Raw genomic sequence first — 226555 nt, 5'->3', positions numbered from 1 at the left:
ACCCCGCGTCCTGCCGAGGTGTCAGGCGCGCAATGTTGCGCTGAAGCGCTCGCCTGCTGCCGCCACTGCTGCGTCGCGGGCCTTTGTGGCCTCGTCGACCGTCAGGGTCCGGTCCGGTGCCCGGAACCGCAGCTTGTACGCCAGGGATCGCTTGCCCTCGCCCACCTGCTCGCCCGCGTACACGTCGAACAGGGTGATCTCCTCCAGCAGCTCGCCCGCGCCCGTGCGCAGGACCTCCGCCAGGTCCGCCGAAGGCACATCGGCCGCGGCCACCAGGGCCACGTCCAGCAGCACCGGGGGGTAGCCCGACACGCTCGGGGCCGGGCGGGCGTCCGGCAGCGGGATCGCGTCCAGGTCCAGCTCCATCGCCACCGTCCGGGGCGGTAGGCCCAGGGCCTCGACCACCTTCGGGTGCAGCTCGCCCGCGTGGCCGACCGGCCAGTCGCCGACGCGCAGCTGGGCGCAGCGGCCCGGGTGCCACGGCGGCAGGTCGGCCGCCTGGACCGTCAGCTCGACGCCCGCCGCCTCCGCGACCGTGCGGGCCGCCTGGACCGCGTCGGCCCAGTTCGCCTGCTCGCCTTCGCCCCACCAGCCCGCTCGGCGCCGGTTGCCCGCCAGGACCACCGCCACGTGCAGCGGCTGCAGCGGCACCGCGGCCTCCAGCAGCGCCAGCTCCTCGTCCGTCGGGCGCCGGTCGACGCCGAGGGCCGGGATCTTCAGCGGGTTCGGGGCTGGGAGGACCACCTGGCCGATGTGGTACAGCGAGACGTCCTTCATCCCGCGCGACACGTTGCGCTGCAACGTGTCCAGCAAGCCCGGGAGCAACGTCGTCGCCAGGCGGTTGCGGTCGGCCTCCAGCGGGTTGCGGACTACGACCGTCTTGCGGCGGACGTCGTCCTCCGGCAGGCCGAAAGCGTCCCAGACCGCGTCGCCGACGAACGGGAACGGCCGGACCTCGACGTACCCCGCCTCGGCCAGCGCCCGGGCCACGCTGCGGACCCGCCGCTGCGCGTCGGTCAGGCCGCGGCCGGCCGGGGCCGCCGGGAGCTCCGACGGGATGCTGTCGTAGCCCTCCAAGCGCAGCACCTCCTCGACCAGGTCCGCCGGCTGGCGCAGGTCGCCGCGCCAGGACGGCGGGATCGCCGTGACCAGGCCTGTTCCGTCGTCGCCCGTGCTGACGGTGACCTTGCAGCCGATCTGGGTCAGCCGGCGGACCGTGACGCCGCGCTGGTAGCTCACGCCGGCGACCTTGTCCGGCAGGTTGATCGGCATCACGACCGGCGGGTTCGGCTCGACCGTGCCCTCGTCGGTGCGGCCGGGCTGGATCGCCGCGTCGCCGTACTGGCGCAGCAACCGGGCCGCCAGCTCGACGGCCGCCGCGCACAGCTGCGGGTCGGTGAACCGCTCGAACCGCTTGGCCGCCTCCGAGAACAGCTTGTGCCGGCGCGCCGTGCGGCTGATCGCCGCCGGGTTCCAGTGCGCCGCCTCGAGCAGGACGTCGGTGCTCTCCGCCGTGATCTCGGTGCTCGCGCCGCCCATCGTGCCCGCCAGCGAGATGACCCCGCTGTCGTCGGCGATGACGATGTCGTCCGGGTCGAGCGTGCGCTCGACGTCGTCCAGGGTGGTCAGCTTCTCGCCCGGCTTCGCCCGGCGCACCACCAGGTCGCCCTGGATGGCCTTGGTGGCGAACGCGTGCAGCGGGTGCCCGAGCTCGAGCATCACGTAGTTCGTGACGTCCACGGCCAGGGAGATCGACCGGATGCCGGCCAGCATCAGCCGCCGCCGCATCCACCACGGGGTCGGTGCCGTCGCGTCCAGGCCGGTGACCCGGCGCAGCACGAACCGCGGGCAGCCCTCGGTGTCCTCGACGTGCACCGGCCAGGCGTCGCCCTCGGCCGCGGGGACCTCCAGCAGGGCCGGGTCGCCGAAGGGCACGTCGAGCGCGTTCGACAGCTCGCGGGCCAGGCCGCGGATCGACAGCGCGTAGCCGCGGTCCGGGGTCGGGGCCAGCTCGATCACCGAGTCGTTCAGGCCGAGCAGCTCGCTCGCGTCGTCGCCCGGGCTGGCCGTGCCCGGCGGCAGCACGAGGATGCCCGTGTGGTCGTCGCCGAGGCCCAGCTCGCGCGCCGAGCAGATCATGCCGTCGCTGATCCGGCCGTAGGTCTTGCGGGCGGCGATGGTGAAGTCGCCGGGCAGGACCGCGCCGGGCAGCGCGACGACGACCAGGTCGCCCTCGGTGAAGTTGCGCGCGCCGCAGATGATGCCGCGGGTCTTGATGCCGTGCGGGCCCTCGTCGAACTCGCCCGCTTCGTCGTCGTCCTCGTCGTCGAGTTCTTCGTCGTCCAGCGCGTCGACATCGGCGGGCTCGCCGACGTCGACGCGGCAGAAGCGCACCGGCTTCTTGAACTCGGTGAGCTCCTCGACCTCGGCGACCCGGCCGACGACCAGCGGGCCGGTCACGGGACCGAGCTCGCTGAGGTCGTCGACCTCGACGCCGATCCGGACGAACGCGTCGGCCAGGTCCTGCGGGGTGACCTCTTCAGCGAGCTCGAGGTGTTCGGTCAGCCAGCTGACTGGGACTCGCACTACGCCTCCGTTCCGAAGGGAAGGGTGAAGCGGACGTCGCCCTCCACCATGTCGCGCATGTCCGGGATCCCGTTGCGGAACTGCAGGGTGCGCTCGATGCCCATGCCGAAGGCGAAGCCCGAGTACACCTCGGGGTCGACGCCGCAGGCGCGCAGCACGTTCGGGTTGACCATGCCGCAGCCACCCCATTCGACCCAGCCGGGGCCGCCCTTCTTCTCCTCGAACCAGACGTCCACCTCGGCGGACGGCTCGGTGAACGGGAAGAAGTGCGGGCGCAGGCGCGTCTTCGAGTTCTCCCCGAACATCGCGCGGGCGAAGGCGTCCAGCGTGCCCTTGAGGTGCGCCATCGTGATGCCCTTGTCGACGGCGAGGCCCTCGACCTGGGTGAACACCGGGGTGTGGGTCGAGTCGAGCTCGTCGGTGCGGTAGGTCCGGCCGGGGCACACGACGTACACCGGCAGGTCGCGGTGCAGCAGCGTGCGGGCCTGGACCGGCGAGGTGTGCGTGCGCAGCACCAGGCCGGAGTCCTCTTCGCCGACGTAGAACGTGTCCTGCAGCTGGCGGGCCGGGTGGTCCTTGCCGAAGTTCAGCGCGTCGAAGTTGAACCATTCGGCTTCGAGCTCCGGGCCCTCGGCGACCTCGTAGCCCATCGCGACGAAGGCGTCCGCGACGCGTTCGGAGATGGTGCTGATCGGGTGCCGGGCACCGCGCGGGACGCGGTCCCACGGCAGGGTGACGTCGACGGCCTCCTCGCGCAGCACACGCTCGTCGCGCTCCACCTGCAGCTCGGCGCGGCGCTTGTCGAAAGCCGCCTGGACGGCCTGGCGGGCCTCGTTGACGCGCTTGCCGGCCTCGGCCTTCTCCTGTTTGGGCAGTGCGCCGATCTCGCGGCGGGCCAGCAGCAGCGGCGCGTGGTCGCCGAGGTGCGCCGGCTTGACCTCCGCCAGCGCTTCGAGCCCGGTCGCGGCGGCGAACGCCGCCTGGGCGGCCTTGACCGCCTCCTGCAGCGTCTCGGGGGCGAGTACCGCGCCCTGGGCTTCCTTCTCCGTGGCTCCGGACATAACTCCTCGGCGTCCGCTGGGACTGGTCGTTCGCGCTCCGCCGCACACGGCGCGCGAGAGGTCAAAGGCGGGAAAAGTCTATGGGATCGGGTCCGCACGCCCCCGGTCGCCCCGGGGGCGTGCGGACGCACGGTCAGCGCGCGTGGAACGCCCCGGCGAAGTCGACCGACGCGAACTCGCCGGGCACCACGCCGTCGGCGGCGTAGCGGTACAGGGCGGTCTGGTAGATGCCGGACAAAGTGGTGGTGAAGACCGCCACCAGCAAGGTCCAGACGATCGCCAGCCCGACCGCGGCGAACACCGTGGCCGTGCCGCCGAGCAGGAAGCCGCCGCCGAGGAACACGACGTACCCGGCCAGGGTGAGCAGGAACCCGATGAGGCCGAGGCCGGCGGTGCCGGCGACGTTCTCGCCCCAGGCGCGGCGGAACAGCTCGACCGAGCGCTTGACGCCGTCGCGGACGCCGGCGCCCTCGAGCATGACCACCGGCAGCACGAGGAACGTGGTCAGCCGCCAGGCCAGGCCGACCAGGCTGCTGACGATGCTCCCGAGGAAGCCGAGCCGCTCCTCCACGGTCCGCAGGACGAGGCTGACCGTCGCGGTGACGCCGGCCCAGCCGAGCAGCGCCGGCCAGCGACGGCTCGCCGCGGCCAGGCCCGCGCCGACGCCCGGCACCCCGCCGTCACCGCGCAGCGCGAGGTCCGCCTGGGAGATCAAGGCGGCGTTGAAGAAGATCGTGACGAACGCGGAGACGAGGTAGAACGCCCCGAGCAGCACCCACGAGGTGGCGGTGATCCGGCCGTCACCGGTGATTTCGGCGTGCGAGGCGAAGAACGCCGGGGTGAGGAAGGCCGCGGCGACCAGCAGCCCGGTGATCCCGGCGAGCACCGGGAACCACGCCAGGCCCTTGTGGGCGCGCAGCACCCGGAACGAGGCGACGAACAACGCGTACGACCGAGCGAGCCTGCCCACGGATCCCCCCCCAAGTGGCCACAATGGATACCGCGGCAGCCTACTCGCAGGTCAGCGCCGCGCCGCCATCGCACTCGTGTAGACGCAGACGGCGGCCGCGGTGGCCAGGTTGAGGCTTTCCGCGCGGCCGTACAGGGGGATGCGGACGGCGAGGTCGGTCCGGTCGAGGACGTCGGCGGGCAGGCCGTGGGCCTCGTTGCCGAACACCCACGCGGTGGGCGTGGCCAGGTCCACCCGATCGAGTTCGGCGTCGGCGTAGCCGTGCGCGGCGAGCGTCCGCAGGCCCGCGGCCGAACAGGCGGCCAGCGCGGCGGGGACGTCGCGGACGCGCGCGATCGGCAGGTGGAACAGGCTGCCCGCGGCGGCGCGGACGCACTTGCCGTTGTGCGGGTCGACCGTGTCGCCCGCCAGGACCACCGCGTCGGCGCCGGCCGCGTCGGCGACGCGGATCACGGTGCCCGCGTTGCCGGGGTCGGCGACGTCGACCAGGACCACCACGAGCCGGGCGGCCGGGGTCACGGCTTCGGCGAGGGGCCGGTCCAGCAGCGCGCAGACGGCCACGATGCCCTGGGGCGTCACGGTTTCCGACAGTCCGCCGGCGGCGCGGTCGGTGATCGGCGAGACCGGGACACCGGCCTCGTGGGCGGCGTCGACCAGATCCCCGTGTTGCTCCGCCGCGCGCGCGGTGACGAACAGCTCGTGCACGGTGCCGTCCGCCAAAGCGGCCTCGACGGCGTTGGCGCCTTCGGCCAGGAACCGGCCGGTCTTGTCGCGTTCCGCGCGCCGCGTCAGCTTGCGCGCAGCAACGACCCGGGGGGTCCGTTCGGTGAACGGATCCGCCCCGGGCCGGGGAAAGCTGCCGGTCAGGCCGACTTCGCTTCGCCGGTGTTCACGTTGGCCTTGGCGAGCTCGGCCAGCGCGGTGAAGGCGGCGGCGTCGTTGACGGCGAGGTCCGCGAGGATCTTGCGGTCGACCTCGACACCCGCGGCCTTGATGCCCTGGATGAACCGGTTGTAGGTCACGCCGTTGGCGCGGGCGGCCGCGTTGATGCGGGTGATCCACAGCTGGCGGAAGTCACCCTTGCGGGCACGGCGGTCCCGGTAGGCGTAGTTGAGCGAGTGAAGCGTCTGCTCCTTGGCCTTGCGGTACAGCCGCGAACGCTGGCCGCGGTAGCCGCTGGCCAGTTCGAGAGTTGCGCGACGCTTCTTCTGGGCGTTGACCGCCCGCTTGACGCGTGCCACGGGTCCATCCTGTCGATCTCAGGGGGCGAGGGGGCCGCCCCGGGTGGTTACAGCAAGTTCTGCGGGATCAGATGCCGAGCAGGCGCTTGAGACGGCCGGCCTCGGTCTTCGACACCTCGGTGGTGCCCTCGAGACGGCGGGTCACGCGGCTGGACTTCTTCTCCATGCGGTGGCGCCGGCCGGTCATCTGGCGGCGCAGCTTGCCCGTCCCCGTCTTGCGGATGCGCTTGGACGTCCCGCTGTGGGTCTTCATCTTCGGCATTTTGTCCTCTTTCGTGCGGCGGCTCACCGGAGAACCGGTGAGCCGCTGACATGTGCTGGTCGGCGCTTACGCCTCAGGGGCCGGGTCGGGCGCCTGCTCGGCCTTGGCCTTCGGCTTCACGTTCTTGTGCGGGGCCAGCACCATGATCATGTTGCGGCCGTCCTGCTTCGCCGACGACTCGACGAAACCGAGCTCGGTGACGTCCTCGGCGAGCTTCTGCAGCAGCCGGTAGCCGAGCTCCGGCCGGGACTGCTCGCGGCCGCGGAACATGATCGTGACCTTGACCTTGTTGCCCGCCGCCAGGAAGCGCGACACGTGACCCTTCTTGGTCTCGTAGTCGTGCTGGTCGATCTTGGGGCGCAGCTTCTGTTCCTTGATGACGGTCAGCTGCTGGTTGCGACGCGACTCGCGGGCCTTCTGCGCGCTCTCGTACTTGAACTTGCCGAAGTCCATGAGCTTGCACACCGGCGGGCGGGCCTGCGGCGCGACCTCGACGAGGTCGAGGTCGTTCTCCTGCGCCAGGCGCAGCGCATCCTCGATCCGGACGATGCCGACCTGTTCGCCGGCGGGGCCGACGAGTCGGACCTCCGGCACCCGGATTCGGTCGTTGATGCGTGTCTCGGAGCTGATGGGGCCTCCTTGGTCCGAGGAATGTTTCCTGTTCTCGTTTCGACCTGGTGCCCACATAGCGAAGGCCCCGACACCGTTTCGGTGCGCGGGGCCCACTCTGTTTCCGATCGTGCCCCGGAGGACACTTCTTCACCCTGGGCTGCACGCCCGGGCGAGACCGGACCCGGCCGCCTGTACGGTGACGCGGGTGGGAGCGGGGCTCCACTTGCCGCCCCCGATCGCTCGGGGGCTGGTCGCTCGTGGAAGGGTACCAGACGTGTCAGAACAACCCTCCGAACAGCCCCCGTATTCCTCCCGCGACCTCGAGGAGATCCCGAGCGTGGAGGTGATCAGCCGCGCGGCGGTGATGCTGCTGTCGGCCGGCGCCGAACGCCTGGGCCTCGCGGACGCCGACCCGGAGACGTCGCCACACCGCGACCTCGACGAGGCGCGCCGCCTGATCACCGCGCTGGCCGGGCTCGTGACGGCCTCGGCGGAGTACCTGGGCCTGCACGCCGGCCCGTTGCGCGACGGCCTCCAGTCGCTCCAGAAGGCGTTCCGCGAAGCGTCGGTCGTCCCCGATCCGCCCGGTCAGGGCCCGGGGGAAAAATACACCGGCCCCGTCTACTGACATTTCACTCGCTCGGGCTCTGGCCCGGCGAGCTTGCTGACAGCTAACATGTTAGATGTGAGTCTCTCAAAGGTCAGCCGCCCGCTCCTGCGCGACGAGGCGTACGACCGCATCCGGCAGGCCATCGTCGACGGCACCCTGCCGCCCGGCACCCCCCTGCGCGACGGCGACCTCGCCGACCAGCTCGGCCTCTCGAAAGCCCCCGTCCGGGAGGCCCTCCGGCGGCTGGCCGACGACGGCCTCGTCGACTCCAAGCCGCAGAGCTACACGCGGGTCTCCGACGTCATGTCCCGCGACGTCGTCGACGCTCGGCAGATCGTGCGCGTGCTGCACGAGTTCGCGGTGCGGGAGGCGGCCGCGAGGTGCCGGCCGGCCGACATCGCCGCGATGCGCGCGGCCAACGACCGCTTCGCCAAGGCGATCGAGGCCCGGGACATCGCGGCCGCGGTCCAGGCGGATGACGAACTGCACGACGTCCCGGTCCGGCTGGCGGGAAACGCCGCCGTCGCCGCGACGCTCGACCGCTACACCCCGCTACTGCGCCGCCTGGAGCACGCGCGCTTCAGCTCGACGCTCGCTTGGAACTCGGTGGAGCGCCACACGCACCTGATCGACGCGCTCGAAGCCCACGACACCGAAACCGCCGTCTCGGTGATCTCGACCATCTGGACCGACCTGCTGGAGGACCTGTGACCCTCGCCGACTTCCCCCGCTTCCCGCTGCTGTTCGGCCCGTCGCCGGTGCACCCGCTGGACCGGCTGACCGCCCACCTCGGCGGCGCGCAGGTCTGGGCCAAGCGCGAGGACGTGAACTCCGGCCTGGCCTTCGGCGGGAACAAGACCCGCAAGCTGGAGTACCTGGTCGCCGACGCGCTCGCCCAGGGCGCCGACACGCTCGTCTCCATCGGCGGCGTCCAGTCCAACCACACCCGCCAGGTCGCCGCGGCCGCCGCGCGCGCCGGGCTCAAGGCCGTGCTCGTGCAGGAGAGCTGGGTCGACTGGCACGACCCGCTCTACGACAAGGTCGGCAACATCCAGCTGTCGCGGATCCTCGGCGCGGACGTCCGGCTCGTCGAAGCGGGCTTCGGCATCGGCTTCAAGCAGGCTTGGGAGGACGCCGTCGCCGAGATCGAGGCCGGCGGCGGGAAGCCGTACGCCATTCCCGCCGGCGCCTCCGACCACCGGCTCGGCGGACTGGGCTTCGCGAACTGGATCGTCGAACTCGAGCAGCAGGAAGAAGAACTGGGCGTCTTCTTCGACACCGTGATCGTCTGCTCGGTCACCGGCAGCACCCAGGGCGGGATGGTCGCCGGGACCACCATCGGCAAGAAGCGGCGCATCCTCGGCATCGACGCCTCCGCCAAGCCGGCCGAGACCCGCGAGCAGGTCACGCGCATCGCGCGCACCACCGCCGAGCTGATCGGCGCCGGCGAGATCCCCGACGTCGAGCTGGACGACCGCTACCACGCCGGGATCTACGGCATCCCGGACAAGTCCACTGTGGACGCCATCGGGACGTGCGCGCGGCTGGAGGGGATGATCACCGACCCGGTGTACGAAGGCAAGTCGATGGCGGCCCTCATCGACCTGGTCGGCCGCGGCGAGATCCCGCGCGACTCGAACGTGCTCTACGCCCACCTCGGCGGGCAGCCCGCGCTCAACGGCTACACGAGCGTCCTCGGCTGAGTGCCCCGGGGCCGGAACCCCGGGGCCGAACCTCAGTCCAGCACGCAGAGGACGTCGATCTCGACGAGCAGTTCGCCCGGGAGCCCGACGTACACCGTCGTGCGCGCCGCGTGCGGGGCGTCGCCGATCAGCTCGTTGTAGACCTCGTTGAACGGCGCGAAGTGGGCCGTGTCGGTCAGGTACACCCGGACCATGATGGCGTCGGCGAGGCTCGCGCCCGCCTCGGCCAGCACGGCCTCGATGTTCTTGAACGTCTGCCGGGTCTGGCCGACCACGTCGTCACCGACGATTTCGTTCGTGGCCGGGTCGAACGCGACCTGGCCGGCGACCTGCAGCAGGTTCCCCTTGCGGACGGCCTGCGAGAACTTCGCCGGCGGCTTCGGCGCGTTCTCGGTGGAAACTGCCGTCTTGCTCATCAGTGCCCCTTTCCGTTCTCCGTCCATCCACTGTGGACGGAAGCTTCCTTCGTGGCGGCCCGGAGCTCGGGCACCAGGGCCAGCAGGCCGTCGTAGTCGAGCAGCACCTTCGGCACGGACATCGACGCGGCGGCCAGCACCTCGCCGCCGGTCCCCCGCACCGGCGCGGCGATGCAGTGGATGAAGTCCTCGTGCTCGGCGTTGTCGACGGCGTACCCGAGCTGGGCCACGCGTTCGAGCTCGGCGAGGTACGCCTCGGGCGTGGTGATCGTGTTCGGCGTCCGCACGGGGTACTCGATCGACCGCGCGATCTCTTCGCGGCGGGCCGCGGGCATCGCCGCGACCAGCACTTTCCCCACCGCCGTGCAGTGCAGCGGCGCGCGCTTGCCGATGCGCGAGTACATCCGCACCGAGTGCCGGCCTTCGAACTTGTCGATGTAGACGACTTCGCCGTCCTCGTAGCTGGCCAGGTGCACGGTGTGCCCGGTGCGCGCGTTGAGGGCCGCCAACGCCGGCTGGGCGCTGCGGCGGACGTCGAAGGAGTCCAGGGCCTGGTTGGCTAGGTCGAACATGGCGCTGCCCAGCCGGTAGTGCCGGGCGCCTTCGCGGCGGACGAAGTGGTGCTGCTCGAGGGTGCGCAGCAGCCGCAGCACCGTCGACTTGTGCACGCCGATCTCGTCGGCGAGGTCGTCGAGGGTGCGGGCGTCCTTCGCGATCGACCCCAGCAGCGTCAGCGCGCGGTCCAAGCTCTGACTCATGGGAGCACCACACCCTCTCCGGTCAGCCGCGCCGAACGCCACTCGTCCGGGTCCGCCCGCAGCAGGGTAGCCACGACGCCGGCGGGCAGCGGTACCCCGACGTCGTCGTGGGTGAGCAGGGTGACGGCGGCCTGCAGGTGCCCCTGCCGCAGCCGTTCCAGCGGCGTGGCGCCGCGCAAGGTCGCGGCGAGGAACCCGGCGGCGAACGCGTCGCCTGCCCCGACCGGCTCGACGACGTCGACCTGCAGCGCGGGCGCGAACAGCGGTTCGCCTTCGACCAGCGTCGCGCCGCGCTCGCCGTGCTTGACGACCAGCGTGCGCGGCCCGGGGAGCAGCGCCCGCAGTTCCGCCGGATCACCGGTCCCCCACACCTGCTCGGCCTCGTCGTCGCCGGTCAGGACGATGTCGGCCTGGCCGGCCAGCTCGGCGAGCAGCCGGGGGTCCCGGCCCGCCCAGAGCGCCGGGCGCAGGTTGACGTCGAAGGAGATCAGCCGGTCGCCGCGGGGCAGCGCCAGGAGCGCGCGCACCAGCGCGAGGCAGCTGTCCGAGAGCGCGGGCGTGATCCCCGACAGGTGCAGCACGCGGACACCGTCGAGGTCGAGCCGGTCCAGCAGCGACGGGCCCATCCCGGACGCCGCCGAGCCGGCCCGGTAGTAGCGCACGGGACTGCCGCCGGCGCCGCTTTCCTTGACGTACAACCCGGTCGGGCGCGTCGGGTCGACAACGCACGCACTGACGTCGACACCGTGGGAAGCGACTTCGCGCAGCATCGCGCGGCCGAACGGGTCGTCGCCGACCGCGCTCACCCAGCCGCTCGACACACCCAGCGTGGGCAGGTTGCAGGCCACGTTCGACTCGGCGCCGCCGATGGTGCGCACCCAGCGCTTCACCTCGTCCGGCGGGCCGGGTTCGGCGGGCACGAACAACGCCATCGTCTCGCCCACGCACAGCACCTTGGGCCCGCTCGTCACTTTCCGTCTCCCTGCCCTTCACCCCGTTGACCTGTGGCGACCCGGATGCTACACCTATGGCACTCAAAATGCGCAACAGTCGTTGCAACATACGCAACAGAGGTCGCCGCCGATGAACGACTGCACCATGAACACCGCCGCGCTCGAAGCGCTCCGCCAGGAGCGGATCGACTGGCGCTTCCGCTCGGCCGCCCCCGCCCTCACCGGCCTCACCCTGGAAGAGGCCGCGGACCGCCGGCTGAACCTGTTCACCGACGGGTTCTTCGCACCCTTCGTCGTCCTGGACGAAGAGGCGCTGGAACACAACCTGCGGACGATGGCCGCGTGGTGCGCCGCCCGCGGCGTCGTGCTGGCCCCGCACGGCAAGACGACCATGGCACCACAGCTGTTCGCCCGCCAGATCGAGCACGGCGCGTGGGGCGTGACCTGCGCGAACGCCGGTCACCTTCGCATCTACCGCGCCTTCGGGGTGTCCCGGATCCTGCTGGCCAACCAGCTGCTCGACCCGGCGGGTCTGCGCTGGCTGGCCGCCGAGCTGGCGGCCGACCCGGGCTTCGAGTTCTTCTGCTGGGTCGACTCGGTCCGCGGCGTCGAGCTGATGACCGCGGCCCTCGAAGGCGCCCAGCGCCCGGTGGACGTCCTGGTCGAGCTGGGTGCCGACGGCGGGCGCACCGGCGTCCGCGACACCGCGACCGCGCTGGCCGTCGCCGAAGCGGTCCACGCGAGCCCGGTGCTGCGGCTGCGCGGCACCGGCGGTTACGAAGGCGCGCTGTCCCACGGCACCGACGAAGCCGCGCTGCACAAGATCAGCTCCTATGTGGACGGCCTGCGCGACCTCGCGATCTCGTTCGCGGACAAGGGACTGCTCGCCGGGCAGATCGTCGTCACCGCCGGCGGCAGCGCGTACTTCGACCAGGTCGCGAACGAGCTGACGAAGCCGCGGCCGGACGGTCTCGACGTGCTGCCGGTGCTGCGCAGCGGCGCCTACGTCACCCACGACGACGGCTTCTACCGCGAGATCTCCCCGCTGGGCGACCACCCGCGCATCGACGGCGTCGACTCCTTCCGGCCCGCGCTCCGGGCGTGGGCGCAGGTGACGTCGAAGCCGTCGGACGAGCTGGCGCTGCTCACCATCGGCAAGCGCGACGCCTCCTTCGACGAGGGCATGCCCGAGCCGCAGCTGCGCCGGACGCCGGGCGGTCCCGCCGAGCCCCTCGACGGCCACGTCGTCACGAAGCTGAACGACCAGCACGCGTTCCTGGCGCTGCCGCCGGGGTCCCCGGTCGAGGTCGGCGACTGGATCGGGCTCGGGCTGTCCCACCCGTGCACCGTGTTCGACAAGTGGCCGCTGCTGCCGGTGACCGCGGCCGACGGCGAGACCGTCGTCGATTACGTCCGGACGTGGTTCTGATGGACGTCGTCGTCAGGAACGCGCTGGTCGCCGACGGCACCGGCGAGCCGCTCGCCCGCCACGACGTCGGCATCGACGGCGGGAAGATCGCCGACGTCGCCGAGGCGGGATCGCTGACCGGTGGCCGGACGATCGACGCCGGCGACCTGGTGCTCGCGCCCGGGTTCATCGACATGCACTCGCACTCCGACCTGCAGCTGCTGGCCAATCCGGACCACCCGGCCAAGATCACCCAGGGCGTCACGACCGAGGTGCTCGGCCAGGACGGATTGTCCTACGCGCCCGTCGACGACGTCGTGCTCGAAGCGCTGCGGCAGCAGCTCGCGGGCTGGAACGACGATCCGCCGGGGTTCGACTGGAACTGGCGCTCGGTCGGCGAGTACCTCGACCGCCTCGACCAGGGCATCGCGGTCAACGCTGCCTACCTCGTGCCGCAGGGCACGGTCCGGATGCTCGCCGTCGGCTGGGACGACCGGCCGGCGACGGCCACCGAGCTGACCCGGATGAAGGAACTGGTCGCCACCGGCCTGGCCGAGGGCGCGATGGGGATGTCGTCCGGCCTCACCTACACGCCGGGGATGTACGCGGAGACGAGCGAGCTGGTCGAGCTGTGCCGGGTCGTCGGCGAGCTCGGCGGCTTCTACAGCCCGCACCACCGCAGCTACGGCAAGGGCGCGCTGGCGGCGTTCGCCGAAATGATCGAGGTGAGCAGGCAGTCCGGCTGCCCGCTGCACCTGGCCCACGCGACGATGAACTTCTCGGTCAACAAGGGCAAGGTGCCCGACCTGCTGCGGCTGCTGGACGACGCCCTCGACGACGGCTGCGACATTTCCCTGGACACCTACCCGTACCTGCCGGGCGCGACCTACCTTTCGGCACTGCTGCCCAGCTGGGCCACCGAAGGCGGTCTCGACGCCACCCTGGCCCGCTTGTCCGATGTGGACGAACGCGAGCGGATCCGCGCCGCGATCGAAGAGTCCGGTTCGGACGGTGCACACGGCGTCCCGATCGACTGGGACGCCATCGAAATCAACGGCGTCCGCCACGAGCACAACGCCCACCTCGTCGGGCACAGCGTCGCCGCGTCGGCCGTCAAGCAAGGCACGGAACCGGCGAAGCTGTACTTCGACACCCTCCTCGACGAACGGCTCGGGACGTCGTGCTTGATGCACGTCGGGCACGAGGAAAACGTCCAGGCGATCATGCGGCACCGGACGCACACCGGCGGCAGCGACGGGCTGCTCGTCGGCGCGCGGCCGCACCCACGCGCGTGGGGCACGTTCCCCCGTTACCTGGCCCGGTACGTCCGCGAACTGGGCGTGCTGGACCTGGTTGAGTGCGTCGCCCACCTGACCGGGCGGGCCGCGCGGCGGCTGCAGCTGACAGACCGCGGCCTGGTCCGCGCCGGGTACGCCGCCGACCTCGTGCTGTTCGACCCCGAAACGATCACCGACACCGCCACCTTCGACGATCCCCGGCAGCCCGCCGCCGGGATCACCCACGTCTTCGTCAACGGCGTCGCCGCCCTCGACGACGGCCGTCCCACCGGCGCCCTCGCCGGACACTCCCTGCGCAACCCCCGGAGAGCCCGATGATCCACTGGCTGCAACACACCACGGGCGGGCTGCTCACGCTCGCCGCCGTCTCGATCGCCGTCCTGCTGGTGCTGATCATCAAGCTGAAGCTGGAACCCTTCATCGCGCTGATCGTCGTCGGCCTGCTGACGGCGCTGGCCGCGGGCCTGCCGGTCGGCACCATCGTCGGCTCGGCCCAGAAGGCGTCGGACTCCCTGCTGGAGAAGGGCTTCGGCAGCATCCTCGGGCACATCACGGCGATCATCGGCCTGGGCACGATCCTCGGGTCGATCCTGGAACGCTCGGGCGGCGCGAAGGTGCTCACCGGGGCGCTGCTGCGGTCGTTCGGCGAGAAGCGGGCGCCGCTGGCCATGGGCGTCGCCGGGTTCATCTTCGGCATCCCCGTGTTCTTCGACATCGGCATCTTCGTGCTGGCGCCGCTCGTCTACGTCGCCGCGAAGCAGGGCGGCAAGTCGCTGGTGCTGTACGCGATGCCGCTGCTGGCCGGCCTGTCGATCACGCACGCCTTCCTGCCGCCGCACCCGGGCCCGGTGGCCGCGGCCGGGCTGCTGCACGTCGAGCTCGGCTGGATCATCTTGATGGGCCTGGCCTGCGGTATTCCCGCCTTCCTCATCGGCGGCGTGCTCTACTCGACGTGGATCGGCAAGCGGATCGTCGTCGACGTGCCCGAGGACATGGTCTTCGCCGAGGAAGAGGGCGAGCGCGAGGACAACCCGCCGTCGCTGGGGCTGGTCGCCGCGATCATCGCGGTGCCGCTGGTGCTGATCCTGGCCGGCACGTTCGGCAGCATCTGGCTGCCGAAGGGCTCCGCGCTCGCCGGCGTCGCCGCGTTCATCGGCACCCCAGCGGTCGCGCTGACCGTCGCCGTCCTGCTCGCGTCCTGGCTGCTCGGACTGCGGCGGGGGTTCACCGGAAAGGACCTCAACGAGCTGGCCGCGAAGTCGCTGCGGCCGGTGGCGATGATCCTGCTGGTCGTCGGCGCGGGCGCGTTCTTCGGCGCGGTGCTCTCGGCGACCGGGATCGGCAAGGCCGTCGCCGACTCGCTGCACGACGCCGGGCTGCCGGTGCTGCTCGCGGCCTACGTCATCAGCTGCGGCATGCGGATCGCGCAGGGTTCGGCGACCGTCGCCATCGTGACCACGAGCGGGATCATCGCGCCGACCGTGGCGCAGCTGGGGTACACGCAGATCCAGCTGGCGCTGCTGGTGATGGCGATCTCGGCCGGGTCGATCATCGCCTCGCACGTCAACGACGGCGGGTTCTGGATCGTTTCGCGGTACTTCAACCTCACCGTGCCGCAGACACTCAAGTCCTGGACCGCGCTGGAAACCGTGCTTTCCCTTTCCGGATTCGGGGTTTCGGCATTGCTCATGGCCGTGGTCTAGACCATACTGGAGTCCGTCACCGCCGAAACCCGTTGGGAGACAAAGACGATGACCGGACTCACCCGTCGCACGTTCCTCGGCGCTGCTGCCGGTGCGGGCGCCGCCACCGTTCTCGGCAGTCAGGTCGCCGGCGCGGCCACCACGGAGAAGGGCTGCTTCACCGGAGGAACCGTGTACATCGGCAGCTACACCAGCGGGGCGACCGGGCACGGCCTCGACGTCACGAGCCGGTCCGGCGCCGCGCTGAGCCCCGTCCGCACGGTGCCGGGCATCACCGACACGTCGTGGTTCGACCGCAGCGCCGACGGCAAGACGCTGTACGTCACCAACGAAGGTGACCCGGACGGGTACGTCTCGGCGCTGAACATCGCCGAGCCCGCGAAACCGAAACTGCTGAACAAGGTTTCGTCGAAGGGCGGCGCGCCGACGCACCTTTCGGTGCATTCGAGCGGGAAGTACGTGCTCGCCGCGAACTACAGCTCGGGCAGCGTGGTCGTGCTGCCGATCCGGCCGGGCGGCAAGCTCGGCGCCGCCACCGACCTGGTCACGCACCACGCCGACACCGGGCAGGCGCACGCCCACCAGGTCGTCAACGACCCGGCCGGCCGCTGGGTGCTGTCGGTCGACCTCGGCGCCGACTCGGTGTACGTCTACTCCCTCGACGTCGGCACCGGGAAGCTCTCGCTGCACCAGCAGCTGAAGCTGCCCGCCGGGGCCGGTCCGCGGCACCTCGCGTTCGACCGCACCGGGCAGTTCGCCTACATCCTGCAGGAACTGCGGCCGGAGGTGACGGTGGCGAGCTGGGACTCGGCCACCGGGACACTGAAAGCGCTCTCTGTCGTCCCGGCCGTGCCCGCCGGGAGCACCGGCGAGCTGTACCCGGGCGAAATCATCCTGTCGAGGGACGGGAAGTTCGCCTACGCCACCGTTCGCGGCCCCGACACGCTGGCCACCTTCGCCGTTTCCGGCGCCACGCTGACGCTGGTGTCCACCGTGCCGACCGGCGGGAACTGGCCGCGGCACGTGGCCCTCGACCCGTCCGAAAGCTGGTTCTACGTCTCGAACCAGCGCTCGGGCACCGTCACCTGGCTGCCACGGGACCCGGCCACCGGCCTGCCGGGCGCGCCCGCCGGCCAGCTCGCCGTCGGCAGCGTCAACTCCGTCTACTTCGCCTCGTGAGTGGTAACGCGAGTTAGAACTCGCCTCACCACTCACGACGGCATCCCCGGGAGGTTCACCATGAGACTGCGCCGCACCCTGCCCGTCGTCGCCGGCCTGGCCCTGCTGGCCGGCTGCGCGCCCACCCAGTCCGCGCCCGCGGGCGGCGGCGGGGACGACAAGACCGGCACCGTCCGCGTCTGGCTGTTCGACGAAGCCAACCGCGCGCCGAAGGAGGCCGCGGTCAAGGAGGCGATCACCGAGTTCAAAGCCGCGCACCAAGGCGTCGAGGTCGACGTCCAGTGGGTGCCGGTCGAGGGCCGCGCCGACAAGTTCTCCGGCGCCTTCAACGACCCCGCCAACGCCCCCGACGTCGCCGAATTCGGCAACACCGACGTCTCCAGCTACGCCGCGACCGGCGCGCTCGCCGACCTGACCGGCGACCTGGCGGCGTGGCCGGAGGGCAAGGACCTCATCCCGACCGTGCTGGACACGGCGAAGTCCGGCGGCAAGACCTACGGCGTGCCCTGGTACACCGGCATCCGCGCGTTGTACTACCGCACGGACGTCTTCACCGAGCTGGGCCTGAAGCCACCGGCGACGCTCGCCGAGCTGACCGACACCGCGCGCCGGATCCGCGCCGCCAAGCCGGACCTCTACGGCATCGCCGTCGGCGGCAAGTACACCTACGCGATGCTGCCGTTCCTCTGGGCCAACGGCGGCGAGCTGGCCAAGGACGACGGCGGCAAGTGGAAGCCGGCCGTGACGGAGGACAAGGCCAAGGCGGGCGTGACGCAGTACGCGAGCCTGCTCGAGGACGACATCTGCCCGCCGGCCCAGTGCGCGAACCTGACCGGCACGCAGAGCGTCACGGCGTTCGCGGGCGGCAAGGCCGGGATGACGATCGGCGGCGACTTCAACCGCAAGGCCGTCGAGCAGGGCACCGTGAAGGGCAAGTACGCCGTGGTGCCGCTGCCCGGCTCCGCCCCGAACACCATCGCGCCCGCTTTCGCGGGCGGCAACCTCCTGGGCGTGTTCCAGGCGAGCAAGCACCGCAGCCTCGCGCTGGACTTCGTCGAGCTGCTCGGCGGCGCGAAGTACCAGGAGAAGATGTACACCGCGATGGGCAATCTGCCGACGCTGAGCGGCGTGCAGCAGAAGCTCGCGGCGAACGACCCGTTCCTCAAGCCGTTCGTCGACACGCTCAAGTCCGGCACCAAGTTCGTCCCGGCGACGCCGGCGTGGTCGAAGATCGACAGCCAGAACGTGCTGCCGACGGCCGTGCAGCAGATCGCGACCGGCGGGAAGGACCCGTCGGCGGCCTTGGCCGACGCGGCCGCCGCGATGGACAAGGCCTTCGGGTAGTGGTCGCCCAGCAGATCCGGCCCGTCGCCGCGGCCCCGAAGGCGCGGCGGCGGGACGGCCGGGCCGCCGCGCTCTACCTCGCCCCGGCGGGGATCCTGCTCGTCGCGCTCCTGGCCTACCCGATCTACCAGCTCGTCCTGATCTCGTTCTACGACTACGGCCAGCCGCAGGCGGCGGGCAACGCGCCCCTGGTGTTCCTCGGCTTCGCGAACTACGCCGACCTGCTGTCCCAGGCGCAGTTCTGGACCGTGCTGGGCAAGACGGTCGGGTTCGCCGCGGCCTGCGTCGCCGGTTCGCTGATCGTCGGCACCGGGCTGGCCGTGCTGGCTTCGCGGGTGCGCTCGCTCCCTCGTACGCTGCTGTTCCTGGCCGCGCTGGGTGCGTGGTCGACGCCGGCGATCGCGGGCTCCTACGTCTGGCTGTTCCTCTTCGACACCGACTTCGGGCTGGTCAACGAGGTGCTGACCGGGCTCGGGCTGCCATTCGAGCACCACTCCTGGACGTTCGGCACGCTCGGCGCGTTCGGGCTGGTCGCGGCCGAGGTCGTCTGGTGCTCGTTCCCGTTCGTGCTGGTCACGATGTACGCCGGGATCAAGGGCGTGCCGGACGAAGTCCTCGAGGCGGCGTCGCTCGACGGCGCGTCGGCGTGGCGCACGACGTGGACGATCGTGCTGCCGATGGTGCGGCCGCTGCTGATGATCGCGACCGTCCAGTCGATCATCTGGGACTTCAAGGTGTTCACCCAGATCTACGTGATGACCAACGGCGGCGGCGTGGCCGGGCGCAACCTCGTCCTCAACGTCTACGCCTACCAGCAGGCCTTCGCCGGGCAGGAGTACGGCCTCGGCTCGGCGATCGGAGTCGTGATGACGCTGTTGCTGCTGTCGGTGACGGGGCTGTACGTCCGGACGCAGCGCCGGAGCGCGGCATGGCTGTGAAACGTCCCGGCCGGCTGATCGCCGAAGTCGTCACCGTCGTGCTCGCCGGGCTGATCGCGTTCCCGCTGTACTGGATGCTGCTGTCGGCGGTGAAGCCGCCGGGCGAGATCCAGTCGGCGAACCCGAAGCCGTGGACGTTCAGCCCGTCGTTCGACAGCTTCTCGCGCGTGCTCACGGTGTCGGGCTTCGGGCGGTTCTTCGTCAACAGCCTGCTCGTGGCGCTGGTCGTCGTGGTGCTGTCGCTGCTGCTGTCGTTCCTCTCGGCGGTGGCTTTGACGCGGTTTTCCTTCAAGGGCCGGACCGTGCTGCTGGTGATGACGCTGGTCGCCCAGATGGTGCCGGTGGAGGCGCTGACCATCCCGCTGTTCTTCCTGATGCGCCAGATCGGCGGCGTGGTGCCGGCGTTCGGGCTGAACGAACTGGGCTCGCTGGTGCTGGTGCACCTGGCGTTCAGCCTGCCGTTCGCGATCTGGATGCTGCGCGGGTTCGTCGCGGCGGTGCCGGTGGAACTCGAAGAGGCGGCCAAGCTCGACGGCGCGTCGCGGATGCGGTTCACCTGGCAGATCCTGTTCCCGCTGGTGGCACCCGGGCTGGTCGCGGTCAGCGTGCTCGCGTTCATCCACGCCTGGAACGACTTCCTGTTCGCCAAGACGTTCATCATCTCCAAGACCGAGAACCAGACGCTGCCGCAGGCGATCCTGGTGTTCTTCAAGCCGGAGGACACCGACTGGGGCGCGGTGATGGCGTCCTCGACCCTGATGACGATCCCGGTGCTGGTGTTCTTCGTCCTCGTCCAACGACGGCTGGTGTCCGGCATGGCCGGCGCCGTGAAGGGCTGACATGGCTTTCGACACCCTGCTCCCCCGACCGGTTTCGGTGACGCCCGCGCCGGGGACGTGCCCGTGGCCGTCCGCTGTGGACGTCCGGCCCGCCGATCTGCCGCCGGAGGGCTACCGGCTCTCGATTTCCCCCGACGGCGTCGTCCTGTCGTGTGGTGACGCGGCCGGGGAGTGCTACGGGCGGGAGACGCTGCGGCAGCTTGCGGGGCCGTCGGCGTTCCGCGCGGCCGGGTTCGCGCCGGAGTCGCTGCCGTGCGGGGTCGTCGAGGACCACCCGCGGTTCGGCTGGCGCGGCTGCCTGCTCGACGTCGCCCGGCACTTCCGGACCAAGGCGGAGGTGCTGCGGTTCGTCGACCTGCTGGCCGCGCACAAGCTGAACGTGCTGAACCTGCACCTCACCGACGACCAGGGCTGGCGGTTCGAGGTCCCCGAGTTCCCGCGGCTGACGTCGGTGGGCGGCTGGCGGCCGTCGTCGATGGTGGGCAGCGGAGGTACCCAGGACGGCCGGCCGCACGGCGGGTTCTACACCGGCGACGACCTGCGCGAGATCGTCGCTTACGCCGCCTCGCGGGCGATCACGGTCGTCCCGGAGATCGACATCCCGGGCCACGCGCGGGCCGCACTGGCGGCCTATCCGTCCCTGGGGACCGCTGCGTCCTACGACGTCTGGACTTCGTGGGGGATCAGCACTTCACTGCTTTCACCGACATCGTCCACTTTGGACTTCTTCCGCCGGGTGTTCGACCACCTGCTGGAGATCTTCCCGTCCCCGGTGATCGCCCTGGGCGGCGACGAAACACCGGGCGCAACCGACGAACACCGCGCGTTCGTCCGGCAGCTGGCCTCGCACCTGGTGGCGCGCGGCCGGACGCCGATGGGCTGGGACGAGGTCCTCGACATCCCGGACCTGCCCCCGATGGTGATCGGCTCGTGGCGCAACGAGCAGGCAGGCATCGAGGCGGCCGCGGCCGGGCACGACGTCGTGATGTGCCCGGAGCAGCACGTGTACCTGGACCACCGCCAGTCCGCCCACCCCGACGAACCGATCCCGGTCGGCGAGATCCACACGCTGGAGGACGTGTACGCGTACGAGCCGGCCCTGACCGGCCCGCGGCTGCGAGGGGTCCAGGCGCAGGTGTGGAGCGAGCACCTGGACAGCGTCCGGCGGGTGGACTACATGGCGTTCCCTCGGCTGTCGGCGTTCGCGGAGGTGGCGTGGAGCAGCGGACCGCGGAACTACGCGGAGTTCCTGCCGCGGTTGCGCGACCACCACCTGCCGCGGCTGGACGCGCTGGGCGTGGAGTACCGGCCGCTGGACGGGCCGCTCCCCTGGCAGACCCGGCCGGGCGTGCCGGGCCGGCCGCGCTAGCGGCTCAGAGCCGATATTCCGGCAGCACCCAATTCGAGAACATATCGGTCACGGCGGCGACAGCGTCCTCGTCGTCGTCGCGGCCCTCGGCGCGCAAGAAGAGCATCGTGTCGAGGAGCTCTTGGTACAGGTCCTCGCGTTTCACTCCGCGCTCGAGCTGCTCGACGAGCAGCGGCCTGATCTCGGGGACGCTCAGCCCGGCTTCCACCGAAGCCAGCAGCCGGGCGCGAAACCCATCGCCATCCGTCATCTGCACGGCCCCTTCTACGGCAACAGTGTCACCGTAACGGACCGCGTCGGGCCGACGTTGCCGGCCGCGTCGATCGAGCGGTACTCGATGCGGTGCGTTCCGTAGCCCGGCTTCCGGTCCGCGAACGGCGATACCGTCAGCCCGCCCGAACCCAGGTTCCCGTACGCCAGGCCGTCGATCTCGGTGCCGCGCGGGGTGAACACGTACGGCGCCGCCGGGTCCGTCGGCCAGCCGTAGTACTTGTGCCAGCCGTCGCCGTCGACGCGGAACTCCGGCAAGCCGTCGGACGGCGTCAGGCGCATGGTGAACGACCCGTGGTACGCGGTGCCCGGCGGCAGTTCCACCGCCGTCGTCGGGCCGGTCGCGTCCACCGTCCACGTCAGCGTCGTGCCGCCGGTCGTCGCCGTGAGCGTGTGCGTGCCGCGGGTCTCCGCGAGGGCGAAGTCGGGGCCGGTTCCGGCGAACCGGCCGTCGAGCGCCCAGGAGACCCGCGGGACCGACCCCGTCGGCTCCCCGGTTTGGACATAGACGACGTCGTGCCCGCCGACCGGCTGTGACACCGGCGTCGACGCCACCACCGCCGGTCCGCTCGCGGGCGGCGTGACCACCGAAGTGTCGACGGTCCAAGTGCGGGTCGCCGTCGGGCGGACCGCCGGGTCGCGGACGAACGGCGTCGGGTCGGTCACCGTCGCCGTCAGCGTGTGGCGGCCGGGCTTCATGTCCGCCTGGCGCAGGTCGAGCGCCTCCCTTCCGGGGAGGGTGACGCCGTCGAGCGCCCACCGGACGTCCAGCCGGTGATCGACCGGGTGCATCGGGCGCAGCCACACGACCCGGTCCGCGCCGATCGTCCCGGCGGGCGTGCCGCCGGCGACGAGCGGCACCTTCGCCGAGATCCGCTGCGTCATCCGCTCGCGGCCGACCTGGTCGTACGCGTAGCCGAGGGTCTTCATCATCGAGTGCGCGCTCGGCCGCCACACGCCCGTCTGGGTGTACAGCCCGCCTTCGAAGCGGCCGACGGTGCCACCGGCCTCGCTCGGCTCACCCAGCCAGCGCCACCACTTCGCGTGCTGGGCACGCATCTGCTGTTCGGTCAGCAGGGTGTGGTGGATCGAGTCCGGCTCGCCGCCCTCGTACGCGCCGCCCGGGACGTTGCGGGCGTAGTAGTCGTACTCGTCGTCGAGGCCGCCGAGCGAGTGGCCCAGTTCGTGCGGCGAGATCAGCGCGGACAGGGCGTTCCCGCCGGACGCCGTCGCGTACGCGCCACCCGCGCCGCCGTAGGTGCTGCTGTTGCCCAGGGCCAGGATCTGCCGGTTCGCCGACGTGGTGCCCGGCACGAGATCGGCGTACCGCTGCGCGGCCGCGTCGTCGACGGTCAGCAGCCGCTGCACGCTCTGCGGGTTGCAGCCACCCCAGAAACCCATGTCCAGCGGGGTGTCCCGGCGCGGCGAGCCGAGCGCGGGGTCACAGTCCACACCGGACTCCGGCGAGGCGATCGACACGGCGTAGACGTTGAAGTAGCTGCGGTAGGACTTGAACGGCTCGAGCGACCACAGGGTGCTCACGTGCCGCTCGACGTCGGCGAGGAACTTCGGCCGCTCGGCGGCGGTGTAGCCGTCCCCGAGGACGACGAGGTTGAACCGCTGCGCGACCGGCCCGGTGACCTGGACCTCGGTCACGGTCCCCACCGGCTCGCCGGCGTACGCGGGAACGGCGATCCCGAGCGACAGCACGAGCGCCGCGACGAACCCGGCCCACTTCCGCATGGCGGCCCTCCCCCTGGTCGGTGATCTTCCCGGTGTACCGCACGCGACGCCGCGCCGGAACCGCCAGAAGTCGGACGTGCGAGGGTATAGATCGTTATACGCGGGTCAGCCGGTACCAGACCTCCGGCCGGCCCACCTGCCCGTAGCGCGGTTCGCGGTGGGCCATGCCGTTGTCCGCCAGGTACTCCAGGTACCGCCGCGCCGTGACGCGGGACGCGCCGATCGCGTTCGCCGCCGCGCCCGCCGAAAGTCCTTCCGTTGCGCCGGAAAGGGCGTCGGTGATCGATTCCAGTGTCTGGACGCTCATTCCCTTCGGGAGCGGTGGCTGCTCGGTCGTGCGCAGCGCGCCGAGGGCGCGGTCGATCTCCGCCTGGCCGGTGACTTCGCCGGAGGCGTCGCGGAATTCGGCGTAGCGTTCGAGTTTCTCGCGCAGGGTGGCGAAGGTGAACGGTTTGAGCAGGTACTGCACCACGCCGACCGACACTGCCGCCTTGACCAGGCCGAGGTCGCGGGCCGACGTCACCGCGATGACGTCGATCGGCAGGCCGGCCGCGCGCAGTGAGCGGCAGACCGCCAGGCCGTGCGTGTCCGGCAGGTAGAAGTCCAGCAGCACCAGGTCGACCGGCTCGCGTTCGCAGAACCGCAGGGCGTCGCCGCCGGAGTGGACGACCCCTGCCACCGAGAAGCCCGGCAGCCGTTCCACGTACACGCGGTGCGCTTCGGCGGCCACCGGCTCGTCCTCCACCACCAGCACCCGGATCACCGGTCCGCCTCCTGCCGCGGCAGCCGCACGGTGAACACCGCGCCCCCGTCCCGGCCGACGTCGACCGTGCCGCCGTAGCGGCGCACCGCCTGCCCGACGAGCGCGAGGCCGAGGCCGTGGCCGTCTTCGGCCTTCGTCGACCAGCCGCGGCGGAACACGTCGGCGCCCTCGGGCACGCCGGGTCCGGTGTCGGCGACGCGCAGCAGCAGCCCGTCGTCGTCGGTGCGGGCGGTGACGACGACCGCCGGCTTGCCGCCGCCGCGCACCGCCGCGTCGAGGCCGTTGTCGATCAGGTTGCCGAGGATCGTCACCAGGTCCCGGGCCTCGATCCCGAGCGAGACGTCGTCGATCACGGTGTCCGGGGTGACCGTCAGCTCGACCCCGCGTTCGCTCGCCTCGGCGGCCTTGCCCAGCAGCAGCGCGGCGAGCACGGGCTCGGCGACGGCGCCGACGACCCGGTCGGTCAATTCCTGCGCCAGCGCGAGCTCGGCGGTGGCGAACTCGACGGCCTGCTCGGGTTTGCCGATCTCCACCAGGGAAACGACCGTGTGCAGCCGGTTCGCGGCCTCGTGCGCCTGCGACCGCAGCGCTTCGGCGAGACCGCGCGCGGTGGTCAGTTCCCCGGTGAGGGTCTGCAGTTCGGTGTGGTCGCGCAGGACGACGACCGTGCCCTGCGCGCGGCCGCCCGAGCGGACGGCGGACGTGCTGACGAGCAGCACGCGGGCGTCCGTCAGGTGCAGTTCTTCGGCCCGGTTCTCCGCCGACGTGAACGCTTCGGCGAGCCCGTCCGGCAGGCCCAGGGAAGCCAGGTCGCGCCCGACCGGATCGGCGCCGAGACCGAGGAGCGCGCGGGCGCCGTCGTTGCAGAGGCCGATCCGCCCGTCGCGGCCGACGAGCAGCACGCCTTCGCGCACCGAGTGCAGCACGGCTTCGTGGTACTCGAAGAGGTTGCTCAGCTCGTCCGGCGCGACGCCCCGGGTCTGGCGGCGCAGCCGGGCGCTGATCAGCCAGCCGCCCAGCGCCCCGACCAGCAGCACCGCGCCGGCGACGCCGAACAGCGGCCACAGCCGTTCGCGCAGCTCGGCCGAGATCGCCGCCACCTTGATCCCGACCGCGACGAGCGCGACCACGCGGTGGCTCGCGTCGAACACCGGCACGACCGTGCGCACCGACGGGCCGAGCGAGCCGGTGTAGGTCTCGGTGAGCTCCCCGCCCTGCTGCGCCTCGCCGATGTTCCCGAGGTAGTGCTGCCCGATCAGCGCCGGAGTCGGGTGGGTGTACCGGATCCCGGCCGGGCTCATGATCGTGATGAAGTCGACGTGGGTGTGGTCCTGCACGCGCAGCGCGTACGGCTGGAGCGCCGCGCTCGGGTTCGGCGTCCCCACCGCCGAGACGACGCTGGGCGCGTCGGCGACGGTCAAGGCGACCGTGCGGACCTGGTCGCGCGCGTTCTCGCCCACCGCCCGCTGCGCGTCGAGGTAGGCGAACGTGATCCCGGCCCCGGCCAGCACGCAGAGCACCACCAGCTGCAGCACCAGCAGCTGGCGCGCCAGGCTCCAATGGGACCGCAACGTCGGGGGCACCTCCTCATACCAGCACACGCACGCGCCGGTGTCCGAACGGGACGGTGCGATCATCACACGAACTCAATGAACACAAGTGAGCCGGATCACCGAACTCCGCCTACAGTGTGCCGCAACCTGGACACCCCTAGCTGGAGGCAACGGTGCCTACACCGACCCCCGACGCGGCGCCGCGCCGTCGCGACAAGACCCACTACCTGTACCTGGCCGTGATCGTCGCGGTCCTGCTCGGGATCCTGGTGGGCTTTCTCTTCCCCGGTTTCGCCAAGGGCCTCAAGCCGCTGGGCGACGGGTTCGTCAACCTGATCAAGATGATGATCTCGCCGATCATCTTCTGCACCATCGTGATCGGTGTCGGCTCGGTCGCCAAGGCGGCGAAGGTCGGCAAGGTCGGCATCATGGCGCTGGTCTACTTCATCGTGATGTCGACGTTCGCGCTCGCCATCGGCCTGGTCGTCGGCAACCTCCTGCACCCGGGCGAGGGGTTGCACCTCAACCCCGCCGACGTGAAGAGCGTCCAGAAGTCCGCCACCGGTTCCGAAGGCCCGGTCGACTTCCTGCTCCACATCATCCCGAAGACGTTCGTCTCGGCCTTCACCGAGGGCCAGGTCCTGCAGACGCTGCTCGTAGCGCTGCTCGTCGGGTTCGCGCTGCAGAAGCTGGGCCCGAAGGGCGCGCCGATCCTGCGCGGCGTCGAGCACATCCAGCGCCTGGTGTTCCGCGTCCTGGCGATGATCATGTGGGCCGCGCCGATCGGCGCGTTCGGCGCGATCGCCGCCGTGGTCGGCGCGACCGGCTGGGCCGCGCTCAAGAGCCTCGCCGTGATCATGATCGGCTTCTACGTGACCTGCCTGGTGTTCGTGTTCGTCGTCCTGGGCCTGGTGCTGTGGCTCGGCGCCCGGGTGAACATCTGGCACCTGCTGCGCTACCTCGGCCGCGAGTTCCTGCTGATCCTGTCGACGTCGTCGTCGGAATCGGCGCTGCCGCGGCTGATCGCGAAGATGGAGCACCTCGGCGTCGGCAAGTCGGTCGTCGGCATCACCGTGCCCACCGGGTATTCGTTCAACCTGGACGGCACGGCGATCTACCTGACCATGGCGACGCTGTTCATCGCCGCGGCGCAGGACGAGCCGCTGTCGCTCGGCGCGCAGATCGGCCTGCTCGTGTTCATGATCATCGCGTCGAAGGGCGCGGCCGGCGTCAGCGGCTCCGGCATCGCGACCCTGGCCAGCGGCCTGCAGTCGCACCGGCCGGAACTGGTCAACGGCGTCGGCTTCATCCTCGGCATCGACCGGTTCATGTCCGAGGCCCGCGCGCTGACCAACTTCGCCGGCAACGCCGTCGCGACCGTCCTCATCGGAAACTGGACGAAGGAGTTCGACCGCGAACAGGCGCAACGCGTGTTCGCCGGGAACGCCCCGTTCGACGAGGCCACCCTGATCGACGAAGAGCGGGAGCCCGAACCCGAAGTGGTCACCGCGAAGTGACCGCCTGAACGTTCGTGCTCACTGCCCCCGCTGAGCACGAACCACCGCGGGCCGCGGTGCGAGACCCCCGACCTCGCACCGCGGCCCGTTCCACGTCTTCAGCCGGCGGCCTGGCCGTCGTAGGCGAGGCGCGCGGCGGCGATCTCGTCGCGGTGCCGCTCGGCCCAGCCGAGCAGGCCGTTCAGCGACTGGTACAGCTCCTTCGCCATCGCCGTGGCCTCGTACTCCACACGCGGCGGGACGGTCGGGTAGATCGTGCGGACCAGGAGGCCGTCCCGCTCGAGGTTGCGCAGGGTCAGCGTCAGCATCCGGCGGCTGATGCCCTCGACCGCGCGCTCCAGCTGGGTGAACCGCACCGGGCCGCGGATGGCCTCCAGCAGGATGCCGATCGCCCACTTGCCGCTGATCCGGTTGATCACCTCCAGCACCGTGCAGACGTCGAGTTTCTCCGGGTCGATCTCGGTGACCTGGACAGGTACACCGATGTTCCCCTGGGACATGGAAGTGCCTCCTTACGCGGGCACTCATAGTCACACATGATGGGCACTGTTACAAGAAGTGCCCTGGCGACGACCAGGGGAATCTCGACTGGAGGGGCCTGACATGGCCGAGAACCACCCCATCCGCTCCCGCGGCCTCGCGCTGGCGGTGCTGTGCGCCGCCTCGCTGATGGTCGTGCTGGACAGCAGCATCGTCGCGGTGGCGCTGCCCGCCATCCAGACCGACCTCGGCTTCACCCCCGCCGGGCTCGCCTGGGTCGTGACGGCGTACTTGGTCGCCTTCGGCGGCCTGCTCCTGATCTCCGGCCGGCTCGGCGACCTCGTCGGCCGCCGCCGCGTCTTCCTCGGCGGGCTGAGCCTGTTCACGCTGGCCTCGCTGGTCGCGGGCCTGGCCTCCGACGCGGGTGTGCTGGTCGTGGCGCGGTTCGCGCAGGGGGTCGGCGGCGCGCTCGCGTCGGCCGTGGTGCTGGGGATGATCGTCACGATGTACCCCGAGCCGCGGGCCCGGGCGAAGGCGATCGGCGTCTACAGCTTCACGCAGGCGGCGGGCGCGTCGATCGGGCTCATCGCCGGTGGCGCGCTGACGCAGGCGCTGAACTGGCACTGGACGTTCTACGTCAACCTGCCGATCGGCGTGGCGGCGCTGCTGCTGGCCGTGCGGGTGGTCGCGCCGGACCGCGGGACGGGCCTGCGGGCGGGTCTGGACGTCGTCGGCGCGCTGCTGGTCACCGCGGCCGTGATGCTGGGCGTGTACGGCATTTCGGCGTCGGCGTGGAGCGCGCTGGCCGCGGCCGCCGTCCTGCTCGCGGCGTTCGCGGTGCGGCAGGCGAAGGCGCGCACGCCGCTGCTGCCGCTGCGGCTGTTCCGGATCCGCGCGGTGACCGGCGCCAACGTGGTGATGGTGCTGATGGTGGCCGGGATGCTCGGCTTCCAGTTCGTCACGGCGTTGTACCTGCAGCAGGTGCTGGGCCTGGACGCGCTGGGCACCGGCGTCGCGTTCCTGCCGGTGCCGGTGGTGATCGCGGTGGCGTCGCTCGGCTTCGCGGACAAGCTCGCGACGCGGTTCGGGCCGCGGACGGTGCTGCTGTCCGGTCTCGGGCTGGTGATCGTGGGCCTGGTGCTGCTCACCCGGGTGTCGGGGTCCTACTTCGCCGACGTCCTGCCGGCGCTGCTGCTGATGGGCCTCGGCGCCGGCGCGGCCATCCCGGCCCTGATGGGCCTGGCGATGGCGGACGTGGCGGACGCGGACGCCGGGGTGGCGTCGGGGTTGATCAACACGACCCAGCAGGCCGGGGCGGCGGTGGGCACGGCGGTCCTGGCCGCGGCGGCCGCCTCCCGCACGGCGAGCCTGAGCGGAGTGGACCACCGCGAGGCCCTGGCCGCCGGGTTCCGGCTGGCCTACGGGGTGAGCGCGGGCTTCCTGATCGCGGCGGTCCTCCTGGGCGGGCTGGTGCTGGGCCGCCGCACCCGGCAGGCCGCCGTTCCGGTCCCGGAGCCGGAGCTGTGCACCGCCGATCCCGCGTGACGGAACGGTCGACACGCGTGATCCCAAGGTCGACACGCGTGATTGAGGGGACGACACGGCCCCTGTCGGCGTGTCGTCCTCTCAATCACGCGAGTCGGCTTTCTGATCACGCGTGTCGGCGTTCCGGTCACGCAGGTAGGCCGAAAGCCCACGGTGGCCCCGCCGCATCATCAGCGCGTGGTTCGCGCGGAACAGCGGCCGGGCCACCGTGTCGAAGCGCCGCAGCAACTCCTTGCGGGCCTGGACGTCCTGGGTGATCTCCAGCAGTGTGCCCGCGCCCGCCGCGCGGACCGCACCGGCCAGTACCCCGTCGAGGTCGCCGCTGAGCCTGACCCGCATCAGGCCCGTGCGCTCGTCCTGGTGGTCCCGGTGCATCCGGACGGTGATCCGGAACGGCAGCCGGGACCGGCAAACCAGCTCGGCGGTGTCGTCGTCCACGCGGCGCACCGCACGGACGTCCGACCACCACCGCGGGTAGCCGGCGAGGTCGGTGACCACGCCGAACACCCGCTCGGGCACGGTTCCGGGCAGCAGCCACGTGCTGCGGAACCGGTAGCGCGCACCCGTCATGCTCGTCAAACCTGGGCCGAGACCAGCTTCCGGCCGTCCACCGTGACGATGTCGACCGACTTCACGTCGTCCGGGGCGACCAGCGCCGACCCGTCGAGGTTGAAGCCCTGGTTCTCCCATTTCTCCGACACCTGCCAGCTGCCCGCGGTCACCGCTTGACCTTCCTTGGTGACCACCTGGAGCAGGCACTTCTCGCCGGCGTGGACGCCCTTCACGTTGACGTTCACCCGGACCCAGCCCTGGAACGGGCTCACCGACGCCGCCAGTTGCACGCCGGTGGTCGGATCGCGCCCTTCGGCGCTCTTCGTACCGGGAACATCGGTCGGCGGCGCGGGGATCGCGAGGGGCTCGCCGCCCCCGCCGGTCTGCCTGCCCACCAGGATCCCGCCGCCGAGGGCCGCGACCACCAGCACCGCCGCGGCGACCAGGGCCAGGCCCCGGCGTCCGCCCGAGCGGGCCGGAGCGACGCGCGTTTCCTCGTCGCGCACCCGGCGCAGGGTCTTCTGCAGCAGCAGGTCCCCGCCCTCGGGCGGCCCGTCGAGGAACGCCTCGGGCGGTACCTCGTCGAGCGAGTCGCGCAGGGCCACGAGCTCGTTCAGGTCGAACCGGCACTGCGCGCAGGTCTGCAGGTGCCGCCGTTCGAAGTCGGCCGCCTCCGCGGGATCGAGCGCGCCGAGGGCGTACGCGCCGAGCTGCGTGTGACTCTCGTCCACCGAGTTCATCGCGCCACCTCCGTTCCGCTCGAAATCATCGCTGCTCTGAGTGCTCGTAGTGCGTAGTAAGACCTTGATTTCACGGTACCCGGTGCGACGCCCAGTGTTCTCGCCGCTTCGGCCACCGTCCGTCCCCGGTAGTAGATCTCCACCAGGACCTCTCGATGCTCGTTGGACAGCCCGTCCATCGCACCGAGCACGGTCATCGAATCGACCACCCCCTGGGCGTGGTCGCGCTCGACGGCCGGGGTCGGCACGCCTTCGGCCGGTTCGGCCACCTCCTGTGGCCGGGCCGCCCGGGCCCGTGCCCGGTCGGTGACCAGGTTGCGCGCGACGGTCAGCAACCAGCCGCGCACCGAGCCTTTTCCGTCGTTCTGCAAGTCGTCCGCGTGTTTCCACGCACGGACGAGCGTCTCCTGGACCACGTCCTCGGCTGCCGCCCGATCACCGGTCAGCCTCGTCGCGTAGGCCAGCAGGCTTCGCCCGTGTTCGGCGTACAGCTGCCGAATCAGGTCTTCGCCTTTGGCCTTCTTAGGCCGCCTGCCTCCTATGGCCACCCTCGTCCTCCCGACGGTGTTCTGAGTCGGCGAGGACAGTACTGCAACCCTCAGCTCCACCGGCGGTGCGTGCGCCGAGCGCAGCGCGACCATGGTGTTCATCGGCTGCCCGTCCTTCCTCGTTCTGCCCGGAAAACCGTCGTCTGTCAGGACCCGGCGCCGCCGGCCGCCTTGCCGGCCGCAGTGATCTTGCTGCCGTCCGGCGCGATGGCGAACCACGTGCCGTTCGCGCCCTGGCCGTTCATGTCGCCCGCGGCCTTGTCGCCCGCGTACTCGTACAGCGGCCAGCCGTTGAGCGTGATCTGCTTGGTGCCGTCCTTGCGGGTCGCGGTGCCCACCTGGGTGTCCTGGATGCCCTTGAGCATCGGCGTGGCCACCCCGGCCAGCATCGGCAGCCAGGATTTCGTGCAATCGCCTTCGCAGTTGGACGTCGGCGGCGAGGAGACGTCCTTGTCGAACCGGTAGAGCGTCTTGCCGTCGGCGTCGGTGACCACCGCGCCGACGCCGTTGACCGTGCCCACCTGGAGCATCTTGTGCCCCGGCTCGCCGTGCTGCGGCCCTTGGGCGCCGTCGGCCATGTCACCACAGGCGGACAACGAGGCGACGGCGACGAGCGCCAGCGCGCTGACGACCACCGGCCGGATACGGTTCATGACGTTCTCTCCTCGGTGAGGGCGGCACCGCCGTCCGGCGGACCTCGACACCTCACAACACGGCCACCGCCGCAAAACGGTTCAGCCGGTTTCGCGCGATTCGGTGCCGGTTCCGGGCCGGATTGGTGTGTCCCGCTGATCGGCACGATCTTGTCGCCGTGCGGGCGGGTTTCCTAAGCTGATCACGTCCGCACCGCCGCCCCCGCTCGTACCGGGAGGCCGCTGTGCCCGTGAAGTCCCTCGTCCTGGTCGCGCTGCTGGCCGTGGGCTGTTCCGCCGCCGCGCCGACCTTCACGGCGACCCTCACCACGCCCACGGACGTCGTGCTCAGCTGGCCGGACGACGGCGACGGCCACCGGCTCGAGTACGCGAACGGCCCGGCCGGGCCGTGGACGACGCTGCGGTTCCTGCCCGCCCACACGACGAGCTACCACCACCCGGACCTGATCCCGGAGACGCCGTTCTACTACCGCGTGCAGCCCTACACCGGCCCGGTCTCGACGGAGCTGCACGCGGTGACCTCGGGCGGCACGGTGACGTTCACCTGGGCCGACCGCTCGCCCGACGAGGCCGGGTTCCTCCTGGAGATCCGCCGTCCGGGCGCGCCGGACTACGACCCGGTCGAGGTGACCGACCCGGACGTGACGACCTGCGCGCTCTCGCTGCTGCCCGGTGAGGAGAAGTCGGCCTACCGGCTCCGGACACTGCACTACGGCCCGCTCTCCCCGGTGGTCCACCAGACCACCGGGAAGGAGCGGTAGCCGTCACTCCCCCGCGAGCACCGTCCGCAGGAACTCGCCGGTGTAGCTGCCTTCGACCTCGGCGACGTACTCCGGCGTGCCTTCGGCGACCACCGTGCCGCCGCCCGAGCCACCCTCGGGGCCCATGTCGATGATCCAGTCGGACGTCTTGATCACGTCGAGGTTGTGCTCGATCACGATCACCGAGTTGCCCTTGTCGACCAGGCCGTTGATCACGCCGATCAGCTTGTTGATGTCCTCGAAGTGCAGACCCGTGGTCGGCTCGTCGAGGATGTACACCGTCTTGCCGGTCGAGCGCTTCTGCAGCTCGCTGGCCAGCTTGACGCGCTGGGCCTCACCGCCGGACAGCGTCGGCGCGGGCTGGCCGAGCCGGACGTAGCCGAGGCCGACGTCCACCAGCGTCTGCAGGTGGCGGTGGATGGCCTTGATCGGCTCGAAGAACTCCGCGGCCTCCTCGATGGGCATGTCGAGCACGTCCGAGACGGTCTTGCCCTTGTAGTGCACCTCGAGGGTTTCCCGGTTGTACCGGGCGCCCTTGCAGACCTCGCAGGGGACGTAGACGTCCGGCAGGAAGTTCATCTCGATCTTGATCGTGCCGTCGCCGGCGCACGCCTCGCAGCGGCCGCCCTTGACGTTGAACGAGAACCGGCCCTGCTGGTAGCCGCGGACCTTCGCCTCCGTGGTCGCGGCGAACAGCTTGCGGACGTGGTCCCAGACCCCGGTGTAGGTGGCCGGGTTGGACCGCGGGGTCCGGCCGATCGGCGACTGGTCGACGCGCACCAGCTTGTCGACGTTGTTCAGGCCGTTCACCCGGGTGTGCCGGCCCGGCACCTGGCGGGCGCCGTTGAGCTTGTTCGCCAGCACGGTCGCGAGGATGTCGTTCACCAGCGTCGACTTGCCCGAACCGGAGACGCCGGTGACCGAGACCAGGCAGCCGAGCGGGAACGAGACGTCCAGGCCGCGCAGGTTGTGCTCGCGCGCGCCGACGACGGTCAGCTGCCGCTTCTTGTCGATCGGCCGCCGGATCGCCGGGATGTCGATCTTGCGCCGGCCGGACAGGTACTGGCCGGTCAGCGACTCCTTGCTCTTGAGCAGCTTCTTGTACGGTCCACTGTGGACGATGTGGCCGCCGTGCTCGCCCGCGCCCGGGCCGATGTCGACCACCCAGTCGCTCGAGCGGATGGTGTCCTCGTCGTGCTCGACGACGATCAGCGTGTTGCCCAGGTTCCGCAGCCGGGTCAGCGTCTCGATCAGCCGGTGGTTGTCGCGCTGGTGCAGGCCGATCGACGGCTCGTCGAGCACGTACAGCACGCCCACCAGACCGGAACCGATCTGCGTCGCGAGCCGGATCCGCTGCGCTTCTCCACCCGAAAGCGTGGCCGACGCGCGGTCGAGCGACAGGTACGTCAGGCCGACGTCGAGCAGGAAGCGCAGCCGGGCCTGGATCTCCTTGAGCACCGCGCCGGCGATCATCGCCTCGCGCTGGCCCAGCTCCAGCTCGTCGAGGAACTGCGACGCCTCCGCGATGGACAGCGCGCAGACCTCGGCGATGGACATGTCGCCGCGGGTCTTGTGCTGCAGCGTCACCGCGAGGATCTCCGGCTTGAGCCGGGTGCCCTGGCAGGCCGGGCACGGCACCTCGCGCATGTAGCCCTCGTACCGCTCGCGCATGTACTCGGACTCGGTCTGCTCCTGGCGCCGCTCGAGGAACGGGATGACGCCCTCGAAGGCCGCGTAGTACGAGCGCTGGCGGCCGTAGCGGTTCTTGTAGCGGACGTGGACCTGCTCGTCGACGCCGTGCAGCACCGCCTTCTGGGCGCGCGCCGGCAGCCGCCGCCACGGCGTGTCCATCCGGAAGCCGATGGTCTCCGACAGCGACTCGAGCAGGCGGATGAAGTAGTCCGCGCTCTGGCCGCCCGACCACGGCGCGATCGCGCCCTCGGCCAGCGACAGCTCGTCGTCCGGGACCACCAGCTCCGGGTCGACCTCCTTGCGGATGCCGATGCCGGTGCACTCCGGGCAGGCGCCGTAGGGCGAGTTGAAGGAGAACGAGCGCGGCTCGAGGTCCTCGATGGCCAGCGGGTGGCCGTTCGGGCAGGCCAGGTTCTCGGAGAAGCCGCGGATGCGGTGCGGGTCACCCTCGGGGAGGTCGACGAACTCCAGCTCGATCAGCCCGTCGGCCAGGCGCAGCGCCGTCTCGACCGAGTCGGTGAGCCGCTGGCGCGATGCGGCCTTCACGGTCAGCCGGTCGATGACCACGCCGATCTGGTGCTTTTCCTGCTTCTTGAGCTTCGGCGGGTCGGTGAGCGGGTGCATGGTGCCGTCGACGACCACGCGCGCGTAGCCCTGCTGCTGCAGGTTCTCGAACAGGTCGACGTACTCGCCCTTGCGTCCGCGCACCACCGGCGCGAGCACCTGGAACCGGGTGCCCTCTTCCATGGCGAGCACCTGGTCGACGATCTGCTGCGGGGTCTGCTTGCTGATCGGCTCGCCGCACTTGGGGCAGTGCGCCTTGCCGGCGCGGGCGTAGAGCAGGCGCAGGTAGTCGTAGACCTCGGTGATCGTGCCCACAGTGGAACGCGGGTTGCGCGAGGTCGACTTCTGGTCGATCGACACCGCGGGCGAGAGGCCCTCGATGAAGTCGACGTCCGGCTTGTCCATCTGCCCGAGGAACTGCCGGGCGTACGCCGAGAGCGACTCGACGTACCGGCGCTGCCCCTCGGCGAAGATGGTGTCGAAGGCGAGGCTCGACTTCCCCGACCCGGACAGGCCGGTGAACACGATCAGGCTGTCGCGGGGCAGGTCGAGATCCACGCCGCGGAGGTTGTGCTCGCGGGCACCGCGAACAACGAGGCGATCAGCCACGCCAGGGTCCTCTCAAAGTCATTCTCGGTTGCAGTCGCCGACCCGGTTCTCAGCTGCACGGGTGGCCGCGATCCATGCTACGAGCCACCACCGACAAAAACGGGTTCCGCGTCCTTGACCTGCGGTTCTTCGGGCTTCCGGCGTCTGGTGAGCCACCGGTGGGCCGGGCGTTCGACCCCCGCGGTGACCGCCCAGCCGGCCAGCACGGCGGCGCCGACGACCGCGGGGAGCCGCAACCAGCCGGGGAGGCCGAGGTCGAGCAGGGCACGGGCCAGGACGTAACCCAGTTCCTGGTGCACCAGGTAAAGACCATACGAGATGCCCGCGAGCCAGGTGACGGCCGGGGCGATCCGGGCCAGCCCGGGGAACCGCCAGTCCGGTCCGCGGGCGGCCAGGCAGACCAGCAGGAGCAGCGCGGCGAACCCGATCGTGGACGGCCAGCGCTGCGCGTCCTGGGGCAGGGCGACGTGGAACGGGAAGACCTGCAGGTCCTGCGCGGCGACGGCGGCCACGACGAAGAGCGCGGCGTGCCAGGTCTTGAGCCGCCGCTGCGCCCACAGCCAGATCGCGACGCCGATCGCGAAGACGTGCAGCCGGTGCAGGCCCAGGCCGTAGTAGAAGGTCTCGACGACCGGGCTCGCCGTGCCTGGCGGGAAGACCACGAAGCGCAGCGCGAGCGGGACCAGGATCAGGGACCACAGCAGCGCGACGGTCAGCCGGTGGGTGCGCCACGACCGCGGCCACAGCAGGGCGGCGCCGGTGAAGGCGAGCAGCTGCACCGGCAGCGTCCAGTAGGAGCCGTCCAGGTAGTAGAACGTCTCGGACCGGATGCCCCACTCCTGCACCATGCCGAGGTTGGCGACGAGATCCAGCCAGGTCGGGATGTACCACGGCGACGGGTCCGTGGGCGGCCCCTGCGGCACGCCGAAGAGGAACCCGGTGACGCCGGGCGGGTAGGGCAGGCCGCTGAAGGAGATGGCGGCCCAGCGCGTCACGACGTAGGTCAGCAGGACGGCGGCCAGGTAGGCGGGCACGAGGCGCGCGACGCGGTTCCAGAGCCACCGGCGCGGATTGCCCTTGCGGAGGCTCGCGCAAACGAAGAAGGCGGAGATCACCAGCAGGATCGCGGCGCCGAACTGCGCTGTCACCCGGAAGGGGTACCCCGTGAGTTCGGGGTGCAGCAGCGCGCCCTGGTGGGTGACGTGCCCGAGGATGACCGCGAAGACGGCGACGACCCGGAGGAGGTCCCAGCTGATCCGGCGCGGCGTCGGGGAGGTGGGCACGGTCGTCCTGAGGTCGGGGCTGGCGGGGGTCTGCGACGAGCCTACGTGCCGGCGCCCGCGGACGCTTGTGCGGGTGGAACCGCTTGGAGCGAAACGACTACCGTGTGCACGGTGAACATCGTGGAGACTTACACCGGGCACGTCGACCCGGGTGGCGACGCCACCCGCCGCACCCTGGACGCGCTGACCATCACCAAGCTGTCCGTCGGCCCGATGGACAACAACACGTACCTCCTGGTGTGCCGGGAGACGAACGAGGCGCTGCTGATCGACGCGGCGAACGACCCGGAGCGCATCTCCGACCTGATCGGCCACGGCCCGGACCGCCCGGCCCTGAAGACGGTCGTCACCACCCACCAGCACCAGGACCACTGGCAGGCACTGGGCGCGGTGGCGGGCGCGAACGGCGCGAACACGGCGGCCCATCCCTTGGACGCTTCACCGTTGCCGGTACCGCCGGACTTCCTGGTCGAGCACGGCGACACGCTGACGGTGGGCCAGGTCACGCTGTCGGTGATCCACCTGAGGGGGCACACGCCGGGGTCGATCGCCCTGCTGTACCGCGACCCGGCGGGTCATCCGCACCTGTTCACGGGGGATTCGCTGTTCCCGGGCGGGGTGGGGAAGACGTCGTCGCCGGAGAACTTCACTTCGCTGCTGGACGACGTGTCGTCGCGGATTTTCGACGAGCTGCCGGACGAGACGTGGTTCTACCCGGGCCACGGCGACGACTCGACGCTGGGTGCGGAGCGGCCGAAGCTCGGCGACTGGCGCGAGCGCGGCTGGTGAGCCGGGGATCTTCCCTGACGCACCGGGGAAGCTAACCGCGCCGCTCTCGGGACACCTTCCGGACGAACCGCTCCCCCGGCCAGAAGGTGTCCCCCAGGCTCAGCTGGTCGAAGAGCACGCAGACGGTTCCGGGAGTGTCTTCGGAATCCCAGACGGCCGACACGGTCCGCCCGCGTTCGTTCCCGTACCGGCTCAGCCAGTAGATCCGGTCACCCGGCCTGAGCTTGTAAGCCGCAACGCGCTCCCGGGGCGGTGCCTGCCGCAGGCTCGGGCGCCCGATCCGCGCGTCGAAACCGTATTCCCCGGCCGGTCGGGGGCAGCGCCAGACGATCCGGAACTGCTCGTCGATCGGGAGCGCGGGCGAGCCCACGCGAACTTCTTCGACCAGGTAGAACGTGACGAGCCGGCGCGCCTCGTCCGACATCTCGCGCCACGGATTCGAGAGCGCTTCGACACCCGCCTCGACATCCGATTCCAGCTCCGCGGCGACCGCAGCCAGCTTGCGGTCGGTCGCGGTTCGGGCGCGGAGCTCCCGGATCGACCGGGTCAACGCGCCGGGGTCGACCCAGAGATGGTGATCGATTCGCCTGGCCACGTAGTTGTCACGTGCCTCCACGTTCGTGCGAAGCGGCGGCTCACCGGCGATGGGTGGCCGAGCCCACTGGGCTGCGTCGAGACAGGCCGCCAGCCACTGCGCCTCGGCCTTGCTCAGGATCGTGTCCGCCAGTACGGGCACGCCGGGCAGGAGACCCAGTCGGCCGTCGGGGTGGAAGTGTTCGGGCCCGAAGTGCTGCGGGTACCAGTCGAGGTCGCTGTGGAGCAGCGTCGCGAATCCTTCGCCTCGGCGCTGCCGGAAGATCAGATCCTCGCCGTACACGTTCACGTGGTGGCGCACGATGTCCGACGGGCCGAACTCGACGCCCGCCATCTCGCCCAGCTGGGCCTGGATCCGGTTGCCCCGATAGCGGCTCAGGTAGTGCCTGACCTCGGCGACGAAGTCCGCGACGGATTCGTCGTCCAGCTTCCGCTCCGGGCTGACGGTGATCGTCTTCGACACCTCGCCGTTGCGCCGCGCCGACAGCAACTGCTTGGTGGCATTGTCCCAGTAGAGACTGTCTGTGTCCGGGTCGTGCACGACGCAGAGCACCGGGATGTTGCCGTCGGCCCACGTGCTGCCGTGGCCACCGACCGGCACGGCGTACCGGTCGTGTCTGCGCCACGAGCGGCCGCCCTTGACCTGGATCTTGATCAGGTCGCCGGTGACTTCACCGTTCTCCGTGAACGTGACGTGCAGGTCCTCGCCGAAATCGTTCTGACCGTCCACCTCTTGAACGATGTGGTCGTGCCGCTCAAGAAGAGTCCGCAGCACGTTGACCGCCGCACGGCCAGGTCTGCGGGATTCAGGCACCTTCGGCAACGGCCCTCCGGATCATGTGCGGCAACCGAACGACGGTCCGCGGCGGGTTGGGTACTGTCGGAGGCTAATACGGGGAGGGCCGGTGGGGCAGAGCAGGCACGCCAGGCGAGTGCTCCTTCAGCAGGCTTCGGCGCTGTTGAAGGAAAACGTCCCGCAACTCGACGGCGACCGCCGCCGGATCCTCACCGCCCTGCTCGTCGAGACCGCCGGAAACTGGCGCCTCTTCGTGCGCATCGCTCCCCCGGACGAGCGAGCCGACGCCTTCCTCGTCGGTCCAGAAGGCCTCTTCGCCGTCACCATCGCCACTGCCTCGCCGCAAGGCCCCGCCCTGCACTCGCTCGTGCGGCACGCCGAAGAAAGCTGCGCCGGCATCCGGGACGGCCGTGGGCGTGAACTCACCGGCAGCGCCGTCCACTTCGTGCTGATCACCCCCGGTGCCCAGGCGGCCGTCCGGGACGCCGGGCCGTTCCGAGTGCTCGCGGAGCCGGACGTCGCCCGGCTGTTCAAGCGCACCGCGCCGCACCTCGGCCGTCGCCAGATCGAGGTGATCGGCGAGCAGGCCGGGCGCATCCTCCGCGGCTATCTCCCGTTGCGCGTCCAGACGCCCGGCAGCGGCGAAGCCGCGGAGGGGTTCCTGGACGCGGGAAGCCTCGTCGACGCCGAGGTCGCCGCCGCCCAGCTGCGGCCCTTCGACTCGTGGCTGACCTTCCTGCACCCGCACCAGCGGGCGGTCGTCAGCCGCGACTACCGCGGGCCGGCGCGGATCAGCGGGCCGGCCGGGACTGGGAAGACCGTCGTCGCGCTCCACCGGCTGCGGCACGTTGCCCGGCGGACCGCCGGGCCGCTGCTGTTCACCACCTTCGTGCGCACCCTGCCGCCCGTGCACGAGGCCGCGTTCCGGCGGCTGGCCCCGGAGTTCGGCGACCGGGCGGAGTTCGTGCACCTCCACGCCTGGGTGCGCCGGTTCCTGGCCGAGCGCGGACAGCCCGTGGACGTCGACCCGCGCGGGGTGCGGACCGCGTTCGGCCGCGCCTGGACGCGCCACCGCGCCGTGCTCGAACCGATCGAGCGGCACGACGACTACTGGCGGACCGAACTCGACCGGGTCATCAAGGGCCGCGGGTTCACCACGCTCGAGGAGTACCGCCGTCCGTCGGTGCGGCGGGGCCGCGAAGTCCGGCTGGGGCACGAACAGAAGGCCGCGGTCTGGCAGTTCTACGAGACCTACCAGGAGATGCTCGCCGAACGCGGCCTGCACGACTACAACGACGTCATCGACATCGCGCTGGCCGAGCTGCGGCGGCAGCCGCTCGAAACCCGCTACGCCGCGGTGGTGGTCGACGAGGTGCAGGACATCACCCTCAACGGCCTGCGGCTGATCAAGGAGCTGGGCGGCACCGGCCCGAACCAGCTCCTGCTGGTCGGCGACGGCCAGCAGCAGGTCTACCCGGGTGGCTGGCGGCTGTCCGACGCCGGCATCCCGGTCCAGGGCCGCGGGGAGGTGCTGCGGGTCAACTACCGCAACCGCGCCGAAGTACTGGCCTTCGCCCAGCGGTTCGACGCCCGCAACGAAGTCGACGACCTCGACGGCGCCGCCGGGATCACCCTGCGGAACGCGGAAGCCGGCAATACCGGCGGCACGACGGCGTCCTGGCGTGGGACCGAAGGCGACCTCGCGGCCGAGCTGACGCGGCGGATCGCCGGGCTGCGGGACACGCTCGGGCAGACCGCGCTGATCGTGTTCCAGCGCCAGGACCTCGTGCGGTGCCGCCGGATCCTGCGCGAAGCCGAGATCCCCGTCCTCTCCCTCGACGACTACTCCGGGGCCCCCGACGATCACCTGAAGGCCGGCACCGTGCACCGGGCGAAGGGGCTCGACTTCCGGGCCGTCCTCGTCGTCGAGTTCACCGGCAGGCCGGGAGATCCGGGCGCGACGGGAGCCGCCGCCGAGGAGGCGTCGGACCTGCGCGACCGGCAACGGCTCGTCGCGGCGACGCGCGCCCGCGATTTCCTCTGGTGGGGTGTCGTCGAGGACACGTTCGGAGCAGCCGGGTAACGCTTGGGGCGTCAACCCCCGCTTCCGGGCAACGCACCGGACGAACCGGGCGTCTCCCGCAAACCCAGCGCTGGGACTTCCATCGGTTCTTTCCGCCAGGAGGCCCACCATGTCCAGACCGAAGCGGCGTGCACTCGCCGCCGTCATCCTGCTGCTCGGCACAGGCGGGATCCTCGCCGCCGCCTCGCCCGCCCAGGCCGCCGCGCCCGTCATTCCCACCATGACGAACATCCGGACCGGGCTCAACACCGGGTTCGACCGGGTCGTGCTCGACCTGGGCTCCGGGCCCGCGCCCGCCGTCAGCTACCAGCTCACCGACGAGCTCACCGCCGACCCCAGCGGCGAGATCGTCTGGCTCACCGGCCAGTACTTCGTCAACGTCACCGCGACGCCCGCCGCCGCGCACGACGTCAACGGGAACCCGACCTACACCGGGCCCCAGAAGTTCCGGACGCGGAACCTCGCCAACGTCATGGCCGTCGCCGTCACCGGGGACTTCGAGGCGCACCTCTCGATCGGGCTCGGGGTGCGGTCGCGGACCACGGTGAACGTCTTCACGCTCACCGCGCCCAACCGCGTCGTCATCGACGTCGCCCACTGAGCCGGCGGGGGAGTCACCCGCGCTCGTACGGGATCTTCTCCCCCGCCTCGACCGCGAACGGCAGGTGGTTGCCGGCCGGCGGCAGCGGGCACGTCGCGAAGTCGGTGAACGCGCACGGCAGGTTCACCGCGCGGTTGAAGTCCAGCGTCACCGAGCCGTCCGCGGCCGGCTCGGTGACCGGCAGCGACCGGTTGGCGGCGTACGTCGTCACGCCGCTCGTCCCGTCGGTGAACAGGATGCTGAGCCCGCCGTTCTTGCCGTTGAACGCCGTCAGCGTGTGCGACGCGCCATCGCGGGTGAAGCGGACCACGCCCGGCGCCGTGTAGACGTGGCTCAGCCCCTCCACCACGGCACCGACCGTCGTGGGCCGCGGCTCGGCGAAGGGTTCGAACCGGCCGGACAGCACCCACGACGGCGACGGCTCGTACGCCGGGACCCCGCGGAACTCGCGCAGCACCTCGGCTTTCGGGTCGTGGACGCGGATCAGGTACCCCGAGCGGCGGGCCACTTCGATCTCGACGTCGCCGGCCAGCACCCGGGTGCCCGCGCCGCTGTTGACCAGCTCGAACCGCCGGACCCCGGTGAGCGGTTCGCCCTCGTGCACCAGCGACGCGCCGGCCGGGTCGACGTACGCCGCGTCCGCGTCCTGCCACCAGCGGCCGGGGATGCCGGGGTACTCCCGCGGGACGTCGGTCAGCCAATCCAGCGACACCAGCGCCAGCCAGCCGTGCGGCTCGGCCAGGTCCGCCTCGCGCCGGGCCTTCCAGTCCTGCCACTCCTGGGTGAACGTGCTCATCGCGGGCCCCTTCCGTCGGCTACGACGGTGCCAACCCGGCGCCCGCACCGCTATTCCGCGTCCCAGCATCCGGACCCCGGCTCAGTCCGCGAAGGACCACTGCAGCCCGTAGCTCAGGCCCTGGTGCAGGTCATGGAACTCGAGGCCGACCTCGCCGACGCGGTTGACCGTCACCGCGTCGCCGGAGTCGACGCCGTCGTCGACGACCCGGCCCGGCACGCCGTTGAGCCGCCACACCCGCGACGGCGGCGCCGCGCGGTCGAACCGGACCCGCACCGAGAGCTTCTCGCAGCGGCGCAGCGGCGTCATGACGTAGAACGGCCGCAGCCCGGCGCGCCGCGGCGTGAACCGGATGCCGTACTCGTGCCGCTGGCCGAGCCGCAACGGGCTCGGCAGCCGCAGGACGAATTGCGCGTGGCTCGCCGAAACCCGGCGTGCTTCGACGATTTCGCCGCCGAACAGCGCGTCCGCGGTGATGTCCGGCACCGGGTCGCCGCCCGGCTCGACCGGCACGCTGACCGGCAGGATCAGCTCGTCGAGTTCGTCGGCCTCCGCGACGATCCGGCGTTCCTCCCGCAGGTCCGGTGGGTCGCGGTCGAGCCGGAGCATCGCCTTCATCGACTCGACGTACCAGCCGGCCAGCGGGTGCAGGTCACCGCGGGACGCGGGCGCGCCGAGCAGCTCGTCGAGCCGGCGGAACGCGAGGTCGATCCGGCGGCGGGCGGTGCGCGGGTCGCGGTCGAGGACGGTGGCGAGCCACGAGATCCGCCGGTCGAGGAACTCGCCGGCGGCCTCTTCGTGGAGGCCGAGCGCCGCCAGCGCGGCCAGCCGCAGGTCCGCCGGCAGCCGCCCGCACAGCTCGGTGAGCCGCAGCACGAGCTTGTGGCGCGCGGCCGCGGGCTGGTCGGCTTCGGTGATCGCGCACGCCGCCCGCAGGCAGGGGCCGATCCGCTGGTGCAGGTCGGCCGCGTCGAGCCCGCGGCCGCGGCGCAGTTCGTTCAGCTCCCGCACGAACGGCAGGGTGTGCTCGTCCGTCGTCCCCACCCCTCACGCTTTCCGGCGGAAGAAATGCTCACGGTATCAGGTGCCGGTTATGCGGAATCCATTCGCGAAATGCCCGGCCGACCGGCCCCCCACGCGCCGGCCGGCCGGGCTGCACCGCGGGTCAGCGGGCCCCGAAGATCAGGGCCCAGATCGAGTGGCTCTCCATCGAACACACCTCCTCGTTGCGCTACCCAGGCCGAGGCGGAGGGTTCCCCGGCCTCGCTCGAAAGGGAAATCCGGCCGGAGGCATCCGGTTCTTTCCGGCCGGTTTCCAGGATCGCCGGGCGGCGCGGTTCGTCAGATGCCCGATGTCACGGACGTTGTGTGCCGTTTGGCTCAGAACGGGCGAAGGCCCGCAGCACGCGGGGTTCGCGGATGAGGAACCGGCGACGGCCCGTCTCGACGATCCCGCGTTCCCGCAGCACGCGCAGCGCCCGAGCGACGGTACGCCGGGCGGCGCCGATCTGCGCGGCGATGTCCTCCTGCGACAGCGCGTCGATGACCACGCCCTCGGGCACGGTCCGGCCGCGTTCCTCGGCCAGCCGGACCAGGACCACCGCGACCCGGCGGCTGACGTCGAAGGCGGCCGAGTCGATCCGGGCGGACTCGGCGTTGCGCAGCCGGGCCGCGACGGTCTTGATCGTCGCGATGGCGATCGACGGCCGCGCGTGCAGGACGTCGACGAACTCCGCACCGGTCAGCTGGAAGACCGTGCAGGGTTCGATCGCGCGCACCGACGCCGACCGCGGCCGCCCGGTGACCGCCGCGAGATCGCCCAGCACCTCGCCGGGGCCGCGCAGCCCGAAGAGCACCTCGCGGCCGTCCTCGACGATCGTGGAGACGCGCACCCAGCCGGAGACCAGCACGTGGACGTGGTCGGACGGATCGCCCTCCATGAGCACGACGTCGTTCGCGCGGAACCGACGGCGGGTGCCGCGGGCGAGCAGGTACTCGCGATCGGCGTCGGCGAGGTAGGCGAGCAACGCCCCCTCCGCCGTGTCGTCGTGCCCGCTCATCGCTCCCCTCCGGATCACCACCGTAACCCGGCGTGGCCGCGTTCCGCGAGCGTGACGCCCGGTAGGGTCGGCGCGTGGACGTGGAGATCTTCACCGACGGTGCGTGCAGCGGGAACCCCGGACCGGGCGGCTGGGGCGCGGTCCTGCGCTACGGCAGGCACGAGCGCGAGCTGTACGGCGGCGAAGCGACCCCGACGACGAACAACCGCATGGAGCTGACCGCGCCGATCCGGGCCCTGGAGAGCCTGACCCGGCCGTCGCAGGTGCGCATCTACACCGACAGCACGTACGTCCGCAACGGGATCACCCAGTGGCTCCCCCGCTGGAAGAAGAACGGCTGGCAGACGGCGGCGCGCGAACCGGTCAAGAACGCCGACCTGTGGCAGCGCCTCGACGCGGCGGCCGGCGGCCACGAGGTCGAGTGGCTCTGGGTCAAGGGCCACTCCGGCCACCCGGAGAACGAGCGGGCGGACCGGCTCGCGGTGCGCGGGGCGCAGGAGGCCCGGAAGACCGGGGAACCGGTCAACGCCGGTTAGCCGGGCCGCCGGCCGGTGCCGGGGAATTGCCGTTTTTTCCGCCGGGCCGTTTCGCTCACCCGTCCGGCCGGTTGACCACAGGGTACCGCCGCCGATAATTTCCGCCTCGGTCCGCCGAACGCCGTTTTCCGGTCGTTCTCCCGCGGATTCGCCGAGGAGAAACCGTGAGAAAACGCACCGCCGCCGCCGTCGAACCGGTCGCCGACGCCGCGATGGGCATCGGCAGCGCGCTGGCGCACACCGCCCGGCAGCCGGGCTGGTCCGAATGGGAAGACCACGGCGGCACCCTGGTGTCCCCGCCGGCCGCGGCGTCGTGGGCGCCGGGCCGGCTCGACGTCTTCGTCCGGGCGTCGGACAATTCCTTGTACCACAAAGCATTCAGCGGCGGCTGGTCCGAATGGGAACCGCTCGGTGGCCCGCTGGCCTCCGCCCCGGCCGCCGTCTCGTGGGGCGACGGGCGCATCGACGTCTTCGCCGTCAACACCGACAACATCCTGTGCCACACCCGGTTCGACGACGGCTGGTCGGCGTGGCAGTCGCTCGGCGGCTTCCTGACGTCGGCGCCGGCGGTGTCGTCGTGGGCGCCGGGACGGCTCGACGTCTTCGCGCGCGGCAAGGACAACGCCGTGCACCACCGGTGGTTCGACGGCGGCTGGTCCGAGTGGGAGAGCCTCGACGGGGTCGTCACGTCCTACCCCGCGGCCGTTTCCTGGGGTCCCGGGCGGATCGACCTGTTCGCCCGCGGGACGGACCACGTGTTGTACCACAAGGCTTTCAACGGATCCTGGTCCACGTGGGAGCCGCTCTGCGGGCCGCTGACGGCGGGCGTGGGCGTGTCCTCCCGCGCCCCCGGCCGGCTCGACATGTTCGTCCGCGGCATCGACGGCACCTTGCGCCACAACCGGTTCGACGGCAGCTGGGCCGGCTGGGAATCACTGGGCGGGCTGCTGCTGCACCCGCTCGGCCCGGCCGCCGTTTCCTGGGGACCCGGCCGGATCGATGCTTTCATCACCGGCGCGGACGGCCGCCTTTACCACAAATGGCAGGGGTGAATCGGGGCTCCGCGGTGCGTCCGGGCCCACCGTGGCACAATTCCCCGGTGCCTCCCGCCCCGTGCCCGTGCGGCCTCGCCGAGTCCTACGCCGCCTGCTGCGGCCGGTTCCACGACGGCGGGCTCACCGCGCCGACCGCCGAGCTGCTGATGCGCTCGCGGTTCAGCGCCTTCGCCGTGCGCGACACCGCGTACCTGCTGCGCACCTGGCACCCCGAAACGCGGCCGCGGCAGCTGCGGCTCGACCCCGGCCAGGAGTGGACGCGGCTGGAGATCCTCGGCCGCTCCGGGGGCGGGCTGCTGCACAACGAAGGCACGGTCGAGTTCCGGGCGCACTACCGCCACCAGGGCCGCGACGGCTTCCTCGAGGAGAACAGCCGCTTCCGCCGTGAGGACGGCCATTGGGTCTATCTCGACGCGGAGGCCTAGCCCTTCGTGCTAAACAGTGCGGCGATGGGAAAACTGACGCGCCGCGCCCGGGCGAAGGCGGACTACCTCGGTTTCGTCGGCGCGCGGGAGTGGCCGCTCGCCGCGTCCGGGCTGGGTGTCGTGCTCGGCGCCGTCACCATCCTGCCGAGCGCCGTCGGCGTGGTGCTCTCCGTCGTCGCGCTCGGGCTGGGCGTCGCCACGTTCACCCGGGACGTCCGGCTGCTGCGCCGCCGCTGGGCCGGGTTCGAGTTCACCACCATCGCCGCGCCCTTCCCGACCGCCGAGCTGCCGCCGCCGTCGGCCTACCCGGAATCGGCCTACCTCGCCGTGCCTGCCCGCGGGACGGCACTGGTCAGCGCCGCGATCGACCGGGACCTGTGGACGGAACAACACACGATCGACGTCGCCGAGGAGTCCTACCGGCTGCCCCCGGCGCTGAAGGCGACCGCGCCGCACGTGCTGCCGCTGCGGGCCCGCGGCCGGCTGCTGTTCAACGGGCCGATCGTCGGCATGCGCGGCGACCCGCTGCCCGCCGCCGGGGCCCGGCCCGCGCCGATCCGGCTGCACCGGGCCCGGTTCTTCGACGCCGTCTGCTCGAACGAGCTCGCCGCACTGCGCATCACGCGCGTGGACACCGGCGAAGAGTACGACCTGCGCAAGGCCGAGCTCACCGACACCGCCGGCGCGCTGCGGGCGCTCGGCAGCAGCACGCTGGCCGACCTCGTCGGCGTCTCCACGGTCGCGTTCACCACCGACGGCAAGCTGGTCACCGTCCGGCAGTCGCCGCTGAACTCCGTGAGCGGGCTGCTGCTCGCGCCGTCGGGCAGCGGCTCTCTGGAGCCCCGCGATCTGCGCACACCCGACGGCGGGCCTCGGCGGCTGCTGCACACCGCCGTCCGCGCCGGGATGGAACGCGAGCTGTGCGAGGAAAGCGGGCTCGAGCCCGCGGACGTCCGCGAGACGAAGGTGGTCGGGTTCGCGCGCTGGATGGAGCGCGGCGCCAAGCCCGAGTTCTTCGGGCTGACCCGGCTGGCCGTCGACAGCGCCGAGGTCACGCGGCGCCGCCCGGACAGCGGCGAACGGCTCTACAGCGCCGGGCTGACGCTCTTCGACGTCGACCTCGCCGCGATCGGCGCCGCGCTGGCCGGCGGTGTCCCGCTCAGCGAGGCACTCCCGCAACGGCTCTGGGAGGACGGTTCCCTGCCGCTCCTGCTGGCCCTGCGCGCCGCCGCCGCGTGGCAAGCCGCCCGGGTCTGACGAAACGGCCCCTGTTCCCGACGTGACCGGGCCGCTACGATCGTCGCAATTGTTAGGAAAGTTCCCTAACGATGGTCCGCTGTCCCCCGCCGCCGTGGGTGCCTAGGAGGCGCGCTAGTGAGCTATCGGCAGAGAAAAACCCGGACACTACTCCTGGCGGCCTCGCTGGCCGTCGCGGTGAGCGGGGTGACCGTCGCGTCGGCCACCGGCCAGGAGCCCGCGCACGCCGTCGTCGCCGCCGCGGCCCCGGCCACCGCCGTCCCCGGCTTCCTGATCCAGACGTCAGCGCAGGTCAGCGACGACTCCGCCGTGTCGAAGCCGGGGTACAACACGTCCGGCTGGTACCCCGTCGGCCCGCGTTCGACCGTCTACGCCGGCCTGCTGGCCAACGGCAAGTACGCCGACCCGTTCTACTCGACGAACATGAAGAACGTGCCCACCGCGGACTTCCAGGTCCCGTGGTGGTACCGCACCGACCTCACCGTCGCCGACACCACCCAGCGCACGTACCTCGACTTCAGCGGCGTGCTGTCGAAGGCCGACGTCTGGGTCAACGGGACGCGCGTCGCCGACAAGACCCAGGTCACCGGCGCCTACACCCGCCACGACCTGGACATCACCGCGCAGGTGAAGGCCGGCACGAACAGCATCGCGTTCAAGGTCTACCCGAACGACCCGAACAAGGACCTGTCGATGGGCTGGATCGACTGGGCGCAGACCCCGCCGGACCAGAACATGGGCATCGTGCGGGACGTCCTCGTCCGGCGCAGCGGCCCGGTGGCGCTGCGCGGCGGCCACGTCGTCACGAAGCTGACCGGGCTGACCCACGCCGACCTGACGGTGAAGGCCGACGTCCGCAACGACTCCGCGGCCGCGGTGTCCACGACGGTCTCCGGCACGGTCGCCGGCAAGGCCATCAGCCAGACCGTGAATCTGGCCGCCAAGGAGAAGAAGACCGTCACCTTCGGCGTGGTCGGGATCGACAACCCGCAGGTCTGGTGGCCGGCCGGGATGGGCGGCCAGCCGCTCTACGACCTCGACCTGACCGCGGCCGTCGGCGGGACGGCGTCGGACACCTCGCACTCGAGCTTCGGCGTCCGCACGGTGACGGCGAACAAGAACTCGAGCGGCGGCCGGGCGTACACGATCAACGGGCGCCCGCTGCTGATCAAGGGCGGCGGCTACTCACCGGACCTGTTCCTGCGCTGGAACGCCCAATACGCGGCGGACAAGCTCGCCTACGTCAAGGACCTCGGGCTCAACACCGTGCGCCTGGAGGGGCACATCGAGCCGGACGAGTTCTTCGACCTCGCCGACCGGATGGGCGTGCTGACGCTGCCCGGCTGGGAGTGCTGCGACAAGTGGGAGGGCCAGGTCAACGGCGACGAGAAGGGTGACCCGTGGACGTCCGCGGACTACCCGGTCGCGAAGGCGTCGATGACCGCGGAGGCCGAGCGGCTGCGCGACCACCCGAGCGTCATCTCCTTCCTCATCGGCAGTGACTTCGCCCCCGACGCGACGATCGAGAAGAACTACCTCGACGCGCTGTCGGCCGCGGACTGGGCGACGCCGGTGGTCCCGGCCGCGTCGGCGAAGTCGTCGCCGCAGCTGGGGTCGTCCGGGATGAAGATGAACGGGCCGTACGACTACGTCCCGCCGAACTACTGGTACGACAAGGCGCACAGCGACCTCGGCGGCGCGTGGGGCTTCAACTCCGAAACCAGCGCCGGGCCGGACATCCCGACGATGGACACGCTCAAGCGGATGATGTCCTCGAGCGAGCTCGACACGCTGTGGAAGAACCCGTCCGCCGCGCAGTACCACCGGTCGTCGTCCTCGACGTTCGCCAACCTCAAGCTGTTCGGCGACGCGCTCACCGGCCGCTACGGCAAGCCGGCGAGCCTGGACGACTTCGTCCGCAAGGCGCAGCTGGCGCAGTACGAGAACGTCCGCGCCGAGTTCGAGTCGCACTCGCGCAACTTCAGCGACGGCTCGAACCCGTCGACCGGGATCATCTACTGGATGCTCAACAGCGGCTGGACGTCGCTGCACTGGCAGCTGTTCGACACCTACCTCGACCAGAACGGCTCCTACTTCGGGGCCAAGAAGGCGAACGAGCCGCTGCACATCCAGTACTCGTACGACACGAAGTCGGTCGTGGTGGTCAACCACAACCACGACGCGGCGTCGGGCCTCACCGCGTCCGTGAAGCTGTACAACCTCGACGGGACGGAGAAGTTCACCCAGTCCAAGGCCGTGTCGGTGGGCGGTGACGGCGCGAAGACGACCGCGCTGACCATCGGTTCGGTGAGCGGGCTGTCGACGACGTACCTGGCGAAGCTGGTGCTCACCGACTCGTCGGGCAAGGAGGTCAGCCGGAACGTGTACTGGCTGTCCACCAAGGCCGACACCCTGGACTGGGGCAACAGCGACTGGTACTACACGCCGACGACGTCGTACGCCGACCTGTCCGGGCTGAACGGCCTGGCCCAGGTGTCGCTCGGGTCGACCGCCACGACGACGACCAACGGCGACGGCACCACGACCACCAAGGTGACGCTGACGAACCCGGCGTCCGGCAAGGTGCCGGCGTTCTTCGTCGACGCGCACGTGGTCGGCGCGGCGGGCGCGCCGGTGCTGCCGGTGCGCTGGACCGACAACCAGGTCAGCCTCTGGCCAGGCGAGTCGGCGACGCTGACGGCGACGTACCGGACCGCGGACCTCAAGGGCGCCAAGCCGTCCGTGCGGATCGCGGGCTGGAACACCGGGACGAAGACGATCCCGGCGGACGGCACGGTCGACCCCGGCCCGGGCAACCCGGTGGACTACCAGGCCGAGGACGCCACCATCGCAGGCGGCGTCGCGGAGTCCAACCACACCGGCTTCACCGGCACCGGGTTCGTCAACTACGACAACGCGACCGGCAGCGCGGTGGAGTTCTCCGTCGACGCGGCCGCGGCAGGACCGGCGAACGTCGTCCTGCGTTTCGCGAACGGCACGACGGCGAACCGCCCGATGGACATCACGGTCAACGGCACGAAGGTGGCGTCGGCGGTGGCGTTCGGCGGCACGGGCAACTGGGACACGTGGCAGACGGTCACGATCTCGGTGACGCTGACCGCGGGAACGAACAAGATCAAGGCGACCGCGACGACCGCCAACGGCGGCCCGAACGTCGACAAGATCACCGTCTAGGTCCGAGCCGGGGCGGTACCGCGCCGCCCCGGCTCAGTCCCAGAGCAGGCGCTGCTCGCGGTCCGGATCGGACACCGTCGCCGAGACGTCGTCGAAGAGCCGGGTGACGCGGTCCGCCGTGGTGTAGCGCGGCCAGCCCGGGTCGCCGGTCGTCACGAACCGGACCCAGGCGCCGAACATCTCCGTCGCCACCGCCTGCATCCGCTCCGCGGGGAACGGGCGCCCGGCGAAGAGGAACCGCCAGTTGCGGTTGCGGATGTCGTCGAACACCAGCGGCAGGTCGAGGCCGTGCGCCGCGCCGAGTCCCCTGCCGCGCGGGGCGATCCGCCAGTCCAACCGGTACATCCAGGCGTCCGAATGCGCTTCGGCGAACCGGATCGCCGGGATCCACCAGTCCCCGGCCGTCAGCGCGCGGTTGCGGATCTGGTCCTCGGGCCAGTCGAGCAGCTCGGTGTAGACCGCGACGGCCTTCTCGATCTCGTCGGCGGTCAGCATCGTCGAGCCGACGCCCAGGAGCTTCGCGCCACCCGACTGCAGCCAGCTGAACAGGTCCTCTTCGTCGGCGGTCGTGCCGATCAGCAAGGGGACGTCGTGGACGCCGTCGAGCGGGCGGTGCGGCAGCAGCTCGTCGCCGACGACCACGCGGTAGGTCACCTTGGTCCCGGACTTCGCCGAAACCCGTTGCTGCGCCTGGAGGATCCGCGTCACCGGCAGCGTCGCCAGCTCGTCCGGCGAAGCGTCCAGCTCCGCGAGGACCGCTTCGGCGACCGCCGCGCCTTCGGCCGCGGTGTGCACGAGCGAGCCGACGCCGGTGCCGCTCTGCACGATCGCCCGGTGGACCAGGCCGCGGGTGGCGGGCACGGCCAGCAGCGTCCCGACGGTCCGGCCGCCGTTGGACTGCCCAGCGAGGGTGACGCGGCCCGGGTCGCCGCCGAACGCGCCGATGTCGTCCCGCACCCACGCCAGCGCGGCGACCTGGTCGCGCAGGGACAGGTTCGAGTCGGCGACCCCGGGCAGGTGCAGCATCCCGAGCACACCGAGCCGGTAGGCGACGGTCACGACGACCACGCCGCGGCGGGCGAACGCGGACGCGTCGAACTGGTGCGGCGCACCCGTCACGCCGCCGCCGCCGTGGATCCACACGAGCACCGGGTACGAACCGGGCTCCGCGGGCGCGTAGACGTTCAAGTAGAGGCAGTCCTCGTCACCGGTGAAGCCGCGCCCGGTCAGCTCGGGCTGCGGTGCCCGTGGCGCCCACTTCGTCGCGTCGCGTTCGCCGCGCCACGGCGGCACCGGCCGGGGTGCGCGGAACCGCAGCTCCCCCACCGGCGGCTCGGCGTACGGCACCCCGAGGAACGTCCTGACTCCGTCCCGCCCGGACCCGCGCAGGGCACCGGCCCCGATCTCCACCGTCGTCACGAACCCAGCCTAGGAGCTTGCGCTGGAGTGCGCTCCAGCGTGTTGACTGGAGCGCACACACCGGGAGGGGACCATGAGCGCGTCCGAAAACAAGCAGCTCCTGAAGACGGTGTTCGACGCCTGGGCGACCGGGGACATCCGGCCGCTGATCGCCGCCATGGCCGACGACGTCACGTGGACCGTCAGCGGGCACAACAGCTGGTCCGGCCGCTTCAGCGGCAAGGACTCCGTCCGCCGCGACCTGCTGGGCCCGCTCGGCGAGCAGTTCGACGGCACCTACACGAGCACGGCGAGCCGGTTCGTCGCCGAGGACGACGTCGTCGTGGTCGAGACGCAGGGCAGCGTCGCCACCAAGGCCGGGGCCCGCTACGACAACAAGTACTGCTTCGTGTTCCGGGTGGAAGACGGCCGGATCCGCGAGATCACCGAGTACATGGACACCCAGCTGGTCGCGGAGGTGCTCCCGGAACTGGCCCGGTGACGCCCGCCGCGACGGCCGGGTGATGATTACCCCGTGCACATAGCGGCAGAGATAGTGGCGCTGGTCGTGACGGTCCTCGTCGTCAGCGCGGTGGCGCGGCGGCTGGACTGGTCCGCTCCGCTGTGCCTGATCGTCGTCGGCGTCGCCGGCTCGTACGTCCCCGGTGTGCCCGAGGTCCACCTCGACCCCGAGGTCGTGCTGCTGGGCCTGCTGCCCCCGCTGCTGTACTCGGCGGCCATCCAGACGTCCCTGGTCGACTTCCGGAAGAACCGCGGCGCGATCGGCCTGATGTCGGTGGGGCTCGTCGTGTTCACCGCGCTCGGCGTCGGCCTGGTGGCCTGGGCGGTGATCCCCGGGCTCCCGCTGGCCGGCGGCATCGCGCTCGGCGCGGTGGTGGCGCCGCCGGACGCGGTCGCGGCCAGCGTCGTGGCCCGCCGGGTCGGCATGCCCCGCAAGCTGATCCGGCTGCTCGAAGGCGAGAGCCTCTTCAACGACGCGGCCGCGCTGGTCGCCCTCCGCACCGCCATCGCCGCGCTGGCCGGCTCGGTCAGCCTCTGGCAGGTCGGCGCCGACTTCTTCCGCGCGGCCATCGGCGGGGCGGTGGTCGGCCTGGTCGTCGGGTTCGTGGCCGCGTTCATCCGCGCCCGGATGGACGAGCCGGTGCTCGACACCGCGCTGTCGTTCGCCGTGCCGTTCATCGCCTACATCCCGGCCGAGGCCATCCACGGCTCCGGCGTGCTCGCGGTGGTGATCGCCGGGCTCATCCTCGGCCACAAGGCGCCGCAGATCCTCTCCGGTTCGACCCGGCTGGCGTCCCGGCTGAACTGGCAGACCATCCAGTTCCTGCTGGAGAACATGGTCTTCCTGCTGATCGGCCTGCAGCTGCGGCGGATCCTGGCCGAGGTCGGCGAGAGCGGGCTGTCGCTGATCACGCTGACCTGGATCTGCGTCGCCGTGCTGGGCGCGACCATCCTCACCCGGGTGCTGTACCTGATCGGCATCGGCACGGTGAAGCGCGTCAAGCGGCGCATCCTGCCGGGGAAGGTCAAGGCGAAGATCTGGCCGTGGCGCTACTCGGCCGTCATCGCGTGGGCGGGCATGCGCGGGGTGGTCACGCTCGCGGCCGCGTTCGTGCTGCCCGCCGACACCCCGCAGCGGGCCGTGCTGGTGCTCGCGGCGTTCGTCGTCGTGGCCGGCACCCTGGCCGTCCAGGGCATGACGCTGCCGCCGCTGATCCGGCGGCTGCGCCTGCCGCGGCCGGACCCCGCGGAGGACGCGCTGCAGGAGGCGGCCGTCCTGCACGACATGACCCGGGCCGCGCTGGCCAAGCTCGACGAGATCCGGACGGACGACGACCCGCCGGAGATCATCCAGCGCCTGCGCGACCGGCTGCAGCACCGCGCCGACTCGGCGTGGGAGCAGCTCGGCAGGCAGAGCGCGCTGGCCGAGACGCCGAGCGACGCCTACCGCCGGCTGCGGCTGGCGCTGCTGGAGGTCGAACGCGACCAGTTCCTCAAGGCCCGGGCCAGCGGCAGCGCCGACGACGACGTCCTGCGCAAGGTCCTCGAGCGGCTCGACATCGAAGAGTCCATGCTCGACCGCGACGAGGAAGAACCCGACGTGGAGGGCCGCGAGCTGCGCACCCCGGCCGCGACGGCCGGCTCGTGCAAGCACCTGGCCCACGAGTGGGTCGAGCGCGATCCCAGCTCGCCGGACACGTGCGCCGCCTGCATCGAAGAGGGCACGACCTGGGTGCACCTGCGCATGTGCCTGAAGTGCGGCAACGTCGCCTGCTGCGACTCCTCGCCCCGGCGCCACGCCACTCAGCACTTCCACGAGTCGCGGCACCCCGTCATGCGCAGCTTCGAGCCGGGCGAGACGTGGCGATGGTGTTTCGTGGACAAGCAGCTGGGCTAGGGTCGGGGCCATGAGCACGCCCGAGCAGGAGATCGAATACCGCCAGCACCGCTTCAGCCCGCCGCCGGGTTCGACGGAGATCTTCCTGGTCCGGCACGGCGAATCCGCCCCGGCCCGCGGCGACGACCCGTTCGAGCTCGTCGACGGCCAGGCCGACCCGGACCTCGCCCCGGACGGCCGCGACCACGCCCGGCGCGTCGGCGAGCGGCTGGCCGGCGAGCGGATCGACGCGATCTACGTGACGACGCTGCGCCGCACGGTGCAGACCGCCGCGCCGCTGGCGGAGAAGCTGGGGCTGATCCCGGTCGTCGAGCCGGACCTGCGCGAGATCCACCTCGGCGACTGGGAGAACGGCCTGTTCCGGAAGTACACGGCCGACGGCCACCCGATCGTCGACCGGCTGTGGACCGAGCAGCGCTGGGACGTGATCCCGGGCGCGGAGTCCGACGAGGCGTTCGGCGCCCGGCTGCGGGCGGCGCTGACCCGCATCGCGGCCGCGCACCCGGACCAGCGGGTGGCGGTGTTCACCCACGGCGGCGTGATCGGCGAGGTGTTCGCGCAAGCCAGCCGCTCGGTCGAGCGGTTCGCGTTCCTCGGCGCCGACAACGGGTCGATCTCGCACCTGGTGCTGCAGGGCGACACCTGGATCGTGCGGCGCTTCAACGACACCGCGCACCTGGCTGCGCCGCTCGGCTGAGCTTCCCGGCCGCGACGAGCTGCACGGTCACCAGGACCGAGACGGCCTCCGCGGCGAGCAGCCCGATCAGCACGAGCACCTGCGTCAGCCCGGCCTGCACCGGCCCGGCGCCGCCGAGCAGCACGCCGACGTAGGCGCCGGGGAGCGTCACCAGGCCGACCGTGCGGGTCTGGTCGAGCGCGGGGATCAGCGCGTGCCCGGCGGACGGGCGGCAGATCTCCAGCGCGGCCGGCCGCGGCAGGAACCCCAGCGCGAGGGCGGCTTCGTACTCGCCGTGGCGCGCCTTCAGCTCGTCGAGGGCCCGGCCGGCGGCCTGCGAGGTCGCGGTCATCGCGCCGCCGATCACGATCCCGGCGATCGGCACGACGGCGATCGGCTTCGGCGGGACGACCCCGGCACCGAGGACCAGCGCGAGCACGGGCACCACCCCGGCGGCGATGGCCAGCGCCGTCCACGGGAGGTTCCGGCGCGTGCCGACGCGCCGCGCCGACGTCACCGCGGCGATGCCGAACATCAAGAGCACGAAGACGCCGGTGAGCGGGGCCGAGCGCAGGACGGCGGTGATCACCAGCGACACGACGGCGAGCTGGGCGACCGCCCGCACGGCGGCGATCAGGACGGCGCGTCCCGGGCCGAGGCCACCGGCCTGCACGACGGCCGCGCCGGCGACGGCGAGCAGGACCAGGACGGCCACCAGGGCGGGTCCGAAGGTGATCGCGGCGTTCACGCCGCCGATCCTGCCGCCTAGACGGCGCAGCTGAAGAGGCGGTCCGATCCGGTCTCGGTCTTTTCGGCGACGACGACACCGTCGACGACGATCCGGCAGCGCAGGGCGCCGGGCCCGGGGTTCCGGGCGGCGATGCTGTAGAACTCGGTGCGGCCGGCGGGCCCGACCCGGGTGAACTGCGTCGACCACGGCGTCGCGACCTCGGCGTGCTGGGTCAGCGCCGAGCCGGCGGCGGCGAAGGTGACGTTGCGGGCGCCGTGCGCGCCGAGCAGCTCGTAGACGACGGTGTGGCTGACGGTGCGGACGGCGGCGGGGGCGACCGGCGCGGTGGCGGGCTCTTCCCCGGCGGGGCCCCGCGCGGACCGGGGCAGGACGTAGGACGTCACCGCGAAGGCCGCGGCGAGCACCCCGAGGACGACGACGAAGCTGCCGGTCGACCGAGCCCGCCCGGCGCAGTCGCGCTGGGGCCGGATCGCGGTGGGAACACCCATGGAGAGGTCTTCTCTCGTCCCGCGCACTTCCGTCGAGTGCGTCGATCTATATCTCGCCGTGACCTGACGGTGTGTTAGCCGGTCGTCGCAAGAAGTTCGGCATTCACCCGGTCGGGGGTCCGCGAGCGGTGCCGTTTCTGTCGGATCCGGGTGCCATGATCGAGGGGTGTACGAGGAGGCGGCGCCGCCGGGGCGGCTGCGGGACGTGGCGCGGTGCGTGTGGCGATCGGCTTCGGAGGGACCGAAGCGGATCGTCCCGGACGGCTGCGTGGACCTGGTCGCCGGCGACGGCGAGGTGTTCGTGGCCGGTCCGGACACAACGGCGTGGTCATCGGTGACGACGCCGGAAGCGAAGCTGAGCGGCATCCGCTTCCACCCGGGCCACGCGGCGGCGGTCCTGGGCGTGGCGGCGGACGAGCTGCGGGACCGCCGGGTGCCCTTGGGCGAGGTGTGGGGCCGGCCGGGGGCGCTGGCGGCGGAGCGGCTGCTGGCCGGGGAGTGGTCGTGGGCGGACGCGGTGGCGTCGCGGATGGCGGAGGTGCCACCGCCCGACGCGGCGGTGACGGCGTTGATCGCCCGGCTGGACGCGGGCGCGGCCCGCGTCACCGAGGCGGCGGCCGTCCTTGCGCGGTCCGGTGAAGCCCGGCCGGAGGTCGAACGGGTCGAAGATCCCGCCGCGTCGGTGGCGGTGAGCGAACGGCGGCTGCGGCGGCGGTTCGTCCAAGCGGTGGGCTACGGTCCGGCCACCTACCTCCGCGTCAGCCGGTTCCAACGCGCCGTCGCGCTGGCGCCGCACACGCCCGGCTTGGCCGCGCTGGCCGCCGCCGCGGGGTATGCCGATCAGGCGCACCTCAGCCGGGACTGCCGGGCGCTGACCGGTCTCACGCCGCGCGCCTACTTCCGCCTTCCCTCCACTGTGGACGTTGCCGTGCGTGATCGACTCCGTTCGGCGTAACCCGCACGGACAACCGGAAGTGGCCGTTCACCCGAAAAGGTAAGCGGACGGTAAACGACTACCAAGAGCGCTATCCTCCCCCTCGACGAGTGATCAGGGAGGACGTGTGGCCACCATCAGCGACGTCGCGGCCAGGGCCGGCGTCTCCACGGCGACCGTGTCGCGCGCGCTCAACGGGAAGTCCACTGTGGACCCCACCCTGGCCGCCCGCGTCCAGGAGGCGGCCGCCGAGCTCGGCTACCACCCGAACGGGCTGGCCCGGAACCTCCGCCGTCAGGAGACGGCAGTGCTCGCGCTGATCATCTCCGACGTCGAGAACCCGTTCTTCACGGCCATCGCGCGCGGCGTCGAGGATCTCGCGCAGCGGTCGAGGTATTCGGTGGTCCTCTGCAACTCCGACGAGAACGAGGACAAGGAGCGGCGCTACATCGAGGTCGCGCTGCAGGAGCGGGTCGCCGGGGTGGTGCTGTCCCCCACGGGCCGCTCGACGAACGTCGAAGGCCTGCACCGCCAGGGCACTCCCCTGGTGGCGGTGGACCGGCCACTGCCCGCGGCGGCCGGCGACCAGGTCCTGGTCGACACACGCCACGCGGCGGCCGAGGCCACGCGCCACCTGCTCGACGGCGGCTACGAACGCGTGGGCTGCTTGACGGGCCCGGCGGGCGTCCGAACGGCCGACGACCGCCTGGCGGGCTACGCGGACGTGGTCGGCGAAGAGAACGTTCTGTCCCGCCGGGCGGAGTACCGCGCGGAGGGGGCGCGATTGGCCGCACTGGAGCTGCTCGACGAGCCATCGCCGCCGGACGCGCTCCTGGTCGCGAACAGCACGATGGCGATCGGGGTCCTGGAGGCCCTGTCGGCCCGCGGCCTGCGTCCCGGCCGCGACGTGGGCATCGTCTCGTTCGACGACGCACCGTGGACCACGCTGATCGACCCTCCGCTGACGGTGGTCGCCCAACCGGCGTACGAGGTCGGCCGGGTGGCAGCGCAGCTCCTCTTGGCCCGGATCTCCGACAGCAGCCGGGACGCGACGACCACGACGCTGGAGGCCCGCCTGATCGTCCGGAAGAGCTCCCGGCGCTGAGACCAGGGGCCGACCACCCGGTTGGCCGGCTCACGCATCCAGAGAGGCGACTTGCGCACGCCACGGGTCGGCCCGAGCACCCAGACAGTCGGCCCGCGCACCCAGAGGGTCCGCTCGCGCGCCTAGGCAGTCGGTCACCCGGCAGAGCGACGTGCCCAGGGGGCCGGCTCGTGCCGGGCCCCCCAGGCACGCCCCACCCCCTGTGTCCCCCATCACCGGCGCCGAGCGCCGGATCCTGTGAGCACGGAGCGGAAATCGTTTACTCACCGGCAACCTAGGTGCGCCGACAACCACTGTCAAGCCGGCCCCGGGGCTGGACAACCGCCCCTCTTCCGGGGACACTGACCGGAAGTTGCTCACTCAACGTGTTGAGTGATGTGCCGTAAGTGTCGATCTCTGGTGAATTCACCCACAGACAGGGCAAGAAACCGCACGAACCCGCACACGCGCGCTGTTTCGGGTTAACCTGAGCCACATGTCTGTAGCGCTGGAGAACATCCTCGCCAAGGCGGGCCTCAAGGTCGACGCGAACGAGTTCCTCACACTCGTCGAAGACGCGGCGCGCAGACTCTCTCCACCGAACCCCGATCCGTCGCACTACTTCTCGGCCGATCAGCGGGCCGCGCTCGCCGATGTCGGCCTCGACCTGTCGCCGCGGCGGGAAGACGAACCCGACTTCCGGGCGCGGACCGTCGCCGCCCATGCCGTGCTCGCCGAAGGCGCGCTCAGCGTCAACGAAGCCGCCAAGGCGCTCGGGGTCGACGACAGCCGGATCCGGCACCGCCTCAAGGAAGGGCGGCTGACCGGGTGGAAAGACGGCGGCTGGCGGCTGCCCGCCTGGCAGTTCGCCGGCTCCGGGGTGCTCCCCGGCCTCGAGGTCGTGCTGAAGGCGTTGCCCGAAGACCAGCCCGCGCTCGTCGTCGCCGCTTTCATGAGCACGCCGCAGGCCGACCTGGTCATCAACGAGCACGCGGCGACCCCGCGCCAATGGCTTCTCTCCGGTGGTGACCCGGACCACGTCGCCCGCCTCATCGCCACGCTCGGCACGCCACTCTAGGCTGGACCTTCCCGAGCAAGATCACCGACAAGGACGGACCACCCCCGACCCATGGCCCGGCTCCCGCTGCCGCCCGCCCGATCCGTCCTGGTCCGGCAGCTGAACCGCGCCGACGACGTGGTGACGGTCCAGCCCGCGACCAGGCTCGTCCGGATCTTCACCGCGCACGGCAACCACCCCCAGCAGTGGAACTCGTTCCGCTACACCGGCCCGCTCCCGCACGGGCGGTTCGACCAGCAGTCGCCCGGCCGCGGCGGCGCCCCGGTCACCGATCCCGCGAACGGCGTCCTGTACTTCGGCCTCACCGTGCGCACGTCGGTCGCCGAGGTGTTCCAGACGAGCTCGACGGTCGACCGCCGCACCCGCGGCCCCCGGCTCGTCGTCGTCCGCCCGACGCGCACGCTGCGCCTGCTCGACCTGACCGGTCTCTGGCCGACGCGAGTCGGCGCGTCCCAGGAAATTTCCAGCGGCCCGAAGAAACTTACCCAGGCGTGGGCCCGCGCGATCCGCGGCGCGTTCAGCGACCTCGACGGCCTCTGGTACCGCTCCTCGATGGACTCCGGCGACCCCGCGATCTGCCTGTGGGACCCGCCGGCGGGCGCCGCGCTGCCCATCGCGCCGGACGTGCTGCTGCCGCTGGACCACCCGGGCCTGGACGTCCCCCTGGGCCGCGTCTGCGAAGAGCTGAACTACACGCTGCTGAACTGAGCCGCCGGCACGGGGATGATCGCCCGCAGATCGGGGCCGTCGACGACGTGGGTCGCGGCCGCGCGGGCCGCGTTGAACCCGATGCTCGTCCCGACGGCGGCCAAGAGCCGCAGATCGGACCAGCTGCCGCCTGGCCGCATACGCCGCCAGACCAAGGGTCACAGATGCCGCGACCACCACTCGAGGATCGCTTCGAAGCGCTGGACGCGGTGCCGCGGGCGGCCGGACCGGCTCAGCTCGTGGCCTTCGCCGGGGAACACCAGCATTTCCGCGGGCGCGCCCGCGCGGCGCAGGGCCACGAACATCCGCTCCGCCTGCTCCAGCGGGCAGCGCCAGTCCTGCTCCGAATGCACGACCGCGAACGGGATCTCGATCTGCGCCGCGTACGACAGCGGCGAGCGGTCCCGCTGGACCTCCGGCGACGAGCCGATGTAGGCGTCGACGAACATGTAGCCGATGTCGGAGCTGCCGAGCATCGAGTCCCACGCGTTGACTGCGCGCTCGCTCCACGCCGCCTTGAACCGCTCGCCGTGGTGGGCGGCCAGCCAGCTCGTCATGAACCCGCCGTACGAACCGCCCATGATGCCGACGCGGGAAGCGTCGAGGTCCGGGCGCTCGAGCGCCTTGTCGAGCAGCGCCAGGACGTCGTCGACGTCGACCGTGCCGAAGGCGTGGGTGATCGCGTGGCCGTGCGCCTGGCCGTAGCCCGCCGAGCCGCGGGGGTTGCCGACCACCACCGCGTAGCCCGCCGACGCGTACACCTGGGCCTCGTCGAACAGCGCCCAGTCCTGCTGGGTGAACGGGCCGCCGTGGACCACGCGCAGCACCGGGTGCGGGCCGTCGCCCTCGGGCAGCACCAGCCAGCCGTGCACCGGGTAGCCGTCCGGCGCGGTCGTCTCCAGCTCGAGCACCGGGCGGATGCCCTTGTCCCGCAACGGCTTCGAGTAGTCGGTGAGCACCCGCGGGCCACCGTCGCCGAGCAGCACGACCTCGCCCGGCGTCGACGGCGTCGCGATCACGGCCACCAGCACCGAGCCGTCCAGGGCGAACGACCGGACCACGGCCCGGTCCGCGTAGACCACCGGCAGGTCGGCCAGCGGGGCCTCGGCAGCGCCGGCCGCGACCGCGCGCAGCTCCACGGCGCCGCGGTTGCGGACCGCCACCAGGACGTCGTCCCCGCGCGGGACAGGCGGGCCCGCCGCGGCCTCGCAGTCCACCGTCTCGGCGTCGGTGAGCCGGCGGCCTGCCACCGGGCCGGCGCCGAATTCGGGCGTCGCCGCGTAAAGCCCCGTGGGGGCGGCTTCGTGGTGGTCCTCGAAGGACTGTCCGAAATAGAACAGCGTGCCGTCGGGGCCGAAGGCCGGCCGCTCCGCATAGCCGTCGCAACGCACGACGACCGAAGGCTCGCCGCCCTCGGCGGGGATCGCGCAGATGTCGCGCGAGTCGCTTTCGGCCGCGCCCCAGTCCGGCGGCGCGGTGAAGACCACGCGGGTGCTGTCCGGTGTCCACACCGGGTGGGCCGCGTCGAACCCGTCGCCGGTCAGCGGCTCGGGGTCGGCGAGCTCCTCCTGGTCGAGGGCCCCGACGGCGTCGACGACGAACAGCCGCTGCATGCGGTCCCGGACGAACCCGACGTCGTCGAGCCGGTAGTCCATCCGCGTGATCCGGCGCGGGGCCTCGGCGGCCGGCTCCGGCGTCTCGCCGTCGGCGTCCGGCGTGCCGTAGCGGCCCGCTTCGGGCACGCGGGCGGTGAACGCGATCCGCCGCGAGTCCGGCGCCCACACCGGCTCGCCCGCCCCGAGGTGCAGCGACGTCAGCCGGCGGGCCTCCCCGCCGGCCGACGCCATCACGTGCAGCTGCGGGCTGCCGTCCGCGCCCTTGCCCTCACCCGCGCGGAGGAACGCCACCCAGCGCCCGTCCGGGGAGATCGCCGGGGCGGAGTCGCGCGGACCGTGGGTCCACGCGGCCTCACCGCCGTCGAGCGACACGCGCCGCACCGCGCCGAGCGCGGCGTTCGCCTTCAGATCCGGCTTCTTCAGCGCGGTGAGCAGCAGGTTCCCGCGCAGGGCGGGACGGCCGGGAGTGACGAGGTCTTCGATGTCGGCAGGACGCACTTCCCGACCGTACCCGAATTCCTTAGCGGTGCGAACGAGTTTCGCGAGGTCTCACGCGATGACCTGCTTCCGCTCGTCGCGCCGGGCCTTGGCCAGGCTGGCCACCGTGGTCACCGACAGCACGACGACGATCACGCCGAGGGAGACCCAGTTGTTGATGTCCAGCCAGTCGGGCACGACGTGGTACTCGTGCAGCGCGTGCAGGAACAGCTTCGCCCCGATGAAGGCGAGGATCACCGCGAGGCCGTAGCTGAGGTAGACGAGCTTGGTCACCAGGCCGCCGAGCAGGAAGTACAGCTGCCGCAGGCCCATCAGCGCGAACGCGTTGGCGGTGAAGACGAGGAACGCCTCCTGCGTGATGCCGAAGATCGCCGGGATCGAGTCGACCGCGAACAGCAGGTCGGCCGAGCCGATGGCCACGATCACCAGCAGCATCGGCGTCATCATCCGCTTGCCGTTGATCTTCACCGTGTAGTGGTGGCCGTGGTAGTCGTCGGTCACCGGGGCGAACCGGCGGACCTGCTTGGTGACGGCGTTCTCGTGGTACTCCGCTTCCTCGCCCTTGCCGCGCAACATGCTGATCGCGGTCCAGATCAGCACCGCGCCGAACAGGAAGAACACCCAGACGAACTGGGCGATCAGCGCGGCGCCGATGGCGATGAAGACGCTGCGCATGGCGAGCGCGAGCAGGATGCCGACCAGCAGCACGCGGTGCTGGTGGATGGCGGGCACCTTGAACGACCCCATGATGATCATGAAGATGAACAGGTTGTCGACGCTCAGCGAGTACTCGGTGATGTACCCGGTGAAGAACTCGACGCCCGGGTCGTGGCCGGCGAAGACCCACACCCCGATGCCGAAGACGATCGCGCACGAGACGTAGAAGATCACCCAGCGAGCGGCTTCCCCCGTGGTCACTTCGTGCGGCTTGCGGTCGACGATCACCAGGTCCAGCGCGATCAGCGCGAGCAGGCCACCGATCGTGGCGATCCACAGCCACAGGGGGACAGTCATGGAACTCGAACCTCCGGATAGTGCGCATGAGCAACTAACCGGAGGTCTCTTCCGCCGGTGGAACCACCGGCCGACGGTGCCGGGGGCGCTGGGCCACCGTGCTGACGACACCGCCGCGAAGGAATACTCCCCTCACAGCGTGTCCAGTTTGCCGGTTCCCCCACCCGAGCGCCAGCCGGGATCGCGCACGTCACCGGGTTGGTCCTGTAATTCCGGTCACTTCGGTCCACCAGGTGGTCGATCGCGTGTGATCACCGTGAGCCGGTGAGGACACTCTCAGGAAACTTCACATACGGTCACGTCGTGCCCCGACTCCCGCTCCCGCGCACCCGCCGCGCCCGGCTCACGGCGCTCGGCGCCGTCGTGGTGGTGCTCGCCGCCGCCACCGTCCTCTGGGCGACGCGCGACACGGCCCCGCCCGCCGTGCCCGCCCAGGACGCGCTGATCGACATGCCCGCCGCGCCCGGCTCGGCCGAGCAGGTCAAGATCGACACGACCACCTACCTCCCCGCCACCGTGCCCGCGCCGGCCGTCCTGCTCGCGCACGGCTTCGGCGGGGACAAGACCAGCGTCGCCGACGACGCCCGCGAGCTCGCGCGCAAGGGCTTCGTCGTGATGACGTGGTCCGCGCGCGGCTTCGGCAAGAGCACCGGCAAGATCGGGCTCGACGACCCGGACGGCGAGGTCGCCGACGCGAGCCGGCTGATCGACCGGCTCGTCGCGCAGCACCAGGTGACCCTCGACGCGAAGGGCGACCCGAAGGTCGCCGTCACCGGTGCCTCCTACGGCGGCGCGCTCGCGCTGCTGCTGGCGGGCACGGACAAGCGCGTCGACGCGATCGCGCCGATGATCACCTACAACGACCTCGCGCAGGGCCTGATCCCGAACGCCGCCGCACCGGCGCCGCCGTCGACGGGCACCCCGGCGGCCGGCGCCTTCGCGGCCGACGGCGTGTTCAAGAAGAGCTGGGCCGGCATCTTCTTCTCGGCCGGGTCCGGCGCCGCCGCGAGCGGCTCGCCGTCCGCCGAAGCACCCGAAGCCGGACAGGAGACCGACACCGGATCCACCGGGGCCGGTGCCGGCGGCGCCGCCCTTCCCGCCGCGCCGCCGGGGGCCGGCGGGCCGCGTGGCGGGGCCGCCGACCCGTGCGGCCGGTTCACCGCCGCGGTCTGCCGCGCCTACACCGAGCTCGGCACCACCGGGCAGCTCAGCCAGGCGAGCGTCGACCTGCTGCGCCGCGTCTCCCCCGCGTCCGTGACGAACAAGATCACCGTGCCGACGCTGCTGGTGCAGGGCGAGAGCGACACGCTGTTCGGCCTCGACCAGTCCGACGCGACCGCCCGGCAGATCACCGCGGCGGGCGGCAAGGTCCGGACGATCTGGTACACCGGCGGCCACGACGGCGGCAAGCCGGGACCGCAGCTGCGCGCCAAGATCGGCGACTTCCTGAAGACGGCGCTGGACGGCGGCGACCCGGGCACCGGCTTCAGCTACGACGTCCAGGGCACGTTGCGCGCCAACGGGACCCCGTCGGTCCGCACGGTCAGCGCCGCCGCCTACCCCGGGCTGACCGGGCCGGCCACCGAACGGCGGCTGCTGGCGCTGGCCGGACCCGCGCAGCCGGTGGTGCGCCCGGCGGGGGCGAACCCGGCGGCGGTCAGCGGGATCCCCGGCCTCAACGGCGTCGCGAGCAGCTCGTCGCGGCTGGGCGCGCTGTTCAGCAACGACCCGCCCGGCCAGGCCGCGCAGTTCACCACGGCGGCCTTCGACGGCCAGGTCGTCGTCAGCGGGTCGGCCACCGTGCGGCTGCAGGTCGCCGCGGACCCGGCGCACCCGCAGCCGGACGCGGTGCTGTTCGCGAAGCTCTACGACGTCGGGCAGGACGGCTCGCGTGTGCTGCCGGCCAACGCCATCGCGCCGTTCCGGGTGAGCGGGCTGCCGGCCGACGGCACCCCGGTCGAGGTGACCGTGACACTGCCCGGCATCGTCCGGCCGATCGAGGGCGGGCACTCGCTGCGGCTCGTCGTCGGCACCACCGACCAGGCGTTCGCCGCCCCGGCCGCGCCCGCGGTGTTCCGCATCGGGCTCGCCGGCGGCACCGCGCTGGCCGTGCCGATCGTGCCCGGGACGTCGGTCGGCTCCCCGGCGCCGGTCGGGCAGCTCATCGGTATCGGCGTGACGCTGGCGATCGGCCTCGCCGCGGTGCTCTTCGCGGCCCTGCGCCGCCGCCGCGCCACCGACGCCGACCCCGAGCTGGCCACCACACCGCTGGTCATCGAGGGACTGCGCAAGCAGTACGCGGGCGGGTTCGTCGCCGTGAAGGACCTGTCGTTCCGCGTCGAGCCGGGCCAGGTGCTCGGCCTGCTCGGGCCGAACGGCGCCGGCAAGACGACCACGCTGCGGATGCTGATGGGCCTGATCACGCCGACCGAGGGCAGCATCCGCGTCTTCGGGCACAAGATCACCCCGGGCGCGCCGGTGCTCTCGCGCATCGGTTCGTTCGTCGAGGGTTCCGGGTTCCTGCCGCACCTGTCGGGGCGGGCGAACCTCGAGCTGTACTGGGCGGCGACCGGGCGGCCGGCCGAGAAGGCGCACTTCGCGGAGGCGCTGGAAATCGCCGGGCTCGGCAACGCCGTCGAACGCCGCGTGCGGACCTACAGCCAGGGCATGCGGCAGCGGCTGGCGATCGCGCAGGCGATGCTCGGCCTGCCGGAGCTGATGGTGCTCGACGAACCGACCAACGGGCTCGACCCGCCCCAGATCCACCAGATGCGCGAGGTGCTGAAGCGGTACGCCGCGACCGGCCGCACGGTGGTGGTGTCCAGCCACCTGCTGGCCGAGGTCGAGCAGACCTGCACGCACGTCGTGGTCATGCACCGCGGCTCGCTCGTGGCCTCGGGCGAGGTCGGCGAACTGGCCGCGGCCGGCGGCGAGGCGACGTTCCGGGTCGATGATCCGGCGGCGGCCGCCGCGGCGCTCAAGGCGCTGAGCGGGGTCACCGACGTCGACGTCGAGGGCGAGCTCGTGCACGCCAACCTCGGCGAGCTGCCGCGGGCCGAAGGCGTGGCCGCGCTGGTGCGCGCCGGCGTCGCGGTCGAGCAGGCCGGGCCCCGGCGCCGGCTGGAAGACGCGTTCCTGCAACTGGTCGGAGATGAGTCATGACCGCCGACGTACTTCCTCCCGCGGAGGCGAAATGAGCACCGAGGGTGTGCACACCGATCCGCACGCGCTCGACGAGCTGAGCGACATCGCGTCGGCCGAGCACGCCGGCGTCGGGCCGGACGGCGCGGTCGAGGGCTACTCGGCGCGGCGGACACTGCGGCTCGGCGTCGAGCTGCGGCGCCAGCTCAAGCGGCGGCGCACGCAGTTCCTGCTCGGGTTCGTCGCGATCCTGCCGTTCATCCTGGTGCTCGCGTTCCAGCTCGGGCAGTCGAGCCCGAACCGGCGCAGCGGCGGGTTCGTCGACCTGGCCACGGCGTCCGCACCGAACTTCGTCGTGCTGGCGCTGTTCGTGTCGGGGACGTTCCTGCTGCCGATGATCGTCGCGCTGTTCTTCGGCGACACGATCGCGAGCGAGGCGTCGTGGTCGAGCCTGAAGTACCTGCTGGCCGTGCCGGTGCCGCGGCAGCGGGTGCTGCGGCAGAAGGCGATCGTGTCCGGGCTGCTGTCGGCGTTCGCGCTGGTGCTGCTGCCGCTGGTGTCGCTCGGCGTCGGCGTGCTCTGGTACGGCGCGGGCGACGCGATCAGCCCGACCGGCGACGCGGTGTCCTTCGGCGACAGCCTGCTCGCCATCGCACTGTCCACTGTGTACATCATCCTGCAGCTGGCCTGGGTGGCCGGGCTCGCGCTGGCGCTGAGCGTGTTGACCGACGCCCCGCTCGGCGCGGTCGGCGGCGCGGTGCTGGCGGCGATCCTGTCGCAGATCCTGGACCAGATCACGGCGCTGGAGGGACTCCGGAACTACCTGCCGACGCACTACGCGTTCTCCTGGATGGATCTGATCTCGACCGACGTCGACTGGACCAACCTGGCGAGCGGGATGCTGTCGGCGGCGATCTACGGGACGGTGTTCTTCCTCTTCGCCGGGCGCCGGTTCGCCAGGAAGGACATCACCAGCTGAAGCCGGTACGGTCAGGCTCGTGCCGATCACGCTGGACAGCCAAGACGACGTCGCCGTGCTCCGGATCGACCACGGCCGGGCCAACACGCTCGACACGGACTCGTGCCTCCAGCTGGTCCTCCGGCTCGAGGAGGCCGAGCAGGCCCGTGCGGTGGTGCTCACCGGAACGGGGGGCATCTTCTGCGCGGGCGTCGACCTCAAGCGCGTCGACGACGGCGGCGCCCCGTACGTGGCGGAGTTCCTGCCGCTGCTGTCCGACGCGCTGCTGGCGGTGTTCGGCTGCCCGCGCCCGGTGGTGGCGGCCCTGAACGGCCACGCGATCGCCGGCGGCGCGGTCCTCGCGGCGGCCTGCGACCACCGGGTGCTCGGCGCCGGCACGGTCGGCGTCACCGAGCTGCTGGTCGGGCTGCCGTTCCCGCTGGCGGCCCTGGAGATCCTCCGCTGCGCGTACGGGACGGCGCAGCTGCCCTCGCTCACCTACACGGGTAAAACCTGGGGCGGCGCGGAGGCCCTGGCCCGCGGGCTGGCCGACGAACAGGCTCCGCCGGAAGAGGTGCTGGACCGGGCGGTCGCCGTCGCGTCCCGGCTCGGCGAGCTGCCCGCCGAGCCGTTCGCCCACACCAAGGCCCAGATCCGCCAGCCCTTCCACGAGCGGATCGCCGAATACCGCCACTCCGACGACCCGGAGGTGGCGCGGTTGTGGCAGTCCGACGAGGCGCTGGCCGCGGTGAAGTCCTATGTGGACCGGGTGCTCCGCTAGGCGGCGTGCACGCCGCTCTCGGCGAGGGACTTGATGCCCTCGACCGTCTTCTGCATGTTGGCCTGCAGCTCCCCGAGCCGCATCGCGACGATCTCCTCTTCGTGCTCGGGCATCGACCCGATGATCGTCGTGAGGTTGGACGGGCCGGGGCCGATCTGGGCCCACTGGCGCAGGATCGTGCCGTCGCCGTCCGGGATCAGCTCGAAGCGCCACGACGCCGCCGGGTTCGTCACGTCCATCACGGCCCAGGCGAACAGGCGGCCGGGCTCGTAGCCCGTCACGGTCGAGATCGTTTCCCATTCGCCGGCGACCGGGTGGGAGTTGCGGCCGCGGAACTGCGCGCCGAGGCCGGGCTCGGCTCCCTCGAGCCAGCCGCCGCCCTGGAACTCGTTCGAGAACCGGGCCGGCAGGTCGACGTCCAGCAGCCAGGACCAGACCTCCGCCGGCTGCGCGGCGATGCGGATTTCGACCTGGGTCGTAGGGCAGTCGGAAACCTTCATGGCGGACCCCTCGCTCGATGCCGGTGCCTACGGGTTCGGACCGTAACGCGGCCCCGAACACCCGGACAACTCGCACGGTGCCCGCGGCTGCGCACCCCGGAGGACGCCGCCCCGGGCGCGGCGCCACCCGCCGAAAGTCGGATCCTGACCGATTCTGCGCCCGGACAGCCGATTGCCGACCCGGGCCGGTTCTGTGAGGGTCCCACGGAGGGTTCGTGAGCCGGGAGGGTGCTCGATGCGCAGACTTTTCACCGCCGGTGCGGTCCTGCTCGCGCTGGCCGGCCTGGCGCCGGCGGCCGCGGCGGCGCCGGACATCAAGACGGAGCTGCAGCGGATCCCGGGGCTGACCATCGTGTCCGAGGACCCGGCCCCGGCCGGGTTCCGGTTCTTCAAGCTGACCTACACGCAGCCCGCCGACCACCGCCACCCCGGCGCGGGCACGTTCCAGCAGCGGTTCACCCTGCTGCACCGGGACTTCGCCGCCCCGACGGTCGCCTACACCAGCGGCTACAACGTCGGCAGCGCCCCCAACCGGGCCGAGCCGACGCAGATCGTCGACGGCAACCAGCTTTCGATGGAGTACCGCTACTTCACGCCTTCGCGGCCGGAGCCGGAGAACTGGGCGAAGCAGCTGACGATCTGGCAGGCGGCGGCCGACGAACACCGTGCGGTGCAGGCGTTCAAGGCGATCTACCCGGGCAAGTGGCTGGCCACGGGCGGCAGCAAGGGCGGCATGACCGCAACGTACTTCCGGCGCTTCTACCCCGGCGACGTCGACGCGACGATCCCGTACGTCGCGCCCAACGACGTCATCGACCCGGTCGACGTCTACAACCGGTTCCTCTCCCGCGTGGGCAACGATCCGGCGTGCCGCGACGCGTTGAAGGCCATCCAGCGCGACGCGCTGAAACGGCGTGACGAACTGGGCGCGATCGCCGCGGCGGACGCGGCGCAACGCGGGCTGACGTTCTCGATCGTCGGGTCGGCGGACAAGTCCCTCGAGATTTCGGTGATCGACTCGTACTTCGCGTTCTGGCAGTACCAGAAGCAGTCCGACTGCGCGACGGTACCGGCCCCGGGCGCACCGGCGGCCGAGGTCTACGCCTGGTACGAGAAGGTGGAGAGCCTCAACACCTACTCCGACCAGGACCTGGCGCCCTACATCCCGTACTACTACCAGGCGGCGGTCCAGCTGGGTTCGCCCGAGGCGTACGACAGCTACCTGCGCGACCTGCTGCGCTACCCGGGCGCGGACCAGCCCAAGACGTTCGTGCCGGCGTCGATCCGCCTTCCGCGCTTCGACTACCTGGCCATGCCGGACATCGACTTCTGGGTGAAGTCCCGTGGCACGCGCCTGCTGTTCGTGTACGGCTCGAACGACCCGTGGGGCGCGGAGCCGTTCGAGCTGGGCTTCGGCAGCCGGGACTCGTACCGCTACTACGTCCAGGGCGGCAACCACGGATCGAAGATCGCCCAGCTGGCCCCGGCCGAGGCCGCGGCGGCAACGGCGACGGTCCGGCGCTGGGCGGGCCTGCCCCCGGCGGCACCGCTGGCCGCGCGTTCGGCGCCGGCGGGCTTCCCGGACTTCGACGCGGACCTGACGCCTCGCACGCGGCTGTAACTTTCCTCAGGCTGGGCGTACTCTCACGGCACCTGACGGCCCGGCCTGAGGAGGCACGCATGCCTCGTCCCGTCCACTTCGAGATCCACGCGGGCGACCCCGAACGCGCGGTGGCGTTCTACACGGCGGTGTTCGGCTGGAAGTTCGAGCGCTGGGGCGACGTCCCCTACTGGATGATCAAAACCGGCGACGGCGACGGCATCGACGGAGGGTTGCTCCCCCGCCAGGGCCCGGCCCCGGAGGCCTCGGCCCCGGTCCACGGCTTCGTCAACACGATCGACGTCCCCGACCTCGACCACGCACTGGGCGAGGTGAACCGGGCGGGCGGAACGCTGGCCCTGCCGAAGAACTCTGTTCCGGGCGTGGGGTGGCTGGCGTACTGCAAGGACACGGAGGGGAATGTCTTCGGGATGCTGCAGCCGGACGAGAACGCTCCCGCTCCGGAGGGGTGAGCCGGAGGCCGGTGAACCGGCTTTGGGGTCGGAGGGCGGTGAACCGGCTTTGGGGTCGGAGGGCGGTGAACCGGCTTTGGGGGGCCCTTCATCCCGATGCCCGATTGTGACTACGGCCGGTGGTACCGCGTCAAGGCGGGAAAGCGTGCCTTGACCCGGTACCACCGGCCGTGTTGGGGCTTCGGATCGGGATGCAGGGCGGGGTGTGGCTGCCTGTCTCGTTCCGTGCGGTGTTCCTGCCTGGCTCGTGCCTGACCTGGCGGCCCTCCGCCGGCCGCCGTGCCTGACCTGCCGGGCCTCGGTCCGGCGGACCTGCTGCCCCGGCCCCGGCTCCCTGCCGCGTCATCCCGACCCGACGGCCGGCTTCTACTTGATGCCGGCTGCGTCCATGCCCCTCAGCTCCTTCTTCAGGTCCGAAATCTCGTCCCGCAGCCGCGCTGCCAGCTCGAACTGGAGGTCGCGGGCCGCCTGCATCATCTGGTCCGTCATCTGCTGGATCAGGTCCGCCAGCTGGGCGCGCGGCATTGCCGACACGTTCTTGTCGACCAGCATTCCCGAGCTGCGGACCCGGTCGCCCTGCTCGGGCTTCTTGCCGCGTGAGGAGTTGCGGCCCGAGCCGCCCACCGAGACCTGCTCCGTGTCCTCCGCTTCGCTGTACACCCGGTCGAGGATGTCCGCGATCTTCTTCCGCAGCGGCTGCGGGTCGACGCCCCGCTCCTTGTTGTAGGCGACCTGCTTTTCGCGGCGGCGGTCCGTCTCGTCGATCGCGTGCTTCATCGAGTCGGTGATCTTGTCCGCGTACATGTGGACCTCGCCCGAGACGTTTCGCGCCGCTCGGCCGATCGTCTGGATCAGGGACGTCCCGCTCCGGAGGAACCCTTCCTTGTCCGCGTCGAGGATCGCCACCAGCGACACCTCCGGCAGGTCGAGGCCCTCGCGCAGCAGGTTGATGCCGACCAGCACGTCGAAGTCGCCCGCCCGCAGCTGCCGCAGCAGCTCGACGCGCCGCAGCGTGTCGACCTCCGAGTGCAGGTAGCGCACCCGGATGCCCAGCTCCAGCAGGTAGTCGGTCAGGTCCTCGGACATCTTCTTCGTCAGCGTGGTGACCAGCACCCGCTCGTCCTTGTCCGCCCGCTCGCGGATCTCGTGCACCAGGTCGTCGATCTGGCCCTCGGTCGGCTTCACGACCACCTTCGGGTCGACCAGGCCGGTCGGCCGGATCACCTGCTCGACGAACTCGCCGCCGGCCTGGCCCATCTCGTACGGGCCCGGCGTCGCCGACAGGTACACCGTCTGGCCGATCCGGTCGGAGAACTCCTCCCAGGTCAGCGGCCGGTTGTCGACCGCGCTCGGCAGCCGGAAGCCGTACTCGACCAGGTTGCGCTTCCGGGACATGTCGCCTTCGTACATGCCGCCGATCTGCGGGACCGTCTGGTGCGACTCGTCGATCACCAGCAGGAAGTCGTCCGGGAAGTAGTCGATCAGCGTCGCCGGCGCCGTGCCGGGACCCCGGCCGTCGATGTGGCGCGAGTAGTTCTCGATGCCGGAGCAGAAGCCGACCTGGCGCATCATCTCGATGTCGTAGGCCGTGCGCATCCGCAGCCGCTGCGCCTCCAGGAGCTTGCCTTGGCGCTCCAGCTCGGCGAGCCGCTCCTCGAGCTCCTTCTCGATGCCCTGGATCGCCTTTTCCATCCGCTCCGGGCCGGCGACGTAGTGCGTCGCGGGGAAGATCCGGACCTCGTCGACCTCCTTGACGATGTCCCCGGTCAGCGGGTGCAGGTAGTAGAGCTTCTCGACCTCGTCGCCGAAGAACTCGACGCGGATCGCGAGCTCCTCGTACGCCGGGATGATCTCGACCGTGTCGCCCCGGGCGCGGAACGTCCCGCGCGCGAAGGCGATGTCGTTGCGCGTGTACTGGACGTCCACCAGGGCGCGCAGGAAGACGTCCCGGTCCAGCTGCATGCCGACCTTCAGCTTCGACGACCGGTCGAGGTAGGACTGCGGCGTGCCGAGGCCGTAGATGCAGGAGACACTGGCGACCACGATGACGTCCCGCCGCGACAGCAGGTTCATCGTCGCCGAGTGCCGCAGCCGCTCGACGTCGTCGTTGATCGAGGAGTCCTTCTCGATGTAGGTGTCCGTCTGCGCGATGTACGCCTCGGGCTGGTAGTAGTCGTAGTAGCTGACGAAGTACTCGACCGCGTTGTGCGGGAAGAGTTCGCGCAGCTCGTTCGCCAGCTGGGCGGCGAGGGTCTTGTTCGGGGCCATCACCAGCGTCGGCCGCTGGACGCGCTCGATGAGCCACGCCGTCGTCGCCGACTTGCCGGTGCCGGTGGCGCCGAGCAGCACGACGTCCTTCTCGCCCGCCTTGATCCGGCGTTCGAGCTCGTCGATGGCCGCCGGCTGGTCACCGGCGGGCTGGTAGTCACTGACCACCTCGAACCGGCCGCCGGTCCGGGGGATCTCCGAGACGGGCCGGAAGTCGGACTGGGCGAGCACGGGGTGTTCGGTTGCGAAAGCCACGTGGACCAGAGTAGGCCGACCCACCGACAATTTCTCGGGGGTTCGGGTGGCGGAGCCCCCGACCTGGGGCGAAGCCCCAGGTGTCACTGCCAATTTCCGTCGGCCCTGGTCAGCGGGCCTGGAACACCGTGACCGAGGTGACATCGGCGCCGTCGACGACGCAGTGCAGGACCGCCCCGGGGACGTCGCCGTCGTCGCCGAAGCACGAGACCAGCACCCGGTCGGGGCCGGTGGCCTGGGCCTCGGTGCGCGGAAACTCCGTCAGCACCCCGGCGACCTCGCCTTCGGGCGCCGCCAAGTACGCGAGGACGACCTCGCGCGGCGACAGCGGGGGCGGGATCGGCAGGCCGTGCCCTTCGAAGAGGCGGTTCAGCTGGTCGGCGGCCGAAACGGCGCGCGGGAACCCGGCGAACGCAGCCGTCTGCACGACGACTTCGCAGATCTCCGCCGGGGAGAGGCCCGCGGCCAGCCCGGTGCGGAGGTGCACGCTCAGCGGCGGCCCGACCATCCCGGCGGCGACGATCGCGGCGAGGCTGACGGCCTCGCGGGTGCGGGCGTCCAGCGCCGGCCGTTCGTGCAGGTGGCCGTAGACGGTGCCGACGGCCAGCTCGCCGAGGGCGGGGATGGTGGCGAAGAGCGCGTCGAGGCGTGCCTTGCCGCCATCGACGAGCCCGGCGAAGTTTTCGCGGCCTCGGTCGTGCAGTTCGGCCATCGGTTCGGTCATCGTCCCGCTCCCCTCAGCAGTTGCAGTCACAACAGCTGCAACAGTCGCAACACCCGTCGCAGCCGCCGCAGTCGCAGCCGCCGCAGTCGCACCCGTCGCACGTGCTCACCGGTTCCCCGCTCCACGGCCCAGGATAGGGATCGCGGCAGCAGAACTGGCAGGTGCAGCACATGTAGGGCGTGAGGGCGCAGCCGAGGAAGAAGTTGCGCTTCTTGGGCGGGACGGCGAATTTGGGGTACCAGAGGCCGCCGCCCTTGCCGTCGTGCGGGCCGGGCTTGCCGGGGCCGGGGTCCTCGGGGCCGCCGGGACCACCTGGGCTCCCAGGACCACCTGGGCCGCCGGGACCGCTGCCGCCTGGACCGTTCGGACCGCCCGGTCCCGGAGCACCCGGCGGCGGCACCGGACCCGGCGGCGGGAACCCGTGCGGCTGCGGGGAACCACCCCAGCCGGACGGCCCTTGCTGCGGCGCCGGTCCGGGCCCGATCCAGCCAGGCGTCTGGTGCGGGTGTTGCGGCGGTGTCGGCCCCGGCCCGATCCAGCCGGGCGGCGGCTGCTGCCCGGACGGCCGTGGGCCGTGGCTGTGAGCCGAGCCGTGGCCGAAGGCCCTTCGCACCGCCTGGCGCAGCTCATGGACCAGCAACGCGTGCACCAGCCCCGGCTGCGCGAACTCCACCTCCCGCAGCGCCAGCTCCACCCCCAGCACGGCGTCGTCACACAGCCGCCGAACCTCCGCCGGCCCGGTCCCCGTCGCCAGCAACGGGTTCCACGCCCCCGCCGCCGCGTCCGCCGCGTGGTCCTCGACCGCGTCCAGCAAGTGCGCGACCCGGCCGAACAAGCGGCCCGCCTCCGCCAGCGGGGCCACGTTTCCCGGCCGGCCCGCGAGCTCCGCTGTCCGGGCGAACGCCGCCGCCGTGGCCCGCTCGGCCGGCTCCGTCACGATCAGCGGCGAGTCGCCCAAGCGCACCGACGACTCCAGTGCGCCCTGGCCTTCGACCGCCTCCGTCAGCACCGATGTGTCGAACCCGACGCGGCCGCCCGTGCGGCTGCCCTGCTCCGCCCAGCGGGCCGCGACCCGGCGGGCCGCTGCGGCGACCGGGCGGCGGCCGAACGCGCCGTCGCGGTCCTCGACGTGGTCGCCGACCTTCGCCGCCGCCAGCACCAACGACACCGCCGCCGCCAGCTGGGCGCCTTCGCCGCGGGCCACCGAGGCCGTCCGCATGCCGCGCAACGGGCAGGGGCCCGCCGCTCGCCGACCGTCCGCGCGCGGTGTCTGCGCCTCGACCAGCACCGAAATGACCAGGCCGTCGTAGTTGGTCACCACGCGGGCGAGCTGGCCGTGTTCGTCGCGCAGCGTGAGGCACAGCCCGCACAGGTGCGCCTGCCAGTCCGCGTGCAGGCCGGCGGCCAGCCGGTGGCGGCACGGCCGGATGATCCCGAACATCCCCAGTCCCCTCGATTCCCCAGCGGTCGGCGCACCTTAGCCCGAACGCCTGACGCCCGGGGCGGGAGTTCGCGTTTCGTGACCGGCCCGGCAGGATGACCCGCATGGCCGCACTGCACCCCCCGAAGGTCGAGGTCTTCGACCCCGCCGCACGCGCGAACACCGACCCGAAGGGCGTCGTGCGCGCGGTCGACGAGTTCCGCGAAGAGCCGTTCGGTCTCTACCTCGCCCGCCCCACGCCGGGCCGCGCGCAGTTCCACTACCTCGAGTCCTGGCTGGTGCCCGGGCTCGGCCTGCGCTTCACCGACTTCTGGTTCTCCCCCGGCCACGAACGCGACCAGGACTTCTACCTCGACGTCGTCCGGGTCCACCGGGACGGCCCGCGCTGGGTGGCGACCGACCTGTACGTCGACATCGTGCTCAAGGACAAGCTCTCCCTCCGCGTGATCGACACCGACGAGCTCCTGGAAGCCCTCGAAGCCGGCCTGGTCACCGCCGCAGAGGCCGAGTACGCGCTGAAGGCCACCTACACCGCCGTCGAGGGGCTGGCCGCGCACGGCTACGACCTCACCGCCTGGCTGGCCACCCGGGACATCGCGCTGACCTGGCGGCGCCACCCCTAGCCCCGGCGGCGCCGGACCCGGGCACGTCCCACCGCCGGCCGCTACGGCTACTTCGGGGACGAGCTGTACTTCCGCGCCGCCGGCAAGCACCTGGCCTGGGGGTACACCGACCAGCCGCCGCTCAGGGCGTCCAGCCGGTGGCCGCCGCCCACTTCTCCGCGCGGGCGAACACGCCGTTGACGAACTCCTGCTTCTCGTCGGTGTACGCCTCGAACGTCGGGTCGGCGGCGTGCGCCGCGGCCAGCCGCAGCTTCACGTCGCGGTAGTCGTCGCGCTCGGCCGGGTTCGCGCGCACGAAGTCGCGGAAGAGCAGCGCGAGCCGCCACGCGGGCGTCTCCATCGACCGGACGTGCAGGTTCACCGGGCGGCGCGGATCGGCGCCGACGTGCATGCGCTTGGGCCACGTCCCGTCACCGTCCTGGGCGTCGTCGCACCAGTCGCCGGCCAGCCGGGGGAACCCGGCGTCCGCCAGCAGGTCCCCGAGCGTGTCCGCGTCGTCCAAAGTGGACACGGTGAGCTGCAGGTCGAGGATGTTCTTGGCGGGCAGGCCGGGCACGGCCGTGGACCCGATGTGATCGGCGCGGCGGGCGAGCTGCCCCGCCGCCGCGCGGACCCGGGCCAGCACCCGCTCGGCCTGCGCGGGCCAGGTCAGGTCGTAGTCGTCGATCTTCGGCGACATCGGCGGCCGCGGCCGGCGCAGCCGGACGTTCGCCTCGAACGACACCAGCCGGTCCGCCCAGAGCGCGTCGACCTCGGCGAGCACGGCGTCTTCGGCACCACCGTTGTCGAGCCAGACGTCGGCGACGGCGCGGCGCTGCTCGGTGCTCGCCTGCGCCCGGATCCGCGCCCGCGCGTCCGCTTCGGCCATCCCGCGCGCCGACACCAGCCGCCGCACCCGCACCTCGACCGGCGCGTCGACGACCACGACCAGGTGGTAGGCCGTCGCAAGGCCGTTCTCGACCAGCAGCGGGATGTCGTGGACGATGATCGCGTCCGGCTTCGCGGCCGCCATCAGCTCCCCGGTGCGGGCACCGACGAGGGGGTGCACGATCGCGTTCAGCCGCCGCCGCGAGTCGTCGTCGGCGAACGCCTTCGCGGCGAGCACGGGCCGGTCGAGCGAACCGTCCGCGGCCAGGATCTCCGGGCCGAACTCGGTCACCAGCCGATCGAGCCCCTCGGTGCCGGGCTCGACCACCTCGCGGGCGATCCGGTCGGAGTCCACCAGCACGGCACCGTGTTCGGCGAGCCGGTTCGCCACGGTCGACTTCCCGGCCCCGATCCCACCTGTCAGCCCCACACGCAACATGCCGATCACCCTAGCCAAACAGCCGCTGTCCAGGGCTCCGCCCCGAAGAACCCCCGATCCGCAAGTGATCGTGACGCGTGACTCAACCGATATCCGGACACGCCGTGTTGCTTACCCACGCGGACCCGCGCAAGTGCGTACGGTGCCCGCGACGAAGAGCCCACGGCGGAGGAACGATGGCGGACAGCAAGCACGTCGGGAGGCACCGGCTCGGCACGCCGGGGCTGGTGCACTGCCTTCTCCACCGCCCGGTGGCCGACGCGCTGGCGGACTACCGGCGGACCTGGCTGAGCACCCTGCTGGTCCCGGCCAAGCACAGCTTCGCCGGTCTCCGCCGCAAGGCCCGCGCCGCGGCGCTCGAACGCATCTGGGTACCGTCGGTCAGCCCGGCCGGCTCCGCCGCGGTGACCGTCCGCGTCGCCTAAGAGCGGGTCTCTCGCGTCTCGATCGCGATTTCCGCCGACAACGTCCGGTGCACCGGGCACTTGTCGGCGATCAGCATGAGCCGGGCGCGCTGGTCGTCGTCGAGGTCCCCTTCGAGGGTGATCTCGCGGGTGATCCGGCTGAGCATGCCCCGCTCGGTCTCGCACCTGGCGCAGTCTTCGGCGTGGATGCGGTCGTGGCGCAGCCGGATCGTCGCCCGGGTCAGCGGGATGCCCTTGCGGTCGGCGTACATCCGCAGCGTGATCGCCGTGCACGAACCCAGCGACGCGAGCAGCAGCTCGTACGGGTTCGGGCCGGCGTCGGCGCCGCCGACCGCGACCGGTTCGTCGACGAGCAGTTCGTGGGTCGCCGTCGTGACCTGCTGCGTGTAGGTGCCGTCGCCGCTCGCGGTGACGACGACGGTGCCGGGCTCGGGGTGGTCCATCCGCGTCGGTCCTCCAGGAGTTGCGGTGCTCGGATCCGGACATCCCGAACATTCCCAAGACGCCGCGGATATCGTATCTTCTGCTGCGGGTGGGTCACCCGGACGCCGCTCGCGCCGGGCTGCCGCGAAGGGGGTGCGCCGTGGCCACCAGGCACTTGCCGATGCGGCCGGCCGACCAGGGCGGCCGCGAGCGCTACCTCGAAGCCGCCTTGTCGGTGCTGGTGAACCGGGGCGTCCCGGGGCTGACCGTGCGCGGGGTGGCCGAGGCGGCCGGCGCGTCGACGCTCTCGGTGTACGCCCGCTTCGGCGGGCGCGCGGGCCTGCTCGACGCCCTGTACGAGCGCACTTTCGACTCGCTGCGGGAGTTGCTGGAGGGGCTGCCGCCGTCCACTGAGGACGGCGTCGGGGACCTGCTGCACCTCGCGCTGGAGTACCGGCACTTCGCCCGGGAGAGCCCGACCCGCTACGCGCTGATGTTCGAGCGCCCGGTGCCCGGGTTCGATCCCGATCCGGCACTGCGCTCGGCGGTGCTGCGGACGACGTTCACCCTCTTCATCGCCCGGGTCCAGCGGGTCTGCCCGCCGGGCGCGGACGCCCGGGCCACCGCCTACCAGCTGTGGACGACCATGCACGGCCTGGTCGGCTCCGAACTGATGCTGGCCTCGCGCCGGCCGCTGGCGGACTGGTTCATCCCGCCCACCGAAGAGGCCAACGAGGACATGTACCGCCGCGGTGTCAGCGCGATGATGGCCGGCCTCGGCCTGCGCAACCGCTGACCTGCCGGACCGGACCGGAAACGACGGAACCCCCGGTCCACTGGGGACCGGGGGTTCCGTCGTTCAGCTCAGAGAGCTAGTGCTCACGCACCGCCGGAGAGCTTCTCGCGGAGCGCCGCGAGCTGCTCGTCGGAGGCGAGGGTGCCACCGCTGCTCTTCGAGTCGGCCGGGGCCGAGCCCGAGGTGTAGCTTTCCGCGCCACCCTCGATGCCGGTCGCCGCGTCCGCCGCCGCTTCGGCGTCAGCCTCGACGGCCTTCTGGACCTGCTTCATGTGGGCCTCGTAACGAGTGTGCGCCTCGGCGTACTGGCGCTCCCACTCCTCACGCTGCTTGTCGAAGCCTTCCTGCCACTCCTGGGTGTCCGGGTCGAAGCCTTCGGGGTAGATGTAGTTGCCCTCGGCGTCGTACTCGGCGGCCATGCCGTACTGGGTCGGGTCGAACTCGGTGTCCGGCGTGACACCCTCGTTCGCCTGCTTCAGCGACAGCGAGATGCGACGGCGCTCGAGGTCGATGTCGATGACCTTGACCATGACGTCGCCGTTGACCTGGACGACCTGCTCCGGGATCTCGACGTGGCGCTCGGCCAGCTCCGAGATGTGGACCAGGCCCTCGATGCCCTCTTCGACGCGGACGAACGCACCGAACGGAACCAGCTTGGTGACCTTGCCCGGCACGATCTGGCCGATCGCGTGGGTGCGGGCGAACTGGCGCCACGGGTCTTCCTGGGTCGCCTTCAGCGACAGCGAGACGCGCTCGCGGTCCATGTCGACGTCCAGGACCTCGACCGTGACCTCCTGGCCGACCTCGACGACCTCGGACGGGTGGTCGATGTGCTTCCAGGACAGCTCGGAGACGTGCACCAGGCCGTCGACGCCACCCAGGTCCACGAAGGCACCGAAGTTGACGATGGACGACACGACGCCCTTGCGGACCTGGCCCTTGGCGAGCGCGTTGAGGAACTCGCTGCGCACCTCGGACTGGGTCTGCTCCAGGTAGGCGCGGCGGGACAGGACCACGTTGTTGCGGTTCTTGTCCAGCTCGATGATCTTCGCCTCGAGCTCGCGGCCGACGTACGGCTGCAGGTCGCGGACGCGGCGCATCTCGACCAGCGACGCGGGGAGGAAGCCGCGCAGGCCGATGTCCAGGATGAGGCCGCCCTTGACGACCTCGATGACGGTGCCCTTGACGGGCTCGTCCTTCTCCTTGAGCTCCTCGATCGTGCCCCAGGCGCGCTCGTACTGCGCGCGCTTCTTGGACAGGATCAGACGGCCTTCCTTGTCCTCCTTCTGGAGAACCAGGGCTTCGACCTCATCGCCGACGGTGACAACCTCAGCCGGGTCGACATCGTGCTTGATGGAGAGCTCACGCGAGGGGATGACACCCTCGGTCTTGTAGCCGATGTCGAGCAGGACCTCGTCGCGGTCGACCTTGACGATCGTGCCTTCGACGATGTCACCATCGTTGAAGTACTTGATCGTCTTGTCGATAGCCGCGAGGAAGTCTTCCTCCGACCCGATGTCGTTGATGGCGACCTGCGGGGCCCCGATGGGGGCGGTCGGGGCGGTGGCGGTGTCGGTGGTCATTAGGCGGGTTGCTCCGGTGGATGGGAATCGAGGGTTGGCAGTTGTCGGCGCGATGGGCTGCAGGCGGCATGCAACGACCCTTGCGAGCAAACGTCCACCAGTGAACGACCGCGGCATGACCCGCATACGGTGCGCGACCCGAGTCCCAACCAGAAGCTGAGCGGAAGGCAGCGCGAACCCACTGCGCTAACACTTATCCTACGCGGCAGCCGCTAGGCGGCACAATCAGGGTCCCCCTGGCTCGCTAAGGTCCTCGCGGAAGCAAACCGCACGCACCGAGATGCAGGTGGAGCAGCTGAGGCCCACCGGGACCGGAGACACCATCATGCCACCGGAGGAGGCGCCCGCGCCGGGGCGCCACGACGCCGCGGAGCACCGGCTGGGCACCACGGCGGTCGCCTACCGCGAGGTCGGCGGGGCCGAGGCCGCGGCGGCGAACCTCGCCTGGTGGGACGCCGACGCCGACGACTACCAGGCCGAGCACGGCGGGTTCCTCGGCGACGCCGACTTCGTCTGGTGCCCGGAGGGGGTCCGCGAGGCCGACGCGCGGCTGCTGGGCGACGTCCGCGGCAAGCGCGTGCTGGAGGTCGGCTGCGGGCAGGCCGCGTGCGCGCGCTGGCTGGCGGCCCAGGGCGCGCACCCCGTGGCGACCGACCTCTCGGCCGGCATGCTGCGCCACGCCCGCGAGGGCAACGCGCGCACCGGCCTGGCCGTGCCGCTCGTGCAGGCCAACGCCGAGCACCTGCCGCTGGCGCCGGGCAGCTTCGACGCGGCCTGCTCGGCGTTCGGCGCGATCCCGTTCGTGGCGTCGGTGGACGCGGTGTTCGCCGAGGTGCACCGGGTGCTGCGGCCGGGCGCGCCGTGGGTGTTCTCGGTGACTCACCCGATGCGGTGGATCTTCCCCGACGACCCGGGCCCGCAGGGGCTGACCGTCACCCAGCCGTACTTCGACCGCACGCCGTACGTCGAGGTCGACGACGAAGGCACCGCCACCTACGTCGAGTACCACCACACCCTCGGCGACTACGTGCGTGCGCTGGCGGGCGCCGGGTTCACCCTCACCGACCTGGTCGAGCCCGAGTGGCCGGCCGGGCACACGCGGGTCTGGGGCCAGTGGAGCCCGCTGCGCGGCAAGCTGTTCCCGGGCACCGCGATCTTCCGCACGCACCGCTCGTGAACCCCCTCGAAGCGCAGCAGAACGCCCGCTTCGCCGCGCTCGACCCGCTGCTCCCGCCGATCGCGGCCCCGCCGTCGCCGTCGAGCGAACCCCTGGTGGCGACCGCGGGCGGGCGCCGGGCCGGCGGCCTGCTGACGCACGTCGTGCACGCGCCGGGGTCCTGGCCGGCGCTGTGGGGGCCGGCGGAGATCCGGGACCTGACCGCGGTGCCGGGCGACAGCGGCGCGGCCGGCCTCGCGGCGCTGCTCGGCGCGTGGCGCGACCGGCTGCGCGGGACACCGGCCGGCCCCGACTCGGCCTGCACGCTGACCTGGCCGAGCCGCGACGCGGAGGCGACGGCGGTGCTGCTGGCGCACGGGTTCGCGCCGATGACGTGCCTGGCGGTGCGGCCACCGGACCCGCCCGGCGAGCCGGGGCCGGCGGGGGTGACCGTCCGCCGGGCCGGCGAGGGCGACGTCGACGCGCTGACCGAGCTGCGGCTGGCGGAGTGGCGCTACACGTCGCTGGTCGGCACCGCGGTGCCACGCCCGGGCGCGGCGGCGCTGCTGCGCGCGGAGGTCGTCCGCTCGCTGCGGTTCAGCGGGCTGGTCTGGTTGGCCGAGACCGACGGCGTGCCGACGGGCATGGCCGCCTGCGCGCTGGCCTCGCCCGCGCCGGGCGACAGCATCCACGGGCGGCTGCTCCCGGGCCGCTGGGGGTACGTCGACACGCTGTCGGTGGCCCCCGCCGCCCGCGGCGGCGGGGTCGGCCGGGCGCTGATGGCGGTGGCGCACCACGAGCTGGTCCGGCCCGGGACGCGCGGGACGTTCCTCTTCTACCACCCCGCGAACCCGCTTTCGCCGGTGTTCTGGCACCGGCAGGGCTATCGTCCACTGTGGACCATGTGGATCCGGCGCCCCGCCTGGTCCTGACCGCAGGCTCCGAAGGGGGACCATGGACATCGCCGAGCCCCTGCTCGCGGCGCACCGGGCACGCTTCGCCGCGGTCGACGCGCTGCTCCCGCCCGCGGCGCCACCGGCGGGCGGCGAGCGGCTGGACGCGGCGACCGCCGACGGCACCCAGGTCACCGGTGTGCTGCAGCGGCAGCGGCTGGCACCCGGCGACGTCCCGATGCTGTGGTCGGCCGCCGACACCTGGCAGCTCTTCCCGTACTTCGGCGCGACCGGCACCGAAGGCGCGGACCTGCTGCTGCGCGCGTTCAAGCGCCGGCTCGCGGCCGAGCAGACCGGCGACGACTCGGCGTGCGTGGTCGTCTGGCCCAGCCGGGACGCCGAGGCGATCCGCGCGTTCCTCGACCACGGCCTCGTCCCGCTGTCGGCGGTCGGTGTGCGGACCGCTCCCCCGCCCGAAGCCGAGCCGGGCGTCACGATCCGCCGGGCCGGGCCGGGCGACTTCGCCGCGGCCCTGGCGCTGGCGGCGGCGACGTTCGACTACACCGGGCTCGTCGCGGCGCCCCGCCGGGCCAACACGGCCGAACTGCTGGCGCCGTCCCTGCGGGCCGCCCTCGCCGAGGACGAGCCGCCCGTCTGGCTGGCCGAAGCGGACGGCGAGACCCGCGCGTTCGCGCACTGCGCGTGGATCGACGCGGTGCCGGGCAGTGAAGCGGGCGAACTGCTGCCGGCGGGCCGCTGGGGCTACGTGAACAACGTCGTGACGGCGCCCGGCGAGCGCGGCGGCGGGTTCGGCCGGGCGCTGATGGCCCACGTGCACCGGGAGCTGCACCGGGGTGGCGCGACCCGGACGTACCTGTACTACAACCCGACCAACCCGCTGTCTTCGGTGTTCTGGCACCGGCAGGGCTACCGTCCGCTGTGGACGACGTGGGAGGTGCGCCCGGCGTCGGCGCTCCGGTGAGGCCGCGCTGCGCGGCTGTCGCCGAAATGCGACAGTCAGCCGGCGGCCACCGGCACGCCACCCACAAGTGTGACGTGCGTCCGGTGATCTTGCCGCCACCTCCGCCCGGGACTAGCTTTTGAACTGACCGGTCAGTTCAAAAGTTGTCGAAGCGGGAGAAACCGTGCAGGTCCGAGCCGATCGGGTGTCCCTCGAAGGGCACCACGGCACCTTGTTACCGCCCACCTCACTGACCGTCGGCGAGGGCGACCTGGCGATCGTGCACGGCGAACCCGGCGTCGGCGTCACCGCGTTCGGTCTCGCGCTGGCCGGCCGCCTGAAGCCGACCACCGGCACCGTCCACGCCGAGGGCGTCGACGCACCCCTGACCGAGCTCGTCGCCGTCGTCGACGCCCCGGGCGTCAGCGAACCCGACGACGCCCTGCCGCTGCACGTGGTCGTCGGCGAAGAGCTGGCGCTGGCGCACCGCCCCGCGCGCAAGGAGGACGTCGCCCGCTGGCTCGCCGAGCACGACGCCGCGCCGTTCGCCGGCACGCGGTTCGAGAACCTCGTCCCGGCCCTGCGCACGCGGCTGCTCACCGAGCTCGCCGCCGAGCGCAAGGGCGTGCGCGTGCTCGTCCTCGACACCCCCGACCGGCACACCAGCGACGTCGACAGCTGGGCCGGGCTCGCGCGCGAGCTGGCCGGGCGCGGTCTCGCCGTCGTCGTGCTGACCGCGACCACCCCGCTGTCCGCGCTCCCCTCCCCGCCCGCGCGCCTCGGCGCCGCCGAGCAGCCGGAGCCGCAGCGCCACGCCCCCGCCCCCACCGAAGAGCTCCCCGAGAGCACTGACGAGGTCTCCGAATGAACGCCTTCCGCATCGCGCGCAACGAGCTGCGCCGCCTGTCCACCGGCACGCTGCCGAAGCTCGCGCTGGTCGCGCTCGTGCTGGTGCCGCTGCTCTACGCGTCCTTCTACCTCTACGCGAACTACGACCCGTACGGCCGGCTCGACAAGCTGCCCGCCGCGGTCTTCACCAGCGACACCGGCGCGAAGGACTCCACCGGGCATGACCGCAACGTCGGCCGCGAGGTGACCGACGAGCTGGTCAAGTCCGGCACCTTCCAGTGGCACGAGGTGTCCGAGCAGGAGGCCCGCGACGGCGTCCGCGACGACAAGTACTCGTTCGCCATCGGCATCCCCAGCGGCTTCTCCGCCGCGCTGCTGTCGGTCGGCAACTTCCAGCCGCAGCAGGCGACGATCACGCTGACCACCAACGACGCCAACAACTACCTGTCCGGCACGATCGCCAAGCAGGTCGCCGAGCAGGTGCGCAAGACGATCGCGGAGAAGGTCGGCAGCGAGGCCGCGGACCGGTTCCTGGTCGGCTTCTCCACGATCTACGCCAAGATCCAGGAGGCGTCGAACGGCGCCGCGCAGCTCGCCGACGGCGCCACGCAGCTCAAGACGGGCCAGCAGAAGCTGGCCGACGGCGCCGCCACGCTGGCGGAGGGCTCCGCCAGCCTCGCGACCGGCCTGGGCACGATCAAGAGCTCCACCGATTCGCTGCCGTCGAAGACGCAGCAGCTCGCCGACGGCGCCTCGAAGGTGGCCGCCGGGGACCAGAAGGTCGCCGACGCGGCTTCGGTCGCCGCCACGGCGTCGTCCGACATCCAGGGCAAGCTCGACTCCTACCGCAGCCAGCTCCAGACGGACCTGCGCGACGCGGGTGTGCCGGACGCCCAGATCCAGCAGATCCTGGCGCGCGCCGACCAGCTGCGCTCCCCCGTCGACCAGGCGAACAGCAAGATCCAGCAGGCCAACGGCGACCTCGCCAAGCTGGCCGACGGCGCCCGCCAGGTGTCCGACGGCGCGGCCCAGCTCGCCGCGGCGTCCCCGCAGCTCGCGAGCGGCATCGCGCAGGCCTCGGGCGGCGCGAACAAGCTGAAGGACGGCGCGTCCCAGCTCAGCGACGGCGAGAAGACCGCGGTCTCCGGCACGAACCAGCTCGCGGACGGCGCGGTGAAACTGCGTGACGGGCTCGCGGCCGGGCTGAAGCAGATCCCGAACCCGGACGACCCGACCCGCAACGCGACGGCCAGCACGATCGCGGACCCGGTGGCGGTGAACGCCAACGGCGAGGCGTCGGCGGGGACCTACGGCGCCGGCCTCGCGCCGTTCTTCATCTCGCTGGCCACCTGGATCGGCGCGTTCGTGCTGTTCCTGATCCTGCGCCCGCTCTCGACGCGCGCGCTGACCGCGGGCGCGGCACCGTTCCGGGTCGCGGTCGGCGGCTGGCTGTCCTCGGCCCTGCTGGGCATCGCGCAGGTGATCGTCCTGTTCGGCGCGGTGACGTGGCTGGTCGGCATCCACATCGCGCACCCGCTGGGCGCGATCGGGTTCGCGATCCTGGTGTCGCTGACGTTCACGTCGGTGGTGCACGCGCTCAACGCGTTCTTCGGCGCGGTCGGCAAGTTCCTCGGGCTGGTGCTGCTGGTGCTGCAGCTGGTGAGCGCGGGCGGCACGTTCCCGTGGCAGACGATCCCGGACGCGCTCTACCCGCTGCACGTGGCGCTGCCCATGGGCTACGCGATCGACGGCTTCCGCCACCTGTTCTACAGCGGCGCCTCGACGGGGCGCATCCTCGGCGACATCGGCGTGCTGGTGGCCTACCTGGTGGGCGGGGTCCTGGTTTCGACGCTGGCCGCCCGCAAGCGTCGCGTTTGGACGGTGTCGGCCCTCAAGCCCGAGCTGAGCCTGTGAGCGGCGGGACGAAGCAGAAGCTCTTCGAGGCGACACTGGAGCTCTCGAAGAGCCGGGGCCTGGTGGGCCTGACGGTCGACGACATCGCGGCCGCGGCGGGCGTCGCGAAGGGCACGGTGTACTACAACTTCGGCTCCAAGGACGGCCTGGTCGACGCGCTGCTGCGGTACGGCGTGGACATGCTCGCGCTCCGGCTGCGCGCCGCGGTTTCGGACGCGGATCCGCTGGACGTGATCGAGGCCCAGGTCGACACGACGCTGGAGTTCATCGCGCAGTACCCGGGGTTCTCGCAGATCCTGGTGAGCGAGCTGTGGCGGACACCGGGTCAGTGGCACGGGACGTTGTCGCTGCTGCGCGAGGAGATCATCTCGATCGTGAAGCAGCAGCTGTCCCGGCTGGACGAGGCCGGGCGGCTGCCGGACGGGGTGCAGATCCCGACGGCGGCGGCGGGGCTGTTCGGGACGATGCTGGTGGTGGCGCTGGACTGGCAGGTGTTCGGGCCGCAGCGGACCCGCGCGGAGGTGCGGGACGCGGTGATGGTGCTGATCCGGGGGCTGGGCCGCCGGTAGGGCGCTCGCCGGGGACACCGGCCGGTTCGGTGACACGCCGGCCGTCGGCCGAGGTGGCCGGGCGCTCGGCCCGGCCACCTCTCGATCACGGGTGGAGGTACTTCTTCGTGTCGAGAGTGGTGTTGTTCTCGTCGACGAAGTAGAACCTGACGAAGGCCGGGCCTCCCGCGATGTCCACCGGCACGTTCATGGTGTCCGTGTACGTGGTGTCGCAGACCCACCACGAGTAGGCCGACCCTTGTTTCACGCCGTTGGCGTCGTACCCGTACGCCACCAGCTGGCGGCAGCCGTAGGCTTTGATCGAGTAGTCGACGTCGACGGATCGCTGGTGCCACCGCACGTGGCCGAGGGCGTAGCTCGCGCCGTATTCGAGGTGGAACTCCGAGCTGGGATCCGCTGCGGGAGCCGCTGGTGCCGCGGTGGCGACCGGCGCTCCGGCCAGAACGGTCGCCGCCACGGCCGCGGTCACGGCCGCGGCCGCCTTCACGCGGGTGAACGGAACCGCCGAGCCTGCTCGATCCGGGTGTCGGACTCCGGTGCTGGCCATTGTTGATCTCCCTCTCGTCAACACGTGTTCGCTGGCGACGGAAGCTTGGCAACGTTCCCTGCAATAGCACTGCAGTCCTACGGAACGTGGCGGGTCGGAGGCACTTTCGGCCTCGGTTCGGGGAGGGGTCTTGCATGCCTGATGTCCGATTCGGTGGAGATCAAGGGGCGGCGGCTGGTTCACCCACCTCGAAGGCCGGCCGGCGTGTCAGCGAGCCGCGGCGCGGTAGCGACCGGGTGTCTGGCCGACGAGGTCGGTGAAGGCCTCGATGAAGCTTCCCGGATTCGCCCAGCCCAGGCGGATCGCCGTGTCGGTGACCGACGCACCCGCGCTCAGTTCCAGCAGGGACCGCTGAACCCGCAGCAGTGTCCGCCACTGGCGGAAGCTCATCGACAGCTCGCTGCCGAACAGGCGGCTGAGGGTGCGTTCGCTCGAACCGGTCCGGTGCCCCAGTTCGGCCAGGGTCGCCGGACCGGCCGGATCGGCGTGCAGCAGGTCGGTCACGGCCTTGAGGCGGGCGTCGCCCGGCTCGGGGAGGCGCAGCGGTTCCTGCGGAGCGCGGGCGAGCTCCGTGAGGACGACCTCGAGCAGCAGCCGGACGCGGGGACCGTCGGCCGGGTCGTGGTCGCCCGCCAGCGCGAGGTAGGCCTCGCGCATCAGCGCACTGGCCGCGAAGACCGAGGGCTGCCCCGGCAATCGCCCGGCCTGGGCCGCCGGCACCCGGAGCAGCCGGATCACGGTCTCGCCGTGCGAGCGGCTGCTGTGGACGTGGAACGGCGGCACCCAGGTGATGCGGTTCGCCGGCGCCACCCAGGTGCCGGCCGCGGTCGTGGTGACCAGTGCCCCGGAGGCGGCGTACCTGAGCTGGCCGTAGTCGTGGAAGTGCGCGGCGACGTCTTCGCCGTGGGCCAGGGGCCCGCAAGCCGCCGCGACAGCGCCGTCATGGTCCACCGGCTCGGTCATGACCCCCACCCTACGGCGGCGGGTTTCCGGAATTTCCTGTCGGGACACCGGTGGTACGCCGCCGTGGCGGCGATCATGGTGGAGGCATGCGGATCATCACCCAGCACACGCTCGGCGGCCCCGAGGTCCTGACCGTCGTGGACGCGCCCGAGCCCCGCCCTCAGCCGGCCGAAGTCCTCGTCCGCGTCAAGGCGATCGGGCTGAACCCCCTGGAACCACGCCTGCGGGCCGGGGAATTCCCGCTGTTGGGCCCGCCGCCGTTCACCCTCGGCTGGGACGTCAGCGGAGTGGTCGAGGAGGCGGCGCAGACGTGGCGGTTCCGGCCCGGTGACGAGGTGTTCGGGATGCCGCTGTTCCCCCGGGCGGCCAACGCGTACGCCGAGTTCGTGGCCGCGCCGGCGTTGCACCTGGCCCGCAAACCGGCGGCGCTTTCCCACGTCGAGGCGGCGGCGTTGCCGATCGTCGGGCTGACGGCGTGGCAGGGCCTCGTCGACCTCGCCCGCGTGACCGAGGGCGACCGCGTCCTGGTCCACGGCGGTGGCGGCGGGGTCGGCCACGTCGCGATCCAGCTCGCGAAGTCGCTCGGCGCGCACGTGATCACGACCGCGGGCGCGGGCAAGCGGGACTTCGTCGCGAGCTTGGGCGCCGACGAGGTCGTCGACTACACGACGACGGATTTCGCGGAGGTGGTCAGGGACGTGGACGTCGTGCTCGACACCCTCGGCGGCGACACGGCTGCGCGTTCGCTCGGGGTGCTCCGGCCCGGGGGCCATCTCGTGACGGCGGTGGCGGAGGAAGACACGGAGTTGATCGCGAAGTTCGAGGCGGCCGGAATGCGGTTCAGCGGGATCGCGGTCGATCCGGATCCGGTGGCGCTGCGCGGCCTCGTGGAACTGGTGGAGCTGGGGCGGCTTCGGGTCCACGTGCAGGAGACGTTCCCGTTCGAACGCATCGCCGACGCACACCGGCTGATCGAAGGTGGTCACTTGCGCGGGAAGGTGGTGCTCACGGTGTGATCCGCGGGCCGCGGGCCGCGGGGGCGCCCCCGTTTCCACATTACCGGCAGGCACCGACAATTCCGGCGCCGCGAGCCGAAGGTCCAGGTACGCCAACCGACCCGCCCGGCACGCGAACCGACCGCTCCGGCACGCGAACCGACCGCCGAGGTACGCGAGCCGACCGTCCAGGCACGCGAGCCCCGGCCGGCTTGCTCAGCCGCGGTCCTCGATGCGGGCCCGGACCGCCGCCGCGTACGTGTCCACCGCCGTGACCGCTGCCGTCAGCTCGCACGGGCCGTCGATCAGCAGTCTCTTCGCCGGGATGTACGCCTGCTCGACCTCCGGGTCGCCCACCAGGCCGTGCTCGCGGGCCAGCTCGTGGTCGCCCGACAGGCGGGCGCGCAGCTCCTCGCGGCGGGCCACCAGGCCGTCGAGGACCGCTCGCTGGCGGCGGCCGTCCTCCACTGCCGGGGCCACCGCGTGCTCGTGGCTGTCGATGTGGCGCTCCACCCACTCCGCGTCGCCGTCCACTTCGGCCGACCGCAGCTGCTTCAACGCGCCCTTCAGCCGCTGCGCGCGGGCCGGGAGCATGGCGACACCCGTGAAGCGCGTTGCCACGCGCAGCTGGTACGCCTCGATCTCCGCCAGCTCCGCCACCGCCTGGGTCAGCACCTCCAGCCGGCCCGCGAGGTCGTCCGGGGCCGGGCGGGCCTGGCCCGTGCTCGCGCGCACCGCCGCCACCCCCGGCGAAGTCTCCTCGCGGAAGCCCAGCAGCAGGCGGAGGCCGAGCTCGGCCGCCCGGCCGGCCAGCGGGGCCAGCACCTCGCCGACGAGCCGGTCGGGCTCGGCGGAGTCGTCGATCGCGTCGACGACCAGCGTGCGGCCCGCGACCCCGTTGGTGAGGCGGTCGGCGATGCGGTGCCGGACGGCGTCGGCCGTGCGGCCGGTCGCGTCGACGGCGAGGTCGACGCTGCCCGGCGGGGGCATCTCGCCGAGCGCGGGCGGCAGGCCGGGCACGCCGAGGGAACGTTCCCGGTCGGCGAGGACGATCCCGAACCGCAGCGCCGCCGCCACCGGCGAGCCGGCCTCGCCCGTGTCGACGACCCAGACCGTGCCCGGCTCCGCGTTGGCGAACCAGTCGGCGACGCGCTGCACGAAGGACACGTCGACGGCCTCGCCGACCGGACGCGAGAAACTCGCGTCGACCGCCGGGCTGCCCGAAGTCCAGATGCTCAGCTGGGGCAGGTGCCCGAGCATCGTCTCCACCGGCACCATCCACGTGCCGGTGTCCTTGCCGACGACCATGCCGACGACGTGCCCGGTCGCTTCGTCGAGCACCGCCGTACCGCCGAAGCCCGGCCCGAGCGGTTCGGCTTCGGCCGTGCGGAACAGGCGGACCCACTCGCCGCCGGTCTGCTCCGGGCCGCCGAGCCGCGCGTGCGTCCAGCGGCCGACCGAGCCCGGCGGGAACCCGAACGCGCGGACGAGCTGGTGCTCGCCGAGCGGCATGCGGTGCAGCGGGGCGCGGAACACGCGGGATTCGGGACGTTCCAGGCGCAGCAGGGCGAGGTCGCCGTGGCCGCCGCCGTCGGAGGGCACCCAGCAGCCTTCGACGACGGTCGCGGTGCCGGGCATCGCCTCGGCCAGGCCGACGAAGTCGACGCTCAGCGCGGCGCGCGGGCCACCGGCGGTCTCGACGACGTGCGCGCTCGTGAGCACGTGGTACTCGTCCAGTACCGTGCCCGCTCCGCACACCCGGCCGAGTTCGTCGTGCAACCGGACCCGCCAGCGTCGTCGCTCACGCTCGAACCCCATTCGGCGGACCCTACGCCGTGATCGCCACGCGTTGGCGCCGACCTCCCTACCCAGCGGTAATGGCTCACCCGAACGGAGTCGTCCGTTCGGCGCAACGCCGGATCACACTCGCCCGAACACGCGGCTACCGGGGGCGGCCGGGTCGTCGCCGGCCCAGAACTCGAACCAGTGCCCGGTGAACTCCTCGCGGGAGAGGCGGCCGTCGCCGTCGGTGTCGAGGAGGGCGAAAACGTCCTCCGACGGCGTGCCGACGCCGTTCCAGGCCGCGATGAGGCGGTCGTACTCGGCGGCGGAGATGACGCCGTCCCCGTTTTCGTCGACGGCTTCGAACATCGCCTCGGCGGTGCCGGTGACCGCGCCCGGCATCCGCGGGAGTTCGTCGACGACCTGGAGGACCTGGTCGAGGCTGACCTTGCCGTCGCCGCCGGCGGCGTCGTCCAGGGTGCCCCACCAGCCCATCATGATGCCGGTGAGCCGCCGCCCGTCGGGCGTGCTCGCGTCGGTGCCGCGGAGGTCGAGCCACCGGGCGGTGAGCGCCCGGAAGTCGGCCTCCGTCAGGTACCCGTCGCCGTCGTGGTCCAGGGCGCCGAAGACGCCGGAGATCTTGCGCCGCTGGAAGTCACTCGCCATGGCGCCCAGCATCACCGCGGCGCGTGCCGCCCGGCGACGTCCGCCCGAGTACTACCGCGCCACGACCCGGTGATCCGGGCCGTGACGCTGCGTGAGCAGGATCTAGTGCGCGGCTTCGTTCCACGACCGGCCGTAGCCGATCGACACCTCCAGCGGCACGGCCAGGGCGTACGCCGAGCCCATGCCCTCGCGCACCAGCTTCTCCAGCTGTTCCTTCTCCCCGTCCGCGACCTCGAGCACGAGCTCGTCGTGGACCTGCAGCAGGATCCGGCTCTTCAGCTTCGCCTCGACGAGCGCGCGGTGGACGTTCAGCATCGCCACCTTGATGATGTCGGCCGCGCTGCCCTGGATCGGGGCGTTCAGCGCCATTCGCTCGGCCATCTCGCGGCGCTGGCGGTTGTCGCTGTTGAGGTCCGGCAGGTAGCGGCGGCGGCCGAAGATCGTCTCCGTGTAGCCGCACTTCGCCGCTTCGCCGACCACCGAGTGGAGGTAGTCGCTGATGCCGCCGAAGCGGGCGAAGTACGCCTCCATCTGCTCCTTGGCTTCTTCGGTGGAGATGCGCAGCTGCTGCGAAAGCCCGTACGCCGACAACCCGTACGCCAGCCCGTACGACATCGCCTTGACGCGATAGCGCAGCTCCGGCGTGATCTCCTCCGGCGGCATCGAGAACGCCCGCGACGCGACGAACGTGTGCAGGTCCTCGCCGGAGTTGAACGCCTCGATGAGGCCCTCGTCCTTCGAGAGGTGCGCCATGATCCGCATCTCGATCTGGCTGTAGTCCGCGGTCATCAGCTCGGTGAAGCCCTCGCCGACGACGAAGGCGTCGCGGATGCGGCGGCCTTCCTCGGTGCGGACCGGGATGTTCTGCAGGTTCGGCTCGGTCGACGACAGGCGCCCGGTGGCCGCGATCGTCTGCAGCAGCGTGGTGTGGATGCGCCCGTCGTCGGCGACGGACTTGATCAGCCCTTCGACCGTCGTGCGCAGCTTCGTCGCGTCCCGGTGCTCCAGCATGTGCTGCAGGAACGGGTGTTCGGTCTTCTCGAACAGGCCCTGCAGCGCCTCGGCGTCGGTGGTGTAGCCGGTCTTGGTGCGCTTGGTCTTCGGCATGCCCAGCTCGTCGAACAGCACGACCTGCAGCTGCTTCGGCGAACCGAGGTTGATCTGCTTGCCGATCACCGCATACGCCTCTTCGGCCGCCTGCGTGACCCGCGAGAGGTAGTGCGCTTCCAGCGTGGTCAGCTGCTCCAGGTCGACGGCGACGCCGGCGATCTCCAGTTCGGTGATCACTTCCAGCAGCGGCAGCTCCAGCTCGGCGAGCAGCTTCGCGCCGCCGATCTGCTCGAGCTCCTTGTCGAGCGCGCCGGCCAGCTCGAAGATCGCGCGGGCCTTGACCAGCTCGTCCTGGATCTCCTTCTGCTCCAAGCCTTCCGCGCCGCCGTCGAGCAGCGACAGCTGCCCGTCGCCGCCGTCGGTCTCGGAGCGCAGCTCGCGGTGCAGGTAGCGCAGCGCGAGGTCGTCCAGCTCGAACGTGCGCTGTCCCGGGCGGACCAGGTACGCGGCCAGCGCGGTGTCCATGGCTAGCCCCGAGAGGGCCCAGCCGCGGGCGCGGATCGCGTGCAGCGGGACCTTGAGGTCGTGGCCGACCTTGCGGACGGCGCTGTCGGCGAACCAGGCGGCGAGCGCGGCGTCGTCGGCCTGGTCCATCGCCGTGACGTCGACATACGCGCCTTCGCCGTCAGCCGTTGCGAAAGCGACCGCACGCAGGTCGGACCGGACCGACGCGCCCACCGCGCGGAAGGACAGCGCCACCGGCTCGCCCGCGCCCGCGTGCGCGGCCAGCCACGCACCCAGCGCACCGGGCGCCAGCGCGGACCCCGAGACCTCGAAGCCTTCGTCGGCCTCCGGCTCGGCGCTCTGCAGGGTCGCGAACAGCCTGTCCCGCAGCACGCGGAACTCCAGCTCGTCGAACAGCGCGTGCACCGCCTCGCGGTCCCACGGGCGCAGCTCCAGCCCGGACGGCGCGATCTCCAGCTCGACGTCCCGGATCAGCTCGGTGAGCTGCCGGTTGAGCTGGACCGAGGACAGGTGCGCCCGCAGCGCGTCGCCGACCTTGCCCTTGACCTCGTCGACGCGGTCGATGAGGTCGTCGAGCGAGCCGAACTGCTTGATCCACTTGGCCGCGGTCTTCTCGCCGACACCGGGGATGCTCGGCAGGTTGTCCGACGGGTCGCCGCGCAGCGCCGCGAAGTCCGGGTACTGCCGCGGGGTGAGGCCGTACTTCTCCTCGACGGCGTCCGGGGTGAACCGGGTCATCTCCGAGACGCCGCGCTTGGGGTAGAGCACGGTGACGTGCTCGGTGACCAGCTGCAGCGCGTCGCGGTCGCCGGTACAGATGAGAACGTCGAAACCGTCCGCGGTCGCCTGTGTCGTGAGCGTGGCGATGATGTCGTCGGCTTCGAAGTTCTCCTTGACCAGCGACGGGATGCCGAGCACCTCGAGGACCTCCTTGACCAGGTCCACCTGGCCGCGGAACTCGTCCGGCGTCGTGCTGCGGTTCGCCTTGTAGTCGGCGTACGTTTCCGAGCGGAACGTCTTGCGCGAGAGGTCGAACGCCACCGCGAGGTGGGTCGGTGCTTCGTCGCGCAGCAGGTTGATGAGCATCGAGGTGAAGCCGAAGACCGCGTTCGTGACCTGACCGGTCTTCGTCCTGAAGTTCTCCGCGGGCAGGGCGAAGAACGCGCGGTAGGCCATCGAATGGCCGTCGATCAGCAGCAGCTTCGGCCGCTCGGCGAGGCTGGTGTTTCCTGTGGCGTTGGCAACGGTCGTCTTCTCACTCGGGCTCACGCAGCCGAGTCTAGGCTGAGGGTCCGACACTCTTACGTGTCGCATAGGAACAGGAGCTTTGTGTGACGGAAAGTGCCGCCCCCATCGACGTGGAGCGGCTGTCGGGCATCGACCCGGCGGCGGCGGACCAGCAGCTGAACGACAAGGTCGGGATGAAGCTGCTCGAGGCGACGGCCGAACGCGTGGTCGGCACGATCCCGGTCGAGGGCAACCTCCAGCCGTACGGCCTGCTGCACGGCGGCGCGAACGCCGTGCTCGCCGAAGCGCTGGGCTCCACGGTCGCCGCGCTCAACGCCGGCCCCGGCCGGGCCGCGATGGGCCTGGAGCTGTCCTGCACCCACCACCGGGCCGTCCGCTCGGGCACCGTCACCGGCGTGGCGACGCCGCTGCACGTCGGCCGCGGCACGATCACCGCGGAGATCGTGCTCACCGACGACGAGGGCCGCCGCACCTGCACCGCGCGGCTCACCTGCGTCGTCCGGGACCGGCCGCCGGGCGCCTGAGCCGGTGGACCTCGACCTCGCCCAGGTGCGGGCGTTCGTGGTGACCGCGGAGCACCGCCACTTCGGGCGGGCCGCCCAGGCGCTGTTCCTCACCCAGCAGGCGCTGTCGAAGCGGATCCGGAAGCTCGAAGACACCCTTGCGACGCCGTTGTTCCTGCGCACGCCCCGCGCGGTCGAGCTGACCGCCGACGGCGAGCGGTTCCTCCCGCACGCCCGCGAGCTGCTGCGGGTGGCAGGCGCCGCGGTCGCCGCGGTGGGCGCCGAGGACCGGCCGCTGCGGCTCGACGTCCTCGACTACCGGCTCTCCCCCATGTTCCTGCTGCGCCGCCTCGCCGAGCGCGAACCGGCGCTGGAGATCGACCGGGTCGCCGGCGGCGGGTTCGCCGCCGCGGTCGAGCCGCTGCTGTCCGGCGAGCTCGACGCCGCCTTCGGCCGGGTCACCGGCGGCGAGCGGCCGCTGCCCGAGGAGCTGGAGCACCGGGTCGTCCGGCTCGAGCCGCTGGTCGCGCTGCTCGCGCCGGAGCACCCGCTGGCCGTGCAGGACGTGCTGCGCCTCGACGAGCTGCGCGCCGACGGGATCTGGCTGCCCGGGCTGCGCGGCCCCGCCGAGTGGCTGTCCTACCTGCGGGAGATGTGCACCCGGTTCGGCGTGCCGATCGACGACTCCGGCGTCAGCTACGACCTGCGGCACACCCTCGAGCAGACGCGGTACGGCAAGCGGCGCGTCACCCTGGCCGGCGCCGACATGGAACTGGCGCCGGACCTGAACCTGAAGGTGCTGCCGTTCGAGCCGTCGCCGTTGTTCCCGTGGTCGCTGGTCTGGCGCCGCGGCAAGGCGCACCCCGCGCTGCGGCGGCTGCTGGCCGTGGCCGGGCGCACCAGCCGCGAAGAGGACTGGTGCGCCCAGGACCCGGACCACACCTGGCTGCCGGAGGACGACGTCAGCCTCGCAGCCGCCGCGCGAACCACTCCGTGAAGGCGGCGTCGACGCGCGCCGCCGCCGGCGTCCCCGGCGGGAACTCGTGCGCCATCCCGTCGACCGTCACCAGCTCGGCCCCCAGCTTCTCGCGCAACGCCTCGGCCGGCTCCCGCACGGCGATGTCGTCGTCCGCGCCGGTGACGACCAGCAGCGGCGCGGTCAGCTCGGCCGCCCGGTCGACGAAGTCGTAGCGCGCCGCGACCGCCCGCGAACGTTCACTCCAGGCGTAGGACACCCCGAAGCGGCGCTCGTTGGCGGCGATCACCGGCGTGAGCTGGACGACCGGGCTCGCGACCGCGGCCGCCGTGATCGCGGCGGCCCCGCGCGCCAGCACCTCCAGGGCCACCAGGGCCCCGGCCGAGCCGCCGAACACCCCGAGCGGCCCGGTCGCGCCCGGCAGCCGGTCGCGCAGCTCGGCCAGCGCCGCCGGGAACTCGCCCGCGGCCTGCTCGGTCACCGGCCCGAACACGTTCAGCACGGCGTCCTCGCTCGCGCGCCGGAACACCTCGTCGTGACCGCCCTCGGGCAGCCGCTTCCCGGACAGGGGCAGCCCGAAGTAGACGCGCCACGCCTGCAGGCCCGCCATCGGGACGGCCTCGGCCATCGCCTCCTCACCGGCCGGCGCGTCCATCAGGTGCCAGCCCGCCAGCAGGGCCGCCGGCGCGTTCGCGTCCGCCGGCGGCACCGCCACGAACGGCACGCCGGCCGCGATCCCTTCCACCATTTCGCTCTCCTCGGTTTGCTTGTGCCCCAAGCAAACCGCCGGGCGCGGGCCGCGTCCAACAGCCGTTCCGGCACCGGCGACAACCGATGGTTGTCAGAAGGCGTCGCCGATCAGCGTGCCGTCGAGGATCATCTGCTGGATGCCCTGGAGGTCTTCACCCGGTTCCACCCCCAGTTCGGACACCAGGAACCGGCGTGCTCTGCGGTAGGTTTCCAGCGCCTCCGCCCGGCGTCCCGACGCGTACAGCCCCCGCATCAGCTGACCCCAGAACCGTTCCCGCAACGGGTGTTCGGCCACGACCCCGTACAGGACGTCGAACACGTCCTCGTGCGCCCCGAGCAGCAGCCGCGCCTCGACACTCCGCTCCAGGACGGCGAGCCGGCGTTCCTCCCACCGATCGGCTTCGGCGCGCAGGGCCGGCCCCACCGCGGGCAGGCCGTCGAGCAGGCCGCCCCGCCACACCGAGAGGGCGCAGTCGTAGCACCGGGCCGCCCGTTCGGTGTCCCCCGTCCGCTCCGCCCGGTCACCCGAGACCCGCCAGTACTCGAACCGCGCGACATCGCATTCGTCGTGCCGCACGAGCAGGCGGTAGCCGTCGGGCTGGGTGACGATGCGCCGGCCGTCACCGGGATCACCGAGCACGCGCCGCAGCGCGGCGATGTAGGTCCGCAGGTTCGCCCGCATGGACGCGGGAGGTCTCCCCCAGACCGCGCGGGCCAGGTAGTCGACCGTCGCCACCCGGTCCGCCCGCAGCAGCAGGGCGGCCAGCACGGCCCGCTGCCGCGGCCCGCCGACCGCGAGCCGCCGTCCCCGGTCGCGTACTTCGAGCGGGCCGAGCAGCCGGAACTCGATTTCCCGGTCCGTTGTCACACCGTGCGCGATGGCCATGATCCGCTCCCCTCCTCCGGCCCGTCCGGGCCGTCCTCCTGATGGTCATCCTGTGCTGCGAAAGGTCCTTCCCTCCGGCCGCGCGGCCTGTGCGGCGGGTGTGCACCCGCTGTGCGGCGGGCGGCGACGATGGATCACGACCAGCAAACCAGCCTGCTCCAAAGATCGAAAGGATCATGCGGATGCTCCAGCTGAGCCCGAAACTCGACCACGCCGTCCAAGGCGTGGCCGCGCTCGGTGACCGGATCCTCGGACTCGTCGTCCCCCGGGTGACCGCGGAAGCGGGTTGCCCGTGTCAGGGCGACTTCCTCCAGTACTGCGGCTGTTACGACTACGGCGGTTCCCTCCGGAAGTGGTACCGGACCTGCTACTTCAACTGCGACTGCAGCCACTACTGCGATTCCTGCATCTATTCCCAGTACTCCTGCTGAACCGACCGGGTCGTCACGACACCGATGACCCGCTCGACCGGGAAGTAGCCGAGCTCGGCCGAATCGATACTCCCCTTCGCGTCGCCGAGCAGCACGAGCATTCCCGACGGCACCCGGTCCTCCGGCCGGTCCGCCAGGGCCGGCAGCCCGGCTCGGGGGACCGGGTCGCCGGGGACCGCCGCGACCCGCTTGATCAGGTAGCCCGTGCGCGTCGCCCGGGGCCCGTCGCGGCCGGGGTGTGCGACGACCACGACGACACCGCGGCGGATCTTCCCGGCCCGGCGGCAGAGGACCCGCTGGCCGTCCCGCAGCGCCGGCGTCATGCTGAGGCCGGACACGACGGCGACGAACCAGCGGCCGCGCAGCTGCCACCGGATCACCCCGCCGAGCACCAGAGCCGCGGCGGCCCAGATCCAGCCGGTCACGGCCGGCCCGCCAATTCCGCCTCGCCCGCCCCGTAACCCCGCGACTGCAGCCGGAACAGCCGGCCGTAGCGGCCGCCGGACACGGCCATCAGGTCGGCGTGTGCGCCTTCTTCGACGACTTCACCGTCGTCCAGCACGGCGATGCGATCGGCGTCGCGGACCGCGCTCAGCCGGTGCGCGATGACGACGCTGGTCCGCCCCTCCCGGTGCGCCCGCAACCGCGTGTGCAGTTCGTGCTCGGCTTCGGCGTCCAGCCCCGAACTGGGTTCGTCGAGCAGGAGCAGGTCGCAGCGGTCCCGGAGGAACGCCCTGGCCAAGGCGATCCGCTGCCACTGTCCCCCGGAGAGCAGCACCCCCACGTCCGCGGCGGCGCGGTCCTCGTCCTCGAAGTAGGTCCGCGTGAGCGGGGTGTCGTAGCCGCGGGGCAGCGCGGCCAGCAGGTCGTGGGCCTGCGCCTGCCGGGCGGCGCGGTGCAGCCGCTCGTCGTCGCCGAGCGCGGTCAGATCGCCGACGCCGATGTTCTCCCGGGCGGTCAGGTCGTAGGTCATGTAGTCCTGGAACACCGCGCCGATCCGCTTGCGCAGGTCGTCGACGCGCAGCTCGCGGAGGTCGACCCCGTCCCACGTGATGCTTCCGGCCACCGGGTCGTAGAACCGGCAGAGCAGCTTCACCAGCGTGCTCTTGCCGGCGCCGTTCACCCCGACCAGCGCGACCGTCTCGCCACGGCGGATCGTCAGGTTCACCCCGCGCAGCACCCACGGCCCGTCGTCGCGGTAACGGAACCAGACGTCCCGCAGCTCGATCCGGTCGCGTAGCTCGCCTGCCCGCCGCGGCCGCGCCGGCACGGGCAGGTCCGGTTCCGCCCGCACGACCGCCGCGTAGTGGCCGAAGAGCAGCAGCGCCTGGTGGCCGGCCGCGAGCTCGCGGACGACGGACAGGACCATGGCCTGCGTCCCGGCCACCGCGGCCGCGAACACGGAGACGTCACCGACGCTCAGCTCTCCGGTCCGGGCACCGCGGACGGCCCAGACCAGACCGAATCCGGCGATCAGGGCACCCGCGGAGCCGAGCAGCACCTGGGCGACCAGCTCCCGCCGGTCCGCGCGGCGGTCCTCCCGGTGCACCGCGGCGGTCTCCCGCCGCATCCGGGCCCCGAAGTGGCCGCCCAGGCCGAGCAGCCGGATCTCCTTGGCGGCGCGGTGGTCGGTGAGCAGCTGCGCGTAGAACAGCTCGCGACGGCGGCCGTGGCCCGTGGCGGTCAGCATGTCGGCGCGGCGGCGGCCGATCGTCAGCTCGACCGCCAGCGCCGGCACCGCGGCGAGCGCGACGACGACCGCGAAGACCGGGCCGATCGCGAGCAGGGTCCCGAGGAAACCCAGCAGGGTCACCGAAGCCTGGCCGATGGCGAGGCCGCGGCCCAGGAGGTCACCGGGCGCCGACCGCCCGAACGACTGGGCGAGCTGCACCCGGTCGTGGAACCGGGGATCTTCGAGCCGGGCCAGCCCCTGGAGCCGCCCGAGGGCGTCGTAGAGCCGCCACTGCGCGAGTTCCGTCACCGCCCGGCCGAGCGCGGACCGGACGTACCGGGTCGTCTGCTGGGTCAGCACCGTGGCCACGCCGACGGCCGCCAGCGCGACGGCGGGCAGGACGACCGGTGCTGTCCCGCCCGCCACGAGCGCGTCCAGCACGACCTTCGTCAGCCACGCCGTGAGCACCGGCAGCGCACCGGCGACGACGACCAGCACGACGTCTCCGGCCACCGCACCGGGCGCGGCCCGCACCGCGAGGGCGACCGCGTCCCGGGCGTCCGCGGCCGTGCGGCGGTACCCCTCGCGCCGGGGCACGCGACCGCTCAACCGCGGCCTCCGGCCACCGGTGCGGCCAGTTCCTCCAGCACGAAACCCCGGGAAGCGATCCGGCCGTCGTCGTCCAGGACACAGACCGCGGGGAAGCCCCGGACGCCGAACGCCGAAGCCACCGGGCCGCCGGGCGGCTCGATCACCGTGCGCGCCGCGGCCTCGAACTGCCGCGCCATGGCCCGGGTGTCGTCGTCGGTGTCCAAGCCGATCACCACCGCGAGCACGGCCGACCGGCCGCCGGGCTCGGCTTCCGCCCGTTCGAGGAACCGCGGCAGCTGTTCGGTGCAGGCCCCGCAGTGCGGCGTGAAGAACCCGATCAACGCCGAACCGGGGAGCAGGTCGCCCGACAGGACCGCGCCGTCGGTGGTCGACGTCGTGAAGGCGTCCGGCGAGGCACCCGGCGCGATCATGACCTCCGGTGCCGTGCCTCCGCCCTTCGAAGCGGCTTCGATGGCTTTCGCGTGCTCGCGTAGCCGCCGGACGACGCCGAGCAGCAGCACGAGGTTCAGCACTCCGAGCGCGCCGAGCACGATGTCGGCCGTGATCAAGGAAGACATGTTCCGCCCCTTCAGTTCCGGATATCGCCGAAGAACAGGTCGAGCAGGTCGTCGAGCCGAATCACCAGGACGGCGACCAGCGAGCCGCAGGCGAGCGCGAGCAGGCCCGCGGCGGGGTCCGGCGAACCCACGGGTCCCCACCACCCCGGAAGCCCGGCCAGCGCGAAGAGCACGAGACAGGCGCTGCGCACCACGTGCCCGTACCCGATCGGCTGCGCGGAAGCACCGAAGCACGCGCACTCGGCCCGGATCCCCCGCCGGATCCGGCTGGTCAGGCCGGCCGCGAACACCGCGGCGAGCGCGGCGGCCAGCAGGCATCCGGCCCACGGCAGCACGGCGAGCGCGGCGGCCACCGTGCCCTCGGCAAAGGCGATCGCACCGGCCAGCCACACCGTCCGCCGGGCGCCGACGAAGCCGAACGGCCGCAGGGAGGCGACGAAGCCGGCGAACGCGGCCCGGCCGCGGACCTTGCTCAGCGCGGACACGGCGAAGACGATCGCCGGTACCCACCGGCACATGAGCTGGATCGACGCCGTGACCATGATCCCCAGCCTGCCGGGCGGCCGCACATGTCCCGCACAGGAGCCGCACAAGAAACCGGCCCCGCACGCCGAAGCGCGCGGGGCCGGGGGCGAAGCACTCCAGGACGTCAGCCGACGCCCAGGTACGCCTCCTTGATGCTGTTGTCCGCGAGCAGCTCCTTGCCGGTGCCGGTCTTGGTGATCCGGCCGGTTTCGAGCACGTACGCGCGGTGGGCGCGGGACAGCGCCTGCTGCGCGTTCTGCTCCACGAGCAGCACCGTGGTGCCCTGCTTGTTGATCTCCGTGATGATCCGGAAGATCTGCTGGATGAACTGCGGGGCGAGCCCCATCGACGGCTCGTCCAGCAGCAGCAGCTTCGGCTTCGCCATCAGGGCGCGCCCGATGGCGAGCATCTGCTGCTCGCCGCCGGACATGGTGCCGCCCAGCTGGGTCTTGCGCTCGGCCAGCCGCGGGAAGAGCTCGAAGACGCGTTCCAGGTCCGCACTGAGGTCCTTGCGGTCCTTGCGGGCGTAGGCGCCCATGTCGAGGTTCTCCATCACCGTCATGCCGGGGAAGATGCCCCGGCCTTCCGGCGCCTGGGAGATCCCGCGGACCACCCGCAGGTCACCGCGCAGCTTGGAGATGTCCTCGCCGGCGAAGGTGATCTTGCCCGACGAGATCGGCCGGATCCCGGAGATGGCCCGCATGGTCGTCGACTTGCCGGCGCCGTTCGCGCCGATGAGCGTGACGACCTCGCCCTCGTTCACCGAGATGGACAGCCCGGAGACCGCCTGGATCCGTCCGTAGTGGACGGACACGTCCGACAGCTCAAGCAACGTCATCGTCAGGCACCCCCAGGTAGGCCGCGATCACCGCGGGGTTCTCGCGGATCTCGGCCGGCAGTCCTTCGGCGATCTTCTTGCCGAACTCCAGCACCACGATCCGGTCGGTCACGCCCATGACGAGCTTCATGTCGTGTTCGATGAGCAGGACGGTGTAGCCGTCGTCGCGGATCGTCCGGATCAGACCCATGAGGTCTTCCTTCTCCGCCGGGTTGAAGCCCGCCGCGGGCTCGTCCAGGCAGAGCAGCTTCGGCTCGGTGGCCAGCGCCCGCGCGATCTCCAGGCGCCGCTGGTAGCCGTAGGGCAGGTTCTTCGCCCGGTCGGCCGCGCGGTCGGCGATGCCGACGAACTCCAGCAGGGCCATCGCCTTCTCGACGGCGGCCTTCTCCTCGCGGTGGTGCCGCGGAGAGCGCACCAGGGCCCCGAGCAGGCTGGTCTTGTGCCGCGCGTCGGTGCCGACGACGACGTTCTCCAGCGCGGTCATCTCGGCGAAGAGCCGGATGTTCTGGAACGTCCGCGCGATGCCGAGCTGGGTGATGCCGTGCCGGGACGTCTTGCCCAGCGCGTGGCCTTCGAGCCGGACTTCACCCGACGTCGGCCGGTAGACGCCCGTCATCGCGTTGAAGCACGTCGTCTTGCCCGCGCCGTTCGGCCCGATCAGGCCGAGGATCTCGCCGCGGCGGATGTTGAACGAGATCTGGTCGAGCGCGACGAGACCGCCGAAGCGCATGGTCACGTCGTCGACCTCGAGCAGCGTCTGCCCGACCTCGACGTCGATCTCGCGGTCCGGCGCGACGACCTCGGCGACCTCGGCGTCGTGCTCGGCCCGCTCCTCGGCCGTCATGTGCTGCAGCTCGGCGACGAGGCCGCCCTCCGCGACGACCTCGGGGCCGTTCTGGGGGTCGGTCATGACTTGCTCCCCGGGGTCGGTTCGGTCTGCAGCGCACCGTCACTGCTGATCTGCTCGCCCCGGCCCAGCAGCCGCTGGTAGGCCTGCCTGCCGTAGGCGAGCAGGCGCTGGCGCGCACCGAGCAGGCCCTGCGGGCGGAAGATCATCAGGACGATCAGCGCCAGGCCGAAGATCAGGTACTTGTACTCGGCGATCGCCTGGAAGCGCAGCGGGACGTAGGCGACGACGCACGCGCCCAGCAGGACGCCGACCTTGTTGCCCGAACCACCGAGGATCACCGCGGCCAGGAACAGCATCGACGTCACGACGTCGAACTTCTGGTTGTTGACGAAGCCGAGCTGCCCGGCGTACAGCGCACCGGAGAGACCGCCGATCGCCGCGCCGCTGATGAACGCCCAGATCTTGAACTTGAACGTCGGCACGCCCATGATCTCGGCCGCGTCCTCGTCGTCCCGGATGGCGACCCACGCGCGGCCGACCCGGCTGCGCTCGAGGTTCCCGACCAGGAACAGGACGGCGATGATCAGCGTGACGCACAGCCAGTACCAGGGGATGCCGTTCGAGTTGTTGAACAGCGCGGTCCCGTTGGCGTTCGTGCCCGGCGGGTGCCCGACCTCCTTGAACCCGGAGTTGCCGCGCAGCGGGCCGACGTTGTCGGCGAGCAGGCGGACGATCTCGCCGAACCCGAGCGTCACGATCGCCAGGTAGTCCCCGCGCAGCCGCAGCGTCGGTGTCCCGAGGATCACGCCGAAGACCATCGTGACCGCCATCGCGATGGGGAGCACGACGAGGAACGGCAGGTGCGACAGCGACGAGTCCGGGCTGGTGAACAGCGCCATCACGTAGGCGCCGATCGCGAAGAACCCGACGTATCCGAGGTCCAGCAGGCCCGCCTGGCCGACGACGACGTTGAGGCCGATGGCGACCAGCGCGTAGCGGGCCACCTCGAACATCGCGATCGGGAAGTCGTACCCCGGCTGCGTGGTGAGGATCGGCGGGTTCAGCACCGGCAGGAAGTAGATGAGCACCACCAGCGGGATCAGGATGCCCCACTGCTGCACGCGGCTGAGGTTGTTCCAGCGCTCGCCGAACGAGCGCTTCGTGGCGGTCGAGGCCGCCGGCTGAGTCGTGGTCGTGGTCATACCCGGGCCTTTCCGAGCGACTCACCGAGGATGCCGGTGGGCCGGATCATCAGGACCAGCACCAGCAGCACGAACGCGACGATGTCGCGCCAGCCGCCGCCGAACAGCGACTGGCCGTAGTTTTCGGCGACGCCGAGCAGCAGGCCGCCCAGCAGCGCGCCGCGCAGGTTGCCGATACCGCCGAGCACCGCCGCGGTGAACGCCTTGATGCCGAGCAGGAAGCCGCCCTGGTACCAGGCGCCCTGCGGGATCTTCATCATGTAGAACAGCGCCGCCGCGCCGGCGAGCAGGCCGCCGATGAGGAACGTCAGCATGATGACGCGTTCCTTGTTCACGCCCATCAGCGTCGCCGTGTCGGGGTCCTGCGCCACCGCGCGGATCCCGCGCCCGAACTTGGTCTTGTTGACGAAGTAGTTGGCGCCCAGCATCAGCACGATCGAGGCGATGACCGTGATGATCGTGACGTTGGTGATGCTGCCGCCGAAGAGCGTGAAGACCTCTTCGTTGCGCATCAGGCGGATGCCGAGTTCGGGGTTGCCACCGCGCCAGATGAAGATGAGCTGCTGCAGCACGAAGGACGCGCCGATCGCGGTGATCAGGAAGACCAGCTTGGGTGCCCCGCGTTTTCTCAGCGGCCGGTAGGCCACCCGTTCCAGCACCACCGCCGTGCCGCCGGATATCGCCATCGAGGCCAGCAACGCCAGCAACAGGAAGCCGACCAGCTCCACCACCGTCAGCGAGGGCGTGTTGCCGGGCCGGAAACCGAGGCCGTAGAAGGTGAACCACGTCGCGTAGACGCCGTAGATGAAGACTTCGGAGTGGGCGAAGTTGATGAGCTTCAGGACGCCGTAGACGAGGGTGTACCCCAGCGCCACGAGGGCGTAGATGCTGCCGTAGGCCAGCCCGTCGAACGTGTTGTTCCAGAACTGGTCCAGGAACGCGTTCACGTCGAAGGTGATCCAGCTGTCGCTGTGGACCAGCACGGCCGAGCTCAGGTCATGAGTCAATGACACACTAGTTCTCCATGTGGGACCGGGGTGCAGGCCCGGCGGGATCGAGCCGCCGGACGTGCACCCCGGTAATCAGAACGGAAGCGTTGCGCTACTTGATCTCGGTGTTGCGGACGATCTTCCCGCCCTCGACCTTGTAGGTCCACACGGTCGTGCTGGAGAGCTCGCCCTTGTCGTCCCACTTGAAGTGCTTCGTGATGCCCTGGCCGTCGTAGCTCTTGACGAAGTCGAGCAGGCCCGCGCGGTCCTTCTTGCCCGAGTCGATGCCCTTGAGCAGGATCGTCGCCAGGTCGTAGGCCTCGGGCGAGTAGGTGCCCGGGTCCTTGCCCACCGCGGCCTTGTACGCGTCGGTGAACTTGGTGAACTGGTCAGCCGGGACACACGGGCAGGTGAAGTACGCGTTCGCGGCCGCCTCGCCGGCGCCCTTGACGAACTCGTCGTCCTTCACGCCGTCCGGGCCGACGAACTTGGCCGTGACACCGGCGTCGTTCAGCTGCTGCGCGAAGGGCGCGGCTTCCTGGTAGTACCCGGAGTAGAAGACCGCGTCCGGCTTCTCGCTCTTGATCTTGTTGACCACGGCCGAGAAGTCGGTCTGCTTGGTCTTGACGCTGTCCTGGCAGGTGCCCTTGGCACCGAGCGCCTGGATGGTCGAAGCCGCCAGGCCGGTGCCGTAGTCGGAGTCGTCCTTGATGACGCACACCTTGTTGGCCTTGAGCTCGCCGGTCATGAACTTCGCGGCGGCCGGGCCCTGGGTGTTGTCGTTGCCCAGCCCGCGGAAGAAGGTCTTCCAGCCGTTCTGGGACAGCGTCGGGTTGGTGGCCGACGGAGTGACCGTGACCAGGCCGGCACCGTTGAAGATGTTGCCGGCGGCCTTCGACTCACCCGAGAACGGCAGGCCGACGACGCCGATGATCGCCGGCGTGTTGACGATCTGCGTCACGATGCCGGGCGCCTTGTCCGGCGTGCCCTCGGTGTCGAACTGCTCCAGCTTGACCTGGCAGCCCGGGTTGGCCTTGTTGTGCTGGTCGACGGCGAGCTTCGCGCCGTTCAGGATGTTGACGCCCAGCGCGGCGTTGGCGCCGTTGATGGTGCCCGCGTACGCGATGGAGGTCGGGGCACACTGGGCCTTGCCGTCACCGGCCGGGTCGGCCGCGTCGGCGGCGGCGGACGGCGCCGCGGCCTGGGACTGGGAGCTCGAGCTGTTGCTGTTCGAGCCGCTGTCCGTCCGCGCCGAACACGCGCTGAGGGCGATGGCCCCGACACTGGCCAGCACGATGACCCTCGCAAGTCGTGCTTTCTGCACTCGTTCCTCCAAATGCCACCTGGCCGCCCGGTCGGGCGGCTGTCCCGGCGTGGGACCTGACTGGCCGCTGAAAGTAGCCGCCCCGGCGGCCGTTGCACAGAGTCACACGTGCTCTTGTAGCCACATCGTGACGGTCGTCACGAGTATTAACGTATGGTTTACACCCGCTCGTCGTAATACGACCAGCGGGTAGTGACTCTCGGTGCACGGCAGCCCGCAGACTGCCCCTTGACTCCGGGGTCAAGGTGTGCAGAGTCTACGGACCCGGTGTCGATCATCGCCTCCGGCCACGCCGAGAAGGCGCGCAAAGGTACCAAGTACGCCCTTTCGGGCACCCGGAGCGTTACGAAACGGCGATGTTTTTGCCCGTTTTGCGAGGGTTCAGCTGCCGATGCTCTCGACAACGGCCTCGGCGACGGCCTTCATGGTGGTCCGCCGGTCCATGGCGGTGCGCTGGATCCACCGGAAGGCATCGGGCTCAGTGAGCCCCTGCCGGCTCATGAGCAGCCCCTTGGCGCGGTCGATGACCTTCCGCGTCTCGAGCCGGTCGGTGAGCCCGGCGACCTCGGCCTCGAGGGCCTGCAGTTCGGAGAACCGGCTGACGGCGAGCTCGATGGCGGGCACGAGGTCACGCTTCGCGAAGGGCTTGACCAAGTAGGCCATGGTCCCGGCATCCCGCGCGCGTTCGACGAGGTCACGCTGGCTGAAGGCGGTGAGGATGACGACGGGCGCGATCCGGTCACCGGTGATCTTGGAAGCGGCCTCGATGCCGTCGAGCTTCGGCATCTTGACGTCGAGGATCACGAGATCGGGCTTGAGGTCGGTGGCCAGCGCGATGGCCTGCTCGCCATCACCGGCCTCCCCGACGACTTCATAGCCCTCTTCCCGCAGCATTTCGACGAGGTCGAGCCGGATGAGAGCCTCATCCTCCGCGACGAGCACCCGACGCTGCGGCACGGTGGCGGCACCGTGGGCCTCGGTAGCCTGATCGGTCACCGGGGTCCTCCTGAAGACTCGGCGGGCGTTGACGTTCGCGGCTTTCCGCGAACCTGAAGCCTACCGGGAACGATCCAGAGAAAGAGATGGCGTTCACCACGAAGTGGCCAGCATGACACTGCGACCGCAGAGGATGGCCCCGACCACGGCGGGGGTCCGGTGATCCCGTAGAGTCACCACGTCACGCCCCCGTAGCCCAACTGGCAGAGGCAACGGATTCAAAACCCGTCCAGTGTGAGTTCGAATCTCACCGGGGGCACTGGCGATCACCCTGTAGAAAACGGCCCCTGACCAGGCAGAACCTGGGCAGGGGCCGCTCTTGTTCGGTCCGGCGGTGTCCGGGGCTGTCCGGCCGTCTACGGCCCTCCACCCCCCATACGCCCCCAGCTACCGGCCGTCAGCTCTCCCAGCCGAGAGCCCGCTCGATGCGGTCGTGGGCGGCCGACTCCAGACCGGCTATCACCTTGGCGTAGATCTGGTGCAGCACCGCGACGGAGTGGCCGGCCCTCGCACTGCGTGGACGGCAGCCCAGCGGCCAGCCAGGTGGACACACAGGCGTGGCGGAGGTCGTGGGGCTCTTTGCCGGCGGCGAGGCGTACTCCTCCTCGGAGAATGCTGCTTTGCGTGCCTTGTCCCAGACTCGGCCGATCGTCGATTCGGCGAGGTCTCCCCCAGTCAGGTTCCGAAACAGCCGCCCATCAGCCGCCGTGCCGAGCGTGGTCAGGTGCGTGTGCAGAATCGCCGTCAACGGCGGTGGGACGGCACTGTGCGGACCTCTCCCCTTCCCCGCTGCTTGAGCTGCCGGCGGTCCCGGCGCTCTCCGCTGTCCGTCCAGGCCGCTCCGGTGATCGGAGCGGTCTCCGACAACAGCAGCTCGCCCCAACCCTCCTCCGGGAGCGGCAAGTCCGACTTGCGCAGCATGGCTACCTCTTCCGGCCGGAAAGCCGCGGTTGTGCCTCCACTTCGGACAGCAGGCTCTTCGCCTGCTTCGGGGTGATGACCACGCGCTTGTCGATCGCCCGGACGGACTTCGGGGCCGTCCACTCACCTCGGAAAGTCGATTTGCGGTCAACAGCTTCAGTTCATGGGCGTACTCCAGTGCGGTGAACAGAACGGCGCGCTTGTGGTTGACGGTCTTTGCGGCGGCCTGCTTCCCGTCGAGCTTGAGCGACAGAACCTCCAGCACTTCGCGAAGAACGGCCTTATCGTTAAGCCTCGACACCGGGGCGGTATTCGACTTCAGCCACTTCAACGCCTGCTCCACTTCCCGAGGCTTCGGCTCATCGCGGCGTCTGGTTTTGAACGCCCACCCGGTGAGCGCGCGGCGAAGCGTCCTGCTGTCCGGCGCGCCCCGCGTGGTCGTGAGCAACGCCGGCGTCACACTAGCGAGAGCATCAGCGTTTCCGGCACGCGACTTCCCAGCGGCGCGCGGCCACTTCATGTCGACGTACTTGCATGCGAAAGCGATGGTGAGGTGCTGGCGTGGCGTGGCCATTGCAGTGTGGTCCCCTCAGGCAAGGCAATTACGGCGGGGAATGCGCATGGGCTCGGCCGTCGACTGGCCTCGGCGCCTTCGCGGTCGTGTGCGCTCTTCCGCAGCGAAAGCTGATCGGCGAGTACCGGGCTGCTCCGCCAGCGGCCGTGGCTGGCCGTGCCCCTTGTGGTGTGCCTGCTCGGACTCGTCGGCACCTCACCGACCGCCGTCTTCGCCGGAAAGCTGACCATCTTCACCGCGGCCCTCGACGGCGGATACGGCTGGCTCGTCGTCGTGGCCGCCGTCAACACCGTGGCCAGCCTCTTCTACTACCTGCGGTGGATCGTGGGCGCGCTCCGTCCCGCCGAGTCCGAGACGAAACCCGCGGTCGGCAGGTGGGCGGAGACCATGGCCTACGTCACGGCGGCCGCATCCGTCATGGCGGGCCCGCTCGCCGGCCTCCTGCTGATGGTTTTCGACGGTGAGCTCGCACTGAGGTGAGCGCGGCCGGTCCGATAGCGCGGCCCGGTCGGATAGCGTGCCCGAACCGCCGCCGCACACACAAGCCGCGGCTCCGACGAGCGTGACCAGCGTGGCACGCGGCCGCCGAACGACCGGCCCATCGGGCGCTTCCCAGCCTTGCCAGCTCACCGTCCAGCTATCGCGTCGACAGAACCTCTTCAGATCGGCTGTGAGAGTGGCCGCGAAACGGCGTCAACTGATCCGGGTCTTCGGCCTCGAGCCGCACGACCGGCCCGCGGACGTCTACCGCGTCGCCATGATCCTGCGCGCGAAGGAAGCCGGATTCAGCCTGGAGGCCATCCGGGAGATGCTGGCCACACGGGACCCAGCCGCGCGGACAGCCATCCTGCGCCGCCACCGCACCGAGCTGGCCGCCCGCATCGCGGCAGAAAAAGGTCATTGGAGCTCATCGACTGTGCGCTGGACTGTGACCACGAGGACATCGCCGTGTGCCCGCATCTCCAGGCCGCGATCGATGCCCGGACTATCCTACCGCCATCCGAGTGACAGGCCCTTCGACGATCCGAAAAGTGATTTCGCGGCAAGTCTCCTCGGTGCCGCCGCACACGCCGGCCACCTTGGCTCACGAAGCTTCAAGATTCGGCCGATGCTTCCGAAGACCGACCAGGATCACCCAGAGCAGCGCCAACCACGAAGAGGCTCGCTCCAGCACTGTCCAAAAGAGACGATGGACAGCAGTGGACCTGCGACTCGTCGCGGGTGTCGGCTCGACTCAGCAGCCGAACGACTGCGCAGACCTTCCAGAAAGCAGTACGGGCACCAGGAATGGTGCTGGACAGCGCCTTGATCGACACTCGATCGGACCAGCGCCGAAGAAGCTCGTCACACCTGGGGCGTCCCGCCCGTGCACTTGGCACGGACGCCGATTCGGCGACACACAACTTCGGAATCACCACGCGCAGCGCAGGAAAGGCGCGACTTCCGCACTGCTGCGGCATCGCATGTGAGCAGTCCGAGCCAACGTTCCGCGCCGGACGATCTCGCCTTCACGACACCATCAAGCCAGATCGCGACGGCATACACATAGGGGGTAGCCCTACCACGAGAGGAAGCGAGGCACGTGCATCTCGGTCTTCGAACGGCTTGATATCACCGACTCCAAGCCGCGGTGAACCTGAGCACCTGTCACACAGGGACAAACGTCCCTTACGCTACCCTCCTAAGGTATCACAGCCGGACAGGATGGCGATCTGACGCGGAACACCAGATCGATCAAGAGCAGTCGTGACACGTCGGCACCGCACGTCACACCACACCAGGCCCGGCGAACGCCTCCCTGCCGCCGTTAATTTGGTGCGGCTACCGTATTTCGCGGGTAGACTGTAAGTTATTGACGAGCTCTGGTCACTGGGGACTCGGGGGGAAGCTTGCGGTGCAACGAAGTTGACAGCAGGAAGCGTCACGGCCACACGGGCGAGCTCTATCGGCCCCAGGCGTTCGCCTGGCACGCCAGAAGGTCGGGGCTACTGGCCGAGGATGTCGCCGTCGGCGAACCGCAGTGACGGTGCACCTGAGGCGCCTGGAACCCCGCTCACGGGCGCGGAAGACCACTGCAGGACCGACTCACACCTCATCCGCTACGGGCAGAACCTTCACTGCCACGAAATCCTGGCTTCCTCAGCGCGACGATATCTCCGGAGCCCGCCCCGGGTTCCGGCTACCCGCACGCCTTGAGGCAGGTCGACGGCAAACGGCCGAGCGCGGACACGTCCAGAGGTTTGCATCCGGCTTCGTTCGCTCAGCTGCAGGCAGCGTGGGCGGCCTGTCCGTAGAGATTCAATCCATTGACCATCACCCCACGAGCCATCCAGATGACGCGAAGCTTCTGCAACGGTTCAGATTCAGGAACGTAGACGACGAATTCCGGGAGGGTAGGGGGAATGGATGTCGCTGTACTCGAGTCACTGGAGGTTCTCCGCTGCGGTTTGGAAACGATGCTCGGAAGACTCGAGCGAGTCCGCGATCTCGAGTCTCATCGGAGGATAGAAGAACTGTTGAGCGCGCGGGGCAACGAGTGGAATCCTGACATCATCATCGTCAGCTGTTGCGCTCCCGACGATATCGCCGATCGTGTCCGAATTGCGTTTCCGGCCAGCCGCATACTCGAATTGCTCATCAGGGCCGACCCCGAGCACCTCGCCATGGCCGCGAAGACGCACGCCGATGGCTACCTCATGGTGCACGACGTCACCGAGGCGACGCTGGACAGCACCCTGCAGGCTCTGCTGCGCGGAGAACTACCCATGCCCGCCCCAGTCGCGAACTACCTGCTGGAGCGCGCCCGATCAAGCGAGGCACCGCCACCTTCGCAGCACCGGCCTTACTTCAACCCCCGCGAACGCGATGTCATCGAGTTGCTCCTGGAAGGCCGCAGCAACCAGCAAATCGCGGACAAACTGAGAATCTCGCTGCACAGTGCCAAGCGGCACGTGTCGGCCGTCCTCAACAAGGTGAACTCGCCGAGCCGTGCGCATTTCGTCGCCCAGATGCTCCACGAGGAATGGATTCCGGTTCAAGGGCGCCGCTGAAGCCGGGTGGACCCAGAGCTGCGGCTCCGGGTCCGCGCCACCCGCCGCTAGCGCGGGCTGGTGTACGCGCGAAGGTTGGCGCGTTCGCCTTGACGGCCGAAGAGGATCAGCACCTCGACCGGAGCGGCGTCCGCACTGTCGAACCAGTGCGGCACATGGGTGTCGAACTCGGCTGCCTCGCCCTCGGAGAGCACCAGTTCCTGGTCGCCGAGGAGCAACCGGAGGCGGCCGTTGAGCACGTACATCCATTCATACCCCTCGTGGCTCCTTTTTTCGGGGGGCCGACGTCGCGCCGGGATGACCGCCTTGTGCGCCAACAGCGAACCAGGCCGGTGAGTCAAGGGGATGAACGTCATCCCGTTGCGCTGCACCGGTCGCAGGTGGACGCGCGGATCTCCGGTGGGCGGTGCGCCGATGAGCTCGTCGATCTGCACACCATAGGTCCGCGCGAGCGGCAACAGTGCTTCGAGCGTCGGACGCCGGCGGCCGGTCTCCAATCGCGACAGCGTGGAGATCGAGAGCCCGGTCGCGGCCGCCACATCGGCCAGGGTCGTGCCTCGCTGCCTGCGGATTGCCCGCAGCCGCGATCCCACTCCTGCCAACACATCGTCCATGTCTGCCATTCCTTGCGAAACTAGTCGGTCCACCGTCTGCCGGAAACCGTCGTGCGCCGGTCATCTGCCGACGAAGACGACCTCGTACTCGTCGGCGGTGGGCGGCAATCCGGTCTCCGCCGTGTCGGACTTGGCGTTGATGACGGCCAGCTGGTCTTCGAAAGCGATGGCGGTCGCAGGAAACTGGAACGCGTCGTGCGTGATGACCCGCTCGACCTTGCCAGTGGTCCAATCGGGGCTCAACAGAACCCGCGACACCCGATTGACCCGGTTCTGCACGACCCACAGCCGTGGCCCGTCAAGGACCAGGCCGTCCGCTTTCGGGACATCGACACCTTCGATCGTCCGGCTGTTGCCGGTCTCCGGATCGACGGTGTAGAGCTTGCCGTTGGCCGTGTGCGAGACGATCAACGGCGCCCCGGCATCGGGTGCGATGATCCCGTTGAGGTTGAACTCGCCGCTGATCTCCGCAGCCGGTCCGGTGACCGGCAGGGTGCTCGCCGGACCGAGCTCACCCGCGGGGGTGATCGGCACAAAGTACAAGACGCCGGCCGAGGAGTCGCTGAAGTAGGCGCCTTTCGCGGTGACGAAGACCTTGTTGACGACCGTCGACGCCAGATCGTCGACCTTGCCGAGCTGGTAAGTGGCAACGGTTGCACCACTCTCGAGGTCGTACACGTAAGCCCAGCCCAGACCGCCTCCGACGAAGAGCCACCCATGCCGGAGGTCGGCCCACAAGCCCATCGCAAGCCGGCCGACCGGAACCTTGATGAACAACTCGGCAGTCCGGCGCCTGAGATCTCCCCGGTAGATGTTGCCGAGGAACAGATCGCCGCAGTAGAAGGTATCGCCCGCTCCCCTGGCGATCCCCTGAGAAGACTTGGCTCCAGGGAGCACGATGACGTCGGCGGATCGCGCCACGGGTTCGGGCATGCTGCTCGTCGGTACCTCCGGCTCGTCGCGCAGTGCCATGAAATTGCCCTCATTCCGGTCATCTTGGGATCGCTGTGGGGACAATTTCCCGAACGCAGACCGATACGGGCAAGCCCACCGGGTGTGGACGATGTACCGCACCAAAGCGCGCACCATGGCGCGCTCCGCGCCACTCTTAGGGAGCTGCACCCGCTGCGAATCTCTGCCTAAACTGCCTTCATGCCCACCTCCAACCGACCGGCACCGGGTTCGTCGGCCCCCACCTTGGAACAGGCCGCGAAGATCGTCACGGAAGCGTCCAACGATCCCGGTTGGGGTCTGTTCATCTGGCTCGGGTTGACCGTCGACGTCCGGCACGACGAGCTGTCCCGGCTGCGCTGGCGGGACGTCATGCCCGAAACCCGTGAGCTCACCGTCGGCCAGCGTCGTGTTGTGGTCGGCGAACACACGAGTACGCTGCTGCACGCCTACTCGGCCCACTGCGCCGCACAGGCCGCCATCCTCGACGTCGAGCAACTCCCCGACGCTTATGTCTTCTCGCTTTCTCCGGAGGGGGGAACGCCGCCGGAGTACCGCCTTGTCTCGGAACGTTATTCCTGCCTGTGTTCCGACCTCGGCTGGACCATGCGCCTCGACCAGCTGCCGCACTACCCGGAGGCCGAACTCGTCGCGGCCGGGGTCGACGTGAGCGTCTTCACGTGGCGGCTGCAGCGCGGGCTTTCGCGGATCCAGCGCCGTCCGGCGGGACGGAAGCCCGCCGGCGGCTGCTGAACGCCCCTCTTCGGCCGTCATCTCATCGCCGGGCCGACTGGGGACCGGCAGGCGCGCCTGCTGTGCGGGTTTTCCCGGCGGCCAGGACCACTGCAGCCACCGCGGCGACCGCGGCGATGACGGCGAACACCGTGTAGGCACTGGTGAATCCGGCGAAGGAGGGTGTGCTGGTCAGTCCGGCGGCGGCCACGGTAGAGCCCAGCCCGACGAAAATCGCCGCACCGGACGGGTTGAAGGTGTAGACGACCGCCGACACCAGCCCGGCCTCCTGCTGCGCCACACCGGCCAGGGCCACGGTCGTCGCCGAGACGAACACTCCCGTGGCGCCCAGCGCGAACAGCACGGCGCCGGGAAGCGCCTGGATGTAGACGTTGCCGCCGGGCGACATCGCGCTGAGCAGCCAGTTGCCGATGGTGACCAGGGCAAGGCCGGTGAAGGCGACCACACGGGTGCCGACGACCCCTACCAGGCGCCCGCCCGCGGTGGCGCCGGCCACGGCGGCCACCGCCGCGGGGAGGAAGAACAGACCGGTGGCCAGCGGGCTGTACCCCCGCAGGTGCTGGAGGTACTGCGACGTGATGAACATGTCCCCGCCGGTCACCCCGGCCGCGGTGAGCATCAGGAACGCTCCGGTCGCGACCGGGCGCTGCGCCAGCATCCCCGGCCGCATCAACGGGTTCCGCACGAGGCGTTCGACGACGGTGAACACCCCGTACAGGACGACGGCGGCGGCGATCGGCACCAGCGTGCCGGGATTCGCCCAGCCGTGGTTGCCGGCGTTGATCGCGCCGAAGATGAGCGAGCCGGTGGCGGCGGTGACCGTCACCGCGCCCACCACGTCGACGGTGTGGGGCGCGTCGGCGATCCGGCGCTCCGGCACCAGGGCCAGGATGGCAGCCAGCAGGCCGACACCGATGGGAATGTTGATGAAGAACACCCAGCGCCAGCCCGGGCCGTTGGTGAGCAGCCCGCCGGCCAGGAGCCCCACCGTGAACCCGATCCCGCCCAGGGAGGACCACACGCCGAGTGCCTTGTTGCGGTCGGCGCCCTGGAACATCCCGGTGACGGTCCGGAGCGCGGCCGGCGACATCAGCGCGGCGCCGATGCCCTGGCAGACGCGTCCCCCGATCAGCATGGTCCCGTTCTGCGCCAGGGCGCTGGTAAGAGAGGCGAGGGTGAAGAGCGCCAAGCCGGTCAGGAGCATGGCCCGGGCACCGAAGGTGTCGGCGAGCCGGCCACCGAGCAGCAGCAGACCGCCGAGGAAGAGCACGTAACTGCTGACCGCCCAGGTCAGTTGCGGCCGGCTCAGTCCCAGGTCGGTCTGGATGGCAGGGAGGGCGACATTGATGACGGTGGAATCCAGCATCAACATGAACTGCGCCAGGCAAATCGCCGCAAGCGCTTTCCACCGGCGCGCAGCCGGGGGGTTCCGCGGTTCGACCGCGTCACGCACCAGATCTCGAGGGTCGGGCATGGTGAGCTCCTGACTCGAATCTCAGTGGCACCGCTTCGACCCCGTCGAGGCGGCGCCCTGATTTCGACGCGCGAGGCAGCCCTCACCGGGCGGCGAGCCATTCCTCCACGTCGCGCTGCTCGACACCCAGTTCGCGAAGAACCTGTGCGCCGACTCCGAACCTTTCGACCAGCACACCGAGCAGAATGTGTTCCGTACCCACGTAATCGTGACCGAGGCGCTGTGCCTCCTGCACGCTCAACTCGATGGCCCGCTTACCGCGCGGGGTGTAGGGGAGCTGCTCGGGCACCTCGCCGACTCGCGGGCCGAAGACCTGCACCATCGCCGTGCGCAACTGTTCCGGCGTCGTCTTCTCGGACAGGAACTTCGCCGCCAATCCCTCGGGCTGGGCCAGCAGACCAAGGACGAGGTGCTCGGTGCCGAGGTAGTCGTGCCCGGCCGTCCGGGCTTCCTCCTCCGCGGCGACGATGATCGCCCGCGCCCGGGGCGTGAACCCGGCGAAGGTCGCAGCGTCGAGCGTGACCATGGGCGCGGTCTTCGGCACGAACCGCTTCTGGACCGCCTGCCTGCTGACCCCCATCGTCTTACCGATATCGGCCCAAGTCACGCCCGCCGTCCGTGCTGCCTCCACGAAGTACCCGACGAGCTGGTCGGCGACGTCGCCGATCCGCTCGGACACGGCTATCGCATCGGCGAGGTGGACGAGCGGATCGTCGTCCGCGTGCATCCGTTTCACACGACCGACCAGATCGTCGATGGTCACCGGTTCATCCATGATGCAACCTTAGGTTGACAAGTTGAATCTTGTCAACCTGGAGATGACAAGATTGATCATGGTCGGCCGGCGGCCCGCCGTTGCTCGACCAAGTACTCAATCCCGCCCACGTCGCCGGCAGCCTGGAGGTCCTCCTCGCTGATCTCCAGACCGAGCCGCTCGGACAGGTTCACGGACAGCTCCACTATCGTGAGCGAGTCGAGGCCGGCGTCCTCCAAGCTGGTTTCGGGACGCAACGCCGACTCGTCGAGTTTCAGGTCATCCACGAGAATGCGCTTGAGGTCTTCGTTCACCTCGTCGTCCTCCCTCTCTGGTCATCGGCGGCGATCAAGGTGCCGCGCTGGTACCGGTCGCGGCAGGTGCGGCGCTGCAACTTGCCGCTCGACGTCTTCGGCATCGTGCCGCGTCTCATGAAGACGACGTCGTGGACGTAGATGTCGTGGCGCACCGCGACCGCCCGCCGCACCGCGGATCTCAGCTGGCCGAGATCCGCGTCCGGTCGTGTCTCCGCGACGATCACGACCTGTTCTTCTTCGCCGGTGTCAACCGAAAACGCGACGACGTTGCCGGGCCGAACCTCCGGAACCTCTTCCTCGATCGTCAATTCGATGTCGGTCGGGTGGTGGTTGCGGCCGTCGACGACGATGAGGTCCTTGAGCCGCCCCGTGACGAACAGTGAACCTTCGTGCAAGAACCCGAGGTCCCCGGTACGCAACCAGCCTCTCGCACCGTCGAGAACCACGTCGAAGACATCCCCGGGCTCGTCCCGGGCCCAGTAGCCCGCGCAGACATTCTCGCCACGCACCCAGATCTCTCCGGCCTCCTCGGGCCCCGCGCGCAGCCCGGTCTCCGGCTCCACGATCCGCACCTCTTGGTCCATGGGCGGCCCACAGCCCACCAGGCTGACTCCTCGGGGGTCACCGCCCTCGATCCGCCGGACGCGGCCCGCGGCGAGTTCGTTCCGGTCGAACGAGCGGATCGGGGGTTCTTCGTCCACCGGAACGGCGGTGACGATGAGCGTGGCTTCCGCCAAGCCGTAGACCGGAGTGTGGGCAACGGCACGGAAACCGCACTGCGCGAACGCCTTGGTGAAGCGGGCCAGCGAACGTGCCCGCACCGGCTCGGCGCCGTTGCCGGCGTAGATCAGCCGGGACAGATCCAGCCCGGCACGCTCCTGTTCGGGAACCCGCTCCACGCACATGTCGAACCCGAAGTTGGGGCACAGCATGTGCGTGGCCTCGTAGTCGCTCAACAGCCGAAGCCAGCGACCGGGCTCGCGCACGAACGCCAGGGGTGTCATGTGGACCACCGGAAACCCACGGGAAAGCGGCAGGATGACGGCGAACACGAGGCCCATGTCGTGGAAGAACGGGCTCCAGCTCACCGTCGTGGAGCGCTCGTCGAAGCGCAGGGTGGTCACGAGTTGAGCCGCCGCAGCAGCCATGTTCCGGTGGGTCACGCACACCCCGGCGGGACGCCTCGTCGAACCGGAGGTGTACTGGAGGTAGGCCGTCGCCTCGGGGTCGGGAGGCACCGGTTGCCACGGGTCGGCCTGGGCCGGCTCCGCGTCGTCGGGGCAGATGATCTGCACCGGTGCGGCCAGTGGGAGCCCGGCCACCGTGTCGCGGACCGCCCGGGGCGCGATCGCCACCTCGCACCCGCAGTCGTCCATCGCCGGTATCACCCGGTCGTAGTGGCGGTAGGAGATCGGCGTGGTCAGCGGCACCGCGATCACTCCGGTGGCGAGGCAGGCGACGAACCCGACGACGAAGTCCACGCCCGTCGGGCAGAGGATCGCGGCCCGGCTGCCGGGGCGGGTGGCAGACAGCAGCTGCGCACCGACGGCCCGCACCCGTGCGTCGAGTTCGCCGTAGGTCAGGTCCCTGGGCCGGCCCCGCGGCTCGGCCGAGTAGTCGACGAACGTCATCGCCGTCCGCTCAGGATGCGTTTCGGCGCGCTGCCGAACCGCCGCGGGAAGCCCGCCGGCGTGAGCGGTCCACGCAGTCTCGGGGAGGACGCTCATTGCCGGTGTCCCTCTCTCGCCCGGGAATTCCCGGTGTCGAGCATCCGGCTCGCGATGGTGCGCAGCAGAATGTTCGACGTGCCCTCGTAGATCTGGCCGATCATCGCGTCCCGGTAGAACTTTTCCACGGGGTAGGCACTGCTCAACCCGTTGCCGCCGAAGGTCTGGACCGCTTGCGACGCCGCCCGCTCGGCCACTTGGGAAGCGAAGTACTTCGCCATCGCGCAGCGCGACAGCAGCTCGGAACCGTAGCCCCCGTCGTCGGCGATGCGTGCCGCGTCGTCCACGAGCAGGCGCGCCGCCTCGATTTCCGTGGCCATTCGGGCGAGCGGCAGCTGCACACCCTGGAAGCCGGCGATGGGCTGCCCGAACTGGCGGCGCCGGCCGGCGTAGCCGACCGCCGCCTCGAGCGCTCCCGTGGCCAGCCCGACCATCTGCGCGCCGATGCCGATACGGCCGATGTTGAGCGTGTCGACGGCGATGTCGTAGCCCTCGCCCTCTTCGCCGAGCCGCCGGCCCAACGGGATACGCACGCTGTCGAACTGCACCCCGCAGGTGGAACTGGCCCGGATCCCGAGCTTGTCCTCGTTCGGTCCGACAACCACCCCGGGCGTGTCCCGCGGGACCAGGAAGGCCGTGACGCCGTACACGCCGTGCTCGGGCGCGGCGTTGGCGAACACCAGGAACACCCCCGCCTCACGGGCATTGGTGGTCCAGACCTTCCGGCCATCGAGCACGTAGTCGCTTCCCGCCCGCCGCGCCCTCGCGCGCATCGCGAACGCGTCGCTGCCTGTTTCGGCTTCGGTCAGCGCGTAGGCACCGACGACGTCACGTGCCAGCCGGGGCAGGTACTCTTCCTGCTGCGCCGGGCTGCCCCAGCGGATGAGCGCGGTGTTGACCAGGACGTTCTGGACGTCCACACAGACCGCCACCGCCGGGTCGACCCGGGCGAGCTCGGCGATGGCCAGCGCGCTCAGGAAGATCGAGCCACCGCCACCGTCGTAGCGATCCGGAATCTGGATGCCCATCAACCCGAGCGCGAACAGCTCGTCGATCAGGTCCCGCGGCATGCGGGCTTCACGGTCCATCTCCGCTACCCGCGGCCGGAGTTTCTCCTGCGCCCACTTGCGGACACTGTCCCGCAACGCCTCTTCTTCGGCCAGGAACTCGGTGCGCCGAATCCCTCCGGACGGTGCTTGCATGGCGTGCCCCTTCATCGGAACGCGGACAGCCCCAGGACGGACCGGGCCACCACGAGCTTGTGGATTTCGGTTGTTCCTTCGGCGATGGTCAGCGCTCTGGCGTCCCGGAAGTAGCGCTCGAGCGGGTAGTCCGGGGACAGGCCGTTGGCGCCGTGGATCTGGATAGCGTCCGACGCCACCCTCACCGCCATCTCGGTCGCGTACGCCTTGGCCATCGAGGCTTCCCGGTCCGAACGCCGGTTCTCCTGGATCGAAGTCAGTGCGCGGTGGATGAGCAGCCGTGAGGCGTCGATCTCGGCGGCCATGGTGTAGATCTTGTCCTGGATGAGCTGGAACTCCCCGATCCGCCGGCCGAACTGCTGCCGCTTCCTGGCGTAGGCGACCGATGCTTCCAGTGCCGCCCGGGCGATGCCGAGGGACACCACCGCCATGCGGCAGCGGGCCCACTGCAACGTCCGGAAGACGAGTTGCAGGTTCCGCAGCGGGCCCTCCCGGCCGACGCAGTTCTCCCGTGGCACCCGGCAGTCCTCGAAAACCATCTCGGAGGTCACGAACGCCGTCAGTCCGAGCTTGGGCAGATCGGCGGTCCGGTAGGGCGACCGCTCGCGTTCGACGATGATCGGCCTGATCTCCTCCGGCTCGTTCTCCGCGGCGACCCGGCACAGCACCACCGCGTAGTCGGACGGATCGGCATTCGAAATCCAGCGCTTGCGCCCGTTGATGACGTACTCGTCGCCGTCCGGGACCGCCCGGGTCTCCATGGCCGCGTTGTTCGACCCGTGGTCCGGCTCGGTCGAGGCGAGACAGCCGATCTTCGTACCGCCGAGCAGGCCGGATACCGCCCGATCGCACAGCTCCGGCGTTCCGACCGCGGCGATGTAGCGGGCGCAGGCGTGGGAGACCATCAGACAGCCTTCGAGCGAGGGGAAGACCCTGGCGAGTTCCTCGCTCGCCAGGGCGCCGGCGACCTCGTCCGGCGCGTCGTCGTCCGCCGGATAACCGTGCCCGCGCAACATTTTCACGAGCTGCGGCAGCATGTCGAGCGGGATGCGATCGTCGGTGTGGCGGTCGCCGAGCGGTTTGATGTCCGCTTCCAAGCCTGCGCGCAGGGAATCGAGCCAGTCATCCGGTGCCGCGTTCACGAGCCCGCTCCCCTTTCCTCGTCCAGGCGCCGGATCTCGGCGGCCACCGCCTCGGTGAACCGCTGCCGGGCCGAGTCGAGGAAGAAGTGGGCGCCGGGCAGCGTGGTCGCGGAGAACCCGCCGGTGGTGTGCTCCCGCCAGGACAGCAGATCGGCGTGCGGCACGGACCGGTCCTCGCGACCGCCGAAGGCCGCGATCGGGCAGCCGAGCAGGCGGCCGAGCCGGGCCTGGTAGGTCTCGTCCAGACCCAGATCCGCGCGGATGACCGGCAGCATCACGTCGGCGAGTTCCTCGTTGTCCAGCAGGTCGTTGTGCACTCCGGCAAGCTGGTGCAACCCGGCGATCAGCTCGTCCCGGGACAGCTCGTGCAGCGGCGGCCGCGCCGAACGCCGATGCGGGGCCCTGGCCGCGGCGACGAACAGCGCCGCCGGGCCGGGCAGACCCCGCCGGGCCAGCTCGTGCGCGACCTCCAGGCCGATCAGCGCCCCGACGCTGTACCCGAGCAGGACGAACGGCGGGCGGACCCACTCACCGATGACGTCGGTGACCTGCTCGACGAGCGGCTCGAGCCGGGTCAGCGGCGTTTCGCCGAGCCGGCGGCCGTGCCCGGGAAACTCGATGGCGCACACCTCGACGTCATCGGGAAGACCTGCCGCCAGCCCCTTGAACACCGACGCCCGGCCCCCGGAGTAGGTCAGGCAGACCAGACGCAAGCGGGCATCCGGGTTCGGCTTCGGGTACTGGATCCATTTCTGACGGCCGTCCCGGCTCGCAACCCGGGTCGAGCCCGGGTTGCGAGCCGAGCCGAGCCGGTCACGTGGCTCCGGCATCGGCGGTCAGGACTCCGCGCCGGCGGCCCGCACGCCGACCGCGCCGAACTGTTCCACGAAGCGGGCGATCGATTCCTCGGGAATCATCACTCCGTCACATTGCGGCGGCCCGCCCACATAACCGTTCTTGCGGAGGACGTCGATGTGCCCCGCGGCACGCCCAGGCTCGGCTGGACCCGTCGCCGGCGAGATGCCGTCCTGAGCCACCAGCACATTGGACAGTACCGAGCTGGTGATCTGCGTGGTGCTGAAGGCGTCCGGGGTGTTGGCGGCGAACCACTCGACGCCCTCTTCGCCGGCCAGCTCATACATCATCGGCGGCCAGCCGAACACCTTCTGCATCGGCGTGGCGCACTCGATCACGTCGCCCTGCCCGAAGAGCAGATCGGCCTTCTCCGTGATCCGGGCCATCGCGATGTCCCGGTCGTAGCACGGCGGGATCGAGTCGTCGACCAGCATGGTGCCGGGCCGCAGCCGGGCGATGTCTACGATGTCGGGTGCGTTCGTGTCCGCGCTGATCACAGTCGACTCGTAGAACTCGTCCGGCAGCTTGGACGTCCCCCCGATGACCTCGATTTCGCCCCGGTAGCCGAGCACGTTGACCACCTCGTCGGCGGCCTTGCGGAGCCGGCCGGGGAGCCCGGCCGCCGGGCCGCGCAGACTGTCGCCAGTCGCGGCGTACGGGTCGCACAGGATGAGCTTCCGCGGGTGCGGCAGGTGCTTCAGCAACAAGTGCATGGACGCCTTGCCCACCGAACCGACGCCGGGGATGCCCAGCACCTCGTCCTCCATCCGGCGCCCGGTCATCCGCAGCATGTTCTCGACGTTCAACAGCACCGCGGCGGCCGTGGTCTCGTGGCCGCTGGTGACCGGAGGAAGGTCCGCGCGGTCCTTGACGGCCGCCGCCACGCTACGGGCGTAGTCGGTGGCCGTCACCAGCAGCCCGCTGAGCGAAATGCTCGGGGCTGACCACCCGGTGCACTGTCGACGCCCAGCGGCCCCCCGTCCAGAAGGCCATGAGATCGCCGATATTCACCACGAGGCTGCCGGGGATCGCCGGGACATCAAGCCAGTCATCCCCCTGGCGGACCTGGAGACCGCCCAGCGCGTCAGCGATGTACAGCACGGTCAAGCTCCCCCAGTCGGTGTGCGCCTCCCGGCGCAGCGCGCCGTCTCCCGGCCCGGGGTAGTAGTAGTTGGCCAACAGCAGCGAGACGTGCCGATCGAACTTGTCGTCGAAGAAGTGCTCGTCGACGCCCAGTGCCAGCGCGAACAGTCGCATGATCTCGGCGGACAGGTCGGTCATCGCCGCGATGTAGTCGTACCACGTCGCCTTGAACCGCTCGTCCGGCCAGATGTTCGCCACCTTCCACGTCGCCGGGTAATCACCGAGGCCCGCTCTTTCTTCTTCACTGAGATCGCCGGTCACATGGGCGGCGAACGCCTCGTACGAACCGCCGGGACGCCGAAGTCCGGATACCCCGGCACCGCGATTCGCGCTCGGCTCTTTCTCCGCGTCCGGCTGGGTGAAGAAGTTCTTCGTCGTGGTGTGCATGCGACGGATCAACGTCTCCGACAGGTCGTGTCCGACTATCGTGAAGAACCCGGAGCGCTCGCAAGCACGGCTGATCGCCCCCGCGATCCTTTTCCGGCCGGCCGCGGTGACGCGTCCGGACATGTCGATGACGGGTACGAATTCGTCTGTCACTTTCTCTCCGTTCCCCCAGCCGCCGGATCAGGTCGAGATCGGCAGTCGTATGTAGCCGTGCAGGGCCAAGCCGGGCCGGCGGGTACCCGGACTCGTTGTGCTCAGCTTCGGAAAAGCGCGGAGCAGCGCCGGGAACGCGATCTGGGCCTCCAGCCGGGCCAGCGGTGCGCCGAGGCAGTAGTGCATGCCGCCGCCGAAGGACATCGGTGGCTCGCCGGATCGGTCCAGCAGGAGCCGGTCCGGCTCGTCGAAAACGCCGGGGTCGCGGTTGGCCGCGCCCAGGACCAGCATGGTGCGCTGACCTGCCGCGATCGGCTGCCCGGCCACCACCATGTCCTCCTCTGCGGTACGGGCGAACAGGAATTGCAGCGGGGCGTCGAACCGCACCAGCTCCTCGACGGCCGATTCGGCCAACCAGGGCTCCGTGCGCAGCCGGTCCGCCTGGTCCGGGTTGTCCAGCAACGCGACCAGGCCGTTGGAAAGCAAGCCCGTGGTCGTCTCGAATCCCGCCGCCCACAGCAACCCGGCCATGGTCGTCACTTCCTCCGCGGACAGGCCGGAATCGCCGTCGGCCGGGACGACCAGTGCCGACATCAGGTCGTCGAGCGGACGCGCTCGCCGCTGCGCGGCCAGGTCGTCGAGGTAGTCACGGATGACGACCGCCGCTGCGTCGGCCTTGTCCACGGTTGTCGGATCCTGCGCGTTCACGACACCGGTCCAGTCACGCACCAGCGTCTGGAACATCGGCCGGTCGGCGCGGGGGATGCCGAGCAGTTCCCCGATCACGGTCACCGGCACCGGGTAGGCGAACTCGTCGACGAAGCAGCACCCACCGGAGAGCCGATCCAGCGCGTCGGCCACGATCCGCTCGACGGCAGGCCGCAACGCGGCGACCCGGCGGGCGGTGAACGCGCCGGACACGACCCGGCGAAGTCGGGTGTGTTCAGGAGGATTGAGATGTCCGAGACTGGTGAAGAACAACCGCAACGAAGGCCGGCTCCGCCAGTCGGTGTAGCCCATGCGCTCCAGCATCTGCCCGACCTGCTTGGTCAGCCGGGCGTCCCGGACCGCAGCGTTCGCCAGCCGGTAGCCGATGATCACCAGCTCTCCGCCCGGTCCGGTGACCGCCGGGCCGAAGGCGTGCATCCGCCGGTACGCGGCATAGGGATCGGCCTGGATCTCCGGGTCGCCGAGCAACGCGGTGACCAGCTCGGTTGCCGCCTGCGGCCCCGTCTCGTCGCGGGTGGTCGCCTCGGGTTTCATCGTGGTCGTCGTCCTCACCTTCGCTCGCGGGCTGCCTCAGCCGGCCAGGAATCGCTCGTTCGACCAGAACCCCTTCTCCGCGGTCGCCACCGACTCGATGAGCAGGTCCACCTCTTCGATCGTGTTGTACACACCGAAGGACGCGCGCACGGATCCGACGATGCCGAGACCGTCGATGAAGGGCGTGGCACAGTGCACGCCGGTGCGGGTCGCGATACCGAACGTGTCGAGGTGGCCGCCGACGTCGTGCGGGTGCACGCCGTCCACGTTGAAGGAGACGATCCCGCCGAGCGGTTTCTGAGCGCCGTACACGGTGACGCCGTCGAGGGCGCGCAGTCCCTCGGCAGCGCGCGCGGCCAGCGCGGCATCGTGCGCGCCGACCGCTTCCCGGCCGAGGTCGTCGAGGTAGTCCATCGCTGCGGCGGTGCCCACCATGCCGGCGATGTTGGGCGATCCCGCCTCGAACCGCAGCGGCGGGCGGGCGCCGACCGGGCCGTCTTCGTAGGTGGCGATGGGCGCCATACCGCCGCCGAGCAGCAGCGGCGCCATTCGTTCGAAGTGCTCGGCCTTTCCGTGTAACACTCCGGTGCCGTGCGGACCGTACATCTTGTGCGCGGAGAAGCAGTAGAAGTCCGCGTCGATGTCCTGCACGTCCACGGGCCGGTGCGCAATGGCCTGGGCGCCGTCCACGACCACGGGAACGCCGTGTCGGTGTGCCTCGGCGACGATCTCGCGCACCGGGTTGACGGTCCCCTGGACGTTGGAGACGTGGGCCACGGCGATCAGGCGCGTCCGATCGGTGATCTTCGCGAGGAAGGATTCCAGGGACGGCTCGCCGTGCTCGTCGACCTCCGCGACCTTCAGCGTGGCCCCGGTCCGCACGCAGAGCTGCCGCCACGGGAGGAGGTTGGAGTGGTGCTCGAGCCCGCTGATCAGGACCTCATCGCCCTCCGAGACGGCCAGGGGGCCGAAGCACTGAGCGACGAGGTTCAGCGATTCGGTCGCGCTCTTGGTGAACACGACCTCCGGCGCCGCGGCCGCGTTGAGGAAGGCGCGGACGCGCTCGCGTGACCGCATGAACCGGTCCGTCGCCCGCATACCGAGCTTGTGCACCCCACGTTCGACATTGCTGTTGTCCGTGCAGTAGTAGTCACAAATGGCGTCGAGCACCTGACGCGGCATCTGCGTCGTCGCGGCGTTGTCGAGGTACACGGGCGGTTTGCCGTCCAGGTCCTTCGCGAGGATCGGGAAATCGGCCCGGACGTCCCGGACGGCAGTCTGCTCAGCGGTCATCAGCACACCTAACTGGGAGGGACAAGGGGGAATGCACGAAGGCCGGTCCCGTCGACCACCTTCGCGAGCGGGCGCCGGCACGGGAAGCCCGAAGGGTGCGCACGAAAGTGCGCACCGGCGTCAGGGCTCGCTGCGGCCCACGATGTGCTCCACGATGTGCGCGGCGTCGGCGCCGGCACCCACGAATACCGCCGAGGCCGCGGAAGTCAGCCAGGGCAGCCCGACCGCGTACAGCCCGGGGTGGACCGTGACGCCCTCATCGTGCCGCGGGTATCCCCATTCGTCGAAGATCGGCAGGTCCACCCAGCTGAAATCGAGCCGGTACCCGGTCGCCCAGATCACGGAGCCAATCCCGGCAGCGGCGAGGTCGAGCTCTGTGACGATGTCCGGCACGAAGGAATCGGCGGGCGGGCGGTCGTCGGGCGGGGCGTCGATGCCGGCCGCCGCGATGTAGGCGTCGAACAACCGGCGTTGCGTCTTGTCGAACTGGGTTTCGGCGAACACCAGCCGCTCGGCAAGGTCGTCGGCGAACCGCGCGGTTGTGCCGTCGGCCGTCTCCAGCCTGGCGTACAGGCGGACGCCTTCCGGGGCCAGCCGGCGTAGGTCGATGCTGTGGCCGCCGCCCTGCCCGGACAGGATCGGATTGCCGGCGAAACGGCCGGCCGGCGGTGGTGGCTTCATCTCCACTCCGACCTCGGCGCCGTGCAGGTGCACTTGGAGCAGCCACCAGCCGAGGTCGCGGCCTCGGTAGCGGCGTGGAGCGGCAAAGCACTTCGACACCGACAAATGGACGTCACGGCCCGCTCGGTGCAGTTCCTCGGCGATCTGCGCGCCGGACTGGCCGGCACCCACCACCAGGACCGCACCGTCGGGCAGTTCCCCGGGGCTGCGGTACTCGTTCGAGTGCAGTTGCCGGATCCGTCCGGAAAACTGCCGGGCCGCGGCCGGGATCGCCGGCTTGGGGTACGGTCCGGTCGCCAGCACGATGTTGCGCGCCTGGAAGGTCGTGTCACCGGAGTGGGCCAGGAAACCGCCATCGGTGGCGGCCAGTCGGGTGATGCCGGTTTCGAGCTGGACCGGGGCGCTGTTGGCCGCCGCGTACGTCGAGAGGTACTTCACCACGTCGTCGCGAACCATGAAGCTGTCCAGGTCGTCGCCGTCGTAGGGCATTCCCGGCATCAGCAGAGTGAAGTTCGGCAGCACCAGGCAGAATTCGTCCCAGCGATCCAGCCAGCCCCCGCCGAGCCGGTCCCGGCGGTCGACGACGAGGTGGTCGATGCCGGCCTCGGTCAGCCAATGGCTCGTGGCCAGTCCCGACTGACCGCCTCCGATCACCAGCGTATGGATCCGCTCGACCGTCCCCCTGCTGGTCATGGCCGGTTCCTTCCCTTCCGCATCGGGTGTTTCACGATCGACCGGTGGCATGCCGCACCGCGCGCAGCACCGCGTCGGTCAGCGTGATCGGCGCGCCTTCCGGGTCCGTGGCCGGGCGCTCGATGGCTGAACTGGTGATGTCCCATTCCGATGGCTCCAGCACGGCGGCGATCTCGTCCGCCGTGAACATCAGGTGGGGCAGGCGCGGGCGCCGCAGGGTCGCCACCTCCAAGTCGGCCGGGTGGTGACCGACGACGAGCAGCGTCCCGCCCGGGCGGACGGCCGCGGCGAGCCTGCGGTACAGGGCGTCGCGCGCGGACCGGGGCAGGTGCAGGTACTGCACCGACACCAGGTCGAACTGTTCGGGGGCGGGGTCCCACTCGGTGACGTCGGCCTGCTGCCACGTGACGTTGACTCCGGCGTCGGTGGCGTGCGATTCCGCGCGGTCCAGCGCGACCTGCGCTCGGTCCACCGCGGTGACTTTCCAGCCGTGCGAGGCGAGCCAGATGGCGTCCGCGCCTTCGCCGGTGGCGACGTCCAGTGCCGTTCCCGGCGCGAGCTCGGCCGCGGTGGCAGACACGTGCGGGTTGACCTCGCCGCTCCACACCCGATCGGCCTTGCCGTACCGCTCCTGCCAGTAGCCGGGCGCCAGCACCTGGACGGTGAGCCGCGTGTCTTCGCCGATGAGATCGGCGTTGATCGCCGCGCCTGCGGCCGCTCCGGCGGCGGCAGCGCTCATAACCTGCGCGCTGAGGTCGGTGACGTTCCCGGCGACCCAGACCCCGGGTACCTTTGTGAGCCCGGACGGATCGGCCGCGATCGACTCGCCGATGCCCTGCGGGTGCGGCGTCGGCTCCAGGCCGAGGTCGGTGAGCACCTTCGAGTTGGCCACCACGCGCGGCGGGACGACCACGGCCGAGCAGGCCACGACCCTCCCATCGACCAGCCGCAGGCCGGTGACCTGGTCCTCGGCCACCTCGAGCGACTCCACTGCCCCTGTGACGACGTCGATGCCCCATGCGTTCAGCTGGGTCAGCTGCTGTTCAGTCACTTCCGAGGCGGTGTGCTGGAAGAACGTCACTTCCGACGTCAGCTGCCGGAACATCAGCGCTTGCCGCATCGCCCAATCGAGGTGGGTAGCGACCACTCCGACGGGTCGGTTGCGCAGCTCCCAGCCATGGCAGTGCGGGCAGTGCACGACGTCGCGGCCCCAACGCTCGGCCACCCCCGGGATGTCGGGCAGCTCATCGGTCAGGCCGGTGGTGATCAGCAACCGCCGCGCAGTGACGGTATCGCCGTCGTCGAGGCGCACCTCGAACCCATCGTCGACCCGGCGAGCTGTGACCGCCGTCGCCGTCAATATGAGCCCCCCGAAGCGTTCGACCTCGGCCCGCCCGATCTCGACGAGTTCGAGAGGGCTGATCCCGTCACGGGTCAGGAACCCGTGCATGCCGTGGACGGCGGGCGCGTTGCGCGGCGACCCGGCGTCGAGCACGATCACCGAACGCCCGGACCGGCCCAAGCTCACCGCGCCACTCAACCCCGCCGCGCCGCCGCCGAGCACCGCGACATCGAATTTCTGCTCCATGACCACCATGATCGGCACGCGCGGACGGAGGGCCAACAAAATTTGCAAGAGTGGCAAACGCCGACGCGCCCCGCCCAAGTGGAAACCAGCTAAGCAGTAGATCGCCAACGCGGCTGTTTTCCATGAACTCCAGCCGCCGACCGGCACCACCTCCACGGAGGGCCCGGACCTGTGCGACTCCTGAGCTGCCTCACCGACAAGAAGAACTTCGGCTCGAAGTTCGACGAGGCGATGCGGGCGCGAGGCATCGACATGGACGGCATCCGGGAGTGCCTCGACCGCATGTGCAAGAAAGAGCCCTGAACACGGGCGATGCAGCTTTGCCGATGACGAGACCGGGCCGGTCTTCTGTGGACCTGTCCGGCCTCGTCGCAGTGGACGGCGATCGTGACGGGACCCCGGTCCTGCTGCCGCAATACTTCGGAGTCGCTCCCCGAGCGCCGCGGCCACGGGCACGGCCGTGCCCTGTGGCGGGCCACGATGGCGTGGGGCGCCCGGCACGGCGCGCGCTACCAGCTGCTGCAGGCCACCGCCGGAGGGCCGTCGGAATCGCTGTTCTGCTCCGAAGGGCTGACCACCCTCGGCTTCACCTGCGCGGTGGCCGCATGAACCAGCCCGGCACCACAGCGGCATCCATGGGCACCCGCGACCGCCTCCCTCTCCCGCCAGCGGTTCGCGCCGCGGTCGAAGCCGAAGTCGGCGAAATCCGCCGCGTCGAGCCAGTGGCCAGCGGGTTGAACTCCACCTTCGCCGCCGTGCTGCACACCACCGACACGGCCGTGTTCGTGAAGGGAATGCCCAGCGACCATCCCCGTGTCCGCGGGCAGCACCGCGAAGCCGCAATCGCCTCGTACCTCGGCGGGATCGCGCCGCCGCTGCGCTGGCACCTGGACGTCGCCGGCTGGGACCTGCTCGGGTTCGACTATCTTCCCGGCCGCGTTGCCGACCTCTCCCCCGGTTCCCACGATCTCGCCGTCGTGGCGTGCACCCTCGCCCGGCTCGGCGAGTTCGAGCCACCGGACCTGCCGCTGCCCCGGATCGAGCATCGCTGGAGCGGCCTGGCCGACGACACCGACCTGGCTCTGCTCGCCGGCGACCACCTCCTGCACACCGACCTCAACCCCAACAACATCCTCATCAGCGACGGCCGCGCCTGGCTCGTCGATTGGGCCTGGCCCACCCTCGGCGCCGCCTGGATCGACCCCGCCTGCGCCGCGCTCTGGCTCATCGCCGAAGGCCACACCCCCACTGCCGCAGAAGCAAGGGCAAGCACCCTCCCGGCCAACCAGTGGTTGACCCACCGGAGCTCATGAACCGCTCACGAGGACTCGCCCGATGACCGCTCCCACCGAACCGCCGCTCCGCGTCGGCGCCCGCAGGCTCGAGCGACACGCCGCTTCAAGCTCTGGCGACTATGTCGTCTGGGGGCCTCCGGCGATCGAGTCACGGCACAGCAGGCAGTCGTCGGCGGCGCAACGAGTGATGCCCTGGTCTTCCCTGATAGCCGCCGTAGCGGCTGCGAGAGTTGGCCGCGCGGGAAAGGCCTGCCACCGCGATCCGCCGACGACCGCGGTACGTACGTGGGGGCGCAGGATTGACCCCAGACGCGGGAACCCTTCGGAGCAGGATCCGACCTCGACCATGGACACTCGATGGTCGACGTTTCGAGCCCAGCGCAGGAACAGGCGACGCCCCGCCTGCTGTTCGGCCAGATGAAGCGCTGTCATCCGGTTGAGCCCCACCCCGATCAGGATGATCAACCCGTCCCGAGCAGCCAGTTCGCGGATTGGGCCGTACACGTCGGAGGGGCTCTGCGCCGCGATCAATTCGCCGGCCAGGGGGCCGAGTGCGGCGAACGAGTTGAGCGGATGCGTACCGCGCACAGCGCCGGCGCGGCTGATCACGGCCGCTGGGAGCACACCCAGTCCTGGGTTGATAAGCCCGCAGTCGGTGGTATACGGGGTGCCTTCCGTAACCGTGGGCACCGCGGGGAATTCGGAGTAGTCGATGCCGTTGCGCAGCGGCCGCAGGCCGACAGGAGGGGTCACACCGAACTGACGTTCGGTGAAGGTCGGCACCAGTACGGTGCGGTCGCAAGCCAGAAACGCGTCCAGCAGGGCATCCACGCCACCCGCGACGGGCGCTCCGAAGGAGCGCAACGACGCGTGCAGCATGATAGGACGATCTCGCGGCGCCAGTTCGTCAACCGCCTTGCTGAGGTGTTCGGTCAGAATCATCGTGGATCTCCTCGAACGGGGCCGGTAGTGATCGGTGATCAGACGGAGTGGCGGGCGTCGACGATCCGGCCGTGCCTGAGTTCCTCCAGCGCCACTACTGTCGCCCGCGTTTCGGGGTGGTCCTCGCCCAGCACCTTGCGACGGCGGTCGAGGACGTCCCGGTAACCGGCCTCCGCCTCCGCCGTCCGGCCGCGGCGTGCCGCGATCCAGGCAAGCTCGTGCCGGATGACGAGCGTCTCGGGATGATCTGCACCGAGGAGTTGCACACACAGGTCGAGAAGGTTGCGGTAGCCGGTCTCGGCTTGCGCCCATCTGCCTTCCCTGGCGGTGATCCAGGCGAGTTCGTGCTGGGTTCCCAGAGTTCGCGGGTGCGCGGGGCCGAGCACCCGCAGACGGTCTTCGAGGACTGCTCGGAGGACTGCTCGGGCCTCGTTGACCCGCCCCTGGTTCGCGATCGCCCAGCCGAGTTCATGGCGGGTTATCAGGATATCGGGGTCGTCGGAGTCCAGAACGCCGGCACTGTCGCGGAGGACCGCTCGATAGCCCTTCTCGGCCTTGGTCCATTCCTTCCTGCAACCGGCGATCCAGGCGAGTTCGTGTCGGCACCGGAAGACATCCGGGTGCTGTGGGCCGAGCTGCCGCAGCCGGTTCTGGAGCACGTCCCGGTACAGGCTTTCCGCTCCGGCCAGATCACCCTGGTCCGCGACCGCCCACGCCAGCATGTGGCGCAGGCGAAGCACCGTGAGATGCTCGTTCCCCAGCTCAGCGCTGCGGGCCAGGGCGCGTTCGCACAGAACTTTCCCCGCTCGGCCTGATCCGCTGAGGTTGAACGCCCAGGCCATGCGGGCGGCGGCTTCCAGAAGCTGGACGAGATGCTCCCGGTCCACGTGCTGCGCTGTGGTCTCCAGAAGGCTCAGCAGATGGGGTCCCAGCAGTGAATACTCGGGCCAGGCCGCTGGCTGATCAGGGGGCAGGCCGGCGACAGCGGCGGCAAGGAGGGCGACCGCGGCGTGCCGGATCCCGTCCGGGCGCGGTTCCGGCCCGTCCAGGCTGGCTCGGCCGGCCGCTCCGACGACGGGATGCACGACGATGCCGTCCGGGGAGCCGTAGTGGATCAAGCCGACCTCTCGCAGCCCCCGCATCGCTTCGTCCAGGTGCCGGATCGGTGGAGTGGTGTCACGCAAGTCCGGCGGACCGGGCAGGAAACCGACGTGGAGGAGACGCTCGGGGATCGCGGTGGAGGCGTAGCAGCTGGCCAGCTGCAGCACTGGCCGAGCCTGCGGGACTCCTCGCTGTGCCAGCTCGTCCAGGGAGAGTTCCACGGCACGGCCCGCCAGCGCCCCCATGGCTGCTGCGGTGGGACGTTTCCGCAGACTGGATTCGACCGTCCCGCCGACCGCCAGTTCGTAGGCGGCGAAGGTGGCTCGCCGGGTGGCTCGCGAACGCAGGTGGCTGCCTGCCAGATGCAGGCTCAGCGGGTGGCCGTTCAGGCGGCGAGCCAGCGCCCTGGCCTGGTCTTCATCGCCCGCCGCCGGCGCCAGTTCGCGCAGCATCCGGGCGGCGTCGTTCTCGTCCAGCGCGCCGATGGTCAGGATCCGTGCCGCTCCCCACATCCGCGGGTCGGTCTCTCGGCTGGTCACCAGCGTCAGGCCGTGCGCAGACGAGCGCGCCCAGCCCGTCAGATCCTGGATTCCGGCCGGCGAAGTTCCGGTCGACAGCACCCGGGGATCATCAGCCTCGTCGAACACCAGCAGCCACCCGGGGGATGCGCGGTCGAGCAGCCTCCAGAAGCGGTCAGCAGCGTCCACCGTGCCCCGGGCGATCGCCTCGACGTCGTGCGGGGCCGCGCCCATCTGCCGCGCCACCGCCGTTAGCCCCTGCGAGAGGGCAACCGGATCGAGGGCCGAGACCCACAACACCCGACCACCCTGTTCCCGGACGTGCTCGGCCAAGGCCGTGGCCACCGTCGTCTTGCCCGCGCCTCCCGGGCCGGTGAGCACCGCAGGCTCTCGCCGTGATCCGCGCGTCAGCGCCAGTAGGTCGTCCAGCAGCGCACGGCGGCCAATGAACCGGGCGGGTCCCCCGGGAACGTGGTCGCCGGCCCTGTCCTTGAGCGCTCGCAGCCTGGCCTCCAAGCCGTCGTCGGTGATGTATTCCTCGACGATCTCGCTGATAAGGTTCAGCTGCTCCCGCAGTGCCTCAGCCACAGAGTGGTCATCATCGCTGGCCACTACCGCTCCTCTTCTTCCTGGGGCGAGCCGATCGCCGGGGGATCCAACAGCGGACGCAGCCGCTTCTTGACCAGATGGATGATCTGGCGGATGTTGTTGGGTTTCTTGTGCAGAACCTCGGCAATCTCCGCCGGCGTGTAGCCTTCGGTGATCAAATGCATTACCTGACGCTGCGCCGAAGGCAGGCACGCGAGCGTGTTCGCGACGAACTGACGATCTTCCAGTGCCGTCAGCGCCGACTTGTCGGTCGGCAGCATCGACCCGTCCTCGTCAAGCGCGACGGACTGCAGGCGGTGCCGCTCATCCTTGAGCCGACGCCTTGCCGTTTTCATCGCGTAAGCCCGAGGATGGCGTACCCGGCCGGGGTCGGAAACGGGAAGGTGCCAACGTTCGAACAGCTTCTCCATCGCGTGAGCGACACAGTCGTCGGCGTCGGTCGGGGAAGCCCCCTCCATGACCATCAACGCCTTCACCAGCTTCCGGTATTCAGCACGGAAGAAGTCGTCAAAGCCGCCCGGGTAAGCCACTCTCCCGTCCGCGGCGGAGTCGCCGGTGGCGAATTGCTCCTCATCGGGCACCGGAACCCTCCCAGGGGGACAAGCCACCCTGGCCGCATGCGTGTACGAAGCCCTTCGGCGGTGGCTCGCGCGTCCCGACGGACACCAGCACCACCTTCAGGCGGTACCCCCCGGCACGCAACGCCGCGGCCGCCATCACGCCGCTCACGACGCACGTGCCGCAGAACGCGGCCGCACCATTGAGCTGGGTCAGTGCCTCCACCAGCGCCACCCATCCGACCAGCCGTGCCGGCTCCGTAACGCCGGCCAGGGGAACAAAACCGTAGTCATCCATATCCACGTGGCCGTCCTTCGCCTCGTCGATCCATCGATTGACTTATAAGAGCGCCCAGCCGCCCGATACGTTAAAAGCCCTGATCACGCCACCGTTCAAGCCAACGTTTCCTGCCCGCAGGCGCCGGGGAGCTCCGGCCAACCACGATGTGACCGCCCGGCGGTTCGCTCGGGTACGCCAGGCCAGCGTCGGCAGGGGCCCGGACCGACCCCGACAGGTCAGACACACTGGGCGAAGATCCGGCGACCGCGTGCTCTATACACACCGTCTCAATGCTGCGTCAGCACGCCCCAGCCCCACCCGAAGAGCAGCCGTCAGCGATCATCGCCGACCTCGGCCCCTTAGCTCCACCGATGAACCCCCAGCGCCACCCTTGGGCACCGCAAAACCACAGGTCAGCGGTCCGGAAGGACCAGACCACCCGGGTCTCGTTCGAAGTGCGCGGCCTGCCGCGCGGGACCCACGCGGTGCGGCTCGGGCCGCTCGCCGGTTCGGTGGTCGTGGCCCGGTGACGAGAGCAGCCGGAACTTCCGTCGAGCTGGGGTGCCCGCCCGGACTACCGCGGCGATTCCAGGTAACACAATACGGCGGCGACGCGGCGGTCGGTCCGGTCCTCCGGGGCGAGGCCGAGCTTGGCGAAGATTCCGCGGATGTGCTTGTGGACCGCACTCTCGGTGATGAACAGCTTTTCGGCGATCGTCGCGTTGCCGAGGCCCTCGGCCATCAGCGCGAGCACTTCGAGTTCGCGTGGACTGAGCGAAGCCAGCGTACTGTCCGGCTGGGACCGGGCCAGCAGCTGACCGATCACCTCGGGGTCGACGGCCGTGCCGCCGCCGACGACCCGGTGCAGCGCGGCGAGGAACTCCTCCACCCGGCCGACGCGTTCCTTGAGCAGGTAGCCGAGCCGCGCCGAACCGTGGGCCAGCAGGTCGGTGGCGAATGCCTGTTCGACGTACGCAGAGAGCACGAGCACGGCCAGGTCCGGCTGCCTGCGCCGGGCCTCCACGGCGGCAACGATCCCCTCGTCGGTGTGGCTGGGCGGCATGCGCACGTCGACGATCGCGACGTCCGGCCGGTGCTCGTCGACGGCGGCGAGGAACGCGCCGGGACCGTTCGCCGTGGCGACCACATCGAAGCCTTCGGCCCGCAGCGGCGGCGCCAGCCCTTCGCGCAGCAGGGGCTCGTCCTCGGCGATCACGATCCGCACGGCAGCTCCACGTCCATCGTCGTCGGCCCACCCGCGGGCTGTGCTCGGCGACCGCGGTCTCGGCGCGGCGCTCACCGGCCTGGCGGGCACGTGCTCGGTGCCGCTTCGGTGATAGGCGCGCTTGTCGATCGCCCGGACGGACTTCGAGGCCATTCACTTCACCTCGGAAAGCCGATCCGGCCGCTTCGGGCGGCCGCGGCACCCTCGGTGATCGGGGCCGGGGGACGGACGTTCGCCGCGTCAGTGTTCGGCGATGACCGCGGCCACGCGCTTCATCAGCTGCGTGTGCTCGTCCAGGATGGTGCGCAGTTCGTCGTGGTGCTCCGCGATCCTCGCGTTCTGGTACTCGGTCTCCACCTCACGCCAGGTTTCGACGACACCCGTCTGCTGCTTGCACGCGACGTCGGCCGTGGCGGTCGCGATCTCCCGCTGGGTCAGGGCACCGTTCAGGTCGAACGCCGACACCGCGGTGAGCGGATCCCTCTGCTCGACCCCCTTGGCTTTCATGCAGCCGGACCACGCCGCCACCGCCTTCCCCAGCCGTGGATCCCCGAGTGACTCGCTGAAGGAGGCCGACGCTATCCCGCGCGCCAGTTCGGCGTCGCCGCTTTCCAGCGCCAAGGTCTTGCCCGCTTCCGCGGCACATGCCGCTTGGCCCGGCGGTGCCTTCTCCGGCTGGGCGGCCTCGGCGCCGTTCAGCGAGGTCGGCAGGTGGTAGCCGTACTGGCGCGCGTCCTCGGCCGAGGTCACGCCGTATCGCCGCTTGTTGCCGTGGAACCCGAAATCGGCTATCCGGTTCCGGGTTTGCCGCTCGGACCCGGCCTGGTCGGGCGCCGCGCCGTGGCGCGGGCCGGACCGGGTCAGGCAGTCGTCGATCAAGAGTGCTCGGGCCAGGATCAGCTCCCCGGTCTCCCATGCGGTCGACCGGTAGGCGTTGATCGGGAGCTCGAGGTCGTCGGTCACGACGTCGGCCGGGGGAGCCGGACTGGGGGCCGGCACCGCGGCCACTGCGGAGCAGCCGGTCATCAGGCCGAGGGCGAGCAGGGCGGGCATCAAGCGGCGATACGGCGTGGGCATCGGCTCAGCCCCAGCTGATCTTCACGGAGGCGTCATCGTTGTAGGTCTCCTGCAGCCGGCCGCTCGAGCCGCCGTACAGCCAGTCGCGACCACCCGTGTAGCCGGGCAGCGAGAAGATGTAGCAGATCGAGCTCGATCCGGCGTCACACGAGACAGCCGCCGCGTTGTTCTTCACGTGTGTTCCCGAGCCCGTGCCCGTGCCGGCGAAGAACGTCCGGGTGCCCAGATCCGACACCGAGGTCTGGGTTCCCCACCACGCCGTCGTCCGGGTGCTGTTGTAGTACAGGCACAGGTAGTAGGACGAGTTGTGGCAGCGTCCCTCGACCCCCGCATCGCTGCCGACATACGTCAACGCCTGTGCCGAGCCGGCGAGCGCGATCGGAGCCGCGATCCCCATCCCCAGGACGGCCACCGCCGCTCGCACGAGCTTTCCGGCCTTGCCCTTCACCTGCATGCTGATTCCCTTTCCTCGGTGAAACCTCTCCGGGTTCACCCAGGCTCGCGGGCGGCCGCATCGCCGGTGCATCGCGCATGCATTGCCGGCGGACGGGTCGTTTCCAGGCGCCGGTGCGGCTAAGGTCTGCGACAGGGAGGGGAACCGTGGCCGAGGTCTCGATTCTGCTGCTGGGTGACGTCCAGGTGCACGCGGCGGGTGCGCGGGTGCCGCTGAGCGGGGCGAGACAGCAGAAACTGCTGGCGGCGCTGGCGCTCGCGGAGGGCCGGCTGGTGACAGTTTCCTCGCTCGTCGACACGGTCTGGGACGCCGCACCCCCGCACACCGCCGTCCGGCAGGTCCGCAATCTCGTCACCGCCCTGCGGCGGACGCTCGTGGCGGCCGGGGCGCCGGAGTCGGTCATCGTGGCCGAGGGGACGGGCTTCCGGATGGACCTCACGGGTCTCCGGTGCGACGTCGTCGAGTTCGACGCCCTCGCCAAGGCCGGGGACCGGCATGCGGCGCTGCGGCTGTGGCGCGGACCGGCGCTGGCCGGGCTGGACGGCGAGATCCTGCGCGGAGCAGCCGACGCGCTCGTGGAACGACGTCTTTCCCTGCTGGAGCGTCATTTCGCCACCGTGCTCGACGAAGGCGGTTCGCCCTGCCCACAGGAGCTGGCCGAGGCGGTCGCGGACCATCCGTTGCGCGAGAGCCTGGTCGTGCTCGCGATGACCGCCCTGTACCGCGCGGGCAGGCAGAGCGACGCGATCGACGCTTACACCGCGTTGCGGACCAGGCTGCGTGACGAACTGGGCGTCGAGCCCGCCTGCGCCGCCCGCGAACTCTACGAGCGGATCCTTCGGCAGGACCCCGGGTTGACGGGCCCGGCCGCGCCGGTCCGGGCGGTACCCCGGCAGCTCCCCGGGCTGACGACCGAGCTCGCGGGCCGGGACGGGTTGCTCGCCGAGATCCGGGCGGCCCTGCACCGGCCCACGGGGACCGTCCCCCCGATCGGGCTGCTCGTGGGCCCGGCGGGGATCGGGAAGACGTCACTGGCGCTCGCCGCGGGGGCCGCGCTCGCCGGGGACTTTCCCGACGGGCAGCTGTTCGCCGACCTGCGGGGCGCGGGTGGCGCCGCCGTCGACGCGCACACGGTGCTCGGCAGGCTGCTGGCGGCGCTCGGGGTCGCCGGGCCCGAGATACCCGACGACCCGGAGGAGCGGGTCGCCCGGTACCGCACCGCGCTCGCGGGGCGGAGAATCCTGGTCGTCCTCGACGACGCGGCGGCCGAGCGCCAGGTCCGGCCGTTGCTGCCCGGCACGCCGTCCTGCGCCACGCTGATCACCTCGCGCCGTCGCCTCGGTGCGCTGCTCGGCGCGTCCCGCTGGACCGTGCCCGTGCTCGAACCGGACGCGGGGCTGGCGGTACTGACCAGGATCGCCGGTGCGCGCCGGGCCGCGGCGGAACCGGACGCGGCGGCCGAGCTCGTCGAGCTCTGCGGTGGCCTGCCGCTGGCGGTGTGCATCGCGGCCGGGCGGGTCGCCGTCGGACCGGACCTGACGATCGCCGAACTGACCACGGAGCTGGCCCAGCAACGCCGCCGTCTCGACGGGCTCAGCATCGGGGACCTCGACGTCCGGGCCGCCATCGAGCTGAGCTACCGGGCGCTCGACGCCGGGTCCCGGCGCCTGTTCCGCTACCTGGGCCTGGTCCCGATGTCCGAATGGCCCGACTGGGTCGGCGCGGCGCTGTCGGAGGATCCCGCGAGCCCGCTGCTCGGCCACCTCGTCGATCTGCATCTCGTCGACCTCGCCGCGCATGACGCGCTGGGCCGGCGCCGGTACCGGATGCACGGGCTGGTCGCGGCCTTCGCTCGCGAACGGGCGCTGGCCGAGGAAACGCCTCAGGCCCGCGCCGTCGTCGTCGAGCGCCATCTGAGGGCCTGGCTCGACCGCGCCAAGAAGGCCGACGGGCAGCTGGCCGACGCCACCGCGGACGCCCGCGACTGGTTCGACATCGAGCTGCCGAACCTGCTCACCGCGGTCGACGAGGCTTGCGGGCTGCCGGGTAGCGCGGTCGCGGGCGAGCTGGCACTGAGCCTCGGCGCCTACTTGAACTTGCGTGCCTTCACCGCCGATGAGGGCCGGCGGCTGCTCGCAGTCGTCGAGCACGTCCGCCGTACTGGCCCGGACGAGACGCTGCTGCGGCTGTTGTCGGTGCTGTTCCCCTGGGTTTCCCGGACCGCGCGAGCCCGGCAGATGTTGGCGCTGGCGGCGGAGCAGGAGCAGCTCGCGCGGCGGCTGGGAGACCGGTCCGCGGAGGAGCGGGCGCTGGTCAACGGCGTCTGGGGACTGCTTCGGGCCGGGCGGCTGACCGACGCCGCCCACCGCATCGCCGAGCTGGGCCCGCGGCTCGTCCCGACATCGCCGACCACGGTCTCCTTGGACGTCGCCACCGCGAGCATGCACCTCGAGGCGGGGCGCCCGGGGGACGCGCTGCCCTGCATCGACCGGGCGGCCGAGGGGGCCGACCTGCTCGGCGACGTCCGGCTGGGCCTGCGCTGTGAGGTGGAACGCGCGGTCGCGCTGATGGAGGCCGGCCGGATCGCGGAGTCGGAAACCGTGGTGGCACAAGCACTTGCCACGGCGCGCGAGACACGTAACGACCAGATGGCGGCGTACCTGAACCACGTCCACGCCGAGCTGGACGCGCTCCGGGGCGGGTGGGGTGTCGCGGCCGAAGCCATGGACGGCGTCGTGCGCACCTACGAGGACAACGCCGACTGGCTCGGTCTCGGCCTCGCCCTCGGCCTCGTCGCGGATCTCGCCCGCGCTCGTGACCAGCCCACGGCCGGGGTCGCGCCGCTCACACGCGCACTGGCCATCTGGCGACAGCTCGACGCGCCGCTCGAGATCGCCCGGACCCACGCCCGCGCCGAACGAGTCTTCGCGGCCCTCGGTGACCGGGAGTCGGCCAGGCGCCACGAACGGCAGTGGCGCAGCGCGTTCGACGGCCTGGGTCTCGGCGACTCCTCGTTGCGCATCCTCGTTCCCTGACCTATCACCACCCCAGGGCAAGGAAGGAGAATATGAACGAAGGCGAGAAAAGCCTGGCTTCGGACGACCGCCACGCGGGAACGTCATCGCTCTCGCGGACAGCACCGCCAAGGCCCGCGTCGTATTGGATTCTCTTCCACGAACCCAGCGACTTCACCTGACCGGCGACTTCGGTCGCACACCTCAGTAACCGCGCGACGGTACACTGTCGGGCAGTTTTCCCAGGAGCACGAAGAACAGGATCAGGCTGAGAACCGCCGTTGTCACCACGATGGTGGCCAGCACCAGCGCATGCCTACGGATTGCCACCAACTGCGCCAAGATCTCCAGATTGATCCGAGTTGCATAGTCGGTCGGGCCGTCGGCCTCCGATGACTTCTTCAGCCGCGCGGCGAGGGCGACGGCATTCAGATCGGCCTGTGCGTGGTAGTACGGCCGGGGCTTGAGGTCGGCCACGGTGTTCTCCTCCAGGAATGTAGAGCGTCGGGCGGGTGTGATCATGTATTCGCCCGGTCAGACGCCCGTGTTACAGCACGTCACCACCTACGCTGCAGCGGACCGTGGTCATCGCGTGCTGGTGGGCTCAGTCCTAGCGGAGACGCCGTTGGGTCGTTTTATGGAGCGGGGACGGCACCACACGCACCTCCCTCCTCGCCTCCATGCTTGAGCTGCTGACGGTCACGCCTCTCCCCGAGCTGTAGTCGCTCAGCAAGCTCTGCACCTCGTCGATGACGACGCCGAGGCGTTCGTCGATCGGCGAGTTCGTGGAGGCTCCGCGACTGGTCACCAGGTTCCAGCCGGCGGCCAGCATTCGTGCCTCGTAGGAACGATTGACGATCACGCGCGGGTCGATTCTGAGAACCGTCAGGGCGCCATTGAGGCCGACGGCGAGCATGCCGACGATGTTGTCCCAAAAGATTGCCGCGTGGCGAGGTAGGTTGGGGACCGACCGGCGCGAGCGCGAAACGTTCCAGTGACTCACCGAGGTGCCGGGGTCGTCGACCTCCGCCGGCCCGAAACCATGCTGATGACACCCGCTACCGCGGCGAGGAGCAGCGCGGCGGTCATGACAACGGTACCGGCCACAGTGCCGACGTTGCGTGAGACCAGGTTGGGTGTCAGCTGGCCGGCCAGGGTTCCGACGCCGGCGATCCAGACCGCGATCACCACCGCGAAGATCGGGTGCCACCACCAGCGGGACGTCGCCAGCATCAGCAAACCCGCGCCGGCGATGAACAGGATGCCCGGCGGGAACGGGATTCCGAACGACTGCTGGGCCGCCGAAAACCTGGCCGGGTCGGCGGCCCACTGGACCAGCAGGCCGGCGATGCCGCCGAGGAGGCCGGCGAACGAAACGAGTGTGCTGCGGGAGAAACGGGACACGGTGTGCTCCTTCACGAACGGGATCCGGCGGCCCGGTGGGAAACGACGACCGCGGCCACCGCGAAACCTGCGGCCGCGGCGAAACCGAGCATTTGCAGCCAGGCGGCAGCGAAGTTCAGCGCCTGACCCGGCGTGGTCAGCCGGTGCACGAACTCCGGTGACTCGAGTCCGCCGAAGATGAACAGCGCGCTCATGGCGACCACGAACAGCGGCGTGAACCGCCACGGCAACAGTGCGATCAGTACCGCGAACGCGGGGTAGATGAACGGTCCGGGGCCGTCGTAGCCGGTGGCTTCGTCGGCGATCGCGGCCAGGACCAGTGCCACGCACGTGGCGATCAGGAACGTCCGGTGGCGGCCGGTGGCCCGCGCGAACGCGGTCCTGAGCGGCCGCCCGCGCCGCGGGGCCGGCAGCCGGTTTGCGCGCGTTGTCACGGGATCTCCTCCTACGGGGGTGGCCGAAGCGGGCGTGCTTCCAGCGTGGGGGCTGGACCCGGTGCCCCACATCGGACGTAAAGCGGCGTTGCCGCCGGACGAGCTACGTCAGCTGACGTAGCCGGGTGTCGCTTCGAAGCCGACGACAGGCGCCCGGCCGGTCGGCATGCTGCCGGGCATGCCTAACGCTTTCGGCGCGCGGATTCCCTGGGTGGACGTCGTGTCCGCCGGGCTGTTCGCGGCCGCCGTCGTCGCCGGGACCGTGGCCGTCCCGTCGGCGGCGACCGCCCCGTCCGTCCCGCTGGACGCGCTCGGTGTGACGCTCTTGGCCGCGGCCGCGGTGGTGACCGTGGGCCTGCGCCGCCGCACTCCGCCGGGGGCCTTGGCCGGCGCCGTGGTGCTGGTCAACGGCTATCTGCTGGCCGGTTATCCGTACGGGCCGGTGCTGCTGTGCCTCGTGCTCGCGGTGTTCGAGACCGCTCGGCAGCGGACGCCGCTCCGCTCGGCGGCGGTGTGCGCGCCCGCCGCTGTGCTGTCGTCAGCGACCATCCTCGTCCGGGTGCTCAGCGATCGGCACGATCCCGGCCTGCTGGCGCTGGCCTGGTCCAGCTGGATCGTGCTGCCGTGGTCGCTGGGCGCGCTGGTCCACGTGCGGGACGCGGCCCGGCGGCGGGCTCGCGACGACCTCGTCGCGCGCACGGCACTCGAGGAACGCATCCGGCTGGCCGCGGAGGTGCACGACATCGCCGGGCACGGGTTCGCCCTGATCACCATGCAGGCCGGGCTGGCGTTGCTCGCGTTCGACGAGCAACCGGACCAGGCACGCCGCTCGCTGGAAGCCGTCCGCGACACCAGTGCGGGTGCGCTGGCCGACCTGCGCGGGATGCTGGCGGCGTTCCCGCCGCGCGAAAGCGGCCTGACCGGGCTCGCCGCGCTGATCGACCGCGTCCGGACCGGCGGTCTCCCCGTCGACGTCACCGTCGAAGGGCCCGTTCCCGGACCGCTGGCCGCCACCGTCCACCGGGTGGTGCAGGAAAGCTTGACCAACGTGCTGGTCCACGCCGGGCCCACGACCGCCCGCGTGACCGTCGGCAGGCGCGGGGACGAGCTGCTCGTCGAGGTGACCGACCGGGGCCGGGGGACGCCGTCGACGGTCGCGCCGCCCGGGCGGGGCCTGACCGGCATGCGTCACCGGATCGAAGAACTGCGTGGCCACCTGGAAACCGGTCCCCGTGACGGCGGCGGGTTCCGGGTCGCGGCCCGGGTTCCCCTGCCGGCGGCGGACTCGTGATCCGGGTGCTGCTCGCCGACGACCACCAGCTGGTCCGGATGGGCCTGCGGGCACTGATCGACCGCGAAGCCGACATGCGGGTGGTCGGTGAGGCGGACAACGGCACGCAAGCCTTGGCCCGGCTGCGGCGCGACCGGCCGGACGTCCTGCTGCTCGACATCCGGATGCCCGGCATGGACGGCCTCGAACTGCTGCGCCACCTCGCGGCCGACCCAGCGCTGCGCGCGGTGCGGGTCGTCGTCGTCACCACCTTCGAAATCGACTGCTACGTCTTCGAAGCGCTCGGCGCCGGCGCCGCCGGGTTCCTGCTCAAGGACACCGCGCCCGCCGAGCTGGCCCGCGCCGTCCGCGCCGCCGCCGGCGGGGACGCGCTGCTTTCGCCGTCGGTGACCAGGCTGCTGGTGAACACCTTCGCCGAGCGGTGGTCCGCGCCGACGAGCGTCGACGGCCTCGACACCCTCACCGGCCGGGAACGCGAGATCGCCGCCTGGGTCGCCACCGGCCGGTCCAACGACGAGATCGCGGACGCGCTGTTCCTCTCTCCCGCAACGGTTCGCACTCACGTGACCCGGGCGATGGCCAAGCTCAACGCCCGCACTCGCGCCCAGCTCGTCGTCCTCGCCGTCCGGGCCGGGCTCGCCGTCCGGTCGTGACAGCACCGCCTATGCGGAGGCGGGTTCGAGCGTCTCGGCGACCGGGCGCGGTTCCGCCGCCGGGGTGGAGTCGCCCCGGCCGAGGAAGCCGTAGCCCGCGCCGACGAGGACCCCGCCGCCGACCAGGTTGCCCAGACCCACCAGGACCAGGTTCGCCGCGAAGGCGCCGAAGGTCGCGTCCGGGACGTTCTCGAACATCCCGAGGGAAAACACCGTCATGTTGGCCACCACGTGTTCGAAGCCGGAACCGATGAAAGCCAGCAGGCACCAGAAGATCAGGGTCAGCTTCGCCCCGTCCGACTTCGTCCGCGCGGCCGTCCAGACCGCCAGGCAGACCAGGAAGTTGCACAACACGCCCCGGAAGAACAGCATCGCTCCGGACTCCGCCGCCTTGGCCTTCACCGTCGCCGCCAGGAGCGCGGCGGCGGGGGCCGCGTGGCCGGGAGTCGCACCGGCCTGGAGGATTCCGCTCTCGTGGACCAGCCAGGCGAACAGCACCGAACCGGCCAGGTTGCCGGCGAACGATCCCGCGATCACGGCGAACCCGGCACCCACGCCACGACGGCGGGCGAACGCGCCCTGCACCATCGTCATCATGTTCCCGGTCGAAAGCTCGCCGCCCGCGAACACCACCAACGTCAGTGCGATGCCGAACACCAGCCCCTGCACGAGCTTCGTCCACGGCGACTGCGCCGCGTTGAGCGGCCCGGTCACGGCGAGCAGCAGCACCACGGCGATCCCGATGTAGGCGCCCGCCAAGGCCGAGCTCACCAGGTACCGGCCCGGCCGCCGCAGGTCGGCGATCTTGCTTCGCGCGGCTTCCGCCTGGACACTGAGGGCTTCGGGGATCGGAACGGGCACGGTACTCCTCCTGGCGCTGTCGGCTACGGCAATCGGACGATCACCCGCCCAGTCGAACCGGTGCCGGGAACACGCGGGTGACGTCGGGATCACGCTCTGGTGACCGGCTTCGCACACGCGTAACTTCAGCGCGTGAGACCGCCCATAAGCCTCGAAGAGGACATACCGGCTAGGCGAGATCCTTGGCCTCGATTTCGACCAGCCCCAACGGCTCCAGGACCGGAACGAGCCTGTTCAGATACCACCCCAGGTCGGTGAATACGGCGGATCGGGCGATCTTCCGCCGGTTGACCGAGGCCATCAACGACACCTCCGCTCTCCCCGGCTGGAAGAGCAGGTCGCCCCCTGCTTCGCTCGGAACGTCCACCAGGATCGTGAATCCGACTGTCATGGAATCCGGCAAAGCGTCGGCTCGGGCGAGCAGGTCGGCCACCCGCGAATCCTCGGCCCGCGCCCAGTCGAACATCTGGTCCTCGTCGAACACATAACCGACCTCCCCCCGGTAAGAGAGCGAGCAGCCGGCGGCGGCCAGCTCGTTCAGCAACCCCGAGACGACCACGGGTGCCGCGAACCGGAAATCGATGTCAGCAGACCGGCTCAAGCACTTCTCCTTCTCCGGATGCGACCAGGGCGTGGCAGTACCGCCCACGGTATCTCCTTGCCTCGAGCGGGTCGCTGATCGTCGTCGTGGCCGGCGCTGCTTCAGGACCGCTTCGGCAGCAGCTGCACCAAGCCGGCGACGGCGATGGCGAACCCGGCCAGCAGGTACTGGCTGAGGGTCCGGCCGGCCGTGGCTGGAACGGGTGGACGGCGAGCTCGTCGCCACCGGCGTCGCGGGCAGCGGGGGAACGGCCGCGGCACCGGGGCCACTGGCCCGGCTCACGCCCCAGGAACTGCAGATCGTGCGGCTGGCCGCGCAGGGACAGTCCGACAAGGACACTGCGGCGCAACTGTTCCTCAGCCCGCGGACGGTCGGGCACCACCTGTACAAGGCGTACCCGAAGCTCGGGGTGCAGTCCCGGGGCGAGCTGGCCGCGTTGCCGCTGCAGGATCCCGCGCAGCCGCCCGCGGTCGGGGTGGTTGGTACGGTGGGCTCGTGACGGCGACCCGGCCCGGGAAGGTGCAGCAGGTTCTCCTGCTGTGCGCGCTCGCCCTGGGCGTCGTCGCGATGCACCACGTCGGCATGGCGAACGCCGCCGGCGGCACGGTGATCCACGCGATGACCGATCCCGGTCCGCAGGCAGCCACCGCGCCACCGGAAACCGGCTCCGGCGAACACGATCCGGGCCTGCCGGGCGGCCTGCACGACATCCTCCACCTCTGCCTGGCCGTGTTGTGCGCGGCGGGCGCGCTTCTGCTGGCCGTCGTGCTGTTCCTGGGCGTTTCGTGGTTCACCGCGACGTTCTCCCGGAACACCGAGGCCCGTGGCTCACCGAGCCGGGGCCGTCCGCCGGGCAGCAGCGGCCGCAGCATCCTGACTTCTCTGTGCGTCCTGCGCACGTGATCGACCGGCTTCACCGCACGGTCCGCTCACGCACACCCACAGAGAAAGATTTGTCATGCGCAAAAACTTCGTCATCGGCGGCCTCGTGCTCGCCTCCACCGTCCTGCTCGGCGCCTGCAGCGGCAACGACTCCATGCCCGCGATGAGCGCCGGCTCGTCGGCCCAGGCGGACGCCGGCCACAACGCCGGCGATGTCACCTTCGCCCAGCAGATGGTCCCCCACCACAGCCAGGCGCTCGACATGGCGAAGCTCGTCCCGTCGCGCAGCACCAACCCGAAGGTGCTCGACCTCGCGAGCCGGATCGAGCAGGCCCAGGACCCGGAAATCCGGCAGCTGCAGGGCTGGCTGACCACCTGGGGCGCCGCCATGCCCGGCATGACCCGCGAACCGATGGCGGGCATGGGCATGATGTCCGACGCCGACCTGAAACAGCTCGAAGCCGCCAAGGGCGCCGAGTTCGACAAGATGTGGCTCGGCATGATGGTCAAGCACCACCAGGGCGCGATCGACATGGCCAAGACCGAGCTGAGCCAGGGTGGGAACGCCGACGCCAAGGCGCTCGCGCAGAAGATCGTCGACGCGCAGCAGGCGGAGATCACCGAGATGCAGGGCCTGCTCACGCAAAGCTGATCACCCGGTCGCCGGGGCGGCGGACCGCTGCCCCGGCGACCAGCCGATCAGGCTCGGGACTGGAATCGGCGCAGCCGCAGGCTGTTGCCGACGACGAACACCGAGCTGAACGCCATCGCCGCGCCCGCGATCATCGGGTTCAGCAGCCCGGCCGCCGCCAGCGGCAGCGCCGCCAGGTTGTAGGCGAACGCCCAGAACAGGTTGCCCTTGATCGTCCGCAACGTCCGCCGGGACAACCGGATCGCGTCGGCCACCGCCCGCAGGTCGCCGCGGACCAGGGTGATGTCGCTCGCCTCGATCGCGACGTCCGTGCCGGTGCCCATGGCCAGCCCGAGGTCGGCCTGGGCGAGCGCCGGCGCGTCGTTCACGCCGTCGCCGACCATGGCGACGACCTTGCCTTCGTCCTGCAGGCGCTTGACGACCTCCAGCTTGTCCGCGGGCAGCACCTCCGCGATGACCTCGTCGATCCCGACCTCGGCCGCGACCGACTCGGCGACGGCCGTGTTGTCGCCGGTGAGCAGCACCGGGGTCAGCCCCAGCGTGCGCAGCTGGGCGACCGCCTCGGCCGACGTCGGCTTGACGGTGTCGGCGACCAGCAGGACACCGCGGGCCGCGCCGTCCCAGGCCACCGCCACCGCGGTGTGCCCGCGCTGCTCCGCGGCGGCCTTCGCCTCGGCGAGGGCGGCCGGGAGTGGCTGGCTCCAGTCTTCGAGCAGGGCGGTGCGGCCGGCCAGGATCGCGTGGCCGTCGACCACGCCCCGCACGCCGAGGCCTTCGACGTTCGTGAAGTCCTCGACCGCGGGCAGGTCCCCGACCCGGTCACGGGCGCCGCGGGCGATCGCCGTGGCGATCGGGTGCTCGGACGCGTCCTCCAGGGCACCGGCCAGCCGCAGCAGCTCGGCCTCGTCGACCCCCTCGGCCACGTGGACGCCGGTCAGGGTCATCCGGCCCGCGGTCACGGTCCCGGTCTTGTCCAGCACGACGGTGTCGACGCGGCGCGTGGATTCGAGGACCTCCGGGCCCTTGATGAGCACGCCGAGCTGGGCGCCGCGGCCGGTGCCGACCAGCAGCGCCGTCGGCGTGGCCAGGCCGAGCGCACACGGGCAGGCGATGATCAGCACCGCGACCGCGGCGGTGAACGCGGCCGCCGTGCCGACGCCGGTGCCGAGCCAGAACCCCAGCGTGGCGGCCGCCAGCCCGATCACGATCGGGACGAACACCCCGGACACCCGGTCGGCCAGGCGCTGGACGTCGGCTTTCCCGCTCTGGGCGGCTTCGACGAGCTTGGCCATCTGCGCCAGCTGCGTGTCCGCGCCGACGCGGGTGGCGCGCACGACCAGCCGCCCGCCCGCGTTGACGGTCGCGCCGGCGACGGCGTCGCCTTCGCCGACCTCGACGGGCACGGATTCGCCGGTGAGCATCGACGCGTCGACGGCGGACTTGCCGTCCTCGACCACGCCGTCGGTGGCGATCTTCTCGCCGGGCCGCACGACGAACCGGTCCCCCACCGCCAGTTCGGCCGTGGGGATGCGGACCTCGGCGCCGTCGCGCAGGACCGCGACCTCCTTGGCGCCCAGCTCCAGCAGGGCCCGCAGCGCGGCGCCGGCGCGGCGCTTGGACCGCGCCTCGAAGTACCGGCCGGCCAGGATGAACGTGGTGACGCCGGCGGCGACCTCGAGGTAGATGTTGCCGGCGCCGTCCGAGGGCGCGATCGTCAGCTCGAAGGGGTGCACCATCCCCGGCGTGCCGGCCGTGCCGAACAGCAGCGCCCACACCGACCACGCCGACGCCGCGAGCACGCCCATCGACACCAGGGTGTCCATCGTGGCCGCGCCGTGGCGCAGGTTCGTCCACGCCGCCCGGTGGAACGGCCAGGCGCCCCACGTGACGACCGGCGCGGCCAGCGTCAGCGAAATCCACTGCCAGTACGTGAACTGCAGTGCCGGCACCATCGCCAGGAGGATCACCGGCACCGCGAGCACCGCGCTGGTGATCAGCCGCTGCCGCAACGGCCGCGCCGGATCGTCTTCGTCCACTTCGGACTCTTCGGCCGGCTGCGGCAGCGTTGCGCGGTAGCCCGCCGCTTCGACCTGGGCGACGAGCGTGGCCGGGTCGACGCCCTCCGGCGCGTGCACGTGCGCCTTCTCCGTGGCGTAGTTGACCGAAGCGGTGACGCCGTCGAGCTTGTTGAGCTTGCGTTCGACGCGGTTGGCGCAGGACGCGCAGGTCATGCCGCCGATCGCGAGTTCGATCTCGGTGACCGGGGTGGTGGTGGTCATGATCGGCTCCTTTCCGCGATCAGTGGCCGTGGCCGGCGGCGGCCGCGGGCGTCCCGGCCGTCGGGACGGTGAACTCGGCGGTCCGCACGACGTCGCCGTGCTTGAAGTCGAGGAACAGCCGGTAGGTCCCCGCGCTGGGCACCTCGGCCGCGAACTGCACCTGCGGGCCGGCGGCCGTCCTGCCGTCGCCGGGGGCGCCGCCGGGGTGGACGTGCAGGTAGGCGAGGTCGCCTTCGCGCAGCGCGACCAGGTGCCCGTAGGCGGCGAGGTAGGGCTGCAGATCGGTGACCGGCACGCCGTCGCGGCTGACGGTCAGCGTCAGCGGCGAGGTCTTGCCCGGCGTCAGGTCGCCGGCGAGCTCGACGGTGTAGCCGTCGACCTTCGCCGTGCGGCTCGGCGCGTAGGTGGCCGGCTGGTAGTCGCCCGCCACGGACAGGTCGGTGCCGAGGGTCATCGGCTTGCCGCCGGTGGGCGCGAAGTCGGCGAACGCGCGGTAGGAGCCCGCCGCGGGCAGGGTGAGCGGGACGCTCCACGTGCCGTCCGGCGCCAGTTCCGGGTGGACGTGCCGGAAGCCGGAGGTGTCCCGGCGCACCACGATCAGGTGCAGCTTCTTCTCGTGCTCGACGTCGAACGCGGTGACGGGCTTGCCGTCCGGGCCGGTGATGCCGAACGAAAACCGCCCGGGCTCCGGCGTGGAGCCGGCGGTGAAGGTGTAGCCGTCCTTGCTCGACGCCAGCCCGCCCGGCAGTTCGTCCGCCGGAGCGGCCATGCCCGCGTGCTCGCCGCCCATGTCGCGGTGTTCGGCGGGCGCGGCCGAGACCGGGCCGGCCGCGTGCCCCACGGCGAAACCCCCGGCCGCCAGCAGGACGAGCGCCCCGCCGAACCCGGCCAGCCGTGCTGTGGTGTTCATGTCTGTTCCCTCCCGCGCCCGGTACTACCCGGCGAGCGTGTACCCGGCCTCCTCGACGGCCACGCGAACCCGCGCGTCGTCGACCGGCCGGTCGCTGGTGACGGTGACAGCCCCGCTGGACAGGTCGACGGCGACGGCACTGACGCCGTCGATCGCACCGACCTCCTCGCTGACCGAGGCCACGCAGTGCGAGCAGGTCATGCCGGTGACGGTGTAGCTGCTGGTGGTCATGGGTTCCCCTTCGTCGGCTGCGGGTGACTTCGACGACCCGCTCACAGGTTCACGGTACCCATAGGGGGTATGGGTTTCAAGTGAGCCACGCCTCATCCCGTCGTGGAAGGGCGCGCTGAACACGGCCGCCCCGTTCGCGGGGCGGCCGCACAACGGCAACGGTCAGCGGGCCTGCAGCCGGCGCAGGCCGTCGATGATCAGTTCCAAGCCGAACGTGAACTCGTCCGCCAGCGGTACCGGCAACGAGTCCGCGACCGCGTGAGTGGCCGGGAAATCGGCCGGCGACAGCTCGTGGAACTGCGTCGACGCGCGTTCTCGCTCGGCGGCGTCGCCGGATCCGGCGAACTGGATGGCGAAGCCGAGGACGTACCGCGCGAGGGTGGCGTAAGCGCGCGCGGCCAGGCTCGGCGAAAGGCCGCCGTCGAGCAGGACCGCCAGGCAGCGTTCCCGCAGGACCATGGCGTTCGGACCGGTCGGGGTCTGCTCGATCAGCAGCGGGGCGATCTTCGGGTGCCGGCCCAGCGTGTCGAACATCGCCTGGGCCACGGCCCGGCACGCCTGGTCCCAGCTCAGCTCGGCCGGCCACCGGGGATCGAGGCCGACCTCGCCGAAGACGCGGTCGATCACCTGGGTGATCAACGCCGCCCGGTTGCCGAAGTGGCGGTAGAGCGTGGCCGTGCCGGATTCGAGCCGCTGGGCGAGGGTCCGCATGGACAGCGCCTCAGCGCCTTCCTCGTCGACGAGCTGCAGCGCCGTCGCGAGGATGCGGTCGAGCGGGACGGCGGGGCGGCCGCGGGACCGGCGGGCGGCCGCGGCGGGCGAGGACGGGCTTGTCACCCCGTGAGTATGGCCGCCGTTGACACACCGGAGAATAACGGCAACACTGTTGCCATTATGGAGCGCACCCGGTCACTGGTGGTCGACGGCCACCGCATCCACTACGTCCGTGCAGGTCAGGGGGCCGCGTTGGTCCTGCTGCACGGCAGCGGGTCCTCGCTGGAGGGCTTCGGGCGGGTGGCGGAGCTGTTGTCGGCCTCCCACGACGTCATCCGCCCGGACCTGCCCGGCTTCGGGCGGACGGGACCGCGGCCCGACCGCGACTACCGCATCCGGACCTACGCGGGCACGATCGCCCGCTTCCTGACCGCACTCGGTGTGCCGCACTTCGCGGTGGCGGGAAACTCCCTCGGGGGCAACATCGCGTGGAACCTGGCCCTGGACGCCCCCGACCGGGTGGACGCGCTGATCCTGGTCAACGCCACCGGCTACCCGGGGAAGACGCTGCCCGCCGGGTTGCGGCTGGCCCGGAACCCCTTGCTGCGTCCCCTGCTGCGGCGGTGGCTGCCGCGCGGCGCGACCGAACGCGGGCTGCGGGAAGCCGTCGGCGCGAACTCGGCCATCGTCGACGACGCCATGGTCGACCGGGTGCACGCGCTGACCAGCCGCCCCGGGAACCGGTCGGCGTTCGTCGACTTCGCCAACACCGACCAGCCCGACCGCAGCGCCGAAATCCCGCGGATCGCGGTTCCGACGCTGGTCCTGCGCAGCGCCGAGGTCGACGGGCAGCACTTCGCCCGCGACATCCCCGGCGCCCGGGAACACGTCCACGCCGACGGCGGGCACCTGCTGCCGGAAGAAGATCCGGCCTGGGTGGCGGCGGCGATCACGGACTTCCTGCGATGAAGTACTTCGTGGCGTCCGATGAGGACCGCCGGCTGGACGCAGCCACGCGGCGAACCCTGCGTGGCAGCTTCGTCTCCCTGTCCGACGGAGTAACTCACTACGAGCTCGCCGGTCCCGTGGACGGCGAACTCGCCGTGCTGGTCGGCGGCATCACGATCCCGCTGTCCTATTGGGACGGACTCGCCGCCCGGCTGCACGCCCGCGGCCTGCGCACCCTGACCTGCAGCGCCTACGGCCGCGGCTACTCCGACCGCGTCCAGGGCCGCTACGACCAGGCGTTGTTCGTCCGGCAACTGGCCGAGCTGACCTCGGCGCTGAACCTCACGACGCCACGGCACCTCGTCGGGACCTCGATGGGCGCCTGGTCGCGCTGGCCTACGCGAACCTGTACCCGGAAGCGGTCGCCACGCTCACCGTCGTCGGACCGGCCGGCCTGGGCGAACGTCCGCGGCCGCAACGGTTGCTGCGCAACGACGTCGTGGCCGGGTTCGTCGCCCGGCACTTCGGCCGCCGGTTGCTGGAAGACCACCTCGGGCACAACGTCCGCGACCCCGGACTCTCCGCCCGGCTGGTCGCCGTGGTCCGGGACGCCTACCGGTACGAAGGCTCCCTGTACGCGTTCTTCCAGACCCTGCAGGACTTCCCGCTGTACGAGCGGCAGGACCTCTTCCGCCGGACCGGCACTCTCGGCCGCCCGGTCCTGCTGGTGTGGGGCGACGACGACCAGGTCACCCCGATCGCGCACCTCGACACCGTCCACGAGCTGCTGCGCCCGCGGCAGACCCACGTCATCACCGGATGCGGCCACATGGCCCCCTTCGAACGGCCGCACGACGTCGGCGACCTGCTCGCGTCGTTCGCCGTTCCCCACCCCGATCGGCTCGAACCATGAACCAGACCCTCGACGTCCTGATCGCCGGGGCCGGCCCGACCGGCACCACGCTGGCGATCGACCTCCTCCGCCGCGGCCTGGCCGTCCGGATCGTCGACAAGGCCCCGCACGCCTTCGAAGGCTCCCGCGCCAAGGGGCTCCAGCCGCGAACGCTCGAAGTGTTCGACGACCTCGGCGTGCTCGACGACGTTCTCGCCGGCAGCAGCGACTACCCCCGCCTGGGCATCCACCTGGGCCCGGTCACCGTGCCGTGGCGCATGTTCCGCCACCGCGAACGCACCGACGACGTCCCCTACCCGAACACCCGGCTGATGCCCCAGTACCGCACCGACTCCGTGCTGCACGACCGGCTCGGCCAACTCGGCGGCCGGGTCGAACACGGCCGCGAGCTCACCGGGTTCGCCCAGGACGACACGTCGGTCACCGCCACCGTGCTCGGCGACCGCGGTCCCGAACGGATCACCGCCCGCTACCTCGTCGGCGCCGACGGCGGGGCCGGCGCCGTCCGCAAGCACCTCGGCGTCGGCTTCCTCGGCGAGACCGACGACCAGGACCGGATGCTCATCGTCGACGCCGTCACCACCGGCCTGTCCCGCACCCGCTGGCACGTCTGGCCGGGCGGCAAGGGCCGGTTCGTCGGCGCGTGCCCGCTGCCGCACACCGACCTGTTCCAGTGGATGATCCGCCTTTCCCCCGGCGAAGAACCACCCGCGGGCGAAGAAGCGATCACCCGGCGGATCCGGGCCCACACCCGCAACCGCGCCGTCGCCGTGCACGACATCCGCTGGCGGTCGGTGTTCCGGCCCAACATCCGCCTGGCCGAGACCTACCGCCGTGGCCGCGTCTTCCTCGCCGGCGACGCCGCGCACGTGCACACGCCGGCCGGCGCGCAGGGGCTCAACACCGGCATCCAGGACGCCCACAACCTCGGCTGGAAGCTCGGCCAGGTCCTCGCCGGAGCCGGCGCGCGGCTGCTCGACAGCTACGAAGCCGAACGCCTGCCCATCGCCGCGGGCGTGCTCGGCCTGTCCACGAAGAAGTACGAAGGACTCGCCAAGCTCGACCCGTCGAGCCTGCGCCGCGGCAAGGACGAACAGCAGCTGTCGCTGACCTACCACGGCGGCCCGCTCGCCCCGGCCGGCACCGACCGCACCACGACGCTGCGGGCCGGCGACCGGGCACCGGACGCCGGATGGGCCGGCTCGCGGCTGTTCGACGCCTACCGGGGGCCGCACTTCACCCTCGTCGCGTACGGCCCGGAAGCGGCCGCGGCGAGCGATCAGCTGGCCTGGCCGGCCGCGGGAGCGCCCCTGCGGCGGCTCACCACCGGGGAACACGGCTTCCGCCGGAGCTACGGGATCGTGGGCGACACATTGCTGCTCGTGCGGCCCGACGGCTACATCGGGCACATCGCGACCCGCGACTTCCTCGAGTCGACCCGCGCCGCCGTGCGCACCATGGCTCCCGGCGTGACCGGATGACCCGCCTCCTGCTGCGCGGCGCGCAGGTCATCACCATGGCGCCGCACCGGCCCGGCTCCGAACGCGCCGACGTCCTGATCGACGGCGACACCATCGCCGCCGTGGGCGACGGACTCGACCCGACCGGCGCGGAGGTCGTCGACGTGGCGGACCGGATCGTCCTGCCCGGACTGGTCAACGCCCACCTCCACACGTGGCAGACCGCGCTGCGCGGGGTGGGCGCGGACTGGACGCTGGCGGACTACCTCGGCCGCCTGCACGGCGCCGTGGCCGGGCGCTACCGGCCCGAGGACATGCGGATCGGCACTCTCGCCGGCGCGCTGTCCCAGCTCGACCGCGGCACCACGACCTTGGGCGACTGGTGCCACAACACGCCCACCCCGGAGCACACCGACGCAGCGCTCGACGGCCTCCGGGCGGCCGGCATCCGCGGCGTGTTCCTGCACGGCACCCCGTATTCCGCGGCCGACGCGGCACACCCGGTGAGCGAGGTCGACCGGCTGCCCCGCGGCCCGCTGCTGACCGTCGGCATGGCGGTCCGCGGCCCGCAGCTGTCCACTCCGGACGCCGCGGTCGCCGACTTCCGCGCCGCCGCCGAGCGCGGGCTCGTGGTGTCGATGCACCAGAGCGGTGGAGCGCCCGGACCCGCGTGGGCGGCGGTGCGGGCGGCCGGGCTGCTGGGCCCGGGCACCAACGTGGTGCACGGTGCCGGGCTCACCGAAGAGTGGGTCAAGATCCTGGTCGACGCGGGCGCGAGCATCACCTGCACGCCGGAGAACGAACTCGGTCAAGGGCACGGGATCCCGGTGACCGGGCAGCTGCTCCGGCTGGGCGCCGCGCCGTCGCTCGGCACCGACACCGACGCCGTCGCCCCCGCCGACGTGCTCTCCGCCGCCCGCATCGCCCTGGCCACCCAGCGCGGTCACGACCACGAGCGCCACCGCCAGGACACCGGCTCCTTCGCCCTCACCACGACGATCACCGCCAAGCAGGCGCTGACCTGGGCGACGACCGAAGGCGCCCGGGCGCTCGGCCTCGACGGCCGCGTCGGCCGGCTCGAGGCCGGGATGCAGGCCGACCTCGTCGTCATCGACGGTTCGGGGCCGAACCCGCTCGCGACCGCGCTGTACGCGGGGGCCGGCGACATCGAAGCGGTCATGGTCGCCGGCCGCTGGCGCAAACGCGACCACGAGCTCCTCGACGCCGACCTCGGCGCGGTGCGAGAACAGCTGCGGCGATCCGCGGCCCACCTCCTTCCGCACGTGCCGGCCTGAGGGCAGGCGGGCTCGCCCGCCGGTGAAACTTTCACGGGTGACGGGAGCGAAATCGTCGACGCCTTGACGCTCCCTCCGCGCCACCCCACCATGCTGTCGGCAAAGGGAATCCGGCGACGGGGATCGGTGGAGGCATCCGTGAAGGCTGCTCGGCGATGGCGGAAGCGGCGAGCGGTCACGGCGGCCGGCCTGGCGACGTCCCTCGTGGCCGTCACGCTCACGGCCCCGCCGGTCTCGGCGGCGGACGGGCTCGCGCTGGCGATCGACGTGTCCGCCGCCCGGCACCCGATCAGCCCGGACATCTACGGCCTCAACGGCGGCGATCCGGCGTTCAACGCCGAAATCGGCCAGTCGGTCGCACGCTGGGGCGGGAACGCCACCAGCCGGTACAACTTCAAGAACCACACCTACAACACCGGCAGCGACTGGTACTTCGAGAACATCGTCGCCGACCAGGAGCACTCCGTGGAGGGGATGGTCGGGGCCAACCTCGGCCGCGGCATCAAGCCGGTCGTCGCCGTGCCGCTGAGCGGGTGGGTGGCCAAGGACTCGCCGTCGTCCCACCCGTTCGCCTGCGGGTTCCCGGCGACCCGGTTCCCGCAGCAGGACAGCTTCGACCAGTGGGACCCCGGCTGCGGCAACGGCAAGCTGAACCAGCAGAACCTCACCGGCGTCCCCGCCGACACCTCGATCCCCGCGGACGCGGCGTTCGACGGCGAGATGGTGTCGCACCTGGTGTCGCAGTTCGGCACGGCGGCCCAGGGCGGCGTGCCGATCTACGAACTCGACAACGAACCCGTGCTCTGGTCCAGCACGCACCGGGACGTGCACCCCGACCCCGTCTCGGACGACGAACTCGGCGGCAAGGGCACCGCGGCCGCCGCGGCGATCAAGGCCGCCGACCCCAGCGCGGCGGTCCTCGGCCCGTCCGGCTGGGGCTACTGCGAATGGGTCGCGTCCGGAGTGGACGGTTGCGGCCCCGGTGCCGACTCGGCCGCGCACAGCGGGCTCAACCTGTCCCAGTGGTACCTGAAGACCATGAAGGACTACAGCGACGCCCACGGCGGCAAGCGCTTCCTCGACTACTTCGACCAGCACTTCTACCCGCAGATCAGCGGCGACAAGACGCCCGAGGCCAACGCGCTGCGGCTGCGGTCCGTCCGGTCGCTGTGGGACCCGAGCTACGTCGAGGAGTCCTGGATCGGCCCGAGCGGCGTCAACGCGCCGCCGCTGCAGTACATCCGCACGGCGAAACAGTGGATCGCCCAGTACAACCCCGGGACCAAGACCGCCATCACCGAATACAACTGGGGCGCGCTCGACGACATCAACGGCGCACTGGCCGAGGCCGACATCCTGGGCGTCTTCGGGCGCGAAGGCCTCGACCTCGCCACGATGTGGGGCGAGCCCAAGCCGACCGACCCGGGCGCTTACGCGTTCCGGATGTACCGCAACTACGACGGCGCCGGCAGCCGTTTCGGAGACGTCAGCGTGTCGGCGACCGCCGCCGATCAGGGCCGGCTGGCGGTGTACGCGGCGCAGAGGTCCGCCGACCAGGCGCTGACCGTCATGGTCGTCAACAAGACCGGCGACGACCTGACCGCACCGCTGTCGGTGGCCGAGTTCGACAACGCCGGAGCGGCGCAACGGTTCACCTACAGCCCGGCCGACCTGCGCGCCATCGTGCGCGGCGACGACCTCCCGGCGGCCGGCGGCCACCTCGACGCGACCTACCCGGCGAACTCCATCACGCTGCTGGTCCTGCCCGCGGCCGGGTGCTCGGCGAGCCTGCACGTCAACGGCGACTGGGGCACCGGGCACGTCGCGACGGTGACGGTCACCAACGACCGCCGCACGGCGCTCACCGGGTGGCGGGTCGGCTGGACCTGGCCGGGCGACCAGCAGGTCACCAACTCGTGGAACACCACCCTCAAGCAGAACGCCGCGAGCGTGGTCGCCACCGACGCCGGCTGGAACGGCCCGATCGGTCCGGGCGGCAGCACCACCTTCGGGTTCCAGGCGAGCGGGACGGCACCACCACCGAAGCTGACCTGCACACCGGCCTAGGACGCCGGTTCACGGCCGCGGCAGGAACCGGCAGAGCCGGGAAAGGCTGGTACCCGCGCACAGCACTGTCCCATCCGGACGGACGACGGCTGCGCCGGAACGCAGCCAGCGGCGCAGCTCGGCCGAACACCGCGTGGTGACGAGCACCGCGCCGCGGTCCCGGATGGCGGCTCGTTCCGGCTCGGCCGGGACCGTCGCGGTGACCACGGCGAAGCGGCCGTCAACGACGTCGTCGAAGCGGCGTCCGTCGTCGAAAAGGGCGTTGGGGCACAGCCGCCCCGCCGCGTTTCGCCGCAGGCGTGGCCGCACGACGAGGTCCGACCGGTGCAGCGCGGGCGTCTCGCTGGCGAAAGCGCGACCGCTCAACCGCGGGGCGACCACCCGGCGGATCAGATCACCGACCCGGCCGCCTTCGGTCATCGCCTTGCCGATCAGCATCGCGCGCCGGATCATCGCGCGGGCGTGCGGCTTACGTTCGGTTTCGTACGTGTCGAGCGTGCGCTCGGGCAGCGTCCCGTCGAGGACGCCGGCGAGTTTCCAGGCCAGGTTCAGGGCGTCACGCAGCCCGGCGCCCATCCCCTGGCCGATGAACGGCGGGGTGAGGTGGGCGGCGTCGCCGAGCAGGAACACCCGGCGGTCGCGCCACCGGTCCGCGACGCGCGCCCGGAAGGTGTACTCGGCGACGCGGACGATCTCCAGGTCGCCGGCCGGGACGTCCTTGGTCCACGGCGCGATCAGCGGGTGCAGCCGGCCCATGTCGTCGAAGCCGGCGCCGGTCTCCCCCGGCAGCAGCCGGAATTCCCAGCGGTAGCGGGTCTTGCCGATGCGCATGTAGGTCGCGGCGCGGCGCGGGTCGCAGACTTGGTGCACGCCTTCCCATTCGCCGAGGTCGGCGGGGGTGGCGACGTCCACCACGAGCCAGCGCTGGTCGAACTTCAGGTCGGCCGTCGCCGCGCCGATCGCCGTCCGGGTCAGGCTGTTGGCGCCGTCGCAGCCCAGGACGTAGTCCGCGTGGATCGTCTCCCGTGCACCGGTGGCTCGGTCGGTGACCTCGACCCGCGCGCCGGCCTCGTCCTGCGAGATGCCGGTGACCTCGGTGCCGCCGCGCAGGATGCCGGGGCCAAGGCCGGCGCGGAGCAGCTGTTCCAGCTCCGGTTGGTCGAACATGCTCGCCTGGGGGTGGCCGTGGCGGCCGCCGTCCGGGGCGCGGCGGAACTCGGCCAGCACCCGCAGGTCCGGGTCGAGCAGCCGCAGCCCGTGGCAGGGCCAGGAGATGGCGGCGAACCGCCCGGCCAGCCCGAGCCGGCCGAGGATGCGGTGGACCTCGTCGTCCAGGTGCACCGCGCGCGGCTGCGGGTAAACCGACTCCCACCGCTCCAGCACCAGGCACTCGACGCCGTACCGGCCGAGCAGGGCCGCCGCGGTCAGCCCGGTGGGGCCCGCACCGACGATCACGACCGGGACTCTCTTCGGAAGGCCGGGAGTCATGAATTTCCCCAGCGGACGGGGACGGCGTAGCGGCCGAGGACGTCCGTCACCTTCGATTCGTCCACTTCGGACTCCAAGGTGACGACGGCGACCGCGGTCCCGTCCTCGATCACCGCGTCGACCGCCACCCCGTCGAACGGCGCAAGGGCCTCGGCGATGGCACGGCGGGTGGCGTCGGCGCGCAGGGCGAGCTTGGAGGGCTTGCCGACGTCGGTCACGGGGAGCGCGTCGAGCACCGTGACGGCGTTGGGCACGACAGCTCGCTCCGGGACGTGTTCCACGGCCCAGGTCACCAGGTCGTCCTCGGTGACCGTGGCGCCGGGAGCGAGGGTCACATACGCCACGGGCACTTCGCCGGCGTGCTCGTCGGGGCGGCCGACGGCGCCGGCCGCGGTCACCTCGGGGTGGGCCAGCAGGGCGTCCTCGATCATCGCGGGATCGATGTTGTGGCCGCCGCGGATGATGAGGTCCTTGGCCCGGCCGGCCAGGTGCACGAACCCGTCGGCGTCGAGGCGGGCCAGGTCGCCGGTGTCCAGCCAGCCGGCACGCAGCTTGCCGAGGCCGTCCAGCAGGTAGCCGTGCTCGTCCCGGCCGACGACGTACCCGGGGAAGACGGCCGGGCCGCTGATCGCCAGCACACCGGTCTGCCCGCGCGGCAGCTCCTCCCCCGTTTCCGGGTGCACGACCTTCATCCGCTGGTAGGGCAGGCGCTGGCCGACGCTGCCGGCGCGAGGGACGTCGGGGAAGCTGCGCGCGCTGGCGCAGGTGGCTTCGGTGAGCCCGTAGCCTTCGACCAGGGTGACGCCGGTGTGGGTCTCGAAACCTTCGCGGACGGCGGCAGGCAGGGGCGAAGCGCCGACCATGGCGTGGCGCAGGCTGGCGATGTCGGCGTCGACGGGACACTGCGCGAGGACCGCGTACACCGTCGGGACGGCGCTCATCGCGGCGATCCGGTGGTGCTCGACGATCTTCCAGAACTGCCCGTACAGGGCCGGTTCGCGGTAGCCGAGCGGACCGGCCCACACCGCGTGCTGCCCCTTGAACAGCGGCGCCAGCAGCGTGACCACCAACGCGTTGACGTGGAACAGCGGCAGCGCGGCGAAGACGGCCGAGCCGTCGTCGAGCAGCGAGCCTGCCGCGATCATCCAGGCGTCGGCGACCTCGTTGGCGTGCGTGTGCGCGGCGAGTTTCGGGGCCCCGGTGGTGCCCCCGGTGTGGAACAGCGCGGCCAGGTCCGCCGCCACGGGCGGTGCGCCGGCGAACGCGGCCGGGTCGTGCCCGGCAGCGAGGCCGGTGAGGTAGCCGACGCGCCCGCCGTCGACAGCCGGCAGCGGCGGAGGTTCGCCGGTCGCGCCGGTCGGGCGCAGGACGAGGATCGCGTCGAGGTCGGCGCCGAGGGCCCGGGCGGTGTCCCAGACCTCCGGCGCGAGTTCCGGTCCGGCGGTGATCAGCACGCGCGCACCGGACAGCCGGAGCAGTTCGGTGAGGTGGGCGCGGTGCAGCCCGCCGTTGAGCGGGGCCGCGATCCCGGCCAGCTGGGCGGCCAGGGTCGCCGGGATCAGCTCGGCGCAGTTGGGTGCCATGAGGGCCACCGCGTCCCCGCGCCGGACGCCCAGGTCCCGCAACAGGTTCGCGTAGCGGTGGACGTCGGCGAGCAGCTCGGCGAAGGTACGCCGGACGGGTTCGCGCCAGCGCACGGCGTCGGGCAGCACGGTGGTCGCCGGCCGATCCGGCCACGCCCCGGCCGCCCGCGAGAGGAGGGCGTACGTCGATTCCGGCAGGCCCCGCTCGGCGAGCGGGACGGCCTCGATCGCGGCCAGCTCCCCAGGCCCGGCGTAACTCGGCCACAACGAGCCGCCGGTCATCGCTGGTACCTCACAACCGTGCGCTGGGTGCCCAGGTCGAGGAGACCGTCGTCGGTCGCGATCGACGCTTCGACGACGTCGCCGTCGGCCAGGTATTTCGGGTTTTTCGCCTGGCCCTTGAAGAACAGCTTCCACTTGAGCGCGGGCGGCAGCAGCGATGCGAGCTTCTCCACGGCTTTCGGCGGTGCGGACAGCGCGGTGCCGGCCGGGGTGCCGGTGAGCACCAGGTCACCGGGATCCAGGCGCTGGAACCGGGTCAACGCCCGCAATGCCTCGAGCGGGCGGTGGATCATGTCGGCGCCGACGACCGAGTCCTGGCGGACCGAGCCGTTGACCGACAACCGCAGCCGCAGGTCGGCGAACCGCTCGAACTCGCCCGGCTCGAGCAGCACCAGCGCGGGCCCGACCGGGGTGAACGCCGGGTAGGACTTGGCTTCGTAGAACTGGGTCTGCGGCAGCTGGACGTCGCGGGCGGAGACGTCGTCGGTGACCACCAGGCCCGCGACGTACTCGGCCGGCGCGGAGATTTCGCTGCCCACCGGGATTTCCCGGCCGATGACCAGCCCGATCTCCACCTCGTAGTCGAGCAGCCGCACGTGCGCCGGCTTGACGACGTCGTCGAACGGGCCACTGATCGAGCCGGACGTCTTGCGGAAGAACGTCAGGGGCACGGTCTTCGGGTCCATCCCGGAATCCGTGACGTGCGAAGCGAAGTTGGTCATCTGGGCGACGACGCGGCAGGGCGCGGTGACCGGCGAAACCAGGGCGAGGTCCTGGACAGAGCCGGTGGCCGGGCCCGCGGCGGCGATCGCCGCGCGGTCGGCGAGCAGTTCGGCGGTGGTCTTCGCCGCGGTGGGGATCTTCGCCGCGCCGGACGGGGTGGCGACGTACCAGGAGCCGTCGGCGGTGCGCAGGACGGTCAGGCTCATGAGCGGGCCACTTTCAGCAGGCCCAGGAGGCGCTGGGCGTCGAATTCGTTGTCTTCGCGCAGGGCGGAGAACACCGCGCGCAGCTCGCGCAGGGCTTCCTTGCCGGGCTTGACGCCGAGGAAGTCGGCCGTCGCCGGTGGCCCCCACTGGGCCAGGCCGGACGCCGTCATCGGCGCCCAGCCGGGTTCGAGGGTGGCGTCGAACAGGTCGCCGTCGCTGAAGTGCTCGACCATGAACCCGTCCGGGTCACGCCAGTAGTCGAACAGCTGGCTGCCCTGGATGTGCCGCCCGATCCCCCACGAGTGGTGGTAGCCGTGGTCACGCAGGTACTCCCCGCCCGCGGCGAGCGCGTCGAGGTCGGCGACCTGGTAGGCCGAGTGCACGTACCGGTTGGCCGGGCCGAGCGTCAGGGCGAGGGTGTGGTGGTCGGCGGGCTCGCGGCCGCGGTCGCAGCGGATGAAGCTCATCACCGGCCCCCGGTCGCGCCGGCCCGGGTGGTACAGGAAGTCGCTGACGATCAGCCCGAGGTGCTCGAGGTACCAATCGAGCGTCTGCCGGTACTTCGTCGTCTGCAGCACCACGTGCCCCAGCCGCTGCACCCGCGCCGGCGCTCGCGGCGGCCGCTGGGTGGCGTTGCGGCGCCGGGCGTCGTGGCCGAAGTTGAACGTGTGCGGCTCCTGCGGTGCCAGCGCGGGCAGCTCGTGCGTGTCCGAAACGACCCGGACGCGCAGGCCGTTCGGATCGGCGAGGTCGACGCCGACCCCGCCCAGTGCGTCCGGCAGCGGAGTGATCGGCCGCCCCGCGAACTCGGCCAGCCGCAGCAGGTCGCTCCGCTCGGCCGCGCGGAACACCGGCCCGCGGAACCTCGACCGGGCGCCCCGGCGGATGAGCACGCACGGCGCACCGGGGTCGGTCCCCCGCAGGTGCAGTTCCCGCCCGGTGCTCAGCGTCACGGCGAAGCCGAAGGCCCGCGCGAACACCTCGGCCCGCGCGAGATCCGGCTTTTCGAACTCCAGCCAGGCCAGGTCGTCCGCCTTGATCACGGGGTGCGCCGCCCGGCCGGGGTGCTCGCCCGCGAGCGCGCCGTGCTCGCTGTGCAGGCCGGTGTGCGGGTCGTGTCCGACTGCCACGGCTGCTCCCTCCATCAACAATGATGACGACATCGTCAGTTACGAGCCGCTCGTCAGTCAAGCGTTCATGACGAATTCGTCACTAGTGATACGATCCGCCGGAACCGACCGGAAAGAGGAGCACCGATGCCGGAGCAAGCCGCGAGCCGGCTGGAGCGGCGCAAAGCGCGCACCCGCGCCGCGCTCGTCCGGGCGGCCCAGGCGCTCATCGCGGAGGGGAAGACCGCGGTGCCGGTCCTGGAGATCACGCAGGCCGCGGACGTCGGGCTGGGGTCGTTCTACAACCACTTCGAGACGAAGGAACAGCTCTACCAGGCGGCGGTCGAGGACGCACTCGACGTCCACGGCTCCCTGCTCGACGAGCTGACCACCGACGCGGACGACCCGGCCCTGGTGTTCGCGCAGAGTTTCCGCCTGACCGGGCGGCTGCACCGCAAGCACCCCGAACTCAGCAAGGTGCTGCTGCACCACGGCCTCGAACTAGCCACTTCGGACAGTGGCCTAGCCCCCCGCGCCCGCCGTGACATCGAGGCCGCCGTGCGAGCGGGCCGCTTCACCGTCGAGGACCCCGAGCTCGCCATGATCACGGTGGCCGGAGCGGCGCTCGGCCTGGGGCACCTGCTGCACCGCCGGCCCGAGCGCGACGACGCCGAAACCACCGACCGGGTGACCGAGGACCTGCTGCGCATGCTCGGCCTCCCGGCCGCCGAAGCCCACGAGATCTGCGGCCGCCCCCTGCCTGCCCTCGGCACCGTCGGTGGTCTCTTCACCTGACAGGCCGCGATCGAGACGTCAACCGTCGAGTTGTCGTTGCACGCGGTCGGTGGCGGCGGTGTGGCCGTTCCGCCGGTAGAACTCCAGCGCTTCGGTCCGGACCGCGCGAGCCTCGTCGTGCCGCCGCAGCGCGTCGTACGGCTCTCCGAGGCGGGCGAGCGTGTCGGCGGCCAGCCGGGTGTTGCCCGACGCCCGGTACCGGGCCAGCGCCTGCTCGTAGTGGTCGATCGCCTGCTCGTGGTGGCCGGTGTGCTGGGCGAGGTAGCCCAAGCTGGTCAGGGCGTCGGCCGCGGCCTCGGCGTTGCCGTGCTGCCGGTGCCCGGCGAGCGCGGCCTCGCAATGGGTGTACGCGTTGGCGTGGTCGCCGAGGTGGGCGGCGTGCCAGCCGACCTGGTTGTGCGCGTCGGCTTGCCATTCCGGATCGTCGGCGGCGCGGAAGAGGCTCAACGCCTGGGTGGCGTGCTCCAGAGCTCGGCGGTGGTCGTCCCGCACCCCGTGGGCGAGCGCGAGCATCCGGTGGACGTGCGCCTGTTCGTCCTGGCGCTCGGCGATGGCGAGGGCCCGGTGGAGGTGGTGGAGGGCCTCCTCGTGGTGCCCCAGCTCGGCATGGGTGCGGCCCAGGCGCCGGTGGGCGAGGACCAGGGCGCTGTGCTCACGAAGGTGGGTGGCCGCGTCCACCGCGGCCCGGCGTACCGCGAGGAGCTCGTCGAGGCCGGCTCGGCGGCGGAGGTAGGTGTTCAGGGTCTCGGCCAGCTGCCAGACCCCGCGGTGCCGGCTGCGGGCGGCGGCGGTTTGCAGGGTGGCGAGCAAGTTGAGGCGCTCGTGATCGAACCAGGCCAGCGCCGCCGTGGCATCGGCGAGCGGGTGGGCGCGTGTGCCGGAGGCAGGCGGGTCGATCTCGACGGCCGGGCCGTGCGGGTTCAGGAGCCGGTCGGCCGCGTGCGCGGTGTGGAGGTAGAACGCGAAGACACGGTGCAGCGCCGCCTCGATTTCGTCGCCGGCCAGGCTTTCGTGTGCTGTCGTCGCGGCGTAGGCGCGGGTCAGGTCGTGCAGCAGGTAGCGGTCGTGGGTGTGGCGGCCGAGCAGTGACGCGTCTTCCAGCCGGCGCAGGATCTTCCGGGCCCGCGGCGGGGGCAGGCCGACGAGGTGCGCGGCGGTGGGCAGGGCGATGTCGGCGCCGGGAGCGACGCCCAGGAGCGCGAACGCTCTGCACTGCTCGGCCGTCAGGGAACGCAGGGACCAGGAGAGGACGTCGGGGAGGCTGGCTGCGGGGTCGGCGTCGTCCAGCGCGTCCAGGCCCGCCTCGCGAAGTTCGGTGACGAACTCGCCGACCGGGGTGCCGGAGCCGGTCTGCGCCCGGCAGGCCACCAGTGACAACGCCAGCGGGTGGTGCCCGCACGCGCGGATCAGCGCAGCGGTCGCCGCCGGTTCGGCGGCCAGCCGGTGGTGGCCGAGGCGGTGCGCGAGCAGCGTGTGCGCGTCGGCCTCGGCCAAGACGCCCAGCCGCACGTGCTGGGCGCCGTGGTGGTGCAACAACGCGGTGGGGAGCTGCCTGCTGGTCACCAGCACCGTGCAGCCCGGCGTCCCGGGCAGCAGCGGCGTCACCTGGTCGGCGGTGGCCGCGTTGTCCAGCACGATCAGCATCCGCTTACCGGCCACCCGGCTGCGGTACAGCGCGGGCAGTTCGCCGGGCCCACCGGCCAGTTCCGCCGGATCCGCACCGAGCGCGGTGAGGAACCCGCGCACGACGGTCAGCGGTTCCACCGGGTCACCGCCGGGACTGAAGCCCCGCAGGTCGGCGAACAGCTGCCCGTCGGGGAACCGGTCCAGGTGGTCGTGCGCCCACTGCAGCGCCAGCCACGTCTTGCCGATGCCGCCGGCCCCCACGATCACGGTGATCGCCGCGCTCCGCCCGTCACCGGTGCGTTCCAGCGCGGCCAGTTCTCCGGTCCGGCCGGCGAACCCGCGGGGTGCGGCGGGCAGCTGCCGCGGCACCGGCCGCGCGGTGACCGGCGGTGCCGCGGCACCGAGCGCCGTCAGCAACTCGTCACGTTCCCCGGCCGAAAGCCCGAGTGCGTCCGCCAGCTGCACCAGCGAGGCAAGCTGCGGATTACGCCGGCTCCCGGTTTCCAGCCCCCGGATGGTCCGGACCGACACCCCCGACCGGTCCGCCAGGCCCTCCTGCGTCAGCCCGGCCCGCACCCGCAGCCGCCGCACCACCGAGCCGGTCTCTTCCGCCACCCTCAGCCCCCCGAAGGATCCGGGATCTCCCCCACCGACCGTAGTGCACCACCGGCCACCGGGGTGGCGTTCACCAGCAGCCGCGGGGCGCCGGCCCGCCGTTCAGGATCCCGACAGTGGCTGGCTGAACCGGATGCTGTTGCCGAAGGGGTCGCGGAGGCCGCAGTCGATGCCGTACGGGCGCTCGGTCGGCTCGTCGGTGAACTCCACGCCCTTGGCCAGCAGCGTCTCGTGGGTCTTGCGGCAGTCGTCGGTGGTGAAGAACAGCGAGCCGCCCATGGCGCCCTTGGTCAGCAGGTCGCGGACCTGGTCCGCGGTCGCCTCGTCCATCCGGGGCGCGCCCGGCTTCTCCAGCAGGATCTCGCGGTCCGGCTGACCGGGCACGTTGACCGTCAGCCACCGCATGAACCCCAGGTCGGCGTCGGTGTGGACCTCCAGGCCGAGCTTGCCGACGTAGAAGTCGAGCGCCTCGTCCTGGTCGAGCACGAAGATCTGCGAAATCGTGATTGCGTTGAGCATGGGGGCGACGGTAGTGCAGCGGCGCACCGGGACGCTTATCCGAAACGATCAGCTCCGCGGCCGCATCCACGCCATCGCGAAGCAGGTCGGCACGCCCGCCAGCGGCCCGCGGCGCCGGTAGGCCGTCGGCGACTCGCCGACGATGTCCCGGAACGTGCGGCTGAAGGTGCCGAGGCTGGTGAAGCCGACCTCCAGGCAGATGTCGGTGACGCTCCGGTCGCCCGAGCGCAGCAGGAACATGGCCCGCTCCACCCGCCGGCGCTGCAGGTAGCGGTGCGGTGTCTCGCCGAAGGTGGCGCGGAAGGTCCGGGTGAAGTGCGGTGCCGAGACGTGCGCGACCCGCGCCAGCGCCGGCACGTCCAGCGGCTTGGCGTAGTCCCGGTCCATGGTGTCGCGGGCGCGCAGCAGGCGACGGTTGCTCTCCTCCCCGGCACGGCTCACGTCGAGATCACACCACACTGGAGGATCGAGGCGCGCACCTCGCCGGCCCAGCGCCGGAACCCGTTGCCGATGGAGGGAGACCCGCTGTGACCGCCGAGCCGTTCGAGGTCAGCATCACCGAAGCCGAGATCGCGGATCTGCGTGACCGGCTGCGCCGGACGCGGTGGCCCGAACCCGAGCCGGTCGACGACTGGTCACAGGGAATCCCGCTGGCCTACACCCAGGAGCTGTGCCGCAGCTGGGCCGAGGACTACGACTTCGGGTTCGCCGGCCGGCTGAACGCCTTCCCGCAGTACCGCGACACCGTCGACGGGCTCGGCATCCACTTCCTCCACGTCCGCTCGCCGGAGCCGGGCGCGTTCCCGCTGGTGCTCACGCACGGGTGGCCGGGTTCGGTGCTCGAGTTCCTGGACGTCCTCGGCCCGCTGACCGACCCGCGCGCGCACGGCGGGGACCCGGCGGACGCGTTCCACGTCGTCGCGCCGTCGTTGCCCGGGTACGGCTGGAGCGGCAAGCCGTCGACGACCGGGTGGGGCGTCACCCGCATCGCGCGCGCCTGGGACACGCTGATGGGTTCGCTGGGCTACGAACGGTACGGCGCGCAGGGCGGTGACTGGGGGTCGGCGGTGTCCGGCGCGCTGGGCGAGGTGGCGCCCGGGCGGGTCGCCGGCGTGCACCTGAACCTGGGGTCCGTGGCGGCGGCCACCTTCGCCGACCCGACGCCCGCGGAGCTGGCGAACCTCGAGGCCGAAAAGGAGTTCCAGCGGACCGGCCGGGGCTACTCGGCACTGCAGGCCACCCGGCCGCAGACGCTCGGCTACGGCCTCACCGACTCCCCCGCCGGCCAGGCCGCCTGGATCGCCGAGAAGTTCTGGGCCTGGACCGACCACGACGGCCACCACGAGGACGCGGTGTCGCGGCAGCAGATCCTCGACGAGATCTCGGTCTACTGGTTCACCGCGTCGGCCACGTCGTCCGCGCGCCTCTACTGGGAAAGCTTCGCCCGCTTCCGGGACCCGGTCACCGCGCCGTCCGGGCTGTCGGTCTACCCGCGCGACATCACCCGGCCGTCGCGGCGGGAGGCCGAGCGGCGGTTCACCGACCTGCGCTGGTTCGAGGAACTGCCGCGCGGCGGCCACTTCGCCGCGCTGGAACAGCCTGAATCGCTGGTCGAGCAGGTGCGCGGGTTCTTCCGCCTCGTCCGGTGACCGTCCGTCCCGCCCCGGGACGGCGTCACCGCAGGTCCCGGAAGAAGGCGGTGATGTCGCCGGCGAGCAGCCCGGGTTCCTCGTAGGCGGCGAAGTGGCCGCCGCGGGGCATCGTCGTGTACCTCGTGACGTTGTACGTGCGCTCCGCCCAGCTGCGCGGCGGCCGGGTGAGGTCGGCCGGGAACAGCGCGACGGCGGTCGGCACCTCGACCCGCTCGACCCGGCGGGTCAGGTGCTCGGCGTATTCGTAGTAGGGCCGGAACGACGTCGAAATGGTGTTGGTGAACCAGTAGAGCGACGCCTGCGTCAGCAGGAAGTCGTCGCTGAACCGCGCGGACAGGTCCCCGCCGCAGTCGCTCCACGCGCGGTACTTCTCGACGATCCAGGCGAGCAGCCCGGCGGGCGAGTCGGCCAGGCCGTAGGCCAAGGTGACCGGCCGGGTGCTCTGCTGGTGCTGGTACGCGCCCTCCTGCGCCGACCAGGTCGCCACCGAGCCGAGGTAGGCCGCTCCGGCGCGGTGAGGCTCCCCTCGTCGTAGGCGACCGGACTGGCGACGGCCATCAGATGAATTCCGGCCAAGGCGTCGGGATGGGCTTCGGCCAGCCGGGAGGTGATGCCCGCGCCCAGGTCTCCGTCGTGCGCCGCGTACCGGGAAAAGCCGAGTTCCTCGTGCATGAGCAGGTGCCACAGTTCGTGGGTCTGCACGGGATCGGTGAGCGAAGGGCGTTGCGGGGAGAAGGCGAAGCCGGGCAGCGACGGGACGATGACGGTGAACGAGTCCGCCGCGGAACCGCCGTGCTCCGACGGGGTGGCGAGCCGCTGGGCCAAGCCGATCAGCTCCAGGAACGAGCTGGGCCAGCCGTTGGTCAGGATGATCGGCAAGGCGTCCGGCGCTTCGCCGTCGAACCGCAGGTAGTGCACCGGAGTTCCGGCGATGTCCGCGAAGTGGTGCGGCAGGGCGTTGATGGCGGCTTCGTGCGCACGCCAGTCGTAGCCGGACGCCCAGTGGGCGACCAGCCGCCGCAGCTCGCCGGGATCGGTGCCCGCCGCCCAGCCGGTCACCGGCCACGGAGCCGGCCAGCGCGTGCCGGCCAGCCGGGTTCGCAGCTCGCCGAGTTCGGCGTCGCCGACCGCGAGCACTGGCCTGTCGGGCATGAGTTCCTCCGTGCCCGCGAAGGGGCGTCTTGAAGATCCGGGACCGGTCTGGCGGCCTGATCATCCGCCATGTTAGCGCTAACACACCTCGTGGCCCACGTACCCCGCAGCGGCGCGGCAGCCGGAGGAGGACGACCATGAGTTCGACGGGTCAGGCTCCACCTGCCGGGTCGTCCCCCGCGCGGGCCGCAGGCGCGCGCGGGTCACCCTGCTCGCGACCGTCCTCGCGGCCGCAACAGCGGCAAAGCCGTCGAGGTGACGGGCGCGTCGACCGCGGACGGTGCGGCCGTCGTCCAGTACGGCGACTGGCAGGGCGCCAACCAGCAGTGGCAGCTCGTCCGGCTGGGTGGCACCGGCTCGTGCGCCCTCCCCTCGACCTACCGCTGGTCGTCGACGGGCTCGCCGGCCGAACCGAAGGCGGGCTGGGGCGCCGATCCGTGTCACCCGGCGGGCAGGTCGATCTCGGTGTGCCGGGCGGCCAGGGTCCTGGCGAGCTCGGCCAGCTTGACGTTGAGGTCCTGGGACGCCCGCCGGAGGATGTCGAACGCCTCGTCCGCGGACACGCCCCGGCGCGCCATGATGATGCCCTTGGCCTGCCCGATCACGTCCCGGCCGTCGACCGCCTTGCGCAGGTGCTCGGCCTGCAGCTCGCCGCGGGTGACGGCGTCGGTGCCCGCCAGCGCGAGGGAGGCGTGGGTGGCGAGCAGCAGCAGCACGTCGCGGTCGGCACCGTCCAGGCCGTTCGGGAACCGCGAGTAGACGTTGAGCGCGCCGAGCGAGCGGCCGGTCGGCGGCCCGGGGATCAGCGCGGTCGAGAGCACGGAGCCGACGCCGAGGCCCACGGCGGCCGGGGCCCACCGGGGCCAGCGGTGCTCCCGCGCCAGGTCCGGGGCGATCGCCACGGCCGGGCCGGCCGGCTCGGCGGACTCCACGCAGGGCCCCTCGCGGAACCGGTACTGCAGCCGGTCCAGCTCGGTGGCGACCTCGTCGGTCTCCGCCGGCGTGTGGAAACCCCCGTCGGGGTCGATCAGCGTGAAGCTGGCCAGGTCGGCCGACGGCACTATGAGGGCCGTCGCCTCCAGGACGCGCCGCAGCACGTCCTCCACGGTGGGTGCGGTGAGCAGCGCGGCGGTCAGCTCGGCGAACTGCCGGGCCAGCGGACCGGCCGAAGACGGCGGCGACCCCGCTTCGACGGCGAACGCTGCCTTGTCGTCCTGCCATTCCTGTTCGCTCGTCATGCCGTTTCTCCCGGGTGCCGAAGGGAAGACGGCTGGCTACTCAACCATCGATCCCACCAAGGTAACCGCGCCGGTCGCCGCGGGCCATGCCCGGGCCGCCGTCCCGCCTCGGCCGGATCACGACATTCCGGGCCGGCGGGCCAGCTGCCGCGCGTGGTCCCCGGTTTCCTCGTCCATCGGGAAGAAGCACTCGATGCGCAGTTCCTGCAGCGTCACGTCCTGCGGGGTGCCGAGGGTGGTCACCGTGGAGAAGTAGGCGAACCGCCGGTCGCCGCGCGCGTACCGGATCGGGACGATCGGCAGGACGGGCGCCGTCGCGTCCAGCACGCGCAGGTCCGGCGGCACCCCGGGGTAGTCCAGGACCTCGTCGAGGATCCGCTGGGCACGTTCGTCGGCGACCCCGCCGATCGCCTCCCGGCGCGCCCGCCGCACCAGCGCCTCGGCGACCTCCGGCCAGTTCGTCACGTGCCGGCGTACCCCGTCCGGGTGGAACATCCGGCGAAGCACGTTCGGCGGCTCCGGCGCCCGCTGCGGCTGTCCGTCCTGCAGGAACGCGAAGAACCGGCGAGCGGCGGCGTTGGTGTGCCGGATGTCCCAGCTGCGGTCCATCACCAGCGCCGGGAAGGGCTCCTGCTGGGCGAGGATCGTCTCCAGCGCGCCGCGCACCGCGGCCAGCGAGGGCGCGTCCAGTTCGGACTCCGGGTACTCGGGCGAGAACCCGGCGCTCAGCAGCAGGGTGTTGCGCTCGCGCAGCGGGACGTCGAGCACTTCGGCCAGCTTCAGCACCATGGCGCGGCTCGGGTTCGCCCGGCCGGTCTCGACGAAGCTGAGGTGACGGATCGACACCGCGGCCTCCGCGGCCAGCGGGCTGAGCCGCCGGGCGCCACGCCAGTGTTTCAGCAGCGGACCTACCTCAGGCACCGGTCGAGTATTCCGCAGTCCAGGCGTGCGGCGACACCGTGTCCTCCAGCGCGGGCCGGGCCAGGTTCGCCGTGTGGTTCGTCATCGCCGAGATCGCCACCGCGGTGATCACCTCGAAGACCTGCTCCCCGGTGAACCCGGCCGACCGGAAGGCCGCGACCCGGTCGTCGCCGACGTGCCCGCGCGTTTCGATCAGCGCCTGGGTGAACGCCCACAGCGCCGCCATCCGCTCGTCCCCGGGGCGCTCACCCCGGCGGATCGCCTCGACCACGGCCGGCTCGACCCCGTCCTCGAGCGACTCCAGGGTGTGGAAGGCCACCGCCCACTCGCAGCGGTTGGCGACCGCGTTGGACAGCAGCAGCACCTGACGCTCGTCCGGGCCGAAGGTCCCGCCGCCGCGGAAGTGGCCGAACGCGGCGAAGAAACTGCCGAGCAGGACGGGCGAGTTCGCCATCAGGCCGGCCGCGGCGGGCACGAAGCCGAACGCGCTTTCCAGCGCCTTCAAGGGCTCCTTGACGCTCTCGTCGGCGGTGGCGGCGGTGTGGATCCGGTAGCTGGTCATGGCGTGAAGTCTGCGGCCCCGACGGCACCGAACCAATTCCCCGGGAGGTAAACCCGGCGCCGCCGCCTGGGGCGTTCCGGACGCTCAATGACGGGCCTTCGCGACGAGCCGGCCCCACCCGGCCGCGGCGGCGACCGAGACGGCCAGCAGCACGACGCTGCCCACGACGTCGAAGACGTAGTGGTTCCCGGTGGTGAGCACGACCGCCACCATGAGCAGCGGGAACAGCCACGGCAGCAGCGCCAGGCGCGGATGTGCGCTCCGCAGGGCGGTCCACCCGGCGTACGCGCACCACAGCGCCCAGCCCACGTGCATGCTGGGCATGGCCGTGTAGTGACTGGGATGCGTCCAGCTCTCCTGGTGCAGCAGGTCGTACCGGGCCACGACGTCGACGGCACCGGGCAGCGCGAACCGCGGTGGCGACATCGGCACCGCCCAGTAGACGGCCAGCACGAGGGCCATCATCGCGACCATCGTCCGGCGGACCTTGCGGTAGACCCCGGGCCGCCGGACGAACACCCACAGCAGCACGCCGGCGACGACCACGTAGTACAGCCGGTACAGGTACACCGCCAGGTGACCGAGGACCGGGTGCCCGGCCAGCCACGTGTTGACGCTTCGCTCGATGTCGAGGTGGACCGCGTGTTCCGCGGCCTGGAGGGTCAGCGCATGGGCGTTCGCGGCCGCGAGATCCCGGCCCACGGCGGCGTCGAGCCACGAGAAGAGCAGGAACCAGAGCAGCAGGAAGACCAGCTCGGCGAGCACCCGGGGTCGCTCGTCCACCGGCGGATCCACCCGGCCACCTTAACCGGCCACGGCGGCGCGCTCGCGGTCATCGGCAGGTTGTCCGGGCTTCCCGCAGCCACCGGCCGAGGTCCGCCGGCGGCTCGGCCTGCATGGCCGCGTCGCGCTGGACGTCGAGGTCCTCGATCGCGAGCGCCGAGAGCGACCAGGCCAGCGGGGCCTCGACCCCGGCGATTTCGCCGGCCGGACGGCGACGAACCGGCTGCCCCCGGATCCGAGCCCGCACGCCGGCCCGGCGCGGCCCGGGACCGGCCCGGTGAACGCCGCCCGCGCCCGCTGCTCGGCGATCAGGTCGTCGAGCTGGTCGGTGCGGTCCCTGGTGCTGGGCGGGACGAACAGTTCCTGGGTCCGCGCGGGCGGCACCGCCGACGCGACGGTCCGGTAGTGGTTGTCCAGCATGACGAAGACCGGTACGACGGTCGCTCCCGCCCCGGTCCGGTTGTGGGCGGCGACGAGCGGCTCCAGCCGTTGCCAGAGGGCGAGCATCGAGTCGATGCCCGTGTTGTCCGCGTAGCCGCCGTCGACGTCCGCGATGCGCGCGCCGTCGTCGCAGCGGTAGAGCTGGGCTGACGGCGAAACGTACGGGAAGCGGGCCGACAGCAGCGCCGCGGTCGACCGGCTGAGGGTCCCGGCCGGCTTGCCTGCCCGATCGCACACGTAGTCGAGCAGGTCCGCGGTGGCCGGTGCCCCGGCGCCGGCGGCGATCGCGCCGCAGACGTCCCCGCGCTGCACCAGCCGCAACGCGGAGATGTTCAGCCGGCAACCGCTTTCGACCTGGGTGCCGGTCAGCAGGAGCAGCGGGTCCTGGGTGAAGAAGTCCTGCGCCAGCGCGGGCTGGCTGCGTTCCCAGCGTTCCTCGAGCCGCCGGGCCCGGTCGGGGCCGGGGAAGCCGACGACCGCGCGGGCCAGGTCGACGGTCAGCATCCAGGCGAAGGGATCGCTCAGGTAGTCGTGGGCGAGCAGCGCCTGCCGGTACCAGTCGGCGGTGCCGCCGCCGAGCGCGGCGACCCACTCTGTGTTGCCCAGACTGCCACCCGAAGCACCGCCGAGGGCGAACACCGCCGACGCCTTCGTCCCGCCCGGGCAACCGGGCCGGGCGCGCTCGGTGCCGACGAGCCGGGTGAGCGAGGAAGCCGTCCAGTAGGCGGCACGCTGGCCGCCGCCCGGGCTCGCCACCAGCACCAGCGGGACCACGCCGGACTTCCGGTCGACGCAGTTCGCGCCCTTCCACTGCGTCCACCGCGTGCCCAGGTCGGCTCCCGCGCCGGCCGGCGCGGGACCAGCGGTGTGGTACGCGGCGTGCGACGAGCCGTCGTTGAGCGGGCCCAGGCTGCTCACCACGAAGACGACCACGAGCAGCAGGCTCGCCGGCGTCCTCGAAAAGCCGAGGAACAACAGGCCCGACGGCACCTTGTACCGCTCGGTCAGCCGTTGCAGCTCGGTCAGCGCGAGCAGCGCGAGGCTCAAGAACGCCGCGGTGACCGGCAGCGCCGAGAAAGCGGGGAGGTCGGTGACGATCGCGAGCACGAGGACCAGCACCGGGTAGGCCACGGCCACCAGCACGAGCAGCCACTGGAAGACGCTCAGCCCGGGATTCTCCTCGGCCGCCACCGGGCTGGCCGAGTCGGCCTTTCGCAGCAGGCGGATTCCGAGGACAGCGACGAAGGGCGTCAGGAAGAAGGCGACGGCGAGGACGATCACCGCGACCTTGAACGGGCCTGTCCACGCTCGCCCCGCGGCCGGCAGCACGAACATCACCGGCGTGAACGCGGTCACCGCCGCGGCCGTCAGCGCGACCATCGGGACCACCGCGAAACCCCGGGCCAGCGCGCGGATCCGGTTGCGCTGCGCGGCGGGCGGACGCCCGGCGTCCCGGCGGCGCTTGTTTTCGGCCGCCCCTTCGCTTTCGGCCACCACGATCTCGGGTTCACCCGCGCTCGACCGATCCCACCACAGGCCGAGCAGGCCCAGCGCCCCCGCCACGATCGCGAGGCCGTACAACGGTTTCCACCCCGACAGCGCCGCGGCGAAGGCGACGGCGAGGCCGACGACGAGCAGCAGGCAGGACGGCACCCCGGCCGACGCCTGCGACCACCGGCTCAGCACCAGCCGCCGGGTCGTCCACCACACCACGCCGCCGAGCTGGAGGACGCCGAAGGCCGCCACCGCGGGAGTCCACGGGAATGCCCCGTCGTCGGCCCAGCGCCGGACGAGGTCGGACACCTGCCCGGTCGGCTCGAACAGGACGAGCACGGCGAACAGGCCGGCGGCGGCCACGGCGAGCCGCAGCCGCCAGAGGGACCGGCCGAGGACCCGCAGCCGGTTCCGGAGTTCCGCCCGGAACGCACCCGACCGGAGCCATTCCACGACGGACCAGGCCACGAGGAGGATCCCGCCGAACTTGACGACCGTGCACGCGTACGCGACGACGACCAGCACGGTGCCGGCGCGCACGCCCGGCGAGCCGACCTGGAGGTAGAGCGCCAGGCGCGTCACGTTTTCGGCGAGGTCCGCCACCCCGATCACGCAGACGAGCACGGTCCGGCCCCGGGCGGTCAAGGTGGTGAGGAAGTGCAGCGGCGAAAGCGAATACGGCGCGGCGACGCCGGCGAATTCCTGCACGCGTTTGTACAGTTCCCGCAGCAGCAGGACGTACCCGGCGATGAAGACGAGGTCGACGGCGAAGTAGGCCAGCATCACGGCCGTGACCAGGCCGCGCGCCGGTCCCGGGGCCGCCCAGGTCTGCAGCAGCGCGGTGGTCCGGTCGACCACCCCGGCGGGACTGCCCCAGGCGATCGACTCGACGTCACCGGAAACGAGGCCGTCGACCTGCACGCCACCGAGCAGCCCGTTCATCGCGCGCAACGCGAACCAGAGGGCCACCGACACGACGAACCACCTGACCACCGGCATGGCACCTCCTCACGGCTCTTTGAAGAGGTACTCGCCCGGTTGCGCGCCAGGGTTACGCCGGATCGCGTATTGGGTCTGTTCGGGTGAACGCGGACCGGGGCCGGGCCGCCCGGATCGGACGGCCCGGCCCCGGGTACCCGGCGGTCAGGAGGCGGAGACGGAGTAACTGTTCGACGTGAAGTTCAGGCCGCCCGAGGACGACGTGATCTCGAACCCGAACTGCACCTCGCCCAGGGTCACGTCCCCGAACCAGCCGCGGGCCTTGATCCAGTTCAGCACGGCCAGCACGTCGACCGTGCTCGCGTTCGTGTTCGACGTGCGCAGGAACGAGAACACCGCGTTGGACCCGTTCGATCCCTTGTAGACGTCCCAGGCGTGGCCGCCGACGCTCACCGTCGTCTGCTTGCTGCCGATCGGGCCGACCGCGCCCTGCTTGTTCATCCACAGCATGATTTCGTAGGCGTTGTTGTTCGCCCAGATGTCATAGGCCGTCTCGTATGCGCCGCTGCCCGGGCGGCCGACGTCGAAGCTGCTGGAGACCTGGCGCAGTGAACTGAGTGTGCGGCCGACGTTCTTCGCCGAATGCGGATACGACTTGACGCCGCCGGTGTTCGGGTGGTTCGCCCACACTCCCCAGTTGCTGTAGGAGTTCGCCCAGATCGTCTGGGGGCCTGCCCCGCTGCCCCAGACGTCGTTGCGGACGGTGTACCCGCCGTTGGACCAGGTCGCCCACTTGTCCGAAGACGACCAGGTGGCCGCTTCGGCGACCCCGGCGGTGGTGGCCACCACGGCGGCCGCGGTCAGTGACACGAGCAGGGAGCGCACAACGTTGTGCATCGGTTCGTCCTTTCCCGGAAATCGAACGGGATTGGGACGACTATTGCAGGACGGTTGTCCACCGGTCAAGATCCGGTTCGTTACTCACCACCATTCGGACAATGGTATCGATGATTTCAACCGGACCACCCGTCGATGTGGTCGAACAAACCGGATTATTCCTTTCCGGAAAGCGTTTCCCGCGCTTCGGCGTCCCCGGCGAGCAGGAGGTAGGCCGCCGCCGTCCACGTGTAGGCGCGGTCGCGCAGGCCGTCCCCGGTCAGCGCGTCGAAGTTCTCGGCGAACCCGGATTTCTCGCACACCGCGCGGAACCGCGCGCTGACGCGGTCGGCGAGGTCCACCGCACCGGCACGGCGGAGGCCGTCCTCGATCAGCACGGTGGCGGGCGCCCACACCGGCCCGCGCCAGTAGCCGTCCGCCTCGTAACAGGCGGACTCGGGCCGTTCGGTGGCCAGCCCGATGCCGGTGAGGTGCTCCTCGAGCCCGGTCACGAGCTTGTCCCGGACCTCCGGCGGCAGGTGTTCCCCGAGCACGACCGGCATGAGTTCGAGCAGGCTCGCGCTGCTCTGCACCGCGCCGGTCGTCGCCGAGCGGCTGACGAACTTCGTGCCGTCCCAGAGCTCGTCCAGCAGCGCCGCCCGCATGCCGTCCGCTTCGGCGCGCCACCGCGCGGCCGCGCCGGAGTCGCCGAGTTCGGTGGCCAGCACGGCCAGTTCCGTCAGCTGCAGCACCAGGAAGGCCGCCAGGTCGGGCGTCTGCACGAGCCGCTGCCGGGCGAACGGCGTCGCATTGTCCCAGCCGCTGTCGTTGCCGTGTTCGTAGTGGGCCACCGGCCGGCCGGGCACCCGGCGGTGGTCGAGCCAGAACGACGTCCACGCCGCCAGCTGCCGGTAGGCGAGCCCGGGGTCCGGCAGGCCGCCGGGCAGACGGCCGCGCAGGCGGCTCAGCGCCCAGCCGTGGATGGGCGGCTTGACGAAGTTGCGCAACACCTCGGCGTGGGTGATCGAGTCGGGCAGCGCGCCCCGGTCGTCCTGGTGGTCGAACACCACCTGGAACTGGTGCCAGGCCAGCTCGGGCCGGCCGCCGGCCAGCGCGAGCGCGTTGAAGCAGTGGTCCCAGCTCCACACCTTGTCCATCCAGTGCTTCGACATCAGCACGGCCGGACGGCCGACGAACCCGGACGGCGCCACGATGGCCGACCAGAGCACGTAGCAGGCGAGTTCGGCCGCCGGGGTGCGGGCACCGCGCCAGGGTGCGACCTCGTCGGCGAAGCTGTCGAAGGCAGCCTGGGCGGCGGTGACCACTTCGTCGAACGCCATCGACGGCACATACGGCTCCTGGGCACCGGGCAGCTCCTCCAGCACGACTTCCCAGGCGTCCCCGCTCACCACGACGGCGCGCTCGGCGGTCCCGAGCGCTTCGGCACCGACGTGCCGCACGTGTCCGGAAAGGACGGTGACGCGGTAGCGGTGCCCGGTTTCGTAGGAGGTGAAGACGGCGGACCCGTCGACCGGATCGGCGAAGAAGTACGTGCCGGTGAACGGGGTCAGCGTGGGCTCCGCCGCACGGATCCGCAAGGTCAGGCCGCGCCCGGCGATCCGGAGCGCCTCCGGGGCCGCGAACGCCGCGGTGATCCGCCGGTCGCCGGTCCCCCAGGTGAGCGCGGACGGCGTGGCGCCGGCCGGCACCGCCGCCCGCTTCCCGTCGTGTTCGGGAACCAGCGCCAGAACGGCGTGCATGCCGTGGCGGTGGGACACCAGGTGCAGGTCGTCGGCGTAGGTGGCTTGGGCCACCACCGGGGAGACGCCGAACCACGATCCCGGGTGGCTGAAGGGGATCTCCCGCAGCGAAAATTCGCCCGTGGGCACAGAGGCCGTCCTTTCCGAGAGGGGTCAGTCCTTGACGGCGCCCGCGGTGACGCCGGCGGCGACGAACCGCTGCGCCAGCACGAGGAGCACGGCGGCAGGCACGGAGGCGACCACCGCCGTCGCCATGATGGAGTTCCACTCCTGGTTGTTGTTGCCGATGTAGCGGTAGATGCCCAGGGTCAGCGGCCGCAGCGAGCCACCGCCGTCGAGCGTCGCCGCGAAGACGAAGTCCGACCAGGCCCACAGGAACGCGAACAACCCCGCCGTCACGACGCCGTTGCGGCTCGCGGGCAGCACCACCGACCAGAACGTGCGGACCGCGCCCGCGCCGTCGATCGTGGCCGCCTGGACGAGCTCGTCCGGTACCGAAGCCATGAACGAGGTCAGGATGAGCACGGCGAACGGCACCGCGATCGTCGAGTCGGCGAGCACCAGCCCCCAGGCGGTGTTGGTGATGCCCAGCGAGACGTAGATGCCGTAGAAGCCCAGGGCCATGATGATGCCCGGGATCATCTGGGCGACGAGCAGCACGAACCCCAGCGCCCGGCGGCCGCGCGGGCGGAGCTTGGCCAGCGCGTACGCCGACGGCGCGGCCAGGGCCAGCGTCAGCGCGACCGTCCCCAGCGCGACGAGAAGGCTGGTGGCGAAGTACGGGAGCTGCTCGTGCAGGACCCGCTCGTACCCCTCGAACGTCGGCGCCGCGGGGAACCAGTCGGGCGGCGACTTGCGCATCCGCCCGGCCGGGGTCAGCGACACGTTGACCATCCAGTAGACGGGGAACAGCATGACGGCGGTCAGGACGAGCCCCACCGCGGTGCGCCAGTGCCGGATCACGCGGCCTCCTGACGGCGCTGCGCGCGGATGTAGAGCAGGCCCGCGACCAGCGCCAGCAGGATGAGCACGTTGCCGACGGCCGCGCTGGGCCCGAACCGCGGCAGCAGGCTGCCGAACCCGAGCTGGTAGGACCAGGTCGCCAGGGTGGTCGACGACCCGCCGGGCCCGCCCCGGGTCATGATCCAGATGACGTCGAACACCTTCAGCGTGTAGACCAGCCCCAGCAGCAGGGTGATCGCCGAAACCGGGCGCAGGAGCGGGAAGGTGACGTGCCGGAACCGCTGCCACGCCCCGGCGCCGTCGAGCGACGCCGCCTCGTACACCTCGGCCGGGATGTTCTGCAGGCCGCTGTGCAGCACGACGAGGTTGAACGGCACGCCGATCCAGATGTTGGCGATGATCACCGACACCAGCGACCACGACGGCGACGTCAGCCAGTCGATGCGGCCGGCGCCGAACCAGCCCAGCACGGCGTTGACGACGCCGGACTCGCTGTTGAGCAGCCACGCCCACGTCGACCCGGAAACGATCAGCGGCAGCAGCCACGGCACCAGGAACAGGGCCCGCAGCGTCGGTCCCAGGCGGAAGTGGCGGGCGAAGAACACCGCCATCGCCAGCCCGATGCCGTACTGGAACAGCAGCGACGCGGCCGTGAAGACGAGCGTGTCGAGCAACGCCGTGCGGAAGGTCGGATCGGTGAACACCGCCGCGTAGTTGTCGAACCACACCAGCGGCGCGCCGCCGTGGACGAAGGTGCGGACCGTGTAGTTGCGCAGGCTGAGGTCGACGTTCGTGACCAGCGGATAGCCGTAGCAGAGCACGAGGTAGGCGACGAGCGGCGCGAGGAACGCCCACGCGAGCAGCTGCGGCCGCCGTCGCCGCGTCCGGCCGGGCGCTCGCGCGGCCGGCCGGACGGTGACCGGTTCCCGGATGTCCTGCACGAGCGGGCCTACTTCGCCGACGCGGCGGTCGCCTGCGCGGCCGCGAGGGCGGCGTCCGGTGCCTTCGCGCCGGTCAGCGCGGCCTGCACCGCGCCCCAGAGCGGTTCCGAGATCCGCGGGTACCGGGTGCCGAGGTTGTCGCCGGTGCGGCCTTTCGCGACCTTCACCGCGTCGACCCACACCTTCAGCTCAGGCTGCGCGGCGACCTGCTTTTCCTGCACCGAAGGCACGGCGGACACGTAGGTCAGCGCGGTGTCGGAGTCGAGCACGTTGGCCGGACTGGTCAGACAGGAGGCGATCTTGCCCGCGGTCTTTTCGGTGTCCGGGCTGCTCTGGGCGGGCACGGTGACGAACTCGCCGCCGGTGGGCGCGGGGGCCGCTCCCCCGGCCCGGGCGGGGATCGCGAGGACGCCGTAGGGGAAGCCGGCCTTCTTCGCGTTCTGCAGCTGCCAGGTGCCGTTCTCGGCGAAGGCGTACTCGCCGGTCGCGAACTCCTGCCAGCTGGTCGTCTGCGTGTTGCCGACCACCGAGTTCGGCGCGTACCCCTTGTCCAGCCAGGACTTCCACTGCGCGAGCGCGGAGACGGCGCCGGCCGAGGCCAGGTCGGTCAGGTTCGCTCCGGAGCCCCAGAACCACGGCAGGAACTGGAAGCTGCCTTCCTCGGTGCCGATGGCGGAGAACGTGATGCCCTTCTTGCCGACGGCGTGCACCTTGGCCAGCGCGGCGTCGAGCGACGCCCAGTCCCGCACCGACGCCGGGTCGACGCCGGCCGCGGTCAGCACGTTCTTGTTGTAGTAGAGGGCGAGGGTGTTCGCGCCGATCGGCACGCCGTACACCTGTCCCTTGACGTCGCCGGCGGCGAGCAGGTTCGGAGCGACCTGGGCGGCGTCCAGCCCGGTGTCCGCATTGGACTTGAGCACGCCGCCTTCGGCCAGGGTGGAGACCACGGGGTTGTCCACGACCAGGACGTTCGGCGCGGTGTTCTGCTGGGCGGCGAGCAGCACCTTGTTGGTCAGGTCGGTCGTGTCGAACGCCTGCCGCGTGACCTTGACGCCGGCTTCGGCGCCGCACTTGTCGACGACCTTCGCCCACGCGGAGCTCGCGTCGAACTGCGGGTACGGGTCCCAGACCGTGAAGGGACCCGCCGCGGGGGCCGTCCCGGCGGAGGAGCACGCGGCCAGTGTCGCCGCGGCGACGGCCGCCGACAGCAGCCGGATGATCGGGTGACGCTGCATGAGGGTCCCTTCCTGACGGCACCTGCGACGACCGTCGATTCTTCGTCGAACCGGTTCGATGACCGAGGCCGCGTCACCGTAAACCCCGCAAGCACTCCTGCGCAATACTGCGTGTACTACGATCGAACCGGTTCTGGACGACGGGTCGGGAGTGGCATGAACATCGGGGAGATCGCGCGGCGCGCGGGGGTGTCGCGCAGCACCGTGTCGTACGCGCTCAGCGGCAAGCGCCCGGTCTCGGCGGCCACCGTGCAGCGCATCAACGACGTGATCGCCGAGCTCGGCTACCGGCCCAACGCGAGCGCCCGCGCACTGGCCGAGGGCCGCACGCGCACGCTGGGCCTGGTCGTCCCCCCGGCCAGCCGCCGGCTGACCGACGTCCAGCTGGGGTTCGTCGGCAGCGTGGTCGACGCGGCCGCGGCCCACGACCTCGACGTCCTGCTCTCCCCCAGCGGCGGTGACCACGACCGGTCCTTCGAGCGCATCGTGACCGGGCGGCGCGTCGACGGCGTGATCCTGATGGAGATCCTCCTGGAGGACCCGCGGGTCGAGCGGCTGAGCCAGGCGAGCCTGCCGTTCGTGACGATCGGCCACGTCGAGCACCCGGGCGCGTCCTGGTGGGTCGACGTCGACTACGGCGGGCTGATCACCCGCTGCGTCCACCACCTCGCCGACCTCGGCCACGAGGAGGTGGTGCTCATCAGCCGGTCGGCGGAGCTGGTCGCGGCCGGCTACGGCCCGGCACTCCGCTCGGCGACGGGGTTCCTGGAGGCCACGGCGGAGCGGGGCCTGACGGCCCGCATGGTGTGCTGCGCGGACGAAGCGGCGGCGGGCCTGGCCTGCTTCGAGCAGCTCCGCACGCAGTGGCCGGGGGTGACCGCGGCGGTGACGATCAACGAGGCGGCGCTGCCGGGCGTCCAGCGCGCGCTGCACCGGGCGGGCCTGGAAGTCCCCCGGGACTTCTCCCTGACGGGAGTCATCGCGGAGCGGCTGGCGGAGGACTTCCACCCCCCGCTCACGGCGGCCGACGTCCCGGCGGCCGACCTGGGCCGGCTGGCGGTGGACCTGCTGCTGGCGCAGATCGCGGACCGGAGCGCGGAGCCCCGGCACGCACTGCTGGAGCCCCCGATCTCCCTGAGATCCAGCACGGGCGCGCGGCCACGCGGTTAGCGGGCGAAGCCCGGCGCAAGGTGGTCCGCCACCGGCACGCGGCCGGACGGCAAGCCGGGCGAACCAGAGCCCGGCCCAGCACAAGCGCGCAGCCACGCGGCCAGCCGGGCAAACCCAAGCCCGGCCCGACTCAAGGCGCCCCGCCGTGGACGAACCCGCCCGGCCCGCCCGACTCGCCACAAGCGAGTCCGCCGACCCCGGCACCCGCGATCTCGCCCGGCCTCGCCTCGGCGACCGACCGGCCCAGCGGGCTCCGGCGCCGAGGATGCGGCTACCGGCCGAACCGCTGCTGCCGTTCGGACGTTGCCGCCCGCGCTCGACCTGTCCTAAGGTGACACCATGATCGAACCGGTTCGATCATGCGTTGCGGAGAGGCTCCGATGTCCCCCATCGACCACCTGATCGTCGCGGTCCTCGGCGTGCGCCGGGCGCGCGCCCAAGAGCCGCAACCGACCCACGCCAGCCGGCCCGCGCCGGTCCGCGATCCCCGGCCGCCCAAACCGGACGCGCCCGGGCGTCCCTGACGCTTACAGGCCGAACACCCGGAGATCGATCGAGTCACCCAGGAGCCGGTCGCCGGTGGCGTTGGGGTGGTAGCAGTCGGTGCGCCAGTCCGCGCGGATCACCGTCGGGTCGGCCGGGTCGCGCAGCACCGCGTCGAAGTCGAGCACCGCGTCGAACGTGCCCGAGGTGCGGATCCACGTGTTGACCGCCAGCCGGGCCTGTTCCTTCGGGCCGCCGGCGGCGTTGCACATCGGCAGGATGGTCGCGCCGACGATCCGGCGGCCCGCCGCGTGCACCCGCCCGGCGATCGTCCGCATCGCGTCGATGACCTGCGCGGCCGGCGCCGGGGGCGCGTAGTCGCCGCCGCCGAGGTCGTTCGTCCCCTCCAGGAGCAGGACGTACCGCACGCCGGGCAGGGAAAGCACGTCCCGGTCGAGCCGGGCCGGGGCCGGCGGCCCGCAGCACTGGCCGGTCGGGTCGTACGGGTTCGGCTGCACGCTGACGGTGTTGCCGCTGATCCCGGCGTTGGCGACCGACAGCCGCCGCCCCGGCGGGCGCGTCGCGATGCGCTCGGCGAGCACGTCGGTCCAGCGCGGGCCGCCGCCGAACGCGTTGTAGCCGTCGGTGATCGAATCCCCGAGAGCGACGATCGTGCCGCGGGCGGACGACACCGCGCTGATCGCGTCCGCCCACCACAGGACGCCCGGCGCGAAGGCACCGTAGGCGCGTCCCGACTCGTCCGCCCCGGCGTCACCCGGCCCGGCCGACGCGAACGACCCCGGTGTGTCGGTCTCCGGCGGCGGGAACGTGTGGTCGTCGACCGGTGACCCCGGCGCGTACACGCTCACGGCGAGGTGGTCGCCGCGGTGCACGGACAGCGGCAGCGGATCGGTCCAGGCGCTCGCGCCCGGCGGGATCGTCACCGTGCGCCGGAAGCCGAACGTCGCCCGGCGGTTCGACCCCGGCGCCAGCGCCGGCGAACCCGCCGACGGCTGCCGCCCGACCCACACCGACCGCACCTGCAGCGGACTGGCGCCGAACGGGTTGCTCAGCCGGACGCGCAGGGCCGTCCCGCTCGCCGTCACGGTGAGCACGTTGCGGACCGTGACGTCGGGCGAGACGCCGTGCACGCCTTGGAGCGCCGACTCCGTCAGCGTGACCGAGCCCGGCAGGACACCGTCGGCGGACGCCGCGTCCGCCACAGCCGGGCTCAGCAGCGACGCGGAAACGGCCAGGACAACAGCGGTTCTGCGAAGGCGCATCCGGACGTCCTCCTCGTCGAGGTGGGGATCAGGTGACGACCGGCCAGCCGGCCGCGTCGTAGGTCAGGCGGTTGATGCCGAGCAGCGCCGCGCCGTTGTCGGCGTAGTAGTGGTAGAACAGCAGGTCTCCGTCGTTGTCGGCAAGCACGGCTTCGTGGCCCGGTCCGTGGACGCTGCCGTGGCCGGCCAGGATTTCGGTGCCGCCACCGGAGTTCATCGGCACGCCGTTGCGGTCGGCGTAGGGACCGGTGAGGCTGGTGGACCGGCCGACCATCACCCGGTAGGTGCTCGACGCGCCGCGGCAGCACAGGTCGAACGACACGTACTGGTAGTAGTACTGGCCGCGCTTGACGATGTAGGGCGCCTCGATCGCGCCGCCGCCCCGCCCGGCGATCGCCGTCATGCTGCTGCCCTGGCGCAGGCCGGTCGCGGGATCGAGCTGGATCAGCTTGATGCCGGACCAGAACGAGCCGAAGTCCAGCCACCACCGGCCCTGGTCGTCGACGACCAGGTTCGGGTCGATCGCGTTGAAGTTGTCACTGACGCGGGATTCGATCACGAGTCCCTGGTTGCTCCACGTCCCCGAAGCGCCGGACGTGCTGGTGGCCAGGAAGATCGCCGACCGGTTGGAGCCGAACGTGGAAGCCGCGTAGTACAGGTAGTAGCGGCCGTTGTGGTAGGAGATGTCCGGCGCCCACAGCGTGCGGCTGCCCCCGGTGTAGGACGTCGTCCACGGTGCGCCGCCCGGGAAAGCCGAGCCGGCGCCCGAGAAGGCGACGCGATCGGCGGACGTCTTGAGCGCGATGCCGTCCCCGGTGTACGCCACCAGGTAGCGGCCGTCCGGGCGTTTCACCACGCTCGGGTCGTGCACGCCGACGTCGCCGGTCACGCGCCCGGGATTCGGGTAGGTGGCCGCGGCGGCCACCGGAGCGGCGAGCAACGCGGCCAGAAGTGCTGTCACAGCAACGAAGAACGGGACTCGTGCGGCCGGCATGGTGCCTCCTCGGGCACGGAACGGGCCGGGCGGGAGATCATGCGCCACCGCAGTGGTGGCGCATGATCTCCGCTCGGGTCAGGACCACGGAGAGCTGACGAGCCAGCTCACGTCGTCGTTGTAGGAAGTGGCGTTGTCGAAGGTGTTCGACCCGCCGTTGGCGGCGATGTAGACGATGTTGGCGTAGTGCCGCACGTACCGGTCGGAGTAGTTGAGCGACCGCAGTGAGGCGCCCTGCCCGTTGCGGCCGGCCTCCGGGCAGAAGGTCGCATCCTGGGCGAACAGCGAACTCCCGTCGTTGGCCTGCAGGTACAGCTGGTAGTTCTGGTGCCGCAGGTACTGCCCGGGCGTGTTCTTCGACTCGAACGACACGCACGAGCCGCTGCCGAGCCCGGCCCGGACGGTCCAGGACGCGTTGCCCTTTTCGGTGGCGGAGGTGCCGCTGCCGATCACCGCGGTGTCCACTGTGGAGCCGGTGTGGTGGATGTAGCGGTCGGTGCAGCAGGCGGTGGTGGCGCGCAGCGAGACGGACGTGCCCGGCGTCAGGCCGGTGCCCGCGGAGCTGGTGGCGTAGCCGGCCGCGGTGATGTTCGCCTGCACCGCGCTTTCCGTGGCGTCAGAAGGGTAGCCGGACGTCATCACGCCTTCGTAGAAGGTGCCGCGGGCGCCGACGCTGTTGTCACCGCCGATGCCGAGGATGATCGCGCCTTCCTTCTTCATCGGGTTGTAGCCCGAGACGTTGGGCCGCACGCCGTCGTAGAAGGTCGACACACCACCGGACTGGGCGTTGCCGCCACGGATGGCCCAGTGGTTGGGGCCGCCCTTGACGATGGCGGTCAGGAAGCGGTGGCTGATGCTCGGGTCGTTGGCGTTGTAGTGCTGGTTGACGCCGGAGAACAGGCCGTTCTCCAGGTCGGCCATGATCCACGGGCCGTTCCCGCTGCCGTAGCCCCAGACCTTGATGTTGCCGAAGTAGATGGCTTCCATGGTGCCGTTGCCGTTGTCACGGCTGTTGCGTTCGGCGTTGCCGTAGTCGAAGCAACAGCCGCCGTTGTAGTGCGTGCCGTCGAAGATGGCGTACATGCCTTCGGGCTGGTCGCCGGTGGCGATGCCGTTGGTGTTGTTGTTGCGGTAGCCGGTACCGGGCGCCACGTAGACGCCGTAGGCCTTGTGGCCGCCGACGGTGATCGGCGCCGCGGTGGCGTTGGCGAGGTTGTCGTACCCGCCCGCGGCCGGCCCCTGGAACCCGCCCGGCGGTGCCTGCGTGAGGCGGTTATTCCGGCCGGTCTGGTCGTAGATGACCGTGATGAGGCAGGTCGTTCCGGCGCAGAACGAATCCTGGGTGGCGGCGTTGGCGACCCCGCCCGCGCTCAACGGCGCGATGTCACGGGTGGCGCTGTCGGACGCGCGCCTGACCTGGTACAGCGGGCCGTTGTAGGCACCGTACAACGCCCGGGTCGTCGAATGCGCGGCCACGCACGGCGTGCCGCCGGCCGCGTAGATGTCGCAAGGACCCTGGGTCGCCGCCTGCGAGGTGCCGCCACCGACCAGCAGACCGGTGACGAGGGTGGCGGCCGCGAGGACGGCGGAGGCGATGGCGCGGGGACGGGCGGTTCTCGGCTGTCGTGCCATGGGTGATCTCCTGGTGCGGTACGGAAATCGTCGAATCGACAGGTGCGCGGGCCGGCGACGTTGCCAACCTCCTCCTCGATCACCGACACGCTGGAACGGCACAGGCGGAGCGATTGTGAGCGCTAACATAACGCCCGGACCGGCCCAGTGCAATGGGGGATTTTCCCACCGGAGAGCGTTCGATACTTTCGAGTTGCCGCCCGGACCCCTTGTCCCGCAACGAGATTCGGGCGTCGGCGGTCAGGCGCCTTTCGCCTCGTCGTACCGGGCCTGCGCCGCCATCACGGCGGGCACACCGGCCTCGAGCACCTCGATCAGGGCCAGCAGCCGCTCGGCGACCTCCCGCCCGGCGGGCGTGAGGCTGTACTCCACGTGCGGCGGGATCGTCGGACGCGCTTCCCGGTGCACGAAGCCGTCGCGCTCGAGTGCCTGCAGCGTTTGGGCGAGCATCTTCTCGCTGACCCCCTGCACCCGGCGGCGCAGCGCGTTGAACCGGAAGACGCCGTCGTGGAGCGCGGCGAGGGCGAGCACGCCCCACCGGCCGGTGACGTGATCCAGCACGGCCCGGGACGCGCACGCGGCACTGAAGACGTCGGCGACCAGCGCGTCGTGCTCGGCGTCGGGCACGCCGTCCCCTCGTTGTCCGTCCACGCCTTGATACTACCTAACAGTTCGCACGATGGATGTGACAGCACTAACAATGAGTTGGTACTTTCTAAAAGTTAGTACATGCTCGCAGGACCAGATACTTGAATCTTCAAGGAGTTCTCATGATCGTCGTCACCGGCGCCACCGGCCACCTCGGCAAGCTCGTCGTCGAAGGCCTGCTCGAGAAGCTGCCCGCCGACCGGGTCGTCGCCGCGGCCCGCACCCCGGAGAAGGCCGCCGGTCTGGCCGAACGCGGCGTCGAGGTCCGCCGCGCGGACTACACCGACCCCGAAAGCCTGGTCACCGCGTTCAAGGGCGCCGACAAGGTGCTGCTGGTTTCGGGCAGCGAAGTCGGTCAGCGCGTCGCGCAGCACCGGGCGGTCATCGAAGCGGCCAAGCAGGCCGGTGTCCGGCACCTCGTCTACACCAGCGCACCCCAGGCGACGACGTCCACGCTCGTGCTGGCCCCGGAGCACAAGGCGACCGAAGAGCTGATCCAGGCCTCCGGCCTGCCCGCCACGATCCTGCGCAACAACTGGTACAACGAAAACTACGCCGACACGATCAAGCAAGCGGCCGCGACGGGCAGCTTCGCCGGCAGCGCGGGCGAAGGACGCGTCGCCAGCGCCACCCGCGCCGACTACGCCGCGGCCGCGGTCGCCGTGCTCACCGGCGAAGGCCACGAAGGCCGGATCTACGAGCTCGCCGGGGACGTCACCTGGTCGAACGCGGACCTCGCCGCCGAGATCGGCAAGGCCACCGGCCGCGAGGTCACCTACGTCGACCTGCCGGCCGACGAGCACGCCAAGGTGCTCGCCGAGGCGGGCCTGCCCGAGCCGGTCATCGGCTTCCTCGTGGCCCTGGACGCCGACATCAAGGACGGCTTGCTCGCCGAAACCACCGGCGACCTCCGCGCCCTCATCGGCCGCCCGAGCACCCCGATCGGCGTGACCGTGGCCGAGCTCGCCGGCACGCACTGATCCCGCCGCGGAGCCGCCCGGCCGTGGTCACCCGGGCCGGCCGGGTGGCTTCCGCCGCGAAACGCTGGTCTCCCGCAACGGCGGCTGCCACACCCGGGCACCGGGGTCCTCGCCGTCGTCACCGGGCTGGTCGAGCGGGTCGGTCCCGTTCTGCCAGCGAGCCCAGTGAGCCGCGCACATCCTCCGCCAGAGGGCCGGCTCGTCGCACTGGTACCGCCGGCAGGTCGGTACCCGCTCCTGGTGATCGCTCACGTATCGCTCCACTCGCCTTCGAACGTTCCGCGTTCAACTACCACAGCGACGGTGGCGTTGTCGATCCTCGGCCGCCCTCGGCGACCGCACCGGTGCCCACCGTGGCGAGCGGGGCCGGACGGTCCGGATCGCCGTGGTTAACCCTCCGCTAACCGGGAAAGCCCCTTGGACCGCCGGCCCCCGCCGGTGCCACCCCCGACGACGGAGGGAATCCTCGTGTTCCGTCACACGAAGCTGCTGCAGTTCGAAGCCAAGCCCGAAAAGCCCGACCCCGTCTACGCCCACAAGCTCCAGGAGCTCATCGGCGGCGCGTTCGGTGAGATGACCGTGACGATGCAGTACCTGTTCCAGGGCTGGAACTGCCGCATCGAAGGCAAGTACAAAGACCTCATCATGGACACCGCCACCGAAGAAATCGGCCACGTCGAAATGCTCGCCACCATGGTCGCCCGGCTGCTGGAAGGCGCGCCCGCCACTGCCACCGCCGAAGCGGTCAAGGACCCGGTGATGGCCGCGATGATCGGCGGGATGGACGTCCAGCAGGCCATCGTCGCCGGTGGTGGGGCGCTGCCCGCCGACAGCAACGGCTACCCCTGGAACGGCCGGTACATCATCGCCTCCGGCAACCTGCTCGCCGACTTCCGCGCCAACGCCGCGGCCGAGGCGCAGGGCCGGCTGCAGACCGCGCGGCTGTACAACATGACCGACGACCCCGGCGTCAAGGCGATGCTCAAGTTCAACCTCGCCCGCGACACCGTCCACCAGAAGCAGTGGCTGGCCGCCATCGAAGAGCTCAAGGCCGACGGGCTCGAAGGCGACATCGTCCCCGACGCCCTGCTCGACGAAGAGGACCAGACCCACAACCACACGATCTGGCACCTCTCCGACGGCCCCGACGGCGCCAAGGGATCGAGCTGGACCACCGACGCGGGCATCGAGTACCTGATGGACCCCGACCCCCTCGGCGGCCCCGGCACCGCGCCGAAGCCCGACCCGGCCCTCTACGGCACCTACGCGCCTCTGCAGGACGCCAAGGGCACGGCCAAGGGCAAGGCCAAGGCAGTCAAGAACAAGCTGACCTGACGCCGCCGGCGATCGGCGCGGGACCGCGGGGCACCGCGGTCCCGCGCCGGGTGGTGCGTCCGGGTGAGGAGGGCGACGTCACGGTGTCCGGCGTCGCCCGGCTGGGTATCCCGGCCGGAGATCACTCGCACCTGTGGAGGCCCAGTGCAGCCTTGGCCCGGTTCCCCCTACCCGCTCGGAGCCGATTACGACGGCGTCGGCACCAATTTCGCGCTCTTCTCCGAGGTCGCCGACCGCGTCGACCTGTGCCTGTTCGCCCCGGACGGAACCGAGACCCGGATCCGGCTGCCGGAGGTCGACGGCTTCGTCCACCACGGCTACCTGACCGGGATCGGCCCCGGCCAGGAGTACGGCTTCCGCATCCACGGACCCCACGACCCCGCCCGCGGGCTGCGCTGCAACCCCGCCAAGCTGCTGCTGGACCCGTACGCCAAGGCGGTCACCGGCCGGGTCGACTGGGACGAGTCCGTGTTCGGCTACCGGTTCGGCCGGCCCGAGGAGCGCAACGACGACGACTCGGCGGCGCACACGGTCCGCGCGGTCGTGGTCAACCCGTACTTCGACTGGGCCAACGACCGGCCACCGAACGTGCCGTACAACGAGAGCGTCATCTACGAGGCCCACGTCCGCGGGCTGACCAAGCTCCACCCGGACATCCCGGAGGAGCTGCGTGGGACGTACTCGGGGCTGGCGCACCCGGTGATGATCGAGTACCTCAAGACCCTCGGCGTGACGGCGGTCGAGCTGATGCCGGTCCACCAGTTCCTGCACGACCACGCCCTCACCGAGCGCGGCCTGGCCAACTACTGGGGCTACAACACGATCGCCTTCTTCGCGCCGCACAACGAGTACGCGGCCTCGATCATGCCCGCGACGCCGGGCAGCGAGGTGCACGAGTTCAAGGCGATGGTGCGGACCCTGCACGAGGCGGGGATCGAGGTCATCCTCGACGTCGTCTACAACCACACCGCCGAGGGCAACCACCTCGGGCCGACGCTGTCCATGCGCGGCATCGACAACCAGGCGTACTACCGGCTGGTCGAGTCCGACCCGCAGTACTACATGGACTACACCGGCACCGGCAACTCGCTCAACGTGCGCCAGCCGCACACCCTGCAGCTCATCATGGACTCGCTGCGGTACTGGGTCACCGAGATGCACGTCGACGGCTTCCGGTTCGACCTCGCCGCCACCCTGGCCCGCGAGTTCTACGACGTCGACCGGCTGGCCACGTTCTTCGACCTGGTCCAGCAGGACCCGGTGGTGAGCCAGGTGAAGCTCATCGCCGAACCCTGGGACGTCGGCCCCGGTGGCTACCAGGTCGGCAACTTCCCGCCGCTGTGGACCGAGTGGAACGGCGCCTACCGGGACACCGTCCGCGACTTCTGGCGCGGCGAACCGGCGACGCTGGGCGAGTTCGCCTCACGCATCACGGGCTCGTCGGACCTCTACCAGAGCGACGGCCGCCGCCCGTTCGCGTCGATCAACTTCGTCACCGCGCACGACGGCTTCACGCTGCACGACCTGGTGTCCTACAACGAAAAGCACAACGAGGCCAACGGCGAAGACGGCCGCGACGGCGCCGACGACAACCGGTCGTGGAACTGCGGCGCGGAGGGCCCGACCGAGGACGAGAAGATCCTCGACCTGCGGGCGCGCCAGCGCCGCAACATGATCGCCACGCTGCTGCTGTCCCAGGGCGTGCCGATGATCCTGCACGGCGACGAGTTCGGCCGCACCCAGCAGGGCAACAACAACGCCTACTGCCAGGACAACGAGCTGTCGTGGGTGGACTGGTCGCAGCTGGAGCACAACCGGGAGCTGTTCGAGTTCACCTCGGCGGTCGTCGACCTCCGCCACCAGCACCCGGTGTTCCGCCGCCGCCGGTTCTTCGCCGGCCGCCCGATCCGCCGCGGCGACGAACTGCGCGACATCGCCTGGTTCACCCCGGCCGGCGAGGAGATGACGGACCAGGACTGGGAAGCCGGCTTCGGCCGCAGCATCATGGTCTTCCTCAACGGCACGGCGATCCCCGACCTCGACGCCCGCGGCGAGCGGGTGGTGGACGACTCGTTCCTGCTGTGCTTCAACGCCCACGACGACGACATCACGATGACGGTCCCCGACGGCGAGTACGGCGCGGAGTGGGCGATCGTGCTCGACTCGGCGACGGGCGAGGTGTTCCACCGGTCGGTCGGCGGCGTCCTGGTCGGCGGCGTGGCCGGCGACCAGCTGGCGACGCCGCGCACGGTGCCGGGCAACGGCACGCTGGTGGTGCCGGGCCGCGCCCTCACCGTGCTGCTGCGGACCGGGGAAAGCGAAACCCGGTGAAGCCGGGACGCCGGCGGCCCGGGACATGCGGCCGCCGGCGTCCCGCGCGGTGTCGTCAGCCGAGACCCGGACCCCGGGCCGCCTGCGGCCCGGGGGTGCTGCGCCCGGCGCGGCCGAGCAGCAGGCCGAGCGCGATCATGCCGACGCCCAGGCCCAGGTGCAGCCAGTTGTCCGCGGTGTTCACCGGCACGAAGTTGGCGTCGCTGCCGTGGTCGATGAGCAGGCCGTAGAGCCACAGGACCAGGTAGACGACCCCGCCGGCGACGAGGTACAGCCGGGCACCGCGCGCGGTGCGAGCCGCCGCGAGGCCGGCGATGCCGAACAGCAGGTGGACGATGTTGTGCAGGACCGAAACCATGAACACGCCGAGCAGCATGGCCATCGAGTTGTGGCCGGCGAAGCTCAGCTGGTCGTAGTCCGTCGTGATGCCCGGGATGAAGCCGAGCACGCCGACCAGCAGGAAGACGACCGCAACGACCGCGGCGGCGACCTGCACGGGGGACCTCGTGCCGGTGTGGGTGGCGGTGGACATGGGATTTCCTTTCCGCAGTCGGCGCCCCGCCGGGGGGAGGGCGCTACGCCGGGCGGCTACCCGGCCGGATCGCGGCTAACCACCGTTCACGCGCGGGGTGGTTGCCCTGCGCCGTCTCCGCAGCTCAAGCCGCAGATCCGGGGACGACGGCGGTAGCGCGCGAGCCCGCTGGATTCGCCCGGACGGCTGATCCCGCACCACCGTCACCGTTCGCGCGTGTAGCCACGCCGAGGTGTGGGTACGCGCGCGGGAGAAGCTCCGTTCCCGGCAGCACCAGGTGGGAGTCCGATGACCGACACGGTGGCACGCCCGGCCCCGATCCCCCACCGGCCGGTGTGGCGGGGGAAGCGCGGCGCGACGATCCTGAAGACCATCCGCACCACCGACCACAAGACGATCGGCGTGCTGTACCTGACGACGTCCTTCGGGTTCTTCCTGATCGGCGGCCTGACGGCCCTCCTGATGCGCGGTGAACTGGCCCGGCCCGGCCTGCAGTTCCTGTCGCCGGAGCAGTACAACCAGCTGTTCACCATGCACGGCACGATCATGCTGCTGCTCTACGCCACGCCGAACCTGTTCGGGTTCGCCAACTTCGTCCTGCCGCTGCAGATCGGCTCGCCGGACGTGGCCTTCCCGCGGCTCAACGCGTTCTCCTACTGGCTGTACCTGTTCGGCGGGACGATCGTCCTCTCCGCCTACGCCACCCCCGGCGGGCCGCCCGACTTCGGCTGGACCGCCTACACTCCGCTGTCCAACGCCATCCACAGTCCCGGCGTCGGCGGCGACCTGTGGATCACCGGCCTGATCGTCGCCGGCCTCGGCACGATCCTCGGCGCGGTCAACATGATCACGACCGTGGTGTGCCTGCGGTGTCCCGGGATGCTCATGTGGCGGATGCCGATCTTCACCTGGAACATCCTGTTCACGTCGATCCTGATCCTGCTCGCGTTCCCGATCCTGACCGCGGCGCTGTTCGGGCTGCTGGCCGACCGGCACCTCGGTGCGCACGTGTTCGACCCGGAAAACGGCGGCGCGATCGCGTGGCAGCACCTGTTCTGGTTCTTCGGCCATCCCGAGGTGTACGTGGTCGCGTTGCCCTACTTCGGGATCGTCACCGAGATCGTGCCGGTGTTCAGCCGGAAACCGCTGTTCGGCTACAAGCTCATGGTGTTCGCGACCATCGGGATCACCGGGCTGTCGGCGGTGGTGTGGGCGCACCACATGTTCGCCACCGGCGCCGTGCTGCTGCCCTTCTTCTCGATCATGACGTTCCTCATCGCGGTGCCGACCGGGATCAAGTTCTTCAACTGGATCGGCACCATGTGGCGGGGGCAGCTGACGTTCGAATCGCCGATGCTGTGGTCGGTCGGCTTCATGGTGACGTTCCTGCTCGGCGGGCTGACCGGGGTCATCCTCGCGTCCCCGCCGCTGGACTTCCACATCCACGACACCTACTTCGTCGTCGCCCACTTCCACTACGTGCTGTTCGGCACGATCGTCTTCGCCACCTTCGGCGGCATCTACTTCTGGTTCCCCAAGATCACCGGGCGGATGCTCGACGAGCGGCTGGCGAAGTGGCACTTCTGGACGACGTTCATCGGCTTCCACACGACGTTCCTCATCCAGCACTGGCTCGGCGACGCGGGCATGCCGCGCCGCTACGCCGACTACCTGTCCAGCGACGGCTTCACCTGGATGCACATGGTGTCCACCATCGGCGCGTTCCTGCTGGGCCTGTCGGTGCTGCCGTTCATCTGGAACGTCTTCAAGAGCTACCGCTACGGGGAGCCCATCGGCGTCGACGACCCGTGGGGCTACGGCAATTCGCTCGAATGGGCCACCACGAGCCCGCCGCCGCGGCACAACTTCCTGGAGCTGCCCCGCATCCGCTCGGAGCGCCCCGCGTTCGAGCTGCACTACCCGCAGATGGTGGCGCGGATGCGCGCCGAGGGCCACGTCACCCGCGGGCACCCCGAAGGCAAGCCGTCGGGCGCGGAGGTCCTGGCCGCCGCCACCCAGCCCGGCGACCAGGGTGACAGCGAGGACCCCCGCGGCCGGTGACCCCCGGCGGCCTCCGGCGTCAGAGGATGGGCACCCCGCCGGTCACGGCGACGCGCGCGCCGGACACGTAACTGCCGTCGTCGGAGGCGAGCAGCACGTACACCGGCGCCAGTTCGGCCGGCTGGCCGGCGCGGCCCAGCGGCACCTGCTCGCCGAAGGACTTCACCTGCTCCTCCGGCATGGTCGACGGGATCAGCGGCGTCCAGATCGGCCCGGGCGCGACGCTGTTGGCCCGGATCCCCTTCGGCCCCAGCAGCTGCGCCAGGGCCGCGGTCATGTTCGCGATGCCCGCCTTCGTCACGTCGTAGGGCAGCAGCTGCGGGGTCGGGTTGTCGGAGTTCACCGACGAGCTGCCGATGATCGACGCGCCCGGCTTCATGTGCGGCACGGCCGCCTTGGCGAGGTGGAAGAAGGCGCTCAGGTTGGTGGCGATCGTGCGGTCCCACTCCTCGTCGGGGATCTCCTCGAGCGTCTCGTGGGTCATCTGGAAGGCGGCGTTGTTGACCAGGACGTCGAGCCGGCCGAACTCCTCGACCGCCCGCGCGACGAGCGCGCGGCAGTGCGCCGGGTCGGCGACGTCGCCAGGCACGACGACGGCCTTGCGCCCGGCCTCTTCCACCCAGCGCCGCGTCTCTTCGGCGTCCTCGTGCTCGTCCAGGTAGGAGATCAGCACGTCGGCGCCTTCCCGCGCGTAGGCGATCGCGACCGCCCGGCCGATCCCGCTGTCCGCCCCGGTGATGAGCGCCGCCTTGCCGGTGAGCTTGCCGGAACCGCGGTAGGAGTGTTCGCCGTGGTCGGGACGCGGCGTCATCGCGGCGGTCGTCCCGGGCGGGGTCTGCTGCTGCGGGGGCTGCTGGGACACGGTGGCTCCTCGGGTACGGGAATGGATCTTTCGTTCCGTGTTCCCGGCCGCCACCGAAATCAGTCCGTCATCTTGATGATGACTTCCTACTTGTCATCGTTTGGATGACATGCTAGAAAGGAGGTGCGTGTTGACACCCCACCGTCGAAGTCAGGAGGAGGACACCGATGTTGATGCGCACCGACCCGTTCCGTGAGCTGGACCGCTTCACCCAGCAGGTCTTCGGCACCGCCGGGACCTGGTCCAAGCCGGCCGCGATGCCGATGGACGCCTACCGCGCCGGCGACGAGTTCGTGGTCTGCTTCGACCTGCCCGGCGTCGCCGCGGACGCCATCGAGCTCGACATCGAGCGCAACGTGCTGACCGTCAAGGCCGAGCGCCGCCCGCTGCCCGGCGGCGACGACGTGCAGATGCAGGTCTCCGAACGGCCGCTCGGCGTCTTCTCGCGGCAGCTGTTCCTCGGCGAGACCCTCGACACCGACCACATCGCGGCCGACTACGAGGCGGGCGTGCTGACGCTGCGCATCCCGATCGCCGAAAAGGCCAAGCCACGGCGCATCGAGATCAGCGGCAGCCAGTCCGACCGCCGGGAGATCCAGGCCTGACGGACGCCGTGGACCAGGTCCGCGCCGCGGCGGAGCACTTCCTTCGCCGCGGCCGCCGGATCCGGCGCTACGGCGTCGGGCCGGCGCGGCGCACCGTCAGCGCCGCCCCCTCCCCGCTCCCCGACAGCAGCGTCGGGCCGAACCAGTCGAGGCACACGACCATCGCGTCGTCCTCGGCTTGGCCGCCGTGCCGGCGGGTCGACAGCTCCCGCAGCATCGCACCGGGGACGTGCGCCGCCGGCAGCTCGGCCGTCGCCGTCACCGCCTCGGCCAGCTCGCGGTCGCCGTAGAGCTCGCCGTGCGGGCCGAGCGCGTTGTACACGCCGTCGCTGACGAAGACGAACCGGTCGCCCTCGGCCGCCTGGAAGCTCTCGACCGTGTAGATCGTGCCGTCGAAGGTGCCCAGCGGGAGCTGCTCGTCGAACAGGATCCGCTCCGCCTTGCCGTCCCGCAGCCGCCAGAGCCGGGGCGAACCGGCGTCGACCACGGACACCGCGCCGGTGGCGAGCTCGAACTCCAGCAGCAGCGCGGCCACGTGCTCGGCGCCGCGGAAGTGCGCGTAGAGCGCCTGGTCGGCGAGCTCCGCCTGGGCGTCGAGCGGCACCCCGGCGCGCCGGGCGTTGCGCAGCGCGTTGATCGCGAGGTTGGTCAGCAGGGCCGCTTCGCTGCCCTCACCCATGCCATTGATCAGCGTCACGGCGAGCTTCTGCGCCGACGCCGACCAGTCGAAGCAGTCGCCGTAGATGGCGTAGGCGGGCTCGAGCTGGCCGCCGAGCGCGAACTCGGCCCGGGTGCAGGCGCGTCCGGGCAGCAGCTGCCACTGCATCTCCGCCGCCAGCGTCAGCCGCGACGAACGCCGTGCCTGGATGTAGAGGTCGGTGTCCCGGTCGGCGACGACCAGCTCGTGGGCCACCGCCTCGGCGAACCGCTCGAGTTCGGCCCACACCGGCGGCTCGGGCTCCTGCGGCAGGGTGACGGCCAGGACGCCGAGCCGGTCGCCGCGCACGCTGACCGGCAGGTAGCCGGTGACGCGGTCGCCGTCGCGGGTGAACGCGGCCGCCTGCGCGACGAACGCCGCGCCCGGCGAGGTTCCCTCGACCGGGATCGGCTCCGCCGTGTAGGGCTGCTCGCCCACCTGGCACAGCTCCGTCAGGGCGTAGTCGGCCATCAGCAGCTCGACCGACAGCGCGCCGAAGTGCTCCCCGAGCCCCGCGCGCAGCGCCCCGGGCAGGTCGTGCGGCGGTACGTCACGGAGAAGACGCTCCACCGCCAGGGATCTGTCCAACGCCTGCCTCCTGCTCACGGGGTCCGAGCGCGCCGGCGCCGGAGCCGGTCCTGTCGAGTCTGCGCCGCTCCGGCGTGCCGGTCCACGGCGAGTCGCGCGAGCTGTGCTGCCGGTTCAGCATAGGGATGCCACAGTGGACGCCGTGGATCGATCCCGCGAGCAGGCCGCCCCGGACGGGACGGCTGCCGTGTCGGACCTCGCCCGCCTCTTCGAGTCGGTGGTCGAGGGCGAGCGGGACGTCTCGCCGCGCCCGCTGTCGGTGTCGCAGCTGCGTGCGGTCGTCGCGCTGGATCGCCACGACGGCGTCAACCTGCGGGAACTCGCCGAGCAGCTCGGTTCGACGCCGCCGCTGGTGAGCCGGCTCTGCGACCGGCTGGAGGCGGTCGGCTTCCTCGAGCGGCTGCCCAGCGCGCGCAGCCGGCGGGAGCTGACGCTGCGGCTGTCCGACCGCGGGCGGGCCTACCTGCAGGAACTGCGGGCGCGGCGGCGGGACCGCGTCGAGCTGCTGCTGGCGAAGATGAGCCCCGCCGGCCGCACCGCGCTGGCCGCCGGGCTGGCGGAGTACCGGGCGCTGGCCGAGGCGGCCGGGGAACCCCCGGATTTGCATCACTGACACCACTGTTGTTATATGGCAATACTTAGGTCGGCGTACAGCAGAGCGCGCCCGAACACCGGAGGAGGAGTCGGTGCTGGGCACGGACGACAGCCAGGTCCGCACAGTGTTGGCGCGCGTACTGGAGGAGGACCGGACCGCGCTGGCCCACGACTGGGCCAGTCCGGAAGCGGACGACGGCGGCTCGCCCCAGCTGCGCCGCGAAGCCGTCGAGCTGCTGGAAGCGCTCCGGCACGCGCTCACCGGCCCCCTGCCGGTGTCGCGGATCGTCGAGCAGGACCCGGCGGTGCGGGACGCGCTGACGTCGCTCTCGGAACGCCGGGCCCGCGCGGGCGCCCAGCCGTCGGCCACGGCCATGGCGATCCTGGCGCTCAAGCGCACGATGCTGGGCGCGATCGAGCGCCACACCGAAGACTCCGCGCTGCGCTACCGGGCCGCGCTGCTGGTCAACGAGCTGCTCGACAGCGCGGGCGTGCTGACCTTCGAGGTCTACTCCACCGGCCGGGAACGGATCATCCGCGAGCAGCACAGCCAGATGCTCGAGCTGTCCACGCCCGTCGTGCGGCTGTGGCGCCACGTCCTCGCGGTGCCGCTGATCGGCACGCTCGACAGCGCCCGCAGCCAGGTCGTGATGAACAGCCTCCTGGAGTCCATCCAGGCGAACGAGGCGCGGGTGGCGATCATCGACATCACCGGCGTCCCGACCGTCGACACCGCGGTGGCGCACCACCTGCTGCAGACGGTCAGCGCCGTCCGGCTGATGGGCGCGGAGTGCGTGATCAGCGGCATCCGCCCGTCGATCGCCCAGACCATCACGCAGCTGGGCATCGACCTCTCGCACATCGTCACCCGGGGCTCGCTGGCCGACGCGCTGGCGACCGCGATGCAGCTGCTCGGCGACAGCGGCAGGCCGGGCGCGGTGTCCGGGTGAACGCCGGCCTGCCGATCCTGCGGCTGGGTGACATCCTGCTCAGCGGGCTGATGAGCGACCTGGACGACAAGACGGCCCTCGCGTTCACCGACGAGCTGACCACGCGGATCGCGAACGAGGGCATCCGCGGCGTCATCATCGACATCTCCCGGCTGGAGATCGTCGACTCCTTCGTCGCCCGCGTCCTCATGCAGCTGGCCGCCACCGGGCGGCTGCTCGGCACGCGGATGGTCGTGGCGGGGATGCGCCCGGCCGTCGCACTGACCCTGACCGAGCTCGGGCTCCAGCTCACCGGCGTCCGGACCGCCCTCAACGCGGAACAGGCGATGGAGCTGCTGGGCTGGCGCCGTCCCGCCGAGGCCGCCGAAGAGGCGCCTCATGCTTCCTGACGAGCGGACCACCTCCTCGGGCGAGCACCCGGTCCGCGTGGAGGAGGACCTCCTCGCGGCCCGCCACGCCGTGCGGGCCGCCGCGGTCGCCGCCGGGTTCTCGATCGTCGACCAGACGAAGATCGTCACCGCGGCGAGCGAGCTCGTCCGCAACGCCTACATCCACGGCGGGGGCGGCACGATGACCGTGGAATCCGTGCGGGACACCGCCGGGCGGCACGGGCTCCGGCTGCGGGTGCGCGACGAGGGCCCCGGGATCGCCGACGTCGAGCAGGCGATGACCGACGGCTTCAGCACCGGCGCGGGGCTCGGGCACGGCCTCGGCGGCACCCGCCGCCTCGTCGACGACTTCCACCTCGAGACCGAGCCCGGCCGCGGCACCACCGTCACGGTCGTGCGCTGGAAACCATGACCGCCACCGCCACCACCCTGACGCAGCAGATCCGCGTCGACCACCCGAGCGCCGGGTACGCGGCTGCCCGCGTCGCGCGCGAAACCGCGCAGGACGCCGGGCTGCCGGCGGTGCTCGCCGACCGCGCCGCGGTCGTGGCCGCCGAGCTGGCCGGCAACATCGACAAGCACACCGGGGGCGGCTCGGTGTTCGTGCAGCGGTCGCTCAGCGGGCGCGGCATCGACGTGCTGGCCGCCGACGACGGCCCGGGGATGGCCGACCTCGACCACTGGCTGCTCGACGGCAACACGACCACCGCCACCCTCGGCGCCGGGCTCGGCGCGGTGAAGCGGATGGCGACCGAGTTCCGGATCACCTCCTCCCCCGCGGACGGCACGCTCGCCGCCGCGCGCCTGCTCGACCCCACCTCGCCACCGCTGCGCGGCCCCACCGGGCACTTCCGGCTGGCGCGCGACGGCGAGCAGTACTGCGGGGACGCCGTCGCGCTGGCCGAGGTCACCGGCAGCCGGACCGCCGTGGTCGCCGACGGGCTCGGCCACGGAGCCGACGCCGCCGAAGCCGCGGACGCCGCCCTGCGCGTGTTCACCGAGAACCCGGACCGCCCGCTGCCGCACCAGCTCACGAACATGCACCGCGCGCTCCGCGCGACCCGCGGCGCCGCCGTCGCGCTGGTGCGGATCGCGCCGCGGCGGCTCGAGTTCTGCGGCGTCGGCAACGTCGGCGGCGCGAGCGTCGGCGCCGGCCCGGCCCGGCTGCTGCTCAGCACTCCCGGCATCGTCGGGTTCACGCTGCCGGCGGCGCCGGTGCGGCACCTGGCGCTGGCCGACGACGACGTCGTGGTCCTGCACACCGACGGTGTCGGCACCGGCTGGCGCGTCCCCGGCCGGGCCCCCGACCTGCTGCTGCTCGCCGCGGACCTCGCCCACCGGCACCGGAACCCGCGCGACGACGCGGCGATGCTCGCCCTGCGCGCGGACGGGTCCGCCTGATGCGCCCCGACCTGGCCCGGATCCGACGGCGGCTCCGCACGGCCTGCGCTCAGGCCGGCGTGCCCGCCGACGACCGGGGACGGCTGGTGCTCGCCGTCACCCTGCTCGCCGAACCCGCCCTGACCGCGGGCGAAACCGTCGACCTGGCGACGGCGGCGTCGGACCGGCGCCTCGCCGTGACCGTGCGGCTGGAGCACGCCGTCAGCCAGGGCAGCCGCAACGCCCTGCCGCTGCTGCCCGACCGGGGCGACGGCGACACCCTCACCTGGCACCTCACCGGCGGCCGCCCGGCGGCCCCGGCCGACCCCGACGACGACCGGGCGACGCGCGAGGAGATGCTCGCGCTGGTCGCCCGCGCGGACAACCTGGCCCAGGAGCAGCGGGACCTCAAGCACGAGCTCGCGGAGACCAACAGCGGCGTGCTGGCGATGTACGTCGAGCTGGAGCAGCGGGACGAACAGCTCCGCCGCGCGCACGCGGCCATCTTCCGCGAGCTGGAGGACGCCCTGCGCCCGCGGCCGCCCGCGGTGCCCGGCCTCGAGCTGGCCGTCCACTACTCCCCGACCGACCAGGACTCCCCGACCGGCGGCGACCTCTACGACTGGCTGGTCCTGCCCGACGGCCAGGTCCACGTGACGCTGGTCGACGCGGTCGGCCACGGCGTCACCTCGACCCGGCACGCCCTCACCGTCACCCACGCGATCCGCACCCTCGCCCTGGAGGGGCACCCGTTCCCGGACCTGATCGCGCACGCGTCCCACACGCTGGCCGCGATCGAGCCGGGCCTGATGGCCACGGTCCTGCTGGCCCGCATGGACCCGGTGACCGGCCGCACCCGCTTCGCGAACGGCGGCCACCCGGAGCCGGTGCTGGTCACCGCGGCCGGCCCGGCGCGGCTGCTGCCGGCCCCGGTCCCCGGCCGCGGCGTCGGCTTCCCCGACCCGGGCAGCCGCGAGCTCGTCGACGTGGTCGTCGGCCCGGGCGACACGGTGCTGCTGTACACCGACGGGCTGGTGGAGAGCCGCAAGGACATCGACGAAGGCCAAGCCCGCCTGCTCACCTTGGCGGAGGCGAACCGCACCCGCCCGACGGCGAGCCTGCCCCGCGAGATGGTGACCCGGATGCACGACGTCGTCCTGCACGCCGACGACACGGTCGTCCTGGCCCTGCGCCGGACGCCCGTGGCGTAGGACCGCCGTCCCCGGCTTCGGTGCGGCCCAGTGTCCTTTTCGGACACTCGACGGCCGCACAGGTCGCCGCCGCCGTCGCGGTGCGGCAACCGGACCTCGTTCGCCGGGGGTTAGCGGCGGTGTGCCCGGGTATGCCGACGATCCGTCGGACCATCGGAAGGAGGCGCCGTGCGTGCGATGGTGTACCGCGGGCCGTACAAGATCCGTGTCGAAGAGAAGGACGTCCCCGCGATCGAACACCCCGGTGACGCGATCGTCCGGGTCAAGCTGGCCGCGATCTGCGGTTCGGACCTGCACCTCTACCACGGGATGATGCCGGACACGCGCGTCGGCACGACCTTCGGGCACGAGTTCATCGGCGAGGTCGAGGAGGTCGGCTCCGGAGTGCGGAACCTGAAGCGCGGCGACCGCGTCATGGTGCCCTTCAACGTCTTCTGCGGCACGTGCTGGTTCTGCGCGCGGGGGCTGTACTCCAACTGCCACAACGTCAACCCGAACGCCACCGCCGTCGGCGGCATCTACGGCTACTCCCACACTTGCGGCGGTTACGACGGCGGTCAGGCGGAGTTCGTCCGGGTTCCGTTCGCCGACGTCGGGCCGGCCATCATCCCCGACTGGATGGACGACGAAGACGCCGTCCTGCTCACCGACGCGCTCGCCACCGGCTACTTCGGGGCCCAGCTCGGCGAGATCGCCGAAGGCGACGTCGTCGTGGTCTTCGGGGCCGGGCCGGTGGGCCTGTTCGCGGCGAAGTCGGCCTGGCTGATGGGGGCGGGCCGGGTCATCGTCATCGACCACCTCGAGGACCGCCTGGAGAAGGCGCGCACCTTCGCCCACGCCGAGACGTACAACTTCACCGAGTACGACGACATCGTCGTGCACCTGAAGAAGCTCACCGGCCACCTCGGCGCCGACGTCGCGATCGACGCCGTGGGCGCGGAGGCCGACGGCAACCTCACCCAGCACGTCACCTCGGCCAAGCTGAAGCTGCAGGGTGGCTCGCCGGTCGCGCTCAACTGGTGCATCGACGGCGTCCGCAAGGGCGGCACGGTTTCGGTGGTGGGTGCCTACGGCCCGATGTTCAGCGCCGTCAAGTTCGGCGACGCGCTCAACAAAGGCCTCACGCTGCGGATGAACCAGTGCCCGGTGAAGCGGCAGTGGCCGCGGCTGTTCGAACACGTCCGCAACGGCTACCTCAAGCCGAGCGACATCGTCACCCACCGCATTCCGCTCGAGCACATCGCCGAGGGGTACCACATCTTCTCCGCCAAGCTGGACGGCTGCATCAAGCCGCTCATCGTCCCGAACGCCGGCTGAGGAAGGAACCACCATGACCTACACCTCGGAACGGCCCCCGATCGCCGAATCGAGCGACAGCCTGCGGGCGCGGATCCCGGGCTGGGGCGTGGACCTGGACCCGAAGGACCGGCCGTCGGTGCCGAAGCTGCAGTGGCAGGAGGACAAGACCGGCGCGCACTGGGAGTTCCCCGAGCGGCAGCCGGAGAAGTGGCCGCGGGAACGCTCGATCGAGCACGCGTTCCTGACCCCGGTCTTCGGGACCGCGTGCCCGCCGAAGGGACTTTCCGGTGCGCTGCGCCGGTTCTCCTACCGCAAGTACAGCGAAGGCCGCGCCGCGCACTGGCTGCTCCTGCTGGCCGCCGACCGGGTGGACGCCTGGGAGAGCCACCTGCGCTCGTTCGCCACCCTGCGCCCCGACAACCCGGTCACCGAGACCGGCGTGCTGAGCGAGTTCGCCCGGCACGGGTTCTCCTCGCGGGTGGGCCGCAAGCGCGCGGACGTCAAGCACCACCTGGCCGATCCGGTCATCGTGGCGGGCCCCTGGGTGCTCGCGGCGGGACTGGCGTGGTCGGCGGTCCGGAAGGTGCTGCGGTGGCGACGCCGTTGACGGGCCGGCGCCGGCTCGCGGCGGTGACCGCCGGGCTCCTCGCCCTCGCCGCCGCGGGCTGCGCCCCGGCCCGCGACCGGCCGGCGACCTCGCCGGGGACGGCGCACGGCGTCGCCGTCGACGGGAAGCTCACCACGAAGGGCCTGCGGGTGGTCGGGGCCGGGTGAGCACGGCCGACGGTGCCCCTACTGGGGTCCGTTGGTCAGCGAGAGGTTGAAGGTGTAGCGGGACGCGCGGTAGACGTGCCAGCCGTACTCGACCACGCGGCCGGTGTCGTCGTAGGTCGTGCGCTGCATCGTGAGCAACGCCGCCCCCGGCTCCTCCTGGAGCAGTTCCGCGTCCTCTTCGGTCGCGAGCCGGGCGCCGATGTTCTGCTCGGCCGCGTGCAGCCGCACCCCCGCCGAGCGCAGGAGCTGGTAGAGGCCACGTTCGCGGAGTTCGCCGTCGCCGGGGTCGATGACGCCGTCGGGCAGGTAGTTGTTCATCAGGGCGAGCGGCTCGCCGTCGGCCGAGCGGATCCGCCGCAGCCGCCGCACCCGCGTCAGGCCGGGTGCTTCCAGCAGCTCGGCCACCTCGGCACTCGCGTCTTCGACGCGGTTGACCAGCACCGCCGACTCCGGACGGCCACCCAGCCCGGCGAGGTCGTCGAACAGGCTGCTCAGCCGCAGCGGCCGGGCGACCTTCGTGCGGACGACCTGCGTGCCGATCCCCCGCCGCCGGACCAGCAGACCCTGGTTGACCAGCGTCTGGATCGCCTGGCGGATCGTCGGCCGGGACAGCCGCAGGCTCGCGGCCAGGTCGATCTCGTTGCCCAGCCGGGCGCCCGCCGGCAGCCTGCCGTCCTCGATCGCGGCGTGCAGCTGCCGGGACACCTGGAAGTACAGCGGCTCCGGGCTGTCCGGGTCCAGCACGATCTCGCGGCCCGCGTCCCAGGCCGGGAACCTGATGTCCACCTCGCCCATCACCGGAGCCTACCGCCAATGCGTCCCCTGTAGGGATGACCTATTGTCCATATGTCTTGACAAAGTCTGCGGCCACTGCGATCGTCGAACACGAGATCGACCGCAACGAGTTCCGGGGAGGGCACCGATGACCGACGTGCTGCGGCGCATCGTCGCCCGACGCGTGCACGATCCGGAAGCGATCACCGAGGCGGCCGCGAACCGGGCGCGGGCGAAGTCACCCTTCAACGACAAGGGCCGCACCATGATCATCGCCGCCGACCATCCCGCCCGCGGCGCCAACGCGGCAGGCGGCAACCCGACGGCGATGGCCGACCGCGGCGAGCTGCTGGAACGCCTGTGCCTCGCGCTGGAACGGCCGGGCGTCACCGGCGTCCTGGCGACCGCCGACGTCATCGACGATCTGCTGTTGCTCGGCGTACTGGACGACAAGACCGTGCTCGGCTCGATGAACCGCACCGGGCTGGCCGGATCGAGCTTCGAGGTCGACGACCGCTTCGCCTGCTACGACGCGGAAACGATCGAGAAGATGCGCTTCGACGGCGGCAAGACCCTCACCCGGATCTGCCTCGACGACCCGGCCACCCCCGGCGCCCTGGAAAACACCGCGAAAGCCGTCAACGAACTGGCCGGCCGCAAGTTGATCGCCATGATCGAGCCGTTCCTCTCGGCCTGGATCGGCGGGCGCCTCGAGAACGACCTCTCCCCCGACGCCGTGATCAAGTCGATCACGATCGCCGCCGGGCTCGGCCGCTCCTCGGCTTACACCTGGCTCAAGCTGCCGGTGGTGGACGAAATGGAACGTGTGCTGGCGTCCTCGACACTGCCGGCCGTCCTGCTCGGCGGCGAAGTGAAGGACCCGGAGGTGGCCTTCACCGCCTGGCAGCGGGCGCTGGCGCTGCCGACCGTGCAGGGCCTGGTGGTCGGCCGGTCCCTGCTCTACCCGCACGACGGGGACGTCGCCAAGGCCGTCGACACCGCGGTGGGGCTGCTGTGAACCCACGACACCGCCAAGCAGGCCCAGCGCCACTACCCGGAGGAGCACCGTGAACACCATCGAACACTGGATCAACGGCACCGCCACCTCGGCGGGCTCGACCCGTACGGCACCGGTCTACGACCCGGCCACCGGACGGCAGCAGGCGTCGGTCCTGCTCGCCGAAACGTCCGATGTGGACACCGCGGTCGCGGCCGCGGGCAAGGCGTTCGAGTCGTGGGGCGACTCGTCGCTGGCCCAGCGCACCAAGGTGATGTTCGCCTTCCGCGAGCTGCTGGTGCGGCACGAGGACGAGCTGGCGCGGATCATCTCGAGCGAGCACGGCAAGGTGATCGACGACGCCCGCGGCGAGATCGTCCGCGGCCGCGAGGTCGTCGAGTACGCGTGCGGCATCGCCGACGCGCTCAAGGGCAGCTTCTCCGACCAGGTCTCCCGGGACGTCGACGTGCACGACTTCCGGCAGCCGCTCGGGGTGGTCGCCGGGATCACGCCGTTCAACTTCCCGATCATGGTGCCGCTGTGGATGCACCCGATCGCGATCGCCACCGGCAACACGTTCGTCCTCAAGCCCAGCGAACGCGATCCATCGGCGTCGAACTTCGTCGCGCGGCTGTACGCCGAGGCGGGCCTGCCCGACGGCGTCTTCAACGTCGTGCACGGCGACAAGGTGGCGGTCGACGCGATCCTCGACCACCCGGACGTCGCAGCGGTGTCGTTCGTCGGCTCCACCCCGATCGCCAAGTACGTGCACGAACGCGGGACCGCGAGCGGCAAGCGCGTCCAGGCGCTCGGCGGCGCGAAGAACCACGCCGTCGTGCTGCCCGACGCCGACCTGGAGTACGCGGCCAACCACCTCACCGCCGCCGCGTTCGGCTCGGCCGGGCAGCGGTGCATGGCGATCTCGGTCGGCGTGGCCGTCGGCGCGGCCGGCGACAAGCTGATCGGCATCCTCGAGCGCAAGGCCCGCGCGATCAAGGTCGGTCCGGGCACCGACGCGAGCAGCGACATGGGCCCGGTCGTCACGGCGGCCGCCCGCGAGCGCGTGGTGAACTCCGTCGCCCGCGGCGCGGAACAGGGCGCGACGGTCGTGGTCGACGGCCGGGACCTGACGGTCGACGGCCACGAGGAGGGCTTCTTCGTCGGACCGTCCCTCCTGGACAACGTGACCACGGAGATGGACGCCTACCGGGAGGAGATCTTCGGTCCGGTGCTGACGGTCGTCCGTGCCGAGACGGTCGACGAAGCGATCGCGATCATCAACGCCAACCCGTACGGCAACGGCACGGCGATCTTCACCGGCAGCGGCGAGGCGGCACGCAAGTTCCAGCGCGCGGTGAAGGTCGGCATGATCGGCGTGAACGTCCCGATCCCGGTCCCGATGTCGTACTACTCCTTCGGCGGCTGGAAGGACTCCCTCATCGGCGACAGCCCCATCCACGGCCCGGCGGGCATCCGCTTCTACACCCGCGCGAAGGTGGTCACCACCCGCTGGCCGCACACCAGCACCGCAGCGGCGGCTTTCACCTTCCCCACCTCCAGCTGACGTACCGAGGGAGCGTCCGGGCACGGACGCTGCCCTTCAACCGGAACATCTCCCTCCGGTTTTCCGGTACGGTGGCAGCACCCGCCCGAGGAGGCTGCCGTGGGATACCGACGCCCGCTCCCGAAAACCGCCGTCGCCCGTTTCAACACTTGCGTGGGCACGCTGCGGACGTCACCGCGCTGGGGACGGCTCGTCCGCCGCCACCTGACCGAGGTCACCTACACGGGCCGCCGGTCGGGGCGGACCATCAGCACTCCCGTCGGCTATCGGCGGGCGGGCGACGTCGTCACCATCAGCGTGATGATGCCCGACGCGAAGTCGTGGTGGCGCAACTTCACCGGCGAGGGCGCCCCGCTCACCCTCGAACTCGACGACACCGACCGCACCGGCCACGCGGTCGCGCGACGGGACGAGAAGGGCCGGGTCACCGTGACCGTCCACCTCGACGGGCCGGCCTAGCCGGGCTGCGCGGCCATCCCGTGCCAGAGCAGATCGGCGAGGCTCGCCGCGTCGCGCCGCCAGTCGCCGTCCGGGTCGAGCCACAGCAGGCCGCCCAGCCCGCGCATGACCAGCACCGGGGTCAGGCCCGGGCGGACCGTCCCGGCCGCCACGTTGGCTTCGAGCATCTTCCCCACCGCGCCCAGCATGTCCTCGTAGGCGTCGCCGGGCAGCTCGCCGCGGAACGCCGTCGCCGTCCGCAGGGCGTCGGCGAGCCCCTTCTTCGTCATCATGTAGTGGGCGACGTGGTCGGTCACCCACAGCCGGAGGGCCTTGTCCGGGGGATGCTTGCCCAGCAGCACCGGCACGACCTCCACGATGTGCCGGACCTCGCGGCGGTAGACCGCCAGGATCAGCGCCTCCGGGGTGGGGAAGTGCCGGTAGACCGTGCCGACGCCGACCCCGGCCTGCTTCGCGATCGCGTTGAAGGAAACCTCGCCCGTGTCGGCCAGCGACGCTGCCGCCGCCACGAGGATGCGCTCGTGGTTGCGCCGGGTGTCCGCGCGCCGGGGACTGACCGATCCCGTCGTCATCGCTCTCCCCGTCGTCGTGCCGTCCCGTTGAATCTAGCCGAGCGCTGGAGCAACTCCAGCGTCCCCGCTTCGTTGCCAAGCGGATTGTAATCCGCTAGCCTCGCGGTCGAGTGAAGCGGATGGATATCCGCTCCCCGTGCTACCCCACCACACCGCCCGGCTCTGCGGAAAGAGACCAGTGGAAATCTCACTCGAAGTCAACGGCACCACCGAACACCTGGACGTCGATCCCGGCGTCACGCTCCTGGACGCGCTGCGCGAGCGCCTCGCCGTCACCGGCCCGAAGAAGGGCTGCGACCGCGGGCAGTGCGGTGCCTGCACCGTGCACGTCGGCGGCAAGCCCGTGCTGTCCTGCCTCACCCTGGCCGCCACCGTCAAGCAGCCGGTGACGACCGTCGAAGGACTGTCCACAGAGGACGGGCTGCACCCGGTGCAGCAGGCGTTCGTCGACCAGGACGCCCTGCAGTGCGGGTTCTGCACCGCCGGGCAGATCATGTCGGCGGTCGCCGCCGTCGAACAGGACGTCGAAGACGTGCGGGAGTTCATGTCCGGCAACCTCTGCCGGTGCGCGGCCTACCCGAACATCGTCAAGGCCGTCGAGCAGGCGAGGCGGGCCGATGCGACCCTTTGAGCTGACCGCGCCCACCACCGTCGAAGCGGCGGTCTCCACCCCTGGCACCTTCCTCGCCGGCGGGACGACCCTGGTCGACCTGATGAAGCTCGACGTCCTGACGCCGCAGCACGTCCTGGACATCAACGAAGTGCCGTTGCGCGGCATCGACACGACCGACGGGCTGCGCTTCGGCGCGCTGGAGCGGATGGGCGCCATCGCCGCCCACCCCGGCGTCTACCCCGTGATTTCGCGCGCCCTGCTGCTGAGCGCCTCCCAGCAGCTGCGGAACATGGCCAGCATCGGCGGGAACCTGCTGCAGCGCACGCGTTGCACTTACTTCCGCGACATCACGATGCCGTGCAACAAGCGCGTGCCCGGCAGCGGCTGCTCGGCGATCACCGGCGCGAACCGGATGCACGCCATCCTCGGCACGAGCGAGTCGTGCGTCGCCACGCACGCCAGTGACGTCGCCGTCGCCCTGGTCGCGCTCGACGCGCGGCTGCGGCTGACGGACGCGGACGGCAGCCGCGAGGTGGCCCTGCGCGACTTCTACGAGCTGCCCGGCGACACGCCCGCCGTGGAGAACGACCTGCGCCCCGGCGAACTGATCACCGAGGTGCTGGTGCCCCGGCTGGACTGGGCGGCGAACTCCACCTACGTCAAGGTGCGTGACCGCCAGTCCTACGAGTTCGCGCTGTGCTCCGCCGCCGTCGCGCTGGACGTCCGGGACGGCGTCGTCGCCGACGCCCGGGTCGCGGCCGGCGGCGTCGGGACCGTGCCGTGGCGGCTGACGGGCGTCGAAGCCGCCCTGCGCGGCGCCCCGGCGACCCAGGCGAGCTTCGAAGCGGCCGCCGCCGTGGCGGCCGACGGCGCGCGGCCGTTGGCCGAGAACGCGTTCAAGGTGCCGCTGCTGCAGCGGACCATCGTCCGAGCACTGCTCGAACTGACCGAGGGGAGCTCCCGATGATCGCCCGGCTGGACGCGCCGCTGAAGGTCACCGGCCAGGCCAAGTACGGCGCCGACCACACCTTCTCCGGCATGGTCTACGGCTACGTCGTGCTCAGCACGATCGCCCACGGCGAGATCGAGGCCATGGACGTCTCCGCGGCGAAGAGCGCGCCCGGCGTGCTCAGCGTGTACTCGCCGTTCGACCCGCTGACGCTGCACACGCCGAGCCTGCCGGTCTTCGGCGAGACGTGGGTTCCGTTGCAGGACAACGAAGTCAGCTACTACGGCCAGCCCATCGGCTTCGTGGTCGCGGAGACGTTCGAGCAGGCCAGGGACGCCGCGGCGCTGATCGAAGTCACCTACCGCGAGCGGCCCGCCCGCACCTCGCTCACCGAGTCCCTCGACACGGCCGAACTGGCGCCGCCGGCCTTCAACGGCGCTCCCCCGGAGATCGAGGTGCTCGAAGACGGCGTCGAATCCTTCGACGCCGCACTGGCCGCGAGCCCGGTGGTCCTGGAGGCGACCTACACGACCGCGACGCAGAACCACGCCGCGATGGAGCCGCACTCCGCGGTCGCGGTGTGGGACGGCGGCGAAGTGACCGTCTACAGCGGCAACCAGGCCTCCGACATGCAGGCGACGGAGCTGGCCGTCGCACTCGGTGTGGAGCGCGAGGCCGTCCACGCGATCAACCCGTTCGTCGGCGGCGCGTTCGGCGGCAAGGGGCGGACGTCGACGCCGGCGTTCCTGGCCGCGGCGGCGGCCCGGACGCTCGGCCGGCCGGTGAAGGCCGCCCTCACCCGCGAGCAGGTCTTCACCGCCACGGCCGGCCGGGCCGCGACGATCCAGAAGCTCGCGATCGGCGCCGAGCCGGACGGCACGCTGGTGGCCCTGCGCCACGATTCGTGGTGCCACACCGACATGGCCCGGTCGTTCGTCGAACCGACGTCGCACGGCACCTCGCGCGAGTGGTACGCCACGAAGAACCTGTCCATCACCCAGCGGATGGTGCCGCTGAACGTCCCGCCGACGACGTTCATGCGGGCACCCGGCGAAGCACCCGGTTCGTTCGCGCTGGAGAGCGCGATCGACGAGCTGGCCGTGAAGCTGGGCATGGACCCGATCGAGCTGCGCGTCCGCAACAACTCGACCGCCCCGCCCGGCCACGACCTGCAGTGGTCGAGCAAGCACCTCGACGAGTGCTTCCGCGTCGGCGCCGACCGCTTCGGGTGGGTGAACCGCCCGGCGGGCACGCGCACCGACGGCGACTGGCTCGTCGGCATGGGCGTCGCCACCGCGGTGTTCCCCGCCCTGCGGTTCCCGGCCACGGTCGGCATCACGCTGCGGGCGGACGAAACCGCCGTCGTCGCGACGAGCGGCGCGGACCCCGGCACCGGCCTGCTGACCGTGCTCTCCCTGATCGGTGCCGAATCGCTGGACATCCCGGTGGACCGGATCACCCCGCGCCTCGGCGACTCGACCCTCCCGCCGGGCGGCATGTCCGGCGGCTCGACGGCGACGGCCAGCGCGGGCACGGCGATCATGCTGGCCGCAACCAAGGCCATCGACGAACTGGTCGCCCTCGCCGCCGATCCCGGCGCGCCCTTCGACGGTCAGCAGGTCACCTACGCCGACGGCCGCGTGTGGGCCGCCGGGACGTCCATGACGTTCGGTGAGCTGCTGCGTGCGGTGGGCCGCGAATCGCTCGAGGTGACCGGCTCCTCGGCGCCCGGTGAGGAACTGACCAAGCACTCGTTCGCTTCGTGGGGCGCCCAGTTCTGCGAGGTGCGGGTGCACAAGTGGACGCGCGAAGCGCGGGTGTCCCGGATGCTCGGGGTGTTCGACGCGGGCCGGATCATCAACGACAAGGCCGCCCGCAGCCAGCTGATGGGCGGGATGATCTGGGGCGTGTCGGCCGCGCTGCACGAAGGCCTCGAGATCGAGGCGAACGGCCGGTTCGCCAACGGCGACTTCGCGAGCTACCTGCTGCCGGTCAACGCCGACATCCCCGAGGTCGACGTCCACTTCGTCGAGTACCCCGACACCCTGCACAACGCGGTCGGCGCGCGGGGCCTCGGCGAAATCGGCACGGTCGGCATGGCGGCGGCGGTCGCCAACGCCGTGTACAACGCCACCGGCATCCGGGTGCGGCACATCCCGATCACCATCGAGGACCTCCTCGAAGGGTGAGGTCGCGGGCGGGGCGTGCCGGCGCCCCGCCCGCGCTTCATCGGGAATTCACGGTGCCTTCGTCCGTTCGGCCGATGCGGGCCGGGCGCCGTTATCCATCCGCGACAACGAGAGGGACGGTCCGCCCATGACGGCGCCCCGTCCACGGTCCTAGGCTGACGGCGTTTCCCCCGACAGTCCACGAAGGGACCCCCCGCATGACCGACCCCGTCGTCCCCACCACGTCCGGCGCGGTCCGCGGTCAGGTCACCCCCGCCGGCGTCGTGCGCTTCCGCGGCATCCCGTACGCCGCCGCGCCCGAGGGCGAGCTGCGCTTCGCCGAACCCGTCCCGGCGCCGCCGTGGGAAGGCGTCCGCGACGCGCAGAGACCCGGGCCGACCGCCCCGCAGCGCCGGCACGACGTGCCCGGGCTCGACCTGACCCCGCTGACCGGCACCGGCTGGCGGCCGGGGCCGGAGTACCTGACGGTGGACGTCTGGACGCCGCAGCCGGGTGCCGCTTCGCTGCCGGTGCTGGTGTTCGTGCACGGCGGCGGGTTCATCGGCGGCGCGGGCTCGGCCGCGGTCCACGACGGCACGGCGTTCGCCCGCGCGGGCGCGGTGCTGGTGACCGTGCAGTACCGGCTGGGCGTCGACGGGTTCCTCCCCCTCGACGGCGGCACGACCAACCTCGGCCTGCGCGACCAGCTCGCGGCCCTGCACTGGGTTCAGGAGAACATCGCCGCGTTCGGCGGCGACCCCGCCAACGTCACGCTATTCGGCGCGGCGTCCGGCGCGGTCAGCGTCGCCTGCCTGCTCGGATCGCCGCTCTCGCCGGGACTCTTCCACCGCGCGATCGTCCAAAGCGGACACCCGGACATGGTCCGCGACGGCGTCCAGTCCCGGCGGCTGGCCAAGGCCGTCGCCGACGAGCTGAAGGTGGAAGCGACCGCGGAGGCGTTCCGCAAGGTGTCGACGGAGCAGCTGCTCGACGCGCAGGACGCCGTCCTGCGCCCGGGCGGCGCGCCCGACCTGCGCGACGCGCTCGGCTACGACCGTGGCTACGGCTTGAGCCCGTTCCTCCCGGTGGTCGGCGACGACGTCCTGCCGCAGCACCCGGGCAAGGCGATCAAGGCGGGCGCGGGCCGCGACATCGACCTGATCGCCGGCAGCTGCAGCGAGGAGATGCGGTTCTACCTGGTGCCCACCGGTGCGCTGGAGGCGGTGACCGACGACCAGGCGGTGGCCTCGCTGGCGGTGTCGCACCCCGACCCCGCCGGCGTGCTGTACGCCTACGGCCTGGGCTCCGGCCGCACGGCGGGCGAGGTCCTCGTGGAGGCCCTGACCGACTTGGTGTTCCGCGACGGCGTCCGCATCCTCGCCGAAAACCACACCGGCCGGACGTTCCGGTACGAGTTCGAGTGGGGCTCGCCCCTGCTCGAGGGCCGCCTGGGCGCGTGCCACGGGCTCGAGCTGCCGTTCGTGTTCGACGCACTGGACGCGGTGTCCGGCCCGCGCGGCCTGCTCGGCGAGAACCCGCCCCGTGAGCTGGCCCACGACCTGAACGGCGCCTGGCACCGCTTCGCCACGACGGGCTCGCCCGGCTGGGCGGAGTACGACGGCGAGGAAACGATGTTCCACGCGTACTGACCGGGGCAGCCGGCCGGCACCGGATGGTGGCGGTGGCCACATCGGCTCGGCCCACCCGGCTCGCGCGCATCGATCAGCCGCGGCCTCGCCCCGCCGCATCCCCGCACCCGGCTCACCTGCACGTGCACGGCGGTTCGATCACCAGATCACGAACCGGTCGCCCCCTTTGCTCCAGCGGGCTGGCTCCGTGGCGGGACGGTTGACTGGGCCCCCGTCGCGCTGCCAGGCTCAGGCCGCCCGGACGGCCGGATGAATGGGGACCACCGATGCCCGAGGCGGGCTCTGCCGCACCGCCACGCGCGTTCGTCCGCACGCTGCTGCGCAGCGGCACACCCGCGGAGCCCGCCGAGCCCGTGCCCGACCCCGGTGACCTCACCGCCGTCGGGGACGCGACACTGGCCCGCGCCTCGCGCTACTGGGTCGCCATTCCGATGGCCTACCGGGCCGCCGCGTTCGTCAAGGTGTTCATCGGGTTCACCGCCGCGAACGGCGTGCTCGGGCTCGGGCCGGTGCTGGGCGCCACCGTGTTCGCCGTCGCGGTCAACACCGCCGCGGTGGTCTGGGTGCTGCGTTCGGGCGGCCTGCGCGCCCGCCTCACCAGCCGGGCCCTCGCCCTGGACCTGTCCCTCGGCGTGGCCCTCAACCTCGTGGTGGCGATGACGGCCCCGGCCTCGGTGCAGCCGTTCGCCGTCGACGTGTCCTGGACCTGGCTGGTCGGCTCGGTCGCCATCTGGGCGGGCACGTCCGGGCTGCCCGCGGCGCTGTGGCTGTTCGCGGCCGCCGTCCCGCTCCGGGCCGCGCTGACCCTGGCCGGCGGGCTCCCGCTGGGCAACCAGCTCGCCATGACGCGTTCGATCGGCTGCCTGGTCGCGCTGGCGGTGGCGATCGTGCTCGCCGTGGCGATCCTCATCATGCTCGGCGTCGGCACCCGGTTCGCGGTCGACATCGGGCTCCGGCGCGGGCGCGAGGCCGAACGCCGCCGGACCCGGCGGATCATGCACGACAGCGTGCTGCAGACGCTCGAAGCGCTGGCCATTTCCGCGCCCGGCGACGACGCCCACGCCGTCACGCGGCTGTCGGAGCTGCGTTCGGTCGCCCAGGCGGAAGCGGCCGAGCTGCGCCGCCGGATCACCGAGCCGGTGCCGACGGGACTCACGCGCAGCTTCGCGGTCGAACTCGCCGACGTCGCCACCGAGCTGGCCCGCGACGGCCTGCGCACGCAGCTCGTCGCCGCGGATTTCGCGGACGAAAACAAGGTCTCGCAGGACCGGCGCACCGCGCTGTGCGAAGCGGTCCGCGAGGCGTTGCGCAACACCGTGAAGCACTCGGGGACGAAGCAGGTCGTGCTGCGCGTGGAGGAACGCGACGGCGGGATCGCGGTGGTGGCCCGGGACCAGGGCCAGGGCTTCGACGTCGGCGCCCGCCCGCCGGGCTTCGGCATCAGCCAGTCCATCGTGGCGCGCCTGGCCGAGGTGGGCGGCCACGGCACGGTCGACTCGCAGCCGGGCCGCGGCACCCGCGTCACGATGTGGGTGCCGGGCTGAGCTCAGACCCCGACCGCGAGCGGGACGCGCACCGCCACGAAGTCCGGCCGGTACCGCAGCGCGAACCCGAGGGACAGGTACAGGCGGATCGCGCCGGTGTTGCCCGCCGCCGCGTGCATGATCGGGGTCTCGCCGCGCTCGCGGATGCCCGCGGCCACCGCGAGCACCAGCCGCGTCGCCAGGCCCTGGCCGCGGTGGGCCGGGTCGGTGCAGACCGCGCTGATCTCCGTGTACCCCGGCGGGTGCAGCCGCTCGCCGGCCATCGCGACGAGCGCGCCGCCGCGCCGGATGCCGAGGTAGGTGCCGAGCTCGACGGTCCGCTCCCGGAACGGCCCGGGCCGCGTCCGCTCGACGAGGTCCAGCATCTCGGGCACGTCCGCGGGGCCGAGCCGCACGGCTTCCGGTTCGGGCGCGGCCGCGACCCCCTCGTCGACCAGCTGCACGCCGGGGATCTCGTCGAGCACCTCCCAGCCGGACGGCGGCCGCGCGGTGGCCGCGGCGATCACCACGGTCGCCCCCGGCCCGGCGAGCTCGGCGACGTCCCGCCAGTCCTGCTCGCCGGGGTCGTCGGGCAGCGCCAGGAACGGCGCGACGTCCTCGGGGTAGCGCAGCACGCGCCCGCGCCGTTCCGCGAAGTGCGCGTGTGGTCCGGTCAGGGACGCCCAGGTCGGGTTGTCGAGCGGAGAAGCCATGGCTCCAGCATGCTGATCGGCGCCGGGTGGCCGCCGCCACTCCCACATCCTGGGTAGGGTGCACCCGTGGGTTCCCAGGTCCCGGTGTGGATTCCGATCGTCGTCGCGTTGCTCGGCCTCGCCGGGGTGATCCTGACCCAGGTGCTCTCGGGACGGCGTGAGAACCGGCGGATGACCGAAGACGCGGCCCGCGAGGAACGCCGGTGGCAGCGCGAACGCGAAGCCCGCACCCACGAGACCCGGGCCGACGCCTACGCCGGGCTGATGGGAGTCCTCGAGGCGTTCGACGGCGTGCTCTTCCAAGCCCGCGCGATCGTCGAGTCGGGCCGCAAGCTCGACGAACACCAGATCACCGAGCTGCGCGAGGTGCGCAGCGAGGCCCAGCACGCGCTCGGGCCCGTCGTGCTGCACGCGCCCGAGGCGGTCCGGCAGCTGGTCAGCGACGCCACGCTGCCGCGGATGCGGCTGGCCGCGATGCTGCTGGACCCCGACGACGACGGCACCCGGCTGCGGCCGGCCTGGGACGCCGGCCAGCGCGGCTACCGCCTCATGCGCGCCCGGATGCGGGCCGATCTCGGCTTCGACGCGGAACCGGTGGAAGAGCTGTCCGGTGCTCAGCCGACCGCGGTCAGCTCCTCGTCCGAGAGCACGTCGGACCCGGCCGACACGACCAGCCTGCCGCCGCCGACCTTGTAGCGGTAGTCGCCGTTGACCGCGACGAAGCCGTCGCCCGAGGCTTCGGCCGGCAGCATGATGTGGGTGTCGCCGGAGGCCGCCTGCCCGCGGGCTTGGCCGTCGTAGAAGATCCGGCCGTCGGGCGTCCGGCAGATCGTGACGAGGGACTTCGCGGTCTGCGCGACGAGCAGCGCCGTCCCCTGCCCGCCGGGCAGGTAGCGCGCGGCATCCGCCGGACACGGCTTGTCCGCCGTCGTCGTGGACGGCGTCACCGGCGGGGTGGCGGCGTCCGCCGTGGTGACGACGGTCTTGGTGGTCGGCAGCGCGGGTGTCGTGTACTGCGGGAGCGGCCCCGACGCGGCCGGCGCGGGCCGCGGGCGCCCGGCGAACAGCAGGACCCCGCCCACCGCGAGACCGGCGACGAGCATCAGCGCCAGCAGCACCCACAACGCCCGCGCGCGGGCCCGGCCGGGGGCCAGGCTCGTGCACGTCGCACAGCGCCCGGCAGCGGGGTCGTTGTCCGCGCCGCACTGCGCACACGTCCAGGGAAAACCCGCCATCGGGCCTCCTTCGGCCCGGCGCCACGCCACGCCGGTTCCTCCATCGTCACCGACGAGGGCACCGGCTGCAACGGCTCGCGGTCAGCCGTGCACGACGTTGACCATCCACGGGATGCCGAACTTGTCGACGCAGGCGCCGAACTCGTCGCCCCACATCTGCTTTTCGAACGGAACCGTCACGGTGCCGCCGTCGCTGAGCTTGTCCCAGTAGCCGCGCAGGTCGTCGGCGTCGTCCCCGCTCAGGCTCACCGAGATGTTCGTGCCCGGGGTGTGCTGCATCCCGGCCGGGGTGTCCGACGCCATCAGCGTGAAGCCGTTTTCGGCCTCGAGCTGGGCGTGCATGACCTTGTCCGCGTCCGCTCTTTCGGGTGAGCCGAATTCCCCGAACGTGTTCAGGGTCAGCGTGCCGCCGAAGACGCTCTTGTAGAACTCCATGGCCTGCCGCGCGTCGTCGCGGAAGCTCAGGTACGGGTTGAGACGAGAAGCCACGGCCATCTCCTTCGATCGGCAGAGAGCAGCATCCTCGCAGAGCGCACCGGCTGCGCCAATCGGCGGATTTTCAGCGTTCCCCCCTCAGAGCACGAACCGCCGGTGCGCCACGGGTTCGAGCGGCAGCGCACCGTGCAACGCGGCCCGGGCGCGCAGCTCCAGCGCCCGGTCCAGCGGCCGGCTCCCCGGCGCCGCGGTGTGGAACGTCCCGCGGTCGAACAGGTACACCAGCGCCAGCTTCCCTTCGCGGCGGCCGGCCGGCTCCGCGAACTCGACGGTGGCGAACCGCAGGGAGCCGCCGTACCCCGCCCTGGCCAGCCGGTCCGCGACGTCGACGAGGTCGCCGGTCAGCACGCGCAGGTCGCGGTCGCGGCGCCAGCACCGGACCGTCGAACGGCCCTGGAGGTCCTGCGTGACCAGCGGGTGCACCGGCAGCCGCGCCGACGTCGCCGCGATCAGCTCCGCCGCGGTCCGGGCCAGCGCGTCCCCGTCCACCTTGAAGTCGACCGTGCCGCCGCCGGTGGGCGCCAGGCCGAGCGCGGCGCGCACCCGCGGGGCGGCCGCGGCGAGGGTGTAGAGGGACTGCAGGTGCGGGCGCGAAGTCCAGCACCGGACGAGCTTGCTGTCCAGCAGGGTCACGACGAAAGATCCCATCCTCATCTCGGAGGCCGCCGGACCGGGCGCACTGGCAGTGTCCACTGTGGACGTCAGGCGCGGGGACGCGGGGCCGGAAAGGACAGCATGCGCCCGCGCGGGGAATTCCGCCCCGGAACCTGCCGGGCACGCGGCGAACGGCAGCACTTCGCCGCCGAACGGTCACGCCGGGTCAGGTTCCACCGATCAGCGGTGTCCCTTTCGGCTTCGGCCGGTCCCGATCACACCCCGTCCGCACCGAACCCGCGCGTTCCTCACCAACCAGACATTTAGCGTTGCTAATAGATCTGGGGCAGAGCTAAGTTGGCAGCATGACCGACCTCGCCGACCGGCTCCTGGGCACCGTCCAGGGGCTCCGCCGCGTGGTGCGCCGCCGGGTCCGCATCGGCCTGCCCGGCAGCCCGCTGCCCGGCGCCCAGATCGAGCTCCTGCGCGTCGTGGCCGACCACCCCGGCATCGGCGTCGCCGCGGCCGCGCGCGAGCTGCACCTGGCGAACAACTCCGTCAGCACGCTGGTCAACCAGCTCGCCGACGCCGGGCTGCTGCAGCGCGAGGCCGACCCCGCCGACCGGCGCGCCGCACGTCTGGAGATCACCGCCGCGGCCGCCGACCGGATGGCGGCCTGGCGCCGCGCCCGCACCGGGCTCGTCGCCGACGCGCTCGCCGAACTGTCCGAAGAGGACATCGCCGTGATCGAGCTCGCGTTGCCGTCGCTCGAAAAACTCGTGGGCATCCTGAAGGAGCAGCCATGACCGAACCCGCGGCGGTGCGCTGCACCGGCCTGCGCCACTCGTTCGGCGCGACCCGCGCCGTGGACGGGGTCGACCTGGAGATCCACCCCGGCGAGGTGTTCGGCCTGCTCGGCCCGAACGGCGCCGGCAAGACCACCACCCTCCGGATGATCACCACGCTGCTGCCGGCCGCCCCGGACCGCATCACCGTCTTCGGCGTCGACGTGGCCCGCCGCCGGATGGCCGTGCGCCGGCTGATCGGGTACGTCCCGCAGCAGCTGTCCGCCGACGGCGCGCTGACCGGCCGCGAAAACGTCGCGCTGTTCGCGCGGCTCTTCGACGTGCCGCGAGCCGCCCGTCGCGAGCAGGTGCGGCTCGCGCTGGACCTGGTCGGCCTGGCCGACGACGCCGACCGCACGGCGAAGACGTACTCCGGGGGCATGATCCGCCGGCTCGAACTCGCCCAGGCCCTGGTCAGCTCGCCGCGGCTGCTGATCCTCGACGAGCCGACGATCGGGCTCGACCCGGTCGCCCGGTCGTCGGTGTGGGACCGCATCGGCTCGATCCGGGCAGCGACGGGCATGACCGTGCTCGTCACGACGCACTACATGGACGAAGCCGAGCAGTACTGCGACCGCGTCGCCCTGATGGACGCCGGCCGGATCCGCGCGCTGGGCACCCCGGCCGAGCTCGAGGCCGGCCTCGGCCCGGAGTCCACTTTGGACGACGTGTTCCGGTCGGTCACCGGCAACCGCCTGACGAGCGAAGAAGGAGGGATCCGCGGTGTCCGTGCCACTCGCCGTACCGCCCGCCGTCTCGGCTGATCCGGGACCGGTGCGCCGGCTGCGCGTGCTCGTCGCCCGCGTCGGCGCGATGTGCCTGGTGGAGCTGCAGAAGCTGCGCCGCGACCAGACCGAGCTGCTCACCCGGGCGATCCAGCCCGCGCTGTGGCTGCTGATCTTCGGGGAGACGTTCACCCGGCTGCGCGCGATCCCGACCGGCTCGACGCCCTACCTCGACTACCTGGCGCCGGGCATCCTCGCGCAGTCGGCGTTGTTCATCGCCATCTTCTACGGCATCCAGATCATCTGGGAGCGGGACGCGGGCGTCCTCGCCAAGCTGCTCGTGACGCCGACCCCGCGCGCGGCGCTCGTCGCGGGGAAGGCGTTCGCCGCCGGGGTCCGCGCGCTCGTCCAGGCGCTGATGGTGCTGGTGCTGGCCGCGCTCCTCGGCGTCGGGCTGACCGCGAACCCGCTGAAGCTCCTCGCCATGGCCGTCGTCCTCGTGCTCGGCTCGGCGTTCTTCTGCTGCCTGTCCATCGTGATCGCCGGGATCGTGCTGTCGCGGGAGCGGCTGATGGGCATCGGGCAGGCGATCACGATGCCGCTGTTCTTCGGCTCGAACGCGCTGTACCCGGTGGACCTGATGCCGCCGTGGCTGAAGGTGCTCAGCCACGTCAACCCGCTGAGCTACCAGGTCGACGCGCTGCGCGGCCTGCTGATCGGCACCCCCGCACACCTCGGCACCGACTTCGCCGTGCTGGCCGTCGCGACGGTGGCGGCCGTTGCGGTCGCCTCGGCCCTGCTGGGGAGGTTGGCCCGGTGAGGCACATGTCTCACCGAACGGAAGCTTTATCGCCCGATGCCTAATCTCGATTCCGTGGAACGTCGCCGGGGCGTGGTCCCTTTTGCCGGGTTGTGTGTGCTCGCCGGAATTCTGGTGGCCGGGACGGCGGCACCCGTCGCCCTCGGCGCGGGCCTGCTGTCGAATCAGGTCAGCGATTCGGTGGACGCCATTTCCGCCCAGCTGGCCGCGGCCGACCCGCCCTTGGTGACGACGGTGACCGACCGCGACGGCACCCCGATCGCGACGCTCTACGCGCAGTACCGCCTCCCGGTCGCCGCGGCCGGGATCGCGCCCGCGGTGAAGGCCGCGATCATCGCGGTCGAGGACCGCCGGTTCTACACCGAAGGCGGCGTCGACCTGCAGGGGATGCTCCGCGCGGCGGTGAACGACAGCACCGGCGGCGCGCTGCAGGGCGCATCGACGATCACCCAGCAGGACGTCAAGAACTACCTGATCAACGTCGTCGACCGGAACGACCCCGCGGCCCAGCAGGCCGACCGCGAGGACTCGCTCGCCCGCAAGCTGCGGGAGGCGAAAATGGCCGTCCAGCTGAACGCGACGAAGAGCAAGGACGACATTCTCGCCGATTACCTCAACGTCGTGGAATTCAGCGGAACGGTGTACGGGGTCGGCGCCGCGGCAAAAGCCTATTTCGGGACGACGGCGGACAAACTGACCGTGCCGCAGGCGGCACTGCTGGCCGGAATGGTGAACAACCCCAGCGTCTACAACCCGTACACCCACCCGGACAAGGCGCTGCAGCGCCGCAACCTCGTCATCGACGACATGGTCACCAACGGCTCGATCCCCGCCTCGTACGCGGCAACGGCGAAGGCGGCACCGCTCGGGGTGCTGCCGAACGGTCCCGTCACACCGTCCGGCACGTGCCTCGGCGCGGCGCCGGACGCGGGCTTCTTCTGCGCCTATGCGGAAAGCTACCTCGTGCGCGCCGGGTTCACCCCCGACCAGCTGGCCACCGGCGGGTACACGATCAAGACCACCCTCGACCCGCGCGTCTCGCAGGTCACCAAGGACGCGGTCGACGCGAACGTGCCGACCACGCAGGACGGCGTGGCCAACACCTTCGCCGTCGTCCAGCCGGGCCAGGACGGCCACCAGGTGCTCGCCATGGTCGCGAACCGCAACTACGGCACCGATCCGGCGCAGGGCGAGACGTCGACCGACATCGTCGCCGACGCGAGCAACGAGTTCGGCGCGGGCTCGTCGTTCAAGATCTTCACCTCGGCCGCGGCGCTCGTCACCGGCAAGGCCGGCCTGGACACGCCCCTGCCCAACCCGGACAGCCAGTGCTTCCCGGTGCCGGACGCGCACACGGCCTGCTACACCGTCCACAACGACGGCCACTACGCCGACCCGATCACCCTCGCCGACGGGCTGGCGACGTCGCCGAACGTGGCGTTCGTCGGGCTCGAGAGCCAGGTCGGGATGCCCGCCGTGCTGGACATGGCGTACAAGCTCGGGCTGCGCAACACCCTGGCGACCAACGACGCCGGTCACGCGCCGGACCCGAAGTCCGGTAACCCGCAGTACAGCCGGCCCCAGTCGCAGTACTTCGAGAACCTGCTGTCGTTCACCCTCGGCAACAGCCCGGTGAGTCCCTTGGAGATGGCGAACGTCTCGGCGACGCTGATGAGCGGCGGCGTCTGGTGCCCGCCGAACCCGATCCTCTCGGTGACCGACCGGAACGGGACCGCCGTGCCGGTCCGGCAGCAGGCGTGCGAGCGCGTGATCCCGACCGGCGTGGCGAACACCCTGGAGGCGGGGCTGAGCAAGGACACGACGAGCGGCACGTCGGCCGAAGCGGCCCACGCGGCGGGCTGGACCCGCCCCGACATCGGCAAGACGGGCACGACGCAGCAGAGCGAATCGGTGGCGTTCGTCGGCGGTGTCGACGGCTACGCGGTCTCGTCGATGGTCTTCGCCGACGGACCCCACCCGCGCGAGATCTGCCCGGGCACCCCGGTGCACCTGGGCAACTGCGGCCACGGCGCGTTCGGCGGCACGGTCGCCGCACCGCCGTACTTCCACGCGATGAGCCAGTTGCTGGCCGGGGTCCCGGACCAGCCGATCCCGCCGGCGGACCCGGCGTACCTGCAGGCGCGGTCGTGACCTACCGCGGTTCGAGGAAGACGAGCGGGATCTCCCGCTCGGTCTTCGTCTGGTATTGCGCGTAGTTCTTGAAGTCCGCGGTGATCTTCGGCCACAGCCGCGCCCGCTCTTCGGCGCCGGCGACCCGGGCCCGCATCGGGCGCTTGGGGCCGCCCTTCACCGACACCTCGACGTCGGGATTGTCCCGGAGGTTCAGGAACCAAGCCGGATGCACGTCGTCACCGCCGCGCGAGGCCACCACGACGTAGGTGCCGCCGTCCTGGTGCGGCGAGGTCAGCAGCACGGACCGGGGCTGCCCGCTCTTGCGCCCGACGGTGGTGAGCTCGAGGACCGGCATGGCGACCTGCCACCCCACTCGGCCGCCGGTCAGCTTGATCAGGCCGCGGTGCACGGCATTCATCGTCTTGAGGGCGAAATCACTCGGCATCGTCCCAATCTAGCCCCGTGGCGTGTCCGCCAGGAGCCGATCCGGACGGGTTCCCCGAAACCGCCACGCCGGGCCCCGCCGATGTGCGAGGCTGCCCGGCGAGCGAAGGACCGAAAGAGAGAAGACCGATGCTGATCTGGGGCTGGCGTACGCGGATCTACGTGCTGGCGATGACGACCTTCCTGTGCGGCCGCTGCGGCAACCCCGCCTCGCACGCGGTGCGCAAGGCGGTCACGAAGTTCACGCTGTTCTTCATCCCGTTGTTCCCGATCAGCGTCAAGTACACGGCGCAGTGCACGTTCTGCGGGATCGAGAACCGGATCCCCAAGGAGGACGCGGTCCGCCTGCAGGCGCAGGAGGAGCAGAACCAGGCCCGGCCGCAGGCCGCGCCCGGGTACCCGCAGGGTCTTCCGCAGCAGGGCGTGCAGCACCCTTCGGGATACCCGCAGCACCCTTCGCAGCCGCAGGGTTTCCCGCAGCCGGGCCAGTTCCCGCAGCAGGGTCAGTAGGCGCGGACCGGTTCCGGCTCCGTCCGCGACCGGGCGCTGACCTGCCCGCACCCGGCCGAGCCGGAACGTCCCGCTGTTCCCCACCACCGGCCTCCCGGGCCGCCTAAGCACCCACCGGCGCGAATCCCGCGGCCCGCCGGCCGATCCGCCCCGCCGCCGCGGCGAACCGCGCGTGGAGGGCCGCGAGCAGCACGAGATCGACCGCGGCACGGGCCCCGCGCGGCCAGTCGCGGCCGTCCACCCACTCCCGCAGCTCCCGCTCGGCCGCCTCGGCGAGCGCCACGGCCTCGCCGGGCCCGGCACCCTCCCCGCCGGCCAGCCACTCCCCCGAAGCACGAGCCGCGGCCACCGCGTGCGCACCGAGCCGGGCGAGCGCGGGCCGGGCGTCCGGCGGCACGCGTCCCGGTGCCTCCGCGACCTCCCGCACAAGACCACCCATCCGAGTGAGATCCGCGGCGGTGTGCACGGCGGCGACGACCGCCTTCACCGCCACCTCCCGCGGCGTGTGCAGGGCCAGCAGCGCACACGCCTGGTCCTCGCACGCGGCCCCGAGCGCGACCGCCGCGTCGACCTGCTCGCGCACCCGTCCGCCCAGCGTGTGGTCAGTTTCCAGGACCGAGCGAGTGGCCTCTTCGAGCGCGCTCGCGACGAGCGCGCACAGGTCCGCCGGCCGGCGAGCGAGCGTGACCAGCTCCTTCTCAAACGCGGTCGGCATGGCGGCAGGAAACCAGCCCGGCCGGGTGCCGGCATCTCGTCCCCCGGCCCGGAATTGTCGGACCCCCGTGCTCTCCTCGACGGCAAGAACGGTGCACCCCGCACCCGGAGCAGAAGGAGAGACCGATGGCTGGCGAAACGACGATCACGGTGGTCGGCAACCTGACGAGCGACCCCGAACTGCGGTTCACCCCGGCCGGCGCGGCGGTCGCGAACTTCACGGTCGCGAGCACCCCGAGGGTGTACGACCGCGAATCCGGCACCTGGCGCGACGGCGACGCGATGTTCCTGCGCTGCAGTCTTTGGCGGCAGTACGCGGAAAACGTCGCGGAGTCGCTGGTGCGCGGAACCCGGGTCGTGGTCCACGGCCGGCTGAGACAGCGGTCGTACGACACGAAGGAGGGCGAGAAGCGCACCGTGACGGAGCTGGAGGTCGACGAGATCGGGCCGTCCCTGCGCTACGCGACCGCGAAGGTGACCAAGGTCAGCCGGGCGACGGGCACCGAGGGAAGCAGCGCGTGGACCCCGGAGCCGGTGGCGGTGGGCGACCCGCCGTTCTGAGCCATCCGTTCGCCGCCGTCCTCCGAACGCCCGTCAACGGGGATTCGACCCGCCCTTGACCGCCCGCGGTGACGATGGGGGAACGCTCCGGCCGGTTCCTCCCGGATGTCGAATTCCCGTTTTCCGGTTCGACGCATGGGCAGGACGAGGCCGAACCACGAGCGGGAGGGACCGAGATGAACGGGAACGAGAAGACCGGCTCACCGGTGGCGCACCCCGCGGTCAACCACCGGATGAGGGCGATGTTGCGAGCGGTGGGCGCCGGCCGCGCCCAGATGTCCTGCAGCAGCGAACCCGACCTGTTCATCGACGGCCTGTCCTGCGGCGACCAGTTCGCGGCCCACGAGCTGGCCCACCAGGGCCTGGTCCGCGCGGCCCGCCCGGGAAACCCGGGCGAGCTGGTCCCGGCGGTCCTGACCCCGGCGGGCCGGGCGATCATCGCGACCGAGCAACGCCCAGCCGCCTGACCGGCGCACCGGGCACGCTGTTTGACAACTCCACAAAGCAAACCCGGCCGCCGCTCAGGCCCGCCAGCGCCGGACCCGCCCTGGCATTCCCGAGAACAGGGCCAGGCCCACGCCGGACTCGCCCCGGCAGCCCCGACAGCAGGCCCAGCCCACGCCGGACCCGCCCCGGCAGTCCCCAGCACAGGACCTATCCCATGCCGGACTCGCCCCGACAGTTGCGAGAACAGG

General features: G+C 71.4%; 219 protein-coding genes, 1 tRNA gene and 3 pseudogenes. 101 read left to right on the top strand and 122 right to left on the bottom strand.

All coding sequences use genetic code 11. The features are described 5' to 3' along the window. Positions 1-21: 21 nt before the first annotated feature. The 7 genes from pheT to infC all read right to left on the bottom strand — a co-directional run bounded on the left by pheT (position 22) and on the right by infC (position 6807). Positions 22-2586, bottom strand: a complete 2565-nt coding sequence (gene pheT / locus AB0M93_RS14310; RefSeq protein WP_364272770.1) for a phenylalanine--tRNA ligase subunit beta — start codon at positions 2584-2586, stop codon at positions 22-24. Continuing rightward, on the bottom strand, positions 2586-3647 hold the full coding sequence (gene pheS, locus AB0M93_RS14305) for a phenylalanine--tRNA ligase subunit alpha (RefSeq protein ID WP_364272767.1): 1062 nt from the start codon (positions 3645-3647) through the stop codon (positions 2586-2588). Before pheS ends, pheT begins: the two co-directional genes overlap by 1 nt. Positions 3648-3780: 133 nt before the next feature. Beyond that, positions 3781-4617 carry a DUF6159 family protein gene (locus tag AB0M93_RS14300; protein ID WP_364272764.1) on the bottom strand — a complete coding sequence of 279 codons (837 nt, stop codon included), beginning with the start codon at positions 4615-4617 and terminating at the stop codon, positions 3781-3783. Positions 4618-4668: 51 nt separating this feature from the next. Further along, entirely contained in the window at positions 4669-5484 is an 816-nt protein-coding gene (locus AB0M93_RS14295; RefSeq protein WP_364272919.1) for an RNA methyltransferase, read from the bottom strand. After that, positions 5481-5858 carry a 50S ribosomal protein L20 gene (gene rplT, locus AB0M93_RS14290; RefSeq protein ID WP_004559056.1) on the bottom strand — a complete coding sequence of 126 codons (378 nt, stop codon included), beginning with the start codon at positions 5856-5858 and terminating at the stop codon, positions 5481-5483. Before rplT ends, AB0M93_RS14295 begins: the two co-directional genes overlap by 4 nt. A gap of 67 nt (positions 5859-5925) precedes the next feature. Then, positions 5926-6120, bottom strand: a complete 195-nt coding sequence (rpmI, locus tag AB0M93_RS14285; RefSeq protein WP_013227847.1) for a 50S ribosomal protein L35 — start codon at positions 6118-6120, stop codon at positions 5926-5928. A 66-nt stretch (positions 6121-6186) separates the two neighbouring features. Then, positions 6187-6807: a translation initiation factor IF-3 gene (gene infC, locus AB0M93_RS14280; RefSeq protein ID WP_364272761.1), complete on the bottom strand. Its 621-nt coding sequence runs from the start codon at positions 6805-6807 to the stop codon at positions 6187-6189. Positions 6808-7006: 199 nt separating this feature from the next. On the opposite strand from infC, the gene AB0M93_RS14275 reads away from it, so the two are divergent. From AB0M93_RS14275 to AB0M93_RS14265, 3 genes are all read left to right on the top strand, one after another. Next, positions 7007-7360, top strand: a complete 354-nt coding sequence (locus AB0M93_RS14275; RefSeq protein WP_364272758.1) for a DUF1844 domain-containing protein — start codon at positions 7007-7009, stop codon at positions 7358-7360. Between the two features lie 87 nt (positions 7361-7447). After that, the gene (locus tag AB0M93_RS14270) at positions 7448-8053 is read left to right on the top strand and encodes a GntR family transcriptional regulator (RefSeq protein ID WP_364272916.1); all 606 of its coding nucleotides are present in this window, start codon (positions 7448-7450) and stop codon (positions 8051-8053) included. After that, positions 8050-9045 carry a 1-aminocyclopropane-1-carboxylate deaminase gene (locus tag AB0M93_RS14265; RefSeq protein WP_364272755.1) on the top strand — a complete coding sequence of 332 codons (996 nt, stop codon included), beginning with the start codon at positions 8050-8052 and terminating at the stop codon, positions 9043-9045. Before AB0M93_RS14270 ends, AB0M93_RS14265 begins: the two co-directional genes overlap by 4 nt. Before the next feature lie 32 nt (positions 9046-9077). Here the strand turns inward: AB0M93_RS14265 and AB0M93_RS14260 are convergent, their stop codons facing one another. The 3 genes from AB0M93_RS14260 to AB0M93_RS14250 are packed head-to-tail and all read right to left on the bottom strand — an operon-like array spanning position 9078 to position 11190. Next, on the bottom strand, positions 9078-9461 hold the full coding sequence (locus AB0M93_RS14260; RefSeq protein WP_004558798.1) for a RidA family protein: 384 nt from the start codon (positions 9459-9461) through the stop codon (positions 9078-9080). After that, entirely contained in the window at positions 9461-10219 is a 759-nt protein-coding gene (locus AB0M93_RS14255; RefSeq protein WP_364272752.1) for an IclR family transcriptional regulator, read from the bottom strand. The genes AB0M93_RS14260 and AB0M93_RS14255 overlap by 1 nt, the downstream gene beginning before the upstream one ends. Further along, entirely contained in the window at positions 10216-11190 is a 975-nt protein-coding gene (locus tag AB0M93_RS14250) for a sugar kinase (RefSeq protein WP_364272749.1), read from the bottom strand. The genes AB0M93_RS14255 and AB0M93_RS14250 overlap by 4 nt, the downstream gene beginning before the upstream one ends. 112 nt (positions 11191-11302) lie before the next feature. Here AB0M93_RS14250 and AB0M93_RS14245 point away from each other — a divergent pair, with 112 nt between their 5' ends. Genes AB0M93_RS14245 through AB0M93_RS14210 form a run of 8 tightly spaced genes read left to right on the top strand, consistent with a single transcriptional unit; the run spans position 11303 to position 21250 of the window. Then, positions 11303-12601: an amino acid deaminase gene (locus AB0M93_RS14245; protein ID WP_364272746.1), complete on the top strand. Its 1299-nt coding sequence runs from the start codon at positions 11303-11305 to the stop codon at positions 12599-12601. Beyond that, positions 12601-14196, top strand: coding sequence for a D-aminoacylase (locus AB0M93_RS14240; RefSeq protein WP_364272743.1), 1596 nt, complete (start codon positions 12601-12603; stop codon positions 14194-14196). The genes AB0M93_RS14245 and AB0M93_RS14240 overlap by 1 nt, the downstream gene beginning before the upstream one ends. Beyond that, on the top strand, positions 14193-15581 hold the full coding sequence (locus AB0M93_RS14235; RefSeq protein WP_364272741.1) for a gluconate:H+ symporter: 1389 nt from the start codon (positions 14193-14195) through the stop codon (positions 15579-15581). The genes AB0M93_RS14240 and AB0M93_RS14235 overlap by 4 nt, the downstream gene beginning before the upstream one ends. 48 nt (positions 15582-15629) lie before the next feature. Further along, on the top strand, positions 15630-16760 hold the full coding sequence (locus AB0M93_RS14230; RefSeq protein WP_364272738.1) for a lactonase family protein: 1131 nt from the start codon (positions 15630-15632) through the stop codon (positions 16758-16760). A 60-nt stretch (positions 16761-16820) separates the two neighbouring features. Continuing rightward, positions 16821-18104 carry an extracellular solute-binding protein gene (locus tag AB0M93_RS14225; protein WP_364272735.1) on the top strand — a complete coding sequence of 428 codons (1284 nt, stop codon included), beginning with the start codon at positions 16821-16823 and terminating at the stop codon, positions 18102-18104. Next, positions 18104-19042 (top strand): sugar ABC transporter permease, encoded by a 939-nt coding sequence (locus tag AB0M93_RS14220; protein WP_364272732.1) that lies wholly within the window; start codon positions 18104-18106, stop codon positions 19040-19042. Before AB0M93_RS14225 ends, AB0M93_RS14220 begins: the two co-directional genes overlap by 1 nt. Then, positions 19033-19881 (top strand): carbohydrate ABC transporter permease, encoded by an 849-nt coding sequence (locus AB0M93_RS14215; protein WP_364272729.1) that lies wholly within the window; start codon positions 19033-19035, stop codon positions 19879-19881. The genes AB0M93_RS14220 and AB0M93_RS14215 overlap by 10 nt, the downstream gene beginning before the upstream one ends. Position 19882: 1 nt before the next feature. Next, the gene (locus tag AB0M93_RS14210) at positions 19883-21250 is read left to right on the top strand and encodes a beta-N-acetylhexosaminidase (RefSeq protein WP_364272726.1); all 1368 of its coding nucleotides are present in this window, start codon (positions 19883-19885) and stop codon (positions 21248-21250) included. Between the two features lie 4 nt (positions 21251-21254). Here the strand turns inward: AB0M93_RS14210 and AB0M93_RS14205 are convergent, their stop codons facing one another. The 4 genes from AB0M93_RS14205 to AB0M93_RS14190 form a co-directional block, all read right to left on the bottom strand. Next, positions 21255-21500, bottom strand: coding sequence for a hypothetical protein (locus tag AB0M93_RS14205; protein WP_364272913.1), 246 nt, complete (start codon positions 21498-21500; stop codon positions 21255-21257). Between the two features lie 14 nt (positions 21501-21514). Continuing rightward, positions 21515-23263, bottom strand: coding sequence for a M64 family metallopeptidase (locus AB0M93_RS14200; protein ID WP_364272723.1), 1749 nt, complete (start codon positions 23261-23263; stop codon positions 21515-21517). 94 nt (positions 23264-23357) lie between these two features. Beyond that, positions 23358-24026 carry a response regulator gene (locus AB0M93_RS14195; RefSeq protein WP_364272720.1) on the bottom strand — a complete coding sequence of 223 codons (669 nt, stop codon included), beginning with the start codon at positions 24024-24026 and terminating at the stop codon, positions 23358-23360. Further along, positions 24023-25663: a sensor histidine kinase gene (locus tag AB0M93_RS14190; RefSeq protein ID WP_364272717.1), complete on the bottom strand. Its 1641-nt coding sequence runs from the start codon at positions 25661-25663 to the stop codon at positions 24023-24025. The genes AB0M93_RS14195 and AB0M93_RS14190 overlap by 4 nt, the downstream gene beginning before the upstream one ends. 89 nt (positions 25664-25752) lie before the next feature. On the opposite strand from AB0M93_RS14190, the gene AB0M93_RS14185 reads away from it, so the two are divergent. Continuing rightward, the gene (locus tag AB0M93_RS14185; protein WP_364272714.1) at positions 25753-27096 is read left to right on the top strand and encodes a cation:dicarboxylase symporter family transporter; all 1344 of its coding nucleotides are present in this window, start codon (positions 25753-25755) and stop codon (positions 27094-27096) included. A gap of 98 nt (positions 27097-27194) precedes the next feature. Here the strand turns inward: AB0M93_RS14185 and AB0M93_RS14180 are convergent, their stop codons facing one another. Next, positions 27195-27596, bottom strand: a complete 402-nt coding sequence (locus AB0M93_RS14180; protein WP_364272711.1) for a helix-turn-helix domain-containing protein — start codon at positions 27594-27596, stop codon at positions 27195-27197. Between the two features lie 103 nt (positions 27597-27699). Here AB0M93_RS14180 and AB0M93_RS14175 point away from each other — a divergent pair, with 103 nt between their 5' ends. Next, the gene (locus AB0M93_RS14175; protein WP_364272708.1) at positions 27700-29121 is read left to right on the top strand and encodes an MFS transporter; all 1422 of its coding nucleotides are present in this window, start codon (positions 27700-27702) and stop codon (positions 29119-29121) included. An 81-nt stretch (positions 29122-29202) separates the two neighbouring features. On the opposite strand, the gene AB0M93_RS14170 is transcribed toward AB0M93_RS14175, so the two are convergent. From AB0M93_RS14170 to AB0M93_RS14155, 4 genes are all read right to left on the bottom strand, one after another. Next, complete coding sequence (locus AB0M93_RS14170) at positions 29203-29691, bottom strand: SRPBCC family protein (protein ID WP_364272705.1); 489 nt, start codon at positions 29689-29691, stop codon at positions 29203-29205. A gap of 5 nt (positions 29692-29696) precedes the next feature. Continuing rightward, positions 29697-30413 (bottom strand): zf-HC2 domain-containing protein, encoded by a 717-nt coding sequence (locus AB0M93_RS14165; protein ID WP_364272702.1) that lies wholly within the window; start codon positions 30411-30413, stop codon positions 29697-29699. Continuing rightward, positions 30410-30961 carry a sigma-70 family RNA polymerase sigma factor gene (locus AB0M93_RS14160; RefSeq protein ID WP_026469270.1) on the bottom strand — a complete coding sequence of 184 codons (552 nt, stop codon included), beginning with the start codon at positions 30959-30961 and terminating at the stop codon, positions 30410-30412. Before AB0M93_RS14160 ends, AB0M93_RS14165 begins: the two co-directional genes overlap by 4 nt. A 146-nt stretch (positions 30962-31107) precedes the next feature. Continuing rightward, positions 31108-31614, bottom strand: a complete 507-nt coding sequence (locus tag AB0M93_RS14155) for a hypothetical protein (RefSeq protein ID WP_364272699.1) — start codon at positions 31612-31614, stop codon at positions 31108-31110. Between the two features lie 224 nt (positions 31615-31838). On the opposite strand from AB0M93_RS14155, the gene AB0M93_RS14150 reads away from it, so the two are divergent. Then, complete coding sequence (locus AB0M93_RS14150; protein WP_364272697.1) at positions 31839-32375, top strand: fibronectin type III domain-containing protein; 537 nt, start codon at positions 31839-31841, stop codon at positions 32373-32375. 3 nt (positions 32376-32378) lie between these two features. Here AB0M93_RS14150 and uvrA read toward each other — a convergent pair whose 3' ends face one another. Then, entirely contained in the window at positions 32379-35240 is a 2862-nt protein-coding gene (gene uvrA / locus AB0M93_RS14145) for an excinuclease ABC subunit UvrA (RefSeq protein WP_364272694.1), read from the bottom strand. Between the two features lie 77 nt (positions 35241-35317). Further along, entirely contained in the window at positions 35318-36523 is a 1206-nt protein-coding gene (locus AB0M93_RS14140; RefSeq protein ID WP_364272691.1) for an acyltransferase, read from the bottom strand. 111 nt (positions 36524-36634) lie between these two features. Between AB0M93_RS14140 and AB0M93_RS14135 the strand changes: the two genes are divergently transcribed. Further along, complete coding sequence (locus AB0M93_RS14135; protein WP_364272688.1) at positions 36635-37312, top strand: MBL fold metallo-hydrolase; 678 nt, start codon at positions 36635-36637, stop codon at positions 37310-37312. Between the two features lie 31 nt (positions 37313-37343). On the opposite strand, the gene AB0M93_RS14130 is transcribed toward AB0M93_RS14135, so the two are convergent. Next, on the bottom strand, positions 37344-38720 hold the full coding sequence (locus AB0M93_RS14130; RefSeq protein ID WP_364272910.1) for a DUF4365 domain-containing protein: 1377 nt from the start codon (positions 38718-38720) through the stop codon (positions 37344-37346). 91 nt (positions 38721-38811) lie between these two features. Between AB0M93_RS14130 and AB0M93_RS14125 the strand changes: the two genes are divergently transcribed. Next, complete coding sequence (locus AB0M93_RS14125) at positions 38812-40785, top strand: UvrD-helicase domain-containing protein (protein ID WP_364272685.1); 1974 nt, start codon at positions 38812-38814, stop codon at positions 40783-40785. A 109-nt stretch (positions 40786-40894) separates the two neighbouring features. After that, positions 40895-41386 carry a hypothetical protein gene (locus AB0M93_RS14120; RefSeq protein ID WP_364272682.1) on the top strand — a complete coding sequence of 164 codons (492 nt, stop codon included), beginning with the start codon at positions 40895-40897 and terminating at the stop codon, positions 41384-41386. Between the two features lie 13 nt (positions 41387-41399). Here the strand turns inward: AB0M93_RS14120 and AB0M93_RS14115 are convergent, their stop codons facing one another. The 3 genes from AB0M93_RS14115 to AB0M93_RS14105 all read right to left on the bottom strand — a co-directional run bounded on the left by AB0M93_RS14115 (position 41400) and on the right by AB0M93_RS14105 (position 44242). Continuing rightward, positions 41400-42182, bottom strand: a complete 783-nt coding sequence (locus AB0M93_RS14115; protein ID WP_364272679.1) for a DUF1684 domain-containing protein — start codon at positions 42180-42182, stop codon at positions 41400-41402. A gap of 81 nt (positions 42183-42263) precedes the next feature. Further along, the gene (locus AB0M93_RS14110) at positions 42264-43226 is read right to left on the bottom strand and encodes a hypothetical protein (RefSeq protein ID WP_364272676.1); all 963 of its coding nucleotides are present in this window, start codon (positions 43224-43226) and stop codon (positions 42264-42266) included. A gap of 311 nt (positions 43227-43537) precedes the next feature. Next, entirely contained in the window at positions 43538-44242 is a 705-nt protein-coding gene (locus AB0M93_RS14105; protein WP_364272673.1) for a Crp/Fnr family transcriptional regulator, read from the bottom strand. Positions 44243-44316: 74 nt separating this feature from the next. Here AB0M93_RS14105 and rnhA point away from each other — a divergent pair, with 74 nt between their 5' ends. The 5 genes from rnhA (at position 44317) to AB0M93_RS14080 (ending at position 50710) form a co-directional block, all read left to right on the top strand. Then, on the top strand, positions 44317-44778 hold the full coding sequence (gene rnhA / locus AB0M93_RS14100) for a ribonuclease HI (RefSeq protein WP_364272670.1): 462 nt from the start codon (positions 44317-44319) through the stop codon (positions 44776-44778). A 164-nt stretch (positions 44779-44942) separates the two neighbouring features. Then, positions 44943-45830, top strand: a complete 888-nt coding sequence (locus tag AB0M93_RS14095) for a carbohydrate-binding protein (RefSeq protein WP_364272667.1) — start codon at positions 44943-44945, stop codon at positions 45828-45830. A gap of 47 nt (positions 45831-45877) precedes the next feature. Then, the gene (locus AB0M93_RS14090; protein ID WP_364272664.1) at positions 45878-46258 is read left to right on the top strand and encodes a YchJ family metal-binding protein; all 381 of its coding nucleotides are present in this window, start codon (positions 45878-45880) and stop codon (positions 46256-46258) included. A gap of 24 nt (positions 46259-46282) precedes the next feature. Next, positions 46283-47515, top strand: a complete 1233-nt coding sequence (locus AB0M93_RS14085) for a hypothetical protein (protein WP_364272661.1) — start codon at positions 46283-46285, stop codon at positions 47513-47515. Positions 47516-47632: 117 nt separating this feature from the next. Further along, positions 47633-50710 carry a carbohydrate-binding protein gene (locus AB0M93_RS14080; protein WP_364272658.1) on the top strand — a complete coding sequence of 1026 codons (3078 nt, stop codon included), beginning with the start codon at positions 47633-47635 and terminating at the stop codon, positions 50708-50710. Between the two features lie 33 nt (positions 50711-50743). Here AB0M93_RS14080 and AB0M93_RS14075 read toward each other — a convergent pair whose 3' ends face one another. After that, positions 50744-52129 carry a carboxylesterase family protein gene (locus AB0M93_RS14075; protein WP_364272655.1) on the bottom strand — a complete coding sequence of 462 codons (1386 nt, stop codon included), beginning with the start codon at positions 52127-52129 and terminating at the stop codon, positions 50744-50746. A 73-nt stretch (positions 52130-52202) separates the two neighbouring features. On the opposite strand from AB0M93_RS14075, the gene AB0M93_RS14070 reads away from it, so the two are divergent. The 3 genes from AB0M93_RS14070 to AB0M93_RS14060 are packed head-to-tail and all read left to right on the top strand — an operon-like array spanning position 52203 to position 55224. Then, a complete protein-coding gene (locus AB0M93_RS14070; protein WP_364272652.1) occupies positions 52203-52610 on the top strand; it encodes a nuclear transport factor 2 family protein in 408 nt (135 codons plus the stop codon). A gap of 33 nt (positions 52611-52643) precedes the next feature. Next, positions 52644-54527 carry a Na+/H+ antiporter gene (locus tag AB0M93_RS14065; RefSeq protein WP_364272649.1) on the top strand — a complete coding sequence of 628 codons (1884 nt, stop codon included), beginning with the start codon at positions 52644-52646 and terminating at the stop codon, positions 54525-54527. 10 nt (positions 54528-54537) lie between these two features. Then, complete coding sequence (locus tag AB0M93_RS14060) at positions 54538-55224, top strand: histidine phosphatase family protein (protein WP_364272646.1); 687 nt, start codon at positions 54538-54540, stop codon at positions 55222-55224. On the opposite strand, the gene AB0M93_RS14055 is transcribed toward AB0M93_RS14060, so the two are convergent. Continuing rightward, positions 55187-55951: an ABC transporter permease gene (locus AB0M93_RS14055; RefSeq protein ID WP_364272643.1), complete on the bottom strand. Its 765-nt coding sequence runs from the start codon at positions 55949-55951 to the stop codon at positions 55187-55189. The two genes, AB0M93_RS14060 and AB0M93_RS14055, sit on opposite strands and share 38 nt — an antisense overlap. A 17-nt stretch (positions 55952-55968) precedes the next feature. Further along, on the bottom strand, positions 55969-56442 hold the full coding sequence (locus AB0M93_RS14050; RefSeq protein ID WP_364272640.1) for an MmpS family transport accessory protein: 474 nt from the start codon (positions 56440-56442) through the stop codon (positions 55969-55971). Positions 56443-56608: 166 nt separating this feature from the next. Between AB0M93_RS14050 and AB0M93_RS14045 the strand changes: the two genes are divergently transcribed. The 4 genes from AB0M93_RS14045 to AB0M93_RS14030 all read left to right on the top strand — a co-directional run bounded on the left by AB0M93_RS14045 (position 56609) and on the right by AB0M93_RS14030 (position 60246). Continuing rightward, positions 56609-57397 carry a helix-turn-helix domain-containing protein gene (locus AB0M93_RS14045; protein ID WP_364272637.1) on the top strand — a complete coding sequence of 263 codons (789 nt, stop codon included), beginning with the start codon at positions 56609-56611 and terminating at the stop codon, positions 57395-57397. A gap of 106 nt (positions 57398-57503) precedes the next feature. Further along, on the top strand, positions 57504-58481 hold the full coding sequence (locus tag AB0M93_RS14040; protein WP_364272634.1) for a LacI family DNA-binding transcriptional regulator: 978 nt from the start codon (positions 57504-57506) through the stop codon (positions 58479-58481). Positions 58482-58956: 475 nt separating this feature from the next. Further along, positions 58957-59538 carry a DNA-binding protein gene (locus AB0M93_RS14035; RefSeq protein ID WP_364272631.1) on the top strand — a complete coding sequence of 194 codons (582 nt, stop codon included), beginning with the start codon at positions 58957-58959 and terminating at the stop codon, positions 59536-59538. A gap of 51 nt (positions 59539-59589) precedes the next feature. After that, positions 59590-60246: an RES family NAD+ phosphorylase gene (locus AB0M93_RS14030; RefSeq protein WP_004558748.1), complete on the top strand. Its 657-nt coding sequence runs from the start codon at positions 59590-59592 to the stop codon at positions 60244-60246. Here AB0M93_RS14030 and AB0M93_RS14025 read toward each other — a convergent pair. Genes AB0M93_RS14025 through AB0M93_RS14015 form a run of 3 tightly spaced genes read right to left on the bottom strand, consistent with a single transcriptional unit; the run spans position 60228 to position 63374 of the window. Next, positions 60228-60386, bottom strand: a complete 159-nt coding sequence (locus AB0M93_RS14025; protein ID WP_364272628.1) for a hypothetical protein — start codon at positions 60384-60386, stop codon at positions 60228-60230. The genes AB0M93_RS14030 and AB0M93_RS14025 overlap by 19 nt on opposite strands. An 18-nt stretch (positions 60387-60404) precedes the next feature. Continuing rightward, positions 60405-62360, bottom strand: a complete 1956-nt coding sequence (locus AB0M93_RS14020) for a S9 family peptidase (RefSeq protein ID WP_364272625.1) — start codon at positions 62358-62360, stop codon at positions 60405-60407. 51 nt (positions 62361-62411) lie between these two features. Beyond that, on the bottom strand, positions 62412-63374 hold the full coding sequence (locus AB0M93_RS14015) for a TerC family protein (protein WP_364272623.1): 963 nt from the start codon (positions 63372-63374) through the stop codon (positions 62412-62414). A 303-nt stretch (positions 63375-63677) separates the two neighbouring features. Between AB0M93_RS14015 and AB0M93_RS14010 the strand changes: the two genes are divergently transcribed. Genes AB0M93_RS14010 through AB0M93_RS14000 form a run of 3 tightly spaced genes read left to right on the top strand, consistent with a single transcriptional unit; the run spans position 63678 to position 68254 of the window. Beyond that, positions 63678-66536, top strand: a complete 2859-nt coding sequence (locus tag AB0M93_RS14010; RefSeq protein ID WP_364272620.1) for an alpha/beta fold hydrolase — start codon at positions 63678-63680, stop codon at positions 66534-66536. Between the two features lie 31 nt (positions 66537-66567). Then, positions 66568-67494, top strand: coding sequence for an ABC transporter permease subunit (locus AB0M93_RS14005; protein ID WP_364272617.1), 927 nt, complete (start codon positions 66568-66570; stop codon positions 67492-67494). Between the two features lie 19 nt (positions 67495-67513). Beyond that, complete coding sequence (locus tag AB0M93_RS14000; protein WP_364272614.1) at positions 67514-68254, top strand: enoyl-CoA hydratase/isomerase family protein; 741 nt, start codon at positions 67514-67516, stop codon at positions 68252-68254. Here AB0M93_RS14000 and AB0M93_RS13995 read toward each other — a convergent pair. Then, positions 68251-68754, bottom strand: coding sequence for an SRPBCC family protein (locus AB0M93_RS13995; RefSeq protein WP_364272611.1), 504 nt, complete (start codon positions 68752-68754; stop codon positions 68251-68253). The genes AB0M93_RS14000 and AB0M93_RS13995 overlap by 4 nt on opposite strands. A 235-nt stretch (positions 68755-68989) precedes the next feature. Here AB0M93_RS13995 and AB0M93_RS13990 point away from each other — a divergent pair, with 235 nt between their 5' ends. Beyond that, a complete protein-coding gene (locus tag AB0M93_RS13990) occupies positions 68990-70375 on the top strand; it encodes a S28 family serine protease (RefSeq protein WP_364272608.1) in 1386 nt (461 codons plus the stop codon). A gap of 59 nt (positions 70376-70434) precedes the next feature. Further along, positions 70435-70827, top strand: coding sequence for a VOC family protein (locus AB0M93_RS13985; RefSeq protein ID WP_364272605.1), 393 nt, complete (start codon positions 70435-70437; stop codon positions 70825-70827). Between the two features lie 366 nt (positions 70828-71193). Here the strand turns inward: AB0M93_RS13985 and uvrB are convergent, their stop codons facing one another. The 3 genes from uvrB to AB0M93_RS13970 form a co-directional block, all read right to left on the bottom strand. Beyond that, complete coding sequence (gene uvrB / locus AB0M93_RS13980; RefSeq protein ID WP_364272602.1) at positions 71194-73350, bottom strand: excinuclease ABC subunit UvrB; 2157 nt, start codon at positions 73348-73350, stop codon at positions 71194-71196. A 109-nt stretch (positions 73351-73459) separates the two neighbouring features. Further along, on the bottom strand, positions 73460-74074 hold the full coding sequence (locus AB0M93_RS13975; protein WP_364272599.1) for a carboxymuconolactone decarboxylase family protein: 615 nt from the start codon (positions 74072-74074) through the stop codon (positions 73460-73462). Between the two features lie 13 nt (positions 74075-74087). Continuing rightward, the gene (locus tag AB0M93_RS13970; protein WP_364272596.1) at positions 74088-75515 is read right to left on the bottom strand and encodes a DUF5685 family protein; all 1428 of its coding nucleotides are present in this window, start codon (positions 75513-75515) and stop codon (positions 74088-74090) included. 104 nt (positions 75516-75619) lie between these two features. On the opposite strand from AB0M93_RS13970, the gene AB0M93_RS13965 reads away from it, so the two are divergent. Continuing rightward, positions 75620-76138 carry a DUF402 domain-containing protein gene (locus AB0M93_RS13965; RefSeq protein WP_364272593.1) on the top strand — a complete coding sequence of 173 codons (519 nt, stop codon included), beginning with the start codon at positions 75620-75622 and terminating at the stop codon, positions 76136-76138. A gap of 121 nt (positions 76139-76259) precedes the next feature. On the opposite strand, the gene coaE is transcribed toward AB0M93_RS13965, so the two are convergent. Continuing rightward, positions 76260-77444 (bottom strand): dephospho-CoA kinase, encoded by a 1185-nt coding sequence (coaE, locus tag AB0M93_RS13960; RefSeq protein WP_364272589.1) that lies wholly within the window; start codon positions 77442-77444, stop codon positions 76260-76262. A 176-nt stretch (positions 77445-77620) separates the two neighbouring features. On the opposite strand from coaE, the gene AB0M93_RS13955 reads away from it, so the two are divergent. Continuing rightward, complete coding sequence (locus tag AB0M93_RS13955; RefSeq protein WP_364272586.1) at positions 77621-77869, top strand: hypothetical protein; 249 nt, start codon at positions 77621-77623, stop codon at positions 77867-77869. On the opposite strand, the gene AB0M93_RS13950 is transcribed toward AB0M93_RS13955, so the two are convergent. Next, positions 77866-78312, bottom strand: coding sequence for an OsmC family protein (locus tag AB0M93_RS13950; protein WP_364272583.1), 447 nt, complete (start codon positions 78310-78312; stop codon positions 77866-77868). The two genes, AB0M93_RS13955 and AB0M93_RS13950, sit on opposite strands and share 4 nt — an antisense overlap. Positions 78313-78473: 161 nt before the next feature. Between AB0M93_RS13950 and AB0M93_RS13945 the strand changes: the two genes are divergently transcribed. Continuing rightward, a complete protein-coding gene (locus tag AB0M93_RS13945; protein WP_364272907.1) occupies positions 78474-79088 on the top strand; it encodes a TetR/AcrR family transcriptional regulator in 615 nt (204 codons plus the stop codon). An 83-nt stretch (positions 79089-79171) separates the two neighbouring features. Here the strand turns inward: AB0M93_RS13945 and rpsA are convergent, their stop codons facing one another. Then, positions 79172-80671 (bottom strand): 30S ribosomal protein S1, encoded by a 1500-nt coding sequence (gene rpsA, locus AB0M93_RS13940; protein ID WP_364272580.1) that lies wholly within the window; start codon positions 80669-80671, stop codon positions 79172-79174. 325 nt (positions 80672-80996) lie between these two features. Here rpsA and AB0M93_RS13935 point away from each other — a divergent pair, with 325 nt between their 5' ends. The 6 genes from AB0M93_RS13935 to AB0M93_RS13910 all read left to right on the top strand — a co-directional run bounded on the left by AB0M93_RS13935 (position 80997) and on the right by AB0M93_RS13910 (position 87013). After that, positions 80997-81848, top strand: a complete 852-nt coding sequence (locus AB0M93_RS13935) for a class I SAM-dependent methyltransferase (protein WP_364272904.1) — start codon at positions 80997-80999, stop codon at positions 81846-81848. Further along, positions 81845-82759 carry a GNAT family N-acetyltransferase gene (locus tag AB0M93_RS13930; RefSeq protein WP_364272578.1) on the top strand — a complete coding sequence of 305 codons (915 nt, stop codon included), beginning with the start codon at positions 81845-81847 and terminating at the stop codon, positions 82757-82759. Before AB0M93_RS13935 ends, AB0M93_RS13930 begins: the two co-directional genes overlap by 4 nt. Before the next feature lie 22 nt (positions 82760-82781). Next, a complete protein-coding gene (locus AB0M93_RS13925) occupies positions 82782-83702 on the top strand; it encodes a GNAT family N-acetyltransferase (RefSeq protein ID WP_364272575.1) in 921 nt (306 codons plus the stop codon). 163 nt (positions 83703-83865) lie between these two features. After that, positions 83866-84549: an ABC transporter ATP-binding protein gene (locus tag AB0M93_RS13920; protein WP_364272572.1), complete on the top strand. Its 684-nt coding sequence runs from the start codon at positions 83866-83868 to the stop codon at positions 84547-84549. Continuing rightward, positions 84546-86444: a YhgE/Pip domain-containing protein gene (locus AB0M93_RS13915; protein ID WP_364272569.1), complete on the top strand. Its 1899-nt coding sequence runs from the start codon at positions 84546-84548 to the stop codon at positions 86442-86444. Before AB0M93_RS13920 ends, AB0M93_RS13915 begins: the two co-directional genes overlap by 4 nt. Then, positions 86441-87013: a TetR/AcrR family transcriptional regulator gene (locus AB0M93_RS13910; RefSeq protein ID WP_364272566.1), complete on the top strand. Its 573-nt coding sequence runs from the start codon at positions 86441-86443 to the stop codon at positions 87011-87013. Before AB0M93_RS13915 ends, AB0M93_RS13910 begins: the two co-directional genes overlap by 4 nt. 85 nt (positions 87014-87098) lie before the next feature. On the opposite strand, the gene AB0M93_RS13905 is transcribed toward AB0M93_RS13910, so the two are convergent. Then, positions 87099-87560 carry a hypothetical protein gene (locus AB0M93_RS13905; protein WP_364272563.1) on the bottom strand — a complete coding sequence of 154 codons (462 nt, stop codon included), beginning with the start codon at positions 87558-87560 and terminating at the stop codon, positions 87099-87101. Positions 87561-87767: 207 nt separating this feature from the next. Beyond that, on the bottom strand, positions 87768-88523 hold the full coding sequence (locus tag AB0M93_RS13900) for a helix-turn-helix transcriptional regulator (protein ID WP_364272560.1): 756 nt from the start codon (positions 88521-88523) through the stop codon (positions 87768-87770). 86 nt (positions 88524-88609) lie between these two features. On the opposite strand from AB0M93_RS13900, the gene AB0M93_RS13895 reads away from it, so the two are divergent. After that, positions 88610-89539 carry an NADP-dependent oxidoreductase gene (locus tag AB0M93_RS13895; protein WP_364272557.1) on the top strand — a complete coding sequence of 310 codons (930 nt, stop codon included), beginning with the start codon at positions 88610-88612 and terminating at the stop codon, positions 89537-89539. A 195-nt stretch (positions 89540-89734) separates the two neighbouring features. Here AB0M93_RS13895 and AB0M93_RS13890 read toward each other — a convergent pair whose 3' ends face one another. From AB0M93_RS13890 to polA, 3 genes and pseudogenes are all read right to left on the bottom strand, one after another. After that, the gene (locus AB0M93_RS13890) at positions 89735-91336 is read right to left on the bottom strand and encodes a serine protease (RefSeq protein ID WP_364272554.1); all 1602 of its coding nucleotides are present in this window, start codon (positions 91334-91336) and stop codon (positions 89735-89737) included. Between the two features lie 102 nt (positions 91337-91438). Next, positions 91439-91984 (bottom strand): annotated as a pseudogene (locus tag AB0M93_RS13885) (EF-hand domain-containing protein); the annotation flags it as partial. A gap of 84 nt (positions 91985-92068) precedes the next feature. Then, positions 92069-94810: a DNA polymerase I gene (gene polA / locus AB0M93_RS13880; protein WP_364272551.1), complete on the bottom strand. Its 2742-nt coding sequence runs from the start codon at positions 94808-94810 to the stop codon at positions 92069-92071. Between the two features lie 62 nt (positions 94811-94872). On the opposite strand from polA, the gene AB0M93_RS13875 reads away from it, so the two are divergent. Both AB0M93_RS13875 and AB0M93_RS13870 read left to right on the top strand, forming a co-directional pair. Further along, positions 94873-95313, top strand: coding sequence for a hotdog fold thioesterase (locus AB0M93_RS13875; RefSeq protein ID WP_364272548.1), 441 nt, complete (start codon positions 94873-94875; stop codon positions 95311-95313). A 4-nt stretch (positions 95314-95317) separates the two neighbouring features. Then, a complete protein-coding gene (locus AB0M93_RS13870) occupies positions 95318-96289 on the top strand; it encodes a LysR family transcriptional regulator (protein WP_364272545.1) in 972 nt (323 codons plus the stop codon). On the opposite strand, the gene AB0M93_RS13865 is transcribed toward AB0M93_RS13870, so the two are convergent. Together AB0M93_RS13865 and AB0M93_RS13860 are read right to left on the bottom strand one after the other, a co-directional pair. Then, positions 96255-97016 (bottom strand): prolyl oligopeptidase family serine peptidase, encoded by a 762-nt coding sequence (locus AB0M93_RS13865; protein ID WP_364272543.1) that lies wholly within the window; start codon positions 97014-97016, stop codon positions 96255-96257. The genes AB0M93_RS13870 and AB0M93_RS13865 overlap by 35 nt on opposite strands. A 93-nt stretch (positions 97017-97109) precedes the next feature. Continuing rightward, positions 97110-97904: an AfsR/SARP family transcriptional regulator gene (locus tag AB0M93_RS13860; protein WP_364272541.1), complete on the bottom strand. Its 795-nt coding sequence runs from the start codon at positions 97902-97904 to the stop codon at positions 97110-97112. A gap of 182 nt (positions 97905-98086) precedes the next feature. Here AB0M93_RS13860 and AB0M93_RS13855 point away from each other — a divergent pair, with 182 nt between their 5' ends. Further along, positions 98087-98335, top strand: coding sequence for a hypothetical protein (locus AB0M93_RS13855; protein ID WP_364272538.1), 249 nt, complete (start codon positions 98087-98089; stop codon positions 98333-98335). Here AB0M93_RS13855 and AB0M93_RS13850 read toward each other — a convergent pair. The 10 genes from AB0M93_RS13850 to AB0M93_RS13805 all read right to left on the bottom strand — a co-directional run bounded on the left by AB0M93_RS13850 (position 98314) and on the right by AB0M93_RS13805 (position 107900). Then, complete coding sequence (locus AB0M93_RS13850) at positions 98314-98760, bottom strand: S26 family signal peptidase (protein WP_364272535.1); 447 nt, start codon at positions 98758-98760, stop codon at positions 98314-98316. The two genes, AB0M93_RS13855 and AB0M93_RS13850, sit on opposite strands and share 22 nt — an antisense overlap. Next, positions 98757-100616, bottom strand: a complete 1860-nt coding sequence (locus tag AB0M93_RS13845) for an ABC transporter ATP-binding protein (RefSeq protein WP_364272532.1) — start codon at positions 100614-100616, stop codon at positions 98757-98759. Before AB0M93_RS13845 ends, AB0M93_RS13850 begins: the two co-directional genes overlap by 4 nt. Next, positions 100613-101176, bottom strand: a complete 564-nt coding sequence (locus AB0M93_RS13840; RefSeq protein ID WP_364272529.1) for a TlpA disulfide reductase family protein — start codon at positions 101174-101176, stop codon at positions 100613-100615. The genes AB0M93_RS13845 and AB0M93_RS13840 overlap by 4 nt, the downstream gene beginning before the upstream one ends. Before the next feature lie 11 nt (positions 101177-101187). Further along, positions 101188-101718: a MauE/DoxX family redox-associated membrane protein gene (locus AB0M93_RS13835; RefSeq protein ID WP_364272526.1), complete on the bottom strand. Its 531-nt coding sequence runs from the start codon at positions 101716-101718 to the stop codon at positions 101188-101190. Positions 101719-101825: 107 nt separating this feature from the next. After that, positions 101826-102539: an ABC transporter ATP-binding protein gene (locus tag AB0M93_RS13830; protein WP_364272523.1), complete on the bottom strand. Its 714-nt coding sequence runs from the start codon at positions 102537-102539 to the stop codon at positions 101826-101828. Beyond that, the gene (locus AB0M93_RS13825) at positions 102526-103449 is read right to left on the bottom strand and encodes an ABC transporter ATP-binding protein (RefSeq protein WP_364272520.1); all 924 of its coding nucleotides are present in this window, start codon (positions 103447-103449) and stop codon (positions 102526-102528) included. Before AB0M93_RS13825 ends, AB0M93_RS13830 begins: the two co-directional genes overlap by 14 nt. After that, complete coding sequence (locus tag AB0M93_RS13820; RefSeq protein ID WP_364272518.1) at positions 103446-104591, bottom strand: branched-chain amino acid ABC transporter permease; 1146 nt, start codon at positions 104589-104591, stop codon at positions 103446-103448. The genes AB0M93_RS13825 and AB0M93_RS13820 overlap by 4 nt, the downstream gene beginning before the upstream one ends. Then, positions 104588-105598: a branched-chain amino acid ABC transporter permease gene (locus AB0M93_RS13815; RefSeq protein WP_364272901.1), complete on the bottom strand. Its 1011-nt coding sequence runs from the start codon at positions 105596-105598 to the stop codon at positions 104588-104590. The genes AB0M93_RS13820 and AB0M93_RS13815 overlap by 4 nt, the downstream gene beginning before the upstream one ends. Positions 105599-105692: 94 nt before the next feature. Next, positions 105693-106874: a branched-chain amino acid ABC transporter substrate-binding protein gene (locus AB0M93_RS13810; RefSeq protein ID WP_364272898.1), complete on the bottom strand. Its 1182-nt coding sequence runs from the start codon at positions 106872-106874 to the stop codon at positions 105693-105695. A gap of 411 nt (positions 106875-107285) precedes the next feature. Further along, the gene (locus AB0M93_RS13805) at positions 107286-107900 is read right to left on the bottom strand and encodes a response regulator (protein WP_364260368.1); all 615 of its coding nucleotides are present in this window, start codon (positions 107898-107900) and stop codon (positions 107286-107288) included. Positions 107901-108085: 185 nt separating this feature from the next. Between AB0M93_RS13805 and AB0M93_RS13800 the strand changes: the two genes are divergently transcribed. After that, positions 108086-108159, top strand: a tRNA-Leu gene (locus tag AB0M93_RS13800). A 1392-nt stretch (positions 108160-109551) separates the two neighbouring features. Next, positions 109552-109875, top strand: coding sequence for a hypothetical protein (locus AB0M93_RS13795; RefSeq protein WP_364272516.1), 324 nt, complete (start codon positions 109552-109554; stop codon positions 109873-109875). A gap of 157 nt (positions 109876-110032) precedes the next feature. Here AB0M93_RS13795 and AB0M93_RS13790 read toward each other — a convergent pair whose 3' ends face one another. After that, complete coding sequence (locus AB0M93_RS13790) at positions 110033-110296, bottom strand: hypothetical protein (RefSeq protein ID WP_364272928.1); 264 nt, start codon at positions 110294-110296, stop codon at positions 110033-110035. On the opposite strand from AB0M93_RS13790, the gene AB0M93_RS13785 reads away from it, so the two are divergent. Together AB0M93_RS13785 and AB0M93_RS13780 are read left to right on the top strand one after the other, a co-directional pair. Beyond that, the gene (locus tag AB0M93_RS13785) at positions 110204-110704 is read left to right on the top strand and encodes a hypothetical protein (protein ID WP_364272895.1); all 501 of its coding nucleotides are present in this window, start codon (positions 110204-110206) and stop codon (positions 110702-110704) included. The genes AB0M93_RS13790 and AB0M93_RS13785 overlap by 93 nt on opposite strands. A gap of 1093 nt (positions 110705-111797) precedes the next feature. Further along, positions 111798-112445 carry a LuxR C-terminal-related transcriptional regulator gene (locus AB0M93_RS13780; protein ID WP_364272513.1) on the top strand — a complete coding sequence of 216 codons (648 nt, stop codon included), beginning with the start codon at positions 111798-111800 and terminating at the stop codon, positions 112443-112445. Between the two features lie 47 nt (positions 112446-112492). On the opposite strand, the gene AB0M93_RS13775 is transcribed toward AB0M93_RS13780, so the two are convergent. Beyond that, on the bottom strand, positions 112493-113068 hold the full coding sequence (locus tag AB0M93_RS13775) for a helix-turn-helix domain-containing protein (protein ID WP_364272510.1): 576 nt from the start codon (positions 113066-113068) through the stop codon (positions 112493-112495). Between the two features lie 51 nt (positions 113069-113119). Next, entirely contained in the window at positions 113120-114031 is a 912-nt protein-coding gene (locus AB0M93_RS13770) for a hypothetical protein (protein ID WP_364272507.1), read from the bottom strand. Between the two features lie 180 nt (positions 114032-114211). Between AB0M93_RS13770 and AB0M93_RS13765 the strand changes: the two genes are divergently transcribed. Continuing rightward, entirely contained in the window at positions 114212-114763 is a 552-nt protein-coding gene (locus AB0M93_RS13765; RefSeq protein ID WP_364272504.1) for a hypothetical protein, read from the top strand. 22 nt (positions 114764-114785) lie between these two features. Here the strand turns inward: AB0M93_RS13765 and AB0M93_RS13760 are convergent, their stop codons facing one another. The 13 genes from AB0M93_RS13760 to AB0M93_RS13700 all read right to left on the bottom strand — a co-directional run bounded on the left by AB0M93_RS13760 (position 114786) and on the right by AB0M93_RS13700 (position 129591). Further along, complete coding sequence (locus AB0M93_RS13760; RefSeq protein WP_364272501.1) at positions 114786-116237, bottom strand: MFS transporter; 1452 nt, start codon at positions 116235-116237, stop codon at positions 114786-114788. A gap of 82 nt (positions 116238-116319) precedes the next feature. Next, the gene (locus AB0M93_RS13755) at positions 116320-117012 is read right to left on the bottom strand and encodes a Clp protease N-terminal domain-containing protein (RefSeq protein ID WP_364272498.1); all 693 of its coding nucleotides are present in this window, start codon (positions 117010-117012) and stop codon (positions 116320-116322) included. 56 nt (positions 117013-117068) lie between these two features. Next, entirely contained in the window at positions 117069-117305 is a 237-nt protein-coding gene (locus AB0M93_RS13750; protein ID WP_364272495.1) for an acyl carrier protein, read from the bottom strand. Further along, complete coding sequence (locus AB0M93_RS13745; protein ID WP_364272492.1) at positions 117302-119035, bottom strand: fatty acyl-AMP ligase; 1734 nt, start codon at positions 119033-119035, stop codon at positions 117302-117304. The genes AB0M93_RS13750 and AB0M93_RS13745 overlap by 4 nt, the downstream gene beginning before the upstream one ends. Then, on the bottom strand, positions 119032-120252 hold the full coding sequence (locus AB0M93_RS13740) for an acyl-CoA dehydrogenase family protein (RefSeq protein WP_364272489.1): 1221 nt from the start codon (positions 120250-120252) through the stop codon (positions 119032-119034). The genes AB0M93_RS13745 and AB0M93_RS13740 overlap by 4 nt, the downstream gene beginning before the upstream one ends. Beyond that, the gene (locus tag AB0M93_RS13735; protein WP_364272486.1) at positions 120249-121379 is read right to left on the bottom strand and encodes an acyl-CoA dehydrogenase; all 1131 of its coding nucleotides are present in this window, start codon (positions 121377-121379) and stop codon (positions 120249-120251) included. Before AB0M93_RS13735 ends, AB0M93_RS13740 begins: the two co-directional genes overlap by 4 nt. Beyond that, positions 121376-122209 (bottom strand): alpha/beta fold hydrolase, encoded by an 834-nt coding sequence (locus AB0M93_RS13730; RefSeq protein WP_364272483.1) that lies wholly within the window; start codon positions 122207-122209, stop codon positions 121376-121378. The genes AB0M93_RS13735 and AB0M93_RS13730 overlap by 4 nt, the downstream gene beginning before the upstream one ends. A 6-nt stretch (positions 122210-122215) precedes the next feature. Then, positions 122216-123145 (bottom strand): hypothetical protein, encoded by a 930-nt coding sequence (locus AB0M93_RS13725; protein ID WP_364272480.1) that lies wholly within the window; start codon positions 123143-123145, stop codon positions 122216-122218. Continuing rightward, positions 123120-123917 (bottom strand): 2OG-Fe(II) oxygenase family protein, encoded by a 798-nt coding sequence (locus tag AB0M93_RS13720; protein ID WP_364272477.1) that lies wholly within the window; start codon positions 123915-123917, stop codon positions 123120-123122. The genes AB0M93_RS13725 and AB0M93_RS13720 overlap by 26 nt, the downstream gene beginning before the upstream one ends. A gap of 27 nt (positions 123918-123944) precedes the next feature. Next, positions 123945-125198, bottom strand: coding sequence for a cytochrome P450 (locus tag AB0M93_RS13715; RefSeq protein ID WP_364272474.1), 1254 nt, complete (start codon positions 125196-125198; stop codon positions 123945-123947). A gap of 18 nt (positions 125199-125216) precedes the next feature. Next, complete coding sequence (locus tag AB0M93_RS13710) at positions 125217-126473, bottom strand: cysteine desulfurase (protein WP_364272471.1); 1257 nt, start codon at positions 126471-126473, stop codon at positions 125217-125219. A gap of 120 nt (positions 126474-126593) precedes the next feature. Beyond that, complete coding sequence (locus tag AB0M93_RS13705; RefSeq protein ID WP_364272468.1) at positions 126594-127847, bottom strand: NAD(P)/FAD-dependent oxidoreductase; 1254 nt, start codon at positions 127845-127847, stop codon at positions 126594-126596. A 31-nt stretch (positions 127848-127878) separates the two neighbouring features. Further along, entirely contained in the window at positions 127879-129591 is a 1713-nt protein-coding gene (locus tag AB0M93_RS13700; RefSeq protein ID WP_364272465.1) for a bifunctional NAD(P)/FAD-dependent oxidoreductase/class I SAM-dependent methyltransferase, read from the bottom strand. 15 nt (positions 129592-129606) lie between these two features. Between AB0M93_RS13700 and AB0M93_RS13695 the strand changes: the two genes are divergently transcribed. The 3 genes from AB0M93_RS13695 to AB0M93_RS13685 all read left to right on the top strand — a co-directional run bounded on the left by AB0M93_RS13695 (position 129607) and on the right by AB0M93_RS13685 (position 130748). After that, on the top strand, positions 129607-129738 hold the full coding sequence (locus AB0M93_RS13695; RefSeq protein WP_364272462.1) for a hypothetical protein: 132 nt from the start codon (positions 129607-129609) through the stop codon (positions 129736-129738). Between the two features lie 84 nt (positions 129739-129822). Next, the gene (locus AB0M93_RS13690; RefSeq protein WP_364272459.1) at positions 129823-130044 is read left to right on the top strand and encodes a GNAT family N-acetyltransferase; all 222 of its coding nucleotides are present in this window, start codon (positions 129823-129825) and stop codon (positions 130042-130044) included. Then, entirely contained in the window at positions 130041-130748 is a 708-nt protein-coding gene (locus AB0M93_RS13685) for a hypothetical protein (protein WP_364272456.1), read from the top strand. Before AB0M93_RS13690 ends, AB0M93_RS13685 begins: the two co-directional genes overlap by 4 nt. 99 nt (positions 130749-130847) lie before the next feature. Here the strand turns inward: AB0M93_RS13685 and AB0M93_RS13680 are convergent, their stop codons facing one another. The 7 genes from AB0M93_RS13680 to AB0M93_RS13650 all read right to left on the bottom strand — a co-directional run bounded on the left by AB0M93_RS13680 (position 130848) and on the right by AB0M93_RS13650 (position 137493). After that, positions 130848-131672: an AAC(3) family N-acetyltransferase gene (locus tag AB0M93_RS13680; protein ID WP_364272454.1), complete on the bottom strand. Its 825-nt coding sequence runs from the start codon at positions 131670-131672 to the stop codon at positions 130848-130850. 38 nt (positions 131673-131710) lie between these two features. Continuing rightward, positions 131711-133903, bottom strand: a complete 2193-nt coding sequence (locus tag AB0M93_RS13675; RefSeq protein ID WP_364272451.1) for a tetratricopeptide repeat protein — start codon at positions 133901-133903, stop codon at positions 131711-131713. Then, positions 133903-134481, bottom strand: coding sequence for a sigma-70 family RNA polymerase sigma factor (locus AB0M93_RS13670; protein ID WP_364272448.1), 579 nt, complete (start codon positions 134479-134481; stop codon positions 133903-133905). The genes AB0M93_RS13675 and AB0M93_RS13670 overlap by 1 nt, the downstream gene beginning before the upstream one ends. Then, on the bottom strand, positions 134471-134761 hold the full coding sequence (locus tag AB0M93_RS13665; RefSeq protein WP_364272445.1) for a hypothetical protein: 291 nt from the start codon (positions 134759-134761) through the stop codon (positions 134471-134473). Before AB0M93_RS13665 ends, AB0M93_RS13670 begins: the two co-directional genes overlap by 11 nt. Before the next feature lie 550 nt (positions 134762-135311). Further along, positions 135312-135962 carry a response regulator transcription factor gene (locus tag AB0M93_RS13660; RefSeq protein WP_364272443.1) on the bottom strand — a complete coding sequence of 217 codons (651 nt, stop codon included), beginning with the start codon at positions 135960-135962 and terminating at the stop codon, positions 135312-135314. 240 nt (positions 135963-136202) lie between these two features. Continuing rightward, on the bottom strand, positions 136203-137015 hold the full coding sequence (locus AB0M93_RS13655) for a hypothetical protein (RefSeq protein ID WP_364272440.1): 813 nt from the start codon (positions 137013-137015) through the stop codon (positions 136203-136205). 28 nt (positions 137016-137043) lie between these two features. Then, entirely contained in the window at positions 137044-137493 is a 450-nt protein-coding gene (locus tag AB0M93_RS13650) for a hypothetical protein (RefSeq protein WP_364272437.1), read from the bottom strand. A 146-nt stretch (positions 137494-137639) separates the two neighbouring features. Here AB0M93_RS13650 and AB0M93_RS13645 point away from each other — a divergent pair, with 146 nt between their 5' ends. Further along, positions 137640-140528, top strand: coding sequence for a BTAD domain-containing putative transcriptional regulator (locus AB0M93_RS13645; protein WP_364272434.1), 2889 nt, complete (start codon positions 137640-137642; stop codon positions 140526-140528). 183 nt (positions 140529-140711) lie between these two features. Here AB0M93_RS13645 and AB0M93_RS13640 read toward each other — a convergent pair whose 3' ends face one another. From AB0M93_RS13640 to AB0M93_RS13625, 4 genes are all read right to left on the bottom strand, one after another. Next, entirely contained in the window at positions 140712-140984 is a 273-nt protein-coding gene (locus tag AB0M93_RS13640; protein WP_364272432.1) for a hypothetical protein, read from the bottom strand. 133 nt (positions 140985-141117) lie between these two features. Then, positions 141118-141423, bottom strand: coding sequence for a hypothetical protein (locus AB0M93_RS13635; RefSeq protein WP_364272429.1), 306 nt, complete (start codon positions 141421-141423; stop codon positions 141118-141120). Positions 141424-141506: 83 nt separating this feature from the next. After that, entirely contained in the window at positions 141507-141911 is a 405-nt protein-coding gene (locus AB0M93_RS13630) for a hypothetical protein (RefSeq protein WP_364272426.1), read from the bottom strand. A gap of 11 nt (positions 141912-141922) precedes the next feature. Next, positions 141923-142345 (bottom strand): hypothetical protein, encoded by a 423-nt coding sequence (locus AB0M93_RS13625; RefSeq protein ID WP_364272423.1) that lies wholly within the window; start codon positions 142343-142345, stop codon positions 141923-141925. A gap of 178 nt (positions 142346-142523) precedes the next feature. Between AB0M93_RS13625 and AB0M93_RS13620 the strand changes: the two genes are divergently transcribed. Both AB0M93_RS13620 and AB0M93_RS13615 read left to right on the top strand, forming a co-directional pair. Next, the gene (locus AB0M93_RS13620) at positions 142524-143636 is read left to right on the top strand and encodes a histidine kinase (protein WP_364272420.1); all 1113 of its coding nucleotides are present in this window, start codon (positions 142524-142526) and stop codon (positions 143634-143636) included. Then, a complete protein-coding gene (locus tag AB0M93_RS13615) occupies positions 143633-144289 on the top strand; it encodes a response regulator transcription factor (RefSeq protein WP_364272417.1) in 657 nt (218 codons plus the stop codon). Before AB0M93_RS13620 ends, AB0M93_RS13615 begins: the two co-directional genes overlap by 4 nt. 9 nt (positions 144290-144298) lie before the next feature. Here the strand turns inward: AB0M93_RS13615 and AB0M93_RS13610 are convergent, their stop codons facing one another. Together AB0M93_RS13610 and AB0M93_RS13605 are read right to left on the bottom strand one after the other, a co-directional pair. Then, complete coding sequence (locus tag AB0M93_RS13610; protein ID WP_364272414.1) at positions 144299-145150, bottom strand: formate/nitrite transporter family protein; 852 nt, start codon at positions 145148-145150, stop codon at positions 144299-144301. 169 nt (positions 145151-145319) lie between these two features. Next, entirely contained in the window at positions 145320-145799 is a 480-nt protein-coding gene (locus tag AB0M93_RS13605) for a hypothetical protein (protein ID WP_364272411.1), read from the bottom strand. A 136-nt stretch (positions 145800-145935) separates the two neighbouring features. On the opposite strand from AB0M93_RS13605, the pseudogene AB0M93_RS13600 reads away from it, so the two are divergent. From AB0M93_RS13600 to AB0M93_RS13590, 3 genes and pseudogenes are all read left to right on the top strand, one after another. Then, a pseudogene (locus tag AB0M93_RS13600) lies at positions 145936-146250 on the top strand (helix-turn-helix transcriptional regulator); the annotation flags it as partial. Continuing rightward, positions 146247-146654, top strand: coding sequence for a DUF6153 family protein (locus AB0M93_RS13595; protein ID WP_364272408.1), 408 nt, complete (start codon positions 146247-146249; stop codon positions 146652-146654). The pseudogene AB0M93_RS13600 and the gene AB0M93_RS13595, both read left to right, overlap by 4 nt. 55 nt (positions 146655-146709) lie before the next feature. Further along, entirely contained in the window at positions 146710-147285 is a 576-nt protein-coding gene (locus AB0M93_RS13590; RefSeq protein WP_364272405.1) for a DUF305 domain-containing protein, read from the top strand. A gap of 47 nt (positions 147286-147332) precedes the next feature. Here the strand turns inward: AB0M93_RS13590 and AB0M93_RS13585 are convergent, their stop codons facing one another. The 4 genes from AB0M93_RS13585 to AB0M93_RS13570 all read right to left on the bottom strand — a co-directional run bounded on the left by AB0M93_RS13585 (position 147333) and on the right by AB0M93_RS13570 (position 151542). Beyond that, positions 147333-149564 (bottom strand): heavy metal translocating P-type ATPase, encoded by a 2232-nt coding sequence (locus tag AB0M93_RS13585; protein ID WP_364272403.1) that lies wholly within the window; start codon positions 149562-149564, stop codon positions 147333-147335. A 19-nt stretch (positions 149565-149583) separates the two neighbouring features. Continuing rightward, complete coding sequence (locus AB0M93_RS13580; protein WP_364272400.1) at positions 149584-150474, bottom strand: hypothetical protein; 891 nt, start codon at positions 150472-150474, stop codon at positions 149584-149586. Between the two features lie 24 nt (positions 150475-150498). Next, positions 150499-150705 carry a heavy-metal-associated domain-containing protein gene (locus AB0M93_RS13575; RefSeq protein ID WP_364272397.1) on the bottom strand — a complete coding sequence of 69 codons (207 nt, stop codon included), beginning with the start codon at positions 150703-150705 and terminating at the stop codon, positions 150499-150501. 162 nt (positions 150706-150867) lie between these two features. Further along, a complete protein-coding gene (locus AB0M93_RS13570; protein WP_364272394.1) occupies positions 150868-151542 on the bottom strand; it encodes a TetR/AcrR family transcriptional regulator in 675 nt (224 codons plus the stop codon). 57 nt (positions 151543-151599) lie between these two features. Between AB0M93_RS13570 and AB0M93_RS13565 the strand changes: the two genes are divergently transcribed. From AB0M93_RS13565 to AB0M93_RS13545, 5 genes are all read left to right on the top strand, one after another. Next, positions 151600-152388, top strand: a complete 789-nt coding sequence (locus AB0M93_RS13565) for an alpha/beta hydrolase (protein ID WP_364272391.1) — start codon at positions 151600-151602, stop codon at positions 152386-152388. A gap of 169 nt (positions 152389-152557) precedes the next feature. After that, positions 152558-153280 carry an alpha/beta fold hydrolase gene (locus AB0M93_RS13560; protein WP_364272388.1) on the top strand — a complete coding sequence of 241 codons (723 nt, stop codon included), beginning with the start codon at positions 152558-152560 and terminating at the stop codon, positions 153278-153280. Then, positions 153277-154761 carry an FAD-dependent oxidoreductase gene (locus tag AB0M93_RS13555; protein WP_364272385.1) on the top strand — a complete coding sequence of 495 codons (1485 nt, stop codon included), beginning with the start codon at positions 153277-153279 and terminating at the stop codon, positions 154759-154761. Before AB0M93_RS13560 ends, AB0M93_RS13555 begins: the two co-directional genes overlap by 4 nt. Further along, complete coding sequence (locus AB0M93_RS13550) at positions 154758-156035, top strand: amidohydrolase family protein (RefSeq protein ID WP_364272382.1); 1278 nt, start codon at positions 154758-154760, stop codon at positions 156033-156035. The genes AB0M93_RS13555 and AB0M93_RS13550 overlap by 4 nt, the downstream gene beginning before the upstream one ends. A 138-nt stretch (positions 156036-156173) precedes the next feature. After that, positions 156174-158102 (top strand): glycoside hydrolase family 44 protein, encoded by a 1929-nt coding sequence (locus AB0M93_RS13545; protein WP_364272379.1) that lies wholly within the window; start codon positions 156174-156176, stop codon positions 158100-158102. A 9-nt stretch (positions 158103-158111) separates the two neighbouring features. Here AB0M93_RS13545 and AB0M93_RS13540 read toward each other — a convergent pair whose 3' ends face one another. Genes AB0M93_RS13540 through AB0M93_RS13525 form a run of 4 tightly spaced genes read right to left on the bottom strand, consistent with a single transcriptional unit; the run spans position 158112 to position 163514 of the window. After that, complete coding sequence (locus AB0M93_RS13540) at positions 158112-159557, bottom strand: bifunctional 3-(3-hydroxy-phenyl)propionate/3-hydroxycinnamic acid hydroxylase (RefSeq protein WP_364272376.1); 1446 nt, start codon at positions 159555-159557, stop codon at positions 158112-158114. A gap of 29 nt (positions 159558-159586) precedes the next feature. Beyond that, positions 159587-161455: an acyl-CoA synthetase gene (locus AB0M93_RS13535; RefSeq protein WP_364272374.1), complete on the bottom strand. Its 1869-nt coding sequence runs from the start codon at positions 161453-161455 to the stop codon at positions 159587-159589. Next, a complete protein-coding gene (locus AB0M93_RS13530) occupies positions 161452-162384 on the bottom strand; it encodes a fumarylacetoacetate hydrolase family protein (protein WP_364272371.1) in 933 nt (310 codons plus the stop codon). Before AB0M93_RS13530 ends, AB0M93_RS13535 begins: the two co-directional genes overlap by 4 nt. Continuing rightward, complete coding sequence (locus tag AB0M93_RS13525; RefSeq protein ID WP_364272368.1) at positions 162381-163514, bottom strand: VOC family protein; 1134 nt, start codon at positions 163512-163514, stop codon at positions 162381-162383. Before AB0M93_RS13525 ends, AB0M93_RS13530 begins: the two co-directional genes overlap by 4 nt. A gap of 126 nt (positions 163515-163640) precedes the next feature. Here AB0M93_RS13525 and AB0M93_RS13520 point away from each other — a divergent pair, with 126 nt between their 5' ends. Beyond that, entirely contained in the window at positions 163641-164288 is a 648-nt protein-coding gene (locus tag AB0M93_RS13520; protein WP_364272365.1) for a TetR/AcrR family transcriptional regulator, read from the top strand. Positions 164289-164306: 18 nt separating this feature from the next. Here AB0M93_RS13520 and AB0M93_RS13515 read toward each other — a convergent pair whose 3' ends face one another. The 3 genes from AB0M93_RS13515 to AB0M93_RS13505 all read right to left on the bottom strand — a co-directional run bounded on the left by AB0M93_RS13515 (position 164307) and on the right by AB0M93_RS13505 (position 167435). After that, entirely contained in the window at positions 164307-166529 is a 2223-nt protein-coding gene (locus AB0M93_RS13515; protein ID WP_364272362.1) for a tetratricopeptide repeat protein, read from the bottom strand. Positions 166530-166631: 102 nt separating this feature from the next. Beyond that, a complete protein-coding gene (locus tag AB0M93_RS13510; protein ID WP_364272359.1) occupies positions 166632-167048 on the bottom strand; it encodes a VOC family protein in 417 nt (138 codons plus the stop codon). 48 nt (positions 167049-167096) lie between these two features. Next, a complete protein-coding gene (locus AB0M93_RS13505; protein WP_364272892.1) occupies positions 167097-167435 on the bottom strand; it encodes a helix-turn-helix transcriptional regulator in 339 nt (112 codons plus the stop codon). 140 nt (positions 167436-167575) lie between these two features. On the opposite strand from AB0M93_RS13505, the gene AB0M93_RS13500 reads away from it, so the two are divergent. Beyond that, on the top strand, positions 167576-168697 hold the full coding sequence (locus AB0M93_RS13500) for an epoxide hydrolase family protein (protein WP_364272356.1): 1122 nt from the start codon (positions 167576-167578) through the stop codon (positions 168695-168697). Between the two features lie 306 nt (positions 168698-169003). Here the strand turns inward: AB0M93_RS13500 and AB0M93_RS13495 are convergent, their stop codons facing one another. Continuing rightward, the gene (locus AB0M93_RS13495; protein WP_364272353.1) at positions 169004-169852 is read right to left on the bottom strand and encodes an epoxide hydrolase; all 849 of its coding nucleotides are present in this window, start codon (positions 169850-169852) and stop codon (positions 169004-169006) included. Positions 169853-170083: 231 nt separating this feature from the next. On the opposite strand from AB0M93_RS13495, the pseudogene AB0M93_RS13490 reads away from it, so the two are divergent. Then, positions 170084-170284: pseudogene (locus tag AB0M93_RS13490) on the top strand (non-reducing end alpha-L-arabinofuranosidase family hydrolase); the annotation flags it as partial. 8 nt (positions 170285-170292) lie between these two features. Here the strand turns inward: AB0M93_RS13490 and AB0M93_RS13485 are convergent. The 10 genes from AB0M93_RS13485 to AB0M93_RS13440 form a co-directional block, all read right to left on the bottom strand. Next, a complete protein-coding gene (locus tag AB0M93_RS13485) occupies positions 170293-171090 on the bottom strand; it encodes a GAF and ANTAR domain-containing protein (RefSeq protein WP_364272350.1) in 798 nt (265 codons plus the stop codon). Between the two features lie 117 nt (positions 171091-171207). Then, complete coding sequence (locus AB0M93_RS13480) at positions 171208-172011, bottom strand: helix-turn-helix transcriptional regulator (RefSeq protein ID WP_364272347.1); 804 nt, start codon at positions 172009-172011, stop codon at positions 171208-171210. Further along, positions 172004-172573 carry a carboxymuconolactone decarboxylase family protein gene (locus AB0M93_RS13475; RefSeq protein WP_364272344.1) on the bottom strand — a complete coding sequence of 190 codons (570 nt, stop codon included), beginning with the start codon at positions 172571-172573 and terminating at the stop codon, positions 172004-172006. The genes AB0M93_RS13480 and AB0M93_RS13475 overlap by 8 nt, the downstream gene beginning before the upstream one ends. An 84-nt stretch (positions 172574-172657) precedes the next feature. Next, a complete protein-coding gene (locus AB0M93_RS13470; protein WP_364272341.1) occupies positions 172658-173368 on the bottom strand; it encodes a phosphatase PAP2 family protein in 711 nt (236 codons plus the stop codon). A 9-nt stretch (positions 173369-173377) separates the two neighbouring features. Further along, entirely contained in the window at positions 173378-176290 is a 2913-nt protein-coding gene (locus tag AB0M93_RS13465; RefSeq protein WP_364272338.1) for a hypothetical protein, read from the bottom strand. Between the two features lie 144 nt (positions 176291-176434). Then, positions 176435-177127, bottom strand: coding sequence for a hypothetical protein (locus tag AB0M93_RS13460; protein WP_364272335.1), 693 nt, complete (start codon positions 177125-177127; stop codon positions 176435-176437). A 155-nt stretch (positions 177128-177282) separates the two neighbouring features. After that, the gene (locus AB0M93_RS13455) at positions 177283-178995 is read right to left on the bottom strand and encodes a trehalase family glycosidase (protein WP_364272332.1); all 1713 of its coding nucleotides are present in this window, start codon (positions 178993-178995) and stop codon (positions 177283-177285) included. 24 nt (positions 178996-179019) lie between these two features. Then, positions 179020-179829: a carbohydrate ABC transporter permease gene (locus AB0M93_RS13450; protein ID WP_364272329.1), complete on the bottom strand. Its 810-nt coding sequence runs from the start codon at positions 179827-179829 to the stop codon at positions 179020-179022. Beyond that, entirely contained in the window at positions 179826-180770 is a 945-nt protein-coding gene (locus tag AB0M93_RS13445) for a sugar ABC transporter permease (RefSeq protein WP_364272327.1), read from the bottom strand. The genes AB0M93_RS13450 and AB0M93_RS13445 overlap by 4 nt, the downstream gene beginning before the upstream one ends. Positions 180771-180778: 8 nt before the next feature. Then, entirely contained in the window at positions 180779-182005 is a 1227-nt protein-coding gene (locus AB0M93_RS13440; protein ID WP_364272325.1) for an ABC transporter substrate-binding protein, read from the bottom strand. Between AB0M93_RS13440 and AB0M93_RS13435 the strand changes: the two genes are divergently transcribed. Both AB0M93_RS13435 and AB0M93_RS13430 read left to right on the top strand, forming a co-directional pair. Further along, a complete protein-coding gene (locus AB0M93_RS13435) occupies positions 181994-183175 on the top strand; it encodes a LacI family DNA-binding transcriptional regulator (protein ID WP_364272322.1) in 1182 nt (393 codons plus the stop codon). The genes AB0M93_RS13440 and AB0M93_RS13435 overlap by 12 nt on opposite strands. A 380-nt stretch (positions 183176-183555) precedes the next feature. Then, the gene (locus AB0M93_RS13430; RefSeq protein ID WP_364272319.1) at positions 183556-183699 is read left to right on the top strand and encodes a hypothetical protein; all 144 of its coding nucleotides are present in this window, start codon (positions 183556-183558) and stop codon (positions 183697-183699) included. A 3-nt stretch (positions 183700-183702) separates the two neighbouring features. Here AB0M93_RS13430 and AB0M93_RS13425 read toward each other — a convergent pair whose 3' ends face one another. The 4 genes from AB0M93_RS13425 to AB0M93_RS13410 all read right to left on the bottom strand — a co-directional run bounded on the left by AB0M93_RS13425 (position 183703) and on the right by AB0M93_RS13410 (position 188194). Beyond that, positions 183703-184941, bottom strand: a complete 1239-nt coding sequence (locus tag AB0M93_RS13425; RefSeq protein ID WP_364272316.1) for a GDSL-type esterase/lipase family protein — start codon at positions 184939-184941, stop codon at positions 183703-183705. A 28-nt stretch (positions 184942-184969) separates the two neighbouring features. Further along, positions 184970-185935, bottom strand: a complete 966-nt coding sequence (locus tag AB0M93_RS13420; RefSeq protein WP_364272313.1) for an arabinan endo-1,5-alpha-L-arabinosidase — start codon at positions 185933-185935, stop codon at positions 184970-184972. 78 nt (positions 185936-186013) lie between these two features. Continuing rightward, positions 186014-187567 carry an alpha-L-arabinofuranosidase B gene (locus AB0M93_RS13415; RefSeq protein WP_364272310.1) on the bottom strand — a complete coding sequence of 518 codons (1554 nt, stop codon included), beginning with the start codon at positions 187565-187567 and terminating at the stop codon, positions 186014-186016. Between the two features lie 240 nt (positions 187568-187807). Further along, positions 187808-188194 carry a helix-turn-helix domain-containing protein gene (locus AB0M93_RS13410; protein WP_364272889.1) on the bottom strand — a complete coding sequence of 129 codons (387 nt, stop codon included), beginning with the start codon at positions 188192-188194 and terminating at the stop codon, positions 187808-187810. A 143-nt stretch (positions 188195-188337) separates the two neighbouring features. On the opposite strand from AB0M93_RS13410, the gene AB0M93_RS13405 reads away from it, so the two are divergent. Then, the gene (locus AB0M93_RS13405) at positions 188338-189195 is read left to right on the top strand and encodes an SDR family oxidoreductase (RefSeq protein WP_364272307.1); all 858 of its coding nucleotides are present in this window, start codon (positions 188338-188340) and stop codon (positions 189193-189195) included. A 27-nt stretch (positions 189196-189222) separates the two neighbouring features. On the opposite strand, the gene AB0M93_RS13400 is transcribed toward AB0M93_RS13405, so the two are convergent. Further along, on the bottom strand, positions 189223-189447 hold the full coding sequence (locus AB0M93_RS13400) for a hypothetical protein (RefSeq protein WP_364272305.1): 225 nt from the start codon (positions 189445-189447) through the stop codon (positions 189223-189225). Between the two features lie 216 nt (positions 189448-189663). Here AB0M93_RS13400 and AB0M93_RS13395 point away from each other — a divergent pair, with 216 nt between their 5' ends. Together AB0M93_RS13395 and glgX are read left to right on the top strand one after the other, a co-directional pair. Then, on the top strand, positions 189664-190530 hold the full coding sequence (locus AB0M93_RS13395) for a manganese catalase family protein (RefSeq protein WP_364272302.1): 867 nt from the start codon (positions 189664-189666) through the stop codon (positions 190528-190530). A 144-nt stretch (positions 190531-190674) separates the two neighbouring features. Beyond that, a complete protein-coding gene (glgX, locus tag AB0M93_RS13390) occupies positions 190675-192861 on the top strand; it encodes a glycogen debranching protein GlgX (protein WP_364272299.1) in 2187 nt (728 codons plus the stop codon). 55 nt (positions 192862-192916) lie between these two features. Here the strand turns inward: glgX and AB0M93_RS13385 are convergent, their stop codons facing one another. Continuing rightward, the gene (locus AB0M93_RS13385) at positions 192917-193393 is read right to left on the bottom strand and encodes a DUF4383 domain-containing protein (protein ID WP_364272297.1); all 477 of its coding nucleotides are present in this window, start codon (positions 193391-193393) and stop codon (positions 192917-192919) included. A gap of 288 nt (positions 193394-193681) precedes the next feature. On the opposite strand from AB0M93_RS13385, the gene ctaD reads away from it, so the two are divergent. Next, the gene (gene ctaD / locus AB0M93_RS13380; protein ID WP_364272294.1) at positions 193682-195454 is read left to right on the top strand and encodes a cytochrome c oxidase subunit I; all 1773 of its coding nucleotides are present in this window, start codon (positions 193682-193684) and stop codon (positions 195452-195454) included. Between the two features lie 19 nt (positions 195455-195473). Here ctaD and AB0M93_RS13375 read toward each other — a convergent pair whose 3' ends face one another. Next, on the bottom strand, positions 195474-196316 hold the full coding sequence (locus tag AB0M93_RS13375; protein WP_364272291.1) for an SDR family oxidoreductase: 843 nt from the start codon (positions 196314-196316) through the stop codon (positions 195474-195476). A gap of 167 nt (positions 196317-196483) precedes the next feature. Here AB0M93_RS13375 and AB0M93_RS13370 point away from each other — a divergent pair, with 167 nt between their 5' ends. Further along, positions 196484-196921, top strand: a complete 438-nt coding sequence (locus AB0M93_RS13370) for an Hsp20/alpha crystallin family protein (RefSeq protein ID WP_364272288.1) — start codon at positions 196484-196486, stop codon at positions 196919-196921. A gap of 67 nt (positions 196922-196988) precedes the next feature. Here AB0M93_RS13370 and AB0M93_RS13365 read toward each other — a convergent pair whose 3' ends face one another. After that, on the bottom strand, positions 196989-198206 hold the full coding sequence (locus tag AB0M93_RS13365) for a PP2C family protein-serine/threonine phosphatase (RefSeq protein WP_364272286.1): 1218 nt from the start codon (positions 198204-198206) through the stop codon (positions 196989-196991). 187 nt (positions 198207-198393) lie between these two features. On the opposite strand from AB0M93_RS13365, the gene AB0M93_RS13360 reads away from it, so the two are divergent. The 9 genes from AB0M93_RS13360 (at position 198394) to AB0M93_RS13320 (ending at position 204803) form a co-directional block, all read left to right on the top strand. Further along, a complete protein-coding gene (locus tag AB0M93_RS13360) occupies positions 198394-198819 on the top strand; it encodes a MarR family transcriptional regulator (protein ID WP_364272886.1) in 426 nt (141 codons plus the stop codon). A gap of 73 nt (positions 198820-198892) precedes the next feature. Next, complete coding sequence (locus AB0M93_RS13355) at positions 198893-199750, top strand: STAS domain-containing protein (RefSeq protein ID WP_364272283.1); 858 nt, start codon at positions 198893-198895, stop codon at positions 199748-199750. After that, on the top strand, positions 199747-200139 hold the full coding sequence (locus AB0M93_RS13350) for an STAS domain-containing protein (RefSeq protein WP_364272281.1): 393 nt from the start codon (positions 199747-199749) through the stop codon (positions 200137-200139). The genes AB0M93_RS13355 and AB0M93_RS13350 overlap by 4 nt, the downstream gene beginning before the upstream one ends. Continuing rightward, on the top strand, positions 200129-200551 hold the full coding sequence (locus tag AB0M93_RS13345; protein WP_364272279.1) for an anti-sigma regulatory factor: 423 nt from the start codon (positions 200129-200131) through the stop codon (positions 200549-200551). The genes AB0M93_RS13350 and AB0M93_RS13345 overlap by 11 nt, the downstream gene beginning before the upstream one ends. Then, complete coding sequence (locus AB0M93_RS13340) at positions 200548-201540, top strand: ATP-binding protein (protein WP_364272277.1); 993 nt, start codon at positions 200548-200550, stop codon at positions 201538-201540. Before AB0M93_RS13345 ends, AB0M93_RS13340 begins: the two co-directional genes overlap by 4 nt. Further along, positions 201540-202730 carry a PP2C family protein-serine/threonine phosphatase gene (locus AB0M93_RS13335; RefSeq protein WP_364272275.1) on the top strand — a complete coding sequence of 397 codons (1191 nt, stop codon included), beginning with the start codon at positions 201540-201542 and terminating at the stop codon, positions 202728-202730. The genes AB0M93_RS13340 and AB0M93_RS13335 overlap by 1 nt, the downstream gene beginning before the upstream one ends. Before the next feature lie 177 nt (positions 202731-202907). Then, complete coding sequence (locus tag AB0M93_RS13330; RefSeq protein ID WP_364272884.1) at positions 202908-204047, top strand: zinc-dependent alcohol dehydrogenase; 1140 nt, start codon at positions 202908-202910, stop codon at positions 204045-204047. Between the two features lie 13 nt (positions 204048-204060). Continuing rightward, positions 204061-204636 carry a hypothetical protein gene (locus AB0M93_RS13325; RefSeq protein WP_364272272.1) on the top strand — a complete coding sequence of 192 codons (576 nt, stop codon included), beginning with the start codon at positions 204061-204063 and terminating at the stop codon, positions 204634-204636. After that, a complete protein-coding gene (locus tag AB0M93_RS13320) occupies positions 204621-204803 on the top strand; it encodes a hypothetical protein (protein ID WP_364272269.1) in 183 nt (60 codons plus the stop codon). Before AB0M93_RS13325 ends, AB0M93_RS13320 begins: the two co-directional genes overlap by 16 nt. An 18-nt stretch (positions 204804-204821) precedes the next feature. Here AB0M93_RS13320 and AB0M93_RS13315 read toward each other — a convergent pair whose 3' ends face one another. Continuing rightward, entirely contained in the window at positions 204822-205598 is a 777-nt protein-coding gene (locus AB0M93_RS13315; protein ID WP_364272266.1) for a GntR family transcriptional regulator, read from the bottom strand. Between the two features lie 127 nt (positions 205599-205725). On the opposite strand from AB0M93_RS13315, the gene AB0M93_RS13310 reads away from it, so the two are divergent. The 3 genes from AB0M93_RS13310 (at position 205726) to AB0M93_RS13300 (ending at position 208597) form a co-directional block, all read left to right on the top strand. Continuing rightward, positions 205726-206595, top strand: a complete 870-nt coding sequence (locus AB0M93_RS13310) for an aldolase (protein WP_364272263.1) — start codon at positions 205726-205728, stop codon at positions 206593-206595. 49 nt (positions 206596-206644) lie between these two features. Continuing rightward, on the top strand, positions 206645-208138 hold the full coding sequence (locus tag AB0M93_RS13305; RefSeq protein ID WP_364272260.1) for a CoA-acylating methylmalonate-semialdehyde dehydrogenase: 1494 nt from the start codon (positions 206645-206647) through the stop codon (positions 208136-208138). A gap of 153 nt (positions 208139-208291) precedes the next feature. Next, a complete protein-coding gene (locus AB0M93_RS13300) occupies positions 208292-208597 on the top strand; it encodes a hypothetical protein (RefSeq protein WP_364272257.1) in 306 nt (101 codons plus the stop codon). On the opposite strand, the gene AB0M93_RS13295 is transcribed toward AB0M93_RS13300, so the two are convergent. Then, on the bottom strand, positions 208594-209169 hold the full coding sequence (locus tag AB0M93_RS13295; RefSeq protein WP_364272254.1) for a TetR/AcrR family transcriptional regulator: 576 nt from the start codon (positions 209167-209169) through the stop codon (positions 208594-208596). The two genes, AB0M93_RS13300 and AB0M93_RS13295, sit on opposite strands and share 4 nt — an antisense overlap. A gap of 178 nt (positions 209170-209347) precedes the next feature. On the opposite strand from AB0M93_RS13295, the gene AB0M93_RS13290 reads away from it, so the two are divergent. The 5 genes from AB0M93_RS13290 (at position 209348) to AB0M93_RS13270 (ending at position 216092) form a co-directional block, all read left to right on the top strand. Next, positions 209348-209800, top strand: coding sequence for a (2Fe-2S)-binding protein (locus tag AB0M93_RS13290; protein WP_364272252.1), 453 nt, complete (start codon positions 209348-209350; stop codon positions 209798-209800). Next, the gene (locus AB0M93_RS13285) at positions 209787-210749 is read left to right on the top strand and encodes a xanthine dehydrogenase family protein subunit M (RefSeq protein ID WP_364272249.1); all 963 of its coding nucleotides are present in this window, start codon (positions 209787-209789) and stop codon (positions 210747-210749) included. Before AB0M93_RS13290 ends, AB0M93_RS13285 begins: the two co-directional genes overlap by 14 nt. Beyond that, positions 210746-212920 carry a xanthine dehydrogenase family protein molybdopterin-binding subunit gene (locus AB0M93_RS13280; RefSeq protein WP_364272246.1) on the top strand — a complete coding sequence of 725 codons (2175 nt, stop codon included), beginning with the start codon at positions 210746-210748 and terminating at the stop codon, positions 212918-212920. The genes AB0M93_RS13285 and AB0M93_RS13280 overlap by 4 nt, the downstream gene beginning before the upstream one ends. 197 nt (positions 212921-213117) lie before the next feature. Then, entirely contained in the window at positions 213118-214548 is a 1431-nt protein-coding gene (locus AB0M93_RS13275; protein ID WP_364272243.1) for a carboxylesterase family protein, read from the top strand. A gap of 266 nt (positions 214549-214814) precedes the next feature. Then, complete coding sequence (locus AB0M93_RS13270) at positions 214815-216092, top strand: ATP-binding protein (protein ID WP_364272240.1); 1278 nt, start codon at positions 214815-214817, stop codon at positions 216090-216092. A gap of 2 nt (positions 216093-216094) precedes the next feature. Here AB0M93_RS13270 and AB0M93_RS13265 read toward each other — a convergent pair whose 3' ends face one another. After that, entirely contained in the window at positions 216095-216784 is a 690-nt protein-coding gene (locus tag AB0M93_RS13265; RefSeq protein ID WP_364272237.1) for a GNAT family N-acetyltransferase, read from the bottom strand. A 66-nt stretch (positions 216785-216850) separates the two neighbouring features. On the opposite strand from AB0M93_RS13265, the gene AB0M93_RS13260 reads away from it, so the two are divergent. Beyond that, complete coding sequence (locus tag AB0M93_RS13260; RefSeq protein ID WP_364272234.1) at positions 216851-217480, top strand: hypothetical protein; 630 nt, start codon at positions 216851-216853, stop codon at positions 217478-217480. Here AB0M93_RS13260 and AB0M93_RS13255 read toward each other — a convergent pair. From AB0M93_RS13255 to AB0M93_RS13245, 3 genes are all read right to left on the bottom strand, one after another. Then, a complete protein-coding gene (locus AB0M93_RS13255) occupies positions 217399-218019 on the bottom strand; it encodes a hypothetical protein (RefSeq protein ID WP_364272232.1) in 621 nt (206 codons plus the stop codon). The two genes, AB0M93_RS13260 and AB0M93_RS13255, sit on opposite strands and share 82 nt — an antisense overlap. 81 nt (positions 218020-218100) lie before the next feature. Next, a complete protein-coding gene (locus AB0M93_RS13250) occupies positions 218101-218508 on the bottom strand; it encodes a VOC family protein (protein ID WP_364272229.1) in 408 nt (135 codons plus the stop codon). A gap of 84 nt (positions 218509-218592) precedes the next feature. Then, positions 218593-219162 (bottom strand): hypothetical protein, encoded by a 570-nt coding sequence (locus AB0M93_RS13245; RefSeq protein WP_364272226.1) that lies wholly within the window; start codon positions 219160-219162, stop codon positions 218593-218595. Positions 219163-219473: 311 nt separating this feature from the next. Here AB0M93_RS13245 and AB0M93_RS13240 point away from each other — a divergent pair, with 311 nt between their 5' ends. From AB0M93_RS13240 to AB0M93_RS13225, 4 genes are read left to right on the top strand one after another with little or no spacing between them, the layout of a single operon-like run. Then, positions 219474-219914, top strand: a complete 441-nt coding sequence (locus AB0M93_RS13240) for a MarR family transcriptional regulator (RefSeq protein ID WP_364272223.1) — start codon at positions 219474-219476, stop codon at positions 219912-219914. Next, positions 219911-220717 carry an ATP-binding cassette domain-containing protein gene (locus tag AB0M93_RS13235; protein WP_364272220.1) on the top strand — a complete coding sequence of 269 codons (807 nt, stop codon included), beginning with the start codon at positions 219911-219913 and terminating at the stop codon, positions 220715-220717. The genes AB0M93_RS13240 and AB0M93_RS13235 overlap by 4 nt, the downstream gene beginning before the upstream one ends. Continuing rightward, positions 220677-221498, top strand: a complete 822-nt coding sequence (locus AB0M93_RS13230) for an ABC transporter permease (RefSeq protein WP_364272218.1) — start codon at positions 220677-220679, stop codon at positions 221496-221498. Before AB0M93_RS13235 ends, AB0M93_RS13230 begins: the two co-directional genes overlap by 41 nt. Positions 221499-221534: 36 nt before the next feature. Then, a complete protein-coding gene (locus AB0M93_RS13225; protein WP_364272215.1) occupies positions 221535-223649 on the top strand; it encodes a transglycosylase domain-containing protein in 2115 nt (704 codons plus the stop codon). A gap of 1 nt (position 223650) precedes the next feature. On the opposite strand, the gene AB0M93_RS13220 is transcribed toward AB0M93_RS13225, so the two are convergent. Beyond that, complete coding sequence (locus AB0M93_RS13220) at positions 223651-224076, bottom strand: nitroreductase/quinone reductase family protein (RefSeq protein ID WP_364272212.1); 426 nt, start codon at positions 224074-224076, stop codon at positions 223651-223653. A 128-nt stretch (positions 224077-224204) separates the two neighbouring features. On the opposite strand from AB0M93_RS13220, the gene AB0M93_RS13215 reads away from it, so the two are divergent. Continuing rightward, a complete protein-coding gene (locus AB0M93_RS13215; RefSeq protein ID WP_364272209.1) occupies positions 224205-224585 on the top strand; it encodes a zinc-ribbon domain-containing protein in 381 nt (126 codons plus the stop codon). A gap of 103 nt (positions 224586-224688) precedes the next feature. Here AB0M93_RS13215 and AB0M93_RS13210 read toward each other — a convergent pair whose 3' ends face one another. Beyond that, positions 224689-225300, bottom strand: coding sequence for a PhoU domain-containing protein (locus AB0M93_RS13210; protein WP_364272206.1), 612 nt, complete (start codon positions 225298-225300; stop codon positions 224689-224691). Positions 225301-225425: 125 nt separating this feature from the next. On the opposite strand from AB0M93_RS13210, the gene AB0M93_RS13205 reads away from it, so the two are divergent. Then, positions 225426-225860 carry a single-stranded DNA-binding protein gene (locus tag AB0M93_RS13205; protein WP_364272203.1) on the top strand — a complete coding sequence of 145 codons (435 nt, stop codon included), beginning with the start codon at positions 225426-225428 and terminating at the stop codon, positions 225858-225860. Positions 225861-226036: 176 nt separating this feature from the next. Further along, a complete protein-coding gene (locus tag AB0M93_RS13200; protein WP_364272201.1) occupies positions 226037-226327 on the top strand; it encodes a hypothetical protein in 291 nt (96 codons plus the stop codon). Positions 226328-226555: the final 228 nt, after the last annotated feature.

Source organism: Amycolatopsis sp. NPDC051102 (assembly GCF_040682815.1).
Taxonomy (GTDB): domain Bacteria; phylum Actinomycetota; class Actinomycetes; order Mycobacteriales; family Pseudonocardiaceae; genus Amycolatopsis.
The sequence above is the reverse complement of the archived record's forward strand: the minus strand, read 5'-3'. Positions and strand labels throughout refer to the sequence as shown.

Bases quoted from the DNA above. Each gene is read 5' to 3' on its own strand.
- AB0M93_RS14215 (WP_364272729.1), top strand. From the start codon at position 19,033: ATGGCTGTGAAACGTCCCGGCCGGCTGATCGCCGAAGTCGTCACCGTC.
- AB0M93_RS13860 (WP_364272541.1), bottom strand. From the start codon at position 97,904: ATGGCCATCGCGCACGGTGTGACAACGGACCGGGAAATCGAGTTCCGG.
- AB0M93_RS13915 (WP_364272569.1), top strand. From the start codon at position 84,546: ATGAACGCCTTCCGCATCGCGCGCAACGAGCTGCGCCGCCTGTCCACC.
- AB0M93_RS13970 (WP_364272596.1), bottom strand. From the start codon at position 75,515: ATGTTCGGGATCATCCGGCCGTGCCGCCACCGGCTGGCCGCCGGCCTG.
- pheS (WP_364272767.1), bottom strand. From the start codon at position 3,647: ATGTCCGGAGCCACGGAGAAGGAAGCCCAGGGCGCGGTACTCGCCCCC.
- AB0M93_RS13405 (WP_364272307.1), top strand. From the start codon at position 188,338: ATGATCGTCGTCACCGGCGCCACCGGCCACCTCGGCAAGCTCGTCGTC.
- AB0M93_RS13785 (WP_364272895.1), top strand. From the start codon at position 110,204: ATGCTGGCCACACGGGACCCAGCCGCGCGGACAGCCATCCTGCGCCGC.
- AB0M93_RS13585 (WP_364272403.1), bottom strand. From the start codon at position 149,564: ATGACCACCACCACCCCGGTCACCGAGATCGAACTCGCGATCGGCGGC.
- AB0M93_RS13210 (WP_364272206.1), bottom strand. From the start codon at position 225,300: ATGCCGACCGCGTTTGAGAAGGAGCTGGTCACGCTCGCTCGCCGGCCG.
- AB0M93_RS13955 (WP_364272586.1), top strand. From the start codon at position 77,621: ATGGCGGACAGCAAGCACGTCGGGAGGCACCGGCTCGGCACGCCGGGG.
- AB0M93_RS14240 (WP_364272743.1), top strand. From the start codon at position 12,601: ATGGACGTCGTCGTCAGGAACGCGCTGGTCGCCGACGGCACCGGCGAG.
- AB0M93_RS14205 (WP_364272913.1), bottom strand. From the start codon at position 21,500: ATGACGGATGGCGATGGGTTTCGCGCCCGGCTGCTGGCTTCGGTGGAA.
- AB0M93_RS13460 (WP_364272335.1), bottom strand. From the start codon at position 177,127: ATGCACAACGTTGTGCGCTCCCTGCTCGTGTCACTGACCGCGGCCGCC.
- AB0M93_RS13225 (WP_364272215.1), top strand. From the start codon at position 221,535: ATGCCTAATCTCGATTCCGTGGAACGTCGCCGGGGCGTGGTCCCTTTT.
- AB0M93_RS14235 (WP_364272741.1), top strand. From the start codon at position 14,193: ATGATCCACTGGCTGCAACACACCACGGGCGGGCTGCTCACGCTCGCC.
- AB0M93_RS14050 (WP_364272640.1), bottom strand. From the start codon at position 56,442: ATGGGTGTTCCCACCGCGATCCGGCCCCAGCGCGACTGCGCCGGGCGG.
- AB0M93_RS13580 (WP_364272400.1), bottom strand. From the start codon at position 150,474: ATGAACACCACAGCACGGCTGGCCGGGTTCGGCGGGGCGCTCGTCCTG.
- AB0M93_RS13755 (WP_364272498.1), bottom strand. From the start codon at position 117,012: ATGGATGAACCGGTGACCATCGACGATCTGGTCGGTCGTGTGAAACGG.
- AB0M93_RS13275 (WP_364272243.1), top strand. From the start codon at position 213,118: ATGACCGACCCCGTCGTCCCCACCACGTCCGGCGCGGTCCGCGGTCAG.
- AB0M93_RS13655 (WP_364272440.1), bottom strand. From the start codon at position 137,015: ATGCCCGCCCTGCTCGCCCTCGGCCTGATGACCGGCTGCTCCGCAGTG.
- AB0M93_RS13950 (WP_364272583.1), bottom strand. From the start codon at position 78,312: ATGGACCACCCCGAGCCCGGCACCGTCGTCGTCACCGCGAGCGGCGAC.
- AB0M93_RS13520 (WP_364272365.1), top strand. From the start codon at position 163,641: ATGCCGGAGCAAGCCGCGAGCCGGCTGGAGCGGCGCAAAGCGCGCACC.
- AB0M93_RS13530 (WP_364272371.1), bottom strand. From the start codon at position 162,384: ATGAGCCTGACCGTCCTGCGCACCGCCGACGGCTCCTGGTACGTCGCC.
- AB0M93_RS13220 (WP_364272212.1), bottom strand. From the start codon at position 224,076: ATGCCGAGTGATTTCGCCCTCAAGACGATGAATGCCGTGCACCGCGGC.
- AB0M93_RS13820 (WP_364272518.1), bottom strand. From the start codon at position 104,591: ATGACCACGACCACGACTCAGCCGGCGGCCTCGACCGCCACGAAGCGC.
- AB0M93_RS13965 (WP_364272593.1), top strand. From the start codon at position 75,620: ATGGCCGCACTGCACCCCCCGAAGGTCGAGGTCTTCGACCCCGCCGCA.
- AB0M93_RS14255 (WP_364272752.1), bottom strand. From the start codon at position 10,219: ATGAGTCAGAGCTTGGACCGCGCGCTGACGCTGCTGGGGTCGATCGCG.
- AB0M93_RS13370 (WP_364272288.1), top strand. From the start codon at position 196,484: ATGTTGATGCGCACCGACCCGTTCCGTGAGCTGGACCGCTTCACCCAG.
- AB0M93_RS14175 (WP_364272708.1), top strand. From the start codon at position 27,700: ATGGCCGAGAACCACCCCATCCGCTCCCGCGGCCTCGCGCTGGCGGTG.
- AB0M93_RS13575 (WP_364272397.1), bottom strand. From the start codon at position 150,705: ATGACCACCAGCAGCTACACCGTCACCGGCATGACCTGCTCGCACTGC.
- AB0M93_RS14165 (WP_364272702.1), bottom strand. From the start codon at position 30,413: ATGAACTCGGTGGACGAGAGTCACACGCAGCTCGGCGCGTACGCCCTC.
- AB0M93_RS13985 (WP_364272605.1), top strand. From the start codon at position 70,435: ATGCCTCGTCCCGTCCACTTCGAGATCCACGCGGGCGACCCCGAACGC.
- AB0M93_RS13865 (WP_364272543.1), bottom strand. From the start codon at position 97,016: ATGGTGGAAGGGATCGCGGCCGGCGTGCCGTTCGTGGCGGTGCCGCCG.
- AB0M93_RS13315 (WP_364272266.1), bottom strand. From the start codon at position 205,598: ATGGGCGAGGTGGACATCAGGTTCCCGGCCTGGGACGCGGGCCGCGAG.
- AB0M93_RS13770 (WP_364272507.1), bottom strand. From the start codon at position 114,031: ATGGCACTGCGCGACGAGCCGGAGGTACCGACGAGCAGCATGCCCGAA.
- AB0M93_RS13430 (WP_364272319.1), top strand. From the start codon at position 183,556: ATGTCCCCCATCGACCACCTGATCGTCGCGGTCCTCGGCGTGCGCCGG.
- AB0M93_RS13765 (WP_364272504.1), top strand. From the start codon at position 114,212: ATGCCCACCTCCAACCGACCGGCACCGGGTTCGTCGGCCCCCACCTTG.
- AB0M93_RS13855 (WP_364272538.1), top strand. From the start codon at position 98,087: ATGCTCCAGCTGAGCCCGAAACTCGACCACGCCGTCCAAGGCGTGGCC.
- AB0M93_RS14060 (WP_364272646.1), top strand. From the start codon at position 54,538: ATGAGCACGCCCGAGCAGGAGATCGAATACCGCCAGCACCGCTTCAGC.
- AB0M93_RS13335 (WP_364272275.1), top strand. From the start codon at position 201,540: ATGCGCCCCGACCTGGCCCGGATCCGACGGCGGCTCCGCACGGCCTGC.
- AB0M93_RS13465 (WP_364272338.1), bottom strand. From the start codon at position 176,290: ATGCCGGTGGTCAGGTGGTTCGTCGTGTCGGTGGCCCTCTGGTTCGCG.
- AB0M93_RS14210 (WP_364272726.1), top strand. From the start codon at position 19,883: ATGGCTTTCGACACCCTGCTCCCCCGACCGGTTTCGGTGACGCCCGCG.
- AB0M93_RS13745 (WP_364272492.1), bottom strand. From the start codon at position 119,035: ATGAGCGTCCTCCCCGAGACTGCGTGGACCGCTCACGCCGGCGGGCTT.
- AB0M93_RS13240 (WP_364272223.1), top strand. From the start codon at position 219,474: ATGACCGACCTCGCCGACCGGCTCCTGGGCACCGTCCAGGGGCTCCGC.
- AB0M93_RS13295 (WP_364272254.1), bottom strand. From the start codon at position 209,169: ATGACGACGGGATCGGTCAGTCCCCGGCGCGCGGACACCCGGCGCAAC.
- AB0M93_RS13420 (WP_364272313.1), bottom strand. From the start codon at position 185,935: ATGCCGGCCGCACGAGTCCCGTTCTTCGTTGCTGTGACAGCACTTCTG.
- AB0M93_RS13890 (WP_364272554.1), bottom strand. From the start codon at position 91,336: ATGGGGTTCGAGCGTGAGCGACGACGCTGGCGGGTCCGGTTGCACGAC.
- AB0M93_RS13730 (WP_364272483.1), bottom strand. From the start codon at position 122,209: ATGCCGGAGCCACGTGACCGGCTCGGCTCGGCTCGCAACCCGGGCTCG.
- AB0M93_RS13975 (WP_364272599.1), bottom strand. From the start codon at position 74,074: ATGACCGAACCGATGGCCGAACTGCACGACCGAGGCCGCGAAAACTTC.
- AB0M93_RS13995 (WP_364272611.1), bottom strand. From the start codon at position 68,754: ATGAAGGTTTCCGACTGCCCTACGACCCAGGTCGAAATCCGCATCGCC.
- AB0M93_RS13830 (WP_364272523.1), bottom strand. From the start codon at position 102,539: ATGACGTTGCTTGAGCTGTCGGACGTGTCCGTCCACTACGGACGGATC.
- AB0M93_RS14035 (WP_364272631.1), top strand. From the start codon at position 58,957: ATGTCTGTAGCGCTGGAGAACATCCTCGCCAAGGCGGGCCTCAAGGTC.
- AB0M93_RS14070 (WP_364272652.1), top strand. From the start codon at position 52,203: ATGAGCGCGTCCGAAAACAAGCAGCTCCTGAAGACGGTGTTCGACGCC.
- AB0M93_RS14260 (WP_004558798.1), bottom strand. From the start codon at position 9,461: ATGAGCAAGACGGCAGTTTCCACCGAGAACGCGCCGAAGCCGCCGGCG.
- AB0M93_RS13535 (WP_364272374.1), bottom strand. From the start codon at position 161,455: ATGACCGGCGGCTCGTTGTGGCCGAGTTACGCCGGGCCTGGGGAGCTG.
- AB0M93_RS14230 (WP_364272738.1), top strand. From the start codon at position 15,630: ATGACCGGACTCACCCGTCGCACGTTCCTCGGCGCTGCTGCCGGTGCG.
- infC (WP_364272761.1), bottom strand. From the start codon at position 6,807: ATGTGGGCACCAGGTCGAAACGAGAACAGGAAACATTCCTCGGACCAA.
- AB0M93_RS13740 (WP_364272489.1), bottom strand. From the start codon at position 120,252: ATGAAGGGGCACGCCATGCAAGCACCGTCCGGAGGGATTCGGCGCACC.
- AB0M93_RS13705 (WP_364272468.1), bottom strand. From the start codon at position 127,847: ATGACCAGCAGGGGGACGGTCGAGCGGATCCATACGCTGGTGATCGGA.
- AB0M93_RS13235 (WP_364272220.1), top strand. From the start codon at position 219,911: ATGACCGAACCCGCGGCGGTGCGCTGCACCGGCCTGCGCCACTCGTTC.
- coaE (WP_364272589.1), bottom strand. From the start codon at position 77,444: ATGTTGCGTGTGGGGCTGACAGGTGGGATCGGGGCCGGGAAGTCGACC.
- AB0M93_RS13340 (WP_364272277.1), top strand. From the start codon at position 200,548: ATGACCGCCACCGCCACCACCCTGACGCAGCAGATCCGCGTCGACCAC.
- AB0M93_RS14180 (WP_364272711.1), bottom strand. From the start codon at position 27,596: ATGTCCCAGGGGAACATCGGTGTACCTGTCCAGGTCACCGAGATCGAC.
- AB0M93_RS13635 (WP_364272429.1), bottom strand. From the start codon at position 141,423: ATGCTCGCCGTCGGCCTCAATGGCGCCCTGACGGTTCTCAGAATCGAC.
- AB0M93_RS13550 (WP_364272382.1), top strand. From the start codon at position 154,758: ATGACCCGCCTCCTGCTGCGCGGCGCGCAGGTCATCACCATGGCGCCG.
- AB0M93_RS14225 (WP_364272735.1), top strand. From the start codon at position 16,821: ATGAGACTGCGCCGCACCCTGCCCGTCGTCGCCGGCCTGGCCCTGCTG.
- AB0M93_RS13680 (WP_364272454.1), bottom strand. From the start codon at position 131,672: ATGATTCTGACCGAACACCTCAGCAAGGCGGTTGACGAACTGGCGCCG.
- AB0M93_RS13710 (WP_364272471.1), bottom strand. From the start codon at position 126,473: ATGACCGCTGAGCAGACTGCCGTCCGGGACGTCCGGGCCGATTTCCCG.
- AB0M93_RS14155 (WP_364272699.1), bottom strand. From the start codon at position 31,614: ATGAACCGTATCCGGCCGGTGGTCGTCAGCGCGCTGGCGCTCGTCGCC.
- AB0M93_RS13415 (WP_364272310.1), bottom strand. From the start codon at position 187,567: ATGGCACGACAGCCGAGAACCGCCCGTCCCCGCGCCATCGCCTCCGCC.
- AB0M93_RS13255 (WP_364272232.1), bottom strand. From the start codon at position 218,019: ATGGCGGGTTTTCCCTGGACGTGTGCGCAGTGCGGCGCGGACAACGAC.
- AB0M93_RS13440 (WP_364272325.1), bottom strand. From the start codon at position 182,005: ATGCAGCGTCACCCGATCATCCGGCTGCTGTCGGCGGCCGTCGCCGCG.
- AB0M93_RS13280 (WP_364272246.1), top strand. From the start codon at position 210,746: ATGATCGCCCGGCTGGACGCGCCGCTGAAGGTCACCGGCCAGGCCAAG.
- AB0M93_RS13925 (WP_364272575.1), top strand. From the start codon at position 82,782: ATGGACATCGCCGAGCCCCTGCTCGCGGCGCACCGGGCACGCTTCGCC.
- AB0M93_RS13620 (WP_364272420.1), top strand. From the start codon at position 142,524: ATGCCTAACGCTTTCGGCGCGCGGATTCCCTGGGTGGACGTCGTGTCC.
- AB0M93_RS13345 (WP_364272279.1), top strand. From the start codon at position 200,129: ATGCTTCCTGACGAGCGGACCACCTCCTCGGGCGAGCACCCGGTCCGC.
- AB0M93_RS13270 (WP_364272240.1), top strand. From the start codon at position 214,815: ATGCCCGAGGCGGGCTCTGCCGCACCGCCACGCGCGTTCGTCCGCACG.
- AB0M93_RS13495 (WP_364272353.1), bottom strand. From the start codon at position 169,852: ATGCCCGACAGGCCAGTGCTCGCGGTCGGCGACGCCGAACTCGGCGAG.
- AB0M93_RS14085 (WP_364272661.1), top strand. From the start codon at position 46,283: ATGGGAAAACTGACGCGCCGCGCCCGGGCGAAGGCGGACTACCTCGGT.
- AB0M93_RS13475 (WP_364272344.1), bottom strand. From the start codon at position 172,573: ATGACCAGCTACCGGATCCACACCGCCGCCACCGCCGACGAGAGCGTC.
- AB0M93_RS13215 (WP_364272209.1), top strand. From the start codon at position 224,205: ATGCTGATCTGGGGCTGGCGTACGCGGATCTACGTGCTGGCGATGACG.
- rpsA (WP_364272580.1), bottom strand. From the start codon at position 80,671: ATGACCACCGACACCGCCACCGCCCCGACCGCCCCCATCGGGGCCCCG.
- AB0M93_RS13200 (WP_364272201.1), top strand. From the start codon at position 226,037: ATGAACGGGAACGAGAAGACCGGCTCACCGGTGGCGCACCCCGCGGTC.
- AB0M93_RS13990 (WP_364272608.1), top strand. From the start codon at position 68,990: ATGCGCAGACTTTTCACCGCCGGTGCGGTCCTGCTCGCGCTGGCCGGC.
- AB0M93_RS14030 (WP_004558748.1), top strand. From the start codon at position 59,590: ATGGCCCGGCTCCCGCTGCCGCCCGCCCGATCCGTCCTGGTCCGGCAG.
- AB0M93_RS13505 (WP_364272892.1), bottom strand. From the start codon at position 167,435: ATGGACCGGGACTACGCCAAGCCGCTGGACGTGCCGGCGCTGGCGCGG.
- AB0M93_RS14025 (WP_364272628.1), bottom strand. From the start codon at position 60,386: ATGCGGCCAGGCGGCAGCTGGTCCGATCTGCGGCTCTTGGCCGCCGTC.
- AB0M93_RS13775 (WP_364272510.1), bottom strand. From the start codon at position 113,068: ATGGCAGACATGGACGATGTGTTGGCAGGAGTGGGATCGCGGCTGCGG.
- AB0M93_RS13285 (WP_364272249.1), top strand. From the start codon at position 209,787: ATGCGACCCTTTGAGCTGACCGCGCCCACCACCGTCGAAGCGGCGGTC.
- AB0M93_RS14120 (WP_364272682.1), top strand. From the start codon at position 40,895: ATGTCCAGACCGAAGCGGCGTGCACTCGCCGCCGTCATCCTGCTGCTC.
- AB0M93_RS14115 (WP_364272679.1), bottom strand. From the start codon at position 42,182: ATGAGCACGTTCACCCAGGAGTGGCAGGACTGGAAGGCCCGGCGCGAG.
- AB0M93_RS13245 (WP_364272226.1), bottom strand. From the start codon at position 219,162: ATGGGATCTTTCGTCGTGACCCTGCTGGACAGCAAGCTCGTCCGGTGC.
- ctaD (WP_364272294.1), top strand. From the start codon at position 193,682: ATGACCGACACGGTGGCACGCCCGGCCCCGATCCCCCACCGGCCGGTG.
- AB0M93_RS13900 (WP_364272560.1), bottom strand. From the start codon at position 88,523: ATGACCGAGCCGGTGGACCATGACGGCGCTGTCGCGGCGGCTTGCGGG.
- AB0M93_RS13555 (WP_364272385.1), top strand. From the start codon at position 153,277: ATGAACCAGACCCTCGACGTCCTGATCGCCGGGGCCGGCCCGACCGGC.
- AB0M93_RS13825 (WP_364272520.1), bottom strand. From the start codon at position 103,449: ATGACCGACCCCCAGAACGGCCCCGAGGTCGTCGCGGAGGGCGGCCTC.
- AB0M93_RS13265 (WP_364272237.1), bottom strand. From the start codon at position 216,784: ATGGCTTCTCCGCTCGACAACCCGACCTGGGCGTCCCTGACCGGACCA.
- AB0M93_RS13895 (WP_364272557.1), top strand. From the start codon at position 88,610: ATGCGGATCATCACCCAGCACACGCTCGGCGGCCCCGAGGTCCTGACC.
- AB0M93_RS13780 (WP_364272513.1), top strand. From the start codon at position 111,798: ATGGATGTCGCTGTACTCGAGTCACTGGAGGTTCTCCGCTGCGGTTTG.
- AB0M93_RS14005 (WP_364272617.1), top strand. From the start codon at position 66,568: ATGAGCACCGAGGGTGTGCACACCGATCCGCACGCGCTCGACGAGCTG.
- AB0M93_RS13760 (WP_364272501.1), bottom strand. From the start codon at position 116,237: ATGCCCGACCCTCGAGATCTGGTGCGTGACGCGGTCGAACCGCGGAAC.
- AB0M93_RS13330 (WP_364272884.1), top strand. From the start codon at position 202,908: ATGGTGTACCGCGGGCCGTACAAGATCCGTGTCGAAGAGAAGGACGTC.
- AB0M93_RS13590 (WP_364272405.1), top strand. From the start codon at position 146,710: ATGCGCAAAAACTTCGTCATCGGCGGCCTCGTGCTCGCCTCCACCGTC.
- AB0M93_RS13485 (WP_364272350.1), bottom strand. From the start codon at position 171,090: ATGACGAGCGAACAGGAATGGCAGGACGACAAGGCAGCGTTCGCCGTC.
- AB0M93_RS14105 (WP_364272673.1), bottom strand. From the start codon at position 44,242: ATGAGCGGGCACGACGACACGGCGGAGGGGGCGTTGCTCGCCTACCTC.
- AB0M93_RS13510 (WP_364272359.1), bottom strand. From the start codon at position 167,048: ATGCTCAACGCAATCACGATTTCGCAGATCTTCGTGCTCGACCAGGAC.
- AB0M93_RS13840 (WP_364272529.1), bottom strand. From the start codon at position 101,176: ATGTCTTCCTTGATCACGGCCGACATCGTGCTCGGCGCGCTCGGAGTG.
- rpmI (WP_013227847.1), bottom strand. From the start codon at position 6,120: ATGCCGAAGATGAAGACCCACAGCGGGACGTCCAAGCGCATCCGCAAG.
- AB0M93_RS13310 (WP_364272263.1), top strand. From the start codon at position 205,726: ATGACCGACGTGCTGCGGCGCATCGTCGCCCGACGCGTGCACGATCCG.
- AB0M93_RS13325 (WP_364272272.1), top strand. From the start codon at position 204,061: ATGACCTACACCTCGGAACGGCCCCCGATCGCCGAATCGAGCGACAGC.
- AB0M93_RS14015 (WP_364272623.1), bottom strand. From the start codon at position 63,374: ATGACTGTCCCCCTGTGGCTGTGGATCGCCACGATCGGTGGCCTGCTC.
- AB0M93_RS14200 (WP_364272723.1), bottom strand. From the start codon at position 23,263: ATGCGGAAGTGGGCCGGGTTCGTCGCGGCGCTCGTGCTGTCGCTCGGG.
- AB0M93_RS13385 (WP_364272297.1), bottom strand. From the start codon at position 193,393: ATGTCCACCGCCACCCACACCGGCACGAGGTCCCCCGTGCAGGTCGCC.
- AB0M93_RS13835 (WP_364272526.1), bottom strand. From the start codon at position 101,718: ATGGTCACGGCGTCGATCCAGCTCATGTGCCGGTGGGTACCGGCGATC.
- AB0M93_RS13685 (WP_364272456.1), top strand. From the start codon at position 130,041: ATGAACCAGCCCGGCACCACAGCGGCATCCATGGGCACCCGCGACCGC.
- AB0M93_RS13935 (WP_364272904.1), top strand. From the start codon at position 80,997: ATGCCACCGGAGGAGGCGCCCGCGCCGGGGCGCCACGACGCCGCGGAG.
- AB0M93_RS13425 (WP_364272316.1), bottom strand. From the start codon at position 184,941: ATGCGCCTTCGCAGAACCGCTGTTGTCCTGGCCGTTTCCGCGTCGCTG.
- AB0M93_RS14190 (WP_364272717.1), bottom strand. From the start codon at position 25,663: ATGATCGCACCGTCCCGTTCGGACACCGGCGCGTGCGTGTGCTGGTAT.
- AB0M93_RS13905 (WP_364272563.1), bottom strand. From the start codon at position 87,560: ATGGCCAGCACCGGAGTCCGACACCCGGATCGAGCAGGCTCGGCGGTT.
- AB0M93_RS13565 (WP_364272391.1), top strand. From the start codon at position 151,600: ATGGAGCGCACCCGGTCACTGGTGGTCGACGGCCACCGCATCCACTAC.
- AB0M93_RS14170 (WP_364272705.1), bottom strand. From the start codon at position 29,691: ATGACGGGTGCGCGCTACCGGTTCCGCAGCACGTGGCTGCTGCCCGGA.
- AB0M93_RS14245 (WP_364272746.1), top strand. From the start codon at position 11,303: ATGAACGACTGCACCATGAACACCGCCGCGCTCGAAGCGCTCCGCCAG.
- AB0M93_RS13790 (WP_364272928.1), bottom strand. From the start codon at position 110,296: ATGACCTTTTTCTGCCGCGATGCGGGCGGCCAGCTCGGTGCGGTGGCG.
- AB0M93_RS13205 (WP_364272203.1), top strand. From the start codon at position 225,426: ATGGCTGGCGAAACGACGATCACGGTGGTCGGCAACCTGACGAGCGAC.
- AB0M93_RS13650 (WP_364272437.1), bottom strand. From the start codon at position 137,493: ATGCAGGTGAAGGGCAAGGCCGGAAAGCTCGTGCGAGCGGCGGTGGCC.
- AB0M93_RS13945 (WP_364272907.1), top strand. From the start codon at position 78,474: ATGCGGCCGGCCGACCAGGGCGGCCGCGAGCGCTACCTCGAAGCCGCC.